Here is a 230,686-nt window from a genome sequence, read left to right on the forward strand (position 1 = left end):
ATGGGCTTATAGCTCAGCTGGTTAGAGCGCACGCCTGATAAGCGTGAGGTCGATGGTTCGAGTCCATTTAAGCCCACTCTGGGGGTATAGCTCAGTTGGGAGAGCACCTGCCTTGCAAGCAGGGGGTCACGAGTTCGAATCTCGTTATCTCCACGAAAACATAGGACAAGCGGTCTGGTTTTTAAAAACGTTCATGAAGAACTTGTTCTTCAATGAAAGGTTTTGAAAACGGAAGGACATTCGCAGAATGTCCGTGATGAAGTAAGCGAAGCTTACGAATCGGACCGATATATTGAATCTTATGTTTTAACAAAAATAGAGTACAAGAGAGGAATGTTCCACTCCACTAGGACTCGCGGTTGAACCGCTCGTCAAGTGTCGGGAACCACTTTCGCACTAAGCTCGAAAGAACCTCGCTAAGTGCTCAATGTGTACCTTGAGAATTTCATACAGAAAGAAATAGAGATATTATTAATAAGCCATTAATAATTAACAAGACATCAAATAATCCAAGAAACGTTTCAAGAGATTGAAACAAACGCGAATCAAGTTATCGAAAGATAGCAACGGACCACAGCATATCAAGCTACGTATGCTGTAAGGTTAAGTTAGAAAGAGCGCAGGGTGGATGCCTTGGCACTGAGAGCCGAAGAAAGACGTGATAAGCTGCGAAAAGCTGCGGTAAGGAGCAAATATCCGATGACCCGCAGATATCTGAATGGGGAAACCCGGCTGAGTAAACCTCAGTCACCGTATACTGAATACATAGGTATACGGAGGGAACCCGCTGAACTGAAACATCTAAGTAGGCGGAGGAAGAGAAAGAAACATCGATTCCGTAAGTAGCGGCGAGCGAACGCGGAAGAGCCCAAACCGTTGTGCGTGCACGACGGGGTATGGACTGCGATATGGCAGTGTGGAAGATAGTAGAAGGGTCTGGGAAGTCCCGCCAGAGAGAGTGAAAGCCTCGTACATGAAATCAGAAACACGCCTAGCAGGATCCGGAGTACCACGAGACACGAGAAACCTTGTGGGAAGGCGGAGGGACCACCCTCCAAGGCTAAATACTACTCAGTGACCGATAGCGCATAGTACTGTGAAGGAAAGGTGAAAAGGACCCCGGGAGGGGAGTGAAAGAGAACCTGAAACCCTGTGTTTACAAGCTGTGGAACTGCGAATAAAGCAGAACCGCGTACTTTTTGTAGAACGGTCCGGCGAGTTTCTTGTGCTGGCGAGGTTAAGTACTTCAGGTACGGAGCCGAAGTGAAAGCAAGTGTTAATAGCACGTAAAGTCAGTATAAGAAGACCCGAAACCGGGTGATCTACCCATGTCCAGGTTGAAGTTGCCGTAAAAGGCAATGGAGGACCGAACGCACATCCGTTGAAAAGGGTGGCGATGAGGTGTGGGTAGGGGAGAAATTCCAATCGAACCCGGAGATAGCTGGTTCTCCTCGAAATAGCTTTAGGGCTAGCCTCGTATTAGTCTAGCGGAGGTAGAGCACTGAATATCCTAGGGGGCGTCAAAGCTTACCGAAGATTATCAAACTCCGAATGCCGCAGAGATGATGTACGGGAGTCAGACTGCACGAGATAAGTTGGGTAGTCAAAAGGGAAAGAGCCCAGACCATCAGCTAAGGTCCCAAAGTGTGTGTTAAGTGGTAAAGGATGTGGGATTTCGAAGACAACTAGGATGTTGGCTCAGAAGCAGCCATACATTCAAAGAGTGCGTAATAGCTCACTAGTCGAGAGGTCCTGCGCCGAAAATGTCCGGGGCTAAAACACACCACCGAAGCTATGGAATGTGAAAACATTGGTAGAGGAGCATTCTTAACGTGACGAAGCTGTACCGGAAGGAGCAGTGGAGTGTTAAGAAGAGAGAATGCCGGAATGAGTAGCGAGATTTAAGTGAGAATCTTAAAGGCCGAATATCTAAGGTTTCCAGGGTAAAGCTGATCTTCCCTGGGTAAGTCGGGGCCTAAGGCGAGGACGAAAGTCGTAGTCGATGGATAACAGGTAGAAATTCCTGTACCACATACAAACAGAACTGTGGGGACGCAGAGAGAAAGCCAGAGCCGGAAATGGAAAAGCCGGTGCAAGCGAGGTATCCGTAAGGGAGGCAAATCCCCCTTACAAGGAGAAGACGTAATGCGGAGTGAACTATAAGTAACGAAGCTGGTGAGCTAGCTGCCAAGAAAAGCCGCTATTGTTTTGTATGTGCCCGTACCGTAAACCGACACAGGTGGATGAGGAGAGAATCCTAAGGCCGGCGGGAGAAGTGTTGTTAAGGAACTCGGCAAAATGACTCCGTAACTTCGGGAGAAGGAGTGCCATAGAGATATGGCCGCAGAGAAATGGCCCAAGCAACTGTTTAGCAAAAACACAGGTCTATGCAAAACCGAAAGGTGAGGTATATGGGCTGACGCCTGCCCGGTGCTGGAAGGTTAAGAGGAGAGCTTAGCGCAAGCGAAGGTTTGAATTTAAGCCCCAGTAAACGGCGGCCGTAACTATAACGGTCCTAAGGTAGCGAAATTCCTTGTCGGGTAAGTTCCGACCCGCACGAAAGGCGTAATGATTTGGGCACTGTCTCGACAACACACCCGGTGAAATTGAAATACCAGTGAAGATGCTGGTTACCTGCGCCAGGACGGAAAGACCCCATGGAGCTTTACTCCAGTTTGATACTGGGATTCGGTACTGTCTGTACAGGATAGGTGGGAAGCTAGGAAATGATGACGCCAGTTGTCATGGAGCTGACCTTGGGATACCACCCTTACAGTACTGGGTTTCTAACCTGCAGCCGTGACCCGGCTGGGGGACAATGTCTGACGGGGAGTTTGACTGGGGCGGTCGCCTCCGAAAGGGTATCGGAGGCGCTCAAAGGTTCCCTCAGAATGGTCGGAAACCATTCGAAGAGTGCAAAGGCAGAAGGGAGCTTGACTGCGACACCGACGGGTGGAGCAGGTACGAAAGTAGGACTTAGTGATCCGGTGGTATAACGTGGGATTGCCATCGCTCAACGGATAAAAGCTACCCTGGGGATAACAGGCTTATCACTCCCAAGAGTTCACATCGACGGAGTGGTTTGGCACCTCGATGTCGGCTCATCGCATCCTGGAGCTGTAGCAGGTTCCAAGGGTTGGGCTGTTCGCCCATTAAAGCGGTACGCGAGCTGGGTTCAGAACGTCGTGAGACAGTTCGGTCCCTATCCGGCGTGGGCGTAGGATATTTGAGAGGAGCTGTCCTTAGTACGAGAGGACCGGGATGGACGGACCGCTGGTGTATCTGTTGTTGACCAACAGCATGGCAGAGTAGCCAAGTCCGGCAGGGATAAACGCTGAAGGCATCTAAGCGTGAAGCCCCCCTCAAGATTAGATATCCCATTCTTTAAAGAAATAAGACCCCTTGAAGACTACGAGGTTGATAGGTCTGAGGTGTAAGTGCGGTAACGCATTCAGCTGACAGATACTAATAGGTCGAAGACTTATCCTGAGAGGTTCGAAAGATAAGCGGAAGAGATTGGAGAAAATGAAGTCGCAAGACTTTCTGTATGAAATTCTGAAGGTACATGAATAATAGAACATGTATCCATCAAACGTAAGATGTGAACGAAGTTTTGCTTGTTATCATCGAAGCGATTACCATATGGCCCGGTGGCTCAGCTGGTTAGAGCGCCGCCCTGTCACGGCGGAGGTCGTGGGTTCGAACCCCATCCGGGTCGCTTGCTTTAAGCAAAATTATATATGGGATCTTAGCTCAGCTGGGAGAGCATCTGCCTTACAAGCAGAGGGTCACAGGTTCGAGCCCTGTAGGTCCCATTTATAACATGAGGACGTTTAGCTCAGTTGGTTAGAGCAATCGGCTCATAACCGATCGGTCCTGGGTTCGAGTCCCCGAACGTCCACTACGTTTTTAAATTAATATGGCCTGGTGGCTCAGCTGGTTAGAGCGCCGCCCTGTCACGGCGGAGGTCGTGGGTTCGAACCCCATCCGGGTCGCTTGCGGAAACGCAAAAATTTCATATGGGATCTTAGCTCAGCTGGGAGAGCATCTGCCTTACAAGCAGAGGGTCACAGGTTCGAGCCCTGTAGGTCCCATTGTCCAAAGGACATGCCGGCGTGGCGGAACTGGCAGACGCACAGGACTTAAAATCCTGCGGGACTAACCTCCCGTACCGGTTCGATTCCGGTCGCCGGCATTAAAGTTAAAGCCTGAAACTTAAGTAAAATTAAAGGTTTCAGGCTTTTTTGTTGTGTAAAAATAATAAATAGGGGATTGTTATATATGAATGAACGATCGGTATATGTGCTAATTTGTACATTTGCCGGTCGTTTTGTACAAAGGTATTTTTTGTACAATATACTTGTGGTAAAGTGAATTTGCTGATAAGAAAAAATATATTGTTTCAAAATAACGAATTTATTTTTTCGAAGACACATAAGAAAATGTTTAATGCGAGGAGAGAAGAAAAAATGTTTACAAGAATGTCAAAAGGAGTACTTTGGGTATTGGTAGCAGCGGTTGTTATAGGTGGATTTGTGGGGATGGCTGAGGAAGTCGGAATAGGTCTGCTTATATGGCTGGGGGGACTTGTCCTGATCTGGGGACTTGGCGTATTTGTTGAACTGATTAACAATATTTTGGATATTAAGAAAATATTGCAATCAATATCATCTACAGGCTCTATGGGAAACTCAAATGTTGGATCATATGGCAGCATGGGTTACAACATGAATACTTCAAAACAGTCCGGTTGGAATGAGACAACATGGTATTGCAATCACTGTGGAACACCTAATAGTTCAGATGCAACAAGATGTGTAGGTTGTGGCACTCTGCGACCAAATAGTGGGAAACCCAGTCTGGCTTCGGCAGCGGCACAGATGGGTAATTCCAGAGAAACGCAGACAGGATGGTACTGCAGATATTGTGGTTCAAAGAATAATGCGACATCAAGGGTTTGTATTGGGTGTGGTAAAGATAAATAAAAAGTTAAAGAGTTCTGATCCTGTAATTGCAGGGTAGAGAAGCAACAGATAGCAGCTGACAGACCTGTTGTAAAATGACCGGCAGATGTTAATTTGTACATCTACCGGTCGTTTTGTACATATCCATTTTATTATGAATTTAATATGGTAGGATATTAATTGTCGATACAGGAAATCGTAGATATGGTGTTTATCTGCTATGGTTAGACAGATTAGATTGGGAGAGGAAAAGGTACATTATGAGGCGATATAAGGGATTGCTGTTAGCGGGAGTTATATGTATAGCTTGCAGCATGAGTGCTTGTCAGAGAACAGTCAAAGATGAAACGAGGACGACAGATTCAATAATTAGTGAAAATGCAGATGAACATATGGATGAAACGAATAGTGAAGTGAAATCAGAAGGATTATAACTTCTGTGATATAAAATATAAGTAAAATTGAAATCCTGTGAAGAGAATAACATTCAATGAAAAATTTTGAAAGATAAGTTCTCTTTACAGGATTTTTTGGAGGGCGTTGATGTATCATCTTATCTTTCATTAAAGAACAGTGGCGTAAAATATTATGATTACGACGGAAATGAACTTGGAAATGTGGAATATTTTACATCCTTCAAATCCTGTGGTGTCAATTATATAAGACTTCGTGTCTGGAATGATCCATATGATTCTGACGGGAATGGTTATGGCGGAGGAAATAATGATCTGGCATCTGCAATCACAATGGGTAAATGGGCATCCGAAGCAGGGCTTAAGGTACTGATTGATTTTCATTATTCTGATTTCTGGGCAGATCCTGCAAAGCAGAAAGCTCCAAAGGCGTGGGCAGAATATTCATTTGAGGACTGTCAGGGGTAAATAGAAATAAACTATCTTTTTCGGATGGGGCATGGTAGAATGAATCTTACATGGCAGTTTTTAGAGAAAAAACTGTAAAAGAAGAACTTATAAAGGGAGGTTATATTACAAAATGAAAAAGAAAAGAAGCTTATGGATAACACTTGCGGCAGTGGCCTGTATATGTGTATCGATGTTATTTGGTTCGGCAGCCACTGCAAAAGCAGAGGGTGAAGGACAGGAATATACATATACGGATGCTACGTTGTTTGTTTGTGGTGCTGATGGTGTGGTTACTGCTTATGCAGGAGACAGAAATGTAAAAGAGATTGTGGTTCCGCAGACGATCGGTGGTGTGACAGTTACAGGAATCGGGGCAGAAGTATTTAAAGATATGACAGAGCTGGAGTTTACAGCAGTGCCTGATACTGTAATATCATTTGGTGATTTTGCATTTAGCGGATGTAGTAAACTGAATACGATCTATCCGTATCAGCCGGTGCTTGATTCTGTGACAGGGGTGGATACCGGGAAGTTTGTTATCTTGAATTCCGAACAGAATGTCGGAAAAGTTATAACACTTCCGACAAATCTGAATCAGATCGGTACAGGCGCATTCGCGGGTTGTACTTCTGTTGGCAAGTTTGCTGTTGCAGATGCAAATGCATATTTTACAACACATGCATGGGATCGTGCATGGACACAGCAGCCAAATGATAATTCCGGTGATGAGGTAGTGACGAATCCTAAAAATACAGGTGAAGTTTTGTTAAGTAAAGATGGAACGATAATGTATCGTCTGGCACCTGCCTTCCATTATACGGGAAATGGTCTTTATAATATACCGGAGACAGTTGTGACTCTTCTGCCATATGCCTGCGAGCAGGTGTCATTAAACGGAGGATTTGTAATTCCTGCATCCGTGCAGGTTATAGGAGATTATGCATTCTATAAGTGCGGGAATCTGAATACAGTAAAATTTGCTGAGGGTTCCCAGACATCCACGATCGGAGCGTATGCATTTGCATATAATAATAATTTACAGAAATCAGATATAACAGACGGGGCTTCGTGCTTTACACTTCCGACCGGTGTGACATCTATCGGGGAGTATTGCTTTGCTTATTGCCAGAATATTGTGATTGATATATCAAAGACAAAACTTGAAGTTATTCCTGATTATGCATTTTATGAGAGCGACAACCTTCATGAGTTGCAGACACCTGTAACATTACGAAAGGTTGGAGCTTATGCATTTTATGGCTGCAACAATCTGAATGAAGTGAAATTCCTTGGAAAGACTTTAGAGGAGATCGGAACAGGAGCATTTAAGACCTGCAATAATCTTCATATTGTAGATATTCCGGAAGGTGTCACGGCGATTGCAGACGGAACCTTTGATGGATGTCAGAATCTGAATACTATAAAACTTCCGGACAGCTTAAAAACGATTGGTGATAATGCATTTAAGGATTGCAGAAATATTCATGAGATGGTGATTCCTCCAAATGTATCTCATGTATCTAAGAACAGCTTTGCCGGAGCAAATCAGAATGACATAGATACATCAAAGAACCAGTACATCCAGAAATTTGTAAAAGCAAAGCTTCCGGATGTCGGTGAGAAATTCACAGTCGGAAATCTGAAATATAAGATAACAAAGTCTCACAAGACGAAAGGAATGGTAGCGTTATATGGAACTAAGGGTAAGTCATTAAAGACAGCTAAGGTTCCGGCTACGATCATGTATAAGGGTTATAAATTCAAGGTTACATCGATTGGAAATAATGCATTCAAGAACTGTAAAAAGTTAAAAACAGTGAAGCTTGGAAGCAATGTCAAATCAATCGGTAAGAATGCATTTTACGGATGCAAGAAGCTGACAGGTGTTACCCTGAATGCCAAGCTGACTACGATTGGTAATGGAGCATTTACAAAGTGTATCGCACTGAAGAAGATCACTATTCCTGCAAAGGTTACAAAGATCGGAAGCAAAGCTTTTTACGGTGACAGTAAATTGAAGACGATTACGATCAAGAGCAGTAAGATCAAGTCAAAGAAGATTGGAAAATCAGCATTTGCAAAGATCAATAAAAAGGCTACGATCAGAGTTCCCAAGAAGAAGCTTTCAGCATATAAGAAGATCATCAGAAGTGCCGGAGCGGCAAAGAGCGTAAAGATTAAGAAATAAAGATCCATTCCTTTAATAACAGAACGAATATATATATTCTGTCAGGATAACAAAAGCCCCGCGGCAGGTAATGCCACGGGGCGAAGGAAGGGAATCTATGAAAAATGAAAGTAAGCAATAATTATAAAGTGTGTATCTGATATTCAGGTATGCACTTTTTTAGATATGAGGACATACAGTCGAAAACGCTTGCTCTGACCACATTTTCGGTGATGCCCTCTTGGTTTTGTTTTCCTTTGATGGTATTCATATTAAAGGATAAATGTGTTTATTCTATGTTCAGGGTGTCAATGAATTGTGAAAAGAACACATAAAAAATGCATGTTTTAACGGGATTAACGTGCGGTATAAAATGATTTACAGGTTGCGTTTATTCGTGGTATGATAAAGAAGCCTGCAGGGAGCAGGAAAATAAAAAGGTTATGGAAAACACAGGAGGAAAAGAAAATGGTAGTAGTAAATACAGAAAATATACCGGGAAGAGAGTATCAGGTGATCTCATTGGTAACAGGTTGTTGTGTTATGTGTAAGAATATCGGAAAAGATATCGGTGCATCCTTTCGTAATATGGTAGGAGGAGAAATGCAGGCGTATACACAGATGATGGCTGATGCAAAAGATAAGGCGATTTCGTATATGATCAATCAGGCTATGAGCATGGGAGCAGATGCGATCGTAAATGTCAGATTTGCTTCAACAACAATTGTTGCCGGTGGCGCAGAAATTCTTGTTTCCGGAACAGCAGTGAAGTTTACAGCTTAACAGATTGATTTCTACACAGTGTTAGAAATGGAGGAGTATATGAAGAAACCAAAACATGAGCTAATGACATTTGTTGCCGGAATCGTTATGCTGGTAGCAGGGTTATTTATATTGTCTCAGAAAGTAATTGTATCATCCAGTTTCTTTTCTTCATTTGGAGGATTGTCAATCTGGGGAGCAAGAGTCAGTTCCGGTATGGTAGTGATTCCGTTGATCATTGGAATTGTATGGATGTTTATGACAGATTCATTTGCATCAAAGGTTTTTTCTGCATTGGCAGGACTTTTGATCGTAATAGCAGTTATTTTGTCAACAAATATTCATCTTACCAGTATGACATTATTTGATTGGCTGTTAATTCTGGTACTGATCTTTGGAGGACTTGGGTTTGTAGGCAGAGTGCTTCTGGCAGACAGAAAAAATGATGAGGTTGATCCACGAGAAGAAATGTACAGAGAAATGTATGGAGAATCGATGGATAAAAAATCAAAGAGAAGAAGAAAATAGGATTTTGTATATTCCGTTGGAAACGGGAGAATTTAAAGGGAAAGACTATTACAAATAAACTATAAGAAAGAGATGAGTGATATGCCTTATTTTTATTTTGACCCAACGTATATTTTAGTTCTGATCGGAGTTGTTCTGTCTCTGATCGCATCTGCTCAGGTGAAATCGGCGTATAAGAAATATGAGAAAGTATCGACAAGATCAGGATTTACTGCAGAGCAGGTGGCAGCAATGATCCTCAGAAATGCAGGAATTACAGATGTGGCGATTCGACCGATCGCAGGCGAATTAACGGATAACTATAATCCCAAGGAGCATACACTGAACCTGTCACAGAATGTATATGGTTCCAGGTCGATTGCAGCAATAGGCGTAGCAGCACATGAGTGTGGTCATGCAATTCAACATGCGGAAGGATATGTACCGCTTAGCTTTCGTTCGGCGATCGTGCCTGTTGTAAGCATTGGTTCTACATTATCATGGCCATTGATCCTAATCGGTTTACTGATCCCGAGACTGGACGTATGTATTACATTCGGAATCATTTTGTTCTCGCTGGTCGTTGTATTCCAGTTCGTAACATTGCCGGTTGAGTTCAATGCTTCGGGCAGAGCCATTGCAATCTTAAGAAATGGCGGCTTTATGACGGAAGAAGAACTTGGCGGTGCTAAGAGAGTTTTAACTGCCGCGGCACTTACTTATGTGGCAGCAATGGTAACAGCGATTCTTCAACTCGTACGTCTGCTGTTGCTTACAAATAGAAGAAGATAATCAAAAAGTAAATATCGTGTGTTTTGGTAGAGCCCATTATAAGAATGCCGGAATATAATAAAAAACGTGATCGAAAGGTAAAGACAGTGGTGTTAAGAGATAACTGTCATGATCTTTCCGGTCGCGTTTTTATTTTGTAAAAAGGAATGGATACAGGAAAGCGTATGGGTTTATATAGGAATACTCGGTATATGTCAGCAGTGTATAGTACAAATTATACAAATAAAATGCTGAAATTAGTAAAAATACCTAAAAATATGTTGCAAAATTGTGAATAGTATTTATAAAAATTATGTGCTACAATATCCGTGGTGTGATAAATTTGGATAGTTTCTCACAAAATTAATACGAAATTGTGCAATAAATTAGAAGATTACACAAAAATATGCCCAAGGTATCACAACCGGAAACATAATGACATTGCCAGTTATCCCAAGGGGTTGGATAACTGGCAATTTATAGTATATCAACGTATACACAGGAATTGGCGGAATGCGGTTCCGGACAGCAATGAATGGAGGACAGAATGAGAAAACGAAACATGAGAGGATATGTAGCAGGATTTGCTCTTGCGGCAGGATTATGCATAACGCAGGGAATACCTGCACATGCAGCAACCGAAGTACAGAGCGACAGCGGAACGGATCAAAGCTATGAGACAGCAGATCCGTCGAGGGGAGTTACCTATATAAAGAATGATTCGGGGAATACGTTGGGAATTAACCTGAATGGTAATTCTGCCGTCATTCGTATGTCTGAGAATTCTACGTCAGATAAGGAATGTATTAACATATATAATGATAAGAACAGGAATGGAAAGGTTGATGAAGGAGAGACAGCATTTATGCTGGATGGAAGTGCGGATATCATCTGTTCCGGCGGAATGCCGATCTATGGTCTCTATCAGCAGAAGTATGATAAACCGATGGCGATCACGGTGGATGGAGCGGATATCGGATGCGTGAAGGGGATATATGAAAGTTTACTGGATTCGGAGAGCAATTCTCAGCCGGCTTTAAAGCTTCAGATTATGAATTCTGTGCAAATTTCTGCCGTAGTGGCTGCGGAGAAATCACAGATAAACGGAGATGTAGAAGTCACCGTTGGCACTGGATGTGAACTCGGTAGTCTGGTAGCAGCCCGGACAGCTTCTGTATCCGGTAATGCAGCAGTAAATCTGAATGGTGGTTCATATGAAGTTGTCCAGATCCTACATGAAGGAGCAGAGGTTCAGAAAGATTTGGACATTACATTTCAGGGTATTACCTTGAAAAATGGTGTAGGTAGTTCCGTTGCATCATCCGGTTGTAAGGTGCTGGGAAATGTAAATTTTGATGCAGACGGAGTAAATGCGGAAAGTAGCAGCAGTGCATCCTTTGCTGTATTGGATGGCGCAAACTGTAGCGGAGATCTGAATGTTACATTAAAGAATTATACAGGATCGGACTGGACATTCTATGGCGCTAAAAATAACAGTTATGTTAAGGGAAACCTTGACGTACAGATCCTTGGAGGCAGCGGAACCTTTGGCAGCATCTATGGCACTATGCAGACTGTCGTAGAGGGAACAGCTAATATCCGGATAAAGGATTGTAATTGTAAGGGCGCAATTTACGGTGATTATGCGGGCGCTTTTTTAAGCAGAAAGAATCCTGCTGACGGAACATATGCTGTGACTATATCGATTGATGGATGTACGGCAAAGGGTATTGTATATGGTCAGGTATATGCACAGCAGGTTTATTCTCTGAAAATGAATATAACAAATATAGATGCTACCGGGTGTAATATCTATGGATTCCAGTCAGGGACAACTAATGTAATGGGACAGACTGATATCAGTATGAGTAACTGTAAGGGAAGTCTTATTTATGGATACAATGGATACAATTCAGAGAATAAGAAAGATGAAGAAACACTGACAGTTACAATAAAAAAGTGTATTGTATCAGGAACACTTTTTGGTATAAATCAGGGCTATTTTGAAAAAGATTGTATACTTCATACGTCAGAAAATATTTTTAATAGTTATACCGGATTTTGCGGCATTACTGTTGAGAAGAATGTAGAGCTTATATCTGCCAATGAAAATGACAGCTCAATTCTGGATGCAAATGGTGATCCATTGATTGATTCCTGTTCATTTGCGGCAAATGGATATTATGATATTACCAATAGTATAACCGTAAATGGTAATTTTACAGTAGAAATGACAGGAGTCCGTACTAACTCATTAACAATAGTTGGATCTTCTTATCTGTATGGTGATTCAAAATATACGATAAAAGACAGTGAAATTACAGGACGCTCACCAAATACACTTACATTTGCAGATAATATTTCACGGGCAACTGAAAATACAACAACGGTTCTGATCGATAATACAGATTTCAGTGCCTTGAGTGCTCTTAGTTTTGGTAATCAGCTAGCGGATGGGCAGATCCTGACTATGACAGTTAAGGATAACTGTAAGCTTCCTGTAAATTATTATGTAACACCAAATAGAAATCAGACAGGCTCTGCTGTAGTGACAATCGGAAATGATGTGTATTATGGTGGAATTGTTACACTGAAGGAAGATGTAACAGCAGATAATGTTTATTTTGGTACATATGCAAATTATAGTAGTGGATATGCTACTGTTTTAATCCCGGATAATGTGACGGTAACAGCAAATGAAAATATCTATATACCATATTTTGCAAAGGTATTGAATAAGGGTACTTTGACAGCAAAAACAATAAAGAATCTTACTTCATCTTCGGAATCCAAGATATATCTGAATGGGGGAACGATTCAGGCAGAGAAAAAGGAAGTTGAGATCTATTATCCGATCAGTCTTGAATATGATGAGAAAGCAAGTCGGGTATCGATCAGTTCCAATGAAACGATATCATTAGATCCGGATGTTTATTATGGTAAAAACGGACAGACCATTAGTGTATATCCATCATATATGAAAGGCTATAATCTGGTGTCGGTTGTTTTAAAGAAAGCATCAGAAACACAGGCATCAGAACTGGCAGAAATCAGGGGTAATTACAGTTTTGATATGCCGGATGAACCGGTGACGGTTATTGTCACAGCTGAAGGGAAACAAATTACTATAAAAAAGACAGCTGCAGATCCATGTGCTGTATTGAATACGACATACACGGCAGACAAACCGTTATATGATCTGACCAGACTTATGATCTTTGACGATGCAGAAGAAGGTACAGTTAGATATACAGAGGATGCTGTTTATACACTTCCGGAAGGTTTGAAGATAGAGGATGGAAAGCTCGTCGGAACACCTTCTACATTGTACGAGGACGGAAAACGTGTAGATATCCATGTTACAGCAAAAAACGGAACAGAGGCTGTACTAAAACTGAATGTTATCGTGTCCACAAAACAGCAGATGCAGGAAAGTACAGCCGAACGATTGACAATAGATGAACAAAAGAAAGAGATTTGTCTGAACGGCATGTCGGCAGTAATTCAGCAGACCGGATCGCTGGATGACGGAACGATCCTTACCGGTATCTTTGCAGACGATGATCTGGATGGTAAGGCAGATGGCAAACAGGCAATATATAGTGGAGATCTGTCAGCGTATACAATTTATGGAATTTCCGGCGTAGATTCATGGAATTATCCGGTAAAGATCACAGTACTTAGTGGCACAGTAGGAACTATTTATGGAGAGTCGAATGCCACCATTACATATCCTGAGAAAAATGCTCTTATATTAGAAATCCAAGGCGGTACGGTAGATAATGTGTACGGCATGGGATCAGGAACTGTTGGTGGATATGTATATATCAGAAAAGGGGAAAATGCAACAGCAAATGTTGCTATAAAAAATTCTTCAACTTATACAGAGCCGACAGGATCACTGCTTGATAATAATGGCGTGGTATCCATAGGCGGAAAGTATCATTCATATGATAAGATTTCGGCTGCGTCCATAGAGGTAAAAGATTATGCCAACATAATATTTGATGAAGCTGTTGAACTGACAGGAACATTGACAGTAGGCAGTGGAACAAAGGTTACCTTTAACAGTAGTGTAAAAGCAGATAAATTTGCTAAAACAGGCAGCATTTATGCAGAAGAATGGTTTTATTCCAAAGCGGAGTTTGAAACATTTGCACCAGGTTACTCATGGGTACATATTGAAAAGACAGCGACCCTGACCGCAGATACGATTCAGACAGATAATACATCGGGAATAATTTATCATAAAGGTGTTGTTTCGGCAAAGAGCTGTTCTAATAAGGCAAAGTGGATTGTGGCAGGAGCATTTGCGGATGGAACGGATATCAGTGGCTGGTCAAATCTGTATTTCAAGATAACTGCATCATCTAATCTTGGAAGTGATCCATTTAATTATGCAGATTATTGGTACTTTCTTACCAGAGAGGACGGCAATGGATCAGATTATTTCCTATGCGGAAATATAACACAGCATGTTAAATATAAAGATATAGCAGGATATACAGCTGTATTATCTTTAAATGATGGAGATGCTGTGGAAGGAACAAACGGAAGATGTTTGATGGCAATACCGCAGGAAGAAATGACATTATACGTTTCTTATATTCCAAAGCAGATCAGCTGCAAGAAGCTGTATGCAGATCCGGCAGTAGTGAAGGGAACAGAGTATACTACAGAAAATCCGGCATATGATCTGAGTCAGATCAAGATTGAAAATGATACAACAGCACAGTACGGATCGACAAAGAAATATAAGATCAAGGAAGGCTCAAAGCTTCCTGAGGGGTTAACCCTAGATGGTGATCAGGTAGTTGGTACACTTGCAGATACGGCAGAAACGACAGAGACTACCTTCCGTATCACAGGAAGAAATGGTTCTGTAGCAGAGTGTAAGATTTTATTTACGGTAGAAGAAGCCGGATATAAAGAAACAGATCTGAATGAGGAACTGGATGTAAAAGCATATAGTGATATTGACCTGAAGGGCCATTCTGTTGTAATCCTTCCGGATGAATCGGACAGCACGGGCAAGAAGGTATCTATTTATCCGGATGATGATCATGATGGCATTGCAGATAATGGAAAGGTATTAAAGATAGGTGGAAAAAGCTCATATGATCTGAGCAGCCGTTCTATCTATGGTTATAAAGATACAACTCCATACAAAGGAGATGTCACTATCTATATGTATGGTGGAAGCATCGGTAGATTATATGGAGCTAAGGGATCATCAAAGAGTGAAAGCAACCTTGCACAGGTCGATGGTACAGTCGGATTATTTATTAAGGGTGGTCAGATATCCTATGAGACAGCTGTAGCATATTATGCGAATGTAAAGAAAGCAGAACTTTATGCTACAGACGGTAAAATGTACCGATATGTATATGGCTTGAACACTGCAACGGCCGATGAACTGGTATTCCGGTTTACAGATCAGGCACAGATGGTACAGACATCTTTACAAGAAGAATATAAGATGTATATTGCATCGCAGAGTACAGTAAATAAAAATGCAGAGATCACGGTTGGCGCATCGGGAAGCCGGTATGCATTTGCAAATTATAATGGTAACCAGATCAGTGGCAAATCATCTGCATATGGATTTTCCAAGAGTACTGTAAACGGAAATGTAAATTACGATGTTGTCGGAAACTGGCAGCTTGGCGGAAGTGGAACAAATATTGTGTCCTATGATTCGGAGATCAAGGGTGATCTGAATGTATTGATTAACACGAATTCATATGGCATATATGGAAATGACGGATTCTATACGACCGGTTCACTGGTTAGACAAGGATCAGTGAATAATTTAAATGTTACAGATAAGACAGGAGCAAATGGTTATGTCTTAGCTGCTGACTGTACATTGAATAATGTTCGTGTGAAACGTACCGTAAGTGGTTCCGTCAGAGGACAGGTTACATATCTGAGTGGTAAATGTACGATAAATGAAAGCTTCTATGCTGAAGCTTATATTGACAAGAAGCTGGATGTATGTATTGGCGGAATCTATACCATTAATAAAGATATCTCTGCCAGGGATCTGAAAACTCTGGACGGAGCAGAAGTTACGATTGCTGATGGCGTATCCGTCGATTATACAGGGGATGCCGAATTATATGGAACATTGACCAATAATGGAACATTTACTTGTAAGGGTGATAAAAATTCAAAAACAACATTAGCGGGAACATTTACAAATGCAGGTGAAGTTACTCTGTGGAGCGCAACGACATTAACGATTAACAGTTCGGCCGCATTTATCAATAAAGCGGATGCATCCTTCTGGTTTGGTAAACTGACGAATTCAGGAAAGATCATTAATGATGGTGTTTTACAGCAGGGTGTAAGTACAACTTCAATCGGAAATGGTGTGATTCTTACTTCCAGGATACCGGAAATGGGAGCTTCGTCATTATCATATTATTCAACAATTTATTATAAAGCAGAGTTGATATATCCGGAATTCTGCTTTGAGGATGCGGATAAGGCGCCGGTTTCAATCGCACCGATAACAGCCTCCTATATGAAGACTTCCGGTATTGAAGGCGATGATTCCGTCTACATCAAGGGTGGTGTGGCCGTAACGGTAACTGTTTCCGGAACACCTGTAGAGGGGCTGACAGTAGATACGATCACATACAAAAATGGCGGCAATACAATGACCAAGCAGAATGAGACCTTATGGACTGCTAATATGCCATATGCGCCGGATGCGTTTACGATAAATATGAAGAATGATACCGCTACAGTCATAACACTTGATAAGACAGAGGATATGGTAGATACCGCAGTTGTAGGTGTTACAACAACAGCTGATAAACCGCTGTATGATCTGACCACTTTAAAAATCACAAATGACATTGACAGTGAAACTGCAAAGGTTGTTTATTCTCTGGATAACGGATCGATACTTCCTTCCGGTCTGGAATTAAAGAATGGAAAGATTTACGGAACACCGAAGAAAGCGTCCGAGACGGAACAGACTGTAACGATCAAGGTATGCGGTAAGAATCAGACAGTTGCAGCATTTAAGCTGACATTTGCAAAGGTTGCCAAGGGAACACCGGTTATGGAAACTCCTGGCATATGTTACGGTATTGCAGGTAAGACGCTGGAAAGCGTAACACTTCCGACATCAAAGTTAGGTACATATGAATGGGCAGATGCCGAGACGATTATTACAAAGGCAGGAACAGAAGTGTACGATGCATATTTTGTTCCTGAAGATACAGCTAATTATGATTGGAGCAAGGCAAATATTGCGGAAGATGCTTATGAAGTATTGGCAAATGGATCTGTAAGGATCAAAGTGAAACTTACAGTGAAATCAGAGAAACAGATTCCGACATATACAGTTCCGACAGATTTGAAGGGAACATATGGACAGACGCTTGCAGATGTAACAATTCCGGAGACAGAAGATGGAACATTTGCATGGGTAGATGACAGCATTTCCCTTGGGGAGGTAGGAAGCCGATCATTTAAGGCAGTCTATACTCCGAAAAACGGAGATATTTATGAAAATGCAGAGGATATTACAATTACAGTAATGGTTGAACCTGCAAAACCGGGATTCAAGCCTGAACTTGATGCGATAACGGTGAAGCAGGGAACCGTATTAGGGGATGTAGAGCTTCCGGATGTTGAAGGCGGCTATTACTACTGGTATACAGCAAAAACAACTGTTATAAATGAAGCGGGAGATTATAAGGTATGTTATAAGCCGAGTGATATCACAAATTATGATTGGACAGAAACTGCTGGATGGAGCAATGCTCATAAGGGTATTATCCTGTCAGTAAGAATCCTGGTTGGTGAGGAACATGCTCATACATTTGTCTGGAAGTCAGATGCAACGAAGCACTGGAAAGAATGTACATGCGGAGATAAGACAGAAGCAGAAGAACATACATTTAATGCCGGAGAGATCACGAAGGCTCCAACAACAACGGCAACCGGTATTAAGACCTATGAATGTACAGTCTGCGGTTATCAGAAGCAGGAAATTCTGCCAAAGAAGGAGGAGACTCCGGATCCTGATAAGCCGAACCCGGTTGATCCGACACCTGACAATCCAAACCCGGTTGATCCGACACCTGACAATCCAAATCCGGTTGGTCCGAATCCCGGAACACCGGAAGTTACGGATATCAGCAAGGCAGTTGTATCCGGTATCGTGAACAAAGCATATACCGGAAAAGCACAGGTACAGTCCAAGCTTACGGTATCATTAGGCGGTAAGGTTCTTACAGCAGGAAAAGATTATGTAGTGGCTTACAAGAATAATAAGAATGCTGGAAAGGCAACCATGACCATCAAGGGACAGAATGGTTATACCGGCATATTAAGCAAGACATTTAATATTACGATCAGTAAGGGAAAGACCTATGTAGTAAAGAGTGTGAAGTATAAAGTGACCAAGGCAGCTACAAATGGCAAGGGAACCGTTACGGTAACAGGAAGCTCTTATAAGAAGACAAATAAGAAGTTTAAGACCTTGAAGCTTGGCAAGACAGTCAAGATCGGTGGTATCTCTTATAAGATTACAGCGGTTAATAAGAATGCATTTAAGGGTTATAAATATCTGAAGTCCGTAACGATAGGAGATAATATAACGACGATCGGTAACAGTGCATTTGAAGGATGTAAGGCACTTACAACCGTTAAACTCGGTAAGGGTGTGACAAAGCTTGGAAGTAAGGTATTCTATAAGGATGCAAAGCTTAAGAATATTACGATCACATCAAAGAAGCTTAAGACAGTTGGTAAGAACGTATTTAACGGTATTCATAAAAAACCGGTTGTAAAACTTCCGAAGAGTAAGTATACTAAGTATGTGAAACTTTTGAAGAAAGCGAAGATGCCTTCAAAGGTAACATATAAGAAGATAAAATAAAAGCTGTGAATATGTTCTCATGATAGATGATCATATGACAATTTCATAGTATAAGGTGAAAGGCCACCGGAGTATCGAATGCCAGTTCATGGAATTTCTGGGCGACAGAGTTGTATGGAATGCAGAAGATATCGGTGGTCTTTCCTTTTAACAGGAAGGTGGCAGAATGAGTATTTTTGATATTGTAGGTCCGGTCATGGTCGGTCCGTCCAGCTCGCATACGGCAGGTGCAGTAAGGATCGGATATATCTGTTATAAGCTGATGGATGAACCCATCCGAAAGGTGAAGATCGGGTTATACGGATCGTTTCTGGCGACAGGAAAAGGAGGCCTTGCAGCTACCGCTACCGGAATTGCGATTGCTGAACGTCTGTAGAGGTTCTTACATGAATGAGCCTGTGAAATCCTATGGAATAAAGTTGACAGCCGGTGTGAAATTATAGTATATATAATCCAATAAACAGGCGCTTTCTATGATGGGAGATGAGCAGGCAGTGTGCTGCTATGGCCACTTGCTTTGCACCATCTCCCATCATAGAAAGTGTCGTCTGGATAGAATTGTGCGGTGGCTCTGAGACGAGAGTGCGCTGTTACACCCTTCTCGTCTCAGAGCCACCGTACAATTCTATAGTATGAGAATAAGGAGACAACATGGGAAAAGTATTTTTTACAAGACATGGTCAGACAATCTGGAACGTGGAGAATAAGATATGCGGTGCAACTGATATTGAACTTACAGAGCTTGGACATCAACAGGCAGAGGAGCTTGGAAGAAAGCTGGCGGAGGAACAGCCGGGAATCGATGAGATATTATATTCACCGCTTGTTCGTGCAGCCGAGACTGCCAGACATATATCGGAGATGACAGGAATTCCGATGCGGATGGAGCTGAGATTAAAGGAGCAGAACTTTGGACGGTTTGAATCAACACCCAGAAATGGAGAAGAATTCATGGAAGCAAAATCCCATTTCCTCGATCATTATGATGGTGGAGAGACGATGATGCATCTGTGCCAGCGTGTCTATAATCTGTTAGATGATGTAAAGGCGGAGTCGGATCATAAGACATATCTGCTGGTTGCACATAATGGAATTTCAAGAATCGTACAGTCATATTTCTATGATATGACAAATGAAGAATTCGCGCATTTCGGAATTAAGAACTGCGAGATCCGGGAATATTACTTTTAAATGAGCCATCCGGTAAAAAGCCGGTACTTGTTGATATTTTTTATCAATAAGTACCGGCTTTTTGTATACAAAAACAGAAATTTGACAGTATAATGTTAGAAGAAACTAACTAAAAACAGATAAAGGGTTGACAACAACCTATGTATGTGTTATTAAACATATGAACAAATAATCAAATGTTCAAAGAAAAGAATAAATAATTACACAGCATTTAGAAGAATATTGTTGGACGAGTTAAAAAGGAGGAACAGTTAAATGAAAAATCAGAATTTTTTACAGATCAGTGGTCTGAAAAAGAGCTTCGGATCAGGGGAGAACCGGACAGAGGTATTAAGAGGACTGGATTTTACAGTGACGAAGGGAGAAATCTGTGTCTTGCTTGGACCATCCGGCTCCGGTAAGTCTACGCTATTGAATATCATAGGCGGAATCGATAATGCGGACAGTGGTTATATAGCGATCAATGGGGAAAAAACAGTTGATATGGATGAGAAGACGCTGACACAGTACAGAAGAAAGCATCTTGGCTATGTATTCCAGATGTATAATCTGATCCCGAATCTGAACGTAAAGGAAAATGTAGAGGTTGGTGCATATTTAAGTGATTCACCGCTTGATGTCGATGATATCTTAAAGACGCTTGGTTTATATGAGCACAGACATAAGCTTCCGAATCAGTTGTCCGGTGGACAGCAGCAGAGAACATCGATCGGAAGGGCTATCGTTAAGAATCCGGATATCCTGCTCTGTGATGAACCGACAGGTGCACTTGATTATAAGACCTCGAAAGAGATCCTGAAGCTGATCGAGGATGTAAATCAGAAATATGGAAATACCGTTATCATGGTTACACATAATGATGCGATCAAGAATATGGCAGACCGTGTGATCAAACTGCGTGATGGAATGATCCGTAAGAATATAGTAAATGATGTAAAGGTTCCTGCAATGGAGCTTGACTGGTAATACAGAAGTGGAAGAGAGAAAAGGAGAATTTATAATATGAAGAATCCATTATGGAAACGGCTGCCGAAGGAACTGGCTGCCGATCTCGGAAAGTATCTGGTTATTTTCCTGTTTATGATCTTGAGTATTGGTTTTGTGTCCGGCTTTCTGGTAGCCGGTAAGAGTATGATCGCTACATATGATGAGAGCTTTGATAAGTATAATATCGAGAATGGTAATTTTGAGTACAAGGATGAAGCATCATCCGAGGTGAAGAGAGCGATTGAAGATGAGGGTGTAAAGCTGTATGAGAATTATTACTATGAGAAAATCGTAGAAAAAGATGGGGATGAAAGTACACTCCGTATTTTTAAGAATCGTACAGATGTGGATAAGGTTTGTCTGATGAAGGGAGCGTTCCCTACGGCAGAGGACGAGATTGCAATTGACCGTATGTATGCGGAAAATAATGGGATCAAGGTAGGAGATGATCTGTCGGTTGATGGGCAGACATATAAGGTATCGGGCTTTGTAGCATTATCTGATTACAGCACATTATTCCAGAATAACAATGATACGATGTTTGATTCCGTGCTGTTCGGTGTTGCGATCGTAACGGATGAACGGTTTGAAAGCTTTGACAAAGGGCTGATGCATTATTCTTATGCCTGGATCTATGACGATGAACCTGAAGATGAGAAAGCGGAGAAGGATGTATCCGATGATCTTGCAAGGGTGATCAGTCAGTATGGAGAAGTGGAGAAGTTTATTCCAAGATATACGAATCAGGCAATTAATTTTACCGGAGAGGATATGGGTAGTGATTCGATAATGGTGGAAACACTGCTTTATATTATAATCGTGATCATGGCATTTATCTTTGCGATTACGATCAACAATACGATCGTAAAGGAAGCCGGCACGATCGGTACTCTTCGGGCCTCCGGTTACACAAGAGGAGAATTACTGGCACATTACATTTCTCTTCCGATCCTGGTTACATTTGTAGCAGCTGTAATCGGAAATGTTCTGGGATATACAGTATTTAAAAATGTCTGTGTGGCAATGTATTATGGAAGTTACAGTCTGACAAAATATGTGACAAAATGGAATGCGGAAGCATTTGTAAAAACGACGGTTATTCCGATCGTGCTGATGCTTGTCATAACAGCATGGATGATCTATTCGAAGCTCCGTATGTCACCGCTTCGGTTTATCAGACGGGATCTTTCAAAGTCAAGGAGAAAGAAAGCGGTCAAGCTGCCACATTTCCGTTTCTTTACCAGATTCCGTATACGTGTGATCCTGCAGAATCTGCCAAGCTATATCGTATTGTTTATTGGAGTAACATTTGCGATCGTTCTGCTGATGTTCGGAATGATGATGTCGCCACTTTTAAAACACTATCAGGATGAAACACTGGACAACATGCTTGCGGATTATCAGTACGTTTTGAAAATGCCTGTGGAAACAGAGAACAAGGATGCAGAGAAATACTTGGTAACTTCCCTGATCTATAAAACAGATATAAGAGATGAAGAAGTCATGGTCTATGGTATCTCGGATGACAGCAAGTATTCCAAGGTACAGCCTGCGGATGGAGAAATGCTGATCTCTGACGGACTTCGTGACAAATATAAACTGAAAAACGGGGATACGATCACGCTGGATAAGGAATATTCATCCGATTCTTATAAGATAAAGGTTTCCGGTGTGTGCACATATCCTGCGGCATTGGCAGTATTTATGAATGAGAAGACATATCGGGAAATGTTCGATGTCGAAGAGGGATATTTCTCCGGATATTTCTCAAATGAGAAGCTGACTGATATTGATGAGAAGCTGATCGCGACAGTCGTCACAGAGGAAGATCTGACAAAGGTATCAAGACAGCTTGATCGTTCCATGGGGCAGATGTTCTATATGTTTGAGGTATTCGCACTGGCGATGTTCATGCTGATGGTTTATCTGCTTACAAAGCTGATCATTGAGAGGAATACCATATCAATATCCATGGTAAAGATCCTTGGATATGAGAACAAAGAGATCAACAAGCTGTATCTGTCTGCAACAACCTGGGTGATGGCAGTATGTGTCATCCTTGGAATCATTCTCTCACAGGTGGCGATCTCCGGCATCTATTATGTGATGATGAAGGAAGCAATCAGTGGATGGATGACGATCTATATTGCTCCGTATATTTATCCTGCGATCTTTATCCTGGCGATGGCAGCCTATGGAATCATCGCTGTTTTCCAGGTAAGAAGGATCAAACGGATCCCGATGGATGAGGCGCTGAAAAATGTTGAATAAGTCATTTGATCGTAATGTTCAAAATTGAATGATCTGAAACAAAAACGACCTAAAAACTTTCAATATCGAAAGTTTTTACAAATATAACAAATTTATAAAAAAACAGGGAGATTTGCAGTTCACAAATCTCCCTTCTTATGTTATCATCGTAAAGATGGTGTGCTGGAGATTTTGTCGAAAGAAGGCGTGCATTTCGATCGATAGTATCACAGTAAAACAGGTACAATAGAAGAAGGGAGATTATTATGAATCAGAAAAAAGAAGCGATTTATGATGCAAGGGAACTGGGTGTTCCGAAAATGTTGCTGTTAGGTTTGCAGCACATGTTTGCCATGTTTGGTGCAACTATTTTAGTACCGATTCTGGTAAATACTTATTTTAATGGAGAGGGCTTATCCATTCAGGTTACACTGATCTGTGCCGGAATCGGAACATTATTCTTCCATTTATGTACAAAATTAAAGGTGCCTGCATTTTTGGGTTCCTCATTTGCTTTCTTAGGAGGCTTTCACACAGTCGCAAATCTTGATACCGGAATCTTCAAAGATATGTCTATGGGTGAGAAATTACCTTATGCATGTGGTGGTATCGTAGTAGCAGGTGCGTTGTATCTGGTTCTTGCACTGGTTGTAAAACTGGTTGGCGTAAAACGAGTTATGCGTTTCCTTCCACCTGTTGTTACCGGTCCGATCATTATCTGTATCGGTCTGAGTCTTGCGCCATCAGCCGTAAATAATGCAAAAACAAACTGGATTCTTGCAATTATCGCATTTGCAGTTATCGTAATTTTTAATATCTGGGGCAAAGGAATGTTCAAGATCATTCCGATTCTTATGGGTGTTGTGATCTCATATGTAGTTGCATTTATTCTTTTCAAATGTGGTGTTCACAATCCGGACGGATCTGCAATCTTCACATTTAAGGCAGTAAAGGATGCCGGATGGGTGGATCTTCCTCCGTTCCAGCTTTGTAAATTCAATATTACTTCCATCCTTGTAATGGCACCTATCGCTCTTGCGACCATGATGGAGCATATCGGAGATATCTCGGCAATCTCAGCTACAACAGGAAATAATTTCATCAAGGATCCGGGACTTCACAGAACTCTGATCGGTGATGGTCTTGCTACAGCATTTGCTGCTGCATTCGGCGGCCCTGCAAATACAACATACGGTGAGAATACCGGTGTTCTTGAGCTTAGCCGTGTATACGATCCAAGAGTCGTACGTCTGGCTGCTGTATATGCGATCCTTCTCAGCTTTTCACCAAAGGTTGCTGAGTGTATCGGTTCACTTCCTGCATCGATCATCGGTGGTGTCAGCTTCATGCTGTATGGAATGATCTCAGCTATCGGTGTTCGTAATGTTGTTGAGAACAAGGTGGATTTCACAAAGTCGCGTAACCTGATCGTTGCTGCTGTTATCCTTGTCAGCGGACTTGGATTCGGTAATGGTATTACCTTCACAGTTGCAGGAACATCTATCACATTAACATCACTTGCTATCGCAGCTATCCTTGGAATTGCTTTAAACGCAATCCTTCCGGGCAAAGACTACGAATTCGACGAGTAAAATGAATAAAGCCTGAATTGGTTTGTAATACAAAACTGCCATATTAAGACACGCTGTGGTTTCGATGAACTGCATATACCTGATTCGCAAATGTTCCTGTGCCAACTCGCCCTTTGGGTTCAGACAGGCACCCACATTTGCTGGTATATGCATTTCATAACGAAATCTTCGCTTGAGGTCTTAATATGGCAGTTTTGTATTACAAGCTGGATTCAGGCTTATGTAGGTTGAGAAGATGTTAGAGGATATAATGTGGTATACTTGGTATAAAAAATCTCCCAGACGTTCCGGATATGATAGATACGAGAATTTTGTTGCGAGAAACACGCTATCAGCGAATGCGGGTGCCTGTTTGAGCCTGAAAGGCGAGTTGGCACAGGAGCATGAGCGAATAGATGCGTGTGACGAGTAGAAATTCGTAGTATATCATATCCGGAACGTCTGGGAGATTTTACATCAGGTGTACATAATTTTTTCCTGTTTATTCTACATCCAGAAGTTCAATCTTGAAGTTCAGTTCTTTGCCAGCCATCTCATGGTTTGCGTCAAAGGTGATCGTAGTATCATCCTTGGCGGTTACCTTAACAGGGAAAGACTGTCCGGCAGGATTTGACAGGAATACCTTCTGGTCAATTTCCAGATCTTCAGCACCGGGAAGCTGGCTGATCTCAACAGTTAAGATATTGTCGGGATCCGGCATGCCGTATGCTTCTTCCGGCATAAGGTGTACATCGATGATATCACCGATCGCCATGCCCTTAACCGCTTCGTCAAAGCCCTTGATCATCATGCCTGCACCGCATACAAAGTCGATTGGTTCCCCACGGTCATAAGATGAATCAAATTTGGTTCCGTCGTTAAATGTTCCTGTATAGTGAACTGTACATTTCTTGCCTTCGTTACTCATAAAAAATTCCTCCGATTTCATTGAATGTCTTATTCTAACATGAAATGGATAGAATGACTATAAAATGTTCGTGAAATTCCTTTGCCTGAAAGTGCCGCGTCGGTTCACAAAACTTTTGATATGTGCTACAATAAAGAATAATGCTGCCATAAGACAGTTTTTAAGGAAAGAGAAAAATATGAGAAAAGATTCAAAGAATAACAGTCGAAAGACAAATTACAAAAAAGCAGGAATCTGTATCGGAATGGCTGCCGTTTTGACATGCACAGTTTTTACATGGGGTGGACTGTCGGATAAGAAGACAGGATTTTCGGATCAGACAGGAACAGATTCGAATAAAACGTCGATACATACATACGACATAGAGGATCTGCCTTCGGAGGATACTCGGGAGAATACGATTCGGATTCACGGAGATTCTTATACTGTGTCAGAGCTGAGTGGGGATGCTGCGCATAATAAAGAATCAGATGATCTGATGAACCGGAGTGAGGCTTCGATAGACACAGAGGATGCTTCTACACAGTCTGAACAGAATATACAGAGTGAATATGCACTGAATGCAAAGATAAAAGAAGTGGATGATGCATCAGATGTAGTTGCTCTGATCAATGATACGTGGGAAGAACCGGAGAAACAGGATTCGGCAGAGTTGGCAGATGCGGAAGATAAGAACATTCAGAAGGAAAAGGCGGATGATACCTATCAGTTGAAGCGCCTTATGGTTCTGACGGATGGCAGGAAGCTGACAGATGATTATGGTGCTTCCGAGATTCTTCATTACGGTAAATATAATGAATATGTGCTGCAGTTTGAAACGGAAGCCGATACAAAGTATGCATATTATGAGCTGGTATCTGATTATGGAAAAGATAATTGCTATATAGATCAGGTTGTTACGGATGACGTGCTGGCGACATTTACCGGCGTAACAGATTATAAGACAATGTCATGGGGCGGATCTTATATGGGTATGGGCTATCTGAAGGCTGAATATGACTATTATCAGGTAGACAGAGATGTGACGGTTGCCCTGATCGATACCGGCCTGGATACGACAAACAAGATTTTTAATAACAGAGTCGATAAGAGGAGAAGCTTTTATTTTAAAGGCTCTGATTCTGTTAAAAAGACAACCGCATATGTAGACGAAAACGGACATGGTACGCATGTAGCAGGAATAATAGCAGATAATACGCCTGATAATGTGAATTTTATGGTGTTGAAGGCATTTGACGGAGATGGGAAATCATCGAATCTTGCAATTCGAAGTGCACTGCAATATGCAGTAGATCAGAAAGCAGATGTGGTAAATATGAGCTTCGGCTGGACCGGAATGTTATGGGCATATTCATCTTATTTGAAGGATGTGTTAAAGAAAGCCGAGACAGCAAGAACGGTTGTGTGCTGTGCAGCAGGGAATAAGGCATCTGATGTTGCTATGACATATCCTGCAAATAAAGAAAATGTCATAACCGTGTCAGCGATCAGAAATAACGGAATGTTCGCATCGGATTATTCGAACTATGGAGACATGATCGATTTCGCTGCTCCGGGAACGGCGGTTGTATCCACGTATCTTGGTGGCGGTAAGAAGTCTATGTCCGGTACGTCGATGGCGACACCGCATGTAGTGGCGGCAATTGCTTACATTAAGATGATAGAACCCAAATTGAATTATAAAGGGGTTAAGAATCGTCTGAAGCAATATGCGGAGGACAGAGGAACTCTTGGCTGGGACGAGAAGTACGGCTGGGGAGTTATTAAACTTCATGATTATTTTGATGATATGGGACTTGATACCAGATATACGGATTATGATGCAGATGGAACAGAGAAGGCCATGCCGGAGATATCATTTACAAAGGAAAAGCTTACAAAGAAGTACGGAAATGCTGACTATAAGTATGAGGTAACTACGAATTCTACAGGAAAAGTAGTTTACCGGTCGTCAAATACAGCTGTTGCAGAGCCGGATCAGTTCGGTTATATCACGATCAAAAAAGCAGGCTCCTGCACGATCACAGCCAGGGTGGCTGCGGATGCAAATTATAAAAGCGCAAGTGCCGGCTACCAACTGGTTGTATCTAAAAAGGATATGACGAAGAAGAAGGTAAAGCTGTCGAAGACGAGTTATATATATGCAGGAAAAAACTGCAAGCCGAAGGCTGTTGTAAGTGGACTTGCAAAATCTGATTATAAGGTAACTTATAAAAATGCAGATAAACCGGGAACTGCTATTTGCGTGATCACAGGTAAGGGTAACTACAGTGGCAAGATAGAAGTACCATACAGTATAAATCTTGCAAAGACAGTGATAACAAAGATAACAAACAAAAAATCAGGTGTAAGCCTGACATGGAAAAAGGTAGCGGGTGCAAAGGGCTATCGGATCTACAGAAGGACGAAGAATGGTTCGTGGAAACGGATCAGAGAATTGACCTCCGGTAAGAAGGTATCCTTTACGGATAAGACTGCGAAGTCCGGAAAGACTTATGAGTACCGCGTCAGAGCAAAGTGTAATAAGACTTATGGCAGTTATAGCAAGAAAATAAAATTAAAAAAGAAATAAGAAATAAGAAGACAGACATCATTTGAAGTCAGGTGGATCAGATTTCGGGTGATGTCTGTTTTGAAAGGAAAGAAAATGGACAAGAAACAGGTTCAGGAAATATATAGAGAGACAACGCCGGAAGAAGAACAGGAATATTTTGAAGAAGTAGAAAATGAGCTGCAGTGTGATCTTCAGACGACACAGGAAAGCATGGAATATCGGAATCAGGCGATCAAAGCACAGAAGAAATATATGCGTGACAGCCACGGTGATATGGACGACGAGGAATTCCTGCAGAACATGAACAATGTAAATAACGATACATTTTTTATCGAACATGCGGCAAAGCAGGTGGATGTACTGGCGCATCAGATCGAGAACCCGTATTTTGGAAAGATTGCATTTGAGTATCAGGAGGATGGACAGGTTCTTCCGGTCTATATCGGAACAAACGGCTACTGGTCGATGGAAGAACAGGATCAGAAGGTCTATGACTGGCGTGCTCCGATCGCATCGATGTATTATGATTATGAGAAGGGCGAGGCATCCTATCAGGCACCCGATAAAGAATATTCTGGAAAGATCGTAGAGAAGAAGCAATTTGATATCAGCAATGGAAGACTACATAATGCAGTCGATACCGATGAGAAGATCAATGATATGATCCTGCTTGATGCACTGGGAAAGAACAGCGGCACGAAGATGAAATCCGTAGTTGCAACGATCCAGAAAGAACAGAATGCATTGATCCGTAATAAGACCGCTTATAATCTTATTGTGGACGGACGGGCAGGAAGTGGTAAGACAGTAGTTGCGATGCACAGACTGGCGTGGCTGTTATTCAACAATCGTAAGACGATGTCGGCAGACAATGTTATGATCCTGTCGCCAAATGGAATCTTTGGCGATTATATTGCCGGTGTGCTGCCGGAGGTCGGCGAGGATAATGTACCGGAGAAGGAATTTGATTCTCTGATGGAGGAAATCCTGTTTGTGGACTGTGATTATGAGACAAAGCTGGAACAGGCAGACCGGATCACGACGCATCCCGATATGGAAAGTCCGGAGATGAAGAATATTGCATGGAAATCATCGATTGCGTTCTATCAGGCATTTAACAAATATCTGGAAGATTATACGGAAAATATTAAGTTTAAAGATTTCCATTTTGAGAAAACAGAATTTACAAAGGACCAGATCGAGAAGATGTTCTATAATCGTTTTGCCAGATATCCGGTCTATGAACGTTTTGAGAAGATCGCATATTTTATAGCAGACAGGGTAGAGGATGAACAGGATCAGGCATTTACGGATGAGAAGCATCAGAAGATGGAGAATCAGATCACAAAAGAGATGATCTATCAATATGCGGAGCGCAACCTGATCGAATTATATCAGAACTTTCTTAACAGTCAGGCTGAACAGCATCCGGGTATCGAACAATACCGGAATGAGTATGGAAAGGTGTGCTATGAAGATATTCTGGCAGTCTTTTATCTGCAGATTTATTTCTATGGATGTAAGTCTTATGACAATATCAAGCATCTCGTGATCGATGAGATGCAGGATTACAATATATTTCAGTATGCGGTGTTGGATCGTATTTTTAAATGTAAGAAGACGATACTGGGTGACAGTCTGCAGGTGCTTTATTATAATCCGGAGGAAACGGTGCTGGATGTATTGCAGACGGTATTTGTGCCGCATGGAGGAACAGGTGGTTGCCAGATCAAGACTCTGGATACTGCATATCGTTCAACCTGTGAGATCACAGAATTCTGTAACAGGATACTGGAAGCAGACCGGGCGTCAGACGAGGTGGAGGCCCATCCACTTAACCGCCATGGCATGGAGCCGGTAACAGAGCAGGCGGAGAGTATAGAAGATGCTGCCGGATTTATCGCAGAGAAGCTTGATTATGGAGAACTGGATGATTTTGATAATGTGGCAATTCTCTGTGATGATGAAGAACGTGCATTTGCCATGTACAAAGAACTGGAAGAATATGAGCAGGTGACATATCTTACGAATCAGTCGACTGTCTATAATGGAGGTGTGGTCGTTCTTCCGAAGTTTCTTGCAAAGGGGATGGAATTCGATGCAGTATTTGTTATCAATGAACAGGATGTGATGGAAAACCGGATCAGCCGACATGCATTTTACATTTCCTGTACAAGAGCACTGCACCAGTTGTATGTGATCGATGTTACAAACCAAACTTGATTATTTCAAGTTTGGTTTGTAACAAATATACATTATTAAGATAAAATGCCTGAAAATATCATTTTGAATGGTCTTTGACTTGGGATATTGACGTATAAATGCAGGAGGACTAGAATGCCTCTTGTCAAAAGGTTTATCCCTTACAGGTAACACCGGATAACTCGTGACAATAAAATATTTGTTAAACGAGGAGATACGAAGATGAGCAGACAGTACGACCCATATGAGAATGTGGTAGCAGTGATGGAAGAAGCCATGAACATTGGCGGAATTGACAAGAGGATGTTTGAGATCATCAGGAATCCACAGCGTGAGACTAAGGTTTACCTTCCTGTGGAGATGGATGACGGAAGTGTTAAGGTATTTGAAGGATACAGAGTCCAGCATTCAAATATCAGAGGACCGTTCAAAGGAGGTATACGTTATCACAAGGACGTATCGCTGAATGAAGTCAAAGCACTTGCAACATGGATGTCATTAAAATGTGCAGTGGCAAATATACCATTTGGAGGAGCGAAGGGTGGTATCAAAGTAGATCCGGCTACACTTTCCAGACGGGAATTGTGTGCGTTGACGAGAAGATATACCTATGCGATCGAGCCGATCATCGGAGCAGATACCGATATACCTGCTCCTGATGTGAATACAAATGCACAGATCATGACATGGGTGTTAGATACATACAGCCAGTTAAAGGGCAAACCTTGTCCCGGAGTTGTGACAGGAAAACCGCTAGAGCTTGGCGGTTCCAAGGGAAGACCGTCGGCAACCGGACGTGGAGTTGTGATCAGTACCAAGCTCCTTCTTGCAGAAGATGGCAAGGTGTTAGAGGGTACTAAGGTTGCAATTCAGGGATGCGGTAATGTTGGCGGCAATACAGCCAGGATATTTGGACACAGAGGTGCAGTTGTTGTAGCAATCAGTGATGTGTCGGGTGGAATCTATAAGGAGACCGGACTGGATGCAGATAAGGTAACAGCTTATGTAGAAGCCGGTGGTCTGCTTGCAGACTATCAGGAAGATGGTGTTATCCATATTTCGAATACAGATATTCTTACCTGTGATTGTGACGTGCTGGTTCCAGCAGCGCTTGAAAATCAGATCACGAAAGAGGTTGCGGAGAAGTTAAAATGTTCTTATATCGTTGAGGGTGCAAATGGACCGACGGCAGCAGATGCAGATCCGATCCTTGCAGAAAGAGGTATCAAGCTTGTGCCGGACATTTTTGCAAACAGCGGCGGTGTTATTGTTTCTTATTTTGAATGGGTACAGAACATTCAGGAAATGACATGGGAAAAACCGCAGGTAAATGAGATGCTTGAAACGATCATGACGAAAGCATTTGGAGAAATCGTGGAGGAGAGCAAAAAGAGTCATTGTACTTTGCGGATGGCAGCCTATATCATTGCTTTAAAACGATTGATCCATACGGAAGAGATCAAGGGTATATTCCCGTAAAATATACAGATGCAATACTACATGGTATTTTTAGTGCTGGATTTATCCTGTTATTAGTAGTAAAATACAGACAGGATAGATAGAAGTACATTGATATCAGAAATATGAAAGGGATGTCCTTCTCAGATGAAGGATGTCCTTTTTCTATACCAAAGTTTCTATATAAATAAAGGTATTTGGCAGATGAGATGTATAAGAAAATGGAGAGTAAAACTATGCGTGAAGTAAAAGAGACAGCTTACTGTCTGGATGAGGTAGATCAGAAGATTCTGGAACTGTTAGAGAAGGACGCTCGTATGTCTTTAAAGGATATTGCGGAATGTGTGTTTCTGTCATCAACAGCAGTATCTACGAGAATAGAGCGGTTAAAGGAAGCAGGGGTGATCGAGGGCTTTCAGGTACAGATCAATCCGATCGCACTGGGATATTATACAAAAGCATTTATTAATTTAGAGGTAGAGCCGAACGACAAACAGGATTTTTATCCATTTATCAAGAACTGCAAAAATGTTGTGGAATGCAATTGTGTGACCGGTGACTATTCCATGCTGATCGAGGTTATCTTTGAGACAACGATGGCATTGGATCTGTTTATCGGTGAATTGCAGAGATTTGGAAAAACAAAGACTTTGATCGCATTCTCGACCTCTGTAGAACACAGAAATATCTACTGGAAGGAAGAAAATCAGGAGCCGAATACATAAATTTTTTTTCGAAAGCGGATACTAACAATGGGAGGTTGCTTATGAAACAGAACGTAAAGAAAAAAGAGACATATATTCCATCATCCAACGGAAGAGATAAATTACATGTCATTGTCTGGATTCCGCAAGGAGAGATCAAGGCGGTGCTTCAGATCTCTCATGGTATGATAGAGGACATGGAGCGTTATGATCATTTTGCAAGATTTATGGCTGCCAGAGGAATTCTGGTATGTGGAAATGATCATCTGGGGCATGGCCTGACAGCCAGAAATAAATCCGAGATGGGTTATATGTATGCTTATGATGCAAGTAAGACGATGGCAGCAGATGTGCATCGTGTGACCAGATGCATAAAACGGGCATATCCGGATCTTCCGTATTTTCTTATGGGACACAGCATGGGATCATTTATTGCAAGAAGATATATGTGCGAATATGCAAAAGATCCAAAGTACCCTGCAAAGGTGCAGAAAAATGCCAGCATAGATGGTTTTATCTGTATGGGAACGGGCGGACATCCGAAGTGTATGCTGAAGATCGGAGAGGCGGTAGCCGGAGTGGAGAGTATGCTCCGTGGTGAGAAGCATAGAAGCAAATTGTTGCAGGTGCTTGCATTTGGTACTTACCTTTTCGGTATTCCCAGAATGACGATCATGAACGGTGAGAAACGGAAGCGTACCGTGAAAGACTGGCTGAGCAGAGACTATGTTCAGGTTGACAAATATATGGCAGACCCGATGTATGACTATACCTTTACGGTAAAGGGCTACAAGACGTTATTCAAAACACTGGAATTTATTCAGGATGAGGATAATCTGGCAAATGTGCCAAAGAATATGCCGGTATTATTCATATCAGGAAGCAAAGATCCGGTCGGACACTATGGACTGGACGTGAAGCTTTTATACAACAAATACAGCAGATATATCACAGATGATGTCAAATGCATCCTGTACAAGGATGCGCGTCACGAAGTCATAAACGAGATTAATAATATTCAGGCATATTACGATATCTATAACTGGATCGACCTGCACACCATAGGGGTGTAAAGACGGAAACACATTTTAGTAATAAAAACAGGGCATATCTGTAAAATACGCATGACTACACAAATATGGGTATGAAGTATATGGATTTCATAAATTAATGTAGAAATTATATTGAAAAAATCTAATATAATTTGGATTGTATATCTTTATACTATGTAAAAACAGAACAGGCGGTAACCCTCAACCGGGGCATTTTCAAACCATAGCATGAACGACTGAGTTTCAACGATTCGATGCTGCTGCAAAGGACACAACGAATGTATCGTGTCCGGCGCAGCATGCAGATCGAATCGAAGTTGAAATGAAGGTAGTCATGCGTGTTTGAGAATGCCCCGGTTGAGGGTTGCTGCCTGTTCGTTCGTGCTGAGTATATTTACAAGCTGATCTTCTTTTCGAGGAGTACGGAGCTTCCGATATAGCTTGCCACCATTACTACGAAGTAGAGTGCGATCTGTGGAATCATGGCATACATGGCTTCCATAAATGTTGTATCCGGTCCGGGATTGGACAGATGGGGAATCTTAGAAGCAATTACAGACAGGATCACATAGAAGACGATGAACAGTACGAAACTGATAAAACCTTTAATCTTCTTTGTCTGAAGAATGGTGGAGCATACCGATACCGCAAGGTAAGCAAGTGTGATCGTCATAAAGAACTGGATCAGGAATACAAGGATAAATGCCAGTAATCTTAAGATAACGCCGCCCAGGGAATATCCCCCCATTTCAAGAATATTGCTTAGGAAATCATAAAAAGTATCAATGGAGTCATATGTGGAGTATGCCAGGCTGAGATCTAAGGTCAGTAAGCCGAATATAACAGCAACGATTATTGCACCTGTCAGCAGGATGGATAACAGTTTGGCGCCGATTACTTTATAGCTGGATATAGGAGCCATAAAGACCAGATATCCCGATTTGTTTTTCAGATCCTGACTGTAACTGATTATGCCGTAGATCAATACAAACAGGTAACAGCAGAAAGCCGCGAGAATAAGCAGGGCAATAGCAATAACAGAGTGATCTGCATGTTCGGTTAACGTACCAATGAGAAAGTAAAGCTCAATGGCAGCAATGACGATCCCTACGATCAGAAGTGGAAAGATTCCACGGCGAAATTCATATTTTAACATTTTTAACATAATTGAATACCTCCCAGTTTATGCGTAGATTTCTTTATACATATCAACAATGGATTTGCCCTGTGCGATACGAAGTTCTTCTGCATTACCCTGTAATACACAGGTTCCGTTTTTGATGAAGATGGCATGATCAATGATCTTTTCCAGTTCATCCACCAGATGGCTTGACATGATAACGGCAGTGTCATCTGAGATATTAGACACGATTGTATGAATGATCTTCTCGCGGGCAATGATATCGATGCCGTTTAACGGTTCGTCTAACATAATAACTTCCGCATTTCTTGAAAGCGTTGCAACGATCTTAAGCTTTGCCATCATACCGGATGACATCTCACGCACTTTTTGCTTTGGATCCAGATCCATTTCCTGTAACAGTCGCATGTATTTGTCATAATCAAAATCAGCGAAGAAATCACGATAATATTTTCCGACATCAATGCAGTTCATATAACCGAAGAAATAGGCTTCTGTAGGCATATATGCAATATGCGCTTTGGCTTTGTAATCTAATGGACGGTTATCCATTGTGATCGTACCGGAGGACGGTTTTGAAAGCCCGGCGATCATTTTCATAAGGGTGGATTTACCGCTTCCGTTCGGACCGAGTAGAGCATAAATGTTACCGGATATGATATCCAGTGACAGGTCCGAAACAGCGGTCGTACTCATATACTTTTTTACTAAGTGTTCACATTTAATCATAGTATTCATTCCTTTCAATACTTGTTTTTACAGGGAATAGTAGTCCTGCAATAATCGGATGATCTCTTCCGGCGTATATCCCATGCCGGTGAGCTGTTCATCCAGAACTGTAAGAATCTGCTTTAACTGTTCCTGTTTCAGCCGATCAATTACCTGAGGATCTTCTGTTACAAATGTACCAATTCCACGTTTCGTATATGACAGTTCGAGAGATTCCATCTCGTTATAAACCCGGGCTGCGGTGTTTGGGTTGATGTCATATTGGATAGCAAGCTCTCTGGATGATGGGAGCTTGGTACCAAGTGGCAGGGCACCTGTAATAATCTTCTTTTTTATATCATCGATGACCTGAAGGTAGATCGGCAGGTTTGATTTAAATTCCAAATGCTTTCCTCCTAACTACTGTACTAGCCAGATAGTATACCAATACACTTAGGATGTCAAGCATAAAAAATAAATTTATAAATATTAATTTGCCGGCAAAAACTTCCATTTACAGGTGATTTGCCGGATAAAGGCTAAAATTAATGAGAACAATTCTTAAAAAGGTGTTCAAACCTGACAAAATATGTGTTAGTATAGACTTATCAAAAGTAAATTCGGAATAAATTATTGGAGTGAACAGGTATGGCAGAGAAAAGAAATACAAAACAAAAACAGGTTATATATTCGGTTATAAAAGAATTAAAATGTCATCCGACTGCCCAGCAGCTTCATCAGATTCTTATGGAGAGGGGATATAATATAGGTGCATCGACCGTGTACAGGGTGCTGGCGGATGCGGTTGATGACGGCATTATCATGAATGTATTCTCATTTGATAAGAATGAACATTTTGACGGCAATCCGGTTCCACATTATCATATTATCTGTACTAAATGCGGAAGAATCTTCGACAGCCATGTCCCATATGATCCTGAGATCGATGAGCGAGGCAGACTGGCGGATGAGGACTTTATCATTTCATCCCACAATCTTGAATATGTCGGCATTTGCCCTGAATGTCAGAACGAGCAGGAATAACACCATGCTTTATAACACACACTATCAGGATTTATATAAGATTGCATAAAATATAGCATACACATACAGCAACACCCATATGGTTGTTCCATTATAACATGACATATACGAGGATTTCGTTGTGAGCTGCACATTGTCAGTAAATACGAGTGCCTGTTTGAGCCGAAGGCGAGTTGGCACAGGAGTATTTACGAATCAGACATGTGCTGCGAACAGAAACCGCAGTAAGTCATTTATAGTGGAATAACCATATGGGTGTTGCTGTATGTGTGTGCTATATTGCAATCTTATATAAAACTTGAACAACCTGTCAAAGCATGGTGTTATTCCTGCTTTTTGTTATCTTCATTGTCTTTCTTGTCAAAGACTTCGAATTCGGCGTCATTATTCTGGATGGTGGAGATCACCTTGGCAGATTTTACAGGACGCATCGGATCGGTCATTGGATTCTGGATGAAAGTCTGGCTTGATGATGGCAGGACAACATTCTGACCAAGAATGGATCTGCGGTCACGGATTGCACGGCGTCTGGCACGTTCTTCTGCAGAGAGCTGTTCCTCATCTTCCATATCTTCATCATCTTCAAGTTCTTCCATGTCTTCGTCTTCGATTGAAGAATCAATATTGGAATCTTCGGAATCAGCGCTTTCGTTTGCAGTGCCTGCATCAGATTCATCCAAATCGTCTTCTTCCGGTTCTGCATTTCCGAATAATTCATCGAAATAGGACTGCTCGATATGGATATCAAAATCTGCTTCGGCGTGTCCGACCTCATCCTTGCAGTCGTTATAAATCTTTGTGTTATACGTTTCCTTAAGCTGTTCGATCAGTTCTTTATCATCATACTGAAGCTGCTCCAAAATACGGGCAACAATGATTCCCTGATATTCGTCGCTCCAGCCATCTTCGAGCTTGATCACGATACCGAGCTTCCGGCTTCGGATCGCCATACAGATCACACCTCTGGAACCGTCCTTCATAAGAAGATCCGGGTTCTTATTTACATAGTAAGATGGTGTAAAGTAATCGTTGATCTTTTCAGGATGCTTATTAATACAGTCGAAGTTATAGGTGATTGCTTCCCGTATATCATCCGGCAGGTTGAACGGATCTGCAAGTTTTGCATAAGCAAGTGCGATATTACGCATTGGAAGTGCAAATACCGGAACACCACAGCCGTCGATTCCTAGACTGATCCGGTAAGTCGGAGTCTGGCTTAGCATGGATAAGAATGAAATGATCTGCTTCTGGACAGGAGAGTCCGGAAGCTGGTAGCCGGTGACTTTTCCTGTTAGTTCACGCTGCAGCATCATAAGGCTTAAGTGCTTGCCGGAGCAGCAGTGCTGCAAACGGCTCTTGCCCTCTACAGGATTTAGCTTGGAACCAAGTGTAAGCTTGTCCGCAAGCGGTGTTGCAGATGTGGAGATCGTTGGATTCATGATCATATCTTCTTCTTTTAAGCCCGTTTTTTCCATGATGCTCTGAAGTACATAGATGTGATGATTACTGCCCCAGTGAGAGGAATTACAGATCGTTACTTCTTCCTCGCTCAGGTTATATTTTTTATGAAGACCTGCGAGCAGGGTAGGAAGCACCTGGATCGGTTTGCTTGCGGAACGCATATAAGTCTGGCGCTCGATATCACCGGTATAAGCAATCGTTTCGCCGGTTGATGAAACAATAGCAATAGATCCATAATGTACATTTTCAACAACATCGCCACGGTATTCTTTTACTAAAATTTCAGCCATAAGTTCTTCTTCCTTTCATCTTCGTATACTCAGGCATTTGTGGGATGATGACAGGTCAAAATCTGTGTAACAGCCTGAAGGTATATCGGTAAAATAATTAATTAGAGTTTATCACAAGTAGAAAACCATTTCTACCCGGAGAATATAGGAAAGAAATTTTTTTAATCAAAAATGCACAGTGAAAATTGTTAAAAGATACATGGAAAATTCATGCAAAATATATGTTTATTTTGTAAAAATGTTTAAAATTTCTATATTCTTTCAACTTTTATTGTGAAAATGCAATAAAAAACTTTGCTTATTACAAAAACAGTGGTATAATGCATTTATATTAATACGCACGAAGGGGTGACATTATGATTAAAAAAGAAATGATAGCCATGCTTCTTGCAGGAGGACAGGGAAGCCGTTTAGGCGTTCTGACCTCTAATCTGGCTAAGCCGGCTGTAGCTTTTGGCGGCAAATACAAGATTATCGATTTCCCATTAAGCAACTGTATTAATTCAGGTGTTGATACAGTAGGTGTTCTTACACAGTACAGACCACTGAGGCTTAACCAGCATATTGGAATCGGTATCCCTTGGGATCTGGATCGTAACATAGGAGGCGTGACAGTTCTTCCACCATACGAGAAAAGTGATAACAGCGAATGGTATACAGGTACTGCAAATGCTATTTATCAGAACCTGGAGTTTATAGACTATTATAATCCGGAATATGTTCTGATATTATCTGGTGATCATATCTACAAGATGGACTATGAGAACATGCTGGAATATCACAAATCCTGTGATGCAGATATCACACTTGCAACATATCAGGTACCATGGGAAGAAGCTAGCAGATTTGGCGTTGTAATTACAGATGAGAACAATGTTATTTCAGAATTTGAGGAGAAACCTGCAAATCCTAGAAGTAACAAAGCATCTATGGGTATATATATATTCAGTTGGAAGGTGCTTCGTGAAGCACTTGTAAAGATGAAGGATCAGCCGGAATGTGACTTTGGTAAGCACATCATTCCATACTGCCATTCAAATGGCAAGAAGATCTGTGCATATGACTTCAAGGGTTACTGGAAGGATGTAGGAACACTTGGTTCTTACTGGGAAGCAAATATGGAGTTAGTAGATATTGTTCCTGAATTCAATCTGTATGAGGAGTTCTGGAAGATCTACACCAAGACAGATGCGATCCCACCACAGTACATAGATGCAAGCGGCAGAGTAAGCAGATGTATCATCGGTGAAGGAACAGAGGTATACGGCGATGTTGAAAATTCCGTTATCGGTTCCGGTGTTACGATCGAAAAGGGTGCAGTCATCCGTAATTCGATCATTATGAATAACGCAACGATCGGTGAGAATGCATATATGGACAAGGCTATCATCGCAGAGAATGTTAAGATTGGTAAGGATGCTAAGCTTGGAATCGGAGAAGAAGCTGTCAATGAATTCAAGCCACAGATTTATTCATTTGGACTTGTTACGATCGGAGAGAACTCAGTTATTCCTGATGGTGTAACAATCGGTAAGAATACTGCTATATCTGGTGTGACTACTCCGGAAGATTATCCGGATGGCAACTTAAAGAGTGGCGGAAGTATTATAAAGGCAGGTGAATAGAGATGAGAGCATTAGGTATAATTTTAGCAGGTGGTAATAGCAACAAGATGGGCGAATTATCAGCAAAGAGAGCTGTTGCAGCTATGCCTATTACTGGCGGTTACAGAGCTATTGATTTTGCCCTTTCGAATATGACAAATTCCCATATCCAGAAGGTAGCGGTATTTACACAGTACAATACCAGATCTCTGAACGAACATCTGAATTCCAGCAAATGGTGGGATTTCGGAAGAAAACAGGGTGGTCTCTATATATTCACACCAACTATTACATCAGAGAACAGCTACTGGTATAAAGGTACAGCAGATGCACTTTATCAGAACATTAATTTCCTGAAGGAAAGTCATGAACCATATGTAGTCATTGCATCCGGTGATGGTATCTACAAGCTGGATTATGGTAAGGTTCTGGAAGAACACATCAGCAAGGGTGCAGATATTACGGTTGTATGTAAGGACCTTGCACCGGGAGAAGATGATGTGAACCGTTTTGGTGTAATACAGATGGATACGGACAACCGTATCGTAGATTTCGAGGAGAAGCCACTGGTTGCAGGCAACAATACGATCTCAACCGGTATCTATGTGATCAGAAGAAGACAGCTCATCGAATTACTGGAAACCTGTGCAAATGAAGGCAGAACTGATTTTGTAAGAGATATTCTTGTAAGATATAAGAATGTAAAGAAGATTTATGGATATAAGATGGATACTTACTGGAGAAACATCGGAACCAAGGAGTCTTACTATAAGACAAACATGGATTTCCTGAACAGAGATGTAAGAAACTATTTCTTCAAGCAGCATCCTGACATCTACTCCAAGGTGGAGGATCTTCCACCAGCAAAGTATAATGGGGAAGCGGTTGTGAATAACAGCCTGGTAGCAAGTGGATGTATCATAAATGGTACTGTAGAAAATTCAGTATTATTTAAGAAGGTATACATTGGCAACAACTGTGTGATCAGAAATTCTATTATTCTGAACGATGTACACATTGGGGATAATTGTGTAATTGAAAACTGTATTGTAGAAAGTAGAGATACGATCCGTGCAAATACAGTTCATCAGGGTAGCCCGGATGACATCAAGGTTATCGTGGAGAAGAATTTCAGATACGCATTGTAGCAGATAAGAAAGACAAGGGGGTACACACGATGCAGGTGACCGATATCAGAGTCAGGGGTGTTGAAAAAGAAGGTAAGATGAAAGCCGTCGTTTCGATCACAATTGATAATGAATTTGTAGTTCATGATATCAAAGTGATCCAGGGTGATAAGGGATTGTTTATTGCGATGCCTAGCCGGAAAGCAGCAGATGGTGAGTACAGAGATATCGCACATCCAATCAATACTGAGACAAGAGAACGTCTGCAGCGGATGATACTTGAGAAATATCAGGAATCACTGGAAGCTTAAGACGTGAAACGGAGCCAGCCACTGTAGATGCAGTGGCTGGCTTTAGTGTTAGTATTGGTATTTATATATGGTAAAGATCTATAACAAGGGGAGAGAAGGTTTATGGAAATAAATAGAGTAATGATATTGTTTTCGGGTTGTTTTTTGATTGTTTGGTCTACTTTCAAATGGAAGATTCCAAATGTGATTTGGAACGCTAAATTAACCAAAGTATGTTCTGTGGCTTTGGGATTGTATAATATTATTTTAGCGATTTGTTATGAAAAAGATTTAAACATTGCTTTATTCATTGTAGACTTTATTCTCTATATTTTATTGGATGTAGGATTTTTAACAGTTAAGTTAAAAAAGGATAAAAAAGGAAAAATAAAGAATCTTCAACTGGGGATTTGCTCCATTTTTGTTATTTTGGCTATGATTATGGTATGTTTTAATTTGAATGAGATTTATGCCAGCATAATGATTTTAGCTGGTGCGATGATGGGGATATCTGTTCCTTTTCAGAAAATGAATTGTGATTAAAGTGTCGATTAATAAAGTGGTTGTGAGACGAAATTCAATAAATAAGTTGTTCATTTAATTTGAGAGGAGATTATATTTATGAAATGTTTATCATGTGGTAAGGAAGAATTTGATGAATGTACGAAATATTTCCACCATATGGTTGAAAATGAAATAGGGATAAAGTAAAATTAGCTGTGGTAATCTCATATTTTATTTGGAGGATAATAGGACAATGCTGAAAGCAATCATCCTTGCAGCAGGCAAGGGAACAAGAATGAAATCTGAAAAGCCAAAGGTTGTGCACGAGGTGCTTGGGAAACCGATGGTATACTATTCGATAGAAGCGGCAAGAGCTGCCGGATGTGATAAAGTCTGTGTGATCGTTGGATACAAGGCAGAAGAAGTAGAAAAAAGTATTAAAGATACTTATGCGAAGCTTGATAAGACAGAAGAAATGCAGGATGTAGTAAGCTATGCACTACAGACCGAACAGCTTGGAACCGGTCATGCAGTTAAGTGTGCTTCTGATTTTATCGGCACGGAGGGAGATGTTGTTGTCCTTTGCGGAGATACACCACTTGTAACCGGTAAGACATTAGAGCAGGCGATCAAGAAGCATGTTGCAGCAGGAAATGGTGTTACGGTTATCTCAGCGATGCTTTCAGATCCATTTGGATACGGAAGAATTATCCGTGATGAGAAAGGCTTATCAAAGATTGTAGAACAGAAGGATGCAACCGAGGAAGAACAGGCAGTTAAAGAAGTGAATTCCGGTATGTATATTTTCAAATGTGATGCATTACTGGCAGCACTTTCACAGATTACAAATGATAATGCACAGGGTGAATATTATCTGCCGGACACCATTGAGATCATCAAGAAAATGGGACTTCCGGTCGATGCGGCAGCCATGGAGGATGCAGATCAGATCAAGGGTGTCAATACACTGGAACAGCTTGCAGAAGCAGAAGAGATAATGAGGTCAAGATAAGATGAAACTGATAGTAGGACTTGGAAATCCGGGAACCAAATATGCGGGAACCAGACATAATGTAGGATTTTCCGTAATCGTAGGACTTGCAGATAAATATAATATAGAATTGAGTGAAAAGAAGCATAAAGCGATCTATGGCAGGGGCATGATAGAAGGAGAGAAAGTGATCCTTGCAATGCCACAGACATTTATGAATCTGAGTGGAGAAAGTGTCCGGGAACTGGTCGATTATTACAAATGCGATCCATCCGATGTGATCGTTGCTTATGATGATATCGATCTGGCAGTCGGCAAGCTTCGGATCCGTGAAAAGGGAAGTGCCGGTGGACATAATGGAATGAAGAATATCATTTCACATCTGGGAACACAGGAATTTGTCCGGGTCCGTGTCGGAATCGGAAAGAAGCCGGATCGTATGGATCTTGCAGATTATGTATTATCCAGATTTGGAAAAGATGAACTTCCGGAGATCAAGGCAGGCTGTGATAATGCCTGTGATGCGATCGCATTGATCTTAAAAGACAGTGCGGCAGCAGCAATGAATAAATATAATTAACTGAAAGATAAAATGTGTTGATCGGAACAGGTCGTATACAGGGTAAAGCTGTGGATACGATCAGACAGGTATAAATAATCAGAAAATAAAAAAGAAAGGGAGCCAGGCTGTATCAGCCTGGCATTTGGCGTCGATATGAAGGCAATCAATGAGCCTGTAAAACATACCGAAAATTATATACAGATAAAGGACTGGTTAAAAGAGCAGGATGGCATCGTCAATATATCCGGAAATGACGGAACAGACCGGGTGTATCTGATGCATGCATTTTCATCCGATGCACATGTAAGGCTGGTCGTAACCTACAGCGAACAGAGAATGGAACAGTTATATGAGGACTTCCGTTTCTATGATAAAGCGGTGTATATGTATCCGTCGAAGGATATTTTATTTTACAGCTCAGATATCCATGGAAATTCTATCACCAGACGGCGGATGGATATTTTCAGACGACTGATCGAGGGAGAAGCCTGTACGATCATTCTGACGGTAGATGCGTTATTTGATAGGATGCCGGATCTGTCCTATATTAAGAAAAATGTGGTGACGATCCGTGAGGCAGAAGAACTGGACGTCGAGGCGCTTAAGAAGTGTCTGGTGGAACTGGGGTATGAAAAGGCAGACAGTGTAGATGGTGTCGGACAGTTTGCTGTGCGTGGTGGTATCATTGATATTTTCCCTCTGACAGAGGAATGTCCATATCGTATCGATATGTGGGATACGGAGGTCGATACCATCCGAAGCTTTGATGTGGAAAGCCAGCGGTCGATCGAACAGGTGCAGGAGATCCAGATCTATCCGGCAAGCGAGATGGTGTTGTCTGATCGCAGGACGGCGCAGGGTATCCGTAAGCTTGAGCAGGAGTTCAAGCCATATTATGAGAAGCTGCGGAAAGAGTTCAAGACAGAGGAAGCTGCCCGTCTGAAGAAGCAGATCGGGGAGATCAAAGAGCAGTTGACTGAGTTCCATGGAATGGCTGGAGTCGACAGCTATGTAGAGTATTTCTACAGTAAGACAGTATCACTTTTAGACTGCTTCCGCACAAAGAATACAGTTATTTTATTGGATGAGACTTCGAGGATATCAGATTATGCGGATAACTATATGGCGACCTTCCTTGAGAGCATGGAGAGCCGTCTGGAGGGTGGTTATATCCTTCCGGGTATGATGAATATTTTATTTACTTATCCGGCAATCGTGCAGAAAATGCAGGCATTTCAGACGCTCGCATTTTCTATTCTGTATCATGAGGATCGGTATTTTACGATCCGGCATGATGTAACATATGACAGCCGTGTAGTTAATTCTTACAGGAATAATTTTGAAGCGTTGATTGCGGATATCGGAAAATGGCGAGAGAAGAATTACCGTATCATATTTATCTCACCATCGACGACCAGAGCAAAACGCATGGTTGAGAATCTGACCAGCCATGATGTGGCGTGCTTCTATTCAGAGGATACCGACCGTGTTCTTTCTGAGAAAGAGGTAATGGTTACGACAGGAAGACTTCGGGCAGGATTTGAGTTCCCGGAGCTGAAGCTGGTTGTGATAAATGAAGGCGACGTCTTTACTGCACGGAGCAGTATGAAGAAAAAGAAGAACCAGAAGCCTCGGTATTCTGGTGAAGTGATCAAGGATTTCTCTGATATCAGCGTGGGTGACTGTGTGATTCATGAACGCTATGGTGTTGGTATCTATGGCGGTATCGAGAAGGTCGAAGTGGACGGTGTCTTAAAAGATTATGTAACGATCAATTATGCAGAGGGCGGAAAGCTCTATGTGCTGGCCTCTGAGGTAGACTGTATCCAGAAATACAGTGATAAAGAGGGCAGACGGCCGAAGATCAACAAGCTCGGCAGCAAGGACTGGGAGAAGACCAGAAGCCGGGTAAAAGGTCATGTTGCAACGATCGCAAAGGAACTGGTGAACCTGTATGCGAAACGACAGGCATCACAGGGCTTTTGCTATTCGAAGGATACGATCTGGCAGCAGGAATTTGAGGAAATGTTCCCGTACGAGGAAACGGATGACCAGAAGAAAGCAATCGCAGAGACAAAGGCAGACATGGAGAGCAGCAAGATCATGGATCGTCTGATCTGTGGTGATGTGGGCTTTGGTAAGACAGAGGTTGCGATCCGTGCGGCATTTAAGGCGGTATACGATGGCAGACAGGTTGCATATCTTGTGCCTACTACGATCCTTGCACAGCAGCATTATAATACATTCAAAGAACGTATGAAGGAATTCCCGGTCGAGATCCGGCTGTTATGCCGTTTCTGTACACCGAAGGAGGTACGGGAGACGATCGCCGATTTGAAGGCCGGAAAGGTGGATATCGTGATCGGAACACATCGGCTGTTGTCCAAGGATGTGGCATTTAAGCAGCTTGGTCTGCTGATCATAGACGAGGAGCAGCGGTTTGGTGTAACACATAAGGAAAAGATCAAGCAGATGAAGACAAATGTAGACGTTCTGACCTTGACAGCGACTCCTATTCCTCGTACACTTCATATGAGCCTGATCGGTATCCGGGATATGAGTGTTCTGGAAGAAGCACCGGTTGACAGACGGGCGATCCAGACCTATGTCATGGAGCTTGATCCCGAACTTGTCAAAGAAGCGATCAAGCGTGAGCTGGCGCGGGATGGTCAGGTATATTATGTATATAACCGGGTAAATAATATAGAGATGGTCACATCGGAGATCGCATCCCTTGTACCGGATGCAGTCGTTGAGTATGCGCATGGCCAGATGCATGAACGACAGCTGGAGGACATCATGTACCGGTTTATCAATCATGAGATTGATGTGCTGGTTACTACGACGATCATCGAGACAGGCTTGGATATTCCGAATGCAAATACCATGATCATTCATGATGCAGATACATTTGGCTTATCCCAGTTGTATCAGCTCCGCGGCCGTGTCGGTCGTTCAGATCGGAATGCATATGCATTTCTGATGTACCGTCGGGATAAACTTATTAAAGAAACTGCGGAAAAGAGACTGAAAGCAATTCGGGAATTTACCGATCTTGGTTCCGGAATCAAGGTGTCCATGAAGGATCTGGAGATCCGTGGCGCGGGAAATATCTTAGGCGAGGATCAGTCCGGTCATATGGAAGCAGTTGGTTATGATCTGTACTGCAAGATGTTAAATGATGCGATCCGTCAGGAGATGGGCGAGAAGGTTGAAGAACGGTTCGAGACAACCGTACAGCTTCCGGTGGATGCTTATATACCGGCTGAATATGTCAAGAATGAATTTATCAAGCTGGATCTGTACAAGCGGATATCACATATCGCATCGGATGATGACTATGACGATATTATTGACGAATTAAATGACAGATTCGGAGAGATGCCGACAGAGGTTCTGAACCTGCTTGATGTATCTTTATTAAAGGCAAAGGCAAATCGTGCCTATATAACCAGCATTATGCTGGCGGGGGCGGAACTACGGTTTTCGATGTTTAAACAGGCGAAGATCGACACAGCAAAGATTGATTCGTTATTAGATAAATATAGAGGAAGCATGAAATTTGTGATCGGCAACAGTCCGTCTTTTGTGCTTAAGATGAAGACGATCACAGAGAAAGAGATCTGGAAGCAGGCGAGAGCGGTTGTAGCCGATATCGCGGAGCTTGCAGAAGAATAAAGGATGATCAGCATACCGAAATCTGTAATGTTTGCAGGGCGATGCAGACACCGAAATCGGTGAGTTGGAAGAACAGGAGGTTTGGTGGATGAAACGCAGAATTCTAAAGGCTATTTCTTTGATCTGCGCATGTGTGATGTTACTTACACTTGCAGCGTGCGGAGAAGAGAGTCAGGATAATACAGGAAAATATATTGTATTCAAATTCGGAAATGACAACATTTATTTGGACGAGGTGTATATCTATGCACAGACAACCATTGATGAGTACGAGAAAGAATACGGCAGCGACATCTGGGGCAAAACGATCGAAACGGATGGCGGTATTGAGATGGATGTCGAGGAAATGGCAAGGCGTGAAGTAATATCCAACATTGTCCAGACTAAGGCATTGATCGCACAGGCAGATGAATACAAGATCAGCCTGACGGAGGAAGAACAGGCACAGGCAGAACAGGAAGCGGAAGATTTTTATAACAGTCTGACCGATGAGCAGTTGAAGGAAACCGGCATGGAGGCAGATACACCATCCCGTGTTCTTCAGGAGAATGCACTGGCGAAGAAGATTTACGATCATGTCATGAGCGATTCCTCTGCCGAGGTATCCGATGAGCAGGCAAGAATGACGACATTTTACGATATGTTCTTTGAATGTTATTATGAGGATGATTTTGGAAATATCGTAGTGTACAGTAAGGATAAGATTGCAGAACAGAAACAAAAAGCGGACGAGGCTTATACTTCGATCAAACAGCAGTTATCGGACAATCCGAACCTGAATATTACTTTCCTTGGCCACACAAACAACCTGCGATATGCCGGAAGCCATACGATGAGTAAGGATCAGATCCTGGAAAGCTATGGACAAGAGGTGCTGGATACTTTATATGATATGCAGGATGGAGATATCTCCCCGGTTATCGAGACTGAGAATGGCTATCATATCTTTCAGATGACATATCTGACAGATGAGAAAGCAACCGCTACGAATAAAGCGGAGTTGACAAAAGAGGCAAATGATGCCTATTTTAATAATCTTTTAACGAACTGGGTATCAAAGATTGATAAAGATTACACTTATTCCAAGAGCGTAAATACCGATGTGTATAGTATGATCACGTTTAGTTAATGGGATAGAATAAAAATGTCCATGGTACATTTCGTACCATGGACATTTTTTCGTCTGTTTATTTTCTTCCTGTTGAGCCAAATCCCCCTTCACCGCGTACGGTATCGGATAATTCATCTACAGTATGGAAACAGCCGGTAATGTATGGAGTGATAACAAGCTGAGCAATACGTTCGCCACTTTCGATTGTCTGATCAACATTAGAGTGATTGTGGAGTGCTACCATGATCTCTCCACGGTAATCAGCGTCGATAACGCCTACTTTATTGGCAGGTGCAAGACCACGTTTGCAAGCAAGACCGCTTCTTGCATAGACCAGTCCGGCATAGCCGGCCGGAATCTCGATAGCCAGTCCGGTGTGGATGAACTGGGTTTCTCCGGCAGCAATCGTTACAGGCTCATCCATGCAGGCATACAGATCTGCTCCGGCAGCAAATTCAGAACCATAAGAAGGAATCGTCGCATTTTCATTCAGTTTCTTAATGTTAATATCAAATGTGGCCATTAGAAGTACCTTCCTTTCTCGTCCCATAAGACTGCTTTCTTGGCAGTCAGTGATTTTGGAACATCTAATATTCTCTGATTTGTGGAACCCCTGAATCGCAGATCCAGAACTTTTTTCTCTTCAACAAATTCGCCATCGACTAAAACATCCAGATAGGACAGGAATTTGTGAGTGAAATCCCACTGATAATACATCTTGTCCAGAACGTCTTTTTCAAAATCGTAGCCGGTATAGCACCAGATCGTTTTATCCGGGTAAGTAGATTTGAACTGTTCCAGAAGTGGAAGCAGACCCTGCTGGTTGACGAATTCCAATGGCTCGCCACCCAGCAAAGTAAGACCTACAATATGATCCGGCTTACAGAGTTCAATGATCGTATCGATCTCTTTTTGCGTAAAAGGCTTACCTGCGTTGAAATCCCAGGTATCCTGATTAAAACAACCTTTACAGTGGTGTGTGCAGCCGGATACGAACAGAGAGGTTCGAACTCCGGTTCCGTTTGCAATATCACACCGTTTGATATCCATATAATTCATAATTATTATTTCTCCCATACAAAAAGTATGGCCCGCATTGCCCTCTACGACATGCAGACCATACAAATTGAAATTATTAATGCACTTAGTTAAAAATCGGATGTAAACTGTTCATACAAGTAAATACTTTATGCATAGCTTTAATATAAACCAATTTTTTCAATATAGCAAGTGTTTTTATAAAAATTCCGGTATATTCTGATCGTATGTGGTATATGTCTTTATCTGTGGTATGGCTGAACCACATGCATCAGACCTGAATTCTACAGGTGTAATACTCTGGAAGCCATTTCTTTTGTTTTGCCGACGTTCCAGAAGTTCTCACCGAGATAACCACAGGTTCTTCTTGTAACGTTCATTTTTGCATGGTCTTTGTTACCACACTGAGGACATTCCCATTCGCCGTCTGAATTAATGATAATCTCACCATCATAGCCACATACATGGCAATAGTCAGACTTTGTATTGAATTCAGCATACTGGATGTTCTCATAAATGTAACGAACCACTTCTGCAAGTGCATCCAGATTGTTGCGCATATTTGGTATCTCGACATAGGAGATTGCACCACCGGATGAGATCGTCTGGAACTGACTCTCAAATCTGAACTTGCTGAATGCATCGATCTTCTCACGTACATCAACATGGTAAGAGTTCGTGTAGTAGCCCTTATCTGTAACATCCTTGATCGTACCGAAACGCTCTTTATCAATACGGGCAAATCTGTAACATAAGCTTTCGGCAGGTGTTCCGTATAATCCGAAACCAAGTCCGGTATCAGCCTTCCATTTATCACAGGCTGCACGCATTCTATTCATAACCTTTAAAGCAAATTCTTCACCGACAGGATCTGTATGGCTGACACCCTTCATCAGGATAGAAGTTTCATACAATCCGATGTATCCAAGCGACAGAGTAGAGTAGCCGTTGTGAAGCAATGGATCGATAACCTCACCCTTCTTTAGTCGTGCAATTGCACCATATTGCCAGTGGATAGGACTGACATCGGATGTGATACCCTCCAGAGCTCTGTGACGGCACATCAAAGCGTCATAACATAACTGGAGTCTTTCGTCTAAGAGTGACCAGAATTTATCCTCATCACCTTTTGCCAGAATTCCGATCTGTGGAAGATTCAGGCTGACAACTCCCTGATTGAAACGACCTTCCCATTTGTAGTTGCCATTTTCATCCTTCCAAGGAGAAAGGAAAGAACGACAACCCATACATGAGAATACATTTCCTTCATAGTTCTCACGCATCTTTTTGGCGGAGATGTAATCAGGATACATTCTTTTTGCAGAACACTTAATGGCAAGACGAGTGATATAATCATATTTGCCACCCTTTAAGCAGTTGTGTTCATCCAGAACGTAGATCAGCTTTGGAAATGCCGGTGTCACATAGACACCAACTTCGTTCTTGATACCCTCTAAACGCTGACGGAGGATTTCTTCTATGATCATGGCATTTTCTTCGATATATTCATCATTTGGATCAAGATTCAGGAATAAGGTTACAAATGGAGACTGCCCATTTGTAGTCATTAAGGTGTTGATCTGGTACTGGATTGTCTGAACACCGGAACGAAGTTCATCGTTCAGCCTTTCTTTTACCAGTTCCTCTAATGTATCAGCATCCAATCTGTCTCCAAATTCTTCCTGATATAATGCTTTATATTTGTTATAGCTCTTGCGCAGATATTTTCCAAGGTGACGGATATCAACGGACTGACCACCATACTGGCTGGAGGCAACGGCTGCAATGATCTGTGTAACAATCGTACATGCAACCTGAAAGCTCTTAGGGCTCTCGATCAATTTGCCGTTCATGACAGTGCCGTTGTCGAGCATATCTCCAATGTTGATCAGACAGCAGTTGAAGATAGGCTGTAAGAAATAATCTGCATCATGAAAATGAATCGCACCTTCTTCATGGGCTTTTGAGATCTTTTCCGGAAGCAGGAGCCTCTTTGTAAGATCTTTTGAAACCTCGCCTGCGATCAGATCACGCTGGGTAGATGCAACTGTTGCGTTTTTATTCGAATTTTCTTCCATAACATCTTTGTTTCTGTTCTTGATCAGACTGAGGATCGAATCATCAGTTGTGTTTGCCTTACGAATCAGTTCACGGCTGTATCTATATATAATGTAAGTCTTGGCAAGAACAAACTTCCCCTCTGCCATGAGCTTTTGTTCAATGATATCCTGAATATCTTCAACCAGCATTCGTTTTCTGTTTTTTGCTTCGATGCCGTCTATGATCTCTTCGATTTTTTCTTCAGAAATTTTTTCGCAGTCTTCAACTTCGGCATTTGCCTTCTGAATGGCAACGATAATCTTGCTGCGATCATAGGATACGGCTCTTCCGTCTCTTTTGATTACCTGCATTTTTCTATTCTCCTCCTAAAATGGTTATCTAGATATTGAGTGCAATATTTGCTCGACCCACAACATATTGCGTCGTGCGCGAAAAAAAGACAAAAAAATGAACGATTTAAAATCTGTGAGACTAAAAAATCGTTTTGAATATTTTGTAACTCTATGTCCCCGACAGTTACACATTATAGCATCACCATTCTGGTTTGTCTATATCAAATGGTACAAAATATTGAGAAAAAAATAAAGAAACAATACTAGATATTGTGTTGCATGGGAAAATGTGATTTAACGTTCGAGCGGTGCTTGATAATATGTGAAATTGTCGGAAATTGTATTCGGAGGACCGGATACTGTCGAAGTATTGCAAACAATTGAAGATATAACGATAATGTTATATAGTTTGTGACATTTCTATGAATTGCGTAAAATAGCTTTATTTTTAATAGAAAGTGTGATATAAAGCTATGATAGGTGATACCTAATTTTATAATAATATAGAGGTAAGTACAATGAGAAAATTAAAAAAGGGATTTGCGGTTGCTCTTGCAATGGCAATGACAGTATCCATGGTTGCAGGTTGTGGAGATAAGGGTAAAGATGTGACCGGTAATTTGAATAAAGCGACACAGACGGATGCAACAGAGGACAGTACAGAAGCTGATCTGACAATTGATGAATATATTGCCAAGTATGCGGAGGGAGTAACTCTGGGGGAGTATAAGGGTATTGAATATGAGTATGCTCCTGCAGAAGTAACTGAGGATGATGTACAGAAGAAGGTAGATGATTTTGTTGAATCCTGTGCGACATATAATGAGGATAAAACAAGTGCGGCAAAATCAGGAGATACAGTAAATATTGATTTTGTAGGTACTGTAGATGGTGTAGAATTTGATGGTGGTAATACGAACGGTTCAGGATATGATGTAACACTTGGATCAAAATCCCTCATCGACACATTTGAAGATCAGATCGTGGGACATAAGGCAGGAGATACATTTGATGTAAATGTAACCTTCCCGGACGGATATGGCAATGATATGGATGGCAAAGCTGCTGTATTCAAGACTACATTGAACTATATCAAGATTCCTGTGGAAGCAGAGTATAATGATGCGCTGGTAGCTGCGAATACTTCTTATAAGACAACAGCCGAGTATGAGGAATCCATCAGAAGTGAGCTGAAAGCAAGTAATGAAGCAACTGCACTTACATCGGCACAGAATGTTGTTATGACAAATGTTATCAATAAGGCAACAATTGAGAATATTCCGGCAGAAGAGGTAAGTAGTCTGGCAGATGAGATCATTACACAGTTGAAATCGCAGGCAAGTAATTATGGCATTGATTATGCAACGTTTATCCAATATTATTACGGTTATGAGGATGAAGATTCATTCAAAGAATATGTGAATCAGATCTGTCAGGAATCCGTAAAAGAAAAAAAGGTAGTATGCGCGGTTGCAAAGGCAGAAAATATTACAATTGATTCGGATGATGAAACAGCCTATATCAAGAAACTCGCGGAGGAGAATGACGTAACAGAGGATTCTGTAAAGGAACAGTATTCATCTCAGGATCTGATGTATTATACATTGGCTGACAAGGTTATGACTTTCCTTCTTGATAATGGTAAGAAGACAGAGACAACGACAGAAGCAGCGACAGAAGCAACGAGTTCCGAAGAAGAAACTACAACAGAAGCAATAACAGAAGCAAACTAGAGCAGATGTCGAAACAGAGTTCTGTAAATAAAGAATTAATAAGATGAAGTTCTGAGGAGAAAGATTATATTATGAAAATGAAGAAGGTAATGGCTCTGTGTCTGACTGCGGTTGTCGGCATGGGGGTGCTTAGCGGATGCGGAAGCACAAAGAGTGAATTCAGACAGTATGCAAAATGTGCAGAAGTAAAGGATTATGATGGTATCGAGTATGTACCAACGTCCAGAGAAGTAACACAGGATCAGATTGACGAGAAGATTAATTCATTCTGTACAGATAATAATGTAGAAACAAAGGATTATGACAGCGTGATCAAGGATGGTGACGATGTTAATATCAACTACGTTGAAACCATCAACGGCGAGGAAAAGGCAAAGAACGATGACGAAGCCGGAACCAGTATTGTTATGGGTAAGGATGCGTTAGCACCCGGACTTGATGAGCAGATGATCGGATTAAAGCCCGGTGTACAGAAGACATTCACAATCACATATCCGGACGATTATTCAGATACAACGGTTGCCGGTATGGAAGCAAAATTTGATGTAACGATCAATTATATCAAGATAACGACCACACCGGAATATACAGATGACCTTGTGAAGTCGGCTACGGATGGTAAATATACAACAACAGCGGATTATACCAAGTATCTGACGGATGAGCTTCAGAAGGATGCAGATAAATCGGCAGACAATACTGACCGAGCTAATGTGTTAAAAGCAATTAAAGAGAAAACAACGTTTACCAAATATCCGGAAGGCGAGATTGATGCATATGTAAAGAGTGTTATGGATAATATCGAGTCCAGTGCCTCCCAGTATGGAATCGGCGTACCAACATTCTTACAGTATTTTTATGGATACACAGACGAGGCTTCATTTGTTTCCTATCTTCAGAGCACAGTTGAATCTGTAATGCAGGAGAAGATCGTTGTCAGCTCGATCGCGTTAGAAAAAGATCTGGTCGCAAATGATAAAGAGACTGATGCATATAAGCAGAAGTTGATGGATGATAATGAAGTAGACGAGGATACGATTAACTCCAAATATTCAGCGAGCGATCTGAAATTCTATGCAACAGAGGAAAAGGTTCTTGATTATCTGATGGGTACAGCTGTTCAGGTAGATTCAACAGAAGCAAGTTCAGAAGATGCATCGGAAGATGGTTCCACTGAAGCAGAGAGCACAGAGTCAACAACAGAGTCAGCTTCAGAGGCAGAATAAAAAAATTAACGTTTTTACAAAATTTGTTTTGACAAGAAGCAGATGACGTGCTATATTAAACGAGTGCGTGAGATAAAGCACGTTTTCATGCAGTTGTGGCGGAATTGGCATACGCGCATGATTCAGGTTCATGTCCACTTACGTGGGTGTGGGTTCAAGTCCCATCAACTGCATTGATAGAAGAAAAAGAAGTCTTAGCTTTAAGGCTTCTTTTTTTCTGTATACAGGTTTGACATTACAGGGAAACTGGAATATAATGTAGGATACTTGTGAGAACTTAACGGAAAACACAGATATTGTTTAGGAGGTAGTCGGCGATGGCTGAAAAGAAACAGGTAGTTACCTATACAGGACTTAAAAAAATTGAAGAAGAACTTCAGGATCTGAAAGTAAATAAACGTAGAGAGATTGCTGCCAAGATCAAGGAAGCAAGAGAGCAGGGAGACTTATCTGAGAATGCTGAGTATGATGCGGCAAAGGACGAGCAGCGTGATATCGAAGCAAGAATCGAGCAGTTAGAGGCTATCCTGAAAAATGTAGAGGTCGTTGACGAAGATGAGGTTGATACAGAGGTTGTCGGTATCGGCCGTACCGTAACAGTATATGATTATGAATTTGACGAGGAAGTTGTATTCCACATCGTTGGTTCAACAGAAGCAGATATCATGAAGAATAAGATTTCTGATGAATCACCGGTTGGTATGGCATTAAAGGGTGCGCGCGTTGGTGAAGAAGTAATAGTAGAAGCACCGGACGGAGAATTCAAATACAGAATATTAGATATCAAGAGAGCAATCTAATAAACAGAATAATCAATATAGTAGAAAGAGATTAAACAAAGATGGCAGAGAATAAGCAGAATAATCAGGCTAAGCCACAGGATGTAAATAAGCTGTTACAGGTTCGTCGTGAGAAGCTGGCAGATTTACAGGCGGCAGGCAAAGATCCATTTGAGATTACAAAGTATGATGTGACTTATCACAGCACAGATGTAAAAGAAGCATATACAGCGCATGAGGCAGAGCTTCTTGCAGGCAGACAGGAGCCGGACGTAGAGGGACTGGATGATGCACAGAAGAAGGAAGTGCTGAACAACGATTATAACGAGAGAAGAGCAATCATGGATGCATCACCGATCCATGTTAGCATTGCAGGACGTATGATGTTCAAGCGTGTTATGGGTAAGGCATCCTTCTGTAATATTCAGGATCTGAAGGGTAACATTCAGGTGTATGTTGCAAGAGATCAGATCGGTGAAGAAGCTTATGCAGATTTCAAGAAATCCGATATCGGGGATATCTATGGTGTAAAGGGATGGGCATTCCGTACAAAGACAGGAGAGCTTTCTATCCATGCAGAAGAAATGACACTTTTAAGCAAGTCATTACAGATCCTTCCAGAGAAGTTCCATGGCTTAACAGATACAGATGTCAGATATCGTCAGAGATATGTAGACCTTATCATGAATCAGGAGAGCAAGGCAGTATTTATCAAGCGTTCACAGATTTTAAAAGAGATCCGTAACTTCCTTGCAGATCGTGATTTCATGGAGGTTGAGACTCCTATGCTTGTTGCAAATGCAGGTGGTGCGGCAGCAAGACCATTTGAGACACATTACAATGCATTAAATGAGGATGTAAAACTTCGTATCTCTCTGGAATTATATCTGAAGCGTCTGATCGTAGGCGGACTGGAAAGAGTTTACGAGATTGGACGAGTATTCCGTAACGAGGGTGTTGATACAAGACACAATCCGGAATTTACGCTGATGGAATTATATCAGGCATACACAGACTATGAAGGTATGATGGAACTGACAGAGTCCATGTTCCGTTATCTTGCTGAAAAGGTTTGCGGAAGCACAAAGATTTCCTATAATGGAATCGAGATTGATTTCGGTAAGCCGTTTGAGCGTCTGACCATGAATGATGCGATCAAGAAATATACCGGAATCGACTTCGATCAGGTAGAAGATGATGCAGCAGCTAAGCAACTGGCTGATGAACACAATATTGCATATGAAGAACGTCATAAGAAGGGTGATATCATTAACCTGTTCTTTGAGGAGTTTTGTGAAGAAAAGCTGATCCAGCCTACATTTATCATGGATCATCCGATCGAGATCTCACCACTGACCAAGAAGAAACCTTCTGATCCAAGCAAGGTTGAGCGTTTCGAGCTGTTTATAAACACATGGGAGATGTGTAATGCATACTCCGAGCTGAACGATCCGATTGATCAGCGTGAGCGTTTTGCAGCACAGGATGCAAATGCAGCAGCCGGTGATGATGAAGCAGAGCATACAGACGAGGATTTCTTAAATGCACTGGAGATCGGTATGCCTCCTACAGGTGGTATCGGTTATGGTATCGACCGTCTGGTTATGCTGTTGACTGATTCACAGGCAATCCGTGATGTGCTCCTCTTCCCGACAATGAAGCCGTTGGACTCTGACAAGAAGGTTTCCAAGGAAGTTTCGGCTCCTGCGGAGGCTACTCAGACGGCTCCCGTTGTGGAAGAAAAAATTGATTTTTCCAATGTTCAGATTGAGCCTTTGTTTGAGGATCAGGTCGATTTTGACACCTTCTCCAAGAGTGATTTCCGTGCCGTAAAGGTCAAGGAATGCGAAGCTGTGAAGAAGTCCAAAAAGCTCTTAAAGTTCGTTTTGGACGACGGAACCGGCGTAGATAGGGTCATTTTGAGTGGTATTCACGAATATTATGAGCCGGAAGAACTGGTCGGTAAGACCTGCATTGCAATCACCAATCTGCCTCCGAGAGCGATGATGGGTATCGACTCCTGCGGTATGTTGATCTCAGCCGTGCATCACGAAAACGGTGAAGAAAAGTTGCATTTGCTGATGGTCGATCCTCACATTCCAGCAGGCGCAAAGCTCTATTGATTGACCTAAAATTGTCGGTGCTTACGCCACAACTTACGCCAATTTACTCCGAGCTTACGCCAAAAATGCGTTTGGAATTTTGCGATTGCAGACAAGTTCCGATAGCATACGATAATTTCATATGATTTAAGCCCGCTGATTTCGGTCAGCGGGCTTTTTCTATTTCTGCCCCTATTACATCTCTGTGATGTGATAGGGGCTTTTTTTATCCCTGAAAGGTGGTCGAAAAAAATTTTTTGAAAAATCTCAAAAAAACTTCGTACAAATCGAAAAAAATTTCCCAGTTGGTTAGTGAGGGCAAAAACCTCACGAACCTTGAAAATCGAATAGACATTCAACAGGTACATTCCTGATCGGGGGTGAAAGCCCCAGCCGGATGAAGGTGCGCCACGAACTTCCTGCCCACAAGGGTTATCACGGAAAGCAAGGTTGGTAGCGATTCCGAACCATTCTGAAATATCCGCTTGCTGCGGATAAGGCGATGAAACGATTCAGGGACAATGATACTTCCCTATGGGGCTGGCGGAGTACCCGGCAGAGGTGAGATTCCTATGAGTTCGGTCAGCAGCCGAACGCCTGTTGATTTCCTTTTACGCATTTGGGGGATGAGATCGAGTTAAATGCGACCACCAAAGCACAGGACTCCGCTTCCTGTGTTTTGGTGGATCAAGCGATCCAAATCTAATAAGAAGGAGGAAAAGCGAAATGCCAAACTGTAAAACCATTGCTATCTGCAATCAGAAAGGCGGCACAGGCAAAACGACCACAACGGTCAATTTGGGTGTCGGGCTTGCACGACTCGGCAAGAAGGTGCTCCTTGTAGATGCCGACCCGCAGGGCGACCTCACAACTTGCCTTGGGTGGCGAGATAATGACAGTCTTACGACGACCATTACCGATAAGCTATCCGGGGTTATCCGTGAAGATCATACAGACCCACGAAGCGGCATTCTGCATCACGAGGAAAATGTCGATCTGCTCCCTGCCAACATCGAGCTGTCTGCTATGGAAATGATGCTTGTGACCGCAATGAGCCGTGAAACCATTCTGAGAAGCTATCTGAGCAATGTCAAAGACAATTATGACTATGTACTGATTGACTGTATGCCTTCGCTCGGTATGGTAACTCTGAATGCTTTGGCGGCGGCAGATAGCGTAATCATTCCCGTGCAGGCGCAATACCTTCCGGCAAAGGGAATGACCCAACTGATGCAGACCATTGGAAAGGTCAGGCAGTACATCAATCCGAGCCTGCGAATCGACGGTATCCTATTGAACATCGTAGATAACCGCACCAACCTCGCAAAAAGCACTGCCGACGCACTGCGAAAGAACTTTGGGAGCGTTATTAAGATATACCGTTCCTCCATTCCTATGGCAGTGAAAGCCGCAGAGGTTGCTTCCAAGGGCGTAAGCATCTACAAGTATGAGCCGAGCAGTCCTGCTGCAAAGGCTTATGCTGAGTTCGCAAAGGAGGTGTCTGCCGATGGCAGGAAGAAAGAGCGACTTCACTCTGCCGACGCTCGATGACCTGTTTTCTACACAGGAGCTTAGGGACGATGCCAAGCTCAGTAAAATCCGAGATATTCCCCTTGAGCTGATCGACGATTTTCCCGACCACCCATTTAAGGTACGGGACGACGAGGATATGATACAGCTTGTGGAGAGTGTCAAGGAGCGAGGAGTCATTACTCCGGCTACCGTGCGTCAAAAAGAGGACGGCAGATATGAGCTGATTTCCGGTCACAGGCGAAAACGAGCGTGTGAACTTGCCGGATTTGAAGCACTCCGTTGCGAGGTCGTAGACCTTGACCGTGATGCCGCCACTGTGCTGATGGTGGAGAGCAACTACCAGCGGTCGCAGATACTTCCCTCAGAAAAGGCGTTTGCCTATAAAATGCGGCTGGAAGCGATGAAGCGGCAAGGACAGCGTTCAGATTTAACTTTGTCCCCAGTGGGGACGAAGTTTGATAGAAGCTCTGAAGCCATAACAGAAGAAACAGGCGATAGCAGAAATCAAATTCATCGCTATATCCGTCTGACAAACCTTGTCCAAGAACTTCTTGACCTTGTGGACGAAGGGAAAATCAAAATGCGTCCTGCGGTGGAGCTATCCTATTTGGACGAGGACAGCCAGCGGGCGGTGGTTGATGAAATTGACCTGAACCAATGTACCCCGTCCCACGATCAGACCATTCGTATGCGGAAGTTCTTCACGGAAGGCAAACTCACACCGGAAGTAGTATCTGCCATTATGAGCGAGGAAAAGCCAAACCAGCGTGAGAAAATCGTCCTGCGTGGGGACAAGGTGCGAAGCCTGATCCCGAAGAATATCCCCGTCAGCCAAACGGAGGATTATGTGGTCAAAGCATTGGAGCATTACAGTCGTTTCCTGCGCCAGCGGGCAGAGCGTGACAGCCGATAGGCACACGGAGTATGTTTTCCGCTGTCCCCTTCCTCACACTCCATCCCCAGAACTTCCAGACTATCCGAGAATAAATAATCTATCTCCTAACTTTATCTCTATCTCTCTAAATAAGTCTATCTAAGAGAGGCTCGGAGATCGCACAGTTTGGAATTGCGCCCACCGGCGATATGATAAAAAGTTGCGCTTCAAAACGCATCTTTGTCTGAACGGTTATCATCGGGTAGAATGTGGTCGAAGGGAGTGAAGCGTATGAAATCCAAAATCGCAGTTCTTTTTCTCATTGTCCTTTTGTGCCTGACTTCGGGGTGCAGCAACACCTCGCAGATTGCAGAACAGCCCGCCCCGGTTTCTTCTTCGGAGAGTAACAAAGCTCCTTACCAATCAGAAACGGCGCAGGCGACAGAGAAAACTGAGGTTGAACAGCCCCAAAGTACAGAGCCGAAAGACGATGACCGTTCAACAGAAGCAACGGCAGGCGTGTTGGATAGCAGTATTCAAACAAAACCGGCATCCGAACAGCCTAACAGCGGCACAACGCCGCCACAGGTAAGCGAACCGTCCAAGACACCTGACGAGTCCGAGCACCATCCGGAAGTCTCTGCACCGTCCGAAAAGGAACAGCCCACACCTCCGGCAACGGAAGAACCACAACCGACCGAACCGCCACAGGAAGAACCAACAGAGCCGGCATTTGACATCGGCTATTGGATCGGCTTTGCCAAGAGCTATGCCGAGAGTGTCGGTCTTACGCTGAACAGCGAAGCCGTGTACTGCTGGGACAATCCCATTGCCGCAGGTTCGCAATGCAAATACACCGAAAGGGACATCAAGGGTTACTTGAGCCGTTACGCCAAAGATCCCGACATCACGGATGTTTGGATTTGGTATGAGCAGACCGGAACCGGTTCCTTTGAGGTGTATATCGGCTACGCATAACAACAAAATCGAATCACACTGAAACGCATCGTCAAAGTACGGTGCGTTTTTCGTTTTCAAGGAGGTAATCAACACAATGAAAACACATTTTTTCAAGCGAGGAATTGCAGGACTGCTTTCTCTCGTGATGTGCCTGTCCGCATTTATCGGACTTGGCACGACTACCGCCTTTGCCGCAGGAGAGCAAGCGGAAGTCTATCTCATTTCTTTTCCGAGAAGCGGAGATGCAAATCTCGACTACAGCGGTACTTGGGGACACTCCAATCTTCACTATATGAACGGTTGGTATTCCGGTGAGTCCAAGTACACTACCATTCGAGCAATGCACTCGTATGACGGAAATATCTGCTACTGCATTGAGCCGGGTACGCCGCAGGACACTGGCGACAGATACACCAGCAAGGATGAAACCTTTTGGGATAACCTCCCCTCGGATTTCAACAGCACTATTTCTCCCTACGATATGAAACTGTTCATCGGTCGTATTATGCAGTACGGCTACACGGGACCGATCAGTACCTCTTGGCGTTCTCAGAACGCAAGCGATGCCGAAACACTGGCACAGGCGATGGCGACGCAGGTTCTTATTTGGGAAACCGTGGTCGGTGAGCGAGATGAGGACTTCAATCATATCAGTCCCGGCAGCTATGATGCCGTCAAGAGTGTTGTTAGCACAGCGCACCCTCTGTATAGCCAGTTCATCAGCTACTACAACAGCATTGAAGCAAGCGTACAGCGTCACTCTGCTATTCCCAGCTTTATGGCGAAAACTCCCGGCAAGGCGCAGAATGTCGAGCTTGCTTGGAACGGCACGAACTACACCGCAACTCTGACTGACAGCAACAATGTCCTTTCCAATTATAGCTTTTCTGCGAATGAGGATGGCATTTCTTTCAGCGTCAGCGGAAACAAGCTCGTCATTACGGCGGCTACCGCACCCTCTGACAGCGTGAGAATTACTGCAAGCAAGTCCGGTGCAACCCGCCGAGGAATCATTACTTGGACGGATGGAAGATACGCTCCCGGAAGCGGTATTCAGGATGTCATCAGCTACGCCCAAGAGGTCAATGACCCCGTGCAGGCATTTCTCAATCTGAAGGTATCCTACGGTTCTGCTAAGATCATCAAAACCTCGGAGGACGGAAAGGTAGATAACCTCAACTTTACCGTCACCGGCAACGGCATCAATCAGACCGTCAAGACCAACTCCAAGGGAGAAATTCAAATCGACAACCTGATGCCCGGTGTCTACACCGTGACCGAAATGGACTACGACAAGTATGAGCCGCAGGAGTCCCGCCGTGTGACGGTGGTTTCCGGTCAGGTTTCTACCGTGACCTTCAACAACAAGCTCAAGCGTGGAGATTTGCAGATCGTGAAGTCCTCGGAGGACAATCTCAACGAGGGTGTGACCTTCCACCTTTATGGCACTTCGCTCTCCGGCATTGCCGTGGACGAGTATGCCGCAACCGATGCAAACGGCGTGGCGACCTTTGAAGATGTCCTCATTTCCGGTTCCACACCTTATACCGTAGAGGAAGTGGACACTGCTGTTCGCTATGTTGTTCCCGAAGCGCAGTCTGCGCCTATCAACTGGAACGAGGTCACGAACCGTAGCTTCCTCAATATTTTGAAGAAGTTTTCCGTGACCGTTACCAAGAGCGACGCTGAAACCGGCACGGCGCAGGGTGATGCTTCTCTTGCCGGTGCTGTTTACGGCATCTATAAGGGTGAAACCCTTGTGGATACCTACACCACCGACAAAAACGGGCAGTTCGTTACCAAGGAGTATATCTGCGATAACGACTGGACGGTGAGAGAAATCACTCCCTCTGAGGGTTATCTGCTTGATGCCACCGTTCATAAGATCGGTGCAGAGCCGCAGCTTTATACCGTGGAGCATAATCAGACGGCAAATGATGTAACTGAGCAGGTCGTAAAGGGCAATATCGCCATCATCAAGCACACCGATAACGGTGATACGCAGATCGAAACACCCGAAAATGGTGCTGAGTTTGCCGTGTATCTGAAAGCCGCAGGCTCCTATGATAGCGCAAAGGCTTCCGAGCGTGATTATCTCACCTGCGACGAAAACGGCTTTGCCCAGACCAAGGATATGCCTTACGGCATATACACCGTCCATCAGGTGTCCGGCTGGGAAGGCAGCGAGCTGATGCCCGACTTTGATGTGTTCATTTCTCAAAATGGGGCGACTTATCGCTACCTTATCAACAATGCACCCTTTAACAGCTTTATCAAGATCGTGAAGCAGGACGCAGAAACCGGAAAGACTATTCCTTACGCCGGTGCGGGCTTCAAGATTTATGACCCGGACGGCAACCCCGTAACAATGACCTTCACTTACCCGACGCCCACCACCATTGATGTGTTCTACACCAATGCAGAAGGTTCTCTTGTCACGCCGGAAAAGCTGCCCTTTGGAAAGGGGTACTCTATTGTCGAGGTACAGGCTCCTTATGGCTATGTTCTCGATGAAACGCCCGTGTACTTCGATGTCACGGAGGATAATTCCACAGAAGAAAGCGGGGTTACGGTAGTAAAAGTGGATAAGCCCAATATGGCACAGAAAGGCACCATCACCGTGGAAAAAACCGGCGAGGTGTTCTTCGGCGTTTCCGTCATCGGCGGCGTAGATGAAAGCGGAAACGAACTGCCAACCATCTATCAGCCGCAGTATGAAAAGCGTGGACTTCCCGGTGCGGTCTATGAGATCGTCGCCGCTGAGGATATTATCACGCAGGACGGCACTGTCCGAAATCAGAAGGGCGAGGTCGTAGACACCGTTACAACCGATGAAACCGGCACAGCGGTGAGCCGTGAACTTTATCTCGGCAAATATGAGGTTCGTGAGATCACAGCACCCCACGGGATGGTGCTCAACCCGGAACCCCACTGCGTCGAGCTTGTCTACGCCGGTCAGAGTGTTGCCGTAACAGAAACGGCGACTTCGTTCGAGAACGAGCGTCAGAAGGTGGAGATCAGCCTTGTAAAGTCCATCGAGCAGAATGAGTGCTTCGGCATTGGCACAAACGGTGAAATGAAGAACATTTCCTTTGGGCTGTTTGCCGCCGAGGAGATCGTATCTGCCAGCGGCACTCCCATTCCCGCAGATGGTCTGATTGAGATCATCTCTCTGAATGAGGACGGAACGGCAAAGGTTAAGACCGACCTTCCTTGTGGAAGCTACTATGTGCAGGAGCTTGCTACCGACAGTCACTACAAGCTCTCCGATACCAAGTATCCCGTTACCTTTGGGTATGCCAATCAGGATACGGCAGTTGTAAAGATTGCCGCCAATGACGGCAAGGCAATCGAAAATGATCTGCTCTACGGTTCGGTTTCCGGAAAGAAGGTCGATGAAAACGGCAGTGCTCTCGGCGGTGCGCTGATTGGACTGTTCCGCACGGATGACGGCGAGTTTACAAAGGAAACTGCGCTGATGACTGCCACCTCCAAAGAGGACGGCAGCTTTTCTTTTGAGGGCATCCCTTACGGCACTTGGTATGTCCGTGAAATCGAACAGCCCGCCGGCTTCGTGCTGGACGATACCATCTATCCCGTGACCATCGGCGCAGACGGTCAGGTCGTGGAGATCAAGATCGTCAACAAATATGTCCGTGGAAACATCCATCTGACCAAGGTGGATTCCGAATATCCTGACAATAAGCTGACCGGAGCGTCCTTTGAGGTCTACAAGGACAGCAACGGAAGCGGCAAGCTGGACGACGGCGACGAGTTGCTCGGCACACTGACCGAAAAGGAAAAGGGCGAATACAGTATGAACGACTTGTTCCACGGTCGCTACTTCGTCAAGGAAACCAAAGCGCCGGAGGGCTTTGTCCTCGACACCGGCGTGTATGAAGTGATGATCGACACCAGCGGCAAGACCTACGAGGTGGAGAACAAGGCAGGTGTCGGCTTCATCAATGATGCGATGCGAGGCAACCTGAAAATCGTCAAGACCTCCTCTGACGGCAAGGTCAAGGGCTTCGCTTTCCGCATTACCGGTGCAAATGGCTATGACATTATCCTTGAAACCAACGACAAGGGTGAAATCTTCATTGACGGGCTTCGCATCGGGGACTACACCATTTCTGAGGTAAGCAACTCGGCTTCTTCGATGTATGTCCTGCCTGCCGACAAGAAGGCAACGGTCAAGCTCGGCTCCACTACCATTGTGGAGATGCACAATGTACTGCGTGATACGCCTAAGACCGGCGACACAACCAATCTGCCGCTGCTCTATGTCCTTGCAGGGCTGTCCGCAGTGGGCATCGCTGTGTGCGGCGTTATCGGATTCAAGAAAAAGAAAAAGGAGGATCGTAACTAATGGAACCTAAAACCATCGTGGCTATCGTGCTGGTAGCCTTTATTATCGGCGGCTTTATCTTCTTGCAGGTCAGAAAGAAAAACAGGAAGTGAGCCAATCACCTATGGGGCGGAGCGATAAACTCCGCCCCTTTTCTACTACCAGAAGGAGGGAGAAAATGAACCGAATCAATACCGTTGAAAACAAAGTGCTTCAGATCCTGCGGGATTCGCCGGAAACACGGTATGAGGATATGAAGCTGTATTACCGCTACTACAACCGCTATGCCGATGATCTCCGTGCCGGCGAGCTACCGCTGGGGGACTTGGCATACAACTACAAATTCTACGGACTGCCGTGCTTTGAGTCCATCCGCAGGGCAAGGCAGCGTGTGCAGTCCCTTTTCCCCGAACTGTCCCGAAAGGAAGTCAGGGAGAGTGACGGCGGCGTTGTTATCGTCATCAATATTCTTTGAGGTGGCGGTTATGAAAAGTGAAAAGCGTATGGTGGGCGATTACACCGTCCTGTGTGCCGTGAATATCGGCTTCCGTGAAATCATCCTTGCTGAAAACGAGCAGGACAAGAACGGCGAACGCTTCCTGTGCTGCTATGGGGAGCGCAACGACATCTTTCAGCGATACTCCGAATGTGCCGTTGGCGACGATTATATTGATGCGGCGCTGTTCTTTGCGGAGCGCATCAAGAGGGACGCTGAACAGTTCCGGTCAGAGATTGAGAAGCTGGGTATTCCCGTGACGGTTATTACCGAAGCGGACTGTATCCCCGACCACTACAAAAATGACATCAACGGCAAGGTCATCGCTATCAACCCCGCTGTTCTCAAGCCGGAATACCGGCGAGCCGACCGGCAGCTTTATCTCGTAACGGGCGGCTTCGGCGCTTCGGCAAACAGCCGTGGCAGCGCTGTTTTTTGCACGAATCTCTATGACGGAAAACCGACCCGGTATGAGCGAATGGATGTGATGGGTGAAGTAAAAACGGAATGTATGCCGCACTGGGCGGTCAATAAGGCAACCGTACTCAAACACATTCAGGGCAATAAGCTGATCTTCGAATACGGCGGCAAGCATTTCTGCCCCTATCGCCTGTTTACAAAAGCGGAGGACACTCTGGACTTCATTTCAAGGCACACGGCAAGAGATAACGATCTCGGACTGACGGACAAACCCAATGCCGGGGACAAAAGCCACTATGACCATTCGGCGTTCTATGAAAGGGCGAGCATAAAAAACTGCGACCTTTTCATTTGCGTGGACAACGGGAAACTCTACTGTCCGGGCGAAAAAGAGATGTTTGAATGGCGCGGCGAAGTCGGGAAAGCGGACTTTGATGGAAAAACAAAGGCGAAACCAAGCCGCAACAAAGACTATGAACGATAAGGAGGATACCGCAATGGCAACAAAGAAAACCGCAGCCGAACAGGGCTTGCAGCAGAAAATGAAGGTGCTGGCAAAGCTCTTTGACGCAGGCTGTAAAACCGAAAAGGATTTGAAGGCGCTGACCTTGCCGACGATCCTGAAAATCCCCGATGTGACCGTGCCGGATATGACGGTCATCACCGAGCTTCAGGAGCAGGTTGCAAAGAACCGCCTTTTCTCTTACTTGGGAGGTGGAACAGATGAGCCAAGCGACACGACCGAATGACCGCCACATCATTTGGAGCAACCAAAACCTTGATGTGGACGACTGGCGAGAGGACTACAAGGAGTTCCTTGAAGCCAACGAGCTGGACGACGACCCGAATGATGAGCAGGCACTCTATGAGTGGATGGAGGAAACCAATTACGACTACCTCTCCGATGAGCGAGTCAACCTGAATGTTCAGCTTTCCCAGCCGATCATTGTCATTGGCGACATCGGCAGATGGAACGGCAGAGTGATGGGCTACAAGGACATCCCCTCCGGCAACATCCGAGATTGTCTGTATGCCGACACCGACTATACCGAATGGTATGTAGATAAGTACGGCGATCTTCGTGCCGATGCTACTCACCACGACGGCACAAATCACTATCTTTACCGTGTGTTCAAAGACGGCGTTTCCGAAACACAGATGGAGAACCTGAGAGACAAAATCTATCACGGCAAAGCCACACGAGCCGATATTACCCGGCTGACCCGGCGACTTGGGGATGAGATCGCCGCCGTTTACGGCTTTGACATCCCGAAACAACGAACACTGCAAGAAAGGGGCGCAAGATAATGGCAGATTTCACACTGCGACCGCTGACCGTTCCCGAACGCAAATACACCTACGCTCAAAGCTCGCAGCTTCAAGGGCAGACAGGCAATATCGGTTATCTGCGTGGGGACTTCGGCTCAAGCGGCGATCAGTTTTATACCACTTGGTTTGATACCCGACCGCAATGGAAAAGCGATGAGTTCAAGCGGGACTTGGATGATGTAATCAACGCCCTGCGCTCCGAGGAGTACGGACTGCTTCAAAGCCGTTCTCAGATGGTGCGTTATGGGCGTGAGAACAAGGAAAGCGAAATGCAGGGTGCTTATACCACTGAGTTCGGCTTCCGAGCAGATACCGAGAAATATGCGTTCGTGCTTCGCTGTAATCCAACGAGGGGCGACTATAACTTCTACTGCCTCTGCTATGTAAAGGAATGGCTGGACAAGCACATCGAAGAAGCCAACCGGGATATTCGCTTTATTGACAGCCACTATAAAGAGCTGTTCCGCATCCCCGACGGCGAGCGCATCATTGTGACCGACCGTGACGGTAAGACGGAAAGCTATCCCTGCCGCTATATTGACAACTATCACACAGAGGTCGGACGCAATCTCTTTCACATTTGCGAGTTTGCCGAGCGTATGGAGCAAGGCGGCTGTACCTACGCACCAATGGAGCCGCCCTTGCCTCCGATGTGCTATTCCATACTCCCGTCTACCGGCGAAGTCATTCAAATCGACCGCTGGCAAAAGGGCTATACCGCCACAAGTTTTAACGACGGGAATCGTGCGGAGAACGAAGCGATTAAGGATAAGTTCAATGAAAAGCTGGGTGTCAGCAAGGCGCAGGAGCAGGCAATGCTCGCCGGTTCTATGATCCGGTGGGACTCCATTGCCGCCAAGCCCAAGAGCTATGACGAGAACGGCAAAGCCATCAAACCCAAAGACTATGAACGATAAGGAGGTGTCTGCCGATGGCACGAAAATACGACTTCATCTCGGAGCTGTATAACCGAACCTGTAAAACGGTCGTTGCAAATCCCGCAAGCTGGGAAGCGTTTCTGCGCTCTGCCTGCTACAACTACCGTCTGCGTTTTGATGAGCAACTTTTGGTTCACGCACAGCGACCGGACGCCACCGCTGTTCTTCAGATCGACGACTGGAACCAGAAGTTCGGGCGTTGGGTCAATCGTGGAGCACACGGCATTGCCGTTTTTGAGGATGCCGACCAACGCCGCCAGCGGCTTGTCCACTACTTCGATATTTCCGACACGCATCCCAGCCGCTTTTCCCGCAGAGTTCCCATTTGGCAAATGCGGGACGAATACACGGCAGAGGTGATCGATACGCTGGAAAGCACCTTCGGAGAGTTGAACGACAAGGAAACCCTCGCCGTTGCCATCGAGTCGGCGGCAAGAAACGCCGTAGAGGACAACATCCCCGACTATCTCCCCGATCTGATTTACAGCGTGAAAGACAGCTTCCTGGACGGCGTATCCGAAGAAGAAATCACCCACATTTTCAAAACAGCGGTGCGAAACAGCGTCGCCTATATGACGATGACCCGCCTGGGCATTGAAGCCGGAGAATACTTTGAACCCGATGATCTTCGGGATGTGGTGAATTTTACGACCCCTGCCACGCTGAACGCCCTCGGCTATGCCACCAGCGATATTGCGGAGATGGGACTTGCGGAGATTTCCCGCACCATTCTTGCCCTCGACCGTCAAAATCGCATAATTGCAGAGAAAACCAAAGCCGATTACAATGTAGGCAAAGAAAAAACCGAAAGGAGTCCTGACGATGAACGAGATCACTTACACGAGGCAGGGGGATTATCTGCTCCCCAATCTGACAATGCCGGAGCAGCCGGAGCTGTCGATGGGCAGGTACGCCCGGATGCGGAAGAAGTTCCTGAAGGAGCATCACAAGGTACGCTACTACAACCTGCTGACGAGCTGCGCCCTGAACGAGCATCTGAACGACACGGAGCGCAGAGCGAACGAGCTGGAACAGATGCTGACGGAGCAGATGGCAGCGTCGGAGGGCGTGACGGAGAATCTGAAAGCGACGGATATGATGAGCTGGGTTCGGAAGATGAACAGTATCCGGAGCCGGGTTCAGGAGATCGTGATGGCGGAGGTAATCTTCGCTTAGACTACTACGACCGAAGCCACGAGGATAAAAGCCTGCCGTTCTTTGGCGGCGACGACACCGTTCGTGAAATCCTCGGCACTACGCCGCACCTGAAAGCAAGCAAAGACGAGATACGGGCATTCTTTGAAGCTACCGCTGATGAGAACGCCCGTATTTCTTATATCAAGCGCATTTTCAACAACGACTATACCGAGGTCATTCTGAGCGATGGACGGCGTGTGGGCTACAAGACCTATCGGAATGTGTTGCAGCTTTGGGAGGGCAGTTATCTCTCCCGCACGGCACAGAGTTTCTATGATTGGGGCGTGATCGCCCAGCACTTTGAAGCGATGCGGCTGCTTGGGGAGTTGCAGGGCACGATGAAGCCGCTGCCGTCCATTGACGGGCAGTTGAGCTTGATGACAGCAGGAGCAGAGGAACGAAAGCCCTCTGCGTTTACTTTCTCTCAGGAGATCATCGATGCTGTCCTCACCCGTGGCAGCGGCATTTCTGAGGGGAAAATGCGAATCTATGAGCAGTTCCAAAAGAGCCTGTCTGCAAAGGAAAACGCAGATTTTCTGAAAAATGAATACGGCTGGGGCGGAGTCTATCCGGCTATTGTCGGAGCCAATATTGATGAGCAGCACGACGGCAAAGGTATCCGTATTTCTAAAGGCATCGGAAGCGATAAACCTCATATCGACCTGAAATGGAGTCAGGTAGAGAAGCGCATTGCCGAGCTGATAAAACTCGACCGTTACCTGAACCCCAAGGAAAAGGCACAGTATCCTGAATGGTTGCAAAGGCAGGAGGAACGCCGAGCAGAGCTTGCCGAGGAACGCAGGAAGAGAGAAATCTTGTCTACCGCACCTTCCGAAAAGGCAGAGCCGAAAAATGAGCGATATGAGTACCACCTCGGCAGCACCGTCTATCTCGGCGCAAACGAGTATGAAATCCTGTCCTTTGATGATGAGCGTGTAATGCTCTATGATACGCAGTTTCCGCTTTTCAACAAGGAAATGACGAGAGCAGAGTTCGACAGCAAGGTGCAGGAGAACCCGCTGAATGACCATTTGAAGGTCGCTATTAAACAGCCCGAAGAAAAGGCGGTCGAGTATGACATCGGGATGGGCTATCTCGGCAACGGACTGACCGTTTGGAACCGTGCCGTGGAGGTCAATGGGGACTATCAGAACATTGCCCACATCTCCCCCGAAGGTGAGATCACCTTCTATGTGCAGGACTTGCCGCAGCGCGTTGTGGAGCGTATCAGACAGGCGGCAGAAAGAGAAAAGCCAAAGGATGCTGCTTTGCCGGAGTTCTATCAGGCGTATCTTAAAACCAAAGCAGACAATCCGGGTAGCCTTTTGCTGTATCAGGTGGGCGATTTCTTTGAAGCCTATGCTGATGATGCAGAAGTCGTAGGGACAGCTCTTGACTTGGTGCAGACTACCCGTGCCGTCGATCACAACACCCGTGTCCCAATGGTAGGATTTCCGCAGCACCGCTTGGAAACCTACCTTACAATGCTGACCGACAGAGGGTACGATGTTGAGGTCAACTCTTTGGAGGACGGCGAACGCAGTACCCGTACCGTGGTTTCCACCACAAAGGAAGCTCCAGTCGAGTCCAAACCTATCGGCAGGATCGACTATCTCGGCACGGACGGCAAGGTCGGTGAAAGCATCGAGTACACCAGTCCTTATCAGTTTGAGAAGGACATCAAGGAGGAAAATTACTACGGTGTGCCGATGAGCATTGTTCTGTATAAGGACAAGGACGGCAACACGATTCCGCACGGTTTTATCGCACAGCTTGACCCACCGCCCAAGGGCTTTGAGATCATCGACAGCCCGTATCTTACGGAACGATTTGCCGTCATTGAAACAGAAAACGGCTATGCGGTCTGGGATGAAACCCGCAGCGCAATCTATGTAGACGAGGAGGGCGTCAGTGAGGAGTTTGCCAGCGAATGGCAGGCAAACGACTATCTGAAACAGCTTCAAGGGATTCCTCCCATTGAGCGTACCGAAGCCTCCCTTGATACGGCGAAGCATCTCATTGATGATTTTTGCCGTGAGGAGTATCAGCGTGAGGATGGTGCGGACTACACCGATCTTACCAATGTAGGTATTGCCTACACCACCACAGAGGATGACAAGCACGAAATACAGGCAAGGGTCAATCTTGTGGATTTCCGCATCGAAACTCTTGCAGATGGCAAGGTCGTCCGCAGTGAGCAGTATGCGTCCCTTGAAGAACTGACCGAAAAAGGACTGCAAGCACTGTCCTTTGACGACCTTGTTTATCTCTCCGAGGAAGAACTTGCACAGGTAGAAGCACCCCTTACCCCTGTTTGGGAGCATCCGAAGAAAAGCCGGGTGCAGACCTTTGATATTCATCCCGAAATCCCAATGGCAGACCGTCATACCTTTGACCTTGCTTCTCACGAGGTCGAGGAGGTCAACAAGAAAGAGCGCTTCCACCGCAACTATGCAGCGATCACCGTTCTGAAAAGGTGTCAGGAAGAAAACCGCTTCGCCACACCGGACGAGCAGATCATTCTTTCCAAGTATGTTGGCTGGGGCGGTATTCCCGAAGCCTTTGATGAGCGAGCCGGTTCTTGGCAGACAGAGTTCGGGATGCTTAAAAACATCCTGACACCGGAGGAATACGCTTCCGCAAGGGAAAGCACTCTGACCGCTTTCTACACGCCGCCAACGGTTATCAATGCCGTGTATAAGGTGATGAAACAGCTTGGCTTCCGTGAGGGCAACATCTTGGAACCGTCCTGCGGCATCGGGCATTTTATCGGTATGCTTCCCGAAGAAATGAAGGAAAGCAAGATCTACGGTGTGGAGCTGGATACGGTTTCTGCCGGCATCGCACAGCAGTTATATCAAAAGTCCTCTATCGCCGCACAGGGCTTTGAGGAAACCAACCTCCCCGACAGCTTTTTTGATGCCGTTGTGGGGAATGTACCCTTCGGGGATTTCAAAGTCCCTGACAAGCGTTACGACAAGCACAAGTTTCTCATCCACGACTACTTCTTCGCCAAATCCTTGGACAAGCTCCGTCCGGGCGGCGTAATGGCGCTCATTACGAGCAAAGGCACAATGGACAAGGAAAACTCCGCTGTCCGTAAGTATATTGCTCAGCGAGCTGACCTGCTTGGTGCTATCCGTTTGCCGAACAACACCTTTAAGGGAAATGCCGGGACGGAAGTCGTTTCGGACATTCTTATTCTGCAAAAGCGTGACCGCATTGTGGATATAGAGCCGGATTGGGTACAGCTCGGAACGGATGAAAACGGTATCCTGATGAACAGCTACTTTGTTGAGCATCCCGAAATGATACTCGGAGAGATGAAAATGGTGTCGGGGCGTTTCGGTCCCGAAGCCACCTGCGTCCCTTACGAGGGGGCAGACCTTGCGCAGCAACTCAGCGAAGCCGTTTCCAATATTCACGGTGAGTTGACTGCGTATGAGGTGGAGGATGAGCTTGCTGAGGAGGACAATTCCATTCCCGCAGATCCTACCGTCCGTAACTTCTCCTATACGGTGCTGGACGATAAAATCTACTTCCGAGAAAACAGCCGTATGGCTCCGGTGGAGGTATCGGCTACCGCAGAGAACCGCATAAAGGGTATGATCCGCATCCGTGATTCGGTCAGAACGCTGATTGAATTGCAGACGGAGGATTACCCCGACTCGGAAATTAAAGCGGAGCAGGAGCGATTAAACGCTCTTTATGATACCTTTTCGGGGCAGTACGGACTTATCAACAGCCGTGCCAACATCTCCGCATTTTCGCAGGACAGCTCTTTTTCTCTGCTCTCGGCTCTTGAGGTCTTGGGCGATGAAGGACAGCTGGAACGCAAGGCGGATATATTCTACAAGCGAACCATCAAGCCACACACCCCGGTCACTTCCACAGATACCGCCAGTGAAGCACTTGCCGTTTCTATGGGCGAAAAAGCCCGTGTGGATATGGATTATATGTGCGAGCTGACCGGCAAGACCGAAGAAGAAATCTTTGCGGACTTGAAGGGCGTTATCTTTCTGAACCCGTTGCACGGGTACGGCAATTCCACACAGGCAAAGTATCTGATGGCAGACGAATATCTCTCCGGCAATGTCCGGGAAAAGTTGGCATTTGCTCGCAGGTCAGCACAGCTCTACCCCGATGATTATACCGTCAATGTGGAAGCACTGGAACGGGTGCAGCCCAAAGACCTGACCGCCAGCGAGATTGCCGTTCGGCTTGGTGCTACTTGGCTGCCGACCGAAATTGTCGAACAGTTTATGTTTGAGTTCTTGGGTACACCGAGGTACGCACAGTGGAACATCAAGGTTCATTTCTCTGCCTATACCGGCGAGTGGAACATTGAGGGCAAGTCCTATGACCGCAGCAATGTGAAGGCATACAGCACCTACGGTACGGGACGCATCAACGCCTATAAGATCATCGAGGAAACACTGAACCTTAAAGATGTCCGCATCTTCGACTATGTAGAGGACGCAGACGGCAAAAAGAAAGCCATTCTGAACAAGAAGGAAACGGCAATCGCACAGGCAAAGCAGGAGCTGATCAAGCAGGGCTTTCAGGATTGGGTCTGGTCTGACCCTGAGCGCAGAGAACGGCTCTGCCGCCTTTACAACGATAAATTCAATAGCCTGCGTCCCCGTGAGTACGATGGAAGCCACATCGTTTTCAGTGGTATGAACCCGGAAATCGAGCTTCGGGAACACCAAAGAAATGCGGTGGCGCACATCCTATACGGCGGGAATACGCTGCTTGCACACGCCGTGGGCGCAGGGAAAACCTTCGAGATGGTTTCGGCGGCGATGGAGTCCAAACGGCTCGGATTGTGCAGTAAATCCCTGTTTGTCGTACCCAACCATTTGACCGAACAGTGGGCGGCGGAGTTTTTGCAGCTCTATCCATCCGCTAATGTGCTGGTGTCTACACGAAAAGATTTTGAAACAAAGAACCGCAAAAAGTTCTGCGGCAGAATTGCCACCGGCGATTACGATGCCATCATTATCGGGCATTCGCAGTTCGAGAAAATACCGATGTCCATTGAACGGCAGCGGGCGATCCTCGAACAGCAGCTTGATGAAGTTACGGAGGGCATTACGGAACTGAAAAAGAACCGTGGAGATAACTTCTCCGTAAAACAACTGGAACGCACAAAGAAATCTGTCAAGCAGAAGCTCGATAAGCTCAACGACCAATCCAAAAAGGATGATACAGTGACCTTTGAGGAGTTGGGTGTAGACAGACTCTTTATCGATGAGAGTCACTACTACAAGAACCTGTTTCTTTTTACAAAAATGAGGAATGTAGGCGGCATCGCCCAAACCGAAGCGATGAAATCCAGCGACCTCTTTATGAAATGCAGGTACTTGGACGAGTTGACCGGAGGGCGTGGGGTAGTGTTTGCGACAGGAACGCCGATCTCCAATTCAATGGTCGAGCTTTACACCATTCAGCGGTACTTGCAGTACAACACCCTTGTTCAGAACAACTTGCAGCACTTCGATGCCTGGGCTTCCACTTTCGGAGAAACCATTACGGCAGTAGAACTAACACCCGAAGGAACGGGATACCGAGCCAAAACACGCTTTGCCCGCTTCTACAATTTACCGGAGCTGATGGCGATGTTCAAGGAAATCGCAGACATCAAAACAGCGGATATGCTCGACCTGCCAGTGCCGAAAGCGGTCTTTCACAATATCTCGGTGAAGCCTTCTGAAATCCAAAAGCAGATGGTAGCCGAGCTTGCGGAGAGAGCCGAGAGGGTACGAAACGGTATGGTTGATGCCAAGGAAGATAATATGCTCAAGATCACCAACGACGGCAGAAAGCTGGCTCTTGATCAGCGACTTATCAATCCGTTGCTCCCCGATTTTGAGGACAGCAAGCTCAACGCCTGCGTGGACGCTATGTTTGAAACTTGGGAGCGTGGCAGTGAAAAGCGGTTGACCCAGCTATTTTTCTGCGACCTGTCTACGCCGAAAAACGATGGCTCCTTCAATGTCTATGACGACATTCGACAGAAGCTGATTGCCCGTGGCGTACCCGCCGATGAGATAAAGTTCATCCACGAAGCAGATACCGAAGCAAAGAAGCTGGAGCTGTTCAAGAAGGTACGCCGAGGGGATGTCCGCATCCTGATGGGCAGTACGCAGAAGATGGGAGCCGGTACGAATGTGCAGAACAAACTTGCCGCATCCTCCGATCTCGATTGCCCGTGGCGACCGTCTGACTTGGAACAGCGGCTCGGCAGAAGCATCCGGCAAGGCAACGAAAATGCAGAGGTTCACATCTACCGTTTTGTAACGGAAGAAACCTTTGATGCCTACTTATATCAGCTCGTGGAAGGCAAGCAGAAGTTCGCTTCGCAGATAATGACCAGCAAATCGCCGGTACGCTCCTGCGAAGATATTGACGAAACCGCACTGTCCTATGCTGAAATCAAAATGCTGGCGACCGGCAATCCCCACATCAAAGAGAAGATGGACTTGGACATTCAGGTTCAGAAGTTGCGGCTCTTAAAGTCCAGCTTCCTTTCCGAAAAATATGCTTTGGAGGATAAGATCATCAAGTTCTATCCGCAGGAGATCGCACGGCGAGCTGATGTAATTGCGGGACTAAAATCCGATATGGAAAGAGTGGCAGAGCACCCGAAGCCGTCTGATGAAACCTTTGTTGGTATGACAGTCAAGGGTGCTTTCTATTCAGAGAAAGCGGATGCCGGCAACGCCATCTTGGAGGCGTGTAAGACAATGACAAATCCCGACCCCATCCCCCTTGGTGAGTACCGTGGCTTTACGATGGAGCTGTACTTTGAAGCAAGAGAATACAAAGTGCGGCTCAAGGGTGAGCTTGGCTATCCCGTAACCCTCGGCACGGACACCTTCGGCAACATCACCCGTTTGGATAATGCGCTGGAGGGACTTCCAAAGCGTTTAGAGATGAACGAAATGGAGCTGGATAACCTAAAAAAGCAGTTTGAAACTGCGAAGGTCGATGTGGAAAGACCGTTCCCGCAGGAGGAAGAATTGAAAGCCAAGACCGACCGGCTGAACGAACTCAACGCCCTGCTCAATGTGGATAAGCGTGAGAACGAGATCGTCGGCGGTGAACCCGATGAGGGTGATGAATCGCCCGAAAAGAAACCGAAGGACTTGGAACGCTGACTAATGCGGTATGGGAATGATCTCATACTGCCGACACATAGCCGCTTGGTTTTCAAAAGAAATCAGGCGGCTATTTCTATTTTGAAGGAGGTGTTCGTTATGAACGAAACAGATTACAACGCTCGACTTTACGAGAAAATGAAAGCCGAACAGGACAAATACCGGGACTGGCTTGTGCGTCAGGAGCCGTGCGAAATTCTCAATCATACCTACGAATACACGATGCGGGAGGACATCGTGATGTGTATGGAGGAGCTGGAGCTTGAGCCGGAAAAGGCAAGGGCTTTGCTTCGTTCCCCTTGTCCTCTGAGTGATGTGTATAAGGAGTTCCGGGACAGAGAAACCGAGCATATGGATACCATCCGGGACGCCATCGAAACGGAAGCGGATAAGAGCCTGCAACGGCAGGAGAAGAAACAGCAACGGGAAAGCAGGTGATTTTATGCCGTATATCCCCCCGGAGGTGGTAGAACAGGCACGGCAAATCGACCTGCTGACCTATCTGCAAAGCTGTGAGCCGCAGGAGCTTGTCCGCATTTCCGGAAACAATTATACCACCCGCACCCACGACAGCTTGAAGATTTCTAACGGCAAGTGGATGTGGTGGTCACAACGCATCGGCGGCTACAATGCCCTTGATTATCTTGTGAAAGTCAAGGGCTGTTCTTTTGTAGAAGCGGTCGAAACATTGATGGGAAAGACGGCGGTGATGCCGTCAGTGACGGTCAAACCCAAGCAGAAAACGGAGCCGAAAATCTTGCTTCTGCCGGATAAAAGTGCTTCCACAGATAAGATTACAGAGTATCTTTTCGGCAGGGGCATCGACTATGCCATCATCCAATACTGCATTAACAAGGGGCTGATTTTCGAGAGCCTGCCGTATCACAACCTTGTGTGCGTGGGCTTTGATGAGAAGAATATCCCTCGCTATGCGTCCTACCGAGCGACCAATGACCGCCGTGTTTTGGGTGACTGCTCCGGCAGTGACAAGCACTATTCTTTTCGGATCGCAGATAGCGACAGCGGCACGGTGCATCTCTTTGAGTGTGCCATTGACCTGCTTTCCTATGCGACGCTTGAAAAGATGGCGGGCAGAGATTGGCGTAAAGACAACCTCGTTTCCCTCGCTGGTGTGTATCTGCCCAAGGAGAGAATCGAGGACAGCACTACCCCTGCGGCTCTTGTGAAGTACCTCGATGAGAAGCCGCAAATCAAGAAAATTCTCCTGCACTTCGATAACGATAATGCCGGGAGAAAAGCCAGCCTTGCGCTGAAAACCATATTGCCGAGCAAGTATGAAGTCATTGACAGCCCTCCGCCCTGCGGCAAGGACTACAATGACTTTCTTTGTTTCCAGCTCGGTATCCACCGCAACAAAACAAAAGAAAGGACGAATGAACGATGACTGAGTTTAGCATTTATCAGATCAACACAGATCGGGACGACAACCGTGTCTGCTTCTTGGGGCTGGATACCCTTGAACGATTCCAGCACTCCAAGGCGGTCGATCCCGCCCTCTATGACCGAGTTTATGACGGGAAACTCGATTGCAATTCCCTCGAAACCATCTATGAGAAGTTCAATATCGACCATCCCGCCGACTACAAAGGACGCTCTCTTTCTGTGTCGGATGTAGTCGAAATCAGGGAGAGCGACACCCTGAATCCCAGCTTCTACTTCGTGGACAGCATCGGGTTCAAGGCGATTTCTTTCGACAAAGCGCTCTGCAAGGAACCGGTAGAAGCAGGCAGCGGAAAGATTTCCGTTCTGCTTGTTGAGCCGAACAAGTATCCCAAGATGATTGAGATCGACGATACCTTGGAGGCGATGCAGACAGTGGTCGGCGGCGATATTGAGGAATATATGCCCTTTGAGGATGAGGTCGCCATCATCTGCAATGAAGAGGGCAAGGTCAATGGACTGACCCCGAATCGGGCGGTTTATGGAGAGCCACAAGCCGTTGAAATGACCTTTGCCGAGATGCGTAACCGCTTTTGTGAAGCGGAAAATGAGGGCAAAGAACACCTTTCCGGCTATATCGTTTTCACGCAGGACAGCTTTGACAAGCCATACGATGAGAGGTCAAGAACCTATGGCGTCAGCTCCAACAACAAGGCGTTTCAGGCTGGAATGGGTGGCTATTCCATCTTCGGGTCGTGCCTTGACGGAACTGACCCGTGCGTCAGACTGGACGGTTATATGTTTGGCGAGAACGCTTGGAAAATTGAAAAGTGCTATATGATGGAGCCTTCCCGTGAGATGCTGGACATTATCTGCGGGAAGTTTTTTGTTGCCTATGCTCCCTTTGATGCAGAGAGGTTCCAGTCCCTCCCGCCTGACCTTGCGGAGAAATACCGTGAGAAATTCAAATTCCCCGAACGCTTTATGAGAGTCAACAATGAGATCGTAGCTGTGCCTTTTAAGCCCGCCAGGGCGGACAAAGAACGCTGATCTCAATGAGAACGGGGTTCCCCCGAACGCTCTGTATTATCTTAACGAGCAGACTGTTTTTACTCCTACCGGGCAAAAACAGTAAATCGCTCGTTAGGGGAACCCCCTAATACCCCGTGCAAGAAGCACAACACATTTCAAAAGAAAGGATGAAATCCATTTATGAAAAGAACGATCAAGAAGCAGTTTTGGTTTTCCCGTGACGAAGCGCAGGACTTGCAGAAGAAAGCAAAGAAAACCTGCCTGTCTGAAGCGGCGCTCGTCCGTCTGTTGCTCCGTGGATATGAGCCGAAGGAGAAGCCTGATGACCGTTTCTATGATGCGATGCGGGAGTTCTCCGCCATCGGCAATAACATCCATCAGATCTCCGTTAAGGCAAATGCACTCGGCTTTATCGACACGCAGAAGCTGAACAGTGAGTTGGATCGCCTGCACAAGTTTCAGGCAGATATGGAGCGTCAGTTTCTTCGTCCCGGTGAGAGCAACCTGAAATGGCAGTAAGTAAGCTGTGGCCGGTCACGGTTCGCCTTGCGACCGTTCTCGACTACGCTTCCAATCCTGAGAAAACCACAAAGTCAAAGTCGAAGTACAGCGACGCCGATTATCAGGCACTCCGTGATGTAGTCGCCTATGCAAAGGACGGAGAGAAAACAGAACGGGAGCTGTTCTGCGAGGGCATCCACTGTAATCCGCAAACTGCCCGTGAGCAGTTCATCACGGTGAAAGAGCAATTCGACAAGCCGGATGGCATCCAAGCCTATCACGGTTATCTCAGCTTTGAGGAAACCGACATCACCCCGGAGCTTGCACAGCAGGTTGGTATGGCGTTCGCAGGAAGAATGTGGGGCGACCGGTTTCAAGTCCTTGTGACAACGCATCTGAATACGGAGCATCTTCACTGCCACTTCGTTGTGAACTCCGTTTCGTTCAGGGACGGCAAGCGATTGCAGAACAAAGAGAAAGCGTGGTGGTACTTCCGCCATATTGCCGATGAGGTCTGCTTGGGACACGGACTGTCTGTGGTACAGAACCCGGAAGCCTATCAATCGCCCCGCATCCTGACGCAAAAGGACAAAGCCGGTATGCCTACACGCTACAACCTCGCCCGTGCCGCCTTGGATGAAGCCATTGCAATGAGCCACAATCTTCGACAGCTTGAATATCATTTGTCCGAGATGGGCTACACCCTCGGCTCTAATCCCAAACGGAAGTATTGGACAATCAAAGGCAAGGGCGATGAACGCCCCATCCGACTGCACAGGCTCGGTGATGAATACACCAAAGAGCGCATTACGCAACGGCTCATTGAAAACCGTGATAACATCGACTTCGAGCCGTTCCAGCCGAAAATCTACCGACCGAAGCAATACCGGCTCAGAACACGGAGCGACAGAATTGGAAAAGTCGGCGGTATGTATGGGCTGTACCTTTACTACTGTTACCGGCTCGGCTATCTGCCGAAGTACAAGGCAGGACAACAGAATCACGCACGAGTTCACTACCTTTTCAAAGAAGATTTGATGAAGATAGATGAACTCACCAAACAAGTCACGCTGCTCGGCAAGCACCACATCGGTACAGACGAGCAGCTTTTTTCATATCAGCACTCGGTCGAGGAGCAAGTCAAGACCTTAACTGCCGACAGAACGCACCTCCGAAATGAAATACGAAAAGTGAACATCACAGATGCAGAGCTGTCACAGGCAAAGGCAAGTATCTCGCTTCTTACCGAGAAGTTGAAGGAACTACGCAAGGAAGTCAAGCTCTGTCAGGACATCGCCATCCGTTCCAAGGTCATCGAGGAAAAGGTAGATGCAGTCCGGACAGAGGAAGAAAAATCAAAACGAAAGGAGAACCGCAACTATGAACAACGGCGGTGATGCGGCTGAACAGGTCGTCAGGCTCTCGCTTGAAGGCTTTGAGGTCGCCGCAAAACTTACAGGCTCGGCGGCAAAGAATGTCGCCCTGCTTCTCGTGTCCGTGCTGAAGCAGGAACAACAGACCAAAGGCAAGGCACGGCTCACTAATATGATCAAGTCCGGCAAGGAACTGAAAGTCTTTTCTATCCCGAACAAGGACTTGGCACAGTTCACCAAACAGGCAAAGCGCTATGGCGTTCTCTATTGTGTCCTGAGAGATAAGAGCGCCAAGGGAGATGATGTACCCGTGGATATTATCGCCCGTGCAGAGGACGCTTCCAAAATTCAGCGCATTGTGGAACGCTTCGAGATCGGCAAGGTCGATAAGGCAGGCGTTATCACGCAGGCGGAGCAGGACAAGGCTGACCGTGAAGCGGTGGCACGGGAAGTTCCGACAAAAACCAAGGGCGAGATCATCGTGGAGGAAGCAATGGGAAAGCCTTTGCAGAAAGAAGGTCAGTCCCACGAAAACCCTACGGTCGCAAAGACGGAAAAAAGCCCTCCGTCCGAGCGAAGCTCCGAGATCAGCGGTACGGTTACTGACCGGGGTACAGCAAAGCAGGCAGACAAGAAGCCTTCCGTGAGAGAAAAGCTGGAACGCTACAAGACTGCTGCAAAAGCTGACAAAGAAGCAGACCGTGCCGAGCCTGCGCTTTCCAAGGAGAAAAGCAAGACTCCGGAACCGAACCGTCAGACGGTTCACACCCAGCCGAAAAAGCATAAGAAATCAAAAGAGAGGTAATCAGTTATGACTAACAATTTCACCCCCAAGAAGTCCGGGGCTGCGGCTCGTCCGCAGCTCTCCCCGGAGGAATACGCCGCCAAGAAAAAGGCGGAGAAGGATGCCGTGTATCAGATGATCGACGACACCGCTACTGAGATCGTCAGCGACCCCGACAAGTTTAGGGCATATCTCGATACGCAGGCACGAATGGATCGCTACTCTGCCGCCAACGCTCTGCTCATTTATAAACAACAGCCGCAGGCAACTCAGCTCAAGGATTTTCGTGATTGGCAGGAGGACGGCGTGAAGGTCAACAAGGGTGCTAAGAGCCTGTCCATTCTTGAACCTGTTGAATACACCAAGAATGACGGCTCTACCGGCATTGCCTACAATGTCAAGAAGGTATTCGATGTGGCGCAGACCAGCGGCAAGAAGCCTGCTGCACCCACCCTTGACCGTGACCCCCGAAAACTTGTGGCGATTATGCTCGACACGGCTCCCATTGATGTAAGCACTGTGGAGGAGCTGCCTTCTCCCAATATGGGGGCGTTCTATAAGAACGAGGATCAGACCCTTTATATCAAGAGGGACATTGGGAACAGCGTTGCGCTCTGCCAGTGCGTGGCACAGGAGTTGGGTCACGCTCAGCTTGCAATGAACTGCGAAGCATACAGCCGCAGGGATATGGGCTTCTCTGCCGTATGCGTTGGCTATATGCTCTGCCGCAAGTTCGGAGTGGATGTGAAGAACTTCGCCATTGACCGTATCCCGGAGGAGCTGGCGGGCAAGTCCCCCAAGGAAATCCGTGCGGAGCTTTCCAAGACCCGTTCTGCAATGAGCGAGATCGGCTCCCGTGTGTCGGAGGAAATCTACCGTCGCCGTGCTGACAGAAACAAGGAACAGGAAAGATGAGGTGTGAGCGATGAAAGAGGAACGCTATCACATCGCCTTGGACGATTATGAACACGGCGTAGTGATTCGAGCTTTGAACGATACCAAAACCGAACTGATGAATGAGGGTAAATCCACCGATGCCGTGGACGATCTTATCATCAAGGTCGGGTATGCCCCAAAGAAAAAGTTCAAGGTAGTGGAAAGAAAGGAATGCTCCTGTCGTGAATCGAGATAACGACAGACAGACATCCATCATTCTCGCCGTACTCGGCATCCTGCCGATTGCGTGGCTCGGACTTCTCATTGCACCATCCGTTAAGGGTGGCTTGCCGGAGATACTGCCGAGCTTGATGAATGTGATGAGCGACCCATTTCATATAGAGCTTTGCGAGGACAGCGTAAAAACTGTCCTCGTTTTGCTTCTCTGCTATGGAATGGGCATCGGCATCTATTTCTCGACACGCAGGAACTACCGACGCCGGGAGGAACACGGCAGCGCAAAATGGGGCAATGCCAAAGCCGTGGACAAGAAATACCGGCAGAACCCACCGACCGAAAATAAGCTGATGACGCAGGCAGTCCGTATCGGACTCAACGGCAAGAAACACCGCCGCAATCTGAACACCCTTGTCTGCGGCGGTTCCGGTGCCGGTAAGACACGCTTTTACTGCAAACCGAATCTGATGCAGGCAAATACCAGCTTCGTGATTCTTGACCCAAAGGGCGAAATCGTCCGGGATATGGGAAATCTGCTGGAGAAAAAGGGCTACGAGATCAGAGTTCTCGACCTGATTTCAATGGAAAAGAGCCACTGCTACAATCCGTTTGTCTATCTCCACTCGGACAACGATGTGCAACGGCTTGTGACAAACCTGTTCAAGAGCACAACGCCAAAGGGGTCACAAAGTAACGACCCTTTTTGGGATACCTCAGCTTCAATGCTGCTGTCTGCTCTCGTCTATTATCTTCACTACGAAGCGCCGGAGGATGAGCAGAACTTTGCAATGGTAATGGAGATGCTGCAAGCGGCTGCCATCGACAATGAGGAAGATCCACGACCCTCGCCGCTGGACTGCCTGTTTGCCGATTTGGAGTTGGACAGACCCGACCACATCGCTCTGAAATACTATCGGTCTTATCACACCGGTTCGGCAAAGACCCTGAAATCCATTCAGATCACCCTTGCCGCAAGGCTTGAAAAGTTCAACTTGGAGAGCTTGGCGGCACTGACCTGCACCGATGAGCTTGACCTTGCTTCTATGGGCGAAAAGAAAGTGGCACTGTTCGCTATTATCCCGGACAACGATTCGAGCTTCAATTTCTTGGTCAGCATCCTTTATACCCAGCTATTTCAGCAGCTATTCTTTTCCGCTGACCATATTCACGGCGGTGCATTGCCAATTCCCGTTCACTTCCTGATGGACGAGTTCGCCAATGTCAGCCTGCCGGACGACTTCGATAAGATCCTTTCCGTTATGCGTTCCCGTGGCGTGTTTGTGTCCATCATTCTTCAGAACTTGGCACAGCTCAAGGCACTGTTTGAAAAGCAGTGGGAATCCATCGTCGGCAACTGCGATGAGTTCCTCTACTTGGGTGGCAACGAGCAGTCCACCCATAAATATGTGAGCGAATTGCTGGGCAAGGAAACCATCGACACGAACACTTACGGAAAGAGTTCCGGGCGAAGCGGAAACTATTCCACCAACTATCAGATCAGCGGTCGTGATATGCCATACTTGTTCGTGAAGAGTTCAGTTGCCTTGAATTTATCATGAACAGGGACACGATCAACTGGATTCTGAAAAAACTGAATACAGGAGGTCGAATATGGAGCATTTACCAAAGAAAATCCATCAAAACGGCATCAGCTACACGCTGGTGGGAGACTACTACATCCCCGATCTGGAGCTGCCGGAGGAAAGCCGCCCCATTGGGCGGTGGGGCCGGATGCACAAGGCGTTTCTGCAAGAACACCGGCCCGGCCAGTACAATGCACTGCTTCTGTCGGAAAAACTCTGGACATATCTTGCTGACCTGAACGAACAGGCCGCTGACCGGCTGGCGTGTATTGTCTCGCAGATGCAGGAGGCAGAGGGTGTCACCGAGGAACTGAAAGCCCGTGACCAGCTTGCGTGGGTCGGGGGCATGAACAGCATCCGCAGCCGGGCAGAGGAAATCATCCTGTCTGAGATGATTTTTGTCTGAGGGAGGTGGGCGCATGATTCTGGAAGAAATGTATAACGGCAGATTTTATCCCTGTGAAACGGTGGTCGCTGATTCATCGAGGTTCAAGCAGGCAGTCAAAGCCAGTGCCGCCCTGATGGACACTTTATCTGAGCGTCTGAGCAAAGAGGACTATGCACTGGTTGAAGAACTGCGGGAGCAGGTGGCAATCGCTCAATGTGAGGAAAACGAAAGCCACTTCAAATACGGCTTTTCGGCGGGGCTGCTTGTCCAGCAGGAAGCCCATGCGCAGATGTCGCAGAAAAACAAAGAATAGCATCTTCAATAGTGGCTGTTCCCAAACTGGGAACAACCACCACAACAGAATACTGCTTCATAAAAGCCATTTGCCAATCAACCGGCGGATGGCTTTTTTGCCGCTCCCGGATATGGAAATTTTACTTCCGCTTACGTCTGGCCTTGCGGTTGGGCGGGATGGGGCTGGCCTTTCCTCTCATATTGTTGGGGCTTTTGAGCTGCTTGGACAGGCTCAGTATCCGCAGGAATGCCGAGAAGTCCTCCGAGGAAATCTTCTCAAAGGGTATCTGCAACTTATCGCAGAACTCGTGGATCAGCATTTCTGTATCGCTGCCCTGTCCTATGGCCTGCTCAAATTTTTCCTTCACATCATCCAGCGTGGGCTGCGGGTCGGCGGTAGTCTTGTCCTTGCGGTGTGCCTCCCGGATGTCCCGGACGATGCTGTCCAGATCATCGTGCATGACGTGGCTGTAAAAATCGCTTTCCTGCACCTGCCCCAGTTCCAGCGTCCGCATATAGAGGTCATCTTCTCCGGGCGCATATTTGCTCATGACGGTCTGCCGGGTGGCCTCCAACACCAGATTCATCTGCTCCACCCGCATATTGGCGATCTGGTCGATACAGATTTCCATATCTATCATCAGCCGCCGGAAATTCGGGTGGGTAGCCAGTTCGCAGAGAAGCCGGTTGTTGATTTTGCCGCTGCTCAAAAGTTCCACCATATCATCACTCAGATGCAGAGATTGAAGTTCTGTGTTTGGGTGATTTTTATTTTCCGTCAGCCCCATCAGATAGTCGGTGGACACACCGTAAAAGTCCGCCAGCGTTGCAATCGCAAACGGGCTGATGTCCTTGTAGTCATCGGTTTCGTATTTTCCCAGCGCGGATTTAGACAGGCCGGTCTGCTCCGCCAGTTGTTCCAGCGTCAGGTGCTTGTCCACCACCCGCAGGTCTTTGAGCCGCTCCGGGATTGTCAGCTTTGCGTACATCCAAAGCCCCCTCTCTCGTTATCGTTTTTCAGTGATTACACCCATTATAGCACGATTCCATAAGCGTGGAAATATGCGGATTTCAAGCGTTTTTCCGACGTTTTGGATATACGGGAAAGGGCCTCTTTTTTCGGTAAACTGGTTCTTGCAGACAGGCACAGAACCTTGAAAATCGAATGACCGGCTGCAAGGGGTATGGCCTCCGGGGAAGTGACGCCAGGACAGAAATCGAGCGCACCAAAGAGGCCGATACGCCGGGAGAAATTCCGGGCAGGAGCGGCTTGCAGGCAGACCGGCGGACAGGAAACAAGTTTATCATGCGGGGCGTATGGCTCCGCAGCAAAGAAATGGAGGAAATCATTATGACACTGAGTATGAAAGAAAAGAAGATTCTCTACGCTTACGGCTGTCCCAGCCACCACAATACGGTGACACGGCTGAAATGGCTGACGGCCCTGACGGTTGACCCGGAGGCCAAACGCCGGATGCTGGGGCTGGCCCGGAAGGTGGAGACGGAGGTGGGCGAAAGCTGGTACGAGGATTTTTACCACCATCTGCGGATGGAGATGGACGAGTACCGCCGTCTCAAGCGCAGCCTGCGTGTGCTGAAATCTTACACTGATTATGAGGAGGATCTGTATGAGGAAGCTGTCTAAGTATGAGAAAGAAACTATCATCAACTGGAACGAGGCGGAGAACCTTGCCAGCATCTACACCTTCAACGCCAGCTTGAAGCGCAGGCTGGCTGATTTCAGCCGGAAATACCCGCTGCTGTGCCGGTTGGAGCGCAGCACGCCGGAGGGCAGCGTGACCTATGTGCTGGACAAGTCCCGGCTGTCGATCCGGCTGGTGCCGCCGTACAGCGAGGAACGGAAAGCCGCCGCAAGGGAGTACGCAAAGGAGCATGGCTTTCAGGTGGTGGGAGCGGAAGAAAAAATCGCTTGAAATCGGGGCGATTACGGTCAAAATGCCGGGTCTGCACCCGCTGTTTTGACTGGCAATCCCCGCAGGCGTATTCCGTATCCACTCCCCGCCTATGGGCGCAAATGTGCGGATACGGAGCCGGTGAAACTGGCAAACGCCGCTCCTGCGGTGGAAGCCAGCTTCGCCGGTGCGGGAGTACAGAGGGCAGCCAGCCCTTTGTGCCGGGGTGCAGGGGCGGCAGCGCACTGCTGGGGTCAAGGGGCAACGCCCATTGGCGGGTTAAGGGCGGCAGCCATTATCGGGTCAAGGACGAAGTGCCTTGGCGGGTTGAGGGCAGCCGCCCCATCGGGTCAAGGGTGAAACGCCTTGCCCAGGGAGAGTTGATGCCTGCGTCAACTCGTACTGGGTATTACCTGACGCAAAATTCGCAGGATTTGCGGCTTCGCCGCCCCTTCCCGGCCCCGCAGCATCTTCGCAGGAAGGAGGAAATCTGTTTGAAACTGACACGACACAATGGACGCTCCGGCAAGCATGGCACCTATAATCCCCGCCACAATGACCGCCGGTTTGATGTGGAGAACAGCGAACACATTGACGCAGAACGGGCAAGGCAAAATGTCTACTGGGACTGCTACCGGGGCTTTACCACCCATGAGTTCCGGGAGAACCCGGAGCAGTCGGATTTCAGCTTTGAGGAAATTGAGCGGATGTACTACTATGAGCATTACGGCGGCCATGTGGAGGCCCAGAACGCCCGGAATGAGAAAACCCGGCACACGGAGCGCAACCGCAGCGTGGAGGACTTGCTGAAAAACAACAAGACCTGCCCGGAGGAAAGCATCTACCAGATCGGCACGATGGGAGAATCCGTCCCGCCGGATACGCTCTTTTCCATCGTCAATGAATTTTATGAGGAATTTGAGCGCCGCTTCGGTTCCCATATCCACATCTTAGACTGGGCGCTCCATCTGGACGAGGGGACGCCCCACATCCATGAGCGGCACGTCTTTGACTGTGAGAACCGCTACGGGGAGCTGTGCCCCCAGCAGGAAAAGGCGCTGGAAGAACTGGGCATCCCTCTCCCAAACCCGGAGAAGCCCAAAGGCCGGAACAACAACCGCAAGCAGACCTTTGATGCGGTCTGCCGGACGCTCCTGTTTGACATCGCCAGACGGCATGGGCTGCATCTGGATCAGGAGCCGTCCTACGGTGGGAGGGAGTATCTGGAAAAGCAGGATTATATCCTGATGAAACAGAAGGAGCAACTGGCGGCGCAGGAGCAGAAGCTGGAAGAACTGACGCTCAAAATTGAGGACGTGGAGACACTGTTAGATGATGTTTCCGATGCGGCCTATGACAAGGCGGTGGAGGTCGTGACTGATACCGTCAGGCAGGAGACGCACAAGGAAGATATTCGTCTGGTGGAGGAATCGAAAAAATGGGTGCTTTCGCCGGAGCGCAAGGCTCCAAAGAAGGAGCGTGAGTACGCCGCCGCCCGTCTGGATGGGGTCATTAACAAGATTAAAAATGTCATGCAGACTGCTCTGGCGAAAATCCAGCGGACGCTGATGCAGCCGGAGGTCAAGCAGGCCGGAAAGGAGCAGGTCAAAAAGAAAGCCAAAGAATCCATTATGGATATGCTGGCAAAGGCAAAGATCAACGCAGACCGGGATAACCGGGAGCGTTGGGAACGGGAGGGGCGGATCGCCCCGAAAAAGAAACACGATATGGAGTTATGAGGCATCTGATTTTCTGTGGAAACCGGGTGCCTTTTTCTTTGTCTGGAGGTGAGAAAATCGAATGTGTTTGAAGCGGTGAAGCAGGCTGTCCCCACAAGGCAGGCTGCGGAGTTTTACGGGATACAGGTCGGCAGGAACGGCATGGTCTGCTGTCCCTTCCATGATGACAAACATCCCAGCATGAAGGTTGACCGCCGGTTCCACTGCTTCGGCTGTCAGGCGGACGGGGATGTGATTGATTTTACCGCCCGTCTGTTCGGGCTGAACAAAAAAGAGGCGGCCTTGAAGCTGGCGGAAGATTTCTCGGTCAGCTTTGACGCCAAAGGCCATGACCCGCCCCGCAGGAGGCCGGTCAAACGGAAAATCAGCGAAGAACTGCGCTACCGGCAGGCGGAGCAGAAATGTTTCCGGGTGCTGTGCGATTACCTGCACCTGCTGGAACGCTGGGAGAAGGAATATGCCCCGCATACGCCGGAGGAAGCATGGAACCCGCTGTTTGTGGAGGCACTGCAAAAGAAACCGTATACGGAGTATCTGTTGGATATTCTGCTGTCCGGCGGTATGGAGGAACGGGCCTGCGTGGTCGCTGAATACGGAAAAGAGGTGAGGAAGATTGAGCAGCGAATATCAGAGTTTACCGCCAGCCACCCGGCAGGCCGCCATGAGCGCAGCCGAAGCCTTAGCGCCGGAACAGAGCGTTGACGAAGTGCGGGAAAGCCTCTCTGTCACGGAGAAGGGCCAGCCCGCCAACACCATCGGCAACTGCCGGACGGTGTTCTGCCATGACCCGCTGCTGCGGGACGCCATACGGCTGAACCTCCTGACTGACCGGGTAGACATCGTGCGGAATTTGGGCTGGCGCAGGAACACCAGCGCCCTGACGGATACGGATGTGAAGTATCTACTTCTCTATTTTGAGCAGAACTACGGCCTGACCAGCGAGAAGAAAATGACGGCGGCCCTGTCCATCGTGGCGAATGAGAACTGCTACCATCCCATACAGGATGTATTAAACGGCCTTGTGTGGGACGGGACGCCCCGCATCCGCTCCTGTCTCCATCACTTCTTAGGTGCAGAAGTCAGCGACTATGTGGAGGAAATGCTGAAGCACTTCCTGCTGGGGGCCATCCGGCGGGTGTTTTCCCCCGGCTCCAAATACGAGGAAATGCTCTGTCTGGTGGGCGGACAAGGGGCTGGCAAGTCCAGCTTCTTCCGCCTGCTGGCGATCCGGGACGAGTGGTTCTCCGATGACCTGAAAAAGCTGGACGATGACAGGGTGTTTTTGAAGCTGCAAGGACACTGGATCATCGAGATGTCGGAGATGCTGGCTACCAGCAGCGCCAAAAGCATTGAGGAAATCCGTTCATTTATCAGCCGCCAGAAGGAAACTTACCGCACACCCTATGAGGCCCAGCCCAAAGACCGGCTGCGGCAGTGTGTGTTCGGCGGTTCTTCCAACACGCTGGACTTCCTGCCCCTTGACCGGGCCGGGAACCGGCGTTTCCTTCCCATCATGATTTACCCGGAGAATGCGGAGGTTCACATTTTGGAGGACGAGGACGCTTCCAGAGCCTACCTGTTGCAGGTCTGGGCGGAGGCCATGACGATTTACCGCAGCGGCCACTATTCCATGAAATTCAACAAGTCCATCCAGCGGCAGCTTGTGGAGGTGCAGAAGGATTTCATGCCGGAGGACACGGAGGCCGGGCAGATACAGGGCTTTCTGGAACACTACACCGGCAGCATGGTCTGCTCCAAACAGCTTTTCAAGGAGGCGCTGGGCCACACCTATGACGAGCCGAAGCGGTGGCAGCTTCACAATATCAACGAGATCATGAACACGGTGGTGACGGGCTGGAAGCCGTTCTCCAATCCGAGGATGTTTGCCGGATATGGCAGGCAGAAGGGCTGGGAACGGGACGTTTCCGGCAACGAACTGCCCGGCAACGAAGATGGATTTGTGGAACTGAGCGAGGAAGAATGCCTCCAGTTGGAACTTCCGAAGGAGTGGATCGCCTGAAAATGGCGGTCAGTTGCCGGGATGGTTGCCGCTTGGTTGCCGGGTTCGTTGCCGGGGATTTCCCTGTCTGGATGCGGGAAAAACCAGTAAATAAGGGATATTTTAATCATTATCTTTATCTCCGGCAACGAAAGCAACGAGATTTTTCAAGAAAATTCACAAAGTAAGATTTACAGGCCAGACGGTAGTTTACAGGTTTTCAGAGGTTCGTTGCCGGACTTCGTTGCCGGTGCTGCCGTCCGGCCTGTCTCTCTATGGAGGTAGCCTATGGAAAAAAGCAAAAATCAGAAGAATAAAGTCCGTTTTGTGGTGGTGCGGGAGTTCTCCGGGGAGAAGTCCATGCGGGAAGTCTTTGAGCAGCTCATTGAGCGCCAGACCTGCGAACACTTCGAGGAATGGCGGCATCAGCGGGAAATGGCAGAAAAAGCTGCGTAAAAACGGTTGATTCAGGGACAGGGACATGGTACTATAATGGTATCGTGTCCCTGTTCATAGAAGGAGAACGCTATGAGCAGGAAAAAACAAGTCTATGAGAAAATCACCGCTCTCTACTGCCGAATCTCTCTGGATGACGGCGGCGACAATGAGAGTATGAGCATCAGCAACCAGAAACTCATGCTCCGGGATTTCGCAGAAAAGCATGGGATGTTCCAGTATGAGTATTATGTGGATGACGGCTATACGGGCCGCAACTTCAATCGTCCCTCGTTCCAGCGCATGATCGCTGACATTGAGGCGGGGAAAATCGGCTGCGTGGTCACCAAAGACCTATCCAGACTCGGCAGGAATTATATCGAAGCTGGCAGCTATATCGAAATCTTTTTCCCCAAACACAATGTGCGCTATATCGCCATCACGGACGGCGTGGACAGCCTGACCCGTCAGGAGATGGACATTACGCCTTTTAAGAATATCCTGAACGATATGTACAGCCGGGATATTTCCAAAAAGGTGCTGGCGGGCATTACCACCCGCTCCCGGCAGGGAAAATTCTGCGGAGGGACGCCGCCCTTCGGCCTGATGCGTGACCCAGAGGACAAAGGGCATCTCATTATTGACCCGGAGACAGCGCCGATCATCCGCAAAATCTATGACTATGCCTTGGACGGGCTGGGCTGCATGAGGATTTCCAAACGGCTGATGGAAGAAAAAATCCCCATCACCCATGTCAAGGCCAACACGGAGTTTGACGCCAACTATTATTCCTGGGGCGGGGCGAGAATCAGCCATATCCTGCGGAATCCCTTCTATAAAGGCGCACATCTGGTCTTTCGGACGCACCAGAAGGGCATCCGCTCCAACACCTATGACATTATCCCCCGTGACCAGTGGGAAGTGATTGAGGGCTGCCATGAGGCGATTGTGACGCCGGAGGAATGGGAACAGGTGCAGGAACTGATTGACCGCAGGCCGACCATTCAGGGTAATTCCTGCCCCTTCTACAACCTGTTCCACGGCCTTGTCTACTGTGCCACCTGCGGGAAGTCCATGCAGGTGCGGTATGAGAAGGTGGGCCGAACCGGAAAGAACCGCTTCACCGGCAAGATGCGGGAACCGATTGACAAGGCGTACTATATCTGCCAGACTTACAACCGCATGGGCTGCAAGGTCTGCTCCAGCCACAAAATCGAGGCAAGGGGTTTGTACAATCTGGTGCTGAAGGATATACAGGAACTGGCGGCGCAGGCCATGAAGGACGCCGATGCGTTCTACCAGCGGCTCAGCCGCCGAATGGAGCGCCGGTATCTGGTGGACGCTTCTCAGACGGAGAAAGAACGCCAGCGGCTGGAAGCCCGGAATCAGGAAATTGACAGGATGTTTCTGAGCCTGTATACCGATAAGGCAAAAGGCATCCTGACCGAGCAGCGGTTTGTGAAGCTGACGGCGGCGCTGGAACAAGAGCAGGAATCCAACCAGAAGCGCCTGCATGACCTGGCAATGATGCAGAGCCGGGCGGATACCCAGGAGAGTGAAGTCCGCACCTTCATCAAGGAAATCCGGCGCTATGCCACCATCGAGGAACTGGATGAGGCAGTGCTGAACCGGCTTATCAGTAAAATCCTGATCGGCGAGGTTAAGAAGGTGGACGGCCAGAAGGTGCAGGAAGTCAGGATCGTGTATAACTTTGTCGGGGAAATCCCGGAGATTGCAGCGTAAATAGTTTGCCCCATCTCTCACAACCATTGAGGGATGGGGCTTTTATTTTGCCGTCGTCCGGCAGCATTATATTGATTGGGTTTACTCCATCCGCAACCGTTCCACTACGGTGCGTTTTGCCATCTCATGGCCGGTGATAACAGGAATACCAGCCCCAAGCAAGGCAAAGAGAGGGATGATGAACAGGAAGGGCGTGAGGTTCAGATGGTAGGTAAAAAACCAGAATAGTCCTTCCACCGCCTGGAAGGCAATCGGGCCCAACGTCAGCGTCAAAATCAGAGCCAGCCCTGCCGCCCCCAGAGCGTACAGCAATCCTTCCCAGATCAGCATAGCGCGCAGTTGCCGTCCGGTCATGCCCACGGCCTGGAGCACCGCCAGTTCCCTCTGACGTGCAATGATGCCAGTCAGGATGGCATTGAAGAAGTTCAGCACACCGACCAACCCAACGATGAAACTGAGCGCACCGCCCAGCAGCAGGAACATGGAGCGCATACTCTCAAATTCCCCAGCATAGGTGGCCTTGCTCTCGTAGTCCAGCTCCGGGTTGACGTTCTCAGTGTAATCCGCCAGGAAGGACTCCATGGCGGCGTTGGTCTCGTCGGTGGTGTCGAAGGCGTAGTACATCACATCCGACGTGCCGGTGTCCTGGACAAAGGTCTCGTCGTTCAGGATGAACTCATCGCTACCATAGTAGCGGTAGCTGAGGGCGAAGGGCACCGTCACCAGGGCCGCCACGGTGTAGTCAACGTCCCGGTACTTCACCGGCCGCTCCACCCAGTTGGCCCCGTCCGGCACATCCTCCAGGGAAGCCCAGACCTCGCCGGTGTCTGGGTCGTAATACTCGCTCTCCTCCACATAGCGGAGGGTGACGGTGTCCCCCAACCGGGCCCAGTGGGAGGCCATGTCTGCGTTTCCATAATCGTCCTCTGAGTATACGGCGGCGATAGCCCGGCTGCCCGGCTCGTAGAGGGCGGACAAATCTCCCTCCAGCACCGTCAGGTGGTCCAGGGCAAAATCGCTCATACCGGAGATCTGAACCCCGTCGGCCAGCAGGCCCGCCTCGTTCTTATCAGTCAGGCGTATCAGGTTGTCCATCTCCTCCGGGGTGTAGAAGTTCTGCTTGTTCTGCCGGAACCAGTCTTCGGTGACGTACTCCAGCACAGGAGAGGTCTGGTCGTACACCACGCCGCTGTCGGTGATGCCGCCCTGGGCGTCGATGTCATCAATGACGGACTGGGGCACGGCCTGTTCCGCACTGAACAGGGTGCTGGTCTGGAATTTTCCAGCATTGGCCACAATGAAATCGCTGGCGGTGAAATTGGACACATACTTGTCCATATCAAAGCCACCGGCAAAGTTCACCGTCACAGTAAGCAGCACCACCGCCAGTGACAGCGACAGCACCGTCACCACGGTCTTTCCCTTGCTGCGGCCCAGGTTGGCCCAGGCCATCGTGAAGGGACTGACCTTTCGGGCCTTCCGGCCCTTAACACGGGTCTTTTCGCTGCTGCCTTCGGTGTAGCGCACTGCCTCCACCGGGGAGACCCTGGCCGCCATCCGTCCCGGCTGCCGGCAGGAGATCAGCACCGTCAGCAGTGCGAAGGCCGCGGAAACGACAAAGATCCAGGGGCTTACAGAGGTCATTGGCATAATCCCGTTGAGCCGGGCCACAATCACCGGGGTTAGCTGCCCGCCGATCAGCCAGCCGATCACCAGCCCGATGGGGATACCAACAGCAGAGAGGGTCAGGGCTTGCAGACGGATGATCCGCCGCAGTTGCCGGGGGGTGGTGCCGATGGTTTTCAGAAGGCCATAGAACCGGATATCCCCGGCCACCGAGATCTGGAACACATTGTAGATGATGAGATACCCGGTGAAAACGATAAGCAGGATTACCCCGGCAATGGCCATGACCGTCATGGGGTCCACAATGTCGGACATCCGGGCCCCGGTGTAGCCCCAGTTGACGCCGGTATCAATGTAATTGTCCCCAGCGGTCTCGCTCTGGTAGCCGTGGTTTTCCAAAATTTGGTTCAAATCCCGCTCGATATGTCGGGAGTCGCTTTTCAGCATCACGTCCAAATTCCACCGGCCTGTCATGCCGTCATCAGGGCTGTCAGGATCTACGCCCACTTCCGCCAGGATTTCGTTCACCCGGCTTTCGGGAATCAGGACATGGTTCGCCACAATGGCCTCATCGTATTCCCACCAGCCACAGAGGGTGAAGGTTTGAGTGGTTTCGTGTCCATCTACGTCAAAAGTGAGGGTAAACTCGGCCCCGATCTCCGGCTTTATGCCCAGCAGTTCCAGTACATGGGTGTCGGTAGCAGCCTGGTCGGTGCCCTCCTGCGGCAAAGAGCCTTCCACCGGGTCACAGTACATCCAGTGGGCCTCGTTGGCGTCGGCAAAGCTCACCTCCACATGAGCTTTATTGAAAGGCGCCTCCCTAGGCATACCCAGGTATCTCCGTTCGCCCCACTGGCCGATGAGAGGATCATCCTTCAGTTCATCAAACTGCGCCTGGGTCATGTACTTAAATCCGCCGTGGGAGAAGCCGCCCACCTGTCGAAAATTGGATTGCTGAAACCCATCGTTGATGGACAAGGCGATGGTGAATAGAGAAGTAAACAGCATCGTTGTCAGGGCGATAGCCACAATGGCAATCAGATTGCGCGTGCGGCTTGCCAGCAGGCTTTTCCACGCCAAATGGCGAACACATTTTCGATTTGAAACTTTCATGGCTCTCCCCCCTTACTGTGTCACAATCCGCCCATCCTCAATGCGGACAATTCGGTCAGAGAGTTGGGCAATTTCTTCGTTGTGTGTAATCATGACCATCGTTTGGGAAAATTTCCGGCCCGTCACCTTCATCAGGCTCAGTACATCTTGGCTGGTACGGCTGTCCAAGTTTCCGGTCGGTTCGTCGGCCAGGAGAATGGCCGGTTTGGTCGCCAAGGCACGGGCGATAGCCACCCGCTGCTGCTGGCCGCCGGAAAGCTGCCCCGGCAGGCTGTTCAACTTCTTTTCCAGCCCCAAGGCGGTGACTACCTCACCTACATAGCGCTCATCTACTTTACCACCATCCAACTGGATGGGCAAAACGATGTTTTCCCGCACCGTCAGCACCGGCACCAGGTTAAAACTTTGAAATACAAAACCAATTTTTCGGCGGCGAAAAATTGTGAGTGCCTCATCCTTCAGGGAGAAGATGTTCTTCCCGTCCACGGTGACGGAGCCGGAAGTGGGCCGGTCCAGGCCCCCCAGCATGTGGAGCAGGGTGGACTTGCCGGAGCCGCTGGTGCCCACGATGGCTACGAACTCCCCGTCCTCCACGCTGAGATTGACACCATCCAGTGCTTTTACCTGCGTATCTCCTTTTCCGTAATATTTCTTTAAGTTTTTGGTTTCTAAAATCGTCATCTTGTATACCTCCACAAAAAAGTCTGCATTGCCTTTTGACAATACAGACTTTACCACATAATTCTTTCCTGAGCCTTTCTCAAATCTAACAGAGTTGAAAGATTTCCTGTTCTTCATATCCGATTCAACGCACGAGGCAAATACAGTGAGAAAGTGCTTCCGTTTCCTGGTTTGGAGGATACTTTGATATAACCGCCCTGAAGGGACAGAATTTCCCGTGCCAGGTAAAGTCCCAGGCCAAGCCCCTCCGCCGAGTGCGTTAACGTACCACGATAGAAGCGGTTAAAAATCCCGCCCTGTTCTTCTTCTGGAATACCGGGGCCCGTATCCGTCACGTCCACCCGGCAAAAGGTTTCGAGCATCTGTGCAGATACGGTAACCCTTCCGCCAGCGGGTGTGTACTTTACCGCGTTGTTTACAACATTGCCAAGGGCTTCGCTTGTCCAGCGCGGGTCAAAGGAGGCGTCGCCTACAAACGGAAGGTTCTGCAAGGTGATTTTCTTTTTTTCCGCCGCAGGTCTTTCCTGTTCGACAGTCGCCTCTAATAAAGGAGCCACAGGACCCAGTGTGGGAGTTGGAACCACAATACCTGTTTCCAATCTCGAAGCCTTAACCAGAGTCTGAATCAGAAATGACAGTTTCTCCCCCTGTGTTAGCAGCGCCTGGACTTGTTCCCGCTGACGCGGCGACAGATCGCTTTCCGTCAAAAGCGAAGCGTATACAAGTAAATTTGCGATGGGTGTGCGCGTCTGATGGGAAATATCGGAGATCAGTGTTTTCACCGCTTCCTGTTCGGTTTTCATCGTTTTTTGCGTATGAGCAGAGCCGCGCAGGAAGCGAGCAAATTTTGTCTCCAGCGCAGACAGTTCTGTTTCATCAAAATGTTCCTCGGTAAAACCACTGGAAATAGACTGTTCCAACATATTATCCAGCCGCTGAACGGTTCTGCGCCGGGCCGTCCACTGCCAGAGCCCAAATAGAAGCCCAATGACAGCGAAAGCCAGCAACACCCAGGTCAAAGCTGTCATTTGCTTACCTCCCAAGTGTAACCAACCCCGTACACAGTTCTGATCGGGGCATTCCCGAGCTTCCCGCGCAGGCGCCGCACCGCCACAGATAAGGCATTTTCATCCACAAACTCGCCGCCGTCCCACACCTTTTCAAGCAGCAATTCTCTTGGTAACGTGCGGCCCCGGTTCTCCACCAGCAGGCGCAACAGGCGCTGTTCTGTCTTGGAAAGGTCGATGATTGTCCCTTCTTTGGAAAACTCCATCCGTGTGAAGTCGAGGATGAAACCGTTCAATTCGATCCGTTCCTGCTTTACCGGGACAGAGCGCCGCAGTTGGGCATTTACTCTGGCCCGGAGCACTGCCAAGGAGAAAGGCTTGGTAATATAATCATCTGCCCCAGCTTCCAGACCGGTAACTTCATCCAGTTCCAAATCATTAGCCGTAAGCAAAATAGCAGGTGTGGAGGTGCCATTCTGTCGCAGTGTTCGCAACAGTTCCAGCCCACTGCCGTCTGGCAGGTTAATATCCAAAATCAATAAATCAAAAACTACGCCCTGCAAAATCTTGATTGCCTGGAGACGTGTGCTGCAATGTGTGACGGTACAGTTTGGTGTTTCAAGTGCCATACAAATACCACGCCCCAGCGCTTCATCGTCTTCTAAAAGCAAAATTCGACTCACTTCTGTGCTCTCCCTTCCTTTGTTCTGCCATCGACCGGCTTTACAGCATCTTTAGGAAGCAGCCAAACACCGGCCATTTTCACAGCGCCGGGAATACGCCCCTCGACGCAGTAATAGTTGACTTGACGGGACGAAACGCCCCATTTTTCGCTTGCCTCTTTGAGTGTCATGTAGTCCATGCTCATACCTCCGACAATTTCTTTCATTATATTTCATTAGCTCGAAGAACGCAAGGCAGGAAATGTGAATAGATGTTGAATACGCTGCTATCGAAGAAGGATTTCTTTGATAGCTTTTTTTAATTCATCACTTGACATTGTGGCAAAGAGCTTATGAGCCAAGACCGCCTGGCTCTTATGGATGGCGGCAAATGTATATTGCAGGTGCGTGGAGTAAGACCGTTCTTTTCAGATAAGGTTGATATAACCGCACACGAGATGTACAAAGAGCTTTCGGATTTTGACAAGAAAAATCAATTTGATATTGAGAAATATGTTTCCGAATATGGCAGACCGAAGTTTTCCAAGAAGGATAAGTTCATAGAACTTGACCTTACCGGAGTGAAGTATCCGGATGATCTGGTGAACTTTGCCATAGAGGAAGCCGGGATGATGAAGAAAGCAGAGCAAAACGAAGCAGCGGCTTTACAGTAAAAAGAATAAATGAGGGGAGAATCCTTCATGTGTGTATTTGCCGCTGCTCCTGATCTATCACCACAATAGACCGCTCTTATTATATCACGGAGGGTCGAAAAATAAGAGATTAAAAGGAGATTATTTATTATGAATTTACTTATGAATTATGCCATGACTGCCATGTCAGGCTCTAACTTACTTTCAAGTGTTGCGTCATTTTTTGCTTCACACAAGCTGCTTGCAAACCTGCTTATCCTGCTTGACTATACATCGTTCCTTACAAGCGGTGTATCAGCACTCAAGGTCGTTATCATTGCAGTAGGCGGTGGTCTTGCAGTTCTTGGCGTTGTAAATCTGCTTGAAGGTTATGGTAATGATAACCCGGGTGCAAATGCTCATGTACGGTAGAGAAGCACAAAGCAAAACAAGGATAGCCAGCCCTGCCACTATTCCGAAGTCAGGGGAACGCAATAGAAAAATTCATAGCTGTATGCTATACTTAATTAGCATTTGAACATATCAAGCTGACACAGCAATCTCTTTACTTGCCGTTAATGCGCGTCTACCAATAGTCCGCACAAAGCAAGAGTAGCGTAAAGGTATAAAAATTTCAAACTTCTTTGTAACGAAATTCCGATTTCTCCGTCTAACCTATGAAGCTGAAGGAGGTGATGACAAGTATGGACTATGAAAAGCTCTATAAAGCCTACTATTTACAGGTATACTCGTATACTATTTCTCTTGCCAAAAATCGTGAGATAGCAGAGGAAATCACGCAGAACACATTCTATAAGGCTGTTTCTACAACATCACAATTCAAAGGTAAGTCAGATGAATTGACATGGCTCTGCTCCATAGCAAAAAACCTTTACCATGATGAAATGCGAAGCCGTCAGCGAGTAGCTGATGTGAGTGAAATCAATGACTTGCCATCAAATGAAAATGTTGAGAACTCAGTTGCAGATTCTGACATGGCGTTCCGCATACACCTCGTTCTTCACCGTTTGGAAGAACCATACAAAGAAGTCTTTCAGCTTCGCGTATTCGGGGAACTATCTTTTTCACAAATCGCTGCAATTTTTGGAAAAACAGAATCATGGGCGAGAGTTACTTATCATCGTGCAAAGCTAAAAATTCAAGAAAGGATGGATGAAAAGCATGAGTAAACAATGCGATATTGTTCGAGATATTCTTCCGCTGTATGTTGACGGTGCTTGCAGCGAAGCAAGCGCAGAGATGGTAAAAGAGCATTTGAACGCCTGTGCTGACTGTAACGCAATTTATCAGAAATTGCTTTCTCACACGAGCGAAGATGTTCTTCACGAAGAAAGCGAAAGCGTTATTATGCGCCATGAGGCAAAAGAAAAGCAGAGAGGCAGAAAAAAGATAACGATTGCTGTTCTCGTTTCCATCGCTCTTTGTATCATTGCAATTTTTACAGCTCTCTTTCTGTTACCTATAAACATTGCTTATGAGCCTGTCAAAATCGACTTCCCATTTGAGGTTGAAGATGTCGAAAACGTTGAAATGTACCACTATGACGGAGTGCCTGCATCAGCAGAAAAGAAAGTAGTTGTTGCTGAAAATGATATAAAGACCCTGTATGATAAGTTCAAGGGCTTATCCCTAAAAGACAAAACGACTGAGGAAACTGCCGGAGCAGATGTGACCAGCTTTAGATTTAACCTCTCAGATGGAACAAGCTACGATTTGATTTACGCCTGCTATGGGGTTAAAAACGGCGAATTGAAGTCAGCAGCAGGCGGTTTTAAGTATTTCACAAGTGCGGATATCGGCTCTTATTGGAACAATTTGAATACGGAACTTGAGGCAATTCCTATCAATGAGAGTGAATTGCCGTGAGCAGATAGCAAACCCAGCCGAGCCTGTCAACGGTCAAGATGAACGGCGCAAATGCGCCGCCGTTGACAGCCCCGCCCGTCTTTGCTGTTCAGTAATCAAGAGGGCGACAGCACAAGATGCTGCCGCCCTCTGCCATTATTCAGAAAGGGGGATTTTCCATGACCGAACACGAAAAGTATCAAGAACATATCCGGCATACACACGATGCCTTTTGCAAGACTGTTATTCGCCACGCTGCCATAGACGCAGCCCGGAGCATACGGAGCCGCCGCAAGCGGGAAATCTCGCTTGAATATCTGATAGAAGAAAAACACTATCCATTCAGTACCACAGATAAATACTTTGCGGAGCAATCCGGCATGACCAGCTATCCGCTTTTCGTCTGTGGTCAGATGGTGCTTTTGGAAAGTCCAGAGCTTGCCGCAGCCCTGTCCGCACTATCACAGATGGAACAGGAAATCATTTTCTTGTACTACTTCCAACGATTGACGCATAGGGAGATTGGACGGAGATATGGACGGGCTGGCAACACAACCGGGCGGCGTATTCAGATGATTTTACGGCGGCTACGGGCAGAGTTGGAGGGTTTGTCCTATGAGCCAGCTACTTCCCTATGAGACAATCGTTAAGGCAAGCGAGGGCGACCCGGAAGCTGTTGCCGCCGTCCTATCCCATTATGCGGGATATGTCCGCTCTTGTGCGAAAATGGACGGACAGATTAACACGGATATGCAGGAGCATATCGTCAGGCAACTGATAGAAAGCCTGTTGAAGTTCCGCTTTGACCGCTAAACAGAAAAGTTGTATAATTAGAGCCTGACAAATTAAACTTCAATGAGGGTAGAGCAAATGGAACAGATTATCAATTATAGAGACATACCCACAGATAAAAGGATTGACATATTAAATGCTCTTGAGCGAATAGGTTTTTTTCCGGCATACGGCGGCGTGAGAACAATGCAGCAAATTATGGAAAAGTCAGTTCCAGGTTCAGGCCCACAATTCTATTTCGTTTTCCGTGAAAATGAGTTGATAGGGTACAATTTTCTCATTGGGGACACTAAGAAATATAAAGCGTTCCCATGGCTTGCTATTAGCAATATGGATGAGCAGAAGTTGACTGTTTGTGAAGAACTGATGAAAATACAAATTGCCTTTTTTGAAGAACTCGGAATGCAAAAGATAGCAGATCATTGCGTTAGGATTATGGAAGATTACAGAAAAGGAATTGGAAAGCGGAAAGAAAGCGATTGCAGATAAATTCCATTTGAAAAACGGCTGACAATTTAATACCGCCGCCCATCACAGCGGTAGATAAGCAGTAAATCTTGAAAAGGTTTACTGCTTTTTTTGCGCCCATTTTCAAAAATCTTTGGCAAACCACACCGCCGGATTGTTGTAGGGAGCAGACAGGGAAAACAAAAAAATTTCCGCTGCGTTTGCCAAAACGACCCCTTTTCACCGTTGTAGTGGTGAACAGCGGGCAGAACACGCCGCCGCAATCGCTATATTGGTGGAGCAAGCCAGTATATCCGCAAACCAGAGCCGCCGAGGAAAGCGGTAGTTTTTTAGAGCAAGATTCTACCACGGTGCCAAAATCCGCATATCTGCGGTTTTGCCCCCTTTGGTAAATCTTGTTGGGGAGTGCCTTCCCCAAACCCTGCTCATGCGCCCTGTCGGGCGAGAAAGGAGGTCAACGCTTGAAGAAAAAATACAACACGCCCCACCGCTGCCATGTGGTCAAAACCCGCATGACCGAGGAAGAATACGCCGACTTTACCGAGCGGCTGAAACACTATGACATGAGCCAAGCCGAATTTATCCGGCAAGCCATTACACGGGCGACCATTCGCCCCATCGTTACCGTTTCCCCGGCCAATGATGAACTGTTGTCCGCCGTTGGCAGGCTGACCGCCGAATATGGAAAAATCGGTGGCAACCTCAATCAGATTGCCCGCGCCCTCAACGAGTACGGCACACCATACAACGCCCTGTCCGTTGAAGTCCGCGCCGCCATTTCTGACCTTGCTGCCTTGAAGTTTGAAGTCCTGCGAAAGGTAGGTGACGCTGTTGGCAACATTCAAACATATCAGCTCTAAAAATGCGGACTATGGCGCAGCCGAGCAGTACCTCACCTTTGAACATGACGAGTTTACCATGAAGCCCACCCTTGATGAAAACGGGCGGCTCATGCTCAGGGAGGACTATCGAATAGCCACGCTGAACTGCGGCGACGAGGATTTTGCCGTTGCCTGTATGCGCTCCAATCTCCGCTATGGGAAGAACCAGAAGCGGGAAGATGTAAAAAGCCACCACTACATTATCAGCTTTGACCCACGGGACGCGGTGGACAACGGTTTGACCGTAGACCGGGCGCAGGCGTTGGGCGAGGAATTTTGCCGGAAGCAGTTTCCTGGACACCAAGCCATTGTCTGCACCCACCCGGACGGACACAACCACAGCGGCAATATCCATGTGCATATCGTTATCAATTCTCTGCGGATAGCCGAAGTTCCATTCTTGCCCTATATGGACAGACCGGCAGACACCCGCGCCGGGTGCAAACACCGCTGCACAGACGCGGCGATGGAATACTTCAAAGCCGAAGTCATGGAGCTGTGCCACCGGGAAAATCTCTATCAAATCGACCTTTTGCATGGCAGCAAAAGCCGCATTACCGAGCGTGAGTATTGGGCGCAGCGGAAAGGGCAGGCAAAGCTGGACAAGGAAGCTGCCGCCTTGCCAGCCGAGGAGCAGCCAGCCAAGCCCACGAAGTTTGAAACGGACAAGGAAAAATTGCGGCAGGCCATACGCACCGCGCTGTCCTCTGCCGCAAGCTATGGCGAGTTCGCCGCCGTTCTCTTGCAACAGGGCGTGACGGTCAAGGAGAGCCGAGGGCGGCTATCCTACCTCACGCCGGACAGGACAAAGCCCATTACCGCCCGCAAGCTGGGAGATGATTTTGACCGCGCTGCCGTTCTTGCCCTTTTGGAACAGAACGCCCACAGAGCCGCCGAGCAGACCGCAACCGTACCCGAATACCCCCGCAACATAAGGGAGCGTTTGCAGGGCAAAAAAGCTGTCCAAACCACCCCGGAAAAGGACGGTATTCAGCGCATGGTTGACCGGGCAGCGAAGCGAGCGGAGGGAAAGGGCGCGGGCTATGACCGCTGGGCGGCAGTCCACAATCTGAAACAAATGGCGGCTACCGTTGCCGCCTACGGGCAGTACGGCTATTCGCCGGAGGAGCTGGACGCAGCCCTTGTATCCGCCAATGCGGATTTACAGGACAGCACCGCCAAGCTGAAAGCCCTGGACGCTGCTATCCGGGAGAAAAAGGAACTTCAGACACAGGTGCTTGCCTATGCCAAGACCAAGCCTGCCCGTGACGGTCTGAAAGCGCAGAAAACGGAAAAAGCCCGCAGCGCCTACCGGGAACGGCACGAAAGCGATTTTATCATAGCGGACGCAGCCACCCGTTATTTTCGGGCGCATGGCGTTTCCAAGCTGCCAAGCCATAAAGCCCTGCAAGCGGAAATCGAGCAGCTTACCGCCGAAAAGAACGCCCATTACAACGAATACCGGGAGAAAAAAGCCCGTGTCAAGGAGCTGCATACCGTGAAAAGCAATCTTTCTCAAATCCTGCAAGGCGAGAAAGACAGAGAGAAAAAGCACGAACATGAGCGTTAAAAACCGCCCCGAAACGATACCAAAACGGGGATATGCCCTGCACCCTATCCGCAATACTGCCCACCTTTGAAACGGGGCGCACAGCGCAGGAAATCCCCGAAAATGACACCGAGAAACTACATTTTTACCGACCTATCCGCTTATACCAGCGGAAACGGCAGAAAGGAGCGAGAAATGCCACGCATGAGCAAAAAGCGGCGGTTGGAATGGAGCTTTTTCCTCAACCACCGAAACCGTATTACCTACAATGACCTTTGCCGGGGCTGCACACACGGCTGCAAGCAGAGCTTCCGGGCGATTATCGTCCTCTGCCCCCGGTATTTCTCTAAGAGATGGAAACACAGGGAGGACACCGCCAATGGCAGATAACCGCAAATATTACTACCTCAAACTGAAAGAAAACTTCTTCGACAGCGATTCCATTGTGCTGTTGGAGGACATGAAAGACGGGATTTTGTATTCCAATATCCTCTTGAAGCTGTACTTAAAATCGCTGAAAAATGGCGGCAGATTGCAGCTTGACGAGCATATCCCCTATACCGCCCAGATGATAGCCACGCTGACCCGTCACCAAATCGGGACGGTGGAACGGGCATTAGCCATCTTCCAGCAGTTAGGGCTTGTGGAGCAGCTTGACTGCGGGCTGCTTTATATGACCGACATCGAGCTGATGATCGGTCAATCCTCTACCGAAGCGGAACGGAAACGCGCCGCAAGGCTTGAAAATAAGGCACTTTTGCCGCCGCGGACAAATGGCGGACATTTGTCCGACATTCGTCCACCAGAGATAGAGATAAAGAAAGAGATAGATATAGAGTTAGAAAAAGAGGGAGAGTTAAAGGGACAAGCCCTCGCCCGCAGCTATGGCAGATATGAGAATGTATTTCTGACTGATACGGAGCTTTCCGAACTGCAAGCGGAGCTGCCCGAAAAATGGGCGTACTACATTGAGCGGCTTTCCGGCTATATCGCGTCCACGGGCAAGAAATATAAAAACCACGCCGCCACTATCCGCAGATGGGCGGCAGACGATACCGCAAAGGCTGCCCCGAAAAAGGGCATACCCGAATACACCTGCAAGGAGGGCGAGAGCTTATGAGTAATCTGTTTACAGAACGAGTTTTGAATATGGCGGCTGTTACCCCACAGCCGGAGGACTACACGGGCGAGGACGGACTGCTTTACTGCGGCAAGTGTCACACTCCGAAAGAAGCCTACTTCCTGGAAAAGCAAGCCGCCCTGTTTGGGCGTGACCGCCACCCGGCAGAATGTGACTGCCAGAAAGCCCAGCGTTTGGAGCGTGAAGCCGCCGAACAGCGCAGAAAGCACCTTGACACCGTGGAGGACTTGAAACGCCGGGGATTTACCAATCCTACCATGCAGGAATGGACTTTCGCCAACGACAACGGGAAATGCCCGCAAATGGAGATTGCACACTTCTATGTGGAGCATTGGGAAATCATGCGCGAGGAAAATATCGGCTATCTGCTATGGGGCAAGGTCGGCACAGGAAAAAGCTATTTTGCCGGGTGTATCGCTAATGCCCTCATGGAGCAGGAAGTCGCTGTCCGCATGACGAACTTCTCTGCGATTTTGAATGACCTGACCGCCAGCTTTGAGGGGCGCAACGAGTATATCGAGCGTCTTTGCCGTTTTCCTCTGCTTATCATTGATGATTTTGGAATGGAGCGCGGCACAGAGTACGGTTTAGAACAGGTCTACAATGTGATTGACAGCCGCTACCGCAGCCGCAAGCCCTTAATCGTTACCACCAATCTGACATTGGACAGCCTGCAAAATCCGCTGGACACCGCCCATGCCCGGATTTATGACCGCCTTTTGGAAATGTGCGCCCCTATCCTCTTTACGGGAGAGAACTTCCGCCGTGAAACGGCGCAAGCCAAGCTGAACAGACTAAAAGAATTGATGAAATGAAAGGAGTTGCCTATGGCAGAGAACAAGCAGAACACCACCCCGGAACGCCGCCCGGACTGCGTGACAGAGATCCGCATGGGCAACACCGTCCTTGTCGTTTCCGGCTTTTTCAAAAAAGATACCACCGACACAGCAGCCGATAAGATGATGAAAGTGCTGGAGGCAGAAGCCGCCGCAGGACACAAAGCCCAGCTTTCGCCCTAACGCTACAAGCCGCACAGAAAAATCGTCATTTTACCGGGCGGTAAAGAAGCAGAAGCCGCTATACAGACAGCCGCCCCATGTGGTATAATCGAAATACGGAATAGTGGGGCTGGCTGTCGGAAACGGAGGATTTTATGTTAAGACAGATCACCCAGAAAATCACTGCCCTTTATCCAAGACTATCCCATGAGGACGAGCTGCAAGGCGAAAGTAATTCCATTTTCAACCAGAAGCGTATCCTTGAAACCTACGCAAAGCAGAACGGCTTTTCCAATCTGCGCTGGTACACGGACGATGGCTATTCTGGTGCGAACTTCCAAAGACCGGGCTTTCAATCCATGCTTGCGGACATTGAAGCTGGGAAAGTGGCTACCGTTATCGTAAAGGATATGTCACGGTTAGGGCGAAACTACCTGCAGGTGGGAATGTATACCGAGATGATTTTCCCACAAAAAGGCGTCCGCTTTATCGCCATCAACGATGGAGTAGACAGCGCACAGGGCGACAATGATTTTGCCCCTCTGCGGAACATTTTCAACGAATGGCTGGTAAGAGATACGAGTAAGAAAATCAAAGCTGTAAAACGGTCAAAAGGCATGAGCGGCAAGCCTGTTACGAGCAAACCCGTGTACGGCTACCTCATGGACGAGGACGAAAACTTCATCATTGACGAGGAAGCCGCACCCGTGGTCAAGCAGATATACCGTCTGTGCCTTGCCGGGAACGGTCCGACCAAGATAGCCCGTATGCTGACCGAGCAGGAAATCCCAACGCCGGGAACGCTGGAATACCGCAGGACGGGCAGCACACGCCGCTATCACCCCGGCTATGAGTGCAAATGGGCGACAAATACCGTGGTGCATATCCTTGAAAACCGGGAGTACATGGGCTGTTTGGTGAACTTCAAGACGGAGAAACCGTCCTACAAGACCAAGCACAGCATAGAAAATCCCATTGAGAAACAGGCAATTTTCGAGAACCACCATGAGCCTATCATCGACACCCAGACATGGGAGCGTGTGCAGGAATTACGCAAACAGCGCAAGCGTCCGAACCGCTATGATGAAGTGGGCTTGTTCTCTGGTATGCTCTTTTGCGCGGACTGCGGCAGCGTCATGTATCAGCAGCGTTACCAGACCGATAAGCGGAAACAGGACTGCTATATCTGCGGGAACTACAAAAAGCGCACCCATGACTGCACCGCACATTTTATCCGCACCGACCTTTTGACTGCGGGCGTTCTCTCCAATCTACGGAAAGTGACGAGCTATGCGGCAAAGCATGAAGCCCGGTTTATGAAGCTGCTGATCGAGCAGAACGAGGACGGCGGCAAACGCCGGAACGCCGCCAAGAAAAAGGAACTGGAAGCTGCCGAAAAGCGTATCGGTGAACTTTCCGCTATTTTCAAGCGGCTGTATGAGGACAGCGTAAGCGGTCGCATTTCTGACGAGCGTTTCACGGAGCTTTCGGCAGACTATGAAGCCGAACAGCAGGAATTGAAAGAGCGTGTTGCCAGAATACAGGCGGAGCTTTCCAAAGCACAGGAAGCTACCGTAAACGCAGAAAAGTTTATGAACATTGTCCGCAAGCACATGAACTTTGAAGAACTGACCCACACCCTCTTACGTGAGTTTGTAGAGAAAATCGTTGTGCATGAGTGCAGCTACGATGAAAACGGCACACGCAGACAGGATATTGAGATTTACTATTCTTTCGTCGGCAAGGTGGACTTGCCCGAATGACCGCCTTTCCTATCCGATACCAAAGACAAGTATCGGATAGGAAAGGCAAAATTTTTTACACTTCTATTACTTCTTTATCACACATAAGCAAAGTCACAGGGCATGAAGCAGCTCATGGCTAATTAGATGTAATAAAAGCGGAGAAAGGAAAAGCACAATCCAGACGGAACCGGCGGTGTAGTCAAGAAATATTGTGGAAACGCAAGATTTCTGCTATAATGGGTATAAAACACTTGACGATGGAAAGAAAGGCGGGAAGCCTATGCACATTAGTTATCAGCCACTATGGAACACACTGAAAGAGCGTGGCATGAGGAAAGAGGATTTGCGGCTTGCCGCCGGTCTTACCACAAATATGATTGCCAACATGGGCAAGGGAAAGAATATCAGCATGGAAACGCTGGTTCGCATTTGTGAAGCCTTGAATTGTGGTATTATGAATGTGATTAAATTAGAACAGGACAATATCTAAAGCGATATAATTTTATATTTGATTCGATTTGCACAAAAAATTAAATTTTAATGGTGTATATTTTCTATTGTACCCAATGTAAATAAGTGCTATCATAAAATAAAACAAGTACATTTGAAACATTTTATGATTTGAGAGTGTGCTTGCAGGTTAGTAGCATATTGCCAATAACTGAATACAAAAAATGTAGGTTCTGGTCATTTTAGAAAGGAGCATTGTTTATGAAAAAATTTAGTAAAAGATTGTTTACCTCGTTGGTAGCGTTTTGTATGCTTTTTTCTGTGAGTGCGGTTCCTGCTTTTGCAGCGGAAACAACAACGGAAATAACGGATACTCAACAGCCGGTAGTCATTGGAGAATATGACGGATACTTAACCGATGTTATGATTTCCGATGGTGTCACCAAAAGAGCAGTCGCTAATGTTCGTATTAACTCTTATGCAACTTATGATGAGGATGATGGGATTCAAGTTCATGTGAAGTTGTATGTACCGTGGTATGAATCTCCAAAACCGGAGTTCACTGGTATGACTGGTACAGTTAATGTGCTTATGAACAAAAAATCCACCAATACGGCATTTGCAGAATTAGCCGACGGTGAAGAAACAATCGAAACTGATGTGGATACTGGAAGAACAGGTAATAGCGGAGATAAGGGAACGGTTTCTGTTTCTGGTGTTGCTACCGCTAATAATGCCTTGGCAGGCGGTGGAGCTTTCGCTATTTCTTACCCTGTGACACTTCCCTAATTAAATGCAAAACAGTTGTGAATTAAGGTTGGTAATAGGTAAAATGAAACGGTTATTGGCAATATGCGTATGTTTTTTTATGTGTGTAGGCTTATGTTCGTGTGATTCTTCCCAAACTCGGTCGGTATCATCATATAACTGGTCTTTAGAATTTATTACTGATTTAGATGGTAATATGTTATTCTCAGGTTCAGTGCATGATGACATACCAGTATTGGATTTGACATTGAGTTTTGAAGAAAAAAGTTTTATCTTAACAGATAACACTCATAAACAAGAATGGACAGGTACATATTCGCTTGAAAAGATTGACAATTCTTCTTCGAAACTCGGATTAACTTTTGAAAATTTAGAGGAGCCTGTTACAGGCGTATATGGAACAAGAGTTTATTCTGATGATTCAGAAAGCGCAACAATTACATTACAAACTGATGAAAATATCCTGTCTTTTGTTGGAGAAGATTCATAAATAAAAACAGCCGCTGTAGGAACAAAATCCTACAACGGCTGTTTTTATTTCCACGGCCTGCGCCGGAAGTTCATACCAGACTGTTTTATCAGCGGGGATTTCTTGAACAGCTTTTTCAAAAGGCTTCGTTCCTCTTGTGAGAGCCGCTTGTATTTGAGCCGGAACGCCTTGCAGAATATCTCCGTGAATTGCTGAACCCTGTCCCCCGGAGATTGCATGGCCTTTTGTACTTCCCGTATAAGTTCATCGGCAGGCGTGGTATCCGGCGCACTTTCGCTGTCATTTTCGTGCGCCTTGCGTATATCATGGAGAATGACGTCCCATGTTTTGTGCGTCACATGGCAGAAAAAATCTTCTTCCTCTATCTGACAGGCTTCCAACACTTTGATTGCCCGGTCTGCCGCAGCTTCGGGGTGTTCTTCCAGTACCATAGCCCGTAAAGCAGCCAGTGAGCTGTTTGTGTCATGGAAGTGCATGGTTGCTATCCCGTCCACATAGATTTCTGCGTCTGCCAGCAATTCCTTAAATTTTTCATGGGAGATAATCTCACACAGCAGCCGGTTATTGAAGCGTTCACTTTTCAGCAGTTCCACGACTTCATCACTCAAATGTAATTCTTCTATCGGGGTGTTTTCATATCTCCGATTATTGGTAAGGCCGAGCAGATAGTCAACCGACACCTGATAGAAGTCTGCCAGCTTCAACAGGCTGCCGTGGTTAATTTCCTTGTATTCGTCGTTGTCGTTTTCATAACTGCCGAGGGCTGATTTTGAAATGCCGGTTTCCTGTGCCAGTTCTTCCAGATTCAAGCCCCGTTCCACCCGTAAATCTTTCAGGCGTTCCTGTACGGAAATGCGGGTTTTCATAAACACATCGCTCCTTCCTGCGGCTGGCTGCCGCTGTTATTCCTTATTATACCATATACCGTTCCGAAATCGTGGAATTTTTCGATTTTGGGGCGGTTTTCCTATTTTATGGACATACGGGAAAGGGTTCAAAAATGAGCTATGATTAAGTCAGTTCATCGATGGATTATTTCCAATCGAATGACCGGCCTGATGGGATATGCTCCCCGGCGATGTAGCGCAACGACCTGCGGCAAGGAAATGGAGGAACCTTGACCGCAGCGAGTGTACCAACGGGAACGAAACGCCGCTGTGAGATTCAGGGGCAGGAACGACAGCAGGACAACCCGGCAGAACTGATACCAAAACGCTACCCAAACACGACAAATCGGCGGGGTGTAGTCTGCCCCGTCCGTAATACTATGGGGCATTTCAAAGCGGCTCTATGGCCGTATTTTCCTTGAAAATCGCCCCGAAACATGACACCAAAAACCTTTATCCGCCTGTTCCCGTTGTTACGGCTGAAATGGGCGGATTTTCTATGATAGGAGGCACTATGCCGAGAATGAGCAAGAAACGGAAGTTGGAGCTTTCCTTCTTCCTCAATGACCGGGGGCGTGTGGCCTACAACGACCTGTGCCGGAAGTGCCAGCATAAGTGCAAGCAGAGTTTCCGGGCTGTCGTGATAGACTGCCCCCATTACCTGTCAAAACGAGCCAAGCGAAAGGAGAAAATCAGTTAAATGGAATTTGAATTTATGAGCGCAGACACGGTTCTGCCGCCTTGTATGCCGCTACCCGCCGCAATGCTTCGGCTGCCGATCAGCAGCACAGCAAAAGTCATGTATGCCCGTCTGCTGAACACCACCCTTACGGCAGGGATAGAGGATAGCAACGGCATTTTGTTTGTCCGTTTTCCTATCATGGAATTAGCGGCAGCCCTCTCCCGCAGCCCCGTCACTGTGAAGCGTTCCCTGAAAGAATTGGAGGACATCGGGCTTATCCTGCGGGTGCGCCGGGGTGTGGGAGAACCAAACCGCATTTACACGCTGCTTCCCAAAGGAGGGCTGCCATGATAAATGAGAAGCTGGAAAAGCTGAATCAGGAGATTGCCAAAGGCGAAGCCAGACTGCGGCGGGCGCAGCATGAAGAAAAAATACTGGAACACCAGGTGAAGCAGCTTACCCGGAAGGAACGGACGCACCGGCTCTGTACCAGAGGAGCTATGCTGGAAAGTTTCCTTTTAAGGCCGGAAGTGCTGACAGACGAGGATGTGATGGACATTCTGAAACAGGCATTTTCTCAAAGTGGCATGAAGGAAATAGTTGCAGAAAGCGTGAAAGGGCGGGTAGCCGGGGAATCCCTTACGGAGTAAGGGCGCAACTATACACCGGTCAAGCCGGTGCGTTGCGCCCTGCCGGGGGCTTCCTGCGGAAAGCGGATGATTTTCAGCACCGTTGCGGCTGCTTCCAATCATCACAGGGGACGCTACACTTCCCCTGCGCTGGCTGCGCCAGCTACCCCTTTGTGGACTTGCCGCCCGGGAACACCTTGCGCTGCAAGCTGTTCCCGTCCAGCAAGTTTACAATTTATCTATTCCAAAACAGGACTGCCCGTAGTATAATAAAGCTAATGACGAACACTATCTAAGGAGATGGTTTTATGTATGGATTGATTGCTTTGAATTTCATCATACCCTTTGTTATGGTTTTTGTAGGATATATCTTAAAGAAGCACCCGGTAAAAGATATGACATCCGGTAACGGATACAATACGCCTACATCTCGGAAGTCACAAGAGCATTGGGATTATGCACAAAGCATAGCACCTAATATTTTTATTGGTATTGGCAAAACATTAGGTTTGGTAGAAATCGTTTTGTGTATATCCTTACTTCTTCTTAATATTTCTACACAGACTACCGTATTTGCAGGAGTAGTTGTTGGAATTATTTTTCTGATTTTTGGATTTTATAAAACAGAAACTGGAATTACAAGTAAATTTGCGAACAAAAACTTTTAAGCTATTAGACAGCTTTCCATCATCGAGCCAACCTGACCCGAACCTTCAAAACTGAATACTAATCGCCTACCAGCGACACCACTAAGCAGGAAATCAGAAACGGTTTCCTGCTTTTCTTTTGCCCAAAATCAACCACAGGAAGGAGGAACGCTATGCCCTGTCCACACCATGATATAAAAATAATCCAGCGCAGCAACCACCAGTCAGCCGTTGCGTCTGCCGCCTACCAGAGTGGGGAACGGCTGTTTTCCGAGTACGACCAGAAGCAGAAATACTATTCCCATAAAAGCGAGATTGTCCATACAGAAATCATGCTGCCGCCCCACGCCCCACCAGCGTATGCAGACCGCAATACTTTGTGGAACGCCGCCGAAGCTATCGAGAAGCAATGGAACTCCCAGCTTGCCCGGAGAATCGTGCTTGCCATACCGAGGGAAATCCCCCCGGAACAGCACGCCGACCTTATCCGGGACTACTGCCGGGAGTTTTTTGTTTCTAAAGGCATGATTGCCGATTTTGCCATCCACGACAAAGGGAATGGGAATCCCCACGCCCACATCCTGCTGACCATGCGGGCAATGGACGAAAACGGGAAATGGCTTCCCAAGAGCCGGAAGGTTTATGACCTTGACGAGAACGGCGAGCGTATCCGGCTCCCGTCCGGGAGCTGGAAAAGCCACAAGGAGGATACCGTGGACTGGAACGACCAGAAGTACGGAGAGATCTGGCGGCAGGGCTGGGCGGCTACCGCTAACCGCTATCTGGAAGCCAACGGACGCCCGGAGCGCCTTGACCTTCGTTCCTATGAACGGCAGGGGCTTGATAAAATCCCCACCGTCCATATGGGGCCAGCAGTCAGCCAGATGGAGAAACGAGGGATACAGACCAACATCGGCAACTTGAACCGGGACATCAAAGCCGCCAATTCCCTTATGCAATCTATCCGGCAGATGGTACGCCACCTGAAAGGCTGGATTGCAGACCTGAAGGAGAAAAAAGCCGCCCTGCTGGAAGCCTTGCAGGAATCGAAGGAACCCACCCTGCCGGAGCTGCTGGGGAAATATCTGGATTTGCGCCGGGAGGAACGTACAGGCTGGACAAGCAAAGGCCAGCTTACAGGCAGCGTTGCCGATTTCAACAAGGTTATGGAAGCTATCCGCTATCTGCGGGAAAAGGAGCTGTCCACTGTGCAGAGTTTGGACGCTTATCTGGATACCGTCAGCGGGCAGGCCGTTTCCATCCGGGCAGAGATGAAGCCGAAAGAACAGCGTATGAAAGAAATCAACACCCTGCTTTCCCATATCGCCAACTTTGAAGCCCATAAGCCGGTTCATGTGGAGTATGCTGCCATCCGGTTTAAGAAGCCACGGGAACAGTTTGCCGCCGCCCATCGGGACGAGCTGGACGCCTATAATGCCGCTATCCGTTATTTCAAGGTGCATTTGAAGGAGAAGAAGTACAGCATTAAAAAGCTGAATGAGGAACAGACACAGCTTGCCGGAGAAGTTGCCGGATATAAGGAACGGTTGTCCGCATTACAGGAGGATGTGAAGATTCTCCGGGATGTGCGTCACTGGCTCAATCAGGTTCTTCCGTCTGAACAGTACCGCCAGACCGCCGAGCCGGGAAAGAAACCGTCCATCCAGCAGGCAGTCAAAGGCCGGACGCAGCGTATCCGGGAAGAACAGGCCGAGAAACGGAAGCAGCCCCGCACAGAGAAAAAACAGGATATGGAACTTTAATAGGCGCTTGCTATTTTCTTTTTCGAGAATGACAGGCGCTTTTCTTATTTTCAGGAGGATTTATTTGAATGTATTTAAAGCTGTCAAGCAGTCTGTTACCACCCGGCAGGCTGCGGAGCATTTTGGAATCCGGGTGGGACGAAACGGGATGTGTGTCTGCCCCTTCCATGCTGATAAAAACCCCAGCATGAAGGTTGACCGGCGCTTTCACTGTTTCGGCTGTCAGGCAGACGGGGATGTGATTGACTTTGTTTCCCGTCTGGAAGCTGTCAGTCCGAAGGAAGCCGCCCTCATGCTGGCGCAGGAGTTCTCCATCCCCTATGAGGACAGGGAACCACCCGGCAGGAGAAAACCCAAACCCCGGCAGGAAACCCCGGAACAGCGGTTTTGCCGCATGGAGCGTTACTGCTTCCGGGTGCTGTCCGATTATTACCATCTTCTGCGCCGCTGGAAACGGGACTATGCCCCTAAGATGCCGGAAGAAGCATGGCACCCGCTTTTTGTGGAAGCCTTGCAGAAGCAATCCCATGTGGAATATCTGCTGGATGTGCTGCTCTCCCCGGATATGGAGGAACGGGCAGTCCTTATCGTTGACTATGGAAAGGAAGTGAGCAATCTTGAAAGACGAATGGCAGAGCTTGCCGCCCAAGATACGGCAGGCCGCAGAACAGACCATACAAGAAGCAGCCCCGCCCCGGAGCATTGAGGAAGTAAAGGCCATGCTGGAAAGCACCGAGAAAGGCAGCGTCCGCAACAGTATCCGCAACTGCCTGACCGTCTTTCAGAATGACCCGCTGCTTTCCGGGGCAATCGCAAAAAATCTGCTGACCGAGCGAGTGGACATTGTAAAGCCCATCGGCTACCACCGCATCGGCACCGCCATCACGGACACGGATATGAACTATCTGCTCCTGTATCTGGAAGAAACCTATGGGCTTACCAGTGAGAAAAAGATTACCGCCGCCATCGGGATTGTTGCCAATGAAAACGGCTACCACCCCGTCCGGGACTACCTGAACGGCCTTTCATGGGATGGGCAGGAGCGTATCCGCTATTGCCTGCGCCACTTTCTGGGAGCCGACACCGACCAGTACACCTATGAAGCCCTGCGGCTGTTCCTGCTGGGAGCCATCCACCGGGCATTTTGCCCCGGCTGTAAATTTGAAGTCATGCTCTGTCTGGTGGGCGGTCAGGGAGCCGGGAAATCCACCTTTTTCCGGCTGCTGGCAGTAAAAGACGAGTGGTTTTCCGATGATTTGCGGAAGCTGGATGATGATAACGTGTACCGCAAGCTGCAAGGCCACTGGATTATCGAGATGTCGGAGATGATTGCCACCGCCAATGCCAAGAGCATTGAGGAAATCAAGTCATTTTTAAGCCGACAGAAGGAGGTCTATAAAATCCCATACGAAACCCACCCGGAGGACAGGCTGCGGCAATGTGTGTTCGGCGGCACTTCCAATGCCCTTGACTTCCTGCCCCTTGACCGTTCCGGCAACCGGCGCTTCCTGCCGGTCATGGTGTACCCGGAACAGGCCGAGGTTCACATTTTGGAGGACGAAGCCGCTTCCAGAGCCTATCTTGCACAGGTCTGGGCAGAAGCTATGACGGTTTACCGCAGCGGGGATTTTAAGCTGTCTTTCAGCCCGGAAATGGTGCGCTATCTCAAAGAACACCAGCGGGATTTCATGCCGGAGGACACCAAGGCCGGGATGATACAGGCATACCTTGACCGCTATACCGGCGGCATGGTGTGTTCCAAGCAGCTTTTCAAGGAAGCCCTGAACCACCCCTTTGACGAGCCGAAGCAATGGGAAATCCGGGAAGTCAACGACATCATGAACCATTGCGTGACGGGCTGGAATTACTTTTCCAACCCCCGTGTGTTCCCGGAATACGGCAGGCAAAAGGGCTGGGAGCGTGAAACGAAAGCAACGGACATCAGCAACGGAGCTGAAAAAATCCCGGAAGGATTTGAGGAAGTCACGGAACAGATGGAGCTTCCCTTCTGAAAAATGCAGCCGGTTGCCGACCCTGTTGCACTCCCGTTGCCGAGCCGGTTGCCGGGAAACCCCCCGTAACTGCGGGCTTTTCCCCTTATCAGCAACCAAAACAACAGAAAAATAAAAGAAAATAAAAATAAGAGCCAAACTGCCAGACAGAGATAGTTTTCAGGTTTTTTGAAGCCCGTTGCCGGACTTCGTTGCCGACCTTCTCCTTGTCTGGCTTATTCTATTATGGAGGATAACTGCCTATGGCAAAAACGAAAACAGAGATTCATGTTACCACAGTTTTTGACGGCGAACTGGACGCCACAGACGTCTTTGTGAGCCTGATTGCCCAAAAATATGGGCAGAATACCAGCAAAGAAAATCTTGCGAAAACACAAGATTTAGAGTATAATAAGGATGAGGTTCAGAAGAACCGTGTTCCGTCTGGATTGTGCGGGTAAACGGTTATGATGAACGGATATGAATATACAGACATGGACGCAATACTGGCAGGCAGCTTCCGGGCAGCCATCTATTGCAGGCTTTCCAAAGACGATGACCTTGACGGGGAGAGCGCCAGTATTGCCAACCAGCGGGATATGCTGGAAAAATACTGCGAAAAGCAGGGATGGGAGGTTGTGGCAGTCTATCAGGACGATGGCTACACGGGGCTGAACATGGAGCGCCCCGACCTGAAACGGATGCTCAAAGCCATCGAGCGCAGGCAGATAAACCTTGTCATAACGAAAGATTTATCGAGGTTGGGCAGAAATTATTTGCAGACCGGCACACTCATTGAGGACTTCTTTCCCCGCCACGGCGTCCGCTATATCGCCATGAATGACGGTATCGACACCATGCGGGAGAATAACGACATTGCGCCGTTCAAGAACATCCTCAACGAGATGTACAGCAAGGATATTTCCAAGAAGGTACATTCCTCTTACCTTCTGAAAGCCCAGCAAGGCCAGTTTACCGGCTGTATCGCCCCTTTCGGGTATCAGAAAGACCCGGAGGACAAAAACCATCTGCTGGTGGACGAGGAAACCGCCCCCATTGTCCGGCAAATCTTCCGCTGGGCGCTGGAAGGACACGGCCCGAACTTTATCCGGCGCAGGCTGGAAGAACAGAAGGTGCCTTGCCCTACATGGTGGAACCGGGAACGGGGCTTCCGCAATGTCCGCACTAAATGGGAAAAGAAAGACCCGGTAAACGGGCGGTATATGTGGGATTTTTCGGTAATCAAGGACATCCTGATGAATCCCGTCTATACCGGGGCTATCGCTTCCCAGAAGAAGGACTACCGCTTCAAAATCGGCACCATCGGGGAAAAAAAGCCGCAGGACTGGATTGTGGTGGAGGAACGGCATGAGCCGATTGTTGACCGCAAGAGCTTTGACATCGTGCAGGACAAGCTGAAATCCCGGCAGCGTTCCCGCCAGACCGGGGAAATCAGCCTGTTTGCGGGGCTTCTCAAATGTGGCGAGTGTGGGAAATCACTGACTATCCGCTACACCAACGACAAGCACCCGAAGCAGATTTATTCCTGTAAGACCTATAATGCCTATGGGAAACAGCACTGTACCCAGCACCGTGTGGAGTACGAAACCCTTTACCGCCTTGTGCTGAACAAAATCCGGGAATGTGCGAAGGCCGCCCTGATGGACGGGGAAGCTGTTGCCGGACGGCTTACCAACACCTGTGAAGCCGAGCAGAAAGGCCAGCGGGAAGCGTTGGAGCGTTCCCTGACGAAGCACGAGGAACGGATTGAGGTACTGGAAAAAATGGTGCTGCGGCTCTATGAGGACATGGTTGCCGGACGTATCAGCGAAGCAAACTTCAATCTCATGCTGGATAAGACGCAGAAGGAACAGGCTGAACTAAAGGAACGGGTTGAACAGGGGCGCAGGAAGCTGGCTGATGAAATCCGCCTTGCCGTGGACGCCAAGCAATGGGTGGACGCCATTCAGGAATACGCCGACATCACGGAGCTGGACGCTGCCACCCTCAACCGTCTGATTAAAGAAATCGTTGTCCATGAACACATCGACAGCGATAAGACACGACACATTTCTATTGAAATTCATTTTAATCTCAAACCCATCCCGGAGGTGGAACAGGTCACGGCCTGACCTGTTCCCGCCGGGGCGGTTCTAAAAAAATTCCATAAATTTCTTGACACGCCGCCGCCCGCCATCGAGCAGAGTTTTACACCTATTTTGGTATGAAACAGTTTATGGCGGGTGCCGGTGTTATGCTGATTGGTGCGCTTCTTGTACCAAAACTTAAGGACCTTATCCCAGCAAAGGTATTCGTGTTAATGCTGTTGCACCTGGGATTACAGAAACTGATATGATGAAAGCTGTGCCAAAGGAAGTTATCGAACCTATGATTGAAAGAATTCCATTGCGTCGTCTTGGACAGCCAGAAGATATTGCCAATGCGTTTGTGTTTCTTGCTTCAGATGAGGCGAGTTACATTACAGGTGTTATATTAAGTGTAGATGATATGGCAAGAAGTTAATTTAATGTTGTATGGTGATGTAATCACGGAAAACAAATGAAATTAAGACTATAATAAAGCTACAAAAAGAAAAAGATAAGGAGGACTGTAAAATGTCTGCTATTAATATCAATAAAAATAATTTTGAGAACGAAGTACTGAATTCCGATAAAACCGTTCTTTTAGATTTTTGGGCATCTTGGTGTGCGCCTTGCCGTATGGTAGTACCTATTGTAGAGGAGATTGCAGGTGAGCGTAGGGATATTAAAGTTGGAAAGATTAATGTAGATGAAGAGCCTGAACTGGCAAATAAGTTCAGTATTATGAGCATTCCGACTTTAGTGGTTATGAAGAATGGGAAGATTGTACAGCAGGTTTCAGGGGCGAGATCTAAGAATGCGATTTTAGAAATGCTTTAGAGAGGTGTGCTAATGGGATTTTTTAATTTCTTTAAACAGTCGAATATTAATCAAGGCATAGAAGAATATAAAAGGACTGCTGGTGCAGTTCTGCTGGATGTCCGTACTCCGCAGGAATATCAGGAAGGACATATACCAGAAAGTAAAAATGTGCCGTTGCAGCAACTAGACAATATTGTTTCTGTAGCGAAGAATAAGGATATCCCTCTGTTTGTATACTGTTATTCCGGTTCCCGGAGCCGTCAGGCAACTGGGATGTTGCAACGAATGGGATATTCTAAAGTAAATAATATCGGTGGCATTGCAGCTTACTCAGGAAAGGTGGAAAAATAAGATGAAGGTAATAATCGTAGGAGGTGTAGCAGGAGGAGCTACAGCCGCAGCAAGAATACGCAGACTGGATGAACATGCAGAAATTACTGTGTATGAAAGATCCGGATACATATCCTATGCGAATTGTGGGCTTCCATATTATATTGGAGACGTGATTACAGATCCGGAAGCACTTACACTACAGACACCAGAGAGTTTTTTTAAACGCTTCCGTATTAACATGAAAATTCATCATGAAGTTATCTCAATACATCCCGAATGTAAAACTGTTTCAGTGAAGAATTTAGAAAACGGTGAAATATTTGAAGAAAACTATGATAAGCTAATCCTATCTCCAGGTGCAAAGCCTACACAGCCGAGACTTCCCGGAGTAGGTATTGATAAACTTTTTACACTTCGTACTGTAGAAGACACTTTTCGGATAAAGGAATATATAAATAAGAATCATCCAAAATCGGCTGTATTGGCAGGTGGCGGTTTTATTGGTCTGGAACTGGCAGAAAATTTGAGGGAGCTTGGCATGGATGTTACGATTGTCCAGGGGCCTAAGCAGCTGATGAACCCTTTTGACCCGGATATGGCATCCATGATCCATAATGAAATGAGAAAGCATGGGATAAAACTGATACTGGGCTATACAGTAGAAGGATTTAAAGGAAATGACAACGGAGTGGAGGTTCTGTTGAAAGATAATCCATCCCTTCAGGCTGATATGGTAGTTCTGGCAATCGGAGTCACACCAGACACAGTATTAGCAAAAGAAGCCGGTCTGGAACTTGGCATCAAGGAAAGTATTGTAGTGAATGACAGAATGGAAACCTCTGTACCGGATATTTATGCTGCAGGTGATGCAGTTCAGGTAAAACATTATGTTACGGGTAATGATGCGCTGATTTCTTTGGCAGGACCGGCCAATAAACAGGGCAGAATCATCGCTGATAATATTTGTGGCGGTGATAGTCGTTACCTGGGCAGTCAGGGAAGCTCCGTTATAAAAGTGTTTGATATGATAGCAGCCACTACAGGTATCAATGAAACCAATGCCAAAAAGTCAGGATTAGAGGTAGATACAGTAATTCTTTCTCCTATGAGTCATGCCGGTTACTATCCTGGTGGAAAAGTGATGACCATGAAGGTGGTTTTTGAAAAAGAAAGCTATCGTTTGCTTGGCGCTCAGATTATTGGATATGAAGGAGTTGATAAACGTATTGATGTGCTGGCAACAGCAATTCATGCGGGGCTGAATGCAACCCAGTTGAAAGATCTGGATCTGGCATATGCACCACCTTATTCTTCTGCTAAGGATCCGGTAAACATGGCTGGATTTATGATAGACAATATTGCAAAAGGGACATTAAAGCAATGGCATTTGGAAGATATGGACAAGATTTCTAAAGATAAAGATGTGGAGTTGCTAGATGTGAGAACTGTAGGTGAATTCAGCAGGGGGCATATAGATGGATTCAAAAACATACCTGTAGATGAACTGAGAGAACGAATTAGTGAAATTGAGAAAGGAAAGCCTGTGTATCTGATATGCCAGAGTGGTCTGCGCAGTTATATTGCGAGCCGTATTCTGGAAGGAAACGGTTATGAAACGTATAATTTCTCTGGCGGATTCCGATTCTATGATGCAGTGGTCAATGACCGTGCGCTGATTGAAAGGGCATATGCATGTGGTATGGATTATTAAAAAATAATCACGATATTTTTATAATTTTCTTATAGCATAAAAAGATCCCCCATTTATTAGAATGACTTTCATAATTCTGATAAATGGAGGATTCTTCTTTATATGTTACAGAAAAACAGTTTTATGACCTTTGGAGTGTTTCCAGTCTTTTTGGATCAAGGATTGTGATTTTGCCCCGGGAGAGTTTGACGAGACCCTCGCCTTGAAAGTATCGAAGCATTCGAGTGATAACTTCCCTGTGGGAACCAAGATGGTTGGCGATAGTTTCGTGAGTGATTTTCAATTCATTTGTTTCTTCGATAGAGGTCTCTTCTAAAAGAAATGAAGCAACACGCTTATCCAAACTCTTCCACATGATTTGTTCAATCAGCCACATGACATCAGAAAAACGAGTAGCCATTAACTCATTGGTATAGTTTGCGACAGGAGCAGATTCATTCATGATGCCCTTATAGATTTCAGCAGGGATGATCCAAAGATCAGTATCTTTTTCTGCCTCAATGGTTACTTCAAATTGAATGGATCGTATGATACATGAGGCAGATAAAAGACATATATCCATATCGAACAGACGGTAGAGTGTAATCTCTCGTCCTTCATCTGATAATATATAAGTTCGAAGCTGCCCGGATTTAACCAGTAATAATCCGGTACAATCCATGTTCCCGTTGTGAATGATTGTTCCTTTTTTCACATGCTGTGTGATCAAATTGTCTGAAATTAGTTTTTTCTGTGCTGTATTTAAGTCATTCCATAGTGGAAAATAATTTTCGAAGCTCATAATAGTTATCTCCTTTATGAACATAGTATACTTGCTTTTTTAAGATGCGTCAATCGAATAATTGACATATGCCCTTTATAGGACTATTATATAAGAAAAGCGAGAAAGGAGCAATTTCATGCCGAGACCAGTAAAATGCAGAAAAGTCTGCCATTTCCCAAATGTTTTAGAATTCCTTCCGGCAGATGATACTGAGAAAAAAATGCCCATTGTTCTGACGGTAGATGAGTACGAGACAATCCGTCTTTTGGACAAGAAAGGTTACAGTCAGGAGCAGTGTGCGGAATCTATGCAGATCGCAAGAACGACGGTCCAACGGATTTACGAGATTGCCAGAAAGAAAATAGCAGATGCTCTCATTGATGGACATCCGCTTAAAATTGAGGGTGGGGATTTCATAATCTGTGACGGTCAGAGCAGCGACTGTAGCTTTGGAGGATGTTACAATCATGAGATTTATCAAAAATATGCAGTAGAAAAAGGAGAAGGTATCATGAGAATAGCAGTAACATATGAAAATGGACAGATTTTCCAACACTTTGGACACACAGAGACATTTAAGATTTACGATGTAGAGGAAGGAAAAGTGCTACATTCAGAAGTAGTAGATACGAATGGAAGCGGACATGGTGCATTGGCAGGAGTTCTTAATGCATTAAATGCCGATGTTTTGATCTGCGGCGGAATCGGAGGAGGTGCTCAGACTGCGTTAGCGGCAGCGGGTATTAAGCTTTTTGGCGGAGTTTCAGGAGATGCGGATAAAGCAGTAGAAGCTTTTATCAATGATACGCTTGATTATAATTCGGATGTGAAGTGTTCTCACCATGAGCACAACCATGAGGAAGGACATACGTGTGGTGAGCATGGATGCGGAAGCCATAGCTGTCATTAAGAAGAAAAAAATACAACACGAAAGGATGCGTCAAGGTAATGCCAGAATTATCGTGATACATCCTTTTGTATTTGGAATGATTATTTTTCTTTCACTACTTGTCGAAAGTAATGGATGGAATGTACAATATTGTTAATGATCCAGAGATATTTATTTTGGAAACAGCTTAATCAATTTGGAGGTATAAAATGAAAGCACATAAATATTGGTCAATCGGAGCAATAGTTACAATGGTTGGAACTTTTTATACAGGATATAAAGGGTTAAAAGCAGCACACAAATACTTTGCATTTGGCTCTCTGATATGCTTGATTATGGCAGTCTATTCTGGTCATAAAATGATTTCTGGCAATAAGAGGACAAGAAAACAGATGGGAATGAAAGAAGTGGAGGAATAAAATATGTTAGAAGTAGGAAAAAAAGCACCGGACTTTGAATTGCCGGATCAGAATGGAGAAATGCATAAATTAAGCGATTATGCAGGAAAAAAAGTGATCCTATATTTTTATCCAAAGGATAATACACCAGGATGTACGAAGCAGGCATGTGGCTTTTCTGAGCGTTATCCACAGTTTAATGAGAAGGGAGCTGTTATTCTCGGAGTGAGCAAGGACTCTGTAGCGTCCCACAAGAGATTTGAAGAAAAATACGGACTGGCATTTACGCTATTAGCAGACCCGGATCGTAAAGTTATTGAAGCATATGATGTCTGGAAAGAAAAGAAAAATTATGGAAAAGTATCTATGGGTGTAGTAAGAACTACTTATCTTATTGATGAGCAGGGAATCATTATAAAGGCAAATGATAAAGTCAAGGCGGCAGATGATCCTGAAAATATGCTTAAGGAATTGGCATAATGAAGATTATTTTATCACCTGCAAAAAAGATGATAGTAGATACCGATAACTTAGCACCGGTTGGACTGCCTGTCTATATTGATAAGACAGCAGAAGTATTAAACTGGATGAAAAGCAAATCAAAAGAAGAACTGAAAGCTATCTGGAAATGTAATGACAAGATTGCAGAGCAGAACTTTAACAGATTGGAAAATATGAATCTTTATAACGGGCTTACTCCGGCTGTTTTAGCATATGAAGGGATTGCATTTCAATATATGGCACCATCTGTGTTTGAAATCCAGCAGTTTGAGTATTTGCAAAATCATTTAAGAATCTTGTCTGCGTTTTATGGCATTTTAAAACCAATGGATGGTGTGACTCCTTATCGTCTTGAAATGCAGGCAAAGGTTGGAATTGGAGATGCAAAAAATCTGTATGAGTACTGGGGAGAATTGTTATACCGCTCAGTAATCGATGACAGTAGGATTATCATTAATCTTGCATCAAAAGAATACTCAAAATGTATAGAAAAGTATCTGACACCACAGGACAGATATATTACGATTGTATTTTGTGAGTTATCCGGAGATAAATTGGTAACAAAAGGTACCTATGCCAAGATGGCTCGTGGTGAAATGGTCAGATTCATAGCGGAAAATAATATTGAAAATCTGGTGGAGATTCAGAAATTTGACAGACTCGGATACTCGTTTAGGTCTGATTTATCTTCAGATTCAGAATATGTATTTGAACGCAAAATAAAATAGTTATTCAGGTAAAAGATGTTCAGTTTGGCAGCTTTTATAATAATGAGAATTATTACTATTTTTATTGACAACAGGATGATAGTGGCATATAATCCTTATTAAGAATTATTCCCAATAAGGAGAATGAATGACAAGAAGGAGAAATACCATTCAAAAAGATCTCGTAAGAAATACCGTATACGAAATGAGAAGACACGTTACGGCAAATGAAGTGTATGAATTTATAAAAGAAGCATATCCATCAATTGGAAAAGGAACTGTATATAGAAATCTTGATATATTGGTAGAGGAAGGTGCATTAAGAAAGGTTGAAGTTCTGAATGGACCGAACCGATTTGATTTTACATTGAAAAATCATTACCATGTAAGATGTATAAAGTGCGGTGAAATTTTTGATGTGGATATGGATCAAATACCGGATTTGCTGGAAAGAATTCATAACACTCATGGAATTGAATTTGTGGATTACGATATTTCATTTAAAGGCATTTGCCCGAAATGCAGGGAGAAGGTAAAGGAGGAACAGCATGGATAGGAAAGCAATGTATAAGTTGAGTTATGGACTGTTTATATTGACCGCTAAAGAAGCAGAAAAAGATAACGGATGCATCATTAATACAGCCATTCAGGCAGCTTCGGAACCAAACCAGCTAAGTATCTGTGTAAATAAGTCAAATTATACGCATGATATGATTCAAAGAACCGGAAAATTTACTGTATCAGTCTTAAGTCAGAAGGCACAATTTGAATTGTTCAAACATTTTGGCTTCCAATCAGGAAGAGATACCAATAAGTTTGAAACATTTGAGCAGTGTGCCAGAGGCACGAATGGTATTTATTATATTACAGAAGGTACAAATGCATACATTTCTGTGACAGTTACTAAAACAGAGGACTTGGGTTCACATACGATGGTTATTGGTGAGATAACCGATATGGAAGTTTTAAGCAATGTTCCTTCAGTAACATATGATTATTATCAGAATAATATTAAGCCTAAGCCACAGGAGGTTGGAAAAACAGAGGATGGTCAGACAATATGGCGTTGCAGAATTTGCGGATATGAATATGTAGGCGAGGAATTACCGGATGACTTTATATGTCCTTTGTGCAAGCACCCGGCATCAGATTTTGAAAAAGTAGTAAAGAAAACGGAGGTAAAAGAGATGGCAGAAAACAAATATGCAGGAACACAGACAGAGAAGAATTTACAGGAGGCATTTGCAGGGGAATCACAGGCAAGAAATAAGTATACCTATTTTGCATCTGTAGCGAAAAAGGAAGGTTACGAGCAGATGTCAGCATTGTTTTTAAAGACTGCAGATAATGAGAAAGAACATGCAAAGATGTGGTTCAAGGAATTAGCAGGAATTGGTGATACAAAGGAAAACCTGGCGGTAGCGGCAGAAGGCGAAAATTATGAGTGGACAGATATGTATAATGGCTTTGCTAAAACAGCTGAGGAAGAAGGATTCCCTGAGCTTGCAGCAAAATTCAGGGCAGTAGGTGAGATTGAGAAGCACCATGAGGAAAGATATCGTGCACTTCTTAAGAATATTGAAACTGCACAAGTATTTGAAAAGAGCGAAGTTAAGGTATGGGAATGCCGTAACTGCGGACATATTGTGGTAGGAACTAAGGCACCTGAAGTATGTCCGGTATGTAATCATCCACAGAGCTATTTTGAAGTACATGAAGAGAATTATTAAGGAGATGAGATTATTACGAAGAAGAAAGTGATTAATTCAAAAAAAGCAGTAATGATAGGCTGTGGCTTTGTTGGTTCTGCATCGGTATTTGCTCTGATGCAGAGTGGCTTGTTTACAGAGATTGTCCTTATCGATGCAGATAAGAACAAGGCAGAAGGAGAAGCGATGGATATCAGTCATGGTATTCCATTTGCGAGTCCGATGAAAATATATGCCGGAGATTATGATGATGTGGCTGATGCTGCAATTGTTGTCATATCTGCCGGAGCGGGACAGAAACCGGGAGAGACAAGGCTTGATCTCGTAAATAAAAATGTAGCAATATTTAAGTCAATCATTCCTGAAATAGCAAAGAGAAATTTTGCAGGTATCATGCTTGTAGTTGCGAATCCGGTAGATATCCTGACTCAGGTAGCCATAAAGTTATCAGGACTTCCAGAAAACAGGGTTATTGGATCGGGTACTGTGTTAGATAGTGCCAGATTAAGATATAAGCTTGGTGAGCATTTATCTGTGGACAGCAGGAGTGTTCATGCATTTATAATAGGTGAGCATGGAGACAGCGAAGTTGTAGCATGGTCATCAGCCAATGTATCTGGTGTTCCATTAAGTGAAATGTGTGAAATGCGTGGACATTATAAGCACAAGGAAAACACGGCAGAAATAGCTACAGAAGTCAAGAACAGTGCTTATGAGATTATAAACAAAAAGCACGCTACATATTATGGAATTGCAATGTCTGTAAAAAGAATCTGCGAAGTGATTATGAGAGATGAAAAATCAATACTTCCTGTATCACACATGATTCATGGAGTATATGACATTGACGGAGTATCGTTAAGTATGCCAGCTATTGTAGGTGCAGATGGTATTGAGTCTGATATACCTATTAATTTAAGTGGCGAGGAAGCGTTAAAGCTTAAGGAATCTGCAGATTCATTGAAAAAGATTATGGAGACAATTGAATTATAAATTTTACACATGGAAGGAGAAAAAGTCATGGAAGTAAGGTATTATATTTGTAAGCATTGTGGAAACATTGTTGAAAAGGTAAAGGATAAGGGTGTACCTGTAATTTGTTGCGGAGAACCTATGCAGGAATTAAAAGCCGGAGTGACAGATGCTGCTGTCGAGAAGCATGTACCTGTATATACGATAGAAGGCAGTCATGTTCATGTCGTGGTCGGAGAGACAAAACATCCAATGCTTGAAGAGCATTTCATTGAGTGGATTACATTAAATACAAACCAGGGAATATATAGAAAACAGTTAAATCCAGGGCAGGAGCCGGCAGCAGATTTTTGTCTTTGCGATGGTGAACAGGTAGAAGAAGTATATGCATATTGTAACCTGCATGGATTATGGAAATGCTAAAAGCATTTATACATATTAAGGTTACAGAACAACACAATGATGAGGTAGAAGATCAAGATGAACAGATTATGGGAACTTTAAAATATCTCACATAGCGGTTAGTTAATCACATTCTGTATGTCGATGGTCAAATTCCAAAAGGCTGATATAGTAAGAAAGGCTGTTATTTTTTAGAGAGTAGCAGCTTTTTTTATTTTGAATATAAAATATGACACATACACTTGACAATATGCATACATGGATGAAATAGGACATTTCTTACTAAAACAGTATGTTTATGGTATACTAGCTAGTAGTAATGCAGTTTCAACCGATATTACATATTATTATAAACAACAGCGTTAGAGCATTTATGTGATTGAAACATAGATGCTCTTTTTTTGTGCCCGTTGGGCAATGGATATGAATGTAACTTTAGGACATTTTGTCCAGAAGTTCAGATAGAGGAAATCAAGGAGGAACACGAGATGTGCATTAAAATGTGTATCTTATGGGTGAGAGCACCCACAGACAGAAGCAGCAGGAAAATATATAACAGGAGGACAGAACAATGGTCGATGAATTGACGCAGGAGTTGTTCCAGACAGGAAAGGCGATTGTGACTGTCAGCGTAGATCTGATTACTGCCATTGCAGATGCGTGCAAGCGGTCTGAACAGCAGAATCCTGGTATGAGCGAGGAACAGAAGGAGACATTGCTCGGCAAGGTTGTCGATAAGGTAATGTCGAATTATAAGGAAACACATGGCTCATTAAAGGGACTTAACCGAGAGGGCAAGGATGTCACGCATATTGATGTGAATGATGAGAGAACAGCGGAGCTTTTGGAGAAAGCCTGTAAGAAAAGTCATATTCCGGTGGATATGAAAAAGGTAACGAGGGCAGATGGTTCCATCACGCATACTGCATTCTGTGAAGTGAAAAGCATAGACCAGATGGCAGCATTACTGAAGATGACTTCCGAACAGGTACTTGAGGAGCAGAAGGAAATGACCAAGACACTTGTGCTTTACGATGATAAGGGCAAGAAGGTTATGTCGGCTGACTTTGTAAATAATAGTGAGATAAATATGGACGATGTGGAAACACTGTCAAGATTCTCTCCATATTTTAGGTGCCGGCAAATGCAAAGCACCCGATATTATTTGATATATGCTGTGCGTCATAAATGTGACCAAAGTCAGCCCGAAACATTTACATTATACTAAATAAATTAGGAAAATGTGACAAAAAGTCATGTAAGTATTGCCTAAGTATTTTCCGGGATATTTTATAATAAATTTATGGGTGGCGGTCTGTTAATAATCACTTTGATATTTTATAATGTAAGCATTGGTTGTAATTTAGTTGATGGTGCAAAGTCAGTTTAAGTGGTCTGAAACTCAGCGGGAAAGGAGAATATAATTATGGAGATCAGAAAAGCGGCAGCAGAGGATTTTGATATTGTATTTGATTTTATAGAGAAATTATGGACATATAATACATATGACAGGGAAGAAATACGCAAAGTATATATGGACGTCATAAATGACGAACGCAGCTTTGCGTTTTTATTATGGGATGAAGGCGTTTGCAGGGGCATGTGCCATGGAGACTATTTCAATACATTCTGGATGTCGGGACTCACATGCTATGTGTCAAGCCTTATAACAAGAGAGAAGGACCGCGGAAATGGCTATGGTGTGGCACTCCTGGATCATGCAAAGGAGCTTGCAAAGCAGAGGGGGTGCAAGGCCGTCACCCTTGATTCCGGTCTTCCGCGGACAGGGGCACATGGCTTCTACGAACACTATGGATTTGAAAAGAGCTGTTATGGCTTTGAACTGATGATATAAATTATCTGAGGAGATTGGAAAGAAGACAAAATATGTGTACAGCGGCGACATATAAGACAAAGGATTCCTATTTTGGAAGAACGCTGGATTATGAATTCTCGTACGGCGATGAGATCACCGTGACTCCGAGAAATTATCCGTTTGAATTCAGATATATGGGCAGGACGGCACAGAACTTGCCAGATATCCGTTGCTGCAGGGGGAGAACATCAACTGGCAGAACTAAGTATCTGCTGCCCCGGGACCCGGGAAATACCAGGAAATAACTTGGCGTTTTTATCTGCATTTCTGCATTTTGCGAAAAATTTGTGCTGTTTTATGTAATGGTGGAGCCGGCAACTGCATGGTGTCAGTAGCCATCGCAGAGCCAGTAGTCTGGATGATGACAGTGGTTGCACAAACATAGAAAAGTAGATTATAATATCGGAAAAGGGCGTTGCCAGTGGCAATGTACGGAAGCCAGAGTTATATCTGTGATAAAGGAGAAAGGACGAGATATGGGCAAGTCAAAGGTTACAATAAAAGAGATTGCGGATAAGGCAGGGGTGTCCATAGCTACAGTTTCCCATGTTATCAACAGGACAAGGTATGTAAGCCCTGAGCTTGTGGATAAGATAGAGAAGATTATTGTAGAGACGGGATATCAGAATAAGATAGCAGATAAGGAGAGAAAACTGCTGGTTGGCCGAGAGTCTACGATCGTTGCAGTCATTCCGAACATTGAAAGTACGATATACAGAGATATGGTAGCTTATGTGGAGCAACTTGTCAGTGTACAGGGATATCAGTTCCTTGTGGCGATAACAGACAATGATTTTAAGGAGGAGACACAGGTGCTTGCCGGACTTCTGGTCAACAAGAAGGTTGCCGGTATCATACATGCGCCGGTGAGTGATGTGGCAACCAACTACACAAAGCTTATACAGTCAGGCGTTCCATTTGTCTGCGTGGAGAGAAATATACTTGGATCAGGGATAGACTCAGTTGAGTTCCGAGACAGGGAGGCTATATTTAAGGGCGCAGATTATCTGCTCGCGAGTGGACACAAGAATGTTTTGTTTTTCAGAGAGAGTACGGACAGTACCACCAGGGATGAGAGAACAAAAGGTTTCCTGAGTGCTCTGCAGAAATACAATATAAATACAAACGATGCGAATATAGTGGATGTGACACTGGAAAATGGCGAGGATGACTGTATGCTCGTCATCCAGAAGGCGCTCCGCAGATACAGGCCGACCGCAGTTCTTGCGGGGGGCAACAGAATAACGCTCTACCTCATGAAGACACTGAGAGATATGGGAATCGACTGTCCGGGAGAGATATCTGTGGTTGGGTTTGGTGATGAGAGCTGGTCAGAACTTACATATCCTCCGCTTACCATAATCAGAAGAGATGTGAAGGGGTTAAGCACCAAGGCAGTTGGAATGCTTTTTGAGAAGATCAACACAGGTGCGGTCATATCCCATGACTGCTATGCCGATGTGGAACTGGTTGTCAGGAAATCCACCAAGATGCTGGATAATGGACCATTTGGAGATAAGGCAGCTGCCCCTGATTCCGTGGTGCTGACGAAGGAGGAAAAACAGAGGCTGAAGGCAGGACATTTCAGAGTTGCCATATCATTCCATTACACAGGTACGTCATGGGCTGAGCTTCATGAGAAGGGTATCTGTGAGGAGCTTGAGCAGTTCGGGATAGATGTGGTGTCGGTTATGGATGCGCACTTTGACTCGGAACTGCAGAATGCGCAGCTTGATGGAATAAGACTTCAGAAGCCGGACGCAGTTATAGCTATTCCGGCGGATGACAGCCGTACCAGAGAGAAGTTTCAGGAACTTTCCAAAGTGTCAAAGCTGGTGTTCATAAGCAATGTTCCGGATGGCATGTCCAAGAACAGCTATGTGTCCTGTGTATCAGTAAATGAGTCGGAGAATGGAACGAACACGGGAAGAATGCTGGGGGAATACTGCAAGGAGAACAAGAAAAAAAAGGCAGGTTTCATTATTCATGGTGCGGCATTCTATGGAACAAGAGTCAGGGATAACGCCGCTGAGAGGATAATCAAGGACAGTTATCCTGATATTGACATAGTTACGATCAGGAGTTTTGGAGAGATATCCAATGCATATCAGGTAGCCCAGGACGTGATAACTGCCAATCCTGAAATTGAGGCAATGTATGTGAGCTGGGATCGCCCGGCACTTCTGGTTATAAAGGCACTCAAGGAGCTTGGCAGGGAGGATGTGGCGGTGTTCACCACGGACCTTGATCATGGAATTGCCAGGTGCATGGAGGAAGGAATCGTCAAGGGACTCAGCACGCAGAGACCATACGAGCAGGGAAGAGCGGCCGCGGCAGTTGTTGCCAAGTCCCTGGTAAGTGAAGAACAGCTTCCAAAGTATGTGGGAGTTCAGCCGTATCAGGTTGAGCCAAAACAGCTCAGGCTTGCATGGAAGGAAATCTTCCATGAGTCCATGCCGGACAGATTGAGGTGACATGACATCTTTAGTTAGTTCGTGCCGGACAGATTGAGGTGATATGACATCTTTAGTTAGTCTGTGTCGGACAGAGTTAGAAACTGTATCTTTTTATCTAAAAAAGAATCCGTTAGAGAGAAAATTGTATCTTTCTGGCGGATTTTTTGCGTTTATACACAAGAGACAAGGTGACAAGTAACGGGTGTCAATCATACACTACAAATCCCATAAGCATGACATCTGGTAAAATATTTACGTAAAAAACGACAAAAGTTATATCATCAAAACATGCAAGGGACGAAAAACAGTTTAAAATTTACGTAAATAAACAGGTTAAGAACAGTTTTTCGACAACGAGTTAGCAAAGAAAATACATGATAGTGGAGGTAAAAATTATGAGAAAATTTAAAAAATTATTAGCAGTTGGAGCATGCCTGTGCATGTCACTCAGTTTACTGGCAGGTTGTGGATCAGGAAACACTTCGGGCAACGGTTCATCTGATTCAGGTACAAAGCAGGAGAGCACAAAGTCATCTGACCTGTCATTTGCATTTTGTACAAACACACTCAACAATACATTCCAGAGTTCAATTGATGCCAAGCTCAAGGAGCTCTGCGATGCGAACGGAATATCATATACATGTCTTGATCCTGACTACGATCTGAACACACAGCTCAGCCAGTTATCAGACGTGGCAAATAGTGGATACGACGCAGTGTTCATCATCCCGGTTGATTCAGCAGGTATCACATCAGGTCTTGCAGAGATCAAGGATGCAGGAATCCCAATCTTCAATGTAGATACAGCAGTTATCGAGGATGACATAGAGAACTTCGTAACACAGTTCGTTGGAACAAATGCTTACATGGCAGGACAGCTTGTCGGTGAGCAGATGGCTAAGGATTATCCGGACGGAGCAGACATTGCGATCCTTGACTTCCCATCAAATGAGAGTTGTGTAGACCGTGTAAATGGTTTCCTTGACGGACTCGGTGATAACAAGGATAAGTTCAACATCGTAGCACAGCAGGATGGCGAGGCAGCACTTGATGCATCAATGAGCCTTGCAGAGGATATCATCACAGCAAACACAGATCTTCAGGCATTCTTCTGTATCAATGATCCTTCAGCACTTGGCGCAGCAGCAGCAGTTAAGGCAGCCAACAAGACAGGTCAGATTGGTGTATACAGTATCGATGCTTCACCAGATGGCAAGCAGGCACTCCTCGACGGCGAGTTCACAGCAGTTGCATGTCAGGTTCCTGTACAGATTGCTGAGTACGCATTCAACGCAGCACAGAAGTATGTGGGCGGAGATACAACGATCGACGAGAAGAAGGTATATCTTGACTCACACCTCGTACTTAAGGATGAGGCTGAGAAGACAGTTAACGATTGGCAGTAACAGCACGGGGCTGCCCCCGGCTGGACATACATGACACAACGTAGGTGTATATAACACGGGAGAGACCGGGGATCTTAGATCTCCGGCCGAGATCCCGAAAAAGCAGGATAACAAAAGATTTATTTTAGAAACTTGGAGGTTTAATATGGGACAGACAGTTCTGGAAATGATAGGGATAAAGAAAAGCTTCTCCGGAATATATGCTTTAAGTGGCATCGACTTTTCCCTTGAGCTGGGAGAGGTACATGCACTGCTCGGTGAGAATGGTGCAGGAAAGTCCACACTGATCAAGGTCCTCGGCGGAATTTACCAGCCCGACAGCGGAATCATCAAGGTAAATGGCAAGGAGGTCAAGATCAACGGAGTTCCGGCTGCCAGAGAAAATGGTATAGGAATAATACATCAGGAAATCGTACTTGTTCCATATCTTTCGGTGGCACAGAATTTGTTTCTCGGCAGAGAGATAAGGACAAAGCTTGGAACGCTGGACTTTGCAGAGATGAACAGAAGAGCAGAGGAGATGATATCGTCCCTCGGTGTGAATATAAAAGCAGACACGATAGTAGAGAATCTGACCATCGCACAGCAGCAGATGGTGGAGATCGTCAAGGCGGTCTCATTCAACGGTAAGATCATAGTTATGGATGAGCCTACCTCATCACTCTCAAATGAAGAGGTGGAGCAGTTATTTGAGATCATTGAGAATCTCAGAAAGAAACAGGTAAGTATAATCTACATCTCCCACAGAATGGAGGAGCTCTTCAGGATATCTGACAGAGTTACCGTCATCAGGGATGGTGCATACGTAGGAACAAAAAAGACATCTGAGACCAACCCGAATGAGCTGGTTGCGATGATGGTAGGAAGAGATCTGGAGAGCTTCTATGCCAGGGATTACTGTGACATGGACAAGGCAGAGGTTGCTCTGGAGGTAAAGAACCTTTCACAGACAGGTGTCTTTGAAGATATAAGTTTTTCGGTACACAAGGGTGAGATCCTGGGATTCTCAGGTCTGGTCGGTGCCGGACGAAGCGAGATCATGGAGGCGGTATTTGGTGCCACACAGCCTACATCAGGCGAGGTGATACTCGGCGGAAAGCTGGTACACTTCAAGAATCCGATGCAGGCGATCAAGTCAGGCGTAGCCCTGGTTCCTGAGGACAGAAAGAAGCAGGGACTGGTGCTCGGCAACAGCGTGGCGTTCAACCTAACACTCTCATCCCTCAGATTCTATATGAATGGAATCGCCATAAGCGAGAAAAAGCGCGGTGAGGTCATAGACCATTATTCAAAGCGGTTGCGGATCAAGGCGGCGTCACCTGAGATCGAGGCGGGCAGCCTGTCAGGTGGAAATCAGCAGAAGGTAGTTCTGGGCAAATGGCTTGCAACCAAGCCGGATGTGCTCATTCTGGATGAGCCGACCAGAGGCGTTGATGTAAATGCAAAATTTGAAATATACACAGTAATCAATGAACTGGCAAAGGAAGGCATAGCGATAATCATGGTATCCAGTGAGCTTCCTGAGATCATCAACATGTGCGACAACGTATGTGTGGTCAGAGCCGGAAAACTCGTGAAGAAGCTGTCAAAGGACGAGCTCTCACAGGAAGAGATAATGAAATACGCTGCAGGAGGTATCGAATAATATGGGCGAGACAAAGAAGAATTCAAAAGCAACTTCTATATTAAAAAACAATCCCCTGACATCCATAGTCAAGGGCAACATAGGAATCATAGTGGTTCTGATAATCATGTGTGTGGCCGTAGCACTTGCCACAGACAAGTTTTTAACGACCAACAACATCATATCAGTGCTTAGACAGATATCGATCAACACATACATAGCACTTGGAATGACACTCATAATCATACTTGGTCACATTGACCTGTCAGTTGGATCGATAGTAGCTATGTCGGGAACTCTAACCGTAGGTTTTATAGTTAATCAGGGACTTCCTCTCGGCGTAGCAATAGCAGCAGGCCTTCTGGTCGGCACAGCGGCTGGCTTTGTAAGTGGTTTCATAGTAGCCAATTTCAAGGTGCCTGCATTCATCATCACAATGGCCATGATGAATATAGCAAGTGGTATAGCTTATGTCTACACAGGTGGACAGTCAACACGTATCACAAACAAGCTCTTTATCGAGATCGGTACAGGATATCTGTTCAATGTGATTCCACTTCCGGTAGTGTACATGGTAGTGCTCATCATACTGTTCAGCTTCATCCTCAGTAAGACAAAGTTCGGAACATACGTATACGCGATAGGTGGTAACCGCGAGGCCGCAAGACTTTCAGGTGTACCTATCAAGAAGATAGAGATCATAGTGTTTACAATATCAGGACTTCTCTCAGCATTCGCAGGACTTGTACTCTGTTCAAGAATGTACTCAGGCCAGCCTTCAGTTGGAAGCGGATACGAGCTTGATGCCATCGCAGCCTGTGTACTTGGCGGAACCTCTATGACAGGTGGTAAAGGAAGAATCAGTGGAACAGTATTTGGTGCCATGGTCATCGGAATCATCTCAAATGGTCTTAACCTTATCGGAGTGTCATCATACTGGCAGCTCATCATCAAGGGTCTCATCATCGCATGTGCGGTACTCCTTGATGGACAGAAGGGCAAGCTTGAGCTCCTCAAAAAGAAGAAACTTGCAGCAAACTAGTAGAAAGAGAGGACTGATAATATGGAGATTTTTAGAAAGATGTCCTTCGCGGATTCCACGGGAGATGCAATACCTTTCTACCACGAGGGCAAATATCATATATTCTCACTGACTTCCCCTCCGGGAACAACAGTGTACCCGGCAAGACTCAGAACAACATGGAGCCACAGTGTATCAGATGATCTGGTGCACTGGGAGGAACTTCCTACAGCGCTCTATCCGGGCGAGGGCGACGAGCCGGATGCATCAGGAGTATGGACTGGATCAGTCATATACGGCGAGGGCAAATACCATGCATTCTATACAGGCTACTGCCTCACCGCAGAGTATCAGCAGACCATATGCCACGCTACAAGCGACGATGGAATCACATGGGTGAAGGATGCAGCCAATCCGGTCATCACACCTATGATAGAGCTTTACGAGAAGCTTGACTGGAGAGATCCATATGTATTCTACAATGAGGAGGACAAATGTTACTGGATCCTCATATCAGCGAGAAGGTTGGATATGCCGATAACCAGAAGAGGATGTATAGTTCTCTACAGATCAAAGGATCTGGTCAACTGGGAATATTACGGACCGATATATTCACCGGGACACACCAACTGTCCTGAATGCCCTGAGATGTACAAGATGGGAGACAATTGGTATCTCTCATACTCAAGATTCTCAGAATATGTAAATACAATATACAGAGTTGCAAAGTCACCATTTGGCCCATGGAGAAAGCCAAAGAAGGATGGCATAGGCGGAAGAAGATTCTACGCAGCCAAGTCCATGCAGGATGATGACGGCAGACGCTTCTACTTCGGTTGGGCTCACGACAGAGCAGACAGAAGCGACAGAGGTGAATGGTACTGGGGCGGAACCTTCTGCGTGCCGCACGAGGTAGTTGCCACAGCGGATGGAGGACTTGACGTAAAGCTTCCAAAGGAATATGAGCATGTATTTGAGAAGCCTGTGGCATGGGATTACATCCCTGTACTTGGAAATGCAGAGCTTCACGGAGACAGACTGGTTGAGATGGATTCAGTAAGCACATGCACATACGGATTCCTTGGACACAACGAGGAGAGCTACATGCTGAAGTGCAAGATCATGCCTAGAGAGGTGTATGACCATTTCGGTATACTGCTCAAGTCAGACAAGGAAGCAAGCGGATGCCTTCTCCTTGAGTTCGATGTGGCCATGCAGAGAGTGTCATTGGTAAATCTTCCTATGGGAGTTGACCCGTTCTGGGTTCAGTCCTGTCAGGCTGTGCCTCCTGCAACGGAGCCGGGCCCTGATGGAGTCAGAGTGTGCGAGAAGACATTTGACATAACAGAGGGCAGCGAGATAGATGTGAAGATCATCGTTGACCATGATATGGTGGAGGTATTTGTCGGAGAACAGGTGGCATTTACATACAGGATATATGCAAAGCCTGAGTTTGAGACAGGACTTCTGGCACAGGATGCAAGAGTAGAATTCTATGACATAGAGATCACAGGAAAGTAAAATTCACAAGGAGGATCCAACATGGAAAAGAAATATGATGTTGTGGCTCTTGGTGAATTCCTGATAGACTTTACCCCTGCCGGAAGCAGTGATTCCGGGATGAAGCTCTTCGAGCAGAATCCCGGAGGCGCTCCGGTAAATATGCTCACGGCAGTCAGCAAGGCCGGACTTAAGACCGCGTTTATAGGAAAGGTCGGGGATGACATGCATGGCAATTTCCTTATTGAGACGGCAAAGCAGGCAGGAATAGATACCAGAGGTATAGTTGTCGATGACACGGTATTTACCACTTTGGCATTTGTCACTCTGGATGAGAACGGAGAGCGTGAATTCTCATTTGCCAGAAAGCCGGGAGCGGACACAATGCTCTGTTACAAGGAAGTGGATGCCGACCTGCTAAGAGACACAAAGGTGTTCCATATAGGTTCGCTGTCTCTCACGGATGAACCGGCCAGAACCACCACATTCCAGGCGGTGAGAGAGGCGAGAAAATACGGAGCGGTGATATCCTATGATCCAAATTACAGAGAGCCGCTGTGGGACAACAGAGAAAATGCGATGGAGAGAATGAAGAGTATTCTCCCGCTTGTAGATATAATGAAGCTTTCGGATGAGGAGACGGCACTCCTCACACCATTTGAAGATCCGAAGGAGGCTGCGGAGTATCTCCTTGGAACAGGCGTCAGACTTGTTGCGGTCACCCTGGGAAGTGAGGGTGTGCTGATATGCAGCAGGGATGGCAGCAGAAAAGTTCCTGGATTTGTCAGCCATGTGGTCGACACAACCGGAGCTGGAGATTCGTTCTGGGGGGCATTTGTATCGCAGCTTATAAGGGCGGACAAGAGCCTGGAGGAATTCAGTATAGACGAGCTTGAAGAATTTGCAAGATATGGAAATGCGGTGGCGAGCCTGTGTGTCGAGAAGCGCGGAGGACTCAGATCGATTCCTGAAGAGAGCGAGACATTTGAGAGACTCGCAGTAAAGTAAGTGTACTACAATTTTTCACATAAAATTTTCCCTTAACCCTGAAGACCGGAGAGTTTCCGGTCTTCTTTTTTGTACAATCTAACATTTGGACAGTGTAATCATTCAAAAGTGCATTGACTCATAATTCCATTTCCTATAATATGTGGCTGGTGAACAAAAAAATAATCATATATACCACATATTATTAGGAAGAAGAGATGATAAATTGGGAGGAGAGAAACAGAGCGAAAATACCAGGATCATATAAGGAGTGGCTTAGATTTTCAGGAAAATGTCGTATAGCAGGTAATACAGCAACATTTTGGGGACCGAATGAATTCCATTCTGAATATGTACCAGAAGGATTGGTTATAATTGGGGAAATTAATGGTGATGGAGAAGTGGTGTGCTTTTCAAAGAATGAAGGCGGTTTTGTACGGGTATTTGAAGGGAAAACAACAGAGATTAATGATTTTGCGTGTGTTCTTAAGGAAATAATAAAATTAATGGATGATAAACCTATCTTATCTCAAGAAAGATATTTAGAAATATTGCAGAAAATCAAAGAAAAAAGGATAGGGAGAAAAATAAATAAGCAAGCAGGAACGCAGCAGTAAATGGGTCCCATTTGTGATATAGGCGGAATGCAATAATAAAATGTGATTTTAATAATTATATACGCTCATAAAATGTGAAAAAGAAGTTAGTAAAAGCTATAATTATGTGATATAGTATTCTGTGAGGAGGTAGAAGTATGTATTTTAAGAGAAAAATAGATGACTTTTTATTGAATTGGAAAGAAGATATATCGCATAAACCATTAATCATAAAAGGTGCAAGACAGATTGGAAAAACAGAGTCTATATTACATTTTGCAGGTAATGTCTATGCAAATGTTGTATATATAAATTTTGTGTTGGATAAAAGATTTCGTGCAATTGTAAGTGATGGCTATGATGTAGACACGGTAATAAAGAATATTTCTTTGGTTGATCCAAATTTGAAATTTGTTCCTGGGGAGACAGTTATAATTTTTGATGAAATACAGGAATATCCGGATGTAGCCACATGTTTGAAATCATTTAATATAGACAGAAGGTTTGATATTATTTGCAGTGGTTCTATGCTTGGGATTAATTATAAAAAGATTCATAGTAATAGCGTTGGAAACAAAACAGATTATGAAATGTATTCTATGGACTTTGAAGAATTTTTGTGGGCAAAAGGATATACGCAGAAACACATTGGTGACATTTTAAGGCATATGACTGAACTCAAACCATTTAACGAAACGGAGTTAAATGTGTATAAGGCGTTGTTTCTGGATTACTGTGTATTAGGTGGAATGCCGGATGTAATCAGAGGGTATATAGAAACAGGTACATTTTCCGGATCGACTGCTGTGCAAGAACAGATCAGGCTTGATTATGAGGAGGATGTTCGTAAATATGCAGAAGGGCTGGATCAGGCAAAAATCATAAGTGTATATAGAAGTGTGCCCTCTCAGTTAGCGAAAGAAAATAAGAAGTTTCAGTTTAATAAAATAGATAAAAATGCCAGATCAAGGGAATATACCGGTTGCATTGAATGGTTAATTGATGCAGGAGTTATTATAGAGTGTCAGTGCCTTGGGTATCCTGAGCTGCCACTTAAAGGAAATGTAGATGAAGGAAAATTTAAGTTGTATTATCCGGATACGGGATTACTGATTTCTGCACTTGATGAAGAAGCGCAGGAGGATTTACGTGTAAATAAGAACCTTGGTGTTTATAAGGGCGCGTTATATGAAAATTTTGTAGCTGAAGCCTTTATTAAACAGAAATTGGGGTTATTTTACTATAAAAAAGAAAACTCAACTTTAGAGGAAGATTTTTTTGTCAGATCAAAAAGTGAGTTGCTGCCGGTAGAAGTTAAATCAAACAACGCCAGATCAAAATCTTTGTCTTCACTGATAAAAAATGAAAATTACAGTGATATAAAAAACGGAATTAAGTTTGGTGATTTTAATGTTGGATATGTAAACAATATATATACGTTTCCGTATTTCTGTGCATTTATGATTAAGGCATTTGTAAAAAAATTGGATTAAAAATATAGTGTAATCTTTATGAAATTTCATTAGGCTTATTTGATTTTGCGAATAAGGCTTTTCTTAAGTGGGTGAAGGCTGATAAGGATGATTTAGATGGAGAAATAATAATGCAGATATTTGTTGATGCAGATGCGTGTCCGGTAGTGGACATTGTTGAGACGATCGCAGAAAAATATAATATACCAACTACACTTTTGTGTGACACGAACCATGTGCTGTATTCTGATTACAGTGAAGTTATAGTGGTTGGTGCCGGTGCGGATGCAGTAGATTATAAGCTGATCAGCATATGCCATAAAGGGGATATCGTAGTGTCACAGGATTATGGCGTTGCTGCCATGGCACTTGGTAAAGGGGCATATGCCATTCATCAATCCGGTAAGTGGTATACAAATGAAAATATTGACCAGATGCTGATGGAACGGCATCTTAACAAGAAAGCAAGGCGAAGTTCTCATAAGCATCATATGAAAGGACCGAGAAAACGTACAGAAGATGATGATTTACGTTTTGCTCAATCCTTTGAAAAACTCATACGGATGGCAAAGGCAAATGAAGGCAGTTCGAAGGAAAATGATGAACAAAGAAAATAGTTGCATGGCTATCTCTATATTGTACATTTGTTTGTAAAATGGAAAAATGAAGCTGAGAATGATGGCTGGTTGCTGATCATAGCGTGATGTGATCATATATGAGCTTTTTGGACGGACAGAGTAAGAAGTATCAGGTTTCTACCAGTGGCAGTAATACTCTGACGGTGAAGATCTCGTCTTTTGCAAAGAACTGGAACTGTCCATGATAGGAGTCCGCGATCGCAGCAATATTCTTAGTTCCGAAACCATGTCCTGTCTGCGTGGAGACAGGCAATCCATTTTCAAAAGCAACCGTTCCGATAAACGAATTGCTGATCTGGATCAGAAGCGTCTGATTCCGTTCGGCGAGCTGAACCTGTATGAATTTTTCCTCTGTTTCGATCGATGCATGGAGCGCATTTTCCAGAGCATTTGACAGAATCGCACATAGCTTTGTGTCGGACAGAGGAAGTTCCGCAGGGATAGAAGCCTGAACTAGCAGGGAGATGCCCTCTGATTCCGCTTTAGTATCATAGGCGGACAGAAGCAGATTGATCAGCTCGTTTGAACAGAAGCGTTTTGGAGTGATCGCATCTAAGTCGGATTGGGCGGTTTGTATGTATTCCTGAATCTTATCCAGATTCCCAGTTCCTGCAAGTGCCTGCAAATAAGTAAAATGATGGTGCATATCATGACGGTAGGAGGCTGCCTGTGTCTGCATGGTGCGCATATGATTCAGATCAATGGCAGCATGTGTAAGCTGCATATGAAGAGATTCTGCCAGGCGTTCTGCCTGTTCCTGTTCTTCCAGTTTATGATAATAATAAAAGATAAAAACAAAATAGAAAATGCAGCAAATGGACGGCATAAACTGAACTACAAATTCGTTGCTGGTATAAAGCATATCGGTATAAATCGTAGAGGCATAATCGAAAAGATAGTAGCAGAGAGGAAGGATGCCAAGAATATAGACGGATTTATTTGCTTTTGGCATAAAATGCTGCGCCAGATTTGATTCATAGTGGTATAGGAAATAAAAGGTTACAAAGGCACATCCTACATAAACGATCGTATAGATGATCTTATTGTCAGAAAATAAGCGAACCGCTAGTCCGCACCAGAGAGGGATCTGACAGCACATATAGGCAGTCAAGACACTGACGATCGAAGTGATCCATGAGCATTTGTATATCAGCCAGAGAAAAAGCACCAACGGAAGATGTACAACGACCGGATACAGCCCTCGGGAAATCTCCTGTCCGAAGACGGCGAAAGAAATGATCTGAAGTATTCCGTCGAGGGCACAGAAAACAGACAGAGTGAGTATGTTTTTCCGGTTAAAAGGAACACCGGTAAAACATATGCTTGCTACTGTACCAAAGAGGAATACGGTAATAAAATAAATACTGTCGCAGAGAAAACTCATATCATTGTCTCCTTATTTCCCAAAAGAGTTTGTATAGGCAAAATTTAAAAACTGTTCCGAAATCTTCGTGTAGTTATTTCTGGAAAGCGGAATCTTCTGACCGTCTGTCAGGATGATATCGCTTTTCGTAACATATTGAATGTAATTCATATTTACCGCATAAGAACGGTGTGGATATGTAAAGTCCGGATAGGCTTTCAGAATATCCTGAAATTCCGTAAAGGTCATTACGGCAGAGACCATGGTCTGATCTGCCAGATGTAAGGTGATGGTTCTGTGTGTGACCTCACCATAGACCAGAGAGGATACCCGGATCCGGCTGTACTGCTTCGCTGTTGTATAAATGATGAAGCTTGCGGTATCTTTCTCATCCAGTTCGGCAAGAATGGAATCTATGGAGGCAAAAAATTTTTCTTCGGTTACCGGTTTTAACAGATAGTTCTGAGCTTTTACTTCGTAGCTGTCTACCGCATATTCCGGAGAACTTGTCAGGAAGATGATCTCGGTATCTGTTCCGGAAGCTCTGATATTTCTCGCAATCTCAATTCCGTTTTCTCCGGGCATTAAAATGTCCAGGATCGTAATATCAAATTGTTTTCCTTGATCGATGGCATCCAGTAATGAGAAGCCATTTTGAAATATATGAATCTGAAGCGGTGTGGCATGAAGCTCCTGATATCGTTTGAAAAGCGCTGCCAGTATCTGCCGCTCCTGTTTACTGTCGTCACAAATCGCTATATGTATCAAAAAATCTACTCCTTATCATGGCTTAACAAATATATGATAAGCCGGTCGTTGATCGTCATTTGTACAGGCGTACTCATTGACCTGGGTTCATTATAGCATAGTTCTGATCAAATCGACGGACATTTCATGCACATATAGTGACATTTCATGTAGCGGATGCAAAAAAATGAAATCTGTTGTAGAATGCGGAGCTGCTTCATGATAGACTGAAAATATCAAGAGAATTCAGATCAATGGAGGATTAATAATGGGAAAAGTACGATTCAATGATAATACAGAAATAGTTGCAGCTGTAAAAGAAGGACTAAAAAGGAAGGATGGATATTGTCCGTGCAGGCTTGAAAAGATACCGGAGAATAAATGTATCTGTAAAGAATTTCGGGATCAGATCAATGATCCGGAGTTTGAGGGATACTGCCATTGTCAGTTATATTACAAAGAAAAGTAAAATAATATATGAATTATTATCAGAACATATAGACTGGTTCGTCAAAATAAACATAAAAATATTAATAAATCCAAAAAAATTGCTAATAAATCCAAAAATATTCTATTCTTTCTTCCTGCTTGTCACATTATAATGAATTTAGTCAATGAGACAGAGCGAAAAATAAACAAAATGTACAAACAGGAGGAATGAAATATGAGAAAGAAAAAAATTATAGCTGTCGTTGCAGCAGCAACACTTGCATTATCAATGGTAGGATGTGGATCAGGCGGATCAGGCGGAAGCAGCTCAAGCGGAGTTGCAAATAAGGATAAGCCACTTTGCTGGTTCAACCGTCAGCCATCCAACAGCTCAACAGGAGAACTTGATAAGGAAGCATTAAGCTTCAACAAAGATACTTATTATGTAGGCTTCGATGCTAATCAGGGTGCTGAACTTCAGGGTCAGATGGTACTTGATTATATCAAAGCAAATGCAGCAACAATCGACCGTAACGGTGATGGCGTTATCGGATACGTTTTAGCAATCGGTGATATCGGACACAATGACTCAATCGCTCGTACTCGTGGTGTTCGTTCAGCACTTGGCACAGGAGTTGATGCAAATGGTGCAGTTGATTCAACACCTGCAGGTACAAACGTAGACGGATCAGCAAAAGTTGTTCAGGATGCAAAGCTTGATGTAGATGGTAAGACATATACAATCCGTGAGCTTGCTTCACAGGAAATGAAGAACTCAGCAGGTGCTACATGGGATGCAGCAACAGCAGGAAACGCTATCGGAACATGGACAGCTTCATTCGGTGATCAGATTGATGTAGTTGTTTCAAATAACGATGGTATGGGAATGTCAATGTTCAATGCATGGGCAAAGGATAACAAGGTTCCTACATTTGGATACGATGCTAACAGCGATGCAGTAGCAGCTATTGCAGAAGGTTACGGCGGAACAATTTCACAGCATGCAGATGTTCAGGCTTACTTAACACTCAGAGTTCTTCGTAACGCACTTGATGGTGTAGACGTTGATACAGGTATTGGCACAGCAGATGAAGCTGGTAACTGCTTAACAGAAGGTGAAGATTACAGATACAGCGAAGAAGAAAGATCATACTACGCATTAAACGTAGCAGTAACTGCTGAAAACTATCAGGATTTCACAGATTCAACAAAGGTTTATGACAAGGTTTCAAAACAGCTTGATTCAAGCAAGAGCCCAACAAAGAAAGTATGGCTTGATATCTACAACGCTTCAGATAACTTCTTAAGCTCAACATACCAGCCACTTCTTGAGAATTACGATGATCTGCTCAACCTGAAAGTAGATTACATCGGTGGTGATGGTCAGACAGAGTCTAACATTACAAACCGTCTTGGTAACCCGGGCGAATATGACGCATTTGCGATCAACATGGTTAAGACAGATAATGCAGCATCATACACAACACTTCTTAACAAATAAGATAACGGATCGGCAGGCAATAATGATTTAACTCAGAGGGGTGTCAGATACAAGATTTGATACCCTTCTTTTACTAAGAAAGGGAAGTAGAGATATGGCAGAAGATAAGAATAAATACATCTTATCGATTCAGGGCATGAGCAAGTCATTCGGTAGAAACAAGGTTCTGGATCACATCAACCTGAATGTGAAACCGGGCTCGATCATGGGTCTTATGGGTGAGAACGGTGCCGGAAAATCGACAATGATGAAATGTCTCTTCGGAACCTATCAGAAGGACGAAGGAACTATAATATTAGATGGTAAAGAAGTAAACTTCTCAGGTCCAAAGGATGCCCTTGAAAACGGAGTTGCAATGGTTCATCAGGAGCTTAACCAGTGTCTTGAAAGAAGCGTTGTGGACAACCTGTTCCTGGGACGTTACCCAAAGAATTCCCTCGGTGTGATCGATGAGGGAAGAATGAAAAAAGAAGCTTCAGATCTGTTCAGAAAGCTCGGTATTACCGTAAATCTGACACAGCCGATGAAGAAAATGTCAGTATCACAGCGTCAGATGTGTGAGATCGCAAAGGCTATTTCTTACAACTCAAAAGTAATTGTACTTGATGAGCCTACATCCTCACTGACAGCACCTGAGGTTGCAAAGCTGTTCAAGATGATGAGACAGTTAAAAGAGCAGGGAATTTCCCTGATTTATATATCACATAAAATGGATGAGATCTTCGAGATCTGTGACCAGATATCCGTTCTTCGAGATGGTAGTCTGGTAATGACAAAAGACAGTAAGGACACAAACATGAACGAACTGATCTCCGCAATGGTTGGTCGTTCTCTTGACAATAGATTTCCACCTGTAGACAATGAGCCCGGTGAGACAGTTCTCTCCGTACAGAACCTGTCAACAAAGTATGCACCAAAGCTCCAGAACATCACATTTGATGTTAAGAAGGGTGAGATTTTCGGACTGTATGGTCTGGTAGGTGCAGGTCGTACAGAGCTCCTTGAAACCATATTTGGTATGCGTACAAGAGCAGCAGGAAATGTACTTTATAACGGCAAGATGATGAACTTCTCATCACCAAAGGATGCCATGGATCATGGTTTTGCCCTGATCACAGAGGAAAGAAAAGCAAACGGACTTTTCCTGAAAGCAGATATCACATTTAATACAACAATTGCAAATATGAACCATTATAAGAGCGGAATCGCGCTTAGCCATGACGATATGGTTCGTGCAACCGCAGAGGAGATCAAGGTCATGCATACAAAATGTATGGGACCGGATGATATGATCGCAAACCTCTCCGGTGGTAACCAGCAGAAGGTTATCTTCGGTAAATGGTTGGAGCGTTCGCCTAACGTATTTATGATGGATGATCCTACAAGAGGTATCGATGTAGGTGCCAAGTACGAGATCTATGAACTGATCATCAACATGGCAAAGCAGGGTAAAACGATCATCGTTGTATCCTCAGAGATGCCTGAGATTCTTGGTATCACAAACCGTATCGGTGTTATGTCGAACGGTCATCTTGCAGGAATCGTAAATACAAAAGAGACCAACCAGGAAGAATTATTAAGACTTAGTGCGAAATATTTGTAATAGAGAGGAGTTTTGGTTATGGCAGATAAAAGTAAGATCCTTTCGGCCGATGCAGAAGCAGCGCTTTTGAAGCCGATTGATGAATATGTAGGAAAAATACAGTCACAGATCGATGCACTCCGTGTAGACGGATCTGACAAGGTTCAGAGCTATAAGAACCAGATCGCAATTGCGAAGGAAGACAAGAACTTATCAAAGGATGAGAGAGCAAAAGCAGTTGCAGCAGCAAAGACTGGACTTGAAAAGGCAAAGAGCGTGGAAGCAGCAAACAAGGATAAGGTATCCAAGTTGATCGCAGAAGCAGAAAAGTACCTTTCAGAGAATTATAACAGCAAATATTATGATAAAGTAGTTGCAAGCTGCGAGGCAGAAAAAGCAGCAGAAAACGAAGCTTATGAGAAGGTTCGTGCAACGATCAAGACAGAACACGAACAGACACTTGCCAAGCTGTCCGCTGCAGACGAGATCAAAGATGAAAAATATGTATATAAGAACAGATTATTTGATGCACAGATGTCTCATGAATCCAGATTACAGGAGATCAAAGACAAAAAGCATGATGCATTTGCACATAAGTTCCATCTGATCGACCTCTTACGGATGTCCAAATACACATTTGGTCAGAAGCAGGCTCAGAAGATCGAGAATTACAAATACACATTTAATACATCCCAGTTCCTTTATAAGAACGGTCTGTATATCGTAATCATCCTGATCTTCATTGCACTTTGTATTATCACACCAATCGTTAAGAATACACAGTTATTAACCGTTACCAATATCCTGAATATCTTACAGCAGGCATCTCCTCGAATGTTCCTTGCACTCGGTGTTGCCGGTCTGATCTTACTTACAGGTACTGACCTTTCCATCGGACGTATGGTAGGTATGGGTATGGTTACAGCAACTATCATCATGCATAACGGCCCTAACACAGGTGGCGTATTCGGACATATCTTTGATTTCTCAAATATTTCGGCCGCTCCTAGAGCAATTCTTGCACTGGTAGCCTGTATAATTCTTACAACAGTATTTGCAAGTATCGCAGGTTTCTTCATGGCGAAGTACAAGATGCATCCATTCATCTCAACCATGGCGAACATGTTGATTATCTTTGGTTTAGTAACATACGCAACAAAGGGTGTATCATTCGGTGCGATTGATTCTTCAATCCCTAGCATGTTCATCCCTACATTTGGCAGCTTCCCATCGATTATTCTTTGGGCGATCGTAGCAATCATTGTTGTATGGTTCATCTGGAACAAGACAACATTTGGTAAGAATCTGTACGCTGTAGGTGGAAACCCGGAAGCAGCAGCAGTTTCAGGTATCTCAGTATTCAAAGTAACACTTGGCGCATTCATCCTTGCAGGTATCCTTTACGGATTCGGTTCATGGCTTGAATGTAACAGAATGGTAGGTTCCGGTAGTGCCGCTTATGGACAGGGCTGGGATATGGATGCCATTGCAGCCTGTGTAGTTGGTGGTGTATCATTTACAGGTGGTATCGGTAAGATCTCCGGTGTTGTAACTGGTGTACTTATCTTCACATCACTAACATACTCACTGACAATCCTTGGTATTGATACAAACCTTCAGTTCATTTTCGAAGGTATCATCATCCTTGCGGCTGTAACTCTTGACTGTCTCAAGTATGTACAGAAGAAGTAAGGAAATGTAATAATCGCTCACAAAAAAATGATATAAATCAAAAGCCGCTCCGTTCGTCTTTGATGTGCTTTCTGTCAGGCTGACAGATGCAAGCTCCAGACTGAACGGAGCGGCTTTTAAAATATCAGGAGTACGCTGTTATTTTATTTGGATATATATAGTAAAACGGGATTTTGGGGTTCATTCTGAACGTAGATTTGTTATAATAAGGAACAGATAGAAAGAATAGAAGAGGAATGAGATATGGATAATTATAAAGTGGTACTCGTCGATGACGAGGTGGAAGTAATCGATGCGATCGAACAGAGAATTCATTGGGATATATTAGGATTTGAAGTTGTTGGAAGTGCGACAAACGGTGTGAAAGCACTGGAGCTCGTGGAGAAGCAGCAGCCGGATGTCGTGATAACCGATATCAAGATGCCATATATGGATGGACTGGAGCTTGCCAGGAGATTGAATAAAGAATATCAGAATATCCATATCATCATTTTTACAGGATTTGATGAGTTTGAATATGCGAAGGAAGCTGTTCATCTGGAAGTAGAGGAATACATGCTGAAGCCAATCAATGCTCTGGAGCTTACGGAATGTATGAAACGATTGAAAAAGACTCTGGATAAGGAGAGAGAAGAGCGTCTGAATGTAACAAAGCTTGAGAATTATCTGAAGGATTCCCTTCCGGTGCTTCAGACGAATCTGTTTGTTTCGTTGATCGAGGGTCGTGTAAATGAAGAATATTGCGAGAAGTTTTTGAATGCGTATCAGATTGATATGAAAGGACCGTATTATTGCTGCGCGATCTTTCATACCTCGGAGCATCATGTTCCGGATGGTATGAATCCATTGCTGCTTGCCATGTCAGTCGAGCATGAGATCAAGGATCGTTTAGCACCGGAATGGAAGAATCATATGTTCACATATCTGGGAAATGCACTTATGATCATAGAACTGGAAACGGAAGAAATGGTAGTTGCATTTACAGATGCCTGTGACCGATTCTGTAAATGGGCATATCGTGTTATGGGAGCTGTTGTGACTGCAGGAATCGGAAGAGTCTGTGATAATCTGATCAGCGTTAATTCTTCTTATGATGGAGCAAGAGAAGCAGTTTCTTATCGTGTGTTATATGGAACGAGCCGTGCGATCAATATTGGTGAGATCGCACCGAAGGAGCAGGAGATCCTGATCCAGCCGGAGGATACAAAGATGCATGATCTGTTCAAGGCTATTCATCTGGGAGTACCGGAGACACTTGAACAGTCGGTGCGGAAGGAAGTGGAGAAGCTTCATAATAATGCGCAGACCGTGAACCAGTATAACCTTGCGATCATGGAGATGGTGGGAGCATTTTATCGATTCTGTGCTAATAATTTTATAGATTTTAATGAGTTTTGCGGTAATGTCGGAAATCCATACGAACGTGTACCGGAGATGGATGAAAGCACATTAACCGCGTGGATGATCGATTCGGCAAAAGCCATCAGTGAGGAGCTGAAAAATGCCAGAAACAGTACATCGAGACGTATGGTTACAGATGCGCAGAATCTGGTGCATGACAGGTATATGGAGCCGAATCTCTCCTTGGATACAGTGTGCTCGGCACTTGGAGTATCGAATTCTTATTTTTCCAGTGTATTTAAAAAAGAGACAGGAAAAGCATTTGTAACATATCTGACCGATTACCGGATGGATCATGCGGCAGAACTGATTCTCGAAACGAATGAGAAAAGTTATCAGATTGCAGAGCGGGTCGGTTATCTTGATGCAAATTATTTCAGTTATGTATTTAAGAAGCGTTTTGGGGTTTCGCCATCCAAATACAGAACGGAGCATCTGAAAAAATAAAGGATAAATAAGGGGAAGCGTGTTGAAGAATATAAGAAAGAATAAAAAGAAGAAAAATGAAAGTTCTATTATCGGACGTCTTCGGGGGTGGTTTTATCACGGCAGATTTATAGGTTTTGATATTCAGTCGATCATTATGACAGTGCTTACTGCCCTGACGATCATCACAACAGTTATCATGGGTCTGCTGTTGTATAATCGTTTTAAGATGGCGATTAAGCAGACTGCGGTCACGAATACGGAAAATATGGTGGAAAATACTGTTGAAAAGCTGGATGCAGATCTGTTAAATGTGCGTCAGATCACGAATGCGGTGAATTATAATATTATTCAGGAATATGATATTTCCAGCCGGGATTTTAACCGGCAGTTCAGTCTGTTATATGAGATCAATGCCGATAAGATCCAGAGTATGGCGCTATATGATGATAAAGGGAATCTTCTTACTGCAGAACCGGTCACGGTACAGAAGGATGCTGTGGAACCGTCGGAGCAGGACTGGTATCAGGATGCAGAGGCAGATATCGAGAATATTCATTTCTCTATACCGCATATCCAGAATCTGTTTGTCGATGGCACATATCGATATTACTGGGTTGTATCTCTCAGCCGTTCAGTTGATATCAACGATGGTGAGCAGCCGGGAAGTGGTGTCCTTCTGGTCGATATGAAATATTCGGTGATAGAGGATACATTGGCACGGATTAACGATGCGTCAAATGGCATCTATTATTACCTGTGCAGCCGTGATGGTCAGATGATCTATCATCCGCGCGGAACCGATATGGACAGAGGATATTTCAAAGAAGAATATAGGAATGCAGCAACCTATGAGGATGGGACATATGAACTTACGGTCAATGGCAGGACAAGCAATGTGATCGTAAACAGTGTTGCTTATACCGGATGGAAGGTGGTCGGTGTAGTTCCGGAAAGTGTACAGATCGCGAGCATCAACCGGTTCCGGTATTATATCATTACAACGGTTATCATTCTTATGATGATGCTTTTAGGGGTGAACCGTATTATTTCGAAGAAGATATCCAGGCCGATTCTGAAGTTAAATGAATCAGTCAAAGCATATGAGGCAGGTGGTCCGACAGATATCTACATCGGTGGATCGTCCGAGATCCGTCATCTGGGATATTCCGTTCAGAAATCCTATGAACAGATCGAAGCTTTGATGCAGGAGATCATACGGGAACAGACGGAACGAAGAAAGAGTGAGATGGATGCGCTGCAGAGCCAGATCAATCCGCATTTCCTCTACAATACCCTGGAATCCATCACATGGATGGTAGAAGCAAAGAAGAACCTGGATGCGGTGTTTATGATCTCAGAGCTTGCAAAGCTGCTTCGTATCAGTCTGTCAAAGGGCAGAACGGTGATCAGAATATCGGATGAGATCCAACATAGCAGAAGTTATATGAATATTCAAAAAGTTCGATATAAGGACCGTTTTCAGATCGAATTTGATATTGATGAAGAGATTAATGAGTACTGTACAGTAAAGCTGATCGTTCAGCCGATTCTTGAAAATGCCATTTATTATGGTGTAGGGAATATGGATGAGGATGACGGCGGCAAAATCACGATCCGGGGAGAGAAAAAGGGCGACGATATATATATTTCCGTAGAAGATAATGGTATGGGAATGAATGAGGACATTGTAGAGAATATATTAAAAGATAATAACAAAGTGCCAAAACATGGTTCCGGTGTCGGTCTGATCAATGTTCATTCCAGAATTCAGTTGATGTTTGGAAATGAATATGGTCTGGAGGTTTACAGTGAGCCGGACGAGGGTACAAGGATTGTGATCCACATACCGGCTATTCCATATACAGAGGAGAATCGGGAACAGCTTGAAACACAGAATTATAGAAAGGGGAGAGTGACAGATGAAGAGAAATAGAATTACTTTCCTTATAGCAGAGCTGATCCTGGTTGCCATTGCCGGCATATTTATCAACCGGATCTTTCGGGAAGATAATCCACAGAAACGTGTGGCAGTTATTCTTCCGGATTCCGGTAATACCAGATGGGAAGGTCTGGTTAATGGACTGAAGCAGTCTGCGCAGGTAAATAACATTCATTTGATCATCTGTAATACAGATGAGATCGTAAGTGCAGATGATGAAAAAGAGCTGATCGATGAACAGCTTGAAAATGATGTGGATGCATTTATCATCTGTCCGGCTCCCGGAACAGATACAAAAGATATGCTTACGTCTTTGCAGGCGGAGAAAGAGACCTTTGTTCTGATAACGGAGGACGCTTATATGGCAGATGACACAGAATCGACCGGATTTGTAACGATAAAGCCGGATAACTATCAGATCGGCTATACTCTCGGCAGGCAGATCATAAAAAATGATACAGATAATCAGGCAGGCAAGAAGGTCGGAGTGATTGTCGGACGGGAAGAGACTGAAGCAAGTGTCAGCCGTGTAAAAGGACTTACCGATGCACTTGCAGGATATAACTGTGAGATTGTCTGGACGTATAATCAGAATAGCGGTAAAGATACCTGTAAGGCGGTGGATTCCCTGGAAGCGGTGGATTATATAGCAGCTATGGATACAGAAGCTCTTGATACACTCGGTGAAAATGCTGAAAATGGGTATTATAAAGGGGCAGATATATATGGGGTAGGTACAAGCATGAAATCCGTTGCTCTGCTTGATTACAACAAGATTAAATGCCTTGTTGTACCGGATGGATACAGCATCGGTTATGAGAGTGTAAATGAGATCGCAAAGGAACTTGGACGACCATTATATACATTAAAAAGTCATGAAGAAGCGATACGGGTAATCTATAAGGATGACCTGTTTTCGGAAGAGACAGAAAGGTTTTTATATTCGTATGAATAGAAAGAAAACAAGAAAAATAATAGCCTGTATATGCATATTGGCAGTTATGATGTCTCTGGTATCCTGCGACAGCAGGAAAAATCAGAAAGACAGAACTCTGCGGGTCGGCGTTGTTACATATACGCCGGATGATCCGTTTATCAATGCAATGACAGATATATTGAAGGAGGATCTGAAAGCATTAGAAGCAAGTGATATGAAGGTTATCGTATCAGTCAGAAGCGGAGATAACAGTCAGCAGGAACAGGATGAAGTGGTGGAGGAAATGATCGATGCCGGATGCGATGTACTTTGTGTAAATCTGGTCGATCGGACTGCTCCGTCAAATATTATAAGACTCGCAAGACAGAATAATATTCCGGTGATTTTCTTTAACAGAGAGCCGGTAAGAGAGGATCTGCTGCAATGGGATAGGCTGTATTATGTTGGATGTGATGCAGCACAGTCCGGCGAGATGCAGGGTGAGATTGCTGCGGAATATATAAAGAATCATCCGGGGGTGGATCGCAATCAGGATGGTAAGATCCAGTATGTACTCTTAGAAGGTGAAGCCGGACATCAGGATGCGATCAGCCGGACAGACTGTTCGGTAAAGACCATTCTTGAAAATGGTGTGAAGCTTGAGAAACTGACCTATCAGTTTGCAGACTGGAACCGCGCGCAGGCAGAGAACCGAATGAGTCGGTTGATCAGTCAATATGGGGATCAGATAGAGATGGTTATTTCCAATAATGATGAGATGGCACTCGGTGCAGTCGAGGCTTATAAGAATGCCGGATATATGCAGAGTGATTATCCGGTCATCTTCGGTATCGATGGATTAGATGATGCGTTGGAAGCTGTTCGGCTTGGCACTATGCAAGGAACTGTCTATAATGACAGAGAAGCTCAGGCGAGAAAGATTGCACTGATTGCAGTAGCCTTGTTCCGTGGAAATGATGTGAGCGTATTAGGACTTGAGGATGAACGGTATTATATGGCACAGTACCGTAAGGTCGATGTCAATAATGTGGATGAGTTTTTGAAAAAATAACTATGTAGCAGGAGGTTAGCCTAAATGCAGGATATATGGATTGAATCTTTTTATAATGAAATTGATGCTGAGAAACGACAGGCATTTCTAAAGGAACATACAGGAGATCCGAAGGATGAATTGGATGAATTCCGAGAGAAACTCTGGATTGCCCGGTATGGCAAACGAAAACCAAAGAATGATGCATTTGTGGGCTATCTGATGCAGATGAAATATATCGCAGAAGGTGGTGGCATGAGACTTGGCGCACAGAAAAGAAAGCAGGCTGCGGAAGTTCTGACAGGTTTATTCCTCGGAAGCTATGACAATCTGGATATCGAGAAGCAGGAGATGGTATTCTATGAGATAAAAAATGCTTTCCTGAAGCTGATCGGTGTCAGCAAGAACGGACGTGGATTTACTTCTGTCGTATTTGGCATGGGGCAGTTATCTGATGAAAGTGTAGCAAAGAAGATCGCAGATCAGATCAGCACGATCGCATTTGCCACACCGCACATGCTTCATATGGATAAGGAGTTTGCGGTATTCCAACAGGCTGCACTTGAGGCCTTTCGACAGGAATTCCCGAACCGGGAGCATTTTCTGAAGAAGTAGGGGTGTCCGTGATATGGTGTTGGATAGTTATCAGGACATGCAGGATATTGTTAAATATGCGGTTATAAAAAGAGCGTTATAAGATAAAAAAGCCAGATAAACATTAGTTATTGTGTTTATCTGGCTTTTTATGATCCTTTATGCATTCTCCTGCGTAGCAGCACCTTCGTATACGGCTTCGTTTGTAAGTTCGATGCCGAGCTTCTTAAAGGTTGTCATGTCGACTGCAGACAGGATCGATGATACATGGAGCTGACAGCCGGACAGCTTTGGAAGCTGTTCTAATGCATGCTTTGCATTTGGATCGGAGACAGCACACATGGATAATGCGATCAGAACTTCGTCGGTATGAAGACGAGGATTCTTGCTGCCGAGGTATCCGGTCTTTAAGTGCTGGATCGGTTCTATAAAGGTACGTGAGATCAGATGCGTGTTCTTATCAATGTTTCCAAGTACTTTAATTGCATTTAACAATACAGCAGATGCAGGACCGAGCAGATCGGAAGTGGAACCGGTAACGATCGTTCCGTCCGGCAGTTCTAAGGCTGCGGCGGCAGAACCATTTTCCTGTGCAAGGTTATTTGCAACCGGAACAACAGCACGATCATTGACTGTGATCTTCGCCTGCTTCATGATAAGTTCCTGTTTGTATACTTCGTCTTTGGTCGCTTCGTCTTTAACGAAACGGTTCAGAGACTGATAATATCGTCTGATAATTTCCTGCTTGGACGCTTCTCTGCAGGCTTCGTCGTCAATGATGCAGTTTCCCGCCATATTTACCCCCATATCGGTCGGGGATTTGTATGGACAGTAACCATAGATCCCTTCGAACATGGAAGCCAGAACCGGATAGATCTCGATATCACGATTGTAGTTGACGGTTGTTTCCCCATAAGCTTCCAGATGGAAAGGATCGATCATATTAACATCATTTAGGTCTGCGGTAGCGGCTTCATAAGCCAGATTGACCGGATGCTTAAGTGGGATATTCCAGATTGGGAAAGTCTCAAATTTGGCATAGCCGGCCTTGATGCCACGCTTGTTCTCATGGTAGAGCTGTGACAGACAGGTCGCCATCTTGCCGCTTCCCGGACCCGGTGCGGTAACAATGACAAGCGGACGGGTTGTCTCTACATACTCATTTTTTCCATAGCCCTCATCACTTACGATATAGTCAATGTTATTCGGATAACCCTCGATGGAATAGTGATGGTAGACCTTGATGCCGATCGCTTCCAGTTTCTTCTGGAAAATATCGGCGGATGGTTGTCCGGCATATCGTGTGATAACCACGCTGCTGACGTACAGCCCTTTCTTTTTATATACGTCGATCAGACGGATAACATCCTGATCGTATGTGATTCCCAGATCGTGACGGATCTTATTGCGCTCGATATCAGCGGCGTTGATCGAGATGATCATTTCTGCCTGATCTGCAAGCTGTAAGAGCATCTGTAATTTGCTGTCCGGTGCAAATCCCGGAAGTACGCGGGAGGCATGATAGTCGTCAAATAATTTGCCACCGAATTCCAGATACAGTTTATCTCCAAATTGTTCGATACGTTCCCTGATATGCGCAGACTGCATGGACAGGTACTTGTCATTGTCGAAGCCAATGCGTTTCATTTTTTGAAATTCTCCTTCGTAAATTAATCAATATACGGTGGACACTTAAGAAAATGAAGTGTCCTATAAGAGAATACCACAGAGAGGGGAGAAAATATAGAGAAAATTTACTCAAGGTTTCGATTTTCCCCAATATTCTTCTATAGCTTCCTGATTTAATCCTTCGCCGATGACGATCAGGATTGCCTGCCCATTTGGGATCGGCTCAATCTCGGTCTTCTGGTGGGTGACGTTGATGGATATCCAGCTTCCATCAGCGAGCTGCTGGAACCCTTTAATCCGGAAGACCTTACCACAGGCTGGATCGTGCAGGATTTTCTGGCAGCTTTCTTTTAAGAAATCCTCTGTAAAATCCATATTCATGAAGTACAGACTGTCGTAGGTCTGTTTGTCGTCAAACCAGAGTTTCGTATAATTGGCATCTTGATAGCCGGATGAGAGGATTGCTTTATAGTCCTCATCGGTCAGATCTTTCCAGTCTTTTTCCAGAACGACCTGCTTTGGTGTGGACTTAGAGTGCAGAATGTCAAATGACTGTTTTACATAATCTTTGGTAGAGTCTAACTGTTCCGGTGTGACTTCCTGTGAATGACTGTATAAGACAGTGCCGGCCTGTGCCACCTGAGAAGCCAGAAGATAACGGGAAGCCTCAGAGAGATTCTGCTCTAGTGTGGCATCAATGATTGTGATAACATTTCCAATCGTGTACCAACGGTCAAGCGGATCTTCGTGCAGGGCATCGAAGAATTCATCCATATCGAAGATGCCGGATGGCTCTACCAGAACGCGGTCATAACCACACATTCCCATTGCGATCAGCTTGGTTTTAAATCGTCTGCGGTGACAGTCAGCATCACAACCGCCGGCAACCATTTCTAGTGTACAGTTATCGCCGAGAATATCCTGTAACAGCATGGCATCGACATTGACTGCACCAAAATCGTTTTCAAGAATGCCGATATTTAAGCCCTGATCGATCAGGTATTTAGCATATTTCCTTATAAATGTAGTTTTACCGGAACCTAAGAATCCGGTGATCAAATCTATCTGAATCATAAAAATCACCTCTTGCTGTATTTGCAGATGATATTCGTGTGTGCATTCGTAACCTATATGTTATTTGTGTATCTTAACTTGCCAATACAGGGGCATTTGAGGTCGCCGGTACTTGATGGCACATAAGTGGCATCTTAGTACCGCTGCAGACCTAACTGAGACCTTACCGAGGTTTATCCGAGGTTAGTTCGAAGTTACACAGCGGGAAAACGAGCGGAAGCGTCCCCTGATTGGGAATGTTAAGGATACACAAATATAGAAGTAGATAAGTGCGCACACGAATACAATCTGCAATCACATTCTAGCACAGGCGGGGGAAAAAGAAAATCGAAGGAATGGGAAAAAGTTATCTTGTCTGAATCCCGTCCATAAGGTATAGTAACCTTATCACGAAATAAACGGAAAAGGGTAAGACGAATGATTTTAAATGTAGAAAATTTGACGCATGGTTTTGGAGACAGAGCCATTTTCAATAATGTATCTTTCCGGCTGCTTGCCGGTGAACATATCGGACTGGTTGGAGCAAATGGTGAAGGTAAAAGTACCTTTATGAATATTGTGACAGGAACACTTGCGCCGGATGAAGGTAAGGTGGAATGGAACAAGCATGTGCGTGTTGGCTATCTGGATCAGCATGCGGTGCTGGAAAAGGGAATGACGATCGAATCTGTGCTGAAGTCAGCATTTTCTTATCTGTTTGAGATGGAGGAGAAGATCAACCAGATTTATGATAGCATGGCGGATGCAACGGATGATGAGATCATGGAAATGATGGAGGAAGTCGGCACGCTGCAGGATCTTCTGACAAATCATGATTTCTATATGATCGATGCCAAGACGGAACAGGTAGCGAGAGCGCTGGGGCTTCTGGAACTTGGACTGGATCATGACGTAACAGATCTGAGCGGTGGTCAGCGTACCAAGGTTTTGCTTGCAAAGCTGTTACTTGAGAAGCCGGAGATTCTGTTGCTTGATGAGCCGACAAACTATCTGGATGCAGAACATATCGAATGGTTGAAGCGGTATCTGCAGGAGTATGAGAACGCATTCATCCTGATCAGCCATGATATTCCATTTTTAAATGATGTCGTAAATATCATCTATCATATGGAGAATCAGGAATTGAACCGCTATGTCGGCAACTATGACAAATTCTTGGAAGTATACGAGGCGAGAAAGGCACAGCAGGAGGCTGCTTACCGGAAACAGCAGCAGGAGATCAGCGAGCTGAAGGATTTCGTTGCCAGAAATAAAGCGCGTGTTGCCACAAGAAATATGGCGATGTCCAGACAGAAGAAGCTGGACAAGATGGATGTGATAGAACTTGCGAGAGAACGTCCAAAGCCGGAATTTTACTTCAAGGAAGCGAGAACACCGGGTAAGATGTTATTTGAGACTGAGGATCTGGTGATCGGATATGATAAACAGGCGCCGCTTTCCAAACCAATCAACCTTCGGATGGAGCGTGGAGAAAAGATCGCGATCGTTGGTACAAATGGTATAGGAAAGAGTACGCTGCTTAAGAGTCTGCTTGGAATCATCAAGCCGATATCCGGTACGGTGCATCTGGGTGATTATCTGTATAAAGGCTATTTTGAACAGGAAATGGCCGGAACAGAGAATACCTGTCTGGAAGAAATCTGGCAGGAATTTCCGGGATTTTCACAGTATGAGGTGCGGTCGGCACTTGCCAAATGCGGATTGACAACCAAGCACATCGAGAGCAAGGTTAAGGTATTAAGCGGTGGCGAGCAGGCAAAGGTACGCCTGTGTAAGCTGATCAATCAGGAAACGAATCTGTTGATCCTCGATGAGCCGACAAACCATCTGGATGTGGATGCAAAGGACGAATTGAAGCGGGCACTGAAAGACTATCATGGTTCGGTTCTGTTAGTCTGCCATGAGCCGGAGTTCTATTCGGATATTGTGACAAAGGTGTGGAATCTGGAAGAGTACAGTGTGCTGACACTGTAATAAAGAAAAGTATTGCAGGCAGTTTTTATGTAGAAAATATAAGGCTGTCTGTAATTGATAGCACATATAGTTTAGTATGAGAAATGAAGTTATAAATATGAGGTGAAGACTGTCTATAATCGGATGGGAATATAGACGGCTATGAATATGCTGACAGAGATAATACTGAATGACAAAGTGACAAATGAAAATATCCGGGTACAGGTTATAAGATCCGGGAGAAAAAGTCTTGGCCTGGAGGTGCGACCGGATGGAACGGTGCTTGCAAGGATTCCGGCGAGATTATCTGACCGGAAGTTAAAAGCATTTATAGAGAAACAACAGGATTGGATCTTAAAGAAGGTGGATCAGGTAAAAAAGCGTGCGGATGCACGAACGAAAATTAAGGTTCCATCTGTGGATGCGTTATCAGATGCAGAGATTCAGAAGATCAAGGATAAGATAGCAGATCGGGTAAAGTATTATTGTGCGGTTATGCAGGTGACAGTTGGGCGCATCACGATCCGCAACCAGAAGACCAGATGGGGAAGCTGCAGCAGTGCCGGAAATGTGAATTTTAATTATCGGTTATATTATCTGCCGGATGAATTACTTGACTATGTGGTAGTGCATGAGCTGGCACATAGACGACATATGGATCATTCCAAAGAATTCTGGTCAGAGGTAGCGCGGTATTGCCCGGACTATAGAGCGAGACGGAAGCAGTTAAAAGAATATCAACTGGCGAATTAAAAATTGAAATGTAAAGGAAGTTTAATATGGGATTATTTCGAAAAAAGAAAGAGCAGGCATCATATGATAGTCAGAGTAAACGACCGGTCATCAAATGCAGCATCTGCACCGGTGAACAGGTCGCAGGTTTTCAGGATATCCATAACGGGACATTTGAAGATGTCATGTTGATCCGTGGAAAAGAAGATCTGAAAGTCTTCCGGAAAAAATATGGAATCCCGCAGGATGCGGAGATTCCAAAGATATATTGATTTTCTTTCATATTTTCAATATGATCGCCGAGTGTAACTCCGTCTTTGTTTATATCGATGCCTTTAATACCCATAATAGTTCCTCCTGAAAAAATAGTTCCTATATTATCTATAATACAGAGTTCATAACAAATAGCAAAAAGGAGTTTAACTGTGACACAGGAAAATTTAGTAAGATTTGTGTTCCGAAATATTAAAAAGAATGAAGCAGAGCAAACAGCAGAGATCGAACGGATCTGTTTTCCTCCGAATGAGGCCTGTACTCCGGAGATGATGCATTTGCGTGTGGAGAAAGTGCCGGAAATGTTTCTGGTTGCGGTAGATAAAGCAACAGGTAAGATTGCCGGATTTATTAATGGTCTGTCTACAAATGAAACGGTTTTGCGTGATGAATTTTTTCAGAATGCAGATCTGTATGATCCTGCCGGAGAAAATGTAATGATCCTTGGTGTTGATGTTTTGCCGGAATATCGCAGGATTGGGCTGGCTTCCGAGATGATGGAATGTTATAAGAACAGGGAAAGACAGAATGGACGAAAGCGACTGATCCTTACCTGTTTGGAATCCAAGGTTGCCATGTACCGGAAGATGGGATATGAGGATAACGGCATGTCGGTTTCTTCGTGGGGCGGCGAACAGTGGCATGAGATGACGTGTGAACTGGAAAAGGGTATCCCGGAGGCAATTGCAAAGACAGCCTTGGAGCTTGGATAAGGAGAAAGAATATGCATACATTAGAAGCAGTCAGAAAATATGAAAAAGAATATGAAGTTGATGCTGATAAAAGACCGTTATTTCATGTAACACCACCGATCGGCTGGATGAATGATCCCAATGGATTTTCAGTATATAAGGGACAAATCCATTTGTTTTATCAATATCATCCATATAGCAATGTATGGGGACCGATGCATTGGGGGCATCAGGTAAGTGAAGATATGATAAGTTGGAAGCAGTATCCGACGGCACTTGCACCGGATAAGGAATACGATGAGGAAGGATGCTTTTCCGGTTCGGCAGTTATGACAAATCTTGGACATGTGTTGTTTTATACAGGAGTCAGTAAAGATAAGAATGGTGGCTGCAATCTTCAGAATCAGTGTATGGCAGTTGGAGATGGTGTAGGTTATAAGAAGCTGAAGAACAATCCTGTTCTCACAGGAGCAGTGATGCCGGAGGGATTCAGCCATATTGATTTCAGAGATCCGAAGGTATGGGAAGAAGATGGTATTTACTATATGCTGACCTGCAGCCGGGATGCTCAGAATAAAGGAATGATCGCGTTATTTTCAAATTCTGAAATACATCAATATCTGGAAAAAACAGAGCTTACCGAACAGGAGACAGAAGCCTTTGAGAAAGCAGCAGGTTGTTGGAAATATGAAGGTGTATTTGCAGAGCACATGGAACGGTTAGGAAGCGTATGGGAATGTCCGGATTATTTCAGGTTGGACGGAAAAGATGTGCTGTTGTTTTCACCACCTGATGTACAGGCGCAGGGAAATGAACTGCATAATGGTAATAATGCAATCTATGTTGTTGGAACATATGATCATGCAAAAAAGCAGTTTCAAATGGGGCAGCCACATACACTTGATAAAGGTCTGGATTTTTATGCATCACAGACGACAGAACTTCCGGATGGAAGGAGAATTCTGATCGCATGGATGCAGTCATGGCATAATTCATTTATCCCGGATGGACAGGAGTGGCAGGGCATGATGACAATCCCAAGAGAATTATATCTGTCAGATGGCAGGATCATCCAGAAACCTGTGAAAGAACTGGAGCAATATCGGGTTCGGCCGGTTTCCTATTCGAATGAAAAGGTAGAAGGCGGGCAGAACTTTGATGGGATAAAGGGAAGAACGCTGGATATGACAGTAACAATAAAATCCGGTGAATTTCAGGAGTTTTATATTGATGTAGCAAAAGATGCAGAGCATTATACCAGAATTACATATAACAGAAGAAAACGGGAGATCGAAGTTGACCGGACATTTGCCGGAATGAACAGGGATGTAGTCTGCATCAGGCGGGCAGAGGTAGAATCGGAAGCAGAACGGATAACATTACGGTTTATTCTTGACCGCAATTCGGTAGAACTGTTTGTGAATGACGGAGCGTTGTCAATGAGTACAACAATTTATACGCCGCAGACAGCAGATGGCATTTCGTTTTTCTGTGATGGAAATGCGATAATCGATATAGAAAAGTTCGATATTGAGATTCCGATGAACAGATAAATTCTGATACCGGTTATAGATATAGTAATCTGGTATACCGACAATGCAATGAATTTATTTGACGGATAAACCAGATGTAGTATAATAAACATGACCATTCGTTTAGAAATAAGTGCGGCATTTGCCGTATTACCCATGACTCTTTTTTCTATTGCGTAGGCAGAGCGGAGCTTTCAGGAGGTAGCGGATGGTCTTTTTATGTATATAGATCAGACAGGAGGAAGCACTACAATGAAGATGATATCGTGGAATGTGAACGGAATTCGCGCATGTGTTGGAAAGAATTTTATGGATTTCTTTAAAGAGGCAGATGCAGATATTTTTTGTATTCAGGAATCAAAAATGCAGGAAGGACAGCTTCAACTGGAGCTTCCGGGTTATTATCAATATTGGAATTATGCAGAGAAAAAGGGATATTCCGGAACTGCTATTTTCGCAAAGAAAGAGCCGTTGTCAGTGGCATATGGAATCGGTATAGAAGAACACGACCATGAGGGACGAGTCATCACACTCGAATATGATAATTTTTATATGGTCACTGTATATACGCCAAATTCACAGAATGAGCTTGCCAGACTGGACTATCGTATGAAGTGGGAGGATGATTTCAGAGAGTATCTGAAGCAGTTGGAACAGACAAAGCCGGTGGTAGTATGTGGGGATATGAATGTGGCACATACAGAGATCGATCTGAAAAATCCAAAGACCAATCGTAAGAACGCCGGATTTACAGATGAGGAAAGAGAAAAATTCAGTACCCTGCTTGACAGTGGATTTATTGATACGTTTCGTTTTTTTAATCCGGACGCAGAAGGCATTTATTCCTGGTGGTCTTACCGTTTTAAGGCAAGAGAGAAGAATGCCGGATGGCGGATCGACTATTTTTTGACCTCAAAGGCTTTGGAATCCAGACTTGTGGATGCAAAGATCCATACAGAGGTGTTGGGTTCCGATCATTGTCCGGTAGAACTTGATATTGACCTGTAACGGTGCCATTTATAAGAATAAATGCATACTAACAGGCGAAAGCAAAGATTACAGCACTTGCGGGTGTAGAAGAATAGAAAAAATGATAAAAGGAGAAATTATATATGCCAGTTTTTGATTTCAGTGATAAACCGGTAAAGAATGAGGATACGGTTTGTACCTATACGGCATTTCAGTCAAATGCAAAGGAAAAAACACCGGAGGAACCGATTCTGGTGTTAGATAACAGTGAGAGACAGTGGATCCATCATGCGCTGGGCGTTTTTACAAATCCGGCAAAGCGTACTACTTTTGAATTCAAGGAAAATGGGGAGACATTTTCAGCAGATATTTTAAAGATTGATTCCAGATTTGTCAGTCTGATCAAATGGCTGGGAGAAAATCATATCAGTGTACGTCTGTCCGGTAAAAATCTGGAAGACGGATATGCAGTATACAGAATCCGAGAGACAGCATTTGGTGGCGGAACCAAGTTATCTGCGGCAGATGGATTCTTACAGTTTATGATCGAACGACTGCTTGCAAGTACAGCATCAGAGGAAGTCGAGGAGGATGACGATGCAGACGAGGAAGGCGACGATATGAAGCTGACCAGTCTTCAGAGCATTTCTGATTTTATGACATGTGCGGGCAGAACGATGCCGGATAATATCCGTCTCTGGGCGAGACGAAATCTTGCGGTTGCCAGATCCAACGAGGTGTCACCGGAGGAGCGCCGTCATGCACAGAGAGCACTCTCGATCATGATGAATATTCAGTGGAAGAGCAATTATTTTGAAGCAATCGATCCGGTTGAAGCAAGACGGATCCTGGATGAAGAATTATATGGAATGGAACGTGTAAAGCAGAGGATCATGGAGACGGTTATCCAGATCAACCGAACTCATACCCTTCCTGCTTATGGACTTCTGTTGGTCGGACCTGCCGGTACCGGAAAATCACAGATCGCGTATGCGGTTGCCCGTATTCTGAAACTACCATGGACAACCCTTGATATGAGTTCGATCAATGATCCGGAGCAGCTTACAGGAAGTTCCAGAATCTATGCAAATGCAAAGCCGGGTATCATCATGGAAGCATTCTCGATCGCAGGAGAATCCAATCTGGTATTTATTATCAATGAGCTTGATAAGGCTGCATCAGGAAAGGGAAATGGAAATCCTGCGGATGTACTTCTGACCCTGCTTGATAACCTTGGATTTACAGATAACTATATGGAGTGTATGATCCCGACCGTTGGCGTATATCCGATCGCAACGGCAAATAATAAAGAAGATATCAGTGCACCATTGATGTCACGTTTTGCGGTTATCGACATACCGGATTATACCTTTGAAGAAAAGAAGATCATTTTCAGTAAATTTGCATTGCCAAAGGTATTGAAGCGGATCGGTCTGAAAGAGAATGAATGTATCATCACAGAGGATGGTCTGGATGCGGTCATTGAAGAATTCAAGAATACCTCCGGTATCCGTGATCTGGAGCAGGCAGCCGAGCATCTGGCAGCAAATGCACTTTACCGGATCGAGGTAGATCATGTACCACAGGTGACATTTGATGCGGAAGGCGTAAGACATTTATTCCTGTAGGAGATTTCCTGTAGGAATGTTATCGGACGGCTGTTTTTAGTTAAATGAAAATGGAGCGTAAGTAAAAATGATAAAATTAGTAGCAAGTGACGTGGATGGAACTCTTGTTCCTGACGGAACATTTGAGATCGATCCCGAGATCTATGATGTGATAAAGAAACTGAAAGAAAAGGGTATTACCTTTGTGGCAGCAAGCGGCAGACAGTATGCGAGCCTTAAGAAGTTATTTGCGCCGGTTGCAGACCGGATCTTATATATCCCGGATAATGGCGGATTTGTCAGAGGAAGCAAGGGCGAAACATGGCTCAAACGTCCGATGGAGAAAGACCTGATCCGTGCGATCGTGGAGGATGCAGAGAAGCTGCCGGATGTAGAGCTGATGCTCTGTGGAAGGGACTATGCCTATGTTGGAAGCGAGGATGGACGACTGTATAACTGGATGCGGGAAGCATACCGCTATGAGATCAAGGCAGTGCCGGATCTTACCGATATTGATGATGATATCGTGAAGATCTCGATATTTCACCCGGAGGATGCAGAGCGGATCGTAAAAGACTGGTTTTATGACAATTGGAAGGATACCGTTCTACTGGCACCTGCCGGAGTTTACTGGGTAGACTGTTCGGAACCATCGATCAACAAGGGAAGTGCATTACAGTTTCTGCTTGATAAATATGAGATCAAACCGGATGAAGTTATGGTATTCGGTGATAATATCAATGACCTTGGTATGCTTGCCTGTGCAAAGGAAAGCTATGCGATCGGAAGTGCCAGAGATGAGGTAAAGCAGGCAGCAGCCCATGTAGCAGATACGATGCGCAATCAGGGCGTGATCAAGGTGTTAAAGGAGCAGCTGTTAAAATAAATCCGGACAGCAGTTGTGATTGAAAAAGGAGTGAAGCTTGATGGCATGTACAACGATATTAGTTGGAAAGAAGGCATCCTATGATGGATCAACGATCATTGCCAGAAACGATGATTCAGGATCCGGTCATTATATGCCGAAGAAATTTGTAGTCATAGAACCCGAAGAACAGCCGAAGATCTACCGTTCGGTTCTGGCACATCTGGAAATTCCGCTTCCGGAAGAAGCGATGCGCTATACCTCGATGCCAAATGCAGTTGATGGTGAGGGCATCTGGGCAGCAAGCGGTGTAAATGCAGCGCACGTTGCAATGACAGCAACCGAAACCATTACATCGAATCCGAGAGTGCTCGGCGCAGATCCTCTGGTCGAGTATCAGACGGCAGAGAACGGAAACGAAGAAATACCGGGCGGAATCGGAGAAGAAGATATCGTCTGTCTGGTACTCCCATATATAGGAAGTGCGAGAGCAGGTGTAGAACGTCTTGGCAGTCTGCTTGAAACGTACGGAACCTACGAGATGAATGGAATCGCATTTCAGGATCAGGATGAGATCTGGTGGATGGAGACGATCGGAGGACATCACTGGATCGCGAAGAAAGTGCCGGATGATGTCTATGTTGTGATGCCGAATCAGTTCGGCATGGATACATTTGACATGAAGGATGCATTAACGAATCAGAACGCACATATGTGCTCAAAAGATCTGGCGGAATTTATCGAGAAGAATCATCTGGATCTGACTATTAGAAGAAGTGCAGAACGTAAGACACAGGATGCAGAAGTTCCATATGCCAGATTTATTAACCCAAGAGAGATATTTGGCAGTCATGATGATTCGGATCATGTCTACAATACGCCAAGAGCATGGTTTGTGGAGCGGTATCTGAATCCGAAGACCTACCGCTGGGATGGTGAAAATGCGGATTACACACCGATATCCGATGACATTCCATGGAGCCTGATCCCGGAGCATAAGGTGACGATGGAGGATGTCAAATATGTGTTGTCCTCGCATTATCAGGGAACACCATATGACCCATATCTTCCATATGGAGATAAGAAGATGGCAGGTGCATATCGTTCCATCGGCATTAACCGGACTGATTTCATGTCTGCGATCCAGATGCGACCATATGGAGCAGAGGACAGTCGTGTGATCGAGTGGGTGGCATTTGCCTCAAATGCGTTTAATGTCATGGTGCCATTTTATGCAAATGTGGACACAACACCGGAATATCTGGCGAACACGACCGCTGATGTATCTACCGATAATTTCTACTGGAACAGTCGGATGATCGCAGCGATGGCAGATGCATCTTACAGCAAGTCGCTGTTTCATATCGAACGGTATCAGGAAACCATGCTTGCGAAAGGGCATGAGGTGATCAACCGATACGATGAGCAGATAGAAAAAGAAACGGATGCCGGTAAACGAAGTGCGCTTCGAGAGCAGGCCAATCAAGAAATGGCAGATATTCTCAGGAAAGAGACCGGTAAGACGCTTTCCAAAGTCTTATATGAACTGAGTAATCAGATGAAGAATTCTTATGCGAGATCGGATGCTTAAGGCATCGGCATAGAGAAGCAAGAAATACAGGAGAAAAAGTAGAAAATATGAAACGAGAATCATTTAAATCCCGTTTAGGCTTTTTATTAGTAAGTGCGGGATGTGCGATCGGAATTGGAAATGTATGGAGATTCCCATATGTAGTAGGAGAAAATGGCGGTGGTATCTTTGTACTGTTCTATCTGCTGTTCCTTGTGGCAATGGGACTTCCGGTTCTGACCATGGAGCTTGCAGTCGGACGAGGAAGCAGGAAGAGTGCGGTTCTTGCATATAAGGAGCTTGAGAAACCAAAGAGTAAATGGCATATCCATGGATGGTTTGCCATCCTTGGATGTTATGTGCTGATGATGTACTATACAACCGTATCCGGTTGGATGGTATCGTATTTTTATAAATTTGTAACAGGCGAATTTCAGGCAGGTATGGATGCGGATGCGACCGGATCTGTATTCTCGGATCTGCTTGCCGATCCAAAGCAGATGGGCTTCTGGATGATCCTGACGGTTATTGTCGGATTTATCGTATGCAGCCGTGGGCTTCAGAATGGTCTGGAACGGATCAGTAAGATCATGATGACAGCACTGTTGGTGCTGATCGTGGTACTGGCAGTTCACAGTATTACTTTATCAGGAGCCGGCGAAGGTTTACGGTTCTACCTGATCCCAAATCTGTCAACGGTTGAGAAAGTCGGGATAGGAAATGTGATCTCGGCGGCTATGAATCAGGCATTCTTCACTCTGAGTCTTGGTGTAGCTGCGATGGAGATCTTCGGAAGTTATATGAGCAAGGATCATGCGCTGGCAGGCGAAGGTGTGCGAATCTGTGCCCTGGATACATTTGTTGCTGTTATGTCAGGATTGATCATTTTTCCGGCATGTTTCAGTTATGGCGTAGAGGTTACTTCAGGACCAAAGCTGATATTTGTAACGCTGCCGAATGTATTTGTAAATATGGCAGGCGGAAGGATCTGGGGTTCTCTGTTCTTTCTGTTTATGACATTTGCAAGCTTTTCGACTGTAATTGCAGTATTTGAAAATATTATGTCTTTTGCAATGGATATGTTCGGATGGAGCAGGAATAAAACAGCCATCATCAATTGCATTATTATTCTGATCGCAAGTCTTCCTTGTGTTCTGGGATACAACGTGTGGAGTGATTTGCACCTGATCGGTGGCAGAGATGTATTAGATAGTGAGGACTTCCTGGTAAGTAATCTTCTGCTCCCACTCGGTTCGCTGATCTATCTGTTGTTCTGTGTTACGAAATGGGGCTGGGGCTTTGATAATTATATGGAAGAAGCGAACACTGGTTCCGGACTCAAGGTGTCCAGAAAACTCAAACCATACTTTCAGTTTGTGCTTCCGGTACTGATTCTGATCATTTTGATCCAGGGGTTGATGTAAGACAGATCATTCGGGTGCAAAGGTTAGAAGTGGAACAGGCAGAGAACAAAGAACAAGATGGAAGAAGATCCGATACCAATGGATGTTCAGAGATAATTTATAGAAGGATTCCGTGAGTATAGAAAAACGGATCAGGAGAGCAGATATGAGTGAGGAAAAAAACAGTATTCCGGTAGATGAAGGTTTACAGGGAAATGAGACAATCGAAGAAGCAATCCTTGTTTTACAGCAGGAACCGACAGAAGAAATGCTTGCACATACACTTACAGTGATAAGACGACGTGCGAGAGCAAATGGACAGTTCATTGTTGCTGTTATACCACCGGCGGGTGCGGAGAGCAGTTTGCAGATCCAGGCGATCCAGACCGAGGATGAGCGGTACTGGTGGATGGCATTTACCGGCTTTGATGAGGAGATAAAGGGCGGTGAAGCCGTAATGTCAACCTTTATGGCAGATATCAGCCATCTCTTTGAAGCAGCTTTAATGACGGATGAGATAGAAGGTATTATCCTAAACCCATGGAACCGGGCATTGATGCTGGATAAAAATCTATTGCAGCTTATTCTGGCAGGAAAATAGCTCAATAAAAGAATTCTCAATTGTAATCCAAGATTCCATACCCGCTATCTTGGATAAGTGTAAAAGTTAATAGTTATCAGTGTAAAAGAAAGGTATGGATTTTCTTTTACAAATGAATTGAGACTGACTGGATAGTTGGTCTCTTTTCTGTTATGCTTTGATTTCTGGCGGCTGGAAAGGAGTCACCATCTGGACAGACTCAGCAGGCAGTTGTACTCCATGCGATAGCAGATTTAAAAATTGCATACGCAGAGGAAGTGAAAGAACTGAAAAAGCTAAACCAGATGTTGGCATTGCAGGAATCTCCTGATTTGATACTTCGGGATATTAACCTGCCACTATTTGATGGATTTCATATCTGTCGGGAGATCCGCAAGCAATCAGAAGTTCCGATCATTGTTGTTACCAGCCGCAGCGCGGATGTGGATGAGTTGATGAGCATGAATCTTGGAGCAGATGATTTTGTTACCAAGTGTGTCATATGAATTTGGAATTTATGACAATTTATATGACACTTGATGGAAAAGATATACCAAAATAAGCTGATTTATACCAAGAAAACTTCATTTCATAATGCCGCAGGAATGCCGATAAACCGGCATAAACGCTGGATTTTCAAGGAGTTAAGCGAAATGATAAAAGTCTTATTCATCTGCCACGGCAGATTATGTCATATCTTCTAGAAAGTTAGTAAAATCAAGGGTTTGCGGGCATGTGAGGTTAAAAAATAACACAAAAATAACACATTCGATTAAAACGGGTGTGGTTCCCGAGAGTGGAAAATGAAACTTGAAAACAATTGAATCGGGGATGTGATTGAGGATTAGGATCAGCGTGGGCTGGTCCTTTTTCAATTGATTCATATCATAATGTAATTTTATCAAACTATATATAATTGATAAAATTGAGTTTGACAATGATGCAATTGGAGTATATAATAAATTATGTCGTAGAATGTTCAATTGATATAATTAAAATCTTAATGAGGTTATTGAATGAGAGAACTTAATTATACAAAACGGTGGGGTGAAATGCTCACTCCGGAAATAGTAGGATTACTTACAAAAATCCATGAATTCAAAGGCGAGCAGAACTTATTTATTGAAGCTCATGCTGATCAGCTTACCGAACTTATGGAGATTGCAAAGATACAAAGTACAGAGGCTTCTAACAAGATCGAAGGTATCTATACCTCTGATGAGAGATTAAAGAAGCTCGTTATGGATAAAACTACACCAAAGAGTAGAGCTGAGCAGGAAATTGCAGGTTATAGAGATGTGCTTAACACGATTCATGAAAATTATGATTATGTGCAGACTAAGCCTGGTATTATCCTCCAATTGCATAGAGACTTATATAGATTTATGGGACCGGGAGCTGGAGGTTACTTCAAGACCACCGACAATGTTATTGCGGAAGTGGATAGTGTAGGCAATAAGAAGGTTCGTTTTCAGCCAGTGCCGGCTTGGGAAACACCAGATGCAATAGATGCTCTTTGCAAAGCATTTGATGAAACGCTTATGGATGAATCAATTGATCCATTGATTGTTATTCCAATGTTTGTATTGGATTTCTTGTGTATCCATCCTTTCAATGATGGCAATGGAAGAATGAGTCGTTTGCTTACATTGCTGTTGCTTTATCGAAGCGGATATATAGTTGGTAAATATATCAGTATCGAGAAGATGATTGAAACTACAAAGGATACTTATTATGAAGCGCTTCAGTCAAGCTCGGCAGGATGGCATGAAGGTGAAAATGATTATGTACCATTTATCAAATATATGCTTGGCGTGGTGGTTGCTTCGTATCGTGAGTTTTCTTCAAGAGTAAAACTGCTTACAACAGCAGGACTTACAAAGGGAGACAGAATCGGTGAAGTAATTAAGCAGACTGTTGGAACAATCACCAAAGCAGAAATTATGAAGAAGTGTCCTGATATCAGTCAGATAACAATACAGAGAGCCCTGATAGAACTTCAGGAGCAGGAAAAGATTATTAAAATCGGTGGTGGGCGTTACACCAAATATACATGGAACTGGGATAAGGAGAATTAGAAAATGATTACAGGCGAATTGAAAAACAGAATTGATAGTTTATGGGAGATTTTCTGGACTGGTGGTCTTACAAATCCATTGGATGTAATTGAACAGATGACATATTTGATGTTTATCCATGACTTGGATGTATCTGATAATACTCACGCAAAGGAAAGTGCTATGCTTGGGCTTCCTTATGAAAGTGTTTTTTCCAAGGAAGTAAAAATCGGTGAGAGAACTATTGATGGAACTCAGCTTAAGTGGTCTGTATTCAGAGATTATCCAGCTGACAGAATGTATTCTGTAGTGCAGGAAATGGTATTCCCATTTATCAAGAATCTTCATGCAAATAAAGATAGTGCGTTTTCAAAATACATGGACGATGCAATCTTCAAGCTTCCTACTCCTTTGATGCTTTCAAAGGTTGTAGATGCTATGGATGATTTGTACACACAAATGGCAAAGCTGAATGATTCGGATGCCAGAGGTGATGTATATGAGTATCTTCTTTCTAAACTAGCTACAGCAGGTGTAAATGGTCAGTTTAGAACACCTCGTCATATTATCAGGATGATGGTAGAACTTATGGAGCCTAAGGCTGATGATGTTATCTGTGATCCAAGCTGTGGAACTGCAGGATTCCTTGTAGAGTCTGGTGAATATCTTTGGGCTAATAAGAAGGATGAAATCTTCTATGATAAGCAGAAGAAAGACCACTTCATGAATCATATGTTCCATGGCTTTGATATGGACAGAACTATGCTTCGTATTGGGGCTATGAATATGATGAATCATAGAGTAGAAAGTCCATTCATTGAATATAGAGACAGTTTGTCAGATCAGAACCCTGATAAGGACAAGTATTCATTAATTCTTGCAAATCCACCTTTCAAGGGAAGCCTTGATGCAGATATTGTATCTGCTGATTTGCTTAAAGTATGTAGCACAAAGAAGACAGAGCTTCTCTTCTTAGCATTGTTTGTTCGTATGCTTAAGGTTGGTGGTAGATGTGCTTGTATTGTTCCTGACGGTGTATTATTTGGCGCATCTAAGGCACACAAGGACATTAGAAAAGAATTGATTGAGAACCAGAGATTAGAGGCAGTTATTTCAATGCCTTCCGGTGTATTTAAGCCATATGCCGGAGTGTCTACTGGAATTCTCATCTTCACAAAAACGAATTATGGAGGAACCGACAATGTGTGGTTCTATGATATGCAGGCTGATGGATTCAGCTTGGATGATAAGCGTTCAGTTGTGACAGAGAATGATATCCCAGATATCATCGAAAGATTCCGTAATCGTGATGCTGAAGCAGATAGACAGAGAACTGATAAGTCCTTCATGGTTCCAAAGCAGGAAATCGTTGATAACGGATATGATCTTTCTATCAACAAGTATAAGAAGGTTGAATATGTGGCAGTGGAATATCCACCTACATCTGAAATTATCGAAAAGATTATGGAACTTGATTCTGAAGCTACAGAGGCGATCAAAGAGCTGAAGGCAATGTTGTAAGGAGGTGACTAATCATGAAAGGTATAGATTTAACAAATCATCCTAATATTGTTGGAAGAAAAGCGGATCTTGATCCTAATCAACCAGGACTTTTAAAATTTACAAAGAAATATAAAGAGAAGAAAAAGGTTGGAGATTCTTTCGAAAAAACTATATCATTGCGGATTAGGGAATCATTTCCGGATATGATTTTGTTGGATGATGTTTATTTTGAAACTGGAGTCTATAACACAAAGTTGTGTATGTATGAATCCATGCAGATAGATCATTTGTTGATAGCTCCCAAAGGTATTTTAGTCATAGAAGATAAATATATTGATGATGCAAAATACATAAGTGTATCAGGTGGAGCCTTATCAAAAACATGGTCGTTGAAAAAACGAATTGGTAATATATCTGAAACAAATGGATTGAAACAGAATTACCGTCATATGCAGTTTATACAAGAGTTAGTTGCATATGTTGGAATGAATGTACCTGTTTTTCAAATGACAATAATTGGTGGTATTTCTCGTGATAAAATCAGAGTACAGCAATTTATTGATGCTAATCTTGTTACTGAAAATGAAGTAGTGGATAGAATCAATTACATATTTAAAGCAAAGCAAGATATAGAAATGTCAATGCAGAAAATAAATGATGAGCTTAGTAAGTGGATTTGTACCGTGCCGGACATTGAAAAATCACATATTGCCTTCATTCGAAACCAAAAAAAGAATAAGCTGCCAGCTCGATGCAAAAAGGTAATGAGAAGTATTTAGAAAGGGAAAAACAAATCAAATTGAGATTTGTGGGGATGATATGGCTAAGGTAAAACTAGGAGATATATGTGAAATTGTATCAGGAAGTACACCGAAAACCAGTATCGATGAATATTGGGATGGAGATATTGACTGGATTACTCCAGCTGAGATCAGTGAAGATACATATATTGTTGAAGAAAGTGTAAGGAAGCTTACACAGCTTGGGGTTGAGAAGACAGGCTTGAAACCATTTCCTAAGGGAACGGTTATTTTGTCTTCGAGAGCGCCTATTGGAAAGGTTGCAATTGCTGGTAAAGAAATGTACTGCAATCAGGGTTTTAAGAACTTGATCTGTTCCGATAAAGTCTTACCAGAGTACCTTTATTGGTTTCTTCGTGGAAATACAGCTTATCTAAATTCTTTGGGAAGAGGAGCTACTTTTAAAGAGATATCAAAAGGAATTGTAGCGGAAATAGAAATTAACCTGCCAGATAAAAAAGAACAGCAATTATCAGTAGATACATTGAAAAAAGTTTGGGATGTAATTGTAGTTAGAAGACAGGAATTGGAGCAACTAGATCTCTTAATCAAAGCCCGATTTGTCGAGATGTTTGGTGATGAGAATAATTCATTAAATTGGGATATGGTTAATGTTGAAGATGTAGCTGATGTACAGGTTGGAGTAGTTATTAAGCCGTCCCAGTACTATACAGGAAAAAAAGATGGAATACCTGCATTTCGTTCTTTAAATATTGGTGAAGGTTTTATAAAGAATATGGATTGGGTATATTTTTCACAGGAGGGAAATGATAAGAATTCGAAGTCAATTTTGAAAGAGAATGATTTGTTAATAGTACGCTCTGGCGCACCAGGAACTGCTTGTGTTGTTACAAAAGAATTTGAGGGATACAATGCAATAGATATCATTATTGCTCACCCAGATTGCTCAAAGGTAAATCCATATTACTTATGTACTTATACCAATATGCCACATGGGAAAAAACAAATTCAAGAAGGGACAGGCGGAGCTGCGCAGCAACATTTCAATGTGGGAAAGTATAACAAATTGAAGTTAATGTTACCACCTGTGGAGCTACAAAATGAGTTTGTAGGATTTATCAAACAAGTCGACAAATCCAAATTTGCAGTACAGAAATCACTTGATGAAGCACAGTTGTTATTTGATAGCTTAATGCAGGAATATTTTGGTTAAATCATTATGGTGGTAGCGATGTTGGTATCAAAGAAAGGATACCAATATGGAAGAAAAAATCGTAAACATTATTAATGAGATGGCTGAGTTCCTAAGCATGGCGCAGTTGAAAAAATTACAGGAAATAATGGTAAAGGAGTTTGCTGAAGCAGAACTAGAAAAGAGTGATATTTCCAATGTGGATTATCTGAAAATGTTTCTTGATGCCAAGCAAATAGAAGGTTGCTCAGAGCGTACTATAAGCTATTATCAATCCACTATAAATCATCTTTTGAAAGCGGTTGATATTTCTGTAAGGAAGATGACTACGGAGGATATTCGGTCGTATCTTGCAGATTACCAAAAGATAAATAACTGTAGCAAAGTAACTGTGGATAATATTCGCAGGAATATTTCCAGTTTTTTCACTTGGCTTGAAGAGGAAGACTATATACTTAAGAGCCCAATGAGGAGAATCCATAAGATAAAGACGAAGACTGCCGTCAAAGAAGTTATTTCAGACGAAATGATTGAAAAGATGCGTGATAACTGCGCAGAGGTGCGGGACTTGGCCATTGTGGATCTTCTATATTCAACTGGAATGCGAGTCGGTGAGCTTGTTAATTTGAATATTTCTGATATTGATTTGGAACAGCGTGAATGCGTTGTTTATGGTAAGGGAGATAAAGAGCGAAGAGTGTATTTTGATGCAAAGTCAAAAATACATATTCAGGATTATCTTCGCACTCGTACTGATGACAATCCGGCATTATTTGTCACATTGCTTGCTCCGTACAATCGGCTAAAGATTAGTGGTGTAGAAATACGTATGAGGGAGCTTGGAAGGCTTGTTGGCGTGGAACGTATCCACCCACACAAATTTCGAAGGACCATGGCTACCAGAGCAATAGATAAGGGGATGCCAATAGAGCAGGTTCAAAAGATATTAGGACATTGCAATATTGATACTACTATGCAGTATGCAATGGTAAATCAAAGTAATGTTAAAGGGGCGCATAAGAAGTATTTGGCTTGATTTATAAATCAGAAAGGGAATCACCTAATGGCAAATTTTAATAAACAAATGGAAATGGTACTATATCATTCTGATGAGGGTGATGTATCAGTTGATGCATATATTGCGGAAGAGAGTATTTGGGTATCTCAAAAAGGGATGTCTGAAATATTCGGGGTAGGAATCCCTGCAATAAGTAAGCACTTAAGTAATATATTTAATGATGGTGAATTAGACAAAGAGGTGGTTATTTCCAAAATGGAAACAACCACTAGACATGGTGCAATAGAGGGAAAGACGCAACAGAATGAAACTAATTATTATAATTTAGATGCGATTATTTCAGTAGGATATAGAGTGAATTCTAAAAAAGCTACTCAGTTTCGCATATGGGCAACTAGTGTTTTAAAGGAGTATATGATAAAAGGTTTCGTCATGGATGACGATAGGCTAAAACAGGGACAAACCGCATTTGGAAAAGATTATTTTAGAGAGCTTCTTGAAAGAGTAAGATCTATTCGTGCTAGTGAAAGAAGAATTTGGCAGCAAGTTACTGACATTTTTGCAGAATGTAGTATTGATTATACCCGTGATTCAGAAATTGCTTATAAATTTTATTCAACAATTCAAAATAAGTTTCATTATGCAATTACGAAGCACACAGCCGCCGAAATAGTATATGAGTCTGCTGATCATACCCAAAACAATATGGGATTGACCACATGGAAAAATGCTCCGGATGGTAGAATCCTTAAGTCAGATGTTTCAGTTGCAAAGAACTATTTGGATGAAAAGCAGATTAGGCAATTAGAAAGGGCTGTTACAGGATATTTTGATTATATAGAGGATTTAATTGAACGCGAAAATGTTTTTACAATGGAAGAGTTCTCGGAAAGTGTAAATGCGTTTTTGGAATTTAGAAGATATGACACACTAAAGGACAATGGAAGAATATCACATACAAAAGCTTTAGAAAAAGCTTATTCAGAGTATGAAATATTCAATAAAACACAAAAAATCAGTTCGGATTTTGACAAGTTTGTACAGGAGATAAAAAAGTAATTAGTTCCCACAGCGAATCTAAATCAAATTGAGATTTGTGGGGATGATAGATGAAGTGTTCTTTTAAGGATATTGTAATAGATTCGAGGACGGGATTAAATCCAAGAAAGAATTTCGTTCTAGGTTCTGGCGATAACGCTTATATTACAATAAAAGATATTTATGATGGAAAAATAAATATATCTGATAAAACAGATAGGGTTGATGATGCAGCAATTCAGACAATAAAGAAGCGTTCTAGAATTGCTCCAGGTGATATTTTATTTGTGAGTATTGGACGTATAGGTGAGACTGCTATTGTTCAAGAAAAAGATGATTCGTGGGATGTTAATGAATCAGTTTTCATTTTCACAATTAATGACGATATCATTATACCTGAATATTTTTGCTTGTTATTTGAATCAGAGGATGTTAGGAATTCATTAACAAAGAACAGTTCTGGTTCAACATTTAAGAGCATTAAGATGGGACAATTGGAAAGAATGGAATTTGATATTCCTTCTCTTAACGAGCAAAAGAACATTGTTGACCAAATCAATAAAATAAAGAGTATTCGTATTGCACGAATAAAAGAATTGGAGCAATTTGACCTCTTAATCAAAGCCCGATTTGTCGAGATGTTTGGTTCTATTTATGATAATAAATTTGGTTATAATGTGAGAACTCTGCAAGATGTCTGCGAGCCAATAAAAGATGGAACTCATCAAACTCCAACTTATATTGATGATTCTATTAATGGCTTTAAGTTTTTATCATCAAAAGATGTAACAACTGGTAAAATTGACTGGAATCATTTGAAGTATATTCCAGAAGAATTGCATAATAAGTTATATAAAAGAATCAGTCCAAGAAAAGGTGATATTCTGCTTGCAAAGAATGGTACTACAGGTGTTGCAGCTATTGTTGATAAAGACGAAGTTTTTGATATCTATGTAAGTTTGGCTTTGATAAGACCATTGGATATTGTTGTATCTGAATACCTATGTTCAGCTATTAATTCAACTGAAACAAAGAAACAGTTCGATGGAAGTTTAAAGGGCATTGGTGTTCCTAATCTTCATTTAGGAGAAATAAAAAAAACACAAATTATAGTTCCGCCTATAGAACTACAAAACCAGTTTGCAGCTTTCGTCGCCCAAGTCGACAAATCCAAATTTGAAGGGAGGATGATTATAATTGGACATAGATAATATTGCAGATCAAATAATCAGCCTTCATGATGATGCTTACATCATATATAAATCGCAGGTAGAGGCTATATGCAGCCGAAATGCTTCAGAAGATGAAGTGGCGCATTTACTTGACAATATGTTTGGATTTTGCGGTGATGAGAGATTTCAGATGCTATTTAAGCAGATTTATAGGAAATACTACAAGAAATATCCTGAACAGATAGCATTTCAAATAAAAGAGTATAGAGAGTATTACGATACAGATAAGGAGGTTACCGAATGACCAACTTTGATTTTTTGAAACAAGAACCAAAATTCAATAGTTTTTCTGATGTGGCAATTGCTGCTGAAAAGATTCTTAAGATTGATATGGAATCCAGTGTGATTAACTGTCGTCGTGCGATGGAATTTGCTATTAAATGGATGTATTCCGTAGACAAGTCCCTAGAGATGCCATATCAGGACAATCTGATTAGCTTGATGAGTACCGAGGACTTCCATGATTTGGTAGATGATTCTTTATGGAAAAGGCTAGATCTGATTCGTAAGGTGGGTAATCGTGCTGCTCATAATGGTAGAAAGATTTCAGAGGACGAGGCTATTCTTTGCTTACAGAATCTATTTATCTTCATGGATTATGTGTCATATTGTTATTCTGATTTTTACGAAGAACGACAGTACGATGTTAATCTGCTGACAGAGACACAGGAAGAGCCAGTTGTTGCAAAATCTTCAGATGACGACGTGGATTTGCAGGCATTAATTGCAGAGAATAAGGCACTTAAGGAAGAATTGACTGCAAAGCGTGCTGAACAGCAGCAGACTTATGTGCCAAAGCCTCTTGATTTATCAGAGTACAAGACAAGAAAAATTTACATCGATTCAATGCTTTGGGATGCAGGATGGACAGAAGGAAAAGACTGGATTAATGAAGTAGAACTTCCTGGTATGCCTAACAAATCTGAAGTCGGTTTTGCTGACTATGTTCTCTATGATGACACACACAGACCACTTGCTGTAGTGGAAGCAAAGAGAACCTGTGTTGATGTTGCAAAAGGAAGACAGCAGGCAAAGCTTTACGCAGATTTGCTTGAAGCACAGTATAAGAGAAGACCAGTGGTTTTTCTCACCAATGGTTTTGAAACAAGAATTATTGATAATCAGTATCCTGAAAGAAAGGTTGCTGTTATTTATTCAAAGAGAGATTTGGAGAAACTGTTTAATCTTCAAACAATGAAAACAAGCCTAAACCATATCTCCGTAGATAAGAATATTGCAGGTCGTTATTATCAGGAAGGTGCAATTAAGGCGGTATGTGATGCGTTTGATAATCGTAACCGTAGAAAAGCACTCCTTGTAATGGCTACCGGTTCTGGTAAGACAAGAACTGTTATTGCATTATGCAAGGTTCTTTTAGATGCCGGATGGGTTAAGAATATATTGTTCCTTGCGGATCGTAATTCGTTGGTTACACAGGCAAAAAGAAATTTTGTAAATCTTTTGCCAGATTTGTCATGTTCAAATTTAGTAGAGGAAAAGGATAACTATACTGCACACTGCATTTTCTCTACATATCAGACCATGCTGAATTGCATTGATTCAGTTAAGGATGATAAGGGAAAGTTGTTTACTTGTGGTCATTTTGACCTGGTAATCTGCGATGAGGCCCATAGATCCATTTACAACAAGTATAGAGATATATTTAATTACTTTGACGCTCCATTGGTAGGACTTACAGCAACTCCAAAGGATGAGATTGATAAGAACACTTATGGAATATTTGATTTGGAAAATGGTGTGCCTACTTATGGATACGAGCTTGCACAGGCAGTAAAGGATGGTTATCTTGTTGACTTTAATACTGTTGAAACAAAACTGAAGTTCATTGAGGAAGGTATTGTTTATGATGAACTGTCAGAAGAAGATAAGGCAGCTTATGAGGAGACATTTGAGTTTGAAGATGGTGAATTGCCAGAGCGAATCAATTCATCAGCACTGAACACATGGATTTTCAATGAAGACACTATTAAGCAGGTTCTTCATGTACTTATGACAGATGGTCTTAAGGTGGACTATGGCCAGAAGATTGGTAAGACAATTATCTTTGCCAAGAATCATGACCATGCGGAGAAGATACTTGAGGTTTTCAATAAACAGTATCCGGAGTTAAGCAAGAATGGACAGCCTTTTGCAAAGGTTATCGATAACTATATGACATATGCTCAGAGTGCCATTGACGAGTTCTCTAATCCTAAGAAGATGCCGCAGATTGCAATATCTGTAGACATGCTTGATACCGGTATTGATGTACCGGAAGTATTGAATCTTGTATTCTTTAAGAAGGTTATGAGTAAAGCCAAGTTCTGGCAGATGATTGGCCGTGGAACCAGACTTTGTCTTGGACTTATGGATGGAGAAGATAAAGATAAGTTTTATATCTTTGATTTCTGCGGAAACTTTGAATTCTTCCGTATGAATCAGGGAAGACCTACTGCTAATATGATTGCTCTTCAGGGGGCTATTTTCTCCCTTGAATTTGAGATTGCTTATAAGCTTCAGGGTATCGAATATCAGATTGACAGACTTATTGCATATAGAAACAAACTGGTTGGGATGATGACTGGAAAGGTACAGGAGCTTAACCGTGAAAACTTTGCGGTAAGACAGCATCTGAAGTATGTAGATACCTATTCGGTTGAACTGAATTACCAATCAATCACTTTTGAAGATACCTTGATGGTACGAGAGGAACTGGCTTCGCTTATTATGCCAGATGGTGATGAGGCAAGCGCAGTTCGTTTTGATGCATTAATGTATGGAATGGAATTAGCATATCTAGCAGGCAAAGGCTATGGAAGACATAGAAGTGACCTTTTCAAGAAGGTTGAAGGTATTGCCAGTGTTGCAAATATTCCGGAAATTCAGGTGCAGTCAGAACTTATTAACAAGATTCTTCATACTGACTATGTTGATAATGCCGGAATCGATGAATTTGAGCATATCAGAGTAAGTCTTCGTAATCTGATGAAGTACCTGCCAAAGGGAATCGTTAAATATGATACTGACTTTACAGATGAGATTCTGTCTACAGAATGGAATGATTCTGAACTTGAGAATGATGAGTTAAAGAACTATAAGGCTAAGGCTGAGTTTTATGTTCGTCAGCATCAGGATAATATTACAATTGCTAAGTTAAAGACAAACAAGCCTTTGACAGAGACGGATATTGAATCTTTAGAGCAGATTCTTTGGAAGGAAGTTGGTTCCAAAGACGACTATGAGAAAGAATATGGCCATAAGCCTTTAGGTGAGTTTGTACGTGAAATAGTAGGACTAGATATGAATGCTGCTAAGGAAGCGTTCTCTGAGTTCCTTAACGATACAAATCTTGATAGCAGACAGATTTACTTCGTTAATCAGATTGTCGAGTACATCGTACACAACGGAATGATGAAGGATCTTTCTGTGCTTCAGGAGTCGCCATTTACTGATAAGGGAAGTGTGGTAGAGATATTTACTGATCTTACCATATGGATGGGAATTAGGAAGGTTATTGACCAGATTAATGCCAATGCGGCAGCGTAAAAATGTTAAAGGGAGGGAATACATTTGATTACAGGAACGATTTTTGATGAGATTACACAGCTTTTAAAATTGAATCTAACTTAGAGGAAGGTAGCCTTGGCGAAGAAATAGATCCTCCGATTGTAGACGAGGAAAAAGTTCCAACAGTTATTTGGCAAGGCGTTGGCAATGTACATGGTGTAAATAAATTAAAAACAGGTCCTCGACTTAATGTATGTGATGGATTGACAATCGTGTATGGTGAAAATGGAAGTGGAAAATCAGGTTACTCTGATGATGGACCATATCAATTCTTACAAAAGAAAAAAGCTGAACAACCGTAGCCTATACGAAACATTCAGCTTTTACTATGGAGAAGAGGTACTTAAGAAACTGGGATGCTCACCGGTTGCCGCCGAGAACATCATCTTAAAGCCTAAACTTCTCAAAAAGTAACAAATAAATTTGCTAAGTGTCGCCAGAATAGAACAACTCTATTCAAGCAAAAACAGGGATGGATTCTCCGATACAAAAATTTCGAGAGGAAATTAATCTCTAGTTGTCGTTGCAAATTTATTGCTGAACGTATTATATCATATCGTAATGGAAATGAAAATTCGGGAATCTAGCTTACAAACCGGGAATCTCGGTTACAAAACAGGACTTTCATTTACAAATGGGGAGTCTTGGGTTACAAATTGGATTCTCAGCTTACTATTTACCAAGAATAAAAGATGTATTTTGTGGAATAAGTTTGAATTATTAAATTATTAACAAAAAAAATTGTTAAAATTATACAAAATATAATGCCGATTTGAATAATCTGTGATATACTTAGAAAGTAGTGTGTGATAGCATTGCTTTCTTTTTAGTTTAGAAATAATAAAATTATAGGAGGATGACGAAATGGCAAGATTTACGTTACCTAGAGATATTTATCATGGAAAGGATGCATTAGATGCATTAAAAACTTTTAAAGGAAAAAGGGCGATGATCTGTGTTGGCGGTGGCTCTATGAAACGCTTTGGATTTCTGGATAAAGTAGAAAAGAATCTGAAAGAGGCAGGAATGGAAGTTCAGTTATTTGAAGGCATTGAACCGGATCCGTCTGTTGAAACAGTTATGAAGGGTGCTGCTGCCATGCTGGAGTTTGAACCGGACTGGATTGTAGCAATCGGCGGAGGTTCTCCGATCGATGCGGCAAAGGCAATGTGGATCAAATATGAATATCCGGACATTACATTTGAAGATATGTGTGAGGTATTTGGTATTCCTTCCCTTCGTAAAAAAGCTCATTTCTGTGCAATTTCATCTACTTCAGGAACTGCAACTGAAGTAACGGCCTTTTCAATTATCACGGATTATCAGAAGGGCATCAAATACCCGATCGCTGATTTTGAGATCACACCGGATGTAGCGATCGTTGATCCTGAGCTGGCAGAGACGATGCCGCAGAAGTTAGTTGCTCATACCGGTATGGATGCAATGACACATGCGATCGAGGCATATGTATCAACCGCAAACTGTGATTTCACAGATCCGCTTGCATTACATGCTATTAAGATGATCCAGAATGATCTGGTTGGTTCTTATAACGGAGATATGGAAAAACGTGACGCAATGCACAACGCTCAGTGCCTTGCAGGTATGGCATTCTCAAATGCGCTTCTGGGTATTGTTCATTCTATGGCACATAAAACAGGTGCAGCATTTGCAGATTATGGTGCACACATCATTCACGGTGCGGCAAATGCAATGTATCTGCCGAAGGTCATCGCATTTAATGCAAAGGATGAAACTGCAAAAGAAAGATATGGAGTGATCGCAGACTTTATGGGACTTGGCGGTGATACATTAGATGAGAAGGTAACACTTCTGATCAACTATCTGCGTAAGATGAACGATGATCTGAATATCCCACACTGTATCAAACATTATGGTGCTGACAGCTATCCGGCAGAGCAGGGCTTTGTACCTGAGAATGTATTCTTAGAGCGGTTGCCTGAGATCGCAGCAAATGCAATATTGGATGCATGTACAGGATCAAATCCAAGACAGCCGAGTCAGGAAGAGATGGAGAAACTCTTAAAGTGCTGTTATTATGATTCAGAGGTTGATTTCTAAAAGTAATTGATTTATAAGAGGTACAATACTGATATAAAATAAGAAACCAGGGTATTTTTGGAACAAATTCCGAAAATACCCTTTTAAAATGTCAGGTAAAACTTGATTTCTCAGGGATAGCACTTTATACTGGAAAAGTAGTGTGCCTTTATGGAAACGAATGTAGCAGAATGCTTATCATAGGGCATAAAAAACAAAAGAAAATTTTGGAGGAGAGAAATTGAAGATCAAAAGAAAACAGATTGCGATGCTTATATTCATTGCGATCATAATCGCACTCATGGTGGTAACCGGTAAAACACCGGGGGAGATCGCAGATCCGGAGAATTATCAATGTAAGACCTATGCAACGATATTATCTCTGCTTCCACCGGTTATTGCGATCGGTCTGGCACTGATCACAAAGGAGGTTTATACCTCATTGCTTGCAGGTATTATCACAGGTGGATTATTATATTCAAATTTCAATCTGGAGTTAGGTATCAATACCATGCTGTTTAATGAAAACGGCGGTATGATCGCGAAGCTTTCAGATTCAGGAAATACGGGTATTCTGGTATTCCTTGTTATGCTTGGTATTCTGGTATCCCTGTTAAATAAAGCAGGAGGCTCTGCGGCATTTGGAAAATGGGCATCAAAACACATTAAGACAAGGATTGGTGCACAATTATCCGTTATGGTTCTTGGAATCCTGATCTTTGTAGACGATTATTTTAATTGTCTGACTGTAGGAAGTGTCCTTCGTCCCGTAACAGATCGTCATAAAGTATCAAGAGCCAAATTATCTTATATTATTGATGCTACAGCAGCACCGGTGTGTATCATAGCACCGATCAGTTCATGGGCTGCAGCTGTTACATCATCCGTACCGGAAGATGCTGGAATTAACGGATTTGCAGTATTTATCCAGACAATTCCATATAATCTGTATGCGCTTCTTACGTTAGTCATGGTACTTGGAGTAACCATTCTTCGTGTTGATTTCGGTCCGATGAAGAGACATGAAATGAATGCGATCGCAGGGGATCTGTTCACAACTCCGGGAAGACCATATGAAGATAATGAAGAAGAAATTTTAAAAGAAAATGCACATGTGCTGGATCTGATTCTGCCGGTTGTTGTGCTGATCATAAGCTGTATCATTGCAATGGTATATACAGGTGGTTTCTTCAGCGGAACATCATTTGTAGATGCATTCGCAAATTCATCCGCATCGGTTGGCCTGGTGCTTGGTGGTGCTGTTACACTGGTATTTACGTTTATTTATTTCATGCTGCGTGATACCTTATCCTTCCGGGAATTTACGGAATGTATACCGGAAGGTTTCAAATCAATGATCGCACCGATCCTGATCCTTACAATGGCGTGGACACTTTCCGGTATGACGAATCTCCTTGGCGCAAAGGTATATGTAGCTGATCTGGTATCCAGTTCTGCCGGTTCCATGCAGGGCTTCCTGCCGATGATCATATTCATTGTTGCAGCCTTACTTGCATTTGCCACCGGAACGTCATGGGGAACCTTCAGTATTCTGATCCCGATCGTGATCGGCGTATTCCCATCCGGACAGATGATGGTAATCTCTATCGCATCCTGTCTTGCAGGTGCGGTATGTGGTGACCACTGCTCCCCAATCTCAGATACAACGATCATGGCATCTGCCGGAGGACATTGTGAGCATGTAAACCATGTATCTACACAGCTTCCATATGCAATTGTTGTAGCTGCAGTATGTATGGTTGGATATCTGCTGATCGGAATTCTTCAGGCTGCGAAGCTTGCCGCACTTTCATGGCTTGCGCTTCCGGTTTGTATCGTGCTGTTATTTGTAGTTCTAATGCTTATTCGTGCAAAAACCGGACGTGAAGAGGTTTAGGTTTCGAATATTTTCACCGAAACGTATGGACATATTTAAGAGCGTACGACCTGAATTCGAAAAACTTGCCAGATTATAGTAAAGGAAATTAGTAGTAAAATATGTTAGAAACAATTGAATCAATCAACAACGTAGTCAATAACTTTATATGGGGTGTCCCTGCCATGATCTGTATTATTGGTGTCGGTCTGGTGTTAAGCTTCCGAACCCGGTTTCTGCAGATCAGGAAATTCCCATATGCGATGAAAGTTACGATCGGGCGAATGTTTCGAAAGAAACAGGCTGCCGATGGAGCCATGACACCGTTTCAGGCGGTGTGTACCGCGCTTGCGGCTACGGTCGGTACAGGAAATATAGCAGGTGTTGCAGGAGCGATCGCTATCGGTGGACCGGGCGCCGTCTTCTGGATGTGGATATCCGCACTTCTTGGTATGTGTACAAAGTTTTCAGAAGTAACACTCGCCGTTCATTTCCGGGAGAAGAATGATAAGGGCGAATTTGTCGGCGGACCGATGTATTACATCAAGAATGGTCTGAAGAAGCACTGGCACTGGCTTGCATATTTGTTTGCAGCATTTGGTGTGATCACAGTATTCGGTACAGGAAATGCCACACAGGTAAACACGATCACGACAGCGATCGATTCTGCATTATTTAATTATGGAATTATTTCAAAGGATTCCGCGTCAACCATAAATCTGGTCATCGGTATTGTGCTCGCAGTCCTGCTTGCATTGATCCTGCTTGGCGGGATTAAGAGAATCGGACAGGTAACAGAGAAGCTGGTACCATTTATGGCGCTGTTCTATGTGGTGCTTGCGCTTGGAGTCGTAATTTTAAATATCAATCATGTGCCGGCAGTATTTAAAGAGATTGTGGAAGGCGCATTTTCACCGGCGTCAGTAACCGGTGGTGTTGTTGGAAGCTTTTTCATGAGCATGAAGAAGGGTGTATCAAGAGGTATCTTTTCAAATGAGGCCGGGCTTGGTACAGGTTCAATCGCACATGCATGTGCAGATACAAGAAAGCCGGTAAAACAGGGATTCTTTGGAATCTTTGAAGTATTCGTAGATACTATAGTTATCTGTACCCTGACTGCATTGGTTATACTTTGCAGCGAAGTGCCGATCACATATGGACAGGCAGCGGGCGCTGAGCTTACGATCAGTGGGTTTACTGCTACATATGGCAACTGGGTATCACTTTTTACAGCTGTGGCGATGTGCTGTTTCGCATTTTCAACTATTATTGGTTGGGGATTATATGGTGCGAGGTGTATCGAGTTCCTGTTCGGAACAAAGGTAAATAAGCCGTTTATGTTTGTTTATTCACTGGTTGCTATCGTTGGTGCAACCTTAGATCTTGGATTGCTCTGGAGTATTGCAGAGACCTTCAATGGTCTGATGGCGATACCAAACCTGATCGCAGTATTCTTGCTTTCCGGTGTAGTTGTGAAGCTTGTCAGGGAGCATTTTGATCCGGAAGCAAGGGAAGAAGCATAATAAAAATAACAGATAAATAAAAATAATAGATAAACAAAAAACATCTAATCGGATAACAGATATGAATATGTCGTTAACCGATCGGATGTTTTTTTGCTTTATGGAAAGTCTTATTGTATAAAGCAAGGAACTTCAGATTAAAATTTCGTCAAATCAAAATTTTTTCAAAAAATATAAATTTGTGTCAACTTTTTCTCATCCTTAAACATCTAAATAATAGAAAACAAAGTAAGAAATACTTTTGAGATAGATAAGGAGGAACGGATAATGCGTCAGAATAGGAATAGAGTCAGATTACAAAAAAGAAGAAAGATGTTCTTAATGCAGCAAAAGAGAAAGAGAAGGAGAAGAAGACAGCAGATATTTATGCGTGGAACGGCAGCAGCAATGCTTCTGTTTGCGTTCTGCATCAGTATTCGGTTCATACATATGGCGAAAGACAGACCGATTGTAGAAGGATCAACGCAGGAGCCTGTGACAACAGAGGTAAGTACGACAGAGACAAGTACGACAGAGAGTTCCGGAACCGGTAATGTGAAAGAGACATTGCTGACAGGCCGGGGCGATGATACTACAACAGGATCAGTAAAAAACATGGATTTAAAGAGCAATGACAAATCAAATGAATTTTCGGATGCGGTATTTGTCGGAGATTCCAGAACGGAAGGCTTCGTGTTACAAACCGGTATACAGACAACCGCATATGTACACAAGGGATTAACTGTTGCAAGCGCATATACCGCAAAAGTAATCCATCAGGACGATGAAGACCGGTCAGTGATGGAGGCACTTGCCAGAACAAGATATAATCGTGTATATTTAATGTTTGGAATCAATGAGACAGGCTGGATCAGTAATGATATATTTATCTCAGATTACAAGCAGATCATTGATGATATTAAGGCACAAAATCCATCTGCAAAGATATTTATTCAGTCGGTACTTCCGGTAAGTAAAGCGGTATCGGATTCCGGCGGATATGTCAGAAATGATAAGATCGCGGAATATAATAAACGATTAGAGCAGCTTGCAGCGGATGAAGGTGCTACATTTGTGAATGTGCAGGAAGCGGTATCAACAGATGGAGTTCTGCCGGATGATGCGGCCACAGATGGAATTCATCTGAATAAGAAATATTGTGAAAAATGGCTCACATATCTGGAGGAACATACACTGGATAAATAAAAATATTAACAGAGGGAACAGAACGTGAATGAGCGTAGTATTTTAAGAAAAACGAAATATCAGAATGAACGTGCCGGTTATAAAAAGCAGGAATCACAAGATACGGGAATCCGGTCAACTATAGTGATACGATTTATTGAGGATAATCAGGAGAAGTTTTATCGGATGGCATTTGGCTATATGAAGAATGAACAGGATGCTTTAGATGCGGTTCATGATGCGGTCGTTAAGATACTGCAGAACCGGAGCCAGGTAAAAAGTCCGGAATACTTTGAAACATGGGCGTATCGTATACTGATCAATGAATGTCTGATGGCTTTGCGAAGGCAAAAAAAGGTTGTCTATCTGCAGGAGGATGATTCACTTGAAGACAGTACAGACAGGACGGGAAAGCAGGAGGAATATGTCGATCTGTATCATTCTATGGATCGGCTTCCGGCAAAATTGAAAACAGTCGTTCTTTTGCGTTTTTTTGAAGATATGCAATTTGACAAGATCGCAGAGGTTACAGGAGATAATATCAACACAGTAAAATCAAGGTTGTATAAGGCTTTGAAACTCTTAAAGCTGGATTTGGAGGTTTATGATGAAGTTTAATAAAGAGGAATATGAAAATATAAAAATCCCGGAACAATTGAATTCCATAGTTCAGGATGCGATAGAAGAAGGGCTGACGACAGAGAGCACAGGGATGTCGGATCAGAAGCCTGTTAATATATATACGAGACGGAAGAAACATATACTGCGTTATGCAGGAGAGGCCGTAGCTGCAATGTTTTTGATATTTGTGGTTCTGCTGAATGTATCTCCGACGTTTGCAAAGGCAGCAGCAGATACGCCGTTTATCGGTCCTGTGTGTCAGGTATTTACCTTCCGGGAATATGAATATGCGGATGAAGCCAAATATGTAAATGTGAAAGTTCCGCAGTTGAATAATACCGGAAATTCCGAACTGGAAAAGCGTGTGAATCGTGAGATAGCAAAGATGATCAACCAGGAAGTGGAAGCAAGTAAGAAGCGTGCGGAAGAAGAGTATAACGCTTATATATTAACCGGGGGAGATCCGAAGAACTTTATCCCATATGATATCGTTATTGACTATGAGGTCAAATGTCTGGATGAACATTATGTATCTTTTGTGATCAGTGAAAATGAGACCCGGGCAACCGGTTATTACCAGATGTTCTATTATAACATTGATCTGGATACAGGAAAGGATATTACATTAAAAGAATGGTTTGGCAGCAATTATAAGAAGATCATAGCCGATGAGGTTCAGAAGCAGATCAATACCTGGGACGACGAAAAGAAATTCTATCTCTGGGAAGATTTAGATCTGGAAGATTTGATCAATGAAGATACACAGTTTTATATCAATGACAAGGATCAGGTTGTGGTATTTTTTAATAAATATGAGCTGGGTGCAGGAGCAATGGGAACGCCGGAATTTATAATTGATGTATCAAAATAATATAAAATAAAAAGCTGTAAAGGAAGTGTGAAATCTTTATAAAAGAGATTGACATTTCCTTTTTTTCTGGCTATATTGTTCTAAAAGAAACTTAGCACTCTTATATAGCGAGTGCTAATAGCTTTTCCTGCATAAGCAATACCAAAAGCTGTGTCAACACAGGTCAGCGGCAATTGCTGCGATAATTTGCGAAACTTGGAAATAATACAGGAAAAGGCAGTACATATATGTAGAAATTACAGGTACCTGCCGGAAAGAGAGGAGACATATGAAAGAAGTAAAATCACCCAAGAAGCCGTTGATCTTCTATTATGGGATCGTGCTGGTCGTTCTTCTGGTTTTTAATATGTTTATTTATCCGCTTCTGATGAAGATACAGGTCAAGGAAGTAGATTACGGAACATTTATGAAGATGATCAATGAGAAAAATATTGGTGAAGTAGAGGTGGATGATTCTGAGATCATCTTCACAGACAAGGATAAGAACACATACTATAAGACCGGAGCTATGGATGATCCGGGACTGACGGAACGGTTATACGATGCCGGAGCGGTATTTTCAAAGAATGTCGATGAGACGGTATCACCGGTCTGGCATTTCCTGTTGACATTCCTTCTTCCGATCATTATATTCATCGGACTGGGTCAGTATTTCAGTAAGAAGCTGATCGAACAGGCGGGCGGTAAGAATGCGATGTCCTTTGGAATGGGCAAGAGCAATGCCAAGGTATATGTGCAGTCAACAAACGGTATCCGTTTCTCGGATGTCGCAGGAGAGGATGAAGCAAAAGAAAATCTGGCAGAAATCGTTGATTATTTGCACAACCCTGCGAAATATACGGATGTCGGTGCTTTGATGCCAAAAGGTGTCCTGTTAGTAGGTCCTCCGGGAACCGGTAAAACAATGCTTGCAAAAGCAGTTGCGGGAGAGTCCAATGTACCGTTCTTCTCGATGTCCGGTTCGGAATTCGTAGAAATGTTTGTAGGTATGGGTGCCTCCAAGGTCAGAGATCTGTTCAAGCAGGCAAAGGAAAAAGCACCATGTATCGTATTTATCGATGAGATTGATGCGATCGGTAAGAAGCGTGACGGACAGATTGGAGGAAATGATGAAAGAGAACAGACCTTGAACCAGCTCCTGACTGAGATGGATGGTTTTGAAGGAAACAACGGCGTTATCATCCTGGCGGCAACAAACCGACCGGAATCGCTTGATCCTGCACTTACCCGTCCGGGTCGATTCGACCGTAGAGTTCCGGTTGAACTTCCGGATCTGAAAGGAAGGGAAGCAATCCTTCAGGTACATGCCAGAAAGATTAAGGTTTCGGATGATGTGGATTTCCATACGATTGCAAGAATGGCAGCAGGAGCTTCCGGTGCAGAGCTGGCAAATATCGTAAATGAAGCAGCTCTTCGGACAGTACGGGCAGGCAGAACGATCGTTACAGAAGCAGATCTTGAAGAAAGCGTAGAAGTAGTTATCGCAGGATATCAGAAGAAGAATGCTGTTTTATCAGATAAAGAAAAGCATGTGGTTGCCTATCATGAGATCGGCCATGCGCTCGTAGCGGCCATGCAGTCGCACTCGGCACCGGTACAGAAGATCACGATCATTCCGAGAACCTCAGGTGCGCTCGGCTACACCATGCAGGTGGAACAGGGAGACAAATATCTGCTGACAAAAGAAGAACTGGAAAATAAGATTGCAACCTTTACCGGTGGACGTGCAGCAGAGGAAGTGATATTCGGTGAGGTTACGACCGGAGCATCGAATGATATCGAGCAGGCAACGAAGATCGCACGGGCGATGATCACCCAGTATGGCATGAATAATGACTTTGATATGGTTGCGATGGAGACGAGAAATAATCAGTATCTTGGTGGGGATACATCCCTTACCTGTTCACCGGAAACCCAGCGGGAGATTGACCGCAAGGTTGTAGAACTGGTGAAGGTTCAGCATGAAAAAGCGCGTAAGATTTTAGAGGAGAACCGAGAAAAGCTGGATGAACTGGCAGCCTTTTTATATGAGAAAGAGACGATTACAGGAGACGAATTTATGAGCATTTTACAGGATAAGAGGTGAGAATTATGAGGAAACGAACAGAATTTGGCTGGATGGAGCTGATACTGGGAATCATACTCACTATACTTGGTATCTTTACGATGATCCGTCCTGAAAGTATGTTGAACAGTATTGTCATCTGTTACGGAATCGTGGCAGCAGTCAGCGGTATAGCAGATATTATATTCTATGTAAAGATGGAGCGGCATATGGGAGTTGTACCGACAGTATCCCTGACCTCTGGCATCTTAAGTACCCTGCTTGGTATGATGCTGATCCTCTGTCCGGGAGCCACACAACGGTTAGTAATCTGGCTCTTTGCACTCTGGATCATTATGCACAGTATATCCAGACTGTCCCATATCAGCACAGTACGGTATTTTGCAGGTAACAGCTTCGGACTTGTATCCCTGTTGTTGAATATCATCGGTATCGTGATCGGAGTTATGCTTCTGATAGAACCGATTATGGCAGTTGTCGCATTCGGTTATCTGATCGGACTGTATCTGATCGTGCTTGGAATTGATAGTATTGCATCAGCACTCAGCAAAATGGGATCAGACTGGTAGGCGTGAATAATTCGAATCATAAAAAATACATTTCCAGTAGAATCTCGTCGAGAAATGATGTATGATTGTACTAATTGTTTGTTAAGGACGAAAGCAATCTCAAGGAGGAACTACAGTTGAATTTCTTAGAAGAAAGAATTGTAAAAGACGGAATTGTAAAAGAAGGAAATGTATTAAAGGTTGACAGCTTTTTGAATCACCAGATGGACATCCGGTTATTTGACCAGATCGGTGAAGAATTTAAGAAGCGTTTTGAAGGAACGCCGATCAATAAGATTCTCACGATCGAGGCATCCGGAATCGGGATCGCATGTGTGGCAGCGCGACAGTTTGATGTGCCTGTTATCTTTGCGAAGAAATCAAAAAGCATCAATATAGAAGGCGAAGTGTATGTGGCAGAGGTAGAATCCTTTACCCATAAATGTAAGAATCAGGTTATCGTGTCAAAGAAGTTCTTGAATCCGGACGACAATGTTCTGATCATTGATGACTTCCTTGCAAATGGCTGTGCCCTTCAGGGACTGATCTCTATCGTGACATCAGCCGGTGCAAATGTTGCGGGAATCGGTATCGTAATCGAAAAAGGCTTCCAGACCGGCGGACAGATCATCCGGAATCTGGGATATCATCTGGAATCCCTTGCAATTGTAGACGAGATGGATGCAGCGACAGGAAATATCATTTTCCGGGAGCAGTAGGAAGCAATGACAAAGGTTGTAAATCGTTTCCCGATCGTAGCCTTGTCCCAGAGGAGTAATTAAAGGAGTTTTTTATGGCAGAACAGAATGAGAAAGATTCTGTGCAGACAACCTCCGGCAGTGGAGAGCACAGAGAGAAAGATTTATCCATTATGGATTACAGTAAGACCTATGGAGGAATCTCCAAACGGTTTTCAAATGTAGCAAATGAGAAGATGGAGACACCGAAACCTGTTGCGATCGGAAGAGTTCTGATCGGACTTATGGCGGTGCTTCTGATATGGGCAAACTTCCAGCCGTTCGTTCAGGCGACTGTGGATGGAACAACAGAATCCGTCAATTTCCTGAGTGGAGACGGAATCCTTGTTATATTTTTTGCATTGATCACAAGTATTATAATGGTATTTAAAAATGCAAGAAAATGGACGTTACTTACAGCGATCCTGACTCTGGCTGTGATCATGATCGATCTGGTCAATACAATGGTTCAGATTAAGAATAATACCAATGGCGATATAGTCTATAGCCTTGGCTATGGAACCATCTTCCTGCTGATCGGTGCGATCGTTATGGTAGTCGGCGCAGCAATGATTCTGGTGACAGACTTGAAGAATAAGAAGAAATAATTAAAATATTTAATAATAAAAAGGCTTCCCACTGATGCATGGGCTATATCCTTTATTTCACAGAACACTTGCGTTCTATTTTTCACGTAACGGTACTAAGTTCACTGCTTATCGCAGTTCACTAAGGACCGACGTGAAAAAAGGTCTGTTCCATAAAGATATAAGCCCATACATTAGTGGGAAGCCTTTTTTTAATTTAACAGCCTAAACCCAGATATTTGCAGATCATATTCCAAAGATCTGAACAGTTACAATTCATACACATAATAAGATCCTCCTGTTGTAATTTATAAATGTATCGATCGAGTACAATGGAATTGTAATAATTCTGTAACATTTTCGCAATATGAAACGATTACCAGTTTGATTTTTAAATGTGGAAATATGCATGTAGTTTATTACAAAGACAGAAAAAGGCTTCCTGTTAATATTGCAGATATATCAAACCTGTTTGCAAAGTATTGTTTTGAGCAAAATGGACGAGAGTATTATTATTATGAAGCAAGCCTGCCCCCTCTGTGTAACTTCGAACTAAACTCGGTCCCCTCGTTAAGGTCTCAGTTTATTCGCGTTGGTACTTAGGCTGCGTATTTTGCAGCCTTATGTACCATTACGTCGAAGGTAGAGCGGAAGCGTCTTGCGGAATAATAGATGATACTCTTGTTCATTTTGATATAAATATTTGAGTGAACAGGTTTGATTTAGCTACATGGATCCTTTCAGGAAGCCTTTTTCGTATGTAAAAAACAAAAATTTCCACTTGAAAAATCGAACGTAAGTTCTTATAATAAACATATGTTCGAAATACAAGCAAATAAAACTATACAGGAAAAATTACATATACTGGCGGATGCGGCGAAGTATGATGTGGCATGTACATCCAGCGGTGTGGATCGAAAAGGAAAGGAAGAAATGCTCGGAAATGCACGATCCTGCGGAATCTGTCACAGCTTTGCATCAGACGGGCGCTGTATCTCTCTGCTCAAGATTCTGATGACGAATCATTGTATTTATGACTGCAAGTATTGCGTGAACCGAGTATCGAATGATGTCAAGCGTGCCACTTTTACGCCGGAGGAGATCTGTGAACTGACGATCGAATTTTATAAAAGGAATTATATAGAAGGGCTGTTCTTAAGCTCCGGTGTGATCCGTGATCCGGCATACACGATGGAGCAGATCTGTATAACCTTACAGCTCCTTCGTACAAAATACAGGTTCAACGGATATATTCATGTAAAGACGATTCCGGGTGCGCCGGATGAACTACTTGCGGCTGCCGGATTTCTGGCCGACCGCATCAGTGTGAATCTGGAGCTGCCGACTGCGGAGAGCCTAAAGAAGCTTGCTCCGAATAAGAGTTTCCAGACGATCATGACTCCGATGGGGAAGGTGCGTGATACGATCGCAGAGACAAGAACCCTGATAGGGAAAGATGCAAGAATGGAACGCAGTCTGGGGAATCGTTACCTGCCGGGAAGTATATTCGGGAAAGAACAGTTACGGCTGACCGGAGCACAGAGTAATGGAGGCGGCTCTCTTTGGAAGAAAGCTGCTTCCTTTGCTCCGGCAACTCAGGATACATGGAAGCCACGGGCATTTGCACCGGCAGGTCAGAGTACACAGATGATCATTGGGGCATCCGATGAGAGCGACTATACGCTGGTTCAGACGACACAGAAGTTATACCAGAACTATGATCTGAAACGTGTCTTTTATTCCGCCTATATTCCGGTAAATGAGGACTCGGCACTTCCGTCTCTTGCGACTCCGGTTCCGCTTCTGAGAGAACACCGACTGTATCAGGCAGACTGGCTGCTGCGGTTTTACGGATTTCAGGCAGATGAATTGTTGTCGGAGGAGCGACCGAATTTTAATGTCCGGATGGATCCGAAATGTGCCTGGGCGATCCGGCATCTGGAACAGTTCCCGATCGAAGTGCAGACAGCTTCTTATGATACGCTGCTTCGGGTGCCGGGGATAGGACCGAAATCAGCAGGCAGGATCGTAAAGGCGAGACGGTACGGACATCTGGAATTTGACCATCTGAAGAAGATGGGCGTGGTGTTGAAACGGGCGCATTATTTTATTACCTGTGGAGGACGGATGATGTATAAGATACCGATCGAAGAGCAGTATATTACCGGACAACTGATAGGCGAGCATGCAAAAGAAAACTGGCAGGTAGAGCATAAGGAAGAAGAATATAAGCAGTTATCCTTTTTTGATGCTCAGGGAGTATTTGGAGTTCCAAATTGATTTGTGGATAAATGTAAAATCCTATTTAAGAATAGACGATTGTATGAAGAAATATTGTCAGGATAGATTTTATAGATAGATGAGGATATAGATGGGAGAATGTAAATATGAGGATATTTACCTGTAAACATCAATTAGAAGATATGATGACCTGCATCTATGATGCATGGGTCTATGCACTCCGGGTCGGACATGATAAGGTGCAGTTACGGACGGAGCCGATCGTGCAGGCAACTTTATTTGACGAGTATGTCCATGTGGATGCCGATGCAGAAAAGACGGAAAAGGTTCTGCGTTCCGTTCGAAATAAGATTGGGATGCAGGCATATATCGATGTGTATTATGCCTGTCTGATGGAAGATGATGTACTGGACGATATCTACCGGTTTTTGCGGATCGGATTTCAGGCAGGACCAAGGGTGATCGGGATGCTTGCAGAGCCTCCGGTCAGCCGGATGCTGGAGATTCGGCGGGCAGTTGGAAATGAAATTCATCATTTTCGGGAATTTGCCAGATTCAATTCGATTGATAATAAGGTGTATGTCTGTCATCTGGAACCGAAGCATGATGTGATCTATCAGGTGGCAGAGCATTTTGCAGACCGGATGCCGGATGAATATTTTATGATCCTTGATGATAACCGGAAGTATGCGGTGATCCATCCGGGAAAACATTACTCAGGGCAGCAGGCAGATAGAAAAAGAGAGATTTCAGAACAGAACCGATATATGAAGGAAAAGGCTCAGAAGATGTATTTGCGGGAGTTGTCCGATGAGGAAATGAAGATGCTACGACAGACGGAATTATTGAAGGATGAATATACCGAACTCTGGAAGACCTTCTTTCATACGATTGGGATTGAACAGCGGAAGAATCCGACCTGCCAGCGGAATCTGATGCCGATATGGAAGCGGAAGCATGCGGTAGAATTCATGCAGTAAACAAAAAGAATAAAATTTACTAACTTTTAGTAAAAATTTAGCAAAAACTATTGATTAGTTTTTATTCTCGTGTATAATGATGATAGTGGTTATCGTAACAGAGAATCCGGTACCGATAAATGTTGTGATAACCGAAGATTAAGAATTTATTTTACAGGAGGATTATGATATGAAGATCTTAGTAACAGGTGGTGCTGGTTATATTGGAAGTCATACCTGCGTTGAATTATTAGAAGCAGGATATGATGTAGTAGTTGTTGACAATCTGTATAATGCGAGTCCGAAAGTAATTGGAAGAATAAAAGAGATAACAGGAAAAGACGTAACATTTTATGAGAAGGATATCCGTGATCTGGATGCAATGAATGAAATCTTTGCAAAAGAAAAGCCGGATACAGTAATTCATTTTGCAGGCTTAAAGGCAGTTGGTGAGTCTGTTCGTAAGCCACTCGAATATTATGAGAATAACATTGCGGGTACATTAACACTTTGCAAGGCAATGCGCGAGAATGGATGCAAGAACATTATCTTTTCATCATCTGCAACCGTATATGGCAATCCTGCATTTATTCCGATCACAGAGGAATGTCCAAAGGGTGTCTGCACAAATCCTTACGGCTGGACCAAGCATATGCTTGAGCAGATCCTGACAGATATCCACACAGCAGATCCGGAATGGAATGTAATCCTGCTTCGTTACTTCAATCCAATCGGAGCACATAAGAGCGGACTGATCGGAGAAGATCCAAAGGGTATTCCAAACAACCTGCTTCCTTATGTAGCACAGGTAGCGGTAGGAAAGCTTCCTTGTCTTGGTGTATTCGGTGATGACTATGATACACCGGACGGAACAGGTGTCAGAGATTATATTCATGTTGTAGATCTTGCCAAGGGTCATGTAAAAGCGATCAATAAGATCAAAGAGAATCCGGGTGTAAAGATTTACAATCTGGGTACAGGAAAAGGATACAGCGTTTTAGATGTTGTTAAGGCATTTGAGAAGGCATGCGGCAAGAAGATTCCTTATGAGATCAAGCCTCGTCGTGCAGGCGATATCGCAACCTGTTATTCTGATGCAACTCTTGCTAAGAAAGAACTTGGCTGGGAAGCAGAATACGGAATTGATGAGATGTGCGCAGATTCATGGAGATGGCAGAGCATGAATCCGGATGGCTATGGTGCATAATGAAAATATTCAGTAAATAAGTAACAGACAGGCAATTGTAAACGTGCCGGAATACAGGGCATAGAGAAGATACAATTGCCTGTTTGTTTAAGATAGAAAGGGGTTAGTTTATATGGCTGAATATACAGCTTCAAAGACCAGATATACAGAGACAGAAGGAACGGATTTTTACCGTCATTGCGGTAAAAGTGGTCTGATGCTTCCTCCGATCGCACTTGGTCTCTGGCATAATTTCGGTAGTGTAGATAATTATGAGAATATGAAACAGATGTGCTTTACCGCATTTGATCACGGAATCACACATTTTGATCTGGCAAATAATTACGGTCCGGTATATGGAAGCGCAGAGGAAAACTTCGGCAGAATCCTCCGGGAAGAAATGAGTGCTTACAGAGACGAGATGGTGATCAGTACAAAAGCAGGATTTGATATGTGGGAAGGTCCTTATGGCAACTGGGGCAGCCGCAAATACCTGATCGCGAGTCTGGATCAGAGCTTAAAGAGAATGGGACTTCCATATGTAGATATCTTCTATCATCATCGCATGGATCCGAACACACCATTAGAAGAAACGATGGAAGCACTTGCACAGATCGTAAGAAGCGGTAAGGCTTTATACGTAGGTCTGTCGAATTATGACGGCCCGACGATGGCGAAAGCAGAGCGGATTCTGGATGAACTGCATTGTCCGTTTATCATCAATCAGAATCGTTACAATATTCTGGATCGGACAGTTGAGAAGAACGGACTACTGAAGCAGACATATGCATCCGGAAGAGGACTGATCTGCTTTTCTCCACTGGCACAGGGTATGTTAACCGATAAATATCTGCAGAATATTCCAAAGGACAGCCGGGTGGCAAGAGACGGACGGTTCCTTCATGAGGATCAGGTCGTATCGATGCGTCCGCTTCTGACAGAGTTAAATGATATTGCAGCAGGCTATAATATGAGCTTGTCAGAGCTTGCGATTGCATGGCTGCTGAACAAACCGGAGGTTACAACCGTTTTGATCGGTGCATCGAAGCCGGAACAGATACTCAGTAATCTGAAGGCTGCTGAGAAGCAGAGAACAACCGAGATGGAAGCAGAGGAACTGGCACTGATCGAAAAGGCGGTCAACCTTTATCACGCATAGAGGATAAGTGTTATTTGACTTCACTTCAAAAAAGAATATAATATAAAAGACAGTTCTGAAAAGTATTTTCTGACAGAGAATGCTTTTGAAAGTATTGACGGAACAGAACGGATCATATTGTATGTTATTTTGAAAGAGGAAGACGGTATTGCAGGCACATCAGACAGATTTCTCAAGTGGAAATGTATATAGAAATATTATAGAAGTAGCTGTACCAATGATTCTGGCACAGCTACTTAATCTTTTATATAACGTGGTTGACAGGATCTACATCGGACGGATCCCGGAAGTCGGTACAACTGCACTGACAGGGGTAGGTCTGTGCTTTCCGATCATTTCACTGATCACCGCCTTTACCTATCTGTATGGAAATGGAGGTGCACCGCTTTGTTCCATGGAACGCGGTAAGGGTAATGATGAAGAAGCAGAGCATCTGATGGGAAATGCTTTTACGTTATTGATCGGAACAGGAATTGTATTGACGATTATCGGGCTGATCTTTTATAAGCCGATTCTTTATCTGTTTGGTGCAAGTGATGATACATTCCCATATGCAGGCTCCTATATTCAGATCTATCTGCTGGGAACGGTATTTGTCATGGTATCGGTAGGAATGAATCCGTTTATCAACAGTCAGGGCTTTGGAAATACAGGGATGATATCGGTTCTGATCGGAGCAGTTTTAAATATAATACTGGATCCTATATTTATCTTTGTTTTAAATCTGGGAGTAAGAGGAGCGGCTATTGCGACGATCATTTCTCAGTTTTGCTCGACAGTATGGGTACTTGTATTCCTGACCGGAAAACGGGCAGTGCTTCATTTGAAATGGAGCTGTATGTGGCTGCAGTGGAAACGGGTTTTGCGGATCATCAGTCTGGGAGTATCCAGCTTTATCATGGCATTTACAAACAGTCTGGTACAGGTTGTATGTAATGCGACACTTCAGGTCTATGGTGGGGATATCTATGTGGGCGTTATGACCGTGTTGAATTCCGTGCGCGATATCTGTACACTTCCAGTTATGGGTATTACAAATGGTGCATCTCCGGTCATGAGCTTTAATTATGGAGAAGGGGCATATGAGAAGGTACGGAAAGCCATCCGTTTCCTGACTATATTATGCGTAACCTATACTTTTGCGGCATGGGGCATTCTCAGATTGTTCCCGGAGCCGTTTATCCGTATATTTAATCATTCACCGGAACTGATCGCAAAAGGGGTTCCGGCATTACATATATATTTCTTTGGATTTTGTTTTATGGCATTGCAGTTTACCGGACAGAGTGTGTTCCTTGCGCTTGGAAAGGCGAAAAAGGCTACCTTCTTTTCTCTGCTTCGGAAGGCGTTTATCGTAGTGCCGCTTACCATTCTGCTTCCGAAAATCGGAAATCTTGGAGTGGATGGTGTATTCTGGGCAGAGCCAATCTCGAATCTGATCGGCGGATGTGCCAGCTTCTTTACAATGTGTGCCACGGTGTTGCCTGAATTAAAGCATGAAAAAGCTCGATTAAAAATATAAACGACCGGATAGTCAAATGCCTGTAAGAACAGGATATGATTATCCGGTCATTTTATCTGATAGAATTATTTACTCGATCTCTCGTAGTGCCTTTCTGAACTGGAAGAAGAACAGGATGGCGGTGAAGGTTACGGCGATCAGGTCTGCGATCGGTTCTGCCATGTAGACAGCCATTGTCTTATCTGCGGTGTAGATATGCGGCATAATGAAGACCAATGGGATCAACAGGACGAATTTACGCATGATCGCAACGATGATGGATGCCGGAGCGTTGCCGAGAGCATTGAATGTCATTTGGCAGGAGATCTGGATTCCAAATAAGAACATAACCGCAAGGTAGTATCTAAGTGCATCCTTGGTAAATGTGATCAGGGCTGTATCCGGGGTAAAGATGGATGCAAAAACCTGAGGAAAACATATAATGCAAAGCCATAATAAAACAGAATATGTCAGGCTGACCTTCAGCAGAAGTTTGAATGCATCCTTTACTCTGGATGCATTTTTTGCACCATAGTTATAACTGATGATCGGCTGAGCACCCTGGCCAAGTCCCTGAAGTGGGAGCATGGCGAACTGCATGACGCTGGTAAGGATCGTCATAGCACCGACGGCCATATCTCCGCCATATTTCAGAAGGGAGGAGTTGAAGCACACGGATATGATACTTTCACTTCCCTGCATGATAAAGACGGCAGAACCGAGTGCCAGACATGGCAGGATATAGGAGGCCTGCAAACCGAGGTTTTTCACACGGATGCGGAGAGTTGTCCGCTTGCCGAAGAGGAAGCTTAAGACCCAGATGCAGGAACAACCCTGAGAAATGATCGTTGCAAGGGCCGCGCCTTTTACTCCCATATGAAGTGCAAAGATAAAGATCGGGTCTAAGATGATATTCGCGATCGCACCGATCAGTACGGACAACATACCTTCTTTGGCGAAGCCCTGTGCAGTGATAAATGCATTCATACCCAGAGTGAGCTGTACAAAGATTGTGCCGATGGCGTAGATATTCATATATGAGGTTGCATAGTTAATGGTATTCTTACTTGCACCGAATGCCAGAAGCAGGTCGCGATTCCAGATCAGAAGAACAGCAGTCAGTATAACGGATAAGATGATCTGCATGGTAAAACAGTTACCGAGGATTTTCTCGGCATCGTCTTTTTTATTTTTGCCCATATAGATGGTAGCTCGTGGAGCACCGCCATTTCCGACCAGAGCCGCGAAAGCGGAGATGATCATGATAAGGGGCATACAGACACCGACACCGGTAAGTGCCAGTGAACCGTTTTGTGGGATATGACCGATGTAAATACGATCAACGATGTTATACAGCATATTGATCATCTGTGCGGCGACTGTAGGAAGTGCGAGCTTTGCCAGTAATTTGCCGATCGGTTCTTTTGCCAGAAATTCCCGGTCGGATGAGCCTGCGTTGTGGGCAATCCGGTTCGGTTGGTTGCTTCTTCCGTTTTTCGATATGGATTCTCCGCCGGTTGGTGGTGAAGCTTTTGATGTGTTGTTTGGAGAATCGGTTATGCTGTAGGTTTGTGTTTGTTTCTTCATGTATATTCCTCGTTCCTTTGATTGATGTTTTATATTGTATAAAAGTTAATTGCGATATGAGCTTGCCTGAATATAGTATTGTCCGAACTGCCCGGTATTCAGGCAGCAGTGTTGTGATCATATTATTTTAAATGTGATAACACGTTGTCATACAAACGCTTGTTATAGGATGCAAAATTCTTCTTTTCGTCATCTGAAAAACCTTCAAAGATGCAGGAGATCAGTTCGTCCTGCTTTTTCTCGATCGCATGTATAACAGGAATTGATCTATCGGAGAGCTTCAGATGAATGATTCGTTTATCATTTGTGTCCGGATGTCTGGTCAGATAGCCTTTGTCGGTGAGAGAATCAATGGCTGTGGATACATTTCCACGCTGTAGCATACGAAACTCTACGATATCTCTGGCAGTATCATGTGCCGGATTATTGTGTAAAAAAGTAATGATGATAACTTCAATCCGTGAAAGCTTATAGTCTGTCCGGATGCTTTCAAGATATTTTTCCTGAAGCTTCATCAGACTTTTTGTCATATCAAAAATATTGGATGGCGGTTGAATAGTCATATGTATTCCTCATTTTCATAAAGTTCTTTTTAGAACTATTATAACTTCAAAAATGAAAGAGTCAACCCATATATATAATTTTTATAGAAAGAGGAAAACGCAGTCAGGGTGTTATCTGGGACAAAATCTAAAGGCAAAAATATTATTGACAGAGAAAAAATAATAGATATACTAAAATTTGTACGCACAGATAGGATAGCTAAGTATAAAATTTTATTGCATACCGGATCACCTGTATTGCAGAGTTACATATAGAAATAGGATAATCAGAGGATAATATGCCGCAGATAAACGAGAAAACATGGATAATTATAGCAGTAGTAATTGCGCTTATAGGATCGCTGATCTACAATATCATTTCAGCAAAAAAGCTGAAAAAGAAAAGACAACAGTTTACAAGAAGTATTCAGTCTTCGTATACGCATATGAAGACGATCGAGGATACCAATAAAAAGATATATGAGATTTCAAATGAGATCAATGAACTGATCAGAGAACAGAAAGACACCAAAGGATATATAGAAAAAAAGAAGAAGGAGATCGAACAGATCAGACAGATGATTGTGACAAATGACACGATCCTTGACTGCACGATCTCAGATAAGCGGGATCTTGCAACAGAAAAACAGATCGCATTTACCTATAATATCCCGACCGGTTTACCGGAGATTCAGATGGAAGATGTCGACAAGATCCGTCTGTTTGCCAATCTGTTAGACAATGCGATAGAAGCAGCCGAGTCTGTACCGGCACAGGATATAAATGGGAAAAATAAAAGATACATACATATATCGATATTGAATCGTGGAAGCAACTTCTTTGTTACCATTGAAAATTCCAAAAGAACGGAGATTTCTGTTACAGAAAATCAATTCCATACAACAAAAATCGATGCAGAAAACCATGGCAGGGGTGTCCGGATTATCCGTCAGATCGTCGCCAAATACGATGGCACGGTCGAGTTTACCGACAAGGGCGATACCTTCGAAGTCGCGGTTATGTTGTAAATGGCATCTTTTTTGTTCGTAAAAGAGTTTCATCTGTGATATACTAAATCCGTTGCCACCCCTATATAGGCACAGAAAGGGGGGTTGACTTACGGAAGTGTTAGTATCGTTTATTATCTCTGTTATGGCAAGTGTAGTTGCCTACTACATATGCAAATGGTTGGACGGAGACAAATAATCGGCAACCAGCCTAAGGTTTAAGCCACCTTTGCCGAAACGGAATAGAAAAAGCCATGAGTGGCATCTCATGGCTTTTTTGTTGCCCTTACGGACTGTTAATATCGTTTTTGCCTAAACACAATATATCATATGCTCCGGTTAAAATCAAGTATTCCCTTTTTTATCAGAAATATTGTTATTTGCAGAATTTTATTTTCTGAAACATATGAAAGCAACTAGATAGTGAGAATAGAACGGGAGTGTTCTGCGGCATGAATGGATACAAGCGCATGTCATATAGTTGTCTTGTCGTTAGTTTACAACATAGCGTGCTCGGAAATGTATTTCAGGTAGGCGGCTTTGATCGGCTTGGCGTAACGCCTGCCGACAGGCAGTTTAACACCGTCAGTCAGTTCAATCTCCTGTGAGGCGGCATTTTTAACATATTCAAGATTCACCACAAAAGAACTGTGGCATTGTGAGAAACAGGCAGGAAGACGCTTACTTACAGCCTGAATGGATTCGTATACTTTGTACGATTTTTGTTCATTTGTATAGATAATGATCTCCCGCCCGATTCGTTCGATATATGTGATCGAATCGCAGGGGAGTGTATAGCGTTTGCGATTGGAAGTAATATCCAGAAATCGAGTCTTGCGTTCGACAGTAAGCCGGACTGCTTTATCGAGGGCTTTTGGCAGATATCTTTGTATGGAATCCTTCGTAACATAATATATATGACGGACTTCATAAGAGTCAGAGATATAATCGGTATGGCTGGTAAGAAAAATAACTGCACATTGCGGGCATCGTTGGTTGATCGCAGAAGCGAGGTCGATACCATTTAATTCGCCCATCTCAATATCTAAAATGGCAATATCATAGTCGAGCATATCATTTTCAAGCAACTTCTTTAGTTCTTCCGGTTTGTAAGGATTGATCACGGATGTAAATGCTGTGTAAGTATTCAGACAGGAATGTACGAAGGTTGTTGTTTCTTTTAATTGTAAATCCGAATCATCGCATAATAAAAGTTTTAAGTCCATATTTGTTGCCCCCTGCAAATAGTAATTCCCAAGAAGAATTATTTCTAATTAACTGGTAATATTATAGTAAATTTGTTAATATAAGACAAGAAAAAAGTCAGAAAATGGATGCGGGATACAGTGGCCGGAACATAGAAGGTGAGATAATAAATGAACATATGGACATTCCTGCAGGTGCTCGGAGCAGCCCTGATCACGGCATTACAATTTAATATTTATCTGGGTGCTTATATGGGAATGGATCGTGGAAGAAGAGACCGGATCTATCTGGGATTGAATATTTTAAATATGTTTTTCCTCCGCGTTTTAATAAATACAAGTATACAGCTTGATGCACCGGTATGGTTTCGCACCATCGTCTATACTTTTGGATTTGCGATGATGCTTGTAGGTGTCGTATTATACCGTAAAGAGCGCATGGTTATAAATTTGGTATCATTTATGGTGGGTATTATGACATTTGATCTTGTTACGGTGACGATGTCAGCAGTGATCGAGGAGCTGTTTGGATATGCATATAATGATACACCGGTATTATACAGTGCAAAGGCATTGCTTGTCTGGCTTGGGGTAGAAGCCTTGCGTGAGGGCCTAGGAACGATCATTGAAGTCTGGTTTATGCGGACATTTATGCCATACGGGAAGTTCCGGAGACAATCATTTGCCAGAAGCATGGTGTGGATTCTGGCTGTTGGAACCGGATATATGATGTTGGTCGTGTATTTTGTGACTATGGTAAAAGAGGTTAATCTGATGTCACAGTTTATAGCACTGGGAATCTGGGCATCTGCTTTTATAGTTACGTATCATCTGTATACGATCGTATATAATAGCTATCAAAGAAAAATGATACGTTTTCTGGAAGCAAAGATGAAGCAGCAGAAAGAGGATTATGAGAAGCTTCTGGCTGATTACAACAGGCTGCGGGATATCAAGCATGATCTGTATAATTATGTGCATATACTTGATCTGGCAGGAGATGTCCGGAAGGAACAGGAGCAGATCAGACAGTTACAGGAGGATCTGAAACCGGGAAAACAGAAGGAGTATATAAAATACACAGATCATTCAATCCTGAATCTGGCATTAAATAATGTTACATCTGTCTGTGAGGGTGCAGGTATTCATCCGGAAGTTGCAGCAGAAGAAATTCAGATTGATACAAATGTAGAACTCGACATGGGATATCTGATCGAGCGGATGGTACATAATGTTATTTTGTTGAATGAAGATCAGGGAGAGAATAAGCAGGATTCCATATCAGAGTCATTGCCCCGGACACTTCGGATTCAGATCGCACCATCGGAATCCTCAGATGGAAATATTCAGGTTGTGCTTAAGGGTATCGGACTTCGCATGAAGGGTATTGAGATGAATTCAGATAACAGAAAGGAGATACGGAATAATAAGCAGATCATCCAGTTTATTATGGAGCGGCATGAGGGATTCCAGTGGAATAACAGGAAAGAATCTCATCTGTATCTGACCGCATGAGCAGAGACCCGTATCCGGAATTTGTAGAAATATGTCGATTACGACGGAAACATTGCAGATTACGACAGGTTTATTGTATCTGATAAATGTTTTGATATAATAACTTCATAGATATATCGAAAACCGATATATTATTGAGTGGGAAAGTTCATAATATATGCATTTATGTCAGAGAGGACATATATTTTTCAGCCCAATCAGCTCTCCTTGCTGCAAGATTGTGGAAACTCAGAATGAGTGCAGTAGATTATGGTTGCAAAATATGAAAAGCATACATTGGAACGGATGAAGGAAGATTTGATAGTTGTACCGAGAAACGCAGGTATCAGGTCTTCTTTTTTTAGCCTTTTACCATGCCTTAACCGTAAAACGTGCTACAATATATATTGTGACAGTTTAGAATATGCATATATAATAATGCTTGTCAAAATTGATTGAAATGGATACGATTGTTATAACAGATTACAAAAAGATACAGCGGAGAAAATGATGAACAGATTCCTGAATTTTACAAAGAATTTTTTAATTACGGCAGCGATATTGGTATGTGGATTTTTGTTGTCCCTGTTTATGCAGAAGGAGTGGGGAAATCAGACTTTGATACCCTCTATTTTTCTGTTGGATGTATTTCTGGTATCCGTTGTCACAGATGGTTTCTTATATGGTGCGGTCGCATCTGTCATCAGCATTCTGGCGGTAAATTATGCATTTACATTTCCTTATTTTAAGATTAATTTTACGATTCCGGAAAATATGATCTCTGCCGTTATCATGATAGCTATTGCAGTTATTACCTGCGGATTTACAAATAAGCTGAAGAGTCAGGAACAGTTAAAGGCAGAGAGTGAGCAGGAGAAGATGCGGGCAAACCTGCTCCGATCCGTATCCCATGATTTTCGGACACCGCTTACAACGATTTATGGTGCAAGCTCTGCAATGTTAGATGACAAGAATGAATTTACGGAGGAGCAGAAGAAAAGTATGCTTCGCGGAATCAAACAGGATGCGCAATGGCTGTCACGAATGGTTGAGAATATGTTATCGATTACCAGACTGGATGGAAAAAATGTTAAGATCATTAAGATCCCGATCGCGCTGGATGAGCTGTTAGATTCTGTCCTGGTTAAGTTCAATAAACGGTATGAAGATCAGAATGTTGAGATTGACATTCCGGATGAACTGATCATGATTCCGATGGATGCGATCTTAGTCGAGCAGTTGATCCTGAATCTATTAGAAAATGCAGTTCAGCATGCAGAGGGAATGAGTAAGCTTGGGCTTCGTGTATATACGAGTGGGCATTTTGCAGTATTTGAGATCCGGGACAACGGATGTGGTATTCCGGTTGACAAGGTAAAGGATATATTTGCAGGGAAGCTGGTTTATGGTGAATCAGGACTTGACAGCAGTAAGAAAAATGCAGGGATCGGATTGTCGGTATGTACCACGATCGTAAAAGCCCATGGTGGTGAGATCTCTGCGGAGAATCTGCAGGATGGCGGTGCTGTTGTGCGGTTTACATTGGATATGGAGGAAACTGAGAATGATTAATAACAGATATAAGATATTGATAATTGAAGACGAAGAACATATTAATAATCTGATCAGTGCGCTGATGGAAGCAAATGGATATCAGGCTGTTTCCGCATATTCCTGTCGGGGGGGACAGATGATGTTTGCATCCCATCGTCCTGATCTGGTCATTCTGGATCTGGGATTGCCGGATCGGGATGGAATGACATTTTTAAGGGAAGTGCGGCAATCATCATTTACACCGATCATCGTTTTATCGGCACGTTCTGATGAGAGGGATAAAGTAGAGGCACTCAATGAGGGTGCAAATGATTATGTAACCAAGCCATTCAGTTCAAATGAACTGGTAGCAAGGGTACGTTCAGCACTCCGTATCGCTACGCATCGGGCAGAGGACGGATTGCGGCCGGGTGGAAGGTTCGAGGTTGGAGAGTTGGTTATCAATTATGATGCAAGACTGGTTACGATTGCCGGAAATGAAGTGAAGCTGACACAGACAGAATATAATATTGTAGCGTTGTTATCCGAGCATGCAGGTAAGATGCTGACCTACAGTTTTATCATCAACGAGATCTGGGGATATAATGATTCGGGAAGCCGGAAGAAGCTGCAGGTGAATATGGCGAATATCCGAAAGAAGTTCGGTGCAGTTCCCGGTAAGGAGAATTACATAACGAATGAATTAGGGGTCGGATACCGGATGTGTGATTCATAGAAAAGGGCCTTGAAACTCTACAGCGTTCTGTCGCGGAGATGGCTCTTGTTATAAATAACGTGCTGCGATTTCTGTTCACTGCATATGCCTGATTCGTAAATACTCCTGTGCTAACTCGCGTTCGGTTGAGCGGAGCACTCGTATTTACCGGCAATGTGCAGTTCACAACGAAATCTCGCAGTGTTATTTTATAACAAGAGCAGCCATCAGAGGCAGAGTGCTGTAGAGTTTTTTGTATAATTAGATAATTGACTATAAGAGAAAGATTTTATGTTTTTTTAATATAAAATACAGGAAGTGGTGTTGACACATTCTTTTTTTTGAACTAAAATGTAGCGTGCTACACATGAAGAAAGATGTATAGTATGTATAAGATATGCAAGCTATATAACATTAAATGTAAGAGCATTTTCCGGAAATTATACATAGCTGTAAATAAAAGAAAGGAACCGTAATGGAACAGGAAAAGGATATGGATGCAGATCGAAAGCTGCCGTGTGGTCCGGAGAAGGACATCGGTTATTATATTAAGCGGATCAATGATAAGCTGAAGGCCGGATTTGACGCATATTTATGTGACGTGGATCTGACCAGTTCACAGGCAAGAGTGATTGAATATGTGTACTGGAATGGTGGAATGGTGACACAGAAGGAGATCGAGGTATTTCTGGATGTAGCGCATCCGACAGTTGTCGGCATCGTGAACCGTCTGGAAAAGAAAGGTTATCTGAACTGCCATCTGGATGAGAATAACAAACGAAATAAGATGGTATGCAGCACTTGTGAAGCTGAAAAACTGCTCAATAAAATGTATGAAGGCAGGAGAGCTGCGGAACAGAGACTGCTTCATTCTTTTTCAGAGAATGAGGTGGCGCAGGCGAAAAAGCTACTTGAAAAATTATATGAAAATATCAGATAAAGAAAGAAGGAGGACGTATGATCAGAAAATTATTAAAAAGTTTGCGGGAATATAAGAAGCCGACACTGCTTACGATATTCTGTGCAGCAATTGAAGTAGTATTTGAGATTTTAATTCCACTTTGTATGTCTGATCTGTTGGATTTTGGTATCGAAGGTGGGAAGATGAGTATTGTCGTAAAGGATGGAACATGGCTGATTGTGCTTGCAGCCTTACAGCTTTTAACAGGTGTGCTTGCAGCAGTTCTCGGTGCGAAAGCGTCAGCAGGATTTTCCGCAAATCTGCGACAGGATATCTATGATAATGTCCAGACATTTTCATTTTCTAACATAGATAAGTTTTCCACTTCATCTATCGTAACAAGACTGACCACTGATGTAACGAATATTCAGAACGCATATCAGATGATCATTCGTATCGCAGTCAGAGGCCCGATCATGTTGATCTTTTCCGTGATCGTTTCCTTTACGATCAATGCAAAGCTGGCATGGATATTCCTGATCGTTATTCCGTTTATGGGATTCGGTCTGATATTTATAGCAGCCAAGGTACACCCGATCTTCGAACGGGTATTCCACAAATATGATGGATTAAACAATATCGTTCAGGAAAACGTAAAGGGAATGCGGGTTGTCAAATCCTTTAATTCCCAGGAAGCCGAAATCGGCAAATTCAAACATGCATCAGGCGACATCTATAAGAATTTTGTAAAGGCAGAGAGGATACTGGCATTTAACTCACCTTTGATGCAGTTCTTCATGTATGGCTGTATGATCGCGATTTCATGGATCGGTGCAAAAGCCATCGTGGCAAGTGGAAATAACGAAGCACTCGGACTTACGACCGGTAAGCTGACTGCACTTATCACATATGCGATGCAGATATTGATGGCACTTATGATGTTATCGATGGTATTTGTCATGATCGTGATATCCAGATCTTCAACGGAACGTATCGTTGAGGTGCTTGAGGAGACCACCACGATACAGAATCCGGAGAATCCGGTTGAGACAGTTGCAGATGGTTCGATTGTCTATGACCATGTGGATTTCTCTTACAGCAAGCGTGCAGATAAGAAAGTTATTGACGGAGCAGATCTTAAGATCCGATCCGGTGAGACCATTGGTATTATCGGTGGAACCGGTTCATCAAAGTCTTCCTTTGTCCAGTTGATCCCTCGTCTGTATGATGTGACAGGCGGAACCCTTATGGTCGGCGGTGTGGATGTCCGCAAATATGATCTGCAGGTGCTTCGTGATGCGGTTGCAATGGTTCTTCAGAAGAATGAACTGTTTTCGGGAACGATAAAAGAGAACCTCCGTTGGGGAAATGAACAGGCAACGGATGAAGAAGTAAAAGAAGCCTGCCGTCTTGCCTGTGCGGATGAATTCGTTCAGGCGATGCCGGATGGATATGATACCTACATCGAGCAGGGTGGAACAAATGTCTCCGGCGGACAGAAGCAGCGTCTTTGTATTGCGCGAGCACTCCTTAAGAAACCGAAGATATTGATCCTCGATGATTCGACCAGTGCGGTTGATACGAAGACCGATGCGATGATCCAGAAAGCATTTGCCGAATATCTGCCTGACACGACCAAGATCATCATTGCGCAGAGAATTTCCTCTGTCCGGCATGCAGATAAGATCGTGGTTTTGGATGATGGTAAGATCATGGATGTAGGTACACATGAAGAATTGATCGTAAAGAGTCCGATCTACAGAGAAGTATATGAATCACAGCAGAAGGGAGGCGGTCAGGATGAGTAAACAGAAGAAACAGATGAACGCACCCGACAGAGAGCAGGGCAGCAGGATCAATAAAGATACAGCCAAACGGCTGCTGTCCTATATCGGAGCATATAAGAAGACGCTGGTTGTTGTATTTATCTGCATTATCTTAAGTGCACTTGCAAGTGTAGCGTCGGCAATGTTTATCGAGATACTGATCGATGATTATATCACACCGATCCTTGCAATGGATCATCCGGTCTATACCGGGCTGATCAAGGCACTTTTCATGGTCGGTATTATCTACCTGATCGGTGTATTTTCTACATGGTTTTATAACTACCTGATGGTAGGAATCGCACAGGGAACTCTGAAAACCATACGAGATGAGATGTTTGAGAAGATGCAGAGCCTGCCGATCCGTTATTTTGATACGCATACACACGGAGATGTCATGAGCTGCTATACCAACGATACCGATACGCTCCGCCAGATGATCGCACAGTCCCTTTCACAGATGATCTCATCGATCTGTATGGTTGTTGCGGTATTCTGCTGTATGCTATATCAGAGTATTTATCTGACACTGATCGTTGTCGTGATGCTGTTCTTCATCATGAAGCTGGTGAAGGTCATCGGTGGCAAGAGCGGATTTTATTTTATAAAACAGCAGCAGACGCTTGGTGCGTTAGATGGATATATTGAGGAAATGGTCAATGGTCAAAAGGTTGTTAAGGTGTTCTGCCATGAAGAAAAAGCCAGAGAAGATTTCCGGAAGAAGAATCAGGAATGGCAGCAGGCAGCAGCCGGTGCAAATGGTTATGCAAGCGGAATGATGCCGATGATGAATGCACTTGGTTATGTGCAGTATGTAGTCGTAGCGGTTGTTGGTGCATGGCTTGCGATCTCCGGTGCAACAAATCTGACGCTGGTCGGAACGAATACAGCCACCCTTGGTATGATCGCATCCTTCCTCACGTTGTCGAAGAACTTTACCAATCCGATCTCGCAGCTTTCGAATCAGTTCAATGCGATCGTAACGGCGCTTGCAGGCGCGGAACGTATCTTTAAGCTGATCGATGAAGAACCGGAGGTGGATAATGGTTATGTAACACTTGCAAATGTCAAAGAGGAAAATGGTGAGCTGGTGGAAGTGAAAGAACGAACCGGAATCTGGGCATGGAAGCATCCGCATGAGGATGGCAGTCTTACTTACCAGAAATTAGAGGGCGATATCGTTCTGGATCATGTGGATTTCAGCTACAATCCGGACAAACAGATCCTGCGTGATGTGACGCTCTATGCGAAACCGGGTCAGAAGATCGCATTTGTAGGTGCGACCGGAGCAGGAAAAACGACGATCACCAATCTGATCAATCGTTTCTATGATATAGACGATGGTAAGATCCGGTACGACGGAATCAATATTAATAAGATCCGCAAGAAGGATCTGCGGGCATCTCTCGGTATCGTATTACAGGAAGTCAATCTGTTTACCGGAACGGTTATGGAGAACCTGAAATATGGAAATCCAAATGCCACGGATGAGGAATGTATCGCAGCCGCCAAGCTTGCAAATGCGCATAACTTCATTATGATGCTGCCAAATGGTTATGACACGGTGCTTGCCGGAGATGGAAGCGGATTGTCACAGGGACAGCGGCAGTTGATCTCGATCGCAAGAGCAGCCGTATCCAATCCGCCGGTTATGATACTGGATGAAGCAACCTCATCGATTGATACGAGAACGGAGGCAATGGTTCAGCAGGGCATGGATCGGCTGATGGAAGGCAGAACCGTATTTGTCATTGCACATCGTTTGTCTACAGTTAAGAATTCGGATGTTATCATGGTACTGGATCATGGCGCGATCATTGAACGTGGTACACATGAGGATCTGATCGCAAAGAAAGGAACTTATTACCAGCTTTATACCGGAGCATTTGAATTGGAGTAAATTATAGTAAAAACTCTACTGTTACCTGCCTCTGGTGGCTGCTCTTATTATAAATAACGTGCTGCGATTTCTGTTCACTGCACATGCCTGATTCGTAAATACTCCTGTGCTAACTCGCCTTCGGCTGAGCGGAGCACTTAGTGAAGACGAGCGTTAGCGCGAAGTCTGAGGTTAGTGTAGCTTACGCTGATCTGGCAACAACGAAATCTCGCAATATTATTTTATAATAAGCATAATACCCAGCCCTAGGAAGCAGTAGAGTTTTTTGCTATTTTTAGGCAGGCGGTAAATGGTAGATAGCGTATTGATTATAGCATGACTAGGTTTGCTATAAGAGAAAGTTATAACGAATTTTAATATTTATGTATTGTATTTTAGTTGGAATTTGTTATATAATTCATACATTCCAAATAGGAATAGTAAGATAATGATGCGCAGAAACAAAAATTGTATTAAGTTTGAACACTTCGGATTACCAAGACAGAGGCATTTGAGTCCGCCGGTCCTTAGGTGGCGCTGTAAGCGGCAGCTTAGTACCGTTGCAGGACGAAACGAGCGGAAGCGTCCTCTGATTGGTAATGCCGAAAGTGTTCAAACATGATGATATTACGTTACGGCATTAGTAAAATATAAGAAGGAGGAAATGCCATGCGACAGGTATTATGCTTTGGTGATTCAAACACATATGGTTATGTGCCGGGAACGGCAGAACGCTATGACTGGGATACCAGATGGACCGGAATCGTAGGAACCGGACTGATGGAAAAGGGATATATTGTACAGGAGGAAGGGCTGTGTGGCAGAACTACAGTATTTGACGATCCGCTTCGTCCGGGCAGATGTGGCAGTGAACTCCTTCCGATCATATTAGAAACCCATAAGCCGGAAGATCTGATCATTTTAATGCTTGGAACAAATGACTGTAAGACATTTTATGGTGCAACGGCAGGTAGCATCGGACTGGGTATCCGTAAACTTGTGCGACAGATCCGGGATGGTGCGCCATCAGCGAAGATCCTTCTGATGTCACCGATCGCACTGGGCGAGAAGGTCTGGGATGGATTTGATACGGAATTTGGAAAAAATTCTGTACAGGTGTCCAAAGAGTTGCCGGAGATTTACCGGCAGATCGCAGAGGAAGAAGGACTTTATTATCTGGCGGCTTCTGATTATGCCGTACCATCGGAACGGGATCAGGAGCACATGGATGAAGAAGGGCATAAGGCACTGGCAGAAGCGGTACTGGAAAAGATTTCAGAGATATTGTAATGTGAGTTAGGAGTACAGAGAAAAATTATGACTGGGGAGACTGTAGACAGAAAAGAAGTATTAAAACAGGCATTTGTGAAGGCTCTGCCAATCACAGGAAGTTATCTCTTTGTCAGTATGGCATACGGACTTACGATGCAAGAAGCAGGACTTTCCTTGTTCTGGTCGTTGTTTACCAGCCTGACGGTATATACCGGCGCATTTCAGTTTGTGCTGGTAACATTCTTAAGCAGTGGGGCATCGATTCTCACAATCGCACTTACTGCGTTGTTTATGAATAGCAGGCAGTTCTTTTATGGGCTGACATTTGTTGAAGATTTCAAGAAAATGGGTAGGCGTTATCCATATATGGTTCACACAATGACGGATGAGACATATGCCGTCAACTGTTCCATGCTGTCTTCTGAGGTGATAAGAGATCGTAACGCAGAAAAGGCAAATGACCGGAAACGTAGATTTGATATTATGTTTTATGTGGCATTATTCAGTCGTATATCCTGGATGGTGGGCGCTGTGCTTGGCGGCATACTCGGTCAGATCCTTCCGGTGAAATTAGAGGGAATCGATTTCTGTATGACAGCGTTATTTATTACGATCGCGATCAATCAATGGAGAAGTGTGAAAGTGCATTTGCCGGCACTTGCCGGGTTTATCGGAGGTGTGCTGTTGCTTTTGTTAATAGGAAAAGATTATTTCCTTCTTCCAACTTTGATTCTGGTATCAGGTCTGTTGCTGATCTGTGAAAGAAAGGTGGAAGCTCGTGAATGATCGATATGTATTGATCTGTATTCTTGTGTCGGCGGCAGCTACTTTATTTATGCGGGCACTCCCATTTACCATTCTTGGAAAAAGAAAACAAATCCCTGAGAAAATCCGGTATCTCGGACGAATCCTTCCGGCAGCCATCATGGCGGTGCTGATCGTGTACTGCCTGAAGGAAGTACCGACCGGATTCTTAAGCGGCGGCTATAAGAAGTTGATCGCAGCCGCAGTTTGTGTCGTTCTTCATGTGTGGAAAAAGAATACATTTGTCAGCATCATAGGCAGTACGGTTGTGTATATGTTATTATGAGTAATGACACCGTAAAAAAGGCTGTCGCACCAATCACTTAGTGCGGCAGTCCTTTTTTGTAGTATCCGTTGTAATGAAATTACTTTGTTTTATACGATCACATTGTTGACAGCCCCTCTATTTTGTGATGGGGTTATCTATTCTAAGAATATGTCAATGAATAAGCATTATAGCGGGGGATTATTATGTAAAAATAATTATGTTAATGAACTTGCGCATTAGTGTTCTAGCGCAGCAAGTTTTGCCTGTAATGCAGCAATTTCGGCATCCTTCTCGGACAAAGCAGCATCTTTTTCAGATAAAGCAGCGTCCTTCTCAGATATTGTGGCATCTTTTTCTTCCAATGTTTTCTTCATCTGTTCAATCATATAATTAACAGTATTTTCATCTGCTTTTGCTAAGGCTTGTGAATACATACCGATAACCTCCTTTGGACGATATAAGTATTCGGACATATCCCGACAGATCTTTTCCATCCAGGGATAGTCGGATATTAGTGTAGCAAGGTCATTTATAGAATCAGCTGTTAGCAGAGCTAACCATGCATTAAGTGCATTCTTTTCTTTAGCATACTTGTTATTTTTAAATACGTCAAGGGCGACAACATAGTATTCCTGCAAAAGATGAAGATCAATGCCTGTGTTAAAAATTGTTTTTCCATGATGTATAAAAATATCAGAAGATTTGCATTCGGGTGGACTGTCTTCAAACATGACGATTGTGTATACAGTCTTGATATCGTGATAGGTGAATTGATCTCCTTTTTCTCCCTTGACTCGTGTATATTGACGGAGAAGAAGATCGGACGAATAACAAGACATGCGCTCGCCAGAAAATGCATAATGTATTTTCTGGATCTCTACATTTGCAATAGAGCCATCTTCCAACTGTACGATGATATCCATAATTAATAATGGTGAAGTTGGCAGTAAACGATTTTCCTGCGATAGAACGCTTTGAACTGTAACGTTAATTCCTATGATGCTACTAAGCAAATGAGATAGTCGTCCGGGATAGACATCAGGGTTAAACAGTGCTTTAAAGAATGGATCATAGGTTAAAGGAAGAGATTTATTTCCTTCCATAAATTCTTCAAATCTATTTCGCCATTCATTGTTCAAATCCAGATATTTGCTAAAGGTATTGACATCTTTTTGTAAATCTTTTAAAAAGTCATCTTTTTTCCGAGCTGGGAAAATTTGACGGATATCTACTGACGCGGATTTGCGTGCCGTGGTAGGTGTAATATTATTGCTATCTTCGTTGGGATTATACATTGATTATTCCTCTTAATTTCCGGTACCTGATTTGTCGACAAGACCACCATATCAGAAATAAAAGAGAAAAGTTCATAAATGTAATAAATGGTACTGTTTGATGTAACTTTTGGTAAGTGGATGATTATAACGACTATAAAGGAATAAATTAAAAATCCCTTCTGGTTAGATAAAACGTAAACCAGAAGGTGTAATTAAAGGACTTAGTTTATTATAGTTCACAGAGCTTTGGATTGTCAATTCTAGAATGGTTAGGATTTGGTTAAGAAATATAAATACAATATCGGCAATTAAGAGAAATGAAATAACATGTGGTTAAATTTTCCACATGTGGGAAATTGTTAGATGAAGCTAACGGATAAGGACGATGACAAAATGAATGACAAGTAAAATCCACATGGTACATTCTTACCTTAATAAGTCGTAAAACGCATCAATGGGGGAGCGGATTCCAGAACTTGGAATTTAATAAAAAATTTAGGCAGATCAAGAATGACGAATGGTGTCCGACAGAACAGGATGTATACGCAATTTACAAGCGAATATGTTGCCCTTTAAATTTTCAGAATAACTAAACACCGCCATTGTTTTCTGAGAATTATTGTGCTACATTTTTATTAGTGGTATTATTATACGCATAAAGTGAGAAAGGGGTTAAACGAATGAAGAGAATAAAGAAATTATTAAGTCTGCTGATTACATTTACATTGATTTTCACAATGTCAGGGGTGGTATATGCTGCCGCAGATGATACAGCAACAATTTCAGCATATGAAAAGACGGATAAGAAAGTGGCAGAACTTTCAGCAGCTACTTGTACGATCAAAAAAAATGACAATAAGTATTATTACAAAAATGCATCCGGAAAAACAGATAAAAAGACCGGGTGGAAGAAAAATCAGAACGGGAAGTATGTATATTATGTCGGCTCAAAGGGATATGTAACCGAGAAGATTTCCGGTGGATATTGGTATCATTTTTCCGGCAAGAAATTCGTAAAAAAATCACTTTCTTCCTATAAGAATAAAACCAAAACAATCGGGAAGAAGATTTTTTTTGTTAATTCAAAAGGAAAGATTGTACTGAAATCCGGTTGGAAAAAGGTGTCAGGGGTTTATACTTATTATGTTTCCGGAACCGGTACGGCATCTGTAAAGCTGACGGGAAAGAAATATTATAAGGTGTCAAGAGAATCTTGGAAAGCGCAGAGTCTTGCAAAACATAAGAATGACCGGGTAAAGATCCACGGAAAATATTTTTATGTAGATAAGAACGGATCAATGATTAAGACTGCCAAGACAGTAAAATCCGGTAATTACAAGTTCACGATCAAGGCGGATGGAACATGTACAAAAACAAAGATTGAAACAAAAACTCCTGATAATTCCAATAGTGGAAAATCAGACAATACAGGTAAAAATAATAACGGTAAGACAGATGATACAATTCCGGCACACACGCATCAGTGGTCGCCTTTGGCAGAAGATCATACCATGTTAAAAGATACGAACTATGTAAAGCATGATGCAGTTGTTGAAAATGTATATAAAGAAGTTACGCCAGAACAGAAAAAAGAAATCTACACAACTACAAGCGTGTATGTATGCTTGACATGTGTTTGGAAAAAGAAACCGAAGGAAGGAGAGCCGTGGGTAGATCTGGACGGGGATGGTAAGTGGACCGCACAGGTGGAAGGTAGAGAATACTTTAAGTATTTTTATTATTCAGACATTAATGGATTAACGGAGCATAGGAATAATTATCCATCTCATGGACAATCTACTGTTACAAATGTCCACCTTGGTACTACCATTATTCCGGCCGAATATGGCTACGTTCCAACCACAATCACCCCAGAATGGTCCGAGTGGGATGAACACCGGAGATGTACGGTGTGCGGCGAGGAAATGACCGAACATGCAGTCAGAGTTGGATTTAAAACAACTTACACTCCAGATAAAAGTGGAGATTTGGTAAACATATATGGAAATAAGTATGCCTCAGTTACGGCAGGCGTTTCGTATGAGGACTAATTATTGACACTATTATATTAATATTGTACTGTTAATACAGTTTTGATTCCTTTTTACGGCACCGAACCTAGTTCTCTGAAATAAAAAAGGAAAATAATCTGAAAATAATAATAACAACCAAGGTGAAGAATTTGAATTCTTCACCTTGATTATATTTTATGGGAAAATAGATAAAAAGTAATTTTGTATTCATCAAACCAAATAAATACCTTTATTAAATACGGAATAGGCAGGAAAGTGTGTGGTGGAGTAATAAAGAAAACCTCATGGTAATTTAAAACTCAATCTGTAAATTCTCACCGAGGTGTAACAGGAAAACCAGAAAAGTGGGGGAAGAAATAAAGGAAAAAATTTGGGCCGGCCGTCGCAGTTCCCGCCTTGTGTGGGGGCTGCGACCAAAATTAATTTACATAATACGCAATGCGATCAGCAAGAAAGATGGAGAGAGGTGTTGCTGTTGTATTAGAACGCATCGCTTCGATCATTTGACAGACCGCCCATCTGTTTGCGGTAAGCATTCGGTGTCAGACCATATTCTTTTTTAAAACAATTTACAAAATGACTGCAGGACGCAAAATACAGAAATGAACTGATTTCTGTACAGCTTGCCTGGCTGTTTAACAGCATGTAGCGGGCCGCCCTGCATTTTTCTTTTATGATATATTGTGAGAGACTGCAGTTCATATCTTTTTTGAACAGACGGGTCAGATAGTCCGGGTGGAGCTTCACTGCATCGGCGACATCCGATACCCGGATCGGTTCTGCGATATGGCTGTTAATGTAGGAGACGACCTGCATGACATGATAAGACAGTCCGGGACTGTTATGAAGCTCGTGCATGGCAAGTACAAAATCCTTCACAACAGCCCCTTTTCGCGGATCCAGTTGTTCCGGTGTCAGACATGCATCGATCTTTCGGATATGCATATCACTTAAAGTATAGGCCTGTTCCGGATCCAACCCGGCTTCGATACAGAAACGTGTGATCATGGCAGTCAGAATGACCAGGTGGTATTTTTTGTTCTGCAGTGGGGATGAAGACAGCTTTCCCATGCCTTCCATGGTATCTGCATTCATATTTAGTTTCAGTAGCTCCATATCCCCATTTGCGATCCGCCGGTAAAATGAATACTCTGCCTCCATCGGCAGGTGATAAGACTGTTCCTCTTGCTGCGTTAATAACAGTTTCTGTAATTCTTTATTCATGGAAATACTCCTTTCATATAATATACAGCTATAAAAAATATTTGCATACAAGCAGTACTTTTTCAAATGAACGGATTGTACATCACCCAAAATACAATCAGAACAATGAAGGTCAGCTATTTGATATAAAAATCGGATATGTTATATTCCATACATATGCATTTATAGTATCATAAATTCAGAAAATAACAATTACAATTTATTATTTGCTAAATGAAAAGGAGATCATGCATATGAAGACATGGAAAGGGTATCAGAAGGGTGTTAATCTGGGAGGCTGGTTTTCCCAGTGTGATTATTCCGAGGACAGATTCAATAATTTTATTACGGAAGATGATTTTAAAGAGCTTACAAGCTGGGGACTGGATCATCTCAGGCTGCCGGTGGATTATAATCTGGTAGAGACGGAAGACGGACAGTATAAGGAAGAAGGTTTTGCACGGATCAAACGCGCGCTGGAATTGGGACATAAATATGGTTTCAATATGATCCTTGATCTGCATAAGACCGCCGGTTATTCCTTTGATCCGGGAGAAAAACAGAGTGGATTTTTTGGAAATGAAGCTCTTCAGGAACGCTTCTACAGATTATGGGAAGAATTTGCAAAGCGCTTTGGCGGATATGGAGATAAAGTTGCATTTGAATTATTAAATGAAGTAGTAGATAAAGAAGATGGTGCCGTATGGGCAGAGATCGCACCAAAGTGTGTCGAACGTATCCGTGCATATGCACCGACAACTGATATTCTGATCGGTGGTTACTGGCATAACAGCGTGCAGGCAGTCAGAGATATTCCGATGCCGATGGATGAACATATCATATATAATTTCCACAGCTATGACCCTCTTCTTTTTACACATCAGGGCGCACAGTGGGTAGATGACATGCCGGCGGATTATCATATGGAATTCAAAGGCAGCATGGAAGATTTTTGTGCATATGCAAAAGCACACCTGCCTGCAAAGCTTGCCGGAACGCTGTCGATCCTTGATTATAAGGGAAATCTTGATTCAGCATATTTTGAAGATCTGTTTGCCGATGCGATCGCTGTTGCAAAGGAACGAAACGTAGCACTTTATTGCGGAGAATATGGCGTGATCGAAAACGCAGACCCGGCAAACACTGTATTATGGTATAAAGCCATCCATGAAGTATTTGTAAAATACGGTATCGGTCGTGCGGCATGGTCATACAAGGAGATGGACTTCGACCTTCGCGCTGACCGCCTGAAACCGGTATTTGCTGAACTCAAGAAATATTTTTAAGGCTGTTTATCCATATACCCGGGTAAGACAGATAGAGATGGTGGGTTGGTTGTGACATTTGCATAATTTCCGAATAGAAAGATCACATTGCCAGCGAATGCGGGTGCATGTCTGAGCCAGGAGGGCGAGTTTGCACAAGAGCATGAGCGGATCGAGCATGTGTGCCTTTCTCGGAAATGAAGCAAGTCTCAACCAACCCACCATCTCTGTCTGCCTTACCTGGACCATGGCATTCTTTTAATCAAGGCGTTAATTCTATTTAAGAAACTTTTTCCGGCGTATGCTTGCTTATTCTTTTCGTATGGATTATAATAACAAAAGCTGATTTTTATAGTTAGAAAAGAAGTAGGAGAAAACAAGATGGTAAACGAAGAAAAGGTCAGATTAATGACCAGACTTGCCATGTATGAACAATCAACGGGAAAAGAAGATCTGGAAAAAGGCAGATACTTCAAATCAGATTATGTAAAATATAATTGCCTGAAAACCTTAGTGTCTACAACGATCCTGTTTGTGATAGTTGTAGCGGCATATATTTATTATAACATGGGTAAGCTGATTACAGAGCTGGTAGATCTTGATCTGCTTGGTATGGCCTATAAGCTATTGATCGTATATGCACTTGTATGTATATTATTTATGGTTCTTGCATGGTTTCTATACTCCCATAGATACGCCAAGGCAAAACCTCATATTATAAGATACAATCAGGATCTTAAAAAACTGATCGCATTTTATGATAATGAGGATAAGACCAAAGGAAAGAAAAGGAGGAAGTAATCATGGCATCATTGCTGAGTTTTCGAGATGGTATAAAAAATTTCTGCAGTAAATATGATAAGATCGTGGTACCGGTGATCAGATTTGTGCTTGCACTGCTGATGTTTTGGTCGATCGTACATATAACAGGGGGACATAATGAGACAGCATCCAGCGGATTGATCATTTTCCTGTTATCGGTAGTATGTGCGTTTGTTCCGGATGGACTTGGATATGTATTTGGCGGAGTAATTGCATTTATGAATTATTTTTCCGCAAGCAAGGAGATCGGAATATCATTTATCATCATATTTATTGTGATGTATTGTCTGTATATCCGTTTCTTCCCGAAAACAACATGGATCATGATGTATGCTCCGCTGTTCTTTGTACTGAAGCTGCAGTATCTGCTTCCTGTTCTGGCAGGCATGATCGTTGGACCTACAGCGATCGTACCGATGGCATTCGGTGCAATATTTTATTATTTCTCACTGGATGCGGCAGGTTATCTGAAGGAACTGGAGAAATCAACAGATCCGGAAAATATGCTTGAAAGTTACAAATATATATTCCAGCATTTGATTGATAATAAGAATTTATTGCTCACAGTTGCAGTATTTGCAGTTGTGTTGGTGATCGTATATGTTATCTACCGGATGTCTGTAGAATATTCATGGTATGCGGCTATCATTGTCGGTGGTTTATTTGAAATTATTCTTTTCCTGATTGGAAATGTCGTTTTAGAGGCAAGTATTTCGGTTGGACAGATTTTGCTTGGTTCCGTATGTGCAGTGATCATCGGAGTGATCGTACAGTTCTTTAAAACAGTTGTGGATTATTCAAGAGTTGAGAATACACAGTTTGAAGACGACGAATATTACTACTATGTTAAAGCTGTTCCGAAGATCGTTATGGCAAAACAACAGAAAAGTGTAAGAAAGATCAACGCCTCATCACAGGACTCTATGGAGGACGATACGATTAGTGGTGTTACCAGATAATAGAAATTCCTGCATATGACCTGACTATATTGTCAGGTCATAACTGTATATGACAACAGATCACGGCTCAGGCTTTGCCTGACTTATAACAGCTTGTGGAAAGGAGAGATATCAAATGGATAAGCTTATGGCTTTTTTAAAGACCTATTTTGACTGGTTTTATATTACCAGACCGGATGTTAGTGATATTATTGAGATCCTGATACTCTCGTATGTCATCTATAAAATACTGCTTTGGTTTAAGAGCAGTCGTGCTTGGACGTTGTTAAAAGGTATTGTATTGATATTTTTATTTACCATGCTTGCATCTTTATTGCAGTTCAATACGATTCTGTATATTTTAAAAAATGTGTTCAGCATCGGTATTCTGGCGGTGATCATTCTGTTTCAGCCGGAGTTCCGTCGTGGACTTGAAACATTGGGACGAAAGAAGTTTTTTGACTACATCATGCACGAGGATACAGAAGAAAGAGGACTGTCTGATAAAACGATATACGAATTGATCAAGACCGTGACGGTTCTTTCTGCAAATCGGACAGGAGCCTTGATCGTAATTGAAGATAAGGTTGCTCTTGGCGAGTATATTGATACAGGAATTCCGATTGATGCGGTGGTTACCAACCAGTTGCTGCTTAACATATTTGAGCATAATACACCGCTCCATGACGGTGCGGTTATTCTTAGAAATAACAGAGTTATTGCGGCAACCTGTTATCTTCCGTTATCTGCAAATCTTTCTATTAATAAGGAACTGGGAACAAGACATCGTGCAGGGGTTGGTATCAGTGAGGTATCAGACAGCGTGACGCTTATCGTATCTGAGGAGACCGGTTCGATATCGATCGCAAAGGGCGGAGAACTGTATCGGAATCTGGATACAGAGAGTGTTCGTAAGCATCTGGAGCTTTTGAGTCAGGATGATGTAAAGAAGAAAGATGAACGTCGCCTGAAAGACAGTAAACGTAGACGTAAGAGTACAAAGAAAAGTACCGGGAAAAAGACGGACTCGAATAATATAAAAAACGGAAGGTCTTCTGACAACAGAAAGGAGGCTGACAGTGATGAAAGATAAATTATTCAGTAATTGGGGACTGAAACTTCTGTCATTGATCCTTGGATTTATCGTATGGGTGACTGTTTTGAATGTAGATGACTATTCAACTACACGGCAGATCAAAGATATACCGGTTACTTTGATAAATACAGATGCGATCACGGATAAGAATCAGTTGTACGATATTGTATCCGGTGAAACGGTAGACATAATTATAAAGGGCAGACGATCTGTTGTGAATTCGCTTGGGGCATCTGATTTTACTGCAGTTGCAGACATGTCAAAATTATCGATCACAAATGCTGTCAACATTACAGTAACAGCAAATTCTCCATCCGTTAATAATAACATCAGTATTACGATCGTAGATAATGTGCTTCAGGTTGAACTGGAGGAAGAACAGACAGCATCCCTTCCTGTAACGGTAACTACAAAAGGAGAGACTGCAAAGGGATACACAACAGGTGTTCCGGTATCTACACCAAATCTGATAACGGTTAAAGGTGCGGCAAGTGTGATCGAACGGATAGAAAAAGCAGAGGTGCAGGTGGATGTATCAGGACGATCATCTGATGTAACAGCAACATGCACACCGATCTTCTATGATGCGAATGGTGAAGAGATATCCGGTAAGAAGCTGGAAAGCAAGGCCACGGGAATCTTGGTAACTGTACCGGTGTATAAGACGAAAAAGGTAGCTGTCAAGATTGAGACAACAGGTGTCCCGGCGGAGAACTACAAAGTTGTCAATGTAGAATATGTTCCAAGTGAGATTACGGTCGGCGGTCCTGCAGATGTGTTACAGAATCTGACAGAGATAAAGATAGATGACATTGATGTAGCCGGATGTAATGAGGATCTTGAAAGTACGATTGAGGTTGCAAAATATCTGCCTGAAGGCGTTGTACTTGCTGATGAGAATACAAGTATCAGTGTGCGTGTCACGATTGAGCGGAATATCAGCAGAACGATGACGGTATCGGCAGAAGACATTACGATCAATAATAAAATGACCGATTATGATTACTCGATTCAGTTCCCGGAGGGGAATACGGTTGTGATATCCGGTCTGTCAGATGAAGTGTCCAAGCTTACTGCGAAGGACTTAAAGATTATAGTTGATGCAGAGACATTGTCCGTGGGAACAAATACTGTTGAGCTGTCGATAGAAGACAGCGATACATATACGATCGAGAGTACTTGTAAGGTAACGATTGAGGTTACGGCTATGCCATGATACGGTAATAACAGGCAATAGTAAAACGCTGGATCAGGCAGTTTCGCTATTGCCTGTTTATATATTATGCAGAAGGGAGATTGATATATGGAACAGGTGAATGAGAAAATAGCAAGGTTAAAAAAAATTGTTGAAGAATCCGAACGTATGGTTTTCTTTGGTGGGGCAGGTGTTTCTACAGAGAGTGGAATTCCGGATTTTCGAAGTGTAGACGGACTCTACAACCAGAAATACAAATATCCGCCGGAAACGATCATCAGCCATAGCTTCTATATGCGTGATCCTGAAGAGTTTTACCGGTTTTATAAAGATAAAATGATTTATCGGGATGCAAAACCGAATACGGCACATAAAAAACTTGCCGAACTGGAAGCACAGGGCAAGCTTGCAGCGATCGTAACACAGAATATTGATGGTCTGCATCAGATGGCAGGAAGTAAGAATGTGATCGAGTTGCATGGCTCTATTCACAGAAATTATTGTACAAAATGTCACAAATTCTACGATCTGGATTATATTATTCAATCAGATGGTGTGCCAAAATGCAGTTGTGGTGGAATAATTAAGCCGGATGTAGTATTATATGAAGAGGGTCTGAACAATGACGATATCGAGAATGCAATCCGGTATATTTCGGAAGCAGATACATTGATCATTGGCGGAACTTCATTGGTTGTTTATCCTGCCGCCGGATTGGTTCGGTATTTCAGGGGAAAACATCTGGTAGTTATTAATATGTCACCGACACAGACGGACGGTCAGGCAGATCTTCTGATCGCTGACAAGATCGGAAAAGTGCTGGGACAATTATAAAAATGAAAATAAAACGAAATGGAGAAAGACATGAACAAACTAGACCTTCAAAAAAAGGCTGTTGACATCCGTAAAGGAATTATTTCCTCCGTACATTCTGCAAAAGCAGGACATCCGGGCGGATCACTTTCGGCAGCAGACATTTTTACTTATCTTTATTTTGAGGAATTACATGTAGATCCGAAGAATCCAAAGGATGAGAACAGAGATCGTTTTGTATTATCCAAAGGACATACAGCACCGGGTTACTATTCAGCCCTTGCTGAGAGAGGATTTTTTCCGGTTGAGGATCTTCTGACTCTGCGTCATATCGGTTCTTATTTACAGGGACACCCGGATATGAAGCATATTCCTGGTGTGGACATGTCATCCGGTTCTCTCGGACAGGGACTTTCCGCAGCAGTCGGTATGGCACTGGCAGCGAAGATGTCCGGTAAGGAATACAGAACCTACTGTCTGTGTGGAGACGGAGAGATCCAGGAGGGACAGATCTGGGAGGCTGCTATGTTTGCAGGTCACAGAAAGCTGGATAACCTTTTAGTGATCGTAGATAATAATAACCTTCAGATCGACGGAACCGTTGAGGATGTATGTTCCCCATATCCGATCGATAAGAAGTTTGAAGCATTTAATTTCCATGTAATTAATATCGACGGAAATGATTTTGATCAGATCGATGCAGCATTCAAGGAAGCAAAGGCAACCAAGGGAATGCCGACAGCGATCATCGCCCATACCGTAAAAGGTAAGGGAGTATCCTTCATGGAGAACAATGTGGGATGGCATGGTAAAGCTCCGAATGACGAGGAGTATGCGATTGCAATGGAAGAACTGGAAAAGGCAGGTGACGTGTTATGTCAGAAGTAAAGAAGATCGCAACAAGAGACAGCTATGGTAATGCATTGGTTGAGCTTGGAAAAGAACATGAGAACCTGATCGTACTGGATGCAGACCTTGCAGCAGCAACAAAGACAGGAATCTTCAAGAAAGCATTTCCGGAACGCCATGTAGACTGTGGTATCGCAGAATGTAATATGGCAGGCATCGCAGCCGGAATGTCAACCTGTGGATATGTGCCGTTTATGAGCTCCTTTGCGATGTTTGCGGCAGGCAGAGCCTTTGAACAGGTGAGAAACAGTATCGGATACCCACATCTAAATGTAAAGATCGGAGCGACCCATGCAGGTATCTCCGTAGGAGAAGACGGAGCGACCCACCAGTGTAATGAAGATCTTGCCCTGATGAGAGAGATCCCTGGCATGGTGGTTATCAATCCATGTGATGATGTAGAAGCAAGAGCAGCCGTAAAGGCAGCATATGAATATGTAGGACCTGTCTATATGAGATTTGGAAGACTGGCAGTACCGGTCATCAATGATGAGACAACCTACAAGTTTGAGATCGGCAAGGGCGTAGAATTACGTCCTGGAAAGGATATCACGATCATAGCAACCGGACTTCCGGTATCTGAGAGCTTAGAAGCTGCGAAGCTGCTGGCAGAGGACGGTATCGATGCACAGGTGATCAATATCCACACGATCAAACCGCTTGACGAGGAACTTGTCGTAAAGGCAGCACAGGCAACCGGCAGAGTGTTCACGGTAGAGGAGCATTCGATCATCGGTGGACTCGGCTCAGCGGTTATGGAATGTCTGGCAGAGAAGAATCCGGTTAAGGTAACAAGAATCGGTGTTCGCGATACCTTCGGTGAGTCCGGCCCGGCAAAAGACCTGCTTCATAAGTATGAACTCGATGCAGAGGGCATTTATAAGCAGATTAAAGCAGCATTATAAAATTTCATAAGATTCTTCCGGGAGTCTTTGAAACAAAATAAAAGACAGTATTATATATTATTCCGCAAGACACTTTCGTTCTATCCTCATGTAACGGTACTAAGCTCCCGCCTGTCAGCGGATCGCTAAGGACCGACATTCGGACAGGCTTGCTTCATAATATTAATACTGTCTTTCATTTTGCTTAAAGTACCGATGGCAGATTTAACTTGTAAAATTTTTATAACGCTGCTTTTTATAGATAGAGGGTATGGCGGCAGACAGGGCAATAAAATGAGATACACATATGTAGAGTATAGATAATATTGAGCTGCCCATTAATGAATAAAATGGATGAGAGATATACTATTATGGAGTAAGCCTTATCCGAGGCCGGTACTTAAGTTGCGTCTTTTGCAACTTTATGTACCGCTGCACGAGGATACGAGCGGAAGCGTCTTACGGAATAATATGTATATTCTTATTCATTTTTAATTCATTAAGGGCAGCTACGTGCAAATAAAACTATATATGTGTATCTTACATGGATTCCTGTCTGCCGCCATCCCTCTCTATCATAATTCTAAAATCTTCGGCGCAGTTCTTAAATAAGGATAAAGTCGGTTGACAGAAGCCGGAAGTTTCATTTATCATATCAAGTAGAGTATATCTAAATCTATTATTTCAATAAAATCTTTTCATTCATTGTTCCGTTCATGTTTGGAACAGATACGAAAAATCTATAAAAAGATCAGGAAATAAAACTACATAGGGACAGAGAATTGACAGATCAAAGGGACACTTATACTTATTGTTGTGTACAATCCAGTGAAACAATATGCGTTGGAGCGATAACAGGGGCTTTTATATGTGTACCGGAAAGGGAGGTTGTTTATGCAGGAACAGAAAGTCGAACAGGAAATTGATATCACGAAATTATCGAATGAATTTACCTACAGAAAATACATGATGAGCAGGGACTCCGTACGGCATTTATTTTCTAAATTAAGTGTTGCGGAATATGTCGCACTGCAAAGTATAGAGGCGATCAGCGGAGATTCCGCTATTTATGGAGGAAAGGCATATCTGACCGATCTATCGGTACGTATGCAGATGAGTATCCGTAAGACATCAAAGGCAGTCCGGGATCTCAGAGATCGCGGTTATGTCAAATGGTCACATGATGGAAATGGTACGGACGGAACTTATGTAACGATCACGGATGCCGGTGCGAAACAGCTTCATGAGCAGGAAACGATCATTAAGGACTTTTACGGAAATGTAATTAACAAATTCGGCAAAGAGAATATGATCAATCTGTTGATCCTGATGAAGGAGCTGGATACGGTTATGGAGAGTGAGATTGAAGAAATGCAGGTGGTGAAGAATGATGATGAGTCTGATGAAAATGAATGAGTATGTGGCAATACAGGAAAAGATATGCGAGAAAAATGATTATATCGCACCAAGATTATATGATGAATATGGAGTAAACCGCGGACTTCGCGATGACCGCGGAGTTGGTGTATTGACCGGTCTGACGAACATTTCAAAGATTGTATCCTCTAAGGTGCAGGATGGCAAGAAAGTACCTTGTGACGGAGAACTTTGGTACAGGGGTTATCGGGTGGAGAATCTGATCGGAAGCCTGGGAGAAGATGAACTGGGATTTGAAAAGGTGGCATATCTCTTGCTGATGGGTGAGCTGCCAAATGCAGAGGAACA

At 44.2% G+C, this 230,686-nt stretch carries 197 protein-coding genes, 9 tRNA genes, 1 rRNA gene and 6 pseudogenes (1 of these 213 cut by a window edge); 187 read left to right on the plus strand and 26 right to left on the minus strand.

Going from position 1 to position 230,686, the window contains the following annotated elements; translation table 11 throughout:
- Positions 1-2 precede the first annotated feature (2 nt).
- The 22 genes from GT641_RS02780 (at position 3) to GT641_RS02885 (ending at position 24,956) form a co-directional block, all read left to right on the plus strand.
- A tRNA-Ile gene (locus tag GT641_RS02780) sits at positions 3-76 on the plus strand.
- Positions 77-80: 4 nt separating this feature from the next.
- Positions 81-153, plus strand: a tRNA-Ala gene (locus GT641_RS02785).
- 448 nt (positions 154-601) lie between these two features.
- A 23S ribosomal RNA gene (locus tag GT641_RS02790) occupies positions 602-3,489 on the plus strand.
- A 155-nt stretch (positions 3,490-3,644) separates the two neighbouring features.
- Positions 3,645-3,718: transfer RNA gene (locus GT641_RS02795), tRNA-Asp, on the plus strand.
- Between the two features lie 24 nt (positions 3,719-3,742).
- A tRNA-Val gene (locus GT641_RS02800) sits at positions 3,743-3,815 on the plus strand.
- A gap of 12 nt (positions 3,816-3,827) precedes the next feature.
- Positions 3,828-3,901: transfer RNA gene (locus GT641_RS02805), tRNA-Ile, on the plus strand.
- 20 nt (positions 3,902-3,921) lie between these two features.
- A tRNA-Asp gene (locus tag GT641_RS02810) sits at positions 3,922-3,995 on the plus strand.
- A gap of 26 nt (positions 3,996-4,021) precedes the next feature.
- Positions 4,022-4,094 (plus strand) — tRNA-Val (locus GT641_RS02815).
- A 15-nt stretch (positions 4,095-4,109) separates the two neighbouring features.
- A tRNA-Leu gene (locus GT641_RS02820) sits at positions 4,110-4,195 on the plus strand.
- A gap of 274 nt (positions 4,196-4,469) precedes the next feature.
- On the plus strand, positions 4,470-4,985 hold the full coding sequence (locus GT641_RS02825; RefSeq protein WP_161116773.1) for a Ran-binding zinc finger domain-containing protein: 516 nt from the start codon (positions 4,470-4,472) through the stop codon (positions 4,983-4,985).
- 239 nt (positions 4,986-5,224) lie between these two features.
- Positions 5,225-5,398: a hypothetical protein gene (locus GT641_RS02830; RefSeq protein WP_161116774.1), complete on the plus strand. Its 174-nt coding sequence runs from the start codon at positions 5,225-5,227 to the stop codon at positions 5,396-5,398.
- A gap of 66 nt (positions 5,399-5,464) precedes the next feature.
- Positions 5,465-5,845 (plus strand): glycosyl hydrolase 53 family protein, encoded by a 381-nt coding sequence (locus GT641_RS02835; protein WP_192919789.1) that lies wholly within the window; start codon positions 5,465-5,467, stop codon positions 5,843-5,845.
- A gap of 112 nt (positions 5,846-5,957) precedes the next feature.
- Positions 5,958-8,015: a leucine-rich repeat domain-containing protein gene (locus tag GT641_RS02840; protein ID WP_161116775.1), complete on the plus strand. Its 2,058-nt coding sequence runs from the start codon at positions 5,958-5,960 to the stop codon at positions 8,013-8,015.
- A 447-nt stretch (positions 8,016-8,462) separates the two neighbouring features.
- Positions 8,463-8,777 carry a YbjQ family protein gene (locus tag GT641_RS02845; RefSeq protein ID WP_044944604.1) on the plus strand — a complete coding sequence of 105 codons (315 nt, stop codon included), beginning with the start codon at positions 8,463-8,465 and terminating at the stop codon, positions 8,775-8,777.
- Positions 8,778-8,816: 39 nt separating this feature from the next.
- Positions 8,817-9,284, plus strand: a complete 468-nt coding sequence (locus GT641_RS02850) for a hypothetical protein (RefSeq protein WP_049941074.1) — start codon at positions 8,817-8,819, stop codon at positions 9,282-9,284.
- 72 nt (positions 9,285-9,356) lie between these two features.
- The gene (locus GT641_RS02855) at positions 9,357-10,055 is read left to right on the plus strand and encodes a zinc metallopeptidase (protein ID WP_347562831.1); all 699 of its coding nucleotides are present in this window, start codon (positions 9,357-9,359) and stop codon (positions 10,053-10,055) included.
- 526 nt (positions 10,056-10,581) lie between these two features.
- Positions 10,582-18,936, plus strand: a complete 8,355-nt coding sequence (locus GT641_RS02860) for a leucine-rich repeat domain-containing protein (protein ID WP_161116777.1) — start codon at positions 10,582-10,584, stop codon at positions 18,934-18,936.
- Positions 18,937-19,102: 166 nt separating this feature from the next.
- Positions 19,103-19,312, plus strand: a complete 210-nt coding sequence (locus GT641_RS02865) for a serine dehydratase beta chain (RefSeq protein ID WP_279282135.1) — start codon at positions 19,103-19,105, stop codon at positions 19,310-19,312.
- Positions 19,313-19,587: 275 nt separating this feature from the next.
- Complete coding sequence (locus tag GT641_RS02870; protein ID WP_161116778.1) at positions 19,588-20,127, plus strand: histidine phosphatase family protein; 540 nt, start codon at positions 19,588-19,590, stop codon at positions 20,125-20,127.
- A gap of 255 nt (positions 20,128-20,382) precedes the next feature.
- Complete coding sequence (locus GT641_RS02875; RefSeq protein ID WP_119963535.1) at positions 20,383-21,093, plus strand: ABC transporter ATP-binding protein; 711 nt, start codon at positions 20,383-20,385, stop codon at positions 21,091-21,093.
- A 36-nt stretch (positions 21,094-21,129) separates the two neighbouring features.
- A complete protein-coding gene (locus GT641_RS02880; protein WP_008400228.1) occupies positions 21,130-23,385 on the plus strand; it encodes an ABC transporter permease in 2,256 nt (751 codons plus the stop codon).
- A 245-nt stretch (positions 23,386-23,630) separates the two neighbouring features.
- The gene (locus GT641_RS02885; protein WP_008400227.1) at positions 23,631-24,956 is read left to right on the plus strand and encodes a uracil-xanthine permease family protein; all 1,326 of its coding nucleotides are present in this window, start codon (positions 23,631-23,633) and stop codon (positions 24,954-24,956) included.
- A gap of 481 nt (positions 24,957-25,437) precedes the next feature.
- On the opposite strand, the gene GT641_RS02890 is transcribed toward GT641_RS02885, so the two are convergent.
- Entirely contained in the window at positions 25,438-25,863 is a 426-nt protein-coding gene (locus GT641_RS02890; RefSeq protein WP_119963537.1) for a peptidylprolyl isomerase, read from the minus strand.
- A gap of 178 nt (positions 25,864-26,041) precedes the next feature.
- On the opposite strand from GT641_RS02890, the gene GT641_RS02895 reads away from it, so the two are divergent.
- From GT641_RS02895 to GT641_RS02915, 5 genes are all read left to right on the plus strand, one after another.
- Positions 26,042-28,435 carry a S8 family serine peptidase gene (locus GT641_RS02895; protein ID WP_161116779.1) on the plus strand — a complete coding sequence of 798 codons (2,394 nt, stop codon included), beginning with the start codon at positions 26,042-26,044 and terminating at the stop codon, positions 28,433-28,435.
- 51 nt (positions 28,436-28,486) lie between these two features.
- A complete protein-coding gene (locus tag GT641_RS02900; RefSeq protein ID WP_161116860.1) occupies positions 28,487-30,640 on the plus strand; it encodes an AAA family ATPase in 2,154 nt (717 codons plus the stop codon).
- Positions 30,641-30,841: 201 nt separating this feature from the next.
- The gene (locus GT641_RS02905; RefSeq protein WP_161116780.1) at positions 30,842-32,098 is read left to right on the plus strand and encodes a Glu/Leu/Phe/Val dehydrogenase; all 1,257 of its coding nucleotides are present in this window, start codon (positions 30,842-30,844) and stop codon (positions 32,096-32,098) included.
- Positions 32,099-32,343: 245 nt separating this feature from the next.
- Positions 32,344-32,802, plus strand: a complete 459-nt coding sequence (locus GT641_RS02910) for an Lrp/AsnC family transcriptional regulator (RefSeq protein WP_117785369.1) — start codon at positions 32,344-32,346, stop codon at positions 32,800-32,802.
- A gap of 41 nt (positions 32,803-32,843) precedes the next feature.
- Positions 32,844-33,854: an alpha/beta fold hydrolase gene (locus GT641_RS02915; protein WP_161116781.1), complete on the plus strand. Its 1,011-nt coding sequence runs from the start codon at positions 32,844-32,846 to the stop codon at positions 33,852-33,854.
- 373 nt (positions 33,855-34,227) lie between these two features.
- Here the strand turns inward: GT641_RS02915 and GT641_RS02920 are convergent, their stop codons facing one another.
- From GT641_RS02920 to GT641_RS02930, 3 genes are read right to left on the minus strand one after another with little or no spacing between them, the layout of a single operon-like run.
- A complete protein-coding gene (locus GT641_RS02920) occupies positions 34,228-34,998 on the minus strand; it encodes an ABC transporter permease (RefSeq protein WP_161116782.1) in 771 nt (256 codons plus the stop codon).
- Positions 34,999-35,016: 18 nt separating this feature from the next.
- On the minus strand, positions 35,017-35,703 hold the full coding sequence (locus tag GT641_RS02925; RefSeq protein WP_117785219.1) for an ABC transporter ATP-binding protein: 687 nt from the start codon (positions 35,701-35,703) through the stop codon (positions 35,017-35,019).
- Between the two features lie 27 nt (positions 35,704-35,730).
- Positions 35,731-36,087: a GntR family transcriptional regulator gene (locus GT641_RS02930; protein WP_161116783.1), complete on the minus strand. Its 357-nt coding sequence runs from the start codon at positions 36,085-36,087 to the stop codon at positions 35,731-35,733.
- 243 nt (positions 36,088-36,330) lie between these two features.
- On the opposite strand from GT641_RS02930, the gene GT641_RS02935 reads away from it, so the two are divergent.
- Positions 36,331-36,726: a transcriptional repressor gene (locus GT641_RS02935; RefSeq protein WP_008400206.1), complete on the plus strand. Its 396-nt coding sequence runs from the start codon at positions 36,331-36,333 to the stop codon at positions 36,724-36,726.
- A 323-nt stretch (positions 36,727-37,049) separates the two neighbouring features.
- Here the strand turns inward: GT641_RS02935 and GT641_RS02940 are convergent, their stop codons facing one another.
- Positions 37,050-38,477 (minus strand): asparaginase, encoded by a 1,428-nt coding sequence (locus GT641_RS02940; protein WP_161116784.1) that lies wholly within the window; start codon positions 38,475-38,477, stop codon positions 37,050-37,052.
- 356 nt (positions 38,478-38,833) lie between these two features.
- Between GT641_RS02940 and GT641_RS02945 the strand changes: the two genes are divergently transcribed.
- The 8 genes from GT641_RS02945 (at position 38,834) to GT641_RS02980 (ending at position 48,362) form a co-directional block, all read left to right on the plus strand.
- Positions 38,834-40,102, plus strand: a complete 1,269-nt coding sequence (locus GT641_RS02945; RefSeq protein ID WP_008400201.1) for a glucose-1-phosphate adenylyltransferase — start codon at positions 38,834-38,836, stop codon at positions 40,100-40,102.
- 2 nt (positions 40,103-40,104) lie between these two features.
- Complete coding sequence (gene glgD / locus GT641_RS02950; protein ID WP_161116785.1) at positions 40,105-41,229, plus strand: glucose-1-phosphate adenylyltransferase subunit GlgD; 1,125 nt, start codon at positions 40,105-40,107, stop codon at positions 41,227-41,229.
- 29 nt (positions 41,230-41,258) lie between these two features.
- Positions 41,259-41,519 carry a septation regulator SpoVG gene (spoVG, locus tag GT641_RS02955; protein WP_008400199.1) on the plus strand — a complete coding sequence of 87 codons (261 nt, stop codon included), beginning with the start codon at positions 41,259-41,261 and terminating at the stop codon, positions 41,517-41,519.
- A gap of 102 nt (positions 41,520-41,621) precedes the next feature.
- Positions 41,622-42,041, plus strand: coding sequence for a hypothetical protein (locus GT641_RS02960; protein WP_008400198.1), 420 nt, complete (start codon positions 41,622-41,624; stop codon positions 42,039-42,041).
- Between the two features lie 214 nt (positions 42,042-42,255).
- Positions 42,256-43,014, plus strand: a complete 759-nt coding sequence (locus GT641_RS02965) for a sugar phosphate nucleotidyltransferase (RefSeq protein WP_161116786.1) — start codon at positions 42,256-42,258, stop codon at positions 43,012-43,014.
- Position 43,015: 1 nt separating this feature from the next.
- On the plus strand, positions 43,016-43,573 hold the full coding sequence (gene pth / locus GT641_RS02970) for an aminoacyl-tRNA hydrolase (RefSeq protein WP_021943169.1): 558 nt from the start codon (positions 43,016-43,018) through the stop codon (positions 43,571-43,573).
- A gap of 135 nt (positions 43,574-43,708) precedes the next feature.
- Positions 43,709-47,233: a transcription-repair coupling factor gene (gene mfd / locus GT641_RS02975; RefSeq protein ID WP_008400194.1), complete on the plus strand. Its 3,525-nt coding sequence runs from the start codon at positions 43,709-43,711 to the stop codon at positions 47,231-47,233.
- Between the two features lie 88 nt (positions 47,234-47,321).
- Positions 47,322-48,362 (plus strand): peptidylprolyl isomerase, encoded by a 1,041-nt coding sequence (locus GT641_RS02980; protein WP_243104474.1) that lies wholly within the window; start codon positions 47,322-47,324, stop codon positions 48,360-48,362.
- A 58-nt stretch (positions 48,363-48,420) separates the two neighbouring features.
- Here GT641_RS02980 and dut read toward each other — a convergent pair whose 3' ends face one another.
- The 3 genes from dut to nrdD form a co-directional block, all read right to left on the minus strand.
- A complete protein-coding gene (gene dut, locus GT641_RS02985; RefSeq protein WP_008400192.1) occupies positions 48,421-48,867 on the minus strand; it encodes a dUTP diphosphatase in 447 nt (148 codons plus the stop codon).
- Entirely contained in the window at positions 48,867-49,403 is a 537-nt protein-coding gene (nrdG, locus tag GT641_RS02990; protein WP_044944584.1) for an anaerobic ribonucleoside-triphosphate reductase activating protein, read from the minus strand. The genes dut and nrdG overlap by 1 nt, the downstream gene beginning before the upstream one ends.
- Before the next feature lie 263 nt (positions 49,404-49,666).
- The gene (gene nrdD, locus GT641_RS02995; RefSeq protein ID WP_008400188.1) at positions 49,667-51,793 is read right to left on the minus strand and encodes an anaerobic ribonucleoside-triphosphate reductase; all 2,127 of its coding nucleotides are present in this window, start codon (positions 51,791-51,793) and stop codon (positions 49,667-49,669) included.
- 500 nt (positions 51,794-52,293) lie between these two features.
- Here nrdD and tig point away from each other — a divergent pair, with 500 nt between their 5' ends.
- From tig to GT641_RS03065, 14 genes are all read left to right on the plus strand, one after another.
- Complete coding sequence (gene tig / locus GT641_RS03000; RefSeq protein ID WP_161116787.1) at positions 52,294-53,508, plus strand: trigger factor; 1,215 nt, start codon at positions 52,294-52,296, stop codon at positions 53,506-53,508.
- 71 nt (positions 53,509-53,579) lie between these two features.
- Positions 53,580-54,734 carry an FKBP-type peptidyl-prolyl cis-trans isomerase gene (locus GT641_RS03005; RefSeq protein ID WP_161116788.1) on the plus strand — a complete coding sequence of 385 codons (1,155 nt, stop codon included), beginning with the start codon at positions 53,580-53,582 and terminating at the stop codon, positions 54,732-54,734.
- An 89-nt stretch (positions 54,735-54,823) separates the two neighbouring features.
- Positions 54,824-54,907 (plus strand) — tRNA-Leu (locus tag GT641_RS03010).
- Between the two features lie 144 nt (positions 54,908-55,051).
- A complete protein-coding gene (greA, locus tag GT641_RS03015; RefSeq protein WP_008400183.1) occupies positions 55,052-55,534 on the plus strand; it encodes a transcription elongation factor GreA in 483 nt (160 codons plus the stop codon).
- A 41-nt stretch (positions 55,535-55,575) separates the two neighbouring features.
- Positions 55,576-57,636: a lysine--tRNA ligase gene (lysS, locus tag GT641_RS03020; protein WP_161116789.1), complete on the plus strand. Its 2,061-nt coding sequence runs from the start codon at positions 55,576-55,578 to the stop codon at positions 57,634-57,636.
- A 705-nt stretch (positions 57,637-58,341) separates the two neighbouring features.
- The gene (locus GT641_RS03025; protein WP_161116790.1) at positions 58,342-59,166 is read left to right on the plus strand and encodes an AAA family ATPase; all 825 of its coding nucleotides are present in this window, start codon (positions 58,342-58,344) and stop codon (positions 59,164-59,166) included.
- Positions 59,123-60,061, plus strand: a complete 939-nt coding sequence (locus GT641_RS03030; RefSeq protein WP_161116791.1) for a ParB/RepB/Spo0J family partition protein — start codon at positions 59,123-59,125, stop codon at positions 60,059-60,061. The genes GT641_RS03025 and GT641_RS03030 overlap by 44 nt, the downstream gene beginning before the upstream one ends.
- 252 nt (positions 60,062-60,313) lie before the next feature.
- Positions 60,314-61,000 carry a hypothetical protein gene (locus tag GT641_RS03035; protein WP_161116792.1) on the plus strand — a complete coding sequence of 229 codons (687 nt, stop codon included), beginning with the start codon at positions 60,314-60,316 and terminating at the stop codon, positions 60,998-61,000.
- 76 nt (positions 61,001-61,076) lie between these two features.
- Complete coding sequence (locus GT641_RS03040; protein WP_161116793.1) at positions 61,077-65,351, plus strand: SpaA isopeptide-forming pilin-related protein; 4,275 nt, start codon at positions 61,077-61,079, stop codon at positions 65,349-65,351.
- A gap of 157 nt (positions 65,352-65,508) precedes the next feature.
- Positions 65,509-65,805 carry a hypothetical protein gene (locus tag GT641_RS03045; protein WP_161116794.1) on the plus strand — a complete coding sequence of 99 codons (297 nt, stop codon included), beginning with the start codon at positions 65,509-65,511 and terminating at the stop codon, positions 65,803-65,805.
- A gap of 10 nt (positions 65,806-65,815) precedes the next feature.
- Positions 65,816-66,730, plus strand: coding sequence for a hypothetical protein (locus GT641_RS13060; protein ID WP_204986395.1), 915 nt, complete (start codon positions 65,816-65,818; stop codon positions 66,728-66,730).
- A gap of 13 nt (positions 66,731-66,743) precedes the next feature.
- Positions 66,744-66,995: a hypothetical protein gene (locus GT641_RS03055; protein WP_016565302.1), complete on the plus strand. Its 252-nt coding sequence runs from the start codon at positions 66,744-66,746 to the stop codon at positions 66,993-66,995.
- The gene (locus GT641_RS03060) at positions 66,970-67,554 is read left to right on the plus strand and encodes a hypothetical protein (RefSeq protein WP_161116795.1); all 585 of its coding nucleotides are present in this window, start codon (positions 66,970-66,972) and stop codon (positions 67,552-67,554) included. The genes GT641_RS03055 and GT641_RS03060 overlap by 26 nt, the downstream gene beginning before the upstream one ends.
- Positions 67,554-68,492 (plus strand): hypothetical protein, encoded by a 939-nt coding sequence (locus GT641_RS03065; RefSeq protein ID WP_161116796.1) that lies wholly within the window; start codon positions 67,554-67,556, stop codon positions 68,490-68,492. Before GT641_RS03060 ends, GT641_RS03065 begins: the two co-directional genes overlap by 1 nt.
- Here the strand turns inward: GT641_RS03065 and GT641_RS13110 are convergent.
- Positions 68,480-69,349 carry a hypothetical protein gene (locus GT641_RS13110; RefSeq protein ID WP_243143676.1) on the minus strand — a complete coding sequence of 290 codons (870 nt, stop codon included), beginning with the start codon at positions 69,347-69,349 and terminating at the stop codon, positions 68,480-68,482. The genes GT641_RS03065 and GT641_RS13110 overlap by 13 nt on opposite strands.
- 40 nt (positions 69,350-69,389) lie before the next feature.
- Between GT641_RS13110 and GT641_RS13115 the strand changes: the two genes are divergently transcribed.
- The 13 genes and pseudogenes from GT641_RS13115 to GT641_RS03125 all read left to right on the plus strand — a co-directional run bounded on the left by GT641_RS13115 (position 69,390) and on the right by GT641_RS03125 (position 85,361).
- Positions 69,390-69,689 carry a TnpV protein gene (locus tag GT641_RS13115; protein WP_243143681.1) on the plus strand — a complete coding sequence of 100 codons (300 nt, stop codon included), beginning with the start codon at positions 69,390-69,392 and terminating at the stop codon, positions 69,687-69,689.
- A 1,106-nt stretch (positions 69,690-70,795) separates the two neighbouring features.
- On the plus strand, positions 70,796-76,873 hold the full coding sequence (locus GT641_RS03070; RefSeq protein ID WP_243143682.1) for an N-6 DNA methylase: 6,078 nt from the start codon (positions 70,796-70,798) through the stop codon (positions 76,871-76,873).
- A 99-nt stretch (positions 76,874-76,972) separates the two neighbouring features.
- A pseudogene (locus GT641_RS03075) lies at positions 76,973-77,287 on the plus strand (DUF3848 domain-containing protein); the annotation flags it as partial.
- Between the two features lie 28 nt (positions 77,288-77,315).
- Entirely contained in the window at positions 77,316-78,278 is a 963-nt protein-coding gene (locus GT641_RS03080) for a DUF3991 and TOPRIM domain-containing protein (protein WP_161116799.1), read from the plus strand.
- The gene (locus GT641_RS03085) at positions 78,275-79,324 is read left to right on the plus strand and encodes a YodL domain-containing protein (protein WP_161116800.1); all 1,050 of its coding nucleotides are present in this window, start codon (positions 78,275-78,277) and stop codon (positions 79,322-79,324) included. Before GT641_RS03080 ends, GT641_RS03085 begins: the two co-directional genes overlap by 4 nt.
- A 162-nt stretch (positions 79,325-79,486) precedes the next feature.
- The gene (locus GT641_RS03090; RefSeq protein ID WP_148341801.1) at positions 79,487-79,825 is read left to right on the plus strand and encodes a plasmid mobilization relaxosome protein MobC; all 339 of its coding nucleotides are present in this window, start codon (positions 79,487-79,489) and stop codon (positions 79,823-79,825) included.
- Positions 79,816-81,204, plus strand: coding sequence for a relaxase/mobilization nuclease domain-containing protein (locus GT641_RS03095; protein WP_161116801.1), 1,389 nt, complete (start codon positions 79,816-79,818; stop codon positions 81,202-81,204). Before GT641_RS03090 ends, GT641_RS03095 begins: the two co-directional genes overlap by 10 nt.
- On the plus strand, positions 81,188-81,985 hold the full coding sequence (locus GT641_RS03100) for a PcfB family protein (protein ID WP_161116802.1): 798 nt from the start codon (positions 81,188-81,190) through the stop codon (positions 81,983-81,985). Before GT641_RS03095 ends, GT641_RS03100 begins: the two co-directional genes overlap by 17 nt.
- A 6-nt stretch (positions 81,986-81,991) precedes the next feature.
- On the plus strand, positions 81,992-82,879 hold the full coding sequence (locus GT641_RS03105) for an ArdC-like ssDNA-binding domain-containing protein (RefSeq protein WP_161116803.1): 888 nt from the start codon (positions 81,992-81,994) through the stop codon (positions 82,877-82,879).
- A gap of 10 nt (positions 82,880-82,889) precedes the next feature.
- Entirely contained in the window at positions 82,890-83,096 is a 207-nt protein-coding gene (locus GT641_RS03110; RefSeq protein WP_161116804.1) for a hypothetical protein, read from the plus strand.
- The gene (locus GT641_RS03115) at positions 83,083-84,636 is read left to right on the plus strand and encodes a type IV secretory system conjugative DNA transfer family protein (RefSeq protein WP_347562834.1); all 1,554 of its coding nucleotides are present in this window, start codon (positions 83,083-83,085) and stop codon (positions 84,634-84,636) included. The genes GT641_RS03110 and GT641_RS03115 overlap by 14 nt, the downstream gene beginning before the upstream one ends.
- A gap of 52 nt (positions 84,637-84,688) precedes the next feature.
- A complete protein-coding gene (locus GT641_RS03120) occupies positions 84,689-85,066 on the plus strand; it encodes a TnpV protein (protein ID WP_129873175.1) in 378 nt (125 codons plus the stop codon).
- Between the two features lie 13 nt (positions 85,067-85,079).
- On the plus strand, positions 85,080-85,361 hold the full coding sequence (locus GT641_RS03125) for a DUF6809 family protein (protein WP_129873173.1): 282 nt from the start codon (positions 85,080-85,082) through the stop codon (positions 85,359-85,361).
- A gap of 121 nt (positions 85,362-85,482) precedes the next feature.
- On the opposite strand, the gene GT641_RS03130 is transcribed toward GT641_RS03125, so the two are convergent.
- Entirely contained in the window at positions 85,483-86,331 is an 849-nt protein-coding gene (locus GT641_RS03130) for a helix-turn-helix transcriptional regulator (protein ID WP_129873171.1), read from the minus strand.
- A 362-nt stretch (positions 86,332-86,693) separates the two neighbouring features.
- On the opposite strand from GT641_RS03130, the gene GT641_RS03135 reads away from it, so the two are divergent.
- The 7 genes from GT641_RS03135 to GT641_RS03160 all read left to right on the plus strand — a co-directional run bounded on the left by GT641_RS03135 (position 86,694) and on the right by GT641_RS03160 (position 93,171).
- On the plus strand, positions 86,694-86,987 hold the full coding sequence (locus GT641_RS03135; RefSeq protein WP_055221216.1) for a hypothetical protein: 294 nt from the start codon (positions 86,694-86,696) through the stop codon (positions 86,985-86,987).
- On the plus strand, positions 86,971-87,276 hold the full coding sequence (locus GT641_RS03140) for a hypothetical protein (RefSeq protein WP_015544885.1): 306 nt from the start codon (positions 86,971-86,973) through the stop codon (positions 87,274-87,276). The genes GT641_RS03135 and GT641_RS03140 overlap by 17 nt, the downstream gene beginning before the upstream one ends.
- 473 nt (positions 87,277-87,749) lie before the next feature.
- Positions 87,750-88,994 (plus strand): serine/arginine repetitive matrix protein 2, encoded by a 1,245-nt coding sequence (locus tag GT641_RS03145; RefSeq protein ID WP_129873169.1) that lies wholly within the window; start codon positions 87,750-87,752, stop codon positions 88,992-88,994.
- Positions 88,995-89,009: 15 nt separating this feature from the next.
- Positions 89,010-89,696 (plus strand): CHC2 zinc finger domain-containing protein, encoded by a 687-nt coding sequence (locus GT641_RS03150; protein WP_129873167.1) that lies wholly within the window; start codon positions 89,010-89,012, stop codon positions 89,694-89,696.
- Positions 89,656-91,014 carry a virulence-associated E family protein gene (locus tag GT641_RS03155; protein WP_129873165.1) on the plus strand — a complete coding sequence of 453 codons (1,359 nt, stop codon included), beginning with the start codon at positions 89,656-89,658 and terminating at the stop codon, positions 91,012-91,014. Before GT641_RS03150 ends, GT641_RS03155 begins: the two co-directional genes overlap by 41 nt.
- 267 nt (positions 91,015-91,281) lie before the next feature.
- Positions 91,282-91,449 carry a hypothetical protein gene (locus GT641_RS12945; protein WP_173014769.1) on the plus strand — a complete coding sequence of 56 codons (168 nt, stop codon included), beginning with the start codon at positions 91,282-91,284 and terminating at the stop codon, positions 91,447-91,449.
- A gap of 72 nt (positions 91,450-91,521) precedes the next feature.
- Complete coding sequence (locus GT641_RS03160) at positions 91,522-93,171, plus strand: recombinase family protein (protein ID WP_129873162.1); 1,650 nt, start codon at positions 91,522-91,524, stop codon at positions 93,169-93,171.
- A gap of 81 nt (positions 93,172-93,252) precedes the next feature.
- On the opposite strand, the gene GT641_RS03165 is transcribed toward GT641_RS03160, so the two are convergent.
- The 5 genes from GT641_RS03165 to GT641_RS03185 all read right to left on the minus strand — a co-directional run bounded on the left by GT641_RS03165 (position 93,253) and on the right by GT641_RS03185 (position 98,460).
- The gene (locus GT641_RS03165) at positions 93,253-95,910 is read right to left on the minus strand and encodes an ABC transporter permease (protein ID WP_154265427.1); all 2,658 of its coding nucleotides are present in this window, start codon (positions 95,908-95,910) and stop codon (positions 93,253-93,255) included.
- A 12-nt stretch (positions 95,911-95,922) separates the two neighbouring features.
- On the minus strand, positions 95,923-96,591 hold the full coding sequence (locus GT641_RS03170) for an ABC transporter ATP-binding protein (RefSeq protein ID WP_055219593.1): 669 nt from the start codon (positions 96,589-96,591) through the stop codon (positions 95,923-95,925).
- Between the two features lie 113 nt (positions 96,592-96,704).
- Positions 96,705-97,619 carry a HAMP domain-containing sensor histidine kinase gene (locus tag GT641_RS03175; RefSeq protein ID WP_055219555.1) on the minus strand — a complete coding sequence of 305 codons (915 nt, stop codon included), beginning with the start codon at positions 97,617-97,619 and terminating at the stop codon, positions 96,705-96,707.
- Entirely contained in the window at positions 97,616-98,281 is a 666-nt protein-coding gene (locus tag GT641_RS03180; RefSeq protein ID WP_129873158.1) for a response regulator transcription factor, read from the minus strand. Before GT641_RS03180 ends, GT641_RS03175 begins: the two co-directional genes overlap by 4 nt.
- Positions 98,278-98,460, minus strand: coding sequence for a helix-turn-helix domain-containing protein (locus GT641_RS03185; RefSeq protein WP_055219551.1), 183 nt, complete (start codon positions 98,458-98,460; stop codon positions 98,278-98,280). The genes GT641_RS03180 and GT641_RS03185 overlap by 4 nt, the downstream gene beginning before the upstream one ends.
- A gap of 141 nt (positions 98,461-98,601) precedes the next feature.
- Here GT641_RS03185 and GT641_RS13330 point away from each other — a divergent pair.
- The 17 genes and pseudogenes from GT641_RS13330 to GT641_RS03275 form a co-directional block, all read left to right on the plus strand.
- Positions 98,602-98,781: pseudogene (locus GT641_RS13330) on the plus strand (conjugal transfer protein TraG); the annotation flags it as partial.
- A 282-nt stretch (positions 98,782-99,063) separates the two neighbouring features.
- Complete coding sequence (locus GT641_RS03195; RefSeq protein ID WP_008402226.1) at positions 99,064-99,324, plus strand: Maff2 family mobile element protein; 261 nt, start codon at positions 99,064-99,066, stop codon at positions 99,322-99,324.
- Between the two features lie 245 nt (positions 99,325-99,569).
- On the plus strand, positions 99,570-100,082 hold the full coding sequence (locus tag GT641_RS03200; protein WP_003533443.1) for an RNA polymerase sigma factor: 513 nt from the start codon (positions 99,570-99,572) through the stop codon (positions 100,080-100,082).
- A complete protein-coding gene (locus GT641_RS03205) occupies positions 100,075-100,779 on the plus strand; it encodes a zf-HC2 domain-containing protein (protein WP_005946129.1) in 705 nt (234 codons plus the stop codon). Before GT641_RS03200 ends, GT641_RS03205 begins: the two co-directional genes overlap by 8 nt.
- A gap of 116 nt (positions 100,780-100,895) precedes the next feature.
- On the plus strand, positions 100,896-101,396 hold the full coding sequence (locus tag GT641_RS03210) for a sigma factor-like helix-turn-helix DNA-binding protein (RefSeq protein ID WP_004853592.1): 501 nt from the start codon (positions 100,896-100,898) through the stop codon (positions 101,394-101,396).
- Positions 101,374-101,571 carry a helix-turn-helix domain-containing protein gene (locus tag GT641_RS03215; RefSeq protein WP_005921293.1) on the plus strand — a complete coding sequence of 66 codons (198 nt, stop codon included), beginning with the start codon at positions 101,374-101,376 and terminating at the stop codon, positions 101,569-101,571. The genes GT641_RS03210 and GT641_RS03215 overlap by 23 nt, the downstream gene beginning before the upstream one ends.
- A 42-nt stretch (positions 101,572-101,613) precedes the next feature.
- A complete protein-coding gene (locus GT641_RS03220) occupies positions 101,614-102,039 on the plus strand; it encodes a hypothetical protein (protein ID WP_005921288.1) in 426 nt (141 codons plus the stop codon).
- 440 nt (positions 102,040-102,479) lie between these two features.
- Positions 102,480-102,878: a plasmid mobilization relaxosome protein MobC gene (mobC, locus tag GT641_RS03230; protein ID WP_192919790.1), complete on the plus strand. Its 399-nt coding sequence runs from the start codon at positions 102,480-102,482 to the stop codon at positions 102,876-102,878.
- Positions 102,850-104,469, plus strand: a complete 1,620-nt coding sequence (locus GT641_RS03235; protein WP_192919791.1) for a relaxase/mobilization nuclease domain-containing protein — start codon at positions 102,850-102,852, stop codon at positions 104,467-104,469. The genes mobC and GT641_RS03235 overlap by 29 nt, the downstream gene beginning before the upstream one ends.
- A 174-nt stretch (positions 104,470-104,643) precedes the next feature.
- Positions 104,644-104,838: a hypothetical protein gene (locus GT641_RS13120; protein WP_006573562.1), complete on the plus strand. Its 195-nt coding sequence runs from the start codon at positions 104,644-104,646 to the stop codon at positions 104,836-104,838.
- Positions 104,828-105,568: a phage replisome organizer N-terminal domain-containing protein gene (locus GT641_RS03245; protein WP_117568906.1), complete on the plus strand. Its 741-nt coding sequence runs from the start codon at positions 104,828-104,830 to the stop codon at positions 105,566-105,568. Before GT641_RS13120 ends, GT641_RS03245 begins: the two co-directional genes overlap by 11 nt.
- Positions 105,565-106,404, plus strand: coding sequence for an ATP-binding protein (locus GT641_RS03250; protein WP_161116805.1), 840 nt, complete (start codon positions 105,565-105,567; stop codon positions 106,402-106,404). The genes GT641_RS03245 and GT641_RS03250 overlap by 4 nt, the downstream gene beginning before the upstream one ends.
- 12 nt (positions 106,405-106,416) lie before the next feature.
- Positions 106,417-106,608 carry a transposon-encoded TnpW family protein gene (locus GT641_RS03255; protein WP_005946147.1) on the plus strand — a complete coding sequence of 64 codons (192 nt, stop codon included), beginning with the start codon at positions 106,417-106,419 and terminating at the stop codon, positions 106,606-106,608.
- Positions 106,609-106,742: 134 nt separating this feature from the next.
- On the plus strand, positions 106,743-108,350 hold the full coding sequence (locus GT641_RS03260; RefSeq protein ID WP_161116806.1) for a recombinase family protein: 1,608 nt from the start codon (positions 106,743-106,745) through the stop codon (positions 108,348-108,350).
- A 262-nt stretch (positions 108,351-108,612) separates the two neighbouring features.
- The gene (locus GT641_RS03265) at positions 108,613-108,822 is read left to right on the plus strand and encodes a helix-turn-helix transcriptional regulator (RefSeq protein ID WP_015514784.1); all 210 of its coding nucleotides are present in this window, start codon (positions 108,613-108,615) and stop codon (positions 108,820-108,822) included.
- A 221-nt stretch (positions 108,823-109,043) separates the two neighbouring features.
- Positions 109,044-109,571, plus strand: a complete 528-nt coding sequence (locus tag GT641_RS03270; RefSeq protein WP_007884079.1) for a hypothetical protein — start codon at positions 109,044-109,046, stop codon at positions 109,569-109,571.
- Between the two features lie 43 nt (positions 109,572-109,614).
- Positions 109,615-110,040 (plus strand): hypothetical protein, encoded by a 426-nt coding sequence (locus tag GT641_RS03275; RefSeq protein WP_022261510.1) that lies wholly within the window; start codon positions 109,615-109,617, stop codon positions 110,038-110,040.
- Between the two features lie 44 nt (positions 110,041-110,084).
- Here GT641_RS03275 and GT641_RS03280 read toward each other — a convergent pair whose 3' ends face one another.
- A complete protein-coding gene (locus GT641_RS03280) occupies positions 110,085-110,906 on the minus strand; it encodes a helix-turn-helix transcriptional regulator (RefSeq protein ID WP_006859270.1) in 822 nt (273 codons plus the stop codon).
- Between the two features lie 535 nt (positions 110,907-111,441).
- Here GT641_RS03280 and GT641_RS03285 point away from each other — a divergent pair.
- The 13 genes and pseudogenes from GT641_RS03285 (at position 111,442) to GT641_RS03350 (ending at position 121,586) form a co-directional block, all read left to right on the plus strand.
- A complete protein-coding gene (locus tag GT641_RS03285; RefSeq protein WP_033118356.1) occupies positions 111,442-111,627 on the plus strand; it encodes a hypothetical protein in 186 nt (61 codons plus the stop codon).
- A complete protein-coding gene (locus GT641_RS03290) occupies positions 111,628-111,960 on the plus strand; it encodes a hypothetical protein (RefSeq protein ID WP_006859272.1) in 333 nt (110 codons plus the stop codon).
- On the plus strand, positions 111,957-112,259 hold the full coding sequence (locus GT641_RS03295; protein WP_006859273.1) for a DUF3847 domain-containing protein: 303 nt from the start codon (positions 111,957-111,959) through the stop codon (positions 112,257-112,259). The genes GT641_RS03290 and GT641_RS03295 overlap by 4 nt, the downstream gene beginning before the upstream one ends.
- Positions 112,260-112,546: 287 nt before the next feature.
- A complete protein-coding gene (locus tag GT641_RS03300; protein WP_006859274.1) occupies positions 112,547-112,906 on the plus strand; it encodes an SdpI family protein in 360 nt (119 codons plus the stop codon).
- A gap of 152 nt (positions 112,907-113,058) precedes the next feature.
- Complete coding sequence (mobQ, locus tag GT641_RS03305) at positions 113,059-114,648, plus strand: MobQ family relaxase (protein ID WP_006859284.1); 1,590 nt, start codon at positions 113,059-113,061, stop codon at positions 114,646-114,648.
- A gap of 64 nt (positions 114,649-114,712) precedes the next feature.
- Positions 114,713-115,354 carry a CHC2 zinc finger domain-containing protein gene (locus tag GT641_RS03310; protein WP_014081132.1) on the plus strand — a complete coding sequence of 214 codons (642 nt, stop codon included), beginning with the start codon at positions 114,713-114,715 and terminating at the stop codon, positions 115,352-115,354.
- A 13-nt stretch (positions 115,355-115,367) separates the two neighbouring features.
- Positions 115,368-116,660, plus strand: coding sequence for a virulence-associated E family protein (locus GT641_RS03315; RefSeq protein ID WP_007884071.1), 1,293 nt, complete (start codon positions 115,368-115,370; stop codon positions 116,658-116,660).
- A 242-nt stretch (positions 116,661-116,902) separates the two neighbouring features.
- Positions 116,903-117,100 carry a hypothetical protein gene (locus GT641_RS03325; protein WP_006858666.1) on the plus strand — a complete coding sequence of 66 codons (198 nt, stop codon included), beginning with the start codon at positions 116,903-116,905 and terminating at the stop codon, positions 117,098-117,100.
- A 6-nt stretch (positions 117,101-117,106) separates the two neighbouring features.
- The gene (locus tag GT641_RS03330; protein ID WP_007884068.1) at positions 117,107-118,771 is read left to right on the plus strand and encodes a recombinase family protein; all 1,665 of its coding nucleotides are present in this window, start codon (positions 117,107-117,109) and stop codon (positions 118,769-118,771) included.
- Between the two features lie 172 nt (positions 118,772-118,943).
- Positions 118,944-119,162 (plus strand): annotated as a pseudogene (locus tag GT641_RS03335) (SDR family oxidoreductase); the annotation flags it as partial.
- A 92-nt stretch (positions 119,163-119,254) separates the two neighbouring features.
- Positions 119,255-119,560 (plus strand): thioredoxin, encoded by a 306-nt coding sequence (gene trxA / locus GT641_RS03340; RefSeq protein WP_008402246.1) that lies wholly within the window; start codon positions 119,255-119,257, stop codon positions 119,558-119,560.
- Positions 119,561-119,572: 12 nt separating this feature from the next.
- Positions 119,573-119,893: a rhodanese-like domain-containing protein gene (locus GT641_RS03345; protein WP_117808620.1), complete on the plus strand. Its 321-nt coding sequence runs from the start codon at positions 119,573-119,575 to the stop codon at positions 119,891-119,893.
- Position 119,894: 1 nt separating this feature from the next.
- Positions 119,895-121,586: an FAD-dependent oxidoreductase gene (locus tag GT641_RS03350; protein WP_008402248.1), complete on the plus strand. Its 1,692-nt coding sequence runs from the start codon at positions 119,895-119,897 to the stop codon at positions 121,584-121,586.
- A gap of 121 nt (positions 121,587-121,707) precedes the next feature.
- Here GT641_RS03350 and GT641_RS03355 read toward each other — a convergent pair whose 3' ends face one another.
- Positions 121,708-122,367 (minus strand): Crp/Fnr family transcriptional regulator, encoded by a 660-nt coding sequence (locus GT641_RS03355; RefSeq protein WP_226801021.1) that lies wholly within the window; start codon positions 122,365-122,367, stop codon positions 121,708-121,710.
- Positions 122,368-122,485: 118 nt separating this feature from the next.
- On the opposite strand from GT641_RS03355, the gene GT641_RS03360 reads away from it, so the two are divergent.
- The 20 genes and pseudogenes from GT641_RS03360 (at position 122,486) to GT641_RS03460 (ending at position 141,482) form a co-directional block, all read left to right on the plus strand.
- Positions 122,486-123,259, plus strand: coding sequence for a DUF134 domain-containing protein (locus GT641_RS03360; protein WP_008402250.1), 774 nt, complete (start codon positions 122,486-122,488; stop codon positions 123,257-123,259).
- A gap of 188 nt (positions 123,260-123,447) precedes the next feature.
- On the plus strand, positions 123,448-123,657 hold the full coding sequence (locus GT641_RS03365; RefSeq protein WP_008402252.1) for a DUF6219 family protein: 210 nt from the start codon (positions 123,448-123,450) through the stop codon (positions 123,655-123,657).
- 3 nt (positions 123,658-123,660) lie between these two features.
- A complete protein-coding gene (bcp, locus tag GT641_RS03370) occupies positions 123,661-124,116 on the plus strand; it encodes a thioredoxin-dependent thiol peroxidase (protein WP_008402253.1) in 456 nt (151 codons plus the stop codon).
- The gene (gene yaaA, locus GT641_RS03375) at positions 124,116-124,865 is read left to right on the plus strand and encodes a peroxide stress protein YaaA (protein WP_008402255.1); all 750 of its coding nucleotides are present in this window, start codon (positions 124,116-124,118) and stop codon (positions 124,863-124,865) included. The genes bcp and yaaA overlap by 1 nt, the downstream gene beginning before the upstream one ends.
- Positions 124,866-124,992: 127 nt before the next feature.
- On the plus strand, positions 124,993-125,400 hold the full coding sequence (locus GT641_RS03380; protein ID WP_008402256.1) for a transcriptional repressor: 408 nt from the start codon (positions 124,993-124,995) through the stop codon (positions 125,398-125,400).
- Complete coding sequence (gene rbr, locus GT641_RS13280) at positions 125,393-126,574, plus strand: rubrerythrin (protein ID WP_161116807.1); 1,182 nt, start codon at positions 125,393-125,395, stop codon at positions 126,572-126,574. Before GT641_RS03380 ends, rbr begins: the two co-directional genes overlap by 8 nt.
- A 27-nt stretch (positions 126,575-126,601) precedes the next feature.
- Positions 126,602-127,546 (plus strand): L-lactate dehydrogenase, encoded by a 945-nt coding sequence (locus tag GT641_RS03390; protein WP_008402259.1) that lies wholly within the window; start codon positions 126,602-126,604, stop codon positions 127,544-127,546.
- A 27-nt stretch (positions 127,547-127,573) separates the two neighbouring features.
- Positions 127,574-127,948: a desulfoferrodoxin family protein gene (locus GT641_RS03395; protein ID WP_044945872.1), complete on the plus strand. Its 375-nt coding sequence runs from the start codon at positions 127,574-127,576 to the stop codon at positions 127,946-127,948.
- Between the two features lie 550 nt (positions 127,949-128,498).
- Positions 128,499-129,155, plus strand: a complete 657-nt coding sequence (locus GT641_RS03405; protein ID WP_161116808.1) for a DUF3801 domain-containing protein — start codon at positions 128,499-128,501, stop codon at positions 129,153-129,155.
- Between the two features lie 198 nt (positions 129,156-129,353).
- A complete protein-coding gene (locus GT641_RS03410) occupies positions 129,354-129,782 on the plus strand; it encodes a GNAT family N-acetyltransferase (RefSeq protein ID WP_117808618.1) in 429 nt (142 codons plus the stop codon).
- A gap of 32 nt (positions 129,783-129,814) precedes the next feature.
- Positions 129,815-129,943 (plus strand): annotated as a pseudogene (locus tag GT641_RS03415) (linear amide C-N hydrolase); the annotation flags it as partial.
- 336 nt (positions 129,944-130,279) lie between these two features.
- A complete protein-coding gene (locus GT641_RS03420; RefSeq protein ID WP_161116809.1) occupies positions 130,280-132,277 on the plus strand; it encodes a LacI family DNA-binding transcriptional regulator in 1,998 nt (665 codons plus the stop codon).
- Positions 132,278-132,654: 377 nt separating this feature from the next.
- Positions 132,655-133,665 (plus strand): sugar ABC transporter substrate-binding protein, encoded by a 1,011-nt coding sequence (locus GT641_RS03425; protein WP_161116810.1) that lies wholly within the window; start codon positions 132,655-132,657, stop codon positions 133,663-133,665.
- 145 nt (positions 133,666-133,810) lie between these two features.
- Complete coding sequence (locus GT641_RS03430; RefSeq protein WP_008402270.1) at positions 133,811-135,310, plus strand: sugar ABC transporter ATP-binding protein; 1,500 nt, start codon at positions 133,811-133,813, stop codon at positions 135,308-135,310.
- Between the two features lies 1 nt (position 135,311).
- Complete coding sequence (gene rbsC / locus GT641_RS03435; protein ID WP_008402271.1) at positions 135,312-136,331, plus strand: ribose ABC transporter permease; 1,020 nt, start codon at positions 135,312-135,314, stop codon at positions 136,329-136,331.
- 21 nt (positions 136,332-136,352) lie between these two features.
- Complete coding sequence (locus GT641_RS03440) at positions 136,353-137,831, plus strand: glycoside hydrolase family 32 protein (protein ID WP_008402272.1); 1,479 nt, start codon at positions 136,353-136,355, stop codon at positions 137,829-137,831.
- A gap of 21 nt (positions 137,832-137,852) precedes the next feature.
- A complete protein-coding gene (locus tag GT641_RS03445; protein ID WP_021944551.1) occupies positions 137,853-138,818 on the plus strand; it encodes a carbohydrate kinase in 966 nt (321 codons plus the stop codon).
- A gap of 197 nt (positions 138,819-139,015) precedes the next feature.
- Positions 139,016-139,414, plus strand: coding sequence for a hypothetical protein (locus tag GT641_RS03450; RefSeq protein ID WP_161116811.1), 399 nt, complete (start codon positions 139,016-139,018; stop codon positions 139,412-139,414).
- Positions 139,415-139,551: 137 nt separating this feature from the next.
- A complete protein-coding gene (locus GT641_RS03455) occupies positions 139,552-140,886 on the plus strand; it encodes an ATP-binding protein (protein WP_161116812.1) in 1,335 nt (444 codons plus the stop codon).
- A gap of 110 nt (positions 140,887-140,996) precedes the next feature.
- Positions 140,997-141,482, plus strand: a complete 486-nt coding sequence (locus tag GT641_RS03460) for a YaiI/YqxD family protein (protein WP_117808614.1) — start codon at positions 140,997-140,999, stop codon at positions 141,480-141,482.
- 130 nt (positions 141,483-141,612) lie between these two features.
- Here GT641_RS03460 and GT641_RS13135 read toward each other — a convergent pair whose 3' ends face one another.
- Together GT641_RS13135 and GT641_RS03470 are read right to left on the minus strand one after the other, a co-directional pair.
- Positions 141,613-142,887 carry an ATP-binding protein gene (locus GT641_RS13135; RefSeq protein ID WP_243143677.1) on the minus strand — a complete coding sequence of 425 codons (1,275 nt, stop codon included), beginning with the start codon at positions 142,885-142,887 and terminating at the stop codon, positions 141,613-141,615.
- A gap of 12 nt (positions 142,888-142,899) precedes the next feature.
- Positions 142,900-143,634 (minus strand): LytTR family DNA-binding domain-containing protein, encoded by a 735-nt coding sequence (locus GT641_RS03470; protein ID WP_161116813.1) that lies wholly within the window; start codon positions 143,632-143,634, stop codon positions 142,900-142,902.
- Between the two features lie 247 nt (positions 143,635-143,881).
- Between GT641_RS03470 and GT641_RS03475 the strand changes: the two genes are divergently transcribed.
- The 9 genes from GT641_RS03475 to GT641_RS03515 all read left to right on the plus strand — a co-directional run bounded on the left by GT641_RS03475 (position 143,882) and on the right by GT641_RS03515 (position 155,168).
- A complete protein-coding gene (locus GT641_RS03475) occupies positions 143,882-144,082 on the plus strand; it encodes a Ferredoxin thioredoxin reductase subunit beta (protein WP_021944545.1) in 201 nt (66 codons plus the stop codon).
- A 195-nt stretch (positions 144,083-144,277) separates the two neighbouring features.
- On the plus strand, positions 144,278-145,543 hold the full coding sequence (locus tag GT641_RS03480) for a substrate-binding domain-containing protein (RefSeq protein ID WP_008402284.1): 1,266 nt from the start codon (positions 144,278-144,280) through the stop codon (positions 145,541-145,543).
- A gap of 94 nt (positions 145,544-145,637) precedes the next feature.
- Positions 145,638-147,146 carry a sugar ABC transporter ATP-binding protein gene (locus GT641_RS03485; RefSeq protein ID WP_008402285.1) on the plus strand — a complete coding sequence of 503 codons (1,509 nt, stop codon included), beginning with the start codon at positions 145,638-145,640 and terminating at the stop codon, positions 147,144-147,146.
- 18 nt (positions 147,147-147,164) lie between these two features.
- On the plus strand, positions 147,165-148,817 hold the full coding sequence (locus GT641_RS03490) for a galactoside ABC transporter permease (protein WP_161116814.1): 1,653 nt from the start codon (positions 147,165-147,167) through the stop codon (positions 148,815-148,817).
- A 243-nt stretch (positions 148,818-149,060) separates the two neighbouring features.
- Entirely contained in the window at positions 149,061-150,665 is a 1,605-nt protein-coding gene (locus GT641_RS03495; RefSeq protein WP_161116815.1) for a response regulator, read from the plus strand.
- A 19-nt stretch (positions 150,666-150,684) separates the two neighbouring features.
- Positions 150,685-152,580, plus strand: a complete 1,896-nt coding sequence (locus tag GT641_RS03500) for a sensor histidine kinase (protein ID WP_347562835.1) — start codon at positions 150,685-150,687, stop codon at positions 152,578-152,580.
- Positions 152,567-153,541 (plus strand): substrate-binding domain-containing protein, encoded by a 975-nt coding sequence (locus tag GT641_RS03505; RefSeq protein ID WP_161116817.1) that lies wholly within the window; start codon positions 152,567-152,569, stop codon positions 153,539-153,541. Before GT641_RS03500 ends, GT641_RS03505 begins: the two co-directional genes overlap by 14 nt.
- A complete protein-coding gene (locus GT641_RS03510) occupies positions 153,534-154,574 on the plus strand; it encodes a galactose ABC transporter substrate-binding protein (RefSeq protein WP_161116818.1) in 1,041 nt (346 codons plus the stop codon). Before GT641_RS03505 ends, GT641_RS03510 begins: the two co-directional genes overlap by 8 nt.
- Before the next feature lie 24 nt (positions 154,575-154,598).
- Entirely contained in the window at positions 154,599-155,168 is a 570-nt protein-coding gene (locus tag GT641_RS03515; protein WP_161116819.1) for a DUF6553 family protein, read from the plus strand.
- A 138-nt stretch (positions 155,169-155,306) separates the two neighbouring features.
- Here GT641_RS03515 and GT641_RS03520 read toward each other — a convergent pair whose 3' ends face one another.
- Together GT641_RS03520 and GT641_RS03525 are read right to left on the minus strand one after the other, a co-directional pair.
- A complete protein-coding gene (locus GT641_RS03520) occupies positions 155,307-156,794 on the minus strand; it encodes a DUF1846 domain-containing protein (protein WP_008402298.1) in 1,488 nt (495 codons plus the stop codon).
- A gap of 111 nt (positions 156,795-156,905) precedes the next feature.
- Positions 156,906-157,850 (minus strand): GTP-binding protein, encoded by a 945-nt coding sequence (locus tag GT641_RS03525; RefSeq protein WP_161116820.1) that lies wholly within the window; start codon positions 157,848-157,850, stop codon positions 156,906-156,908.
- Between the two features lie 417 nt (positions 157,851-158,267).
- Here GT641_RS03525 and GT641_RS03530 point away from each other — a divergent pair, with 417 nt between their 5' ends.
- The 37 genes and pseudogenes from GT641_RS03530 to GT641_RS03710 all read left to right on the plus strand — a co-directional run bounded on the left by GT641_RS03530 (position 158,268) and on the right by GT641_RS03710 (position 201,514).
- Positions 158,268-159,824, plus strand: a complete 1,557-nt coding sequence (locus GT641_RS03530) for an ABC-F family ATP-binding cassette domain-containing protein (protein ID WP_008402300.1) — start codon at positions 158,268-158,270, stop codon at positions 159,822-159,824.
- A gap of 141 nt (positions 159,825-159,965) precedes the next feature.
- Positions 159,966-160,556 carry a M48 family metallopeptidase gene (locus tag GT641_RS03535; protein WP_161116821.1) on the plus strand — a complete coding sequence of 197 codons (591 nt, stop codon included), beginning with the start codon at positions 159,966-159,968 and terminating at the stop codon, positions 160,554-160,556.
- Positions 160,557-160,582: 26 nt separating this feature from the next.
- Entirely contained in the window at positions 160,583-160,807 is a 225-nt protein-coding gene (locus tag GT641_RS03540) for an aspartate dehydrogenase (RefSeq protein WP_161116822.1), read from the plus strand.
- 153 nt (positions 160,808-160,960) lie between these two features.
- Complete coding sequence (locus GT641_RS03545; RefSeq protein ID WP_161116823.1) at positions 160,961-161,521, plus strand: GNAT family N-acetyltransferase; 561 nt, start codon at positions 160,961-160,963, stop codon at positions 161,519-161,521.
- An 11-nt stretch (positions 161,522-161,532) separates the two neighbouring features.
- A complete protein-coding gene (locus GT641_RS03550) occupies positions 161,533-163,053 on the plus strand; it encodes a glycoside hydrolase family 32 protein (protein WP_161116824.1) in 1,521 nt (506 codons plus the stop codon).
- Positions 163,054-163,284: 231 nt separating this feature from the next.
- Positions 163,285-164,040, plus strand: coding sequence for an exodeoxyribonuclease III (locus GT641_RS03555; RefSeq protein WP_161116825.1), 756 nt, complete (start codon positions 163,285-163,287; stop codon positions 164,038-164,040).
- Between the two features lie 104 nt (positions 164,041-164,144).
- A complete protein-coding gene (locus GT641_RS03560; RefSeq protein ID WP_119962548.1) occupies positions 164,145-165,629 on the plus strand; it encodes an AAA family ATPase in 1,485 nt (494 codons plus the stop codon).
- Positions 165,630-165,696: 67 nt separating this feature from the next.
- Complete coding sequence (locus GT641_RS03565; RefSeq protein ID WP_161116826.1) at positions 165,697-166,494, plus strand: HAD family hydrolase; 798 nt, start codon at positions 165,697-165,699, stop codon at positions 166,492-166,494.
- Positions 166,495-166,534: 40 nt separating this feature from the next.
- A complete protein-coding gene (locus GT641_RS03570) occupies positions 166,535-168,064 on the plus strand; it encodes a C69 family dipeptidase (RefSeq protein WP_161116827.1) in 1,530 nt (509 codons plus the stop codon).
- Positions 168,065-168,111: 47 nt separating this feature from the next.
- Positions 168,112-169,467: a sodium-dependent transporter gene (locus tag GT641_RS03575; RefSeq protein ID WP_161116828.1), complete on the plus strand. Its 1,356-nt coding sequence runs from the start codon at positions 168,112-168,114 to the stop codon at positions 169,465-169,467.
- A 145-nt stretch (positions 169,468-169,612) separates the two neighbouring features.
- The gene (locus GT641_RS03580; RefSeq protein ID WP_161116829.1) at positions 169,613-170,047 is read left to right on the plus strand and encodes an SseB family protein; all 435 of its coding nucleotides are present in this window, start codon (positions 169,613-169,615) and stop codon (positions 170,045-170,047) included.
- A 239-nt stretch (positions 170,048-170,286) separates the two neighbouring features.
- A pseudogene (locus GT641_RS13285) lies at positions 170,287-170,517 on the plus strand (response regulator); the annotation flags it as partial.
- Between the two features lie 525 nt (positions 170,518-171,042).
- Complete coding sequence (locus tag GT641_RS03590) at positions 171,043-172,104, plus strand: Fic family protein (protein WP_161116830.1); 1,062 nt, start codon at positions 171,043-171,045, stop codon at positions 172,102-172,104.
- A gap of 3 nt (positions 172,105-172,107) precedes the next feature.
- Positions 172,108-173,604 carry a class I SAM-dependent DNA methyltransferase gene (locus GT641_RS03595; RefSeq protein WP_161116831.1) on the plus strand — a complete coding sequence of 499 codons (1,497 nt, stop codon included), beginning with the start codon at positions 172,108-172,110 and terminating at the stop codon, positions 173,602-173,604.
- Positions 173,605-173,618: 14 nt separating this feature from the next.
- Positions 173,619-174,365, plus strand: a complete 747-nt coding sequence (locus tag GT641_RS03600; protein ID WP_161116832.1) for a nuclease-related domain-containing protein — start codon at positions 173,619-173,621, stop codon at positions 174,363-174,365.
- A 40-nt stretch (positions 174,366-174,405) separates the two neighbouring features.
- On the plus strand, positions 174,406-175,560 hold the full coding sequence (locus tag GT641_RS03605) for a restriction endonuclease subunit S (RefSeq protein WP_161116833.1): 1,155 nt from the start codon (positions 174,406-174,408) through the stop codon (positions 175,558-175,560).
- Between the two features lie 46 nt (positions 175,561-175,606).
- Positions 175,607-176,575: a site-specific tyrosine recombinase/integron integrase gene (xerA, locus tag GT641_RS03610; RefSeq protein ID WP_161116834.1), complete on the plus strand. Its 969-nt coding sequence runs from the start codon at positions 175,607-175,609 to the stop codon at positions 176,573-176,575.
- A 27-nt stretch (positions 176,576-176,602) separates the two neighbouring features.
- A complete protein-coding gene (locus GT641_RS03615) occupies positions 176,603-177,616 on the plus strand; it encodes a virulence RhuM family protein (RefSeq protein ID WP_161116835.1) in 1,014 nt (337 codons plus the stop codon).
- Positions 177,617-177,666: 50 nt separating this feature from the next.
- On the plus strand, positions 177,667-178,806 hold the full coding sequence (locus GT641_RS13145) for a restriction endonuclease subunit S (RefSeq protein WP_243143678.1): 1,140 nt from the start codon (positions 177,667-177,669) through the stop codon (positions 178,804-178,806).
- Positions 178,793-179,071, plus strand: coding sequence for a hypothetical protein (locus GT641_RS03625; RefSeq protein ID WP_161116836.1), 279 nt, complete (start codon positions 178,793-178,795; stop codon positions 179,069-179,071). Before GT641_RS13145 ends, GT641_RS03625 begins: the two co-directional genes overlap by 14 nt.
- Positions 179,068-182,373: a DEAD/DEAH box helicase family protein gene (locus GT641_RS03630; protein ID WP_161116837.1), complete on the plus strand. Its 3,306-nt coding sequence runs from the start codon at positions 179,068-179,070 to the stop codon at positions 182,371-182,373. Before GT641_RS03625 ends, GT641_RS03630 begins: the two co-directional genes overlap by 4 nt.
- A gap of 270 nt (positions 182,374-182,643) precedes the next feature.
- Positions 182,644-182,808, plus strand: a pseudogene (locus GT641_RS13150) (IS30 family transposase); the annotation flags it as partial.
- 450 nt (positions 182,809-183,258) lie between these two features.
- On the plus strand, positions 183,259-184,476 hold the full coding sequence (locus GT641_RS03640) for an iron-containing alcohol dehydrogenase (RefSeq protein WP_161116838.1): 1,218 nt from the start codon (positions 183,259-183,261) through the stop codon (positions 184,474-184,476).
- A gap of 247 nt (positions 184,477-184,723) precedes the next feature.
- Positions 184,724-186,352, plus strand: coding sequence for a Na+/H+ antiporter NhaC family protein (locus tag GT641_RS03645; RefSeq protein WP_192919794.1), 1,629 nt, complete (start codon positions 184,724-184,726; stop codon positions 186,350-186,352).
- A gap of 101 nt (positions 186,353-186,453) precedes the next feature.
- Entirely contained in the window at positions 186,454-187,854 is a 1,401-nt protein-coding gene (locus GT641_RS03650; protein ID WP_161116839.1) for a sodium:alanine symporter family protein, read from the plus strand.
- 267 nt (positions 187,855-188,121) lie between these two features.
- Complete coding sequence (locus tag GT641_RS03655) at positions 188,122-189,039, plus strand: GDSL-type esterase/lipase family protein (protein WP_161116840.1); 918 nt, start codon at positions 188,122-188,124, stop codon at positions 189,037-189,039.
- 24 nt (positions 189,040-189,063) lie between these two features.
- The gene (locus GT641_RS03660; RefSeq protein WP_008402317.1) at positions 189,064-189,636 is read left to right on the plus strand and encodes a sigma-70 family RNA polymerase sigma factor; all 573 of its coding nucleotides are present in this window, start codon (positions 189,064-189,066) and stop codon (positions 189,634-189,636) included.
- Positions 189,626-190,510: a DUF3298 and DUF4163 domain-containing protein gene (locus GT641_RS03665; protein WP_021944519.1), complete on the plus strand. Its 885-nt coding sequence runs from the start codon at positions 189,626-189,628 to the stop codon at positions 190,508-190,510. The genes GT641_RS03660 and GT641_RS03665 overlap by 11 nt, the downstream gene beginning before the upstream one ends.
- A gap of 268 nt (positions 190,511-190,778) precedes the next feature.
- Positions 190,779-192,596 (plus strand): ATP-dependent zinc metalloprotease FtsH, encoded by a 1,818-nt coding sequence (gene ftsH / locus GT641_RS03670; protein ID WP_161116841.1) that lies wholly within the window; start codon positions 190,779-190,781, stop codon positions 192,594-192,596.
- A 5-nt stretch (positions 192,597-192,601) separates the two neighbouring features.
- Positions 192,602-193,144 (plus strand): DUF308 domain-containing protein, encoded by a 543-nt coding sequence (locus tag GT641_RS03675; RefSeq protein WP_117823009.1) that lies wholly within the window; start codon positions 192,602-192,604, stop codon positions 193,142-193,144.
- A 116-nt stretch (positions 193,145-193,260) separates the two neighbouring features.
- Positions 193,261-193,842: a xanthine phosphoribosyltransferase gene (locus tag GT641_RS03680; RefSeq protein WP_044945885.1), complete on the plus strand. Its 582-nt coding sequence runs from the start codon at positions 193,261-193,263 to the stop codon at positions 193,840-193,842.
- Positions 193,843-193,916: 74 nt separating this feature from the next.
- Positions 193,917-194,468 carry a hypothetical protein gene (locus GT641_RS03685; RefSeq protein WP_008402324.1) on the plus strand — a complete coding sequence of 184 codons (552 nt, stop codon included), beginning with the start codon at positions 193,917-193,919 and terminating at the stop codon, positions 194,466-194,468.
- A gap of 795 nt (positions 194,469-195,263) precedes the next feature.
- The gene (locus GT641_RS03690; protein WP_161116842.1) at positions 195,264-196,727 is read left to right on the plus strand and encodes a putative DNA modification/repair radical SAM protein; all 1,464 of its coding nucleotides are present in this window, start codon (positions 195,264-195,266) and stop codon (positions 196,725-196,727) included.
- Positions 196,728-196,834: 107 nt separating this feature from the next.
- Positions 196,835-197,668, plus strand: coding sequence for a TIGR03915 family putative DNA repair protein (locus tag GT641_RS03695; RefSeq protein ID WP_161116843.1), 834 nt, complete (start codon positions 196,835-196,837; stop codon positions 197,666-197,668).
- A gap of 169 nt (positions 197,669-197,837) precedes the next feature.
- Positions 197,838-198,854: a UDP-glucose 4-epimerase GalE gene (gene galE, locus GT641_RS03700; protein WP_008402329.1), complete on the plus strand. Its 1,017-nt coding sequence runs from the start codon at positions 197,838-197,840 to the stop codon at positions 198,852-198,854.
- A 112-nt stretch (positions 198,855-198,966) separates the two neighbouring features.
- Positions 198,967-199,992, plus strand: coding sequence for an aldo/keto reductase (locus GT641_RS03705; protein WP_008402330.1), 1,026 nt, complete (start codon positions 198,967-198,969; stop codon positions 199,990-199,992).
- Positions 199,993-200,140: 148 nt separating this feature from the next.
- The gene (locus GT641_RS03710; protein WP_161116844.1) at positions 200,141-201,514 is read left to right on the plus strand and encodes an MATE family efflux transporter; all 1,374 of its coding nucleotides are present in this window, start codon (positions 200,141-200,143) and stop codon (positions 201,512-201,514) included.
- Between the two features lie 69 nt (positions 201,515-201,583).
- Here GT641_RS03710 and GT641_RS03715 read toward each other — a convergent pair whose 3' ends face one another.
- A complete protein-coding gene (locus GT641_RS03715) occupies positions 201,584-203,080 on the minus strand; it encodes an MATE family efflux transporter (RefSeq protein WP_243143679.1) in 1,497 nt (498 codons plus the stop codon).
- Positions 203,081-203,202: 122 nt separating this feature from the next.
- Positions 203,203-203,643, minus strand: coding sequence for a MarR family transcriptional regulator (locus GT641_RS03720; protein ID WP_119962564.1), 441 nt, complete (start codon positions 203,641-203,643; stop codon positions 203,203-203,205).
- A 278-nt stretch (positions 203,644-203,921) separates the two neighbouring features.
- Between GT641_RS03720 and GT641_RS03725 the strand changes: the two genes are divergently transcribed.
- Positions 203,922-204,650, plus strand: a complete 729-nt coding sequence (locus tag GT641_RS03725) for a GHKL domain-containing protein (protein WP_161116845.1) — start codon at positions 203,922-203,924, stop codon at positions 204,648-204,650.
- Between the two features lie 476 nt (positions 204,651-205,126).
- On the opposite strand, the gene GT641_RS03730 is transcribed toward GT641_RS03725, so the two are convergent.
- Positions 205,127-205,855, minus strand: coding sequence for a LytTR family DNA-binding domain-containing protein (locus tag GT641_RS03730; protein ID WP_008402335.1), 729 nt, complete (start codon positions 205,853-205,855; stop codon positions 205,127-205,129).
- A gap of 150 nt (positions 205,856-206,005) precedes the next feature.
- Here GT641_RS03730 and GT641_RS03735 point away from each other — a divergent pair, with 150 nt between their 5' ends.
- The 9 genes from GT641_RS03735 to GT641_RS03775 all read left to right on the plus strand — a co-directional run bounded on the left by GT641_RS03735 (position 206,006) and on the right by GT641_RS03775 (position 216,544).
- Positions 206,006-207,349, plus strand: a complete 1,344-nt coding sequence (locus GT641_RS03735) for a coiled-coil domain-containing protein 22 (RefSeq protein WP_161116846.1) — start codon at positions 206,006-206,008, stop codon at positions 207,347-207,349.
- A 486-nt stretch (positions 207,350-207,835) separates the two neighbouring features.
- Positions 207,836-208,900 carry a DUF4118 domain-containing protein gene (locus GT641_RS03740; RefSeq protein ID WP_119962567.1) on the plus strand — a complete coding sequence of 355 codons (1,065 nt, stop codon included), beginning with the start codon at positions 207,836-207,838 and terminating at the stop codon, positions 208,898-208,900.
- Entirely contained in the window at positions 208,893-209,597 is a 705-nt protein-coding gene (locus GT641_RS03745; RefSeq protein WP_008402338.1) for a response regulator transcription factor, read from the plus strand. Before GT641_RS03740 ends, GT641_RS03745 begins: the two co-directional genes overlap by 8 nt.
- A gap of 454 nt (positions 209,598-210,051) precedes the next feature.
- Positions 210,052-210,516 (plus strand): MarR family transcriptional regulator, encoded by a 465-nt coding sequence (locus GT641_RS03750; protein WP_008402340.1) that lies wholly within the window; start codon positions 210,052-210,054, stop codon positions 210,514-210,516.
- A 17-nt stretch (positions 210,517-210,533) separates the two neighbouring features.
- Complete coding sequence (locus tag GT641_RS03755) at positions 210,534-212,285, plus strand: ABC transporter ATP-binding protein (RefSeq protein ID WP_161116847.1); 1,752 nt, start codon at positions 210,534-210,536, stop codon at positions 212,283-212,285.
- A gap of 13 nt (positions 212,286-212,298) precedes the next feature.
- Positions 212,299-214,203: an ABC transporter ATP-binding protein gene (locus GT641_RS03760; RefSeq protein ID WP_161116866.1), complete on the plus strand. Its 1,905-nt coding sequence runs from the start codon at positions 212,299-212,301 to the stop codon at positions 214,201-214,203.
- Between the two features lie 648 nt (positions 214,204-214,851).
- Positions 214,852-215,472, plus strand: a complete 621-nt coding sequence (locus tag GT641_RS03765; RefSeq protein ID WP_161116848.1) for a GDSL-type esterase/lipase family protein — start codon at positions 214,852-214,854, stop codon at positions 215,470-215,472.
- A gap of 27 nt (positions 215,473-215,499) precedes the next feature.
- A complete protein-coding gene (locus GT641_RS03770) occupies positions 215,500-216,240 on the plus strand; it encodes an AzlC family ABC transporter permease (protein ID WP_161116849.1) in 741 nt (246 codons plus the stop codon).
- Positions 216,233-216,544, plus strand: a complete 312-nt coding sequence (locus tag GT641_RS03775; RefSeq protein ID WP_161116850.1) for an AzlD domain-containing protein — start codon at positions 216,233-216,235, stop codon at positions 216,542-216,544. Before GT641_RS03770 ends, GT641_RS03775 begins: the two co-directional genes overlap by 8 nt.
- 218 nt (positions 216,545-216,762) lie before the next feature.
- Here the strand turns inward: GT641_RS03775 and GT641_RS03780 are convergent, their stop codons facing one another.
- Entirely contained in the window at positions 216,763-217,821 is a 1,059-nt protein-coding gene (locus GT641_RS03780; RefSeq protein ID WP_161116851.1) for a PD-(D/E)XK nuclease family transposase, read from the minus strand.
- Positions 217,822-218,483: 662 nt separating this feature from the next.
- Here GT641_RS03780 and GT641_RS03785 point away from each other — a divergent pair.
- Positions 218,484-219,854 (plus strand): hypothetical protein, encoded by a 1,371-nt coding sequence (locus GT641_RS03785; RefSeq protein ID WP_161116852.1) that lies wholly within the window; start codon positions 218,484-218,486, stop codon positions 219,852-219,854.
- A 462-nt stretch (positions 219,855-220,316) separates the two neighbouring features.
- On the opposite strand, the gene GT641_RS03790 is transcribed toward GT641_RS03785, so the two are convergent.
- Positions 220,317-221,060 carry an AraC family transcriptional regulator gene (locus GT641_RS03790; protein WP_161116853.1) on the minus strand — a complete coding sequence of 248 codons (744 nt, stop codon included), beginning with the start codon at positions 221,058-221,060 and terminating at the stop codon, positions 220,317-220,319.
- Positions 221,061-221,293: 233 nt separating this feature from the next.
- Here GT641_RS03790 and GT641_RS03795 point away from each other — a divergent pair, with 233 nt between their 5' ends.
- The 10 genes from GT641_RS03795 to GT641_RS03840 form a co-directional block, all read left to right on the plus strand.
- On the plus strand, positions 221,294-222,325 hold the full coding sequence (locus GT641_RS03795; RefSeq protein WP_044945127.1) for a cellulase family glycosylhydrolase: 1,032 nt from the start codon (positions 221,294-221,296) through the stop codon (positions 222,323-222,325).
- Between the two features lie 360 nt (positions 222,326-222,685).
- Positions 222,686-223,105, plus strand: a complete 420-nt coding sequence (locus GT641_RS03800) for a hypothetical protein (protein ID WP_008401032.1) — start codon at positions 222,686-222,688, stop codon at positions 223,103-223,105.
- A 2-nt stretch (positions 223,106-223,107) separates the two neighbouring features.
- Complete coding sequence (locus GT641_RS03805; protein ID WP_119962574.1) at positions 223,108-224,085, plus strand: hypothetical protein; 978 nt, start codon at positions 223,108-223,110, stop codon at positions 224,083-224,085.
- 115 nt (positions 224,086-224,200) lie between these two features.
- On the plus strand, positions 224,201-225,157 hold the full coding sequence (gene cdaA, locus GT641_RS03810; RefSeq protein ID WP_192919792.1) for a diadenylate cyclase CdaA: 957 nt from the start codon (positions 224,201-224,203) through the stop codon (positions 225,155-225,157).
- Complete coding sequence (locus tag GT641_RS03815; RefSeq protein WP_119962576.1) at positions 225,147-226,376, plus strand: CdaR family protein; 1,230 nt, start codon at positions 225,147-225,149, stop codon at positions 226,374-226,376. The genes cdaA and GT641_RS03815 overlap by 11 nt, the downstream gene beginning before the upstream one ends.
- Positions 226,377-226,463: 87 nt before the next feature.
- Complete coding sequence (locus GT641_RS03820) at positions 226,464-227,189, plus strand: NAD-dependent protein deacylase (RefSeq protein WP_192919793.1); 726 nt, start codon at positions 226,464-226,466, stop codon at positions 227,187-227,189.
- 30 nt (positions 227,190-227,219) lie between these two features.
- On the plus strand, positions 227,220-228,056 hold the full coding sequence (locus GT641_RS03825) for a transketolase (RefSeq protein WP_044945130.1): 837 nt from the start codon (positions 227,220-227,222) through the stop codon (positions 228,054-228,056).
- Positions 228,044-228,982 (plus strand): transketolase family protein, encoded by a 939-nt coding sequence (locus tag GT641_RS03830; RefSeq protein WP_119962578.1) that lies wholly within the window; start codon positions 228,044-228,046, stop codon positions 228,980-228,982. Before GT641_RS03825 ends, GT641_RS03830 begins: the two co-directional genes overlap by 13 nt.
- Positions 228,983-229,855: 873 nt before the next feature.
- Positions 229,856-230,377: a MarR family winged helix-turn-helix transcriptional regulator gene (locus GT641_RS03835; RefSeq protein ID WP_008401039.1), complete on the plus strand. Its 522-nt coding sequence runs from the start codon at positions 229,856-229,858 to the stop codon at positions 230,375-230,377.
- On the plus strand, positions 230,355-230,686 hold the 5' end (the start) of the coding sequence (locus GT641_RS03840) for a citrate/2-methylcitrate synthase (protein WP_342413212.1). Its footprint extends 1,006 nt past the window's final position; 332 of the gene's 1,338 nt are visible here — the first part of the coding sequence; its start codon is at positions 230,355-230,357; the stop codon falls past the right edge of the window. Before GT641_RS03835 ends, GT641_RS03840 begins: the two co-directional genes overlap by 23 nt.

The organism is Clostridium sp. BIOML-A1 (assembly GCF_009874105.1).
Classification (GTDB): domain Bacteria; phylum Bacillota; class Clostridia; order Lachnospirales; family Lachnospiraceae; genus Coprococcus.

Excerpts from the sequence above, each read along its gene's own strand:
- GT641_RS02825 (WP_161116773.1), top strand. The coding sequence starts at position 4,470 with ATGTTTACAAGAATGTCAAAAGGAGTACTTTGGGTATTGGTAGCAGCG.
- GT641_RS02830 (WP_161116774.1), top strand. The coding sequence starts at position 5,225 with ATGAGGCGATATAAGGGATTGCTGTTAGCGGGAGTTATATGTATAGCT.
- GT641_RS02840 (WP_161116775.1), top strand. The coding sequence starts at position 5,958 with ATGAAAAAGAAAAGAAGCTTATGGATAACACTTGCGGCAGTGGCCTGT.
- GT641_RS02845 (WP_044944604.1), top strand. The coding sequence starts at position 8,463 with ATGGTAGTAGTAAATACAGAAAATATACCGGGAAGAGAGTATCAGGTG.
- GT641_RS02850 (WP_049941074.1), top strand. The coding sequence starts at position 8,817 with ATGAAGAAACCAAAACATGAGCTAATGACATTTGTTGCCGGAATCGTT.
- GT641_RS02855 (WP_347562831.1), top strand. The coding sequence starts at position 9,357 with ATGAGTGATATGCCTTATTTTTATTTTGACCCAACGTATATTTTAGTT.
- GT641_RS02860 (WP_161116777.1), top strand. The coding sequence starts at position 10,582 with ATGAGAAAACGAAACATGAGAGGATATGTAGCAGGATTTGCTCTTGCG.
- GT641_RS02865 (WP_279282135.1), top strand. The coding sequence starts at position 19,103 with ATGAGTATTTTTGATATTGTAGGTCCGGTCATGGTCGGTCCGTCCAGC.
- GT641_RS02870 (WP_161116778.1), top strand. The coding sequence starts at position 19,588 with ATGGGAAAAGTATTTTTTACAAGACATGGTCAGACAATCTGGAACGTG.
- GT641_RS02875 (WP_119963535.1), top strand. The coding sequence starts at position 20,383 with ATGAAAAATCAGAATTTTTTACAGATCAGTGGTCTGAAAAAGAGCTTC.
- GT641_RS02880 (WP_008400228.1), top strand. The coding sequence starts at position 21,130 with ATGAAGAATCCATTATGGAAACGGCTGCCGAAGGAACTGGCTGCCGAT.
- GT641_RS02885 (WP_008400227.1), top strand. The coding sequence starts at position 23,631 with ATGAATCAGAAAAAAGAAGCGATTTATGATGCAAGGGAACTGGGTGTT.
- GT641_RS02890 (WP_119963537.1), bottom strand. The coding sequence starts at position 25,863 with ATGAGTAACGAAGGCAAGAAATGTACAGTTCACTATACAGGAACATTT.
- GT641_RS02895 (WP_161116779.1), top strand. The coding sequence starts at position 26,042 with ATGAGAAAAGATTCAAAGAATAACAGTCGAAAGACAAATTACAAAAAA.
- GT641_RS02900 (WP_161116860.1), top strand. The coding sequence starts at position 28,487 with ATGTCTGTTTTGAAAGGAAAGAAAATGGACAAGAAACAGGTTCAGGAA.
- GT641_RS02905 (WP_161116780.1), top strand. The coding sequence starts at position 30,842 with ATGAGCAGACAGTACGACCCATATGAGAATGTGGTAGCAGTGATGGAA.
- GT641_RS02915 (WP_161116781.1), top strand. The coding sequence starts at position 32,844 with ATGAAACAGAACGTAAAGAAAAAAGAGACATATATTCCATCATCCAAC.
- GT641_RS02920 (WP_161116782.1), bottom strand. The coding sequence starts at position 34,998 with ATGTTAAAAATGTTAAAATATGAATTTCGCCGTGGAATCTTTCCACTT.
- GT641_RS02925 (WP_117785219.1), bottom strand. The coding sequence starts at position 35,703 with ATGATTAAATGTGAACACTTAGTAAAAAAGTATATGAGTACGACCGCT.
- GT641_RS02935 (WP_008400206.1), top strand. The coding sequence starts at position 36,331 with ATGGCAGAGAAAAGAAATACAAAACAAAAACAGGTTATATATTCGGTT.
- GT641_RS02940 (WP_161116784.1), bottom strand. The coding sequence starts at position 38,477 with ATGGCTGAAATTTTAGTAAAAGAATACCGTGGCGATGTTGTTGAAAAT.
- GT641_RS02945 (WP_008400201.1), top strand. The coding sequence starts at position 38,834 with ATGATTAAAAAAGAAATGATAGCCATGCTTCTTGCAGGAGGACAGGGA.
- glgD (WP_161116785.1), top strand. The coding sequence starts at position 40,105 with ATGAGAGCATTAGGTATAATTTTAGCAGGTGGTAATAGCAACAAGATG.
- spoVG (WP_008400199.1), top strand. The coding sequence starts at position 41,259 with ATGCAGGTGACCGATATCAGAGTCAGGGGTGTTGAAAAAGAAGGTAAG.
- GT641_RS02960 (WP_008400198.1), top strand. The coding sequence starts at position 41,622 with ATGGAAATAAATAGAGTAATGATATTGTTTTCGGGTTGTTTTTTGATT.
- GT641_RS02965 (WP_161116786.1), top strand. The coding sequence starts at position 42,256 with ATGCTGAAAGCAATCATCCTTGCAGCAGGCAAGGGAACAAGAATGAAA.
- pth (WP_021943169.1), top strand. The coding sequence starts at position 43,016 with ATGAAACTGATAGTAGGACTTGGAAATCCGGGAACCAAATATGCGGGA.
- mfd (WP_008400194.1), top strand. The coding sequence starts at position 43,709 with ATGAAGGCAATCAATGAGCCTGTAAAACATACCGAAAATTATATACAG.
- GT641_RS02980 (WP_243104474.1), top strand. The coding sequence starts at position 47,322 with ATGAAACGCAGAATTCTAAAGGCTATTTCTTTGATCTGCGCATGTGTG.
- dut (WP_008400192.1), bottom strand. The coding sequence starts at position 48,867 with ATGGCCACATTTGATATTAACATTAAGAAACTGAATGAAAATGCGACG.
- nrdG (WP_044944584.1), bottom strand. The coding sequence starts at position 49,403 with ATGAATTATATGGATATCAAACGGTGTGATATTGCAAACGGAACCGGA.
- nrdD (WP_008400188.1), bottom strand. The coding sequence starts at position 51,793 with ATGCAGGTAATCAAAAGAGACGGAAGAGCCGTATCCTATGATCGCAGC.
- tig (WP_161116787.1), top strand. The coding sequence starts at position 52,294 with ATGAGAAAATTAAAAAAGGGATTTGCGGTTGCTCTTGCAATGGCAATG.
- GT641_RS03005 (WP_161116788.1), top strand. The coding sequence starts at position 53,580 with ATGAAAATGAAGAAGGTAATGGCTCTGTGTCTGACTGCGGTTGTCGGC.
- greA (WP_008400183.1), top strand. The coding sequence starts at position 55,052 with ATGGCTGAAAAGAAACAGGTAGTTACCTATACAGGACTTAAAAAAATT.
- lysS (WP_161116789.1), top strand. The coding sequence starts at position 55,576 with ATGGCAGAGAATAAGCAGAATAATCAGGCTAAGCCACAGGATGTAAAT.
- GT641_RS03025 (WP_161116790.1), top strand. The coding sequence starts at position 58,342 with ATGCCAAACTGTAAAACCATTGCTATCTGCAATCAGAAAGGCGGCACA.
- GT641_RS03030 (WP_161116791.1), top strand. The coding sequence starts at position 59,123 with ATGGCAGGAAGAAAGAGCGACTTCACTCTGCCGACGCTCGATGACCTG.
- GT641_RS03035 (WP_161116792.1), top strand. The coding sequence starts at position 60,314 with ATGAAATCCAAAATCGCAGTTCTTTTTCTCATTGTCCTTTTGTGCCTG.
- GT641_RS03040 (WP_161116793.1), top strand. The coding sequence starts at position 61,077 with ATGAAAACACATTTTTTCAAGCGAGGAATTGCAGGACTGCTTTCTCTC.
- GT641_RS03045 (WP_161116794.1), top strand. The coding sequence starts at position 65,509 with ATGAACCGAATCAATACCGTTGAAAACAAAGTGCTTCAGATCCTGCGG.
- GT641_RS13060 (WP_204986395.1), top strand. The coding sequence starts at position 65,816 with ATGAAAAGTGAAAAGCGTATGGTGGGCGATTACACCGTCCTGTGTGCC.
- GT641_RS03055 (WP_016565302.1), top strand. The coding sequence starts at position 66,744 with ATGGCAACAAAGAAAACCGCAGCCGAACAGGGCTTGCAGCAGAAAATG.
- GT641_RS03060 (WP_161116795.1), top strand. The coding sequence starts at position 66,970 with ATGAGCCAAGCGACACGACCGAATGACCGCCACATCATTTGGAGCAAC.
- GT641_RS03065 (WP_161116796.1), top strand. The coding sequence starts at position 67,554 with ATGGCAGATTTCACACTGCGACCGCTGACCGTTCCCGAACGCAAATAC.
- GT641_RS13115 (WP_243143681.1), top strand. The coding sequence starts at position 69,390 with ATGCCGGAGCAGCCGGAGCTGTCGATGGGCAGGTACGCCCGGATGCGG.
- GT641_RS03070 (WP_243143682.1), top strand. The coding sequence starts at position 70,796 with ATGGGCTATCTCGGCAACGGACTGACCGTTTGGAACCGTGCCGTGGAG.
- GT641_RS03080 (WP_161116799.1), top strand. The coding sequence starts at position 77,316 with ATGCCGTATATCCCCCCGGAGGTGGTAGAACAGGCACGGCAAATCGAC.
- GT641_RS03085 (WP_161116800.1), top strand. The coding sequence starts at position 78,275 with ATGACTGAGTTTAGCATTTATCAGATCAACACAGATCGGGACGACAAC.
- GT641_RS03090 (WP_148341801.1), top strand. The coding sequence starts at position 79,487 with ATGAAAAGAACGATCAAGAAGCAGTTTTGGTTTTCCCGTGACGAAGCG.
- GT641_RS03095 (WP_161116801.1), top strand. The coding sequence starts at position 79,816 with ATGGCAGTAAGTAAGCTGTGGCCGGTCACGGTTCGCCTTGCGACCGTT.
- GT641_RS03100 (WP_161116802.1), top strand. The coding sequence starts at position 81,188 with ATGAACAACGGCGGTGATGCGGCTGAACAGGTCGTCAGGCTCTCGCTT.
- GT641_RS03105 (WP_161116803.1), top strand. The coding sequence starts at position 81,992 with ATGACTAACAATTTCACCCCCAAGAAGTCCGGGGCTGCGGCTCGTCCG.
- GT641_RS03110 (WP_161116804.1), top strand. The coding sequence starts at position 82,890 with ATGAAAGAGGAACGCTATCACATCGCCTTGGACGATTATGAACACGGC.
- GT641_RS03120 (WP_129873175.1), top strand. The coding sequence starts at position 84,689 with ATGGAGCATTTACCAAAGAAAATCCATCAAAACGGCATCAGCTACACG.
- GT641_RS03125 (WP_129873173.1), top strand. The coding sequence starts at position 85,080 with ATGATTCTGGAAGAAATGTATAACGGCAGATTTTATCCCTGTGAAACG.
- GT641_RS03130 (WP_129873171.1), bottom strand. The coding sequence starts at position 86,331 with ATGTACGCAAAGCTGACAATCCCGGAGCGGCTCAAAGACCTGCGGGTG.
- GT641_RS03135 (WP_055221216.1), top strand. The coding sequence starts at position 86,694 with ATGACACTGAGTATGAAAGAAAAGAAGATTCTCTACGCTTACGGCTGT.
- GT641_RS03140 (WP_015544885.1), top strand. The coding sequence starts at position 86,971 with ATGAGGAAGCTGTCTAAGTATGAGAAAGAAACTATCATCAACTGGAAC.
- GT641_RS03155 (WP_129873165.1), top strand. The coding sequence starts at position 89,656 with ATGAGCGCAGCCGAAGCCTTAGCGCCGGAACAGAGCGTTGACGAAGTG.
- GT641_RS12945 (WP_173014769.1), top strand. The coding sequence starts at position 91,282 with ATGGAAAAAAGCAAAAATCAGAAGAATAAAGTCCGTTTTGTGGTGGTG.
- GT641_RS03160 (WP_129873162.1), top strand. The coding sequence starts at position 91,522 with ATGAGCAGGAAAAAACAAGTCTATGAGAAAATCACCGCTCTCTACTGC.
- GT641_RS03165 (WP_154265427.1), bottom strand. The coding sequence starts at position 95,910 with ATGAAAGTTTCAAATCGAAAATGTGTTCGCCATTTGGCGTGGAAAAGC.
- GT641_RS03170 (WP_055219593.1), bottom strand. The coding sequence starts at position 96,591 with ATGACGATTTTAGAAACCAAAAACTTAAAGAAATATTACGGAAAAGGA.
- GT641_RS03175 (WP_055219555.1), bottom strand. The coding sequence starts at position 97,619 with ATGACAGCTTTGACCTGGGTGTTGCTGGCTTTCGCTGTCATTGGGCTT.
- GT641_RS03185 (WP_055219551.1), bottom strand. The coding sequence starts at position 98,460 with ATGGACTACATGACACTCAAAGAGGCAAGCGAAAAATGGGGCGTTTCG.
- GT641_RS03195 (WP_008402226.1), top strand. The coding sequence starts at position 99,064 with ATGAATTTACTTATGAATTATGCCATGACTGCCATGTCAGGCTCTAAC.
- GT641_RS03200 (WP_003533443.1), top strand. The coding sequence starts at position 99,570 with ATGAAGCTGAAGGAGGTGATGACAAGTATGGACTATGAAAAGCTCTAT.
- GT641_RS03205 (WP_005946129.1), top strand. The coding sequence starts at position 100,075 with ATGAGTAAACAATGCGATATTGTTCGAGATATTCTTCCGCTGTATGTT.
- GT641_RS03210 (WP_004853592.1), top strand. The coding sequence starts at position 100,896 with ATGCTGCCGCCCTCTGCCATTATTCAGAAAGGGGGATTTTCCATGACC.
- GT641_RS03215 (WP_005921293.1), top strand. The coding sequence starts at position 101,374 with ATGAGCCAGCTACTTCCCTATGAGACAATCGTTAAGGCAAGCGAGGGC.
- GT641_RS03220 (WP_005921288.1), top strand. The coding sequence starts at position 101,614 with ATGAGGGTAGAGCAAATGGAACAGATTATCAATTATAGAGACATACCC.
- GT641_RS13120 (WP_006573562.1), top strand. The coding sequence starts at position 104,644 with ATGCCACGCATGAGCAAAAAGCGGCGGTTGGAATGGAGCTTTTTCCTC.
- GT641_RS03245 (WP_117568906.1), top strand. The coding sequence starts at position 104,828 with ATGGCAGATAACCGCAAATATTACTACCTCAAACTGAAAGAAAACTTC.
- GT641_RS03250 (WP_161116805.1), top strand. The coding sequence starts at position 105,565 with ATGAGTAATCTGTTTACAGAACGAGTTTTGAATATGGCGGCTGTTACC.
- GT641_RS03255 (WP_005946147.1), top strand. The coding sequence starts at position 106,417 with ATGGCAGAGAACAAGCAGAACACCACCCCGGAACGCCGCCCGGACTGC.
- GT641_RS03260 (WP_161116806.1), top strand. The coding sequence starts at position 106,743 with ATGTTAAGACAGATCACCCAGAAAATCACTGCCCTTTATCCAAGACTA.
- GT641_RS03265 (WP_015514784.1), top strand. The coding sequence starts at position 108,613 with ATGCACATTAGTTATCAGCCACTATGGAACACACTGAAAGAGCGTGGC.
- GT641_RS03270 (WP_007884079.1), top strand. The coding sequence starts at position 109,044 with ATGAAAAAATTTAGTAAAAGATTGTTTACCTCGTTGGTAGCGTTTTGT.
- GT641_RS03275 (WP_022261510.1), top strand. The coding sequence starts at position 109,615 with ATGAAACGGTTATTGGCAATATGCGTATGTTTTTTTATGTGTGTAGGC.
- GT641_RS03280 (WP_006859270.1), bottom strand. The coding sequence starts at position 110,906 with ATGAAAACCCGCATTTCCGTACAGGAACGCCTGAAAGATTTACGGGTG.
- GT641_RS03285 (WP_033118356.1), top strand. The coding sequence starts at position 111,442 with ATGCCGAGAATGAGCAAGAAACGGAAGTTGGAGCTTTCCTTCTTCCTC.
- GT641_RS03290 (WP_006859272.1), top strand. The coding sequence starts at position 111,628 with ATGGAATTTGAATTTATGAGCGCAGACACGGTTCTGCCGCCTTGTATG.
- GT641_RS03295 (WP_006859273.1), top strand. The coding sequence starts at position 111,957 with ATGATAAATGAGAAGCTGGAAAAGCTGAATCAGGAGATTGCCAAAGGC.
- GT641_RS03300 (WP_006859274.1), top strand. The coding sequence starts at position 112,547 with ATGTATGGATTGATTGCTTTGAATTTCATCATACCCTTTGTTATGGTT.
- mobQ (WP_006859284.1), top strand. The coding sequence starts at position 113,059 with ATGCCCTGTCCACACCATGATATAAAAATAATCCAGCGCAGCAACCAC.
- GT641_RS03315 (WP_007884071.1), top strand. The coding sequence starts at position 115,368 with ATGCTGGAAAGCACCGAGAAAGGCAGCGTCCGCAACAGTATCCGCAAC.
- GT641_RS03325 (WP_006858666.1), top strand. The coding sequence starts at position 116,903 with ATGGCAAAAACGAAAACAGAGATTCATGTTACCACAGTTTTTGACGGC.
- GT641_RS03330 (WP_007884068.1), top strand. The coding sequence starts at position 117,107 with ATGATGAACGGATATGAATATACAGACATGGACGCAATACTGGCAGGC.
- trxA (WP_008402246.1), top strand. The coding sequence starts at position 119,255 with ATGTCTGCTATTAATATCAATAAAAATAATTTTGAGAACGAAGTACTG.
- GT641_RS03345 (WP_117808620.1), top strand. The coding sequence starts at position 119,573 with ATGGGATTTTTTAATTTCTTTAAACAGTCGAATATTAATCAAGGCATA.
- GT641_RS03350 (WP_008402248.1), top strand. The coding sequence starts at position 119,895 with ATGAAGGTAATAATCGTAGGAGGTGTAGCAGGAGGAGCTACAGCCGCA.
- GT641_RS03355 (WP_226801021.1), bottom strand. The coding sequence starts at position 122,367 with ATGAGCTTCGAAAATTATTTTCCACTATGGAATGACTTAAATACAGCA.
- GT641_RS03360 (WP_008402250.1), top strand. The coding sequence starts at position 122,486 with ATGCCGAGACCAGTAAAATGCAGAAAAGTCTGCCATTTCCCAAATGTT.
- GT641_RS03365 (WP_008402252.1), top strand. The coding sequence starts at position 123,448 with ATGAAAGCACATAAATATTGGTCAATCGGAGCAATAGTTACAATGGTT.
- bcp (WP_008402253.1), top strand. The coding sequence starts at position 123,661 with ATGTTAGAAGTAGGAAAAAAAGCACCGGACTTTGAATTGCCGGATCAG.
- yaaA (WP_008402255.1), top strand. The coding sequence starts at position 124,116 with ATGAAGATTATTTTATCACCTGCAAAAAAGATGATAGTAGATACCGAT.
- GT641_RS03380 (WP_008402256.1), top strand. The coding sequence starts at position 124,993 with ATGACAAGAAGGAGAAATACCATTCAAAAAGATCTCGTAAGAAATACC.
- rbr (WP_161116807.1), top strand. The coding sequence starts at position 125,393 with ATGGATAGGAAAGCAATGTATAAGTTGAGTTATGGACTGTTTATATTG.
- GT641_RS03395 (WP_044945872.1), top strand. The coding sequence starts at position 127,574 with ATGGAAGTAAGGTATTATATTTGTAAGCATTGTGGAAACATTGTTGAA.
- GT641_RS03405 (WP_161116808.1), top strand. The coding sequence starts at position 128,499 with ATGGTCGATGAATTGACGCAGGAGTTGTTCCAGACAGGAAAGGCGATT.
- GT641_RS03410 (WP_117808618.1), top strand. The coding sequence starts at position 129,354 with ATGGAGATCAGAAAAGCGGCAGCAGAGGATTTTGATATTGTATTTGAT.
- GT641_RS03420 (WP_161116809.1), top strand. The coding sequence starts at position 130,280 with ATGGGCAAGTCAAAGGTTACAATAAAAGAGATTGCGGATAAGGCAGGG.
- GT641_RS03425 (WP_161116810.1), top strand. The coding sequence starts at position 132,655 with ATGAGAAAATTTAAAAAATTATTAGCAGTTGGAGCATGCCTGTGCATG.
- GT641_RS03430 (WP_008402270.1), top strand. The coding sequence starts at position 133,811 with ATGGGACAGACAGTTCTGGAAATGATAGGGATAAAGAAAAGCTTCTCC.
- rbsC (WP_008402271.1), top strand. The coding sequence starts at position 135,312 with ATGGGCGAGACAAAGAAGAATTCAAAAGCAACTTCTATATTAAAAAAC.
- GT641_RS03440 (WP_008402272.1), top strand. The coding sequence starts at position 136,353 with ATGGAGATTTTTAGAAAGATGTCCTTCGCGGATTCCACGGGAGATGCA.
- GT641_RS03445 (WP_021944551.1), top strand. The coding sequence starts at position 137,853 with ATGGAAAAGAAATATGATGTTGTGGCTCTTGGTGAATTCCTGATAGAC.
- GT641_RS03450 (WP_161116811.1), top strand. The coding sequence starts at position 139,016 with ATGATAAATTGGGAGGAGAGAAACAGAGCGAAAATACCAGGATCATAT.
- GT641_RS03455 (WP_161116812.1), top strand. The coding sequence starts at position 139,552 with ATGTATTTTAAGAGAAAAATAGATGACTTTTTATTGAATTGGAAAGAA.
- GT641_RS03460 (WP_117808614.1), top strand. The coding sequence starts at position 140,997 with ATGCAGATATTTGTTGATGCAGATGCGTGTCCGGTAGTGGACATTGTT.
- GT641_RS13135 (WP_243143677.1), bottom strand. The coding sequence starts at position 142,887 with ATGAGTTTTCTCTGCGACAGTATTTATTTTATTACCGTATTCCTCTTT.
- GT641_RS03475 (WP_021944545.1), top strand. The coding sequence starts at position 143,882 with ATGGGAAAAGTACGATTCAATGATAATACAGAAATAGTTGCAGCTGTA.
- GT641_RS03480 (WP_008402284.1), top strand. The coding sequence starts at position 144,278 with ATGAGAAAGAAAAAAATTATAGCTGTCGTTGCAGCAGCAACACTTGCA.
- GT641_RS03485 (WP_008402285.1), top strand. The coding sequence starts at position 145,638 with ATGGCAGAAGATAAGAATAAATACATCTTATCGATTCAGGGCATGAGC.
- GT641_RS03490 (WP_161116814.1), top strand. The coding sequence starts at position 147,165 with ATGGCAGATAAAAGTAAGATCCTTTCGGCCGATGCAGAAGCAGCGCTT.
- GT641_RS03495 (WP_161116815.1), top strand. The coding sequence starts at position 149,061 with ATGGATAATTATAAAGTGGTACTCGTCGATGACGAGGTGGAAGTAATC.
- GT641_RS03505 (WP_161116817.1), top strand. The coding sequence starts at position 152,567 with ATGAAGAGAAATAGAATTACTTTCCTTATAGCAGAGCTGATCCTGGTT.
- GT641_RS03510 (WP_161116818.1), top strand. The coding sequence starts at position 153,534 with ATGAATAGAAAGAAAACAAGAAAAATAATAGCCTGTATATGCATATTG.
- GT641_RS03515 (WP_161116819.1), top strand. The coding sequence starts at position 154,599 with ATGCAGGATATATGGATTGAATCTTTTTATAATGAAATTGATGCTGAG.
- GT641_RS03520 (WP_008402298.1), bottom strand. The coding sequence starts at position 156,794 with ATGAAACGCATTGGCTTCGACAATGACAAGTACCTGTCCATGCAGTCT.
- GT641_RS03525 (WP_161116820.1), bottom strand. The coding sequence starts at position 157,850 with ATGATTCAGATAGATTTGATCACCGGATTCTTAGGTTCCGGTAAAACT.
- GT641_RS03530 (WP_008402300.1), top strand. The coding sequence starts at position 158,268 with ATGATTTTAAATGTAGAAAATTTGACGCATGGTTTTGGAGACAGAGCC.
- GT641_RS03535 (WP_161116821.1), top strand. The coding sequence starts at position 159,966 with ATGAATATGCTGACAGAGATAATACTGAATGACAAAGTGACAAATGAA.
- GT641_RS03540 (WP_161116822.1), top strand. The coding sequence starts at position 160,583 with ATGGGATTATTTCGAAAAAAGAAAGAGCAGGCATCATATGATAGTCAG.
- GT641_RS03550 (WP_161116824.1), top strand. The coding sequence starts at position 161,533 with ATGCATACATTAGAAGCAGTCAGAAAATATGAAAAAGAATATGAAGTT.
- GT641_RS03555 (WP_161116825.1), top strand. The coding sequence starts at position 163,285 with ATGAAGATGATATCGTGGAATGTGAACGGAATTCGCGCATGTGTTGGA.
- GT641_RS03560 (WP_119962548.1), top strand. The coding sequence starts at position 164,145 with ATGCCAGTTTTTGATTTCAGTGATAAACCGGTAAAGAATGAGGATACG.
- GT641_RS03565 (WP_161116826.1), top strand. The coding sequence starts at position 165,697 with ATGATAAAATTAGTAGCAAGTGACGTGGATGGAACTCTTGTTCCTGAC.
- GT641_RS03570 (WP_161116827.1), top strand. The coding sequence starts at position 166,535 with ATGGCATGTACAACGATATTAGTTGGAAAGAAGGCATCCTATGATGGA.
- GT641_RS03575 (WP_161116828.1), top strand. The coding sequence starts at position 168,112 with ATGAAACGAGAATCATTTAAATCCCGTTTAGGCTTTTTATTAGTAAGT.
- GT641_RS03580 (WP_161116829.1), top strand. The coding sequence starts at position 169,613 with ATGAGTGAGGAAAAAAACAGTATTCCGGTAGATGAAGGTTTACAGGGA.
- GT641_RS03590 (WP_161116830.1), top strand. The coding sequence starts at position 171,043 with ATGAGAGAACTTAATTATACAAAACGGTGGGGTGAAATGCTCACTCCG.
- GT641_RS03595 (WP_161116831.1), top strand. The coding sequence starts at position 172,108 with ATGATTACAGGCGAATTGAAAAACAGAATTGATAGTTTATGGGAGATT.
- GT641_RS03600 (WP_161116832.1), top strand. The coding sequence starts at position 173,619 with ATGAAAGGTATAGATTTAACAAATCATCCTAATATTGTTGGAAGAAAA.
- GT641_RS03605 (WP_161116833.1), top strand. The coding sequence starts at position 174,406 with ATGGCTAAGGTAAAACTAGGAGATATATGTGAAATTGTATCAGGAAGT.
- xerA (WP_161116834.1), top strand. The coding sequence starts at position 175,607 with ATGGAAGAAAAAATCGTAAACATTATTAATGAGATGGCTGAGTTCCTA.
- GT641_RS03615 (WP_161116835.1), top strand. The coding sequence starts at position 176,603 with ATGGCAAATTTTAATAAACAAATGGAAATGGTACTATATCATTCTGAT.
- GT641_RS13145 (WP_243143678.1), top strand. The coding sequence starts at position 177,667 with ATGAAGTGTTCTTTTAAGGATATTGTAATAGATTCGAGGACGGGATTA.
- GT641_RS03630 (WP_161116837.1), top strand. The coding sequence starts at position 179,068 with ATGACCAACTTTGATTTTTTGAAACAAGAACCAAAATTCAATAGTTTT.
- GT641_RS03640 (WP_161116838.1), top strand. The coding sequence starts at position 183,259 with ATGGCAAGATTTACGTTACCTAGAGATATTTATCATGGAAAGGATGCA.
- GT641_RS03645 (WP_192919794.1), top strand. The coding sequence starts at position 184,724 with ATGCTTATATTCATTGCGATCATAATCGCACTCATGGTGGTAACCGGT.
- GT641_RS03650 (WP_161116839.1), top strand. The coding sequence starts at position 186,454 with ATGTTAGAAACAATTGAATCAATCAACAACGTAGTCAATAACTTTATA.
- GT641_RS03655 (WP_161116840.1), top strand. The coding sequence starts at position 188,122 with ATGCGTCAGAATAGGAATAGAGTCAGATTACAAAAAAGAAGAAAGATG.
- GT641_RS03665 (WP_021944519.1), top strand. The coding sequence starts at position 189,626 with ATGAAGTTTAATAAAGAGGAATATGAAAATATAAAAATCCCGGAACAA.
- ftsH (WP_161116841.1), top strand. The coding sequence starts at position 190,779 with ATGAAAGAAGTAAAATCACCCAAGAAGCCGTTGATCTTCTATTATGGG.
- GT641_RS03675 (WP_117823009.1), top strand. The coding sequence starts at position 192,602 with ATGAGGAAACGAACAGAATTTGGCTGGATGGAGCTGATACTGGGAATC.
- GT641_RS03685 (WP_008402324.1), top strand. The coding sequence starts at position 193,917 with ATGGCAGAACAGAATGAGAAAGATTCTGTGCAGACAACCTCCGGCAGT.
- GT641_RS03690 (WP_161116842.1), top strand. The coding sequence starts at position 195,264 with ATGTTCGAAATACAAGCAAATAAAACTATACAGGAAAAATTACATATA.
- GT641_RS03695 (WP_161116843.1), top strand. The coding sequence starts at position 196,835 with ATGAGGATATTTACCTGTAAACATCAATTAGAAGATATGATGACCTGC.
- galE (WP_008402329.1), top strand. The coding sequence starts at position 197,838 with ATGAAGATCTTAGTAACAGGTGGTGCTGGTTATATTGGAAGTCATACC.
- GT641_RS03705 (WP_008402330.1), top strand. The coding sequence starts at position 198,967 with ATGGCTGAATATACAGCTTCAAAGACCAGATATACAGAGACAGAAGGA.
- GT641_RS03715 (WP_243143679.1), bottom strand. The coding sequence starts at position 203,080 with ATGAAGAAACAAACACAAACCTACAGCATAACCGATTCTCCAAACAAC.
- GT641_RS03720 (WP_119962564.1), bottom strand. The coding sequence starts at position 203,643 with ATGACTATTCAACCGCCATCCAATATTTTTGATATGACAAAAAGTCTG.
- GT641_RS03725 (WP_161116845.1), top strand. The coding sequence starts at position 203,922 with ATGCCGCAGATAAACGAGAAAACATGGATAATTATAGCAGTAGTAATT.
- GT641_RS03730 (WP_008402335.1), bottom strand. The coding sequence starts at position 205,855 with ATGGACTTAAAACTTTTATTATGCGATGATTCGGATTTACAATTAAAA.
- GT641_RS03735 (WP_161116846.1), top strand. The coding sequence starts at position 206,006 with ATGAACATATGGACATTCCTGCAGGTGCTCGGAGCAGCCCTGATCACG.
- GT641_RS03740 (WP_119962567.1), top strand. The coding sequence starts at position 207,836 with ATGATGAACAGATTCCTGAATTTTACAAAGAATTTTTTAATTACGGCA.
- GT641_RS03745 (WP_008402338.1), top strand. The coding sequence starts at position 208,893 with ATGATTAATAACAGATATAAGATATTGATAATTGAAGACGAAGAACAT.
- GT641_RS03750 (WP_008402340.1), top strand. The coding sequence starts at position 210,052 with ATGGAACAGGAAAAGGATATGGATGCAGATCGAAAGCTGCCGTGTGGT.
- GT641_RS03755 (WP_161116847.1), top strand. The coding sequence starts at position 210,534 with ATGATCAGAAAATTATTAAAAAGTTTGCGGGAATATAAGAAGCCGACA.
- GT641_RS03760 (WP_161116866.1), top strand. The coding sequence starts at position 212,299 with ATGAACGCACCCGACAGAGAGCAGGGCAGCAGGATCAATAAAGATACA.
- GT641_RS03765 (WP_161116848.1), top strand. The coding sequence starts at position 214,852 with ATGCGACAGGTATTATGCTTTGGTGATTCAAACACATATGGTTATGTG.
- GT641_RS03770 (WP_161116849.1), top strand. The coding sequence starts at position 215,500 with ATGACTGGGGAGACTGTAGACAGAAAAGAAGTATTAAAACAGGCATTT.
- GT641_RS03780 (WP_161116851.1), bottom strand. The coding sequence starts at position 217,821 with ATGTATAATCCCAACGAAGATAGCAATAATATTACACCTACCACGGCA.
- GT641_RS03785 (WP_161116852.1), top strand. The coding sequence starts at position 218,484 with ATGAAGAGAATAAAGAAATTATTAAGTCTGCTGATTACATTTACATTG.
- GT641_RS03790 (WP_161116853.1), bottom strand. The coding sequence starts at position 221,060 with ATGAATAAAGAATTACAGAAACTGTTATTAACGCAGCAAGAGGAACAG.
- GT641_RS03795 (WP_044945127.1), top strand. The coding sequence starts at position 221,294 with ATGAAGACATGGAAAGGGTATCAGAAGGGTGTTAATCTGGGAGGCTGG.
- GT641_RS03800 (WP_008401032.1), top strand. The coding sequence starts at position 222,686 with ATGGTAAACGAAGAAAAGGTCAGATTAATGACCAGACTTGCCATGTAT.
- GT641_RS03805 (WP_119962574.1), top strand. The coding sequence starts at position 223,108 with ATGGCATCATTGCTGAGTTTTCGAGATGGTATAAAAAATTTCTGCAGT.
- cdaA (WP_192919792.1), top strand. The coding sequence starts at position 224,201 with ATGGATAAGCTTATGGCTTTTTTAAAGACCTATTTTGACTGGTTTTAT.
- GT641_RS03815 (WP_119962576.1), top strand. The coding sequence starts at position 225,147 with ATGAAAGATAAATTATTCAGTAATTGGGGACTGAAACTTCTGTCATTG.
- GT641_RS03820 (WP_192919793.1), top strand. The coding sequence starts at position 226,464 with ATGGAACAGGTGAATGAGAAAATAGCAAGGTTAAAAAAAATTGTTGAA.
- GT641_RS03825 (WP_044945130.1), top strand. The coding sequence starts at position 227,220 with ATGAACAAACTAGACCTTCAAAAAAAGGCTGTTGACATCCGTAAAGGA.
- GT641_RS03830 (WP_119962578.1), top strand. The coding sequence starts at position 228,044 with ATGTCAGAAGTAAAGAAGATCGCAACAAGAGACAGCTATGGTAATGCA.
- GT641_RS03835 (WP_008401039.1), top strand. The coding sequence starts at position 229,856 with ATGCAGGAACAGAAAGTCGAACAGGAAATTGATATCACGAAATTATCG.